The following is a 221495-nucleotide window of genomic DNA, read 5'->3' on the forward strand; positions in this document are numbered from 1 at the left end:
ACGGCGCTGCGCCGCATCCGCGCCGCCGTCGACGCCCGCCGCGACGAGAACTTCCTCATCATGGCGCGCACCGACATCGCCGCGGTCGACGGGCTGGAGGCCGCGATCGACCGGGCGAAGGCCCTCGTCGACGCCGGCGCCGACGCGATCTTCCCCGAGGCGATGCGCTCGCTCGAGGAGTTCGCCGCGATCCGCGCCGCCGTCGACGTGCCGCTGCTCGCCAACATGACCGAGTTCGGCAAGAGCGAGCTCTTCACGGTGCAGCAGCTGGCCGACGTCGGCATGAACATCGTCATCTGGCCCGTGTCGCTGCTGCGACTCGCGATGGGCAGCGCGATGCGCGGACTCGACGAGCTCGAGGCATCCGGTTCACTGACCGCCAAGCTCGGCGAGATGCAGCACCGGGCCGAGCTCTACGAACTCGTCGACTACGAGGCGTACAACCACTTCGACACCTCGATCTTCAACTTCACCGTCGCCCGCTGACGACGCCGGACCGCCAACGCAAGGGAGCACACATGGCCGAGCAGGAGATCTACAAGGGGCTGGCCGGGGTGCCGGTCGATTACACCGCCATCTCGAAGGTCAACCCCGAGACGAACTCGCTGCTCTACCGCGGGTACCCCGTGCAGGAGCTCGCGGCCTCGTGCACGTTCGAGGAGGTCGCCTACCTCCTCTGGTACGGCGAGCTGCCGAACGACGCCGAGCTCGGCGCATTCGAGGACCGCGAGCGGTCGCTGCGCGGACTCGACCACGAGGTCAAGCGCGTCATCGACGAGCTGCCGCTCGAGGCCCACCCGATGGACGTCGTGCGCACGGCCGTGAGCGTCATCGGCGCGAGCGATCCGATGACCCCGGATGCCTCTCCCGAGGCCGACCTCGACAAGGCGATCCGGCTCTTCGCGAAGCTGCCCTCGATCGTGTCGTACGACCAGCGCCGTCGGCACGAGCTCGAGTTCGTCGAGCCGCGCGACGACCTCGGCTACTCGGCGAACTTCCTCTGGCAGACGTTCGGCGAGATGCCCGAGCTGACCGTCGTCAACGCGTTCGACGTGTCGATGATCCTGTACGCCGAGCACTCGTTCAACGCGTCGACCTTCACCGCCCGCGTGATCACGTCGACGCTCGCCGACCTGTACTCGGCGGTCACCGGCGCGATCGGTGCGCTCAAGGGGCCGCTGCACGGCGGTGCGAACGAGGCGGTCATGCACGCGTTCGACGAGATCGGCCCGGGCAAGGGCGGGGCCGAGCGGGCCGTCGCCTGGCTCGACGACGCGCTCGCCTCGAAGCGCAAGATCATGGGCTTCGGGCACCGCGTGTACAAGAACGGCGACTCGCGCGTGCCGACGATGCGCGACGCGATGGAGCGCATGGTCGAGTTCTACGACCGCCCCGACCTGCTCGAGCTGTACGTCGCGCTCGAGCAGGCGATGGGCGAGCGCAAGGGCATCAAGCCGAACCTCGACTACCCGGCCGGCCCGACCTACCACCTCATGGGCTTCGACACCCTGACCTTCACGCCGCTGTTCGTCGCCTCGCGGGTCACCGGGTGGACGGCGCACATCATGGAGCAGGCAGCGTCGAACGCGCTCATCCGCCCGCTGTCGGTGTACAACGGGGTCGACGAACGGCACGTGCCCGCGAAGGGCTGAGACCGGAGCCCGCATCATGTCGCACGTCTTCCTCGAGATGACGATGACCCTCGACGGCTTCACCGCCGCCCACGGCGTGAGCCTCGAGCACCCGCTCGGGATCGACGGCGAACGCGTGCACGAGTGGATCCGCAACTCGGTGTTCAGCGGCGCAGTGCCGCAGGACAGCGACGCGATCGTCGACACCGAACCGCAGCGGGTCGACCGCGAGGCCGCCGAGCGCATGTTCGAGTCGACGGGGGCGTTCGTCATCGGTCGCCGCACGTTCGACGTCGGCGAGTCGGCCTGGGGCGACGCGCCCGTCTTCGAGGGGCGTCCGTGCTTCGTCGTCACGAGCCGGGAGCACGAGCCCGTCGAACGCGGCGGCTCCCGCTTCGAGTTCGTCACCGGCGGCATCCATGAGGCGGTCGCGCGCGCGAGCGCCGCGGCGAGTGCGGCGTCGGTGTGCCTCATGGGCGGTGCGCGCGTCGCCCGCGAGGCGTTCGCCGCGGGGCTCGTCGACGAGGCGCGGCTGCATCTCGTGCCCGTGCTGCTCGGCGGGGGCACGCGGCTGTTCCCCGACTCGTCGGAGCATCGCGTCGAGCTCGAGCCGCTGAGCGTCGCGCAGGGCGCGAAGGCGACGCACCTGCGCTACCGCGTGGTGCGCTCGCGCTCGTCGGTCGAGTAGCGAGCGCCAGCGAGCGTATCGAGACCACGATGCCGGTGGTCTCGATACGGCGCTGCGCGCCTACTCGACCGACCGACCTCAGACGACGATGAGCTCGACCGGCGAGTTGTTCATGAGCACGGCGCCCTCGTCGCCCACCACGACGATGTCCTCGATGCGCACGCCGAAGCGGCCGGGCAGGTAGACGCCCGGCTCGATCGAGAAGGCCATGCCGGGCTCGAGCGGCCGGGTGTCGCCCGCGACGATGTAGGGGTGCTCGTGCACCTCGAGCCCGATGCCGTGCCCGGTGCGCGTGATGAAGTACTCGCCGTAGCCGGCCTGCTCGAGCACCTCGCGGGCCGCGCGGTCGATCGACTCGGCCGAGGCGCCCGGCCGCACCGCCGCGACTGCGGCGCGCTGCGCCGTGCGCACGAGCTCGTGCACCCTCGCGAACTCGGGGTCGGGCTCGCCGCCCGCGACGAGGTACGTGCGGGTGCTGTCGGAGTTGTATCCGGCGGGGTTGGGGCCGCCGATGTCGATGACGACCGGGTCGCCGGCCTCGATGACGCGATCGGACGCCTCGTGGTGCGGCGAGGCGCCGTTCGGCCCCGAGGCGACGATGACGAAGTCGGCCGTGCGGTGCCCCTCCTCGACGAGCGCGGCGGCGATGTCGGCCGCCACCTCGTTCTCGGTGCGGCCGGCACGCAGCCATTCGCCGATCCGCAGGTGCACGCGGTCGATCGCGGCGCCGACCGCGGCGAGCTCGTCGACCTCGGCGGGCTGCTTGCGCATTCGCAGCTCGGCGATGAGCTCCCCGGCGGGCCGCATCCGCAGCCCGGGTCGGGCCTGCTGCAGCCGGAAGGCGTGCAGGTACGGCAGGTGGTCGTCGACGGCCGCGGTGTCGAGCGCGGCAGCGGCCCCGGCATCGGCGCCGAGCTCGGCGAGGAGCGCCGCGTACGGGTCTTCGCCGTCGAGCCAGGTGACGAATCGGATGCCGGCCGCCTCGGCCGTGCTGCCCTCCCAGCCGCCGCGCTCGAGCGCGGGCAGCACCATGACCGCGTCGCGGGGCGCCGTCGCCGGCACGGCGAGCAGCGTGAGTCGCTCGTGCGATGCGACCGAGTGGCCGACGAGGTAGGCGAGGTCGGGCCCCGGGGCGACGAGCACGACGTCGACGCCCGCAGCGCGTGCGGCCTCGGCGAGTCGGTCCAGGCGGTCGGTGGTGGTTGCTGCGGCGTCGGCGGAGGGCATGCCTCGGAGTCTACGGCGGGGGTCGGCTGGGTGTTCGGCACAACTTCGGCGCGAGGCATCCGGGCTGTCGTTGTCATGATCGACGGAGTATCGGAACCCACTGCGATCTCGTCATACAGTCGTAGATCATGCACATGTTCTTCCGCACGATGCTGCATTTCGCGCTCGCCCGGTTCCGTTCGCCGCTCGGCCACGGCGACGTCGCGCGCACGAACTTCATCACCCTGCCGACCGACCTCGACATCCTCAACCACATGAACAACGGGGTGTACTTCTCGATCATGGATGTCGCGCGGTTCGAGATGCTCGTGCGCAACGGCGTGTGGCAGCTCATGAAGGAGCGCGGCTGGTACCCGGTCGTCGCGAGCGAGACGATGACGTTCCGCAAGTCGCTGAACCCGTGGGACCGGTTCACGATCGAGTCGCGCATCGTCGGGCACGACGACAAGGCGGTGTACATGGAGCAGCGCTTCGTGCGGTCCGATGCCACGGGTGCGCCCGAGATCTACGCGACCGGTCACATCCGGGCGCGGTTCCTGCGCAAGTCGGGCGGCACGGTGCCGATGCCCGAGCTCGTCGAGGCGTTCGGGGTCGACGGCTTCGACGGCATCCCCGAGTGGATGGAGCGCTGGGGCGACGACGTCGCGCTGCCCGCGACCCGCGCCGCGGCGCCGTCGGTGTGGGAGTGAGCCGGCTCAGCCGGCCTTGCTGAGCCCCTCGAGCACGAGCCCGAGCTTGTCGCCGAACGTGCAGGCGAACAGCTCGTCGACCTGGTCGTCGTCGTGGATTCCCACGGTGAGGTTCGACGCGATGAGGGTGTTGATGAGCATTCCCTGGGCCATGAAGCGCATCGCCTCCTCGGCGTCCATCACGCTGCGCATGCGGTCGTAGATCGCCATGAAGCCGGCCCGCGCGACCGGGCCGATCGCCGGGTCCTGGCCGAGGATGAACCCCTGCATGAGCGAGAGCAGGATGCCGCGGTCGGTCTGCACGAGGTCGACGTACGCCTCGCCGATGCGCGGGCCCACGGGGCGGTCGGACGACTCGTCGGCGATCGCCGCGTCGATCGCCTCGCCGATGCGGGCGCACGCCCGCTCGACGACCTCGATGAAGAGCTGCTCCTTCGTGCCGAAGAGCCGCACGACGTAGGGCTGGCTGATGCCGGCGGCCTTCGCCACGCGGTCGGTCGTCGCGCCGGCGTAGCCCTGCTCGCCGAAGACGCGCGTGGCGGCTTCGAGGATCTGTTCGCGCCGCTCCGTTGCGGGGATGCGATCCGTGGTCGAACTCATGCTTGACATGTTATCAGTCGATTACTACATTTGCTCCCGTATTGGTTATCAGTCGATTACCACCACCCTCGAAGGAGCTTCAGATGTCCACCACCGCACGCCGCATCCCGGTGTGGCTCGCGATCGTCGCGGCATCCCTGCCGATGTTCATGGCGACGCTCGACAACCTCGTCATCACGAACGCGCTGCCCGCGATGGCCGTCGACCTCGGCGCCTCGATCGAAGAGCTGCAGTGGTTCGTCAACGCGTTCACGCTCGCGTTCGCGACGTTCATCCTCGCGGCCGCCGCGCTCGGCGACCGCATCGGCCGGCGTACCGTCTTCGTCGTCGCGATCGCGATCTTCACGGGCGCGAGCGTGCTCGTCGCGCTCAGCACCGAGCCGTGGCAGGTCATCGCCACCCGCGCGATCCAGGGCTTCGGCGCAGCCGGCATCATGCCGTTGTCGCTCACGCTGCTCGCGGGCAGCGTGCCGAAGCGGTTGCGCCCCATGGCGATCGGCATCTGGGGCGGCGTCGCCGGCCTCGGCGTCGCGCTCGGACCGCTCATCGGCGGCGCCGTGATCGAGGGCTGGAACTGGCAGGCGATCTTCTGGCTCAACGTGCCCGTCGGCCTGATCGCGATCCCGCTCGCGCTCGCCGCCCTGCCGAACACGCTCGGCGCGCGCGTTCGGATCGACCTGCCGGGCGTCGCCCTCGCGGGCCTCGGCGTGCTCGGCCTCGTCTTCGGCATCGTGCGCGGCAACGACGCCGGCTGGGACAGCCCCGAGGTGATCGGCTCGCTCGTCGCCGGCGCACTGCTGCTCGCCGGATTCATCTGGTGGGAGTCGCGCACGAGCGCGCCGCTGCTGCCGCTGCGCCTCTTCCGCGACCGCAGCTTCACCGCCGCGAACCTCGTCGGCTTCTGGTTCAGCTTCGGCATGTTCGGCGCCGTGTTCGTGCTCATCCAGTTCCTGCAGGTCGTGCAGGGCGCCTCGCCGCTCGAGGCCGGTGTGCAGACGATGCCCTGGACGCTCGCGCCCATGTTCATCGCGCCCATCGCCGGCGCGATCGCGCCTCGCGTCGGCACCCGCATGCTGATCGTCACCGGCCTCGCCCTGCAGGCGGCGGCGCTCACCTGGCTCGCCCTCGAGATGGCTCCCGACGTCGCGTACGCCTCGCTCGTCGGGCCGTTCCTCATGGCGGGCGTCGGCATGTCGCTCGTGTTCGCGCCCATGTCGACGGCCGTGCTCGCCCACATGCCCGAAGACGACCACGCCAAGGCGTCGGGCACGAACTCCACGCTCCGCGAAGTCGGCGTCGCGCTCGGCGTCGCGGTCCTGACCGCGGTCTTCACGGGCGCCGGCGGCGAGCTCACCCCGACCGGCTTCACGGATGCCGCGGTGCCGGCCGTGCTCGTCGGCGCCGCCGGCCTCGTGGTCGCCCTCGTCGCCGCGCTCTTCCTGCCCGCAGGGCGCGGCACGGGCGAGCACGGCCCGGCGGTCGAGGATGCCGCGGCCGAGGCATCCGCGATCGGAGGCGTCGAGCCGGCCGGCTCGGCCGAGCCCACCGAGCCCACCGAGCGCGAGCCCGCCGGCGTGTAGCGCCGAGGCGGTGCCGGCGCGCGACCTCGCTCGTTGCGGGCGCGTCTTCGTTCCGGGGGTGCTTTTCCGACAGATTCGACCCGATTCGGAGGCCGAAACGTCGGAAAAGCACCCCCGGAACGCGGAACGCGGAACGCGCGTCCGGGCGCGGACGCTAGCTGCGCGCCTGCTTCGGGATCACGACCTCGCGGATGATGAGCAGGATGCCGGCCGAGATCGGGATCGCGACGAGCGCGCCGAGCAGGCCCAGCAGGGTGCCGCCGGCGAGGGCCGAGATGAGCACGATCGTGCCCGGCACCTGCACGGCCTTGCCCATCACCTTCGGGGTCAGCACGTACGCCTCGACCTGCATGTACACGAGCATCGCGATGAGCACGATGAGGCCGGCCACGGGAGAGACGAAGAGCGCGACGATCGTCATGATCACGGTCGTGATGACCGTGCCGATGAGCGGGATCAGGGTGATGAAGAACGCGAGCACACCGATGAAGAGCGCGTACCGCACACCCACGAGCGAGAGCAGGATCGTCGAGAAGACCGAGTTGAAGAACGCGAGCACGACCATGCCGCTGAGGTACTTGCCGACCGAGAGCATGATGCGCTCGGCGAGGCTCTCGACGCGGTCGCGGTGGCTCGCGGCGACGAGCGTGTAGCAGGCGCGCTTGGTGGTGTCGAGCGTCGCGATGAAGTAGATCGAGAGCACGACGACGAACACGCTCGTGGAGATCCCGTCGAGCAGCGCGGCGCCGAACGCCAGCGCGCCGCCGCCGATCGCCGCCCACGTGTCGGGGTCGGTGAGCACGCCGCCGACCCACTCCACGATCGACGACAGCACCCCGTTCGTCGAGTCGTCGTACCGCTCGAACCAGCCTGAGTCGACGAGGTGGTGCACCTCGGCGGGCATCGTCTTGAGGAACACCGCGGCCTGGTTGACGACGGGCGGCACCACGAGCCAGATCACGCCGATCACGACGGCGACGAACAGGAGGATGACCGTGACGATCGCCGTGCCGCGCGACATGCCCCGTCGCTGGAACCAGCGGATGAGCGGGTCGAGCCCGAGTGCGACGAACGCGGCCACGAACACCGAGAGCACGACGCCCTGCAGGGCGATGAGCGCCGATGCCAGCATGAGTGCGAGCAGCACGCCGAGCGTGACGATGAACCCCCATCGCAGCGGGTGGTCGACGAAGAGCCCGCCGCGCGGGCGGGCGGCCGGACGTTCCCGCCTCCGGAGGCGTTCTGCCGTGTTCACGCGCGTCAGTCTAGGGGCGCGACGGTGCAGCGGCCGGGATGCCTCGGGCGAGGCATCCGCATCGTCGTCGGCGTCTGCCGGCTCAGCCCTTGGCGGTGTCGGGCACCTTCAGTTCGCGGTAGTGCGGTGAGAACGAGGGGTAGTACGTCTCCCACGCGGGCAGCGTCGCACCTGAGCGCGAGGCGATGAGCCGGTCGAGGTAGAAGTCCCAGCCGGGGCCGACGCTCGCGGCGTCGGCGCCGTCTTTCACTCGCTGGCCGAGGGTCAGCGTCGTCATGCCGCCGCCCTCGACGAGGTGGCAGAACACGCGCACCCCGTTGGGGCCCGAACCCGAGTCGGCCGTGAACCGGTGCGGCGGGGCGCACTCGAGGATGGAGACGTTCATCCACTCGGCGCCCTCCTCGCTCATCTGGAAGCGCACGCCGCCCGTCGAGGGACTGCCCGTGTACGTGCCGATCCACGCCTTCATCGCGTTCGGATTCGTGAGGCTGTACCAGACGTCCTCGATGGGCGCGTGGAACAGCCGGTCGAACTGCAGGTAGAGCCCGTCGGCCTTCAGCACGTAGTGTCCGGTCGGTTTCGCGGTCATCGTCGCCCCCAGTCGCGTCATGAAGCCCGAAGTTTCATTCAATTCAGGCTAAGCCCGGGCGAGCGCGAAGCACTAGAGTCGGAGCCATGAGTTCGAAGGGGCGCGTGGCGCACGAAGAAGCGTTGGACCTCACCGAGGGCAAGTCGGGGCTGTGGGGCTGGCTCGCCGGCCTGATCGTGCTCGTTCTCGTCGCGCTGCCGCTGTCGGCCGCGTTCGCGTTCGCGACGAATCCGCACACGCAGCAGTTGTTCTCGGGCCGCCTCGAAGAGGTGGGCACCGGGGCCTACCAGACGTTCTGGTGGATCGTCACGCTCTTCCTGGTCGCGGTGCCGATCCTCGTGGGCTACGTCGTCGCGAATCTCTCGGCGAAGTCGCTCGCCGTCGCCGGCGGCATCATCGCGCTGTTCGTCATCGCGATCATCGTGCTCGGCCAGATGTTCATCTTCTGACCCCTCGCGGGGTGAGGCGCGAAGCGCCGTCTCGAGACCGCCGCTCGCGGCATCCGGGTCTCGAGACGGCGCTTCGCCCGTTTCTCGACGGGTTGCTCACGCCTCGTCGAAGGCGTCCCTCGCGTCGGTGATCTGCTCGTGGTGGGCGGCGGCCCAGCCGACGAGCCCGAGCACGGGTTCGGCGAGCGACCGGCCGAGGTCGGTCGCGGCGTACTCGACGCGCGGCGGGATCTCGGGGTAGCTCGTCCGTGAGACGAGTCCGTCGCGCTGCAGGTTGCGCAGGGTCTGCGTGAGCATGCGGTGCGAGATGCCGTCGATGCGGCGCTGCAGCTCGGTGAAGCGCAGTGGCTCGTCGTGCAGCAGGCCGATCACGAGCAGGCTCCACTTGTCGCCGACGCGGGCGAGCACGTCGCGGATGACGCCGCTCGCCTCGTGCTCGACGCTGCACGGCGACGCCGCGCGGGGCGGGCAGTCGGCGACGGGGTCGGCGGTCAGCGGCATGGGGGTGGCCATCGTGCTCCTCTCGACGCACCGGCGCCATTACGCACCTCGAGGTGCGTGACGCATGGTGAAGTGCGTGGCGGCCGTCGGTTAGAGTCACCGGTCGTGCGTTACGCACTGATGGTAACCGAATCGTCTGGAGAAACACCATGATCATCGCCCTGTGGATCGTCACCGGCCTGCTCGCCGTCATGTTCGTCATGGCCGGAAGCATGAAGGCCCTCAAGAGCCGCGAGGCCGTCCTCGCGAACATGCCCTGGGTCGAGGAGGTCAGTGCCGGCCAGCTGAAGACCATCGGCATCCTCGAGGTGCTCGGCGGTATCGGGCTCGTGCTGCCCGCGGCGACGGGCATCCTGCCCTGGCTCACCCCGGCCGCGGCGATCGCGCTCGCGATCACGATGGGGTTCGCCGTGGCGCTGCACGTGAAGCGCGCCGAGCCGTTCGTGCCGAGCCTCGTGCTCGGCATCGTCTCGCTCGTCGTCGCCGCGGGCTGGATCGTGCTCGGCTGACCCTGTTCGGCTGGCCATACCATACGGTATGGTATGGCTATGGACCTCACGATTCCCGACCCGGTCTGGCCCGTCGTCGTCCTCGCCGTCATCTGCTTCGGCGACGCCCTGCTGTGCCTGAAGCCCGTCGCGTTCATCGCGAAGTGCTTCGAGGACGTCGGCTTTCCGCGCACGTGGTGGTGGGTCATGCCGCCGATCAAGTTCGCCGCGGCCGCCGGACTCATCGCCGGCATCTGGATCCCGTACCTCGCCGCCCTCACGTGCGCTGCGCTGATCGCCTACTTCCTCGTGGCGATCGGCATGCACGTGCGGGCGCGCGACTTCGGCCGCAACCTCTTCGTCAACGCGACCGGGATGCTACTGATCTGCGTCGCGACCGGGCTGTGGTGCTTCGTGCTGTGAGCCGGCCGCTGCTCGGGGCGTGCGAGCGGCGCGGAACGACTCGGCGTCAGTCCGCGGTGCCGTCGGCGCCGCGACCGTCCTCGATGCTCCCGACCGGCGCGATGTCGAGCAGCAGCTCGTAGACGGCGCGCAGCTCGTCGGGGCCGATCGGGGGCACCGTCGCGGCGGCGCCGACCGATACGAGGTACGGCACGAGCGCCGCCGTGCGTGCGGCCGCATCGGACTCCGTCGCCGGCCGCCACACCGCCTGCAACGCCTCGATGACGCGGGCGTCGATGCGCGCCTGCGTCGCCCGTGCGTCGTCGTCGGAATGCGCCCATGCCCGCACCGCCACGTCGAGCTCGGTCGGACGGATCGACGGGCTCCCCGAGAGTGCGAGCTCGCTGAGCCACGCGAGCGTCGCGCGCGTGCCCTCGTCGCGCCTGGCGGCGATGCCCTCGGCGATCGAGCCGATCGTGCGCTGCTCGTAGTGCGCGAGCAGCGCACGCTTGTAGTCGCCGGCCCCGGCGAAGTGATGGTGGAACGATCCCTTCGTCACCCCGAGCCGCGCGGCGAGCCGGTCGATGCGCAGGCCCGTCGCGCCATCGGCGGCGAGGACGTCGAGGCCCTCGTCGAGCCAGCGTTCGCGTGTGATCGCCATGTCCTCACCATACCGTCGGGTATGGTCGGGTGCCCGGCCTCGCGGCGGTCGGGGCCGACCCTCCTCACCCTGCGGTGGACTCGAGCACGGCCATCGCCGCGTTGTGCCCGCCGATGCCGCTCACCGCGCCGCCGCGGACGGCGCCCGATCCGCAGAGCAGCACCCGCGGATGCCGCGTGGCGACGCCCCACCGCTCGGCCGGCGTGGCGAGCGGCGCGTCGTCGTCGGCCCACGGCCACGACAGCGGCCCGTGGAAGATGTTGCCGCCCGGCATGCGCAGCGCCTCCTCGAGGTCGAGTGTCGTCTTCGTCTCGATGCACGGGCGGCCCGAGGCATCCGTCGCGATCAGGCTCTCGATCGGTTCGGCGAGCACCGAGTCGAGCGAGTCGAGCACCGCCCGCTGCAGGAGCTCGCGGAGCTCGGCGTTGCCGTACCGCTCGAGCAGCCGGTGCGGCGCGTGCAGGCCGAACACGGTGAGGGTGTGCAGGCCGGCGGCCGTGAGCTCGGGCGCGAGGATCGACGGGTCGCTCAGCGTGTGGCAGTAGACCTCGCACGGCAGGGGAGTGGGGATGCCGCCGCGCGACGCCGTCGAGAACGCCGCGTCGAGCTGCGTGCCGAGCTCGTTGACGTGGAACGTGCCGGCGAAGGCCTGCTCGGGCGCGACCTCGGCGTCGCGCAGGCGGGGGAGCCGCTCGAGCAGCAGGTTGACCTTGACCTGGGCGCCCTCGGGCGCGTGCAGGGCGCGCAGGCGCGCGGCGACGACGGGCGGCACGCCGCCCGGGCCGGCGTTCGCCGCGGCATCCGCGTCGATGAGCTCGTCGAGCACGGCGGGCGCGACGTTCGCGAGCACCGTGCGCGCGGTCGCGACGCGATCGCCGTCGGCGCTGCGGTAGCGCACCCGTCCGGCGGGGTCGACCCCGAGCACTTCGGCGCCGGTCAGCAGTCGCGCACCGGCCTCGCGGGCCGCGCGCTCGAGCTCGCCGCTCACCGCGCCCATGCCGCCGATCGGCACGTCCCAGTCGCCCGTGCCGCCGCCGATCACGTGGTACAGGAAGCAGCGGTTCGCGTCGAGCGACGGGTCGTCGAGCGCGGTGAACGTGCCGATCAGGCCGTCGGTCGCAACGACGCCGCGCACGAGGTCGCTCGCGAACCGGGCGTCGATCGCCTCGCCGAGCGGGCGCTCGACGAACGCGGCCCACACCTCGTCGTCGCCGACGAGCGCGCGGGCCTCGGCGCGGGTCGGCAGCGGCTCGGTCAGGGTCGGGAACAGCCGCTCGGCCAGGCGTGCGGTCTGCGCGCCGAACGCCGCCCACGCGGCGGCGTCAGCCGCCGCGTCGATTCGCCCGAAGGCGTCGGCGGATGCCTCGGGGCCCGCGTCGCGGTCGACGAGGAGGCCCCGCGCGGGGTCGCGCGGGTCGGGCGTGTACGACGAGAAGCGCCGGCGCACGAGCTCGACGTCGAGGCCGAGGTCGTCGATGATGCGCTGCGGCAGCAGGCTCACGAGGTACGAGTAGCGGCTGAGCCGCGCGTCGACGCCCTCGAACGCCTGCGCCGAGATCGCCGCGCCGCCGAGGTGGTCGTCGCGCTCGAGCAGCAGCACGTCGAGCCCGGCGCGGGCGAGGTAGGCGGCGGCGGTCAGTCCGTTGTGGCCGCCGCCGACGATCACGACATCGTGTGCGGAGGGCTCGGCGGCGGGCGGCTCGGGTTCGATTCGCTCGCTCGCGGCTCGCTCGTGCTGGCTGGTCTCGTGCTCGGCGCGGGGTCGTGGCATCCTCTGAGCGTAGGTGTTCACCCATGATTCGGAGGCGCCATGATCGATCTGCTCATCCGGGCCTCATGCGCGACCGCCACCGACTGCGACGATACGGCCGCGATCTCGATCGACGCCGTCTGGTTCGCCGTGCCGATCCTCGTGCTGGGTGCGGCCCTGGTCGTCGGGATGATCGTGCTCGCGCGTCGCGGCTCACGGGCGCTGACCCGGGCCACCCTGCGTTCCGGGAGTGCTTTCCCGCAATCCACTGCCCCGATCGAGGCGGCAGGTTGCGGGGAAGCACCCCCGGAACGAGCCGGCAGAGCTCAGCGGGCGCGGCGCATCGCGCGCACGCCGACGACGACGCCGATCGCGCACGTGACGACGGCGGCGATCGCACCGCCGACGACGGCCGGGGCGCCGAAGTCGCCCGCGAGCAGCGCCCGCTCGGCGCCGACGAGGTAGCTCAGCGGGTTCACGGCGGCGGCGACCTGCATCCAGCCGGGGCCGTCGTCGAGCGGCAGCAGCATGCCCGAGAGGATCATGAGCGGGAACAGCAGGGTCTGGTGCACCATCCAGAACATCCAGTCGCGGTTGCGGCAGGCGAGCGCGAGCGAGTAGCTCAGCGCGCCGAACCCGATGCCGAACACCGCGAGCACGACGAGGCCGACGACGAGCCCTGCGACGTTCACGCTGAACCCGAACGGCACGGCCACGAGCACGACGATCGTGCCCTGGATGACGAGCGGCACGACCTCCTTGAGGGCGCGGCCCACGAGCAGCGCGCTCCGCGAGAGCGGGGCGACGAGGGTGCGCTCGTGCGATCCCGTCTGCATCTCGAAGAGCAGGTTCGCGCCGGTCGACGCGGTACCGAACAGGGCGACCATGACGAGGATGCCGGGCACGAACCACTGCAGCGTGCCGGCGACGTCGCCGCCGGCGGCGCCGATGAGCAGCGGGCCGAACAGCCCGAGGAACACGAGCGGCTGCACGAGCGAGAACACGACGCTGAACGGGTCGCGGATGAGCGGCTTCGACTCGCGCACGAAGACGGCGGCGGTGTCGCGAGCGAACCCGGTGGGGCGGGCGGTGGGAGCGATGGCGGTCATGAGGAGAGTCCTTTCAGTTCAGTGGAGAGGGTTGAGGAGGAGCGGAGCGACGTCTCGAAACCCGGCAGGTGGGTTTCGAGACGCTTCGCTCCTCAACCCGCCGGCGCGAGCTCGGCCGGCTCGGCCTCGGGCTCGGCGTGGGCGGCCTCCTCGCGAAGGCTGCGGCCCGTGAGGGCGAGGAAGACGTCGTCGAGCGTCGGCTGCCGGTGGGTGGCGGCGACGACCTCGAGCCCGGCGTCCGACAGGTCGCGGATGTAGCGGGGCAGCGCGCGATCGCCTCCCGGCGCCGTGACGGCGACGACGCTCGGGTCGGCCGGGTCGAGCTCGCCGCCGATGCGGGCTGCGGCGGCCGCGGCATCCCACGCCGTGTCGAACGCGAGCGTGACGCGGTCGCCCGCGAGCGACTCCTTGAGCGCCCGGGCCGTGTCGTCGGCGATCACCGACCCGTGATCCATCACCATGACGCGCTCGGCGAGCTGGTCGGCCTCGTCGAGGTAGTGGGTGGTGAGGAAGATCGTCGTGCCCGTCTCGCGGCGCAGGTCGACGATGTGCTGCCACAGGTTCGCGCGGCTGTGCGGATCGAGGCCCGTCGACGGCTCGTCGAGGAACAGCAGCCCCGGGCGGTGGATGAGCCCGAGCGCGATGTCGAGGCGGCGCTTCTGCCCGCCCGACAGCTGCTGCACGGTGCGGTTCGCGACCTGGCCGAGCTCGAGCGACTCGATGAGCTCGGCGGCCCGGGCGCGGGTCTCGCGGCGGCCGAGCCCGTAGAACGCGCCCTGCGCGTGCAGCTCGTCGCGCACGCGCTGCGTGTGCCCGCCCGAGCTGCCCTGCCCGACGTATCCGATGCGCCGGCGCACGCCCGCCGGGTCGGTGCGGATGTCGCAGCCCGCGACCCGTGCCTCGCCGCTCGTCGCGGGCAGCAGGGTCGTGAGCATGCGGAGCGTCGTCGACTTGCCGGCGCCGTTCGGGCCGAGGAATGCGACGAGCTCTCCCTCGTCGACAGCGAGGTCGAGCGAGCGGACGGCCTCGACGGTCTGCCCCTTCGAGCGGAACGTCTTCGTGAGGCCCTGGGCGGTGATCATCTGGTTCGTGTTCGTCATGAGGCCAGCTTCTCGAGCGATCCGGTCACTTTCTGTCCGCATGAGCGAGAGAATCGGAACATGGCCGCAACCACGTCGAGAACCCTCGAACTGCTCTCACTGCTGCAGAGTCACCGGCACTGGTCGGCGCGCGAGCTCGTCGACCGGCTCGGCGTGAGCGACCGCACCCTGCGCCGCGACGTCGAGCGCCTGCGCGAACTCGGCTACGGCATCGAGTCGCTGCGCGGCAGTGCCGGCGGCTACCGGCTCGAGGCCGGCACCGGCCTGCCGCCGCTGCTCCTCACCGACGACGAGGGCGTCGCGATCGCGCTCGGGCTGCGCTCGCAGGCGACCGCGGGGCTGCGCGGCGCCGAGCACACGACGCTCTCGGCGCTCGCGAAGATCGAGCAGGTGCTGCCGCCCGCGCTGCGTCGCCGCATCGAGGCGCTCCAGACGCACACCGCGGTCGGCGTCGGCGCGGGCGGATCGAACCGCGCGGGCCGGCCATCGCCCGAGGTCGACGCCGAACTGCTCGGCCTGCTCGCGCTCGGATGCCGCGACAGCGAGCGGCTGAGGTTCAGGTACACGGATGCCTCGGGCGCGGGGTCGGCTCGCAGCGTCGAGCCGTACCGGCTCGTGCCCGTCGCCCGCCGCTGGTACCTGCTCGCGTGGGATCGGGATCGCGTCGACTGGCGCACCTTCCGGCTCGATCGCATCAGCGACGTGTTCCCGACCCGGGTGCGCTTCGAGCCGCGGGCACTGACCGAGGACGAGGCGCGCGAGCGGGTCGAGCGGGCCGTGCGCTACCGGCGCCGCATCATCTCGGCTCGGGTCGTCGTCGACCTCTCGCGCGAGGAGCTCGTGGAGCACCTCGGCTGGTACGGGCGCGAGGTCGAGGCGATCGACGCGACCCACTGCGCCTGGCCGCTCGAGGCCGAGGCCGTCGAGGTGCTCGCCTCGGCGCTCATGTGGCTGCCGCCGGGCGCGCGGTACCGCGTCGAGGGGTCGCCTGAACTCGTGGAGTTCCTCACCGCGCAGTCCGAGCGGTTCGCCGCGGCCGCGGCGGCCTGACCGGCGCGCTCAGTCGCTGCGCTCGAGGGTGCCGATCTCGTAGCCGTCCTGGCCGAGCACGGTCATCGTGTCGTCGCCCACGGTGGCCTCGTCGAGACCGGCGAGCCAGGTGTCGACGTCTTCGCACGCCATCTGCGTGACGGCGACGTTCTCGAAGTGGACGTGGTCGGCCTCGTCGACCGTCCACGTGCCGCTGAGCTGGTTGCACCCGTCGGTGCCGCTGAAGTCGCCGCCGTCGTCGAGCGTGAGCGACGGGGCGGTCGCGTCGGACGCGTCGCCCCACGTGCCGGCCGGGTCGATCGAACCTCCCTGGACGGACCCCTCCTCGCCGAGGCATCCCGTCAGGAGCAGCAGCACGACCGCGGCGCCCGAACCGAGCGCGACCCTCCGCTTGATGGCCATGCCGGTCAGGGTAGTCCTCGGGCGGGCCTGCCGCCATGCCCCGAACCGGGGTCGGCTACGCCGTGCGGGGGAGTGTCGCCACGACGGTGTCGTGGTCGTCGTAGACGGTGAGCGTGTCGCCGTCGACCGAGGCGGAGTCGAGGCCGGCGAGCGACGTGTCGACGCCCTCGCACGCCATCATCGTCGACGCCACTTGGTCGAACTCGATACCGCCGTCGTCCTCCGGCTCCCAGCGGCCCGTGAGCGAGTTGCATCCGTCGCTGCCGGTCACGGTGCCGTCGGCGGCGATCACGAGGAACGCCTGCCGCTGACCCTCGGTGCCCCACGTGCCGACGAACTCGCCCGCGGCCGGACTGCCGCCGGCTCCGGCGGCCGCCGGTTCGTCGGAGGTGCGCTCGAGCACGCCGAGCTCGACGTCGTCGTCGCCGAGCACGGTCATCGTGTCGCCGTCGATCGTCGCCTCGTCGAGGGCGGAGAGCCACGTGTCGACGCCCTCGCACGCCATGCGCGTGGAGGCGACGTCGTCGAACTCGATGCGGCCGGCGCCCTGGTCCTCCCAGCGACCGGTCAGCAGGTTGCAGCCGTCGGTGCCGGTGAGGGTGCCGTCGGCGGCGAGCGAGAGCGACGGCGCCGAGGCATCCGTGGCGTCGCCCCAGGTGCCGACCGCGCTCGCGGCCGCGGTGCCCCCGGGTGCCGGGTCGTCCGACCCGCCGGCGCTCGCACAGCCGGCGGCGAGGGCGATCGTCGCGAGGGCGACGGACGCGATGCCGAGCGTGCGACCGAACCGGAGGCCGCGTCGGCGGCCGGACGTGCGGAGCGTGGGAGTGCCGGGCGTCATCGGTTCCATGGGCCGAGCGTAGCCCTCGACCTGCCCGGTCGTACGGATTCGACGACCGGGAGCCGCGGCTCCACCCCCGGTGCGGGCGCTATTCGACGGCGGGCGTCGCCGTCGCACGCGCGGCCCGGGCGAGCGCGTCGCGGCAGGCGACGACGGCGGGACGGGCCGCCGCCGCATGCCGCGTCGAGGTGAAGACCTCGCGCTCGGGATGCCCCGGCAGGTCGACGAGGCGCACGCTCGGCGCCTCGCCCGCCCACACGAGATCGGGCAGCAGGCCGACCGCGTTGCCCGAACGGATGAGCCGGATGTGCGCCATCAGGTCGGCCGTCTCGAACCGCACGTCGGGCTCGAAGCCGGCCTCCCGGCAGAGCTGTTCGGCCCACTCCCGGGAGGCGGTTCCCGCGGGCTCGAGCACCCACGGCGCGCGGGCTGCGCCGGCGAGCCCGCGCTCGGCGCCCGCAGTGGGGTGCGGCGGCAGCGCGAGCCGGATCGTGTCGGCGGCGAGGTGCACCCGATCGAGCTCGTCGCGGTGGGCACGGGTGTGGCCGGGGTACTGCTCGGCGATCACGAGGTCGAAGTCGCGGGCGGCGACCTCGAAGAGGCCCACGTCGGGTTCGCGCTCGGTGATCTCGACGCGGAGCGCCGGGTGCTCGGCGCGCAGCAGCGTGAGCGCCTGCGGCACGACCGCGTGCGCGGCCGACTGGAACACCGCGATGCGCACCGTTCCGCCGACCGAGGTGAGCGAGCGAGCGACGTCGGCCTCGGCCTCCTCGAGGCGGTCGAGCACCGCCCGGGCGTGCTCGACGAGCACGAGCGCCTGCGGGGTCAGCTGCACCCGACGGCCGACCTGCACGAGCAGCGGCACCCCGGCCTCGCGCTCGAGCAGGCTGAGCTGCTGCGACACCGACGACGGGCTGTACGAGAGCGCTTCGGCGACCGCGGCGAGCGTGCCGCGCTGGCTCAGTTCGACCAGCAGGCGCAGGCGTCGCACGTCGAGCATGTCCACCTCCGAGGCATCCGAGCCGCCCGAGTCGCCCGGAGGCGGGCGACTGCAGCGAAAACGTTCGGTTTCTCTGAACAGTATGCATCGGAATCATTCGCTGTACCCGAAGGATGACTCGCCGCACACTTGAAGCGACAGGCGCGCGAACCCCCGGCGCGCCCGAAGAAAGGGACACTACCCTCGTGACCATGTCGAACGCCGCCACTGACGCACGGCCGGATACCGATCACGTCGTCGCCCTCGTGCGACGCTGGCTCGAAGAGAGCGCGAACCACCCCGTCGATCCCGCCGCCGAGCGCCTCGCCGGCGTGCTCAAGGACCCCAACGGCCTCGCCTTCACCGTCGGCTTCGTCGACGGCGTCATGCGCCCCGAAGACCTCGGCGTCGCAGGCCGCAACCTGGCGCAGGTCGCGAAGCTCACCCCGAAGTTCCTGCCCTGGTACCTCAAGGCCGCGATCCGGCTCGGCGGCGTCGTCGCGCCCGTGCTGCCCTGGGTCGTCATCCCGATCGCGCGCCGCGTGCTGCGCGCGATGGTCGGCCACCTCGTGCTCGACGCCACCCCCGCCAAGCTCGGCCCCGCGATCGCGAAGCTGCGCGAGTCGGGCAACCGCCTCAACCTCAACCTGCTCGGCGAGGCCGTGCTCGGCGAGGACGAGGCCGACCGGCGCCTGAAGGGCACTTACGAGTTCCTCGCCCGCGACGACGTCGACTACGTGTCGATCAAGGTCTCGTCGGTCGTGAGCCAGCTCTCGATGTGGTCGTTCGACGAGGCCGTCGCGAAGGTCGTCGCGAAGCTCATGCCGCTCTACGAGCTCGCCGCCGCCGGCAGCGCGAAGGGCAAGGCCAAGTTCATCAACCTCGACATGGAGGAATACCGCGACCTCGACCTCACGATCGCGGTCTTCACGACGCTCCTCGACCAGCCGCAGCTGCGCGGCCTCGAGGCGGGCATCGTGCTGCAGACCTACCTGCCCGACGCGCTCGGCGCGATGCAGGAGCTCACCGCGTGGGCCCAGGCCCGCCGCGCCGACGGCGGCGCCCCGATCAAGGTGCGCATCGTCAAGGGCGCGAACCTCGCCATGGAGCACGTCGACGCCGCCGTGCACGACTGGCCGCTCGCGACCTACTCGTCGAAGCAGGACTCCGACACCAACTACAAGCGCGTGCTCGACTGGTCGATGACCCCCGAGCGCGCCGACGCCGTGAAGCTCGGCGTCGCCGGCCACAACCTCTTCGACGTGGCGCACGCCTGGCTCACCGCCCGCGAGCGCGGCGTCGAGAGCCGGGTCGAGTTCGAGATGCTGCTCGGCATGGCGACCGGCCAGGCCGAGGCCGTGCGGGGCGACGTCGGCAACCTGCTGCTCTACACGCCCGTCGTGAACCCGTCCGAGTTCGACGTCGCGATCGCGTACCTGATCCGCCGCCTCGAAGAGAACGCGAGCCAGGAGAACTTCATGTCGGCCGTGTTCGAGCTCGGCGCCGACGAGCGCCTGTTCGAGCGCGAGCGCGAGCGGTACCAGCGCTCGCTCGACGCCCTCGAGGCGGATGCCTCGGCGCCGGCGCCGAACCGCACCCAGAACCGCCGCACCGAGTGGGAGGGCGACGCCCTCGCCACGGCGATGGCCGCCTCCGAGGCGCCCGCCCCGGGCAGCGAGCACGAGGGCTCGCTCACGAGCGTCGTGCTCGGCATCACGCGCGGCTCGGCCGGCGACGAGCTCGCGCCCGAGGCATCCCCGTCGTCGACCGATGCACCCGGAGCGGTCGCGGGCCCGGGCGTCACGCCCGGCTTCCGCAACGAGCCCGACACCGACCCCGCGCTCGCCGCGAACCGCGAGTGGGGCCGCCGCATCCTCGCCAAGGTGCCCGAGACGACGCTCGGCCTCGACGCCATCGCCGCCGCGCGCGTCGACGACGAGGCGACCCTCGAGCGCGTCATCGAGACCGTCGCCGCGAACGGCAAGGCCTGGGGCGAGCTGCCCGGTGCCGAGCGGGCCGCCGTGCTGCACCGCGCGGGCCTCGCGCTCGCCGCGAACCGCGACCGGCTCATCGAGATCATGGCCGCCGAGGCGGGCAAGACGATCGCCGAGGCCGACCCCGAGATCAGCGAGGCGATCGACTTCGCGCACTACTACGCCGAGCGCGCCCGCGAGCTCGACCACGTGCAGGGCGCGACCTTCGTGCCGTCCCGCCTGACGGTCGTCACGCCGCCGTGGAACTTCCCCGTCGCGATCCCCGCGGGCGGCGTGCTCGCCGCGCTCGCCGCGGGCTCGGGCGTCATCATCAAGCCCGCGAAGCTCGCGCAGCGCTCGGGCGCCGTCATGGTCGAGGCGCTGTGGGAGGCGGGCATCCCGAAGGACCTGCTCGCCCTCGTCGACATCGGGGAGCGCGAGCTCGGCAAGCAGCTCGTCTCGCACCCGACGGTCGACCGCGTCATCCTCACCGGTGCGTACGAGACGGCGCAGCTGTTCCGCTCGTTCCGCGAAGACCTGCCGCTGCTCGCCGAGACGAGCGGCAAGAACGCCATCATCGTCACGCCGTCGGCCGACCTCGACCTCGCGGCCTCCGACGTCGTGAAGAGCGCGTTCGGCCACGCCGGCCAGAAGTGCTCGGCGGCCTCGCTCGTGATCCTCGTCGGGTCGGTCGCGAAGTCCGAGCGGTTCCGTCGCCAGCTCGTCGATGCCGCGACCTCGCTGCGGGTCGGCTACCCGGCCGACGCGCAGAGCCAGATGGGCCCGATCATCGAGCCCGCGAACGGCAAGCTGCTGAACGCCCTCACCGAGCTCGGCATCGGCGAGGAGTGGCTCGTCGAGCCCAAGCAGCTCGACGACACCGGCAAGCTCTGGTCGCCCGGCGTCAAGACGGGCGTCGCGCCCGGCTCGTACTTCCACCTCACCGAGTTCTTCGGCCCGGTGCTCGGCATCATGCACGCTCGTGATCTGGATGAGGCGATCCGCTTCCAGAACGCGGTCGACTACGGCCTCACTGCCGGCCTGCACTCGCTCGACTCCGAGGAGCTCGCGACGTGGCTCGACCGCGTCGAGGCGGGCAACCTCTACGTCAACCGCGGCATCACGGGCGCGATCGTGCAGCGCCAGCCCTTCGGCGGCTGGAAGAAGTCGGCCGTCGGCGCCGGCGCCAAGGCCGGTGGCCCGAACTACCTGTTCGGCCTCGGCGACTGGGTGCCCGAGCACGGCGACGCCTCGAAGTCGCTGCACCTGCGCGGGCTCGAGCGCCGCGTGACCGAGCTCATCGAGGCGGCGCAGTCGGCCCTCGACTACGACTCGTTCGAGGTGCTGCGCCGGTCGGCGCTCTCCGACGAGGTCGCCTGGGCCGAGGAGTACGGCACCACCCGTGACGTCTCCGGTCTCGGGGTCGAGCGCAACGTGTTCCGCTACCGCACGCTGCCCGTCGCGATCCGCATCGGCGAGCAGGCGACCCTCGCCGAGGGCCTCCGCGTGATCGCCGCCGGCCTGCTCGCCAAGGCGCCGTTCACGGTGTCGAGCGGCGTCGAGCTGCCCAAGAACGTGCGCACCGTGCTCACCGCGCGCGACGTGCGCATCGTGCGCGAGAACGACCGCGACTGGCTCGAGCGGGTGCGCGCGAACCGCGCGACCGCGCTCGGCGGCGCGAGCCGCGTGCGGCTCATCGGCGGGGATGCCTCGGCGCTCGCGTCGGCGCTCGGCGGTTCGCCCGATGTGGCCGTGTGGTCGCACCCCGTGACCCCGTCGGGTCGCGTGGAGCTGCTGCCGTTCCTGCACGAGCAGGCGATCTCGATCACCAACCACCGCTTCGGCAACCCGACGACCCTCTCGGACGGGGTGATCTGACGCGCTTTCGCTGGTTGAGGAGCGCCGACGCGGAGCGGCGACGCGTCTCGAAACCTGGTGCCCGGGCCTCAGGGAGCGGCTCACCGGGTTTCGAGACGCGTGCCGGTTTCGAGACGGCGCTGGCGCGCCTCCTCAACCCACCGCTTACGTCGCGCACTCCTTAACCAGCGGATGGGGACGCGCTCAGCGGCCGCGGTTGCGGCGGCGGATGCCTCGGGGTGCGCGCCCGCCGACGAACGACTGGGCCGAATCGACGACGAAGCCCTGGCGCAGCGCCTCGCGGCCGATGAGCATGCGGAAGCCCATCTCGTCGCGGTTCGTGAGGGTGACCTCGGCGGTGACGGTGCGGCCCTGCAGCACGACGTCCATGAGCACGACGATGCGCTCCTCGGTGTGCCCCGACGAGCTGCGCACCTGGCGGCGGTCGTGCACCGGCAGCTCGACGACGACCGCGTCGTCCTCGCTCTCCTGCCACGGGTGCACGCCGAAGCGGACGCGTCCGAGCGGCGCCTCGCCGGAGGCATCCCGATCGCCCGGCAGCTCCTCGAGATCGAACGCGTGCAGCGACGAACTGCGCGCGCCGGTATCGAGTTTCGCCTTGATCCACGGCACCCCCGCCGCCGGCAACGAAACCCATTCGCGCCATCCCGCGATGGTGCTTGAATGGGAGATCTCAGTCACATCGTCCATCTTGGCAGGGCACCACGCATGAAACTCGCGATCCTCTCGCGCGCGCCGCAGGCGTACTCGACCCAGCGCCTGCGCGCCGCCGCGCAGCAGCGCGGGCACCAGGTGAAGGTGCTCAACACCCTGCGCTTCGCGATCGACCTCGCGGGGCCCGAGCCCGACCTGCAGTTCCGCGGCCGCCAGCTGAGCGACTACGACGCGATCCTGCCGCGCATCGGCAATTCGATCACGTACTTCGGCACGGCCGTCGTGCGCCAGTTCGAGCAGATGGACGTCTACACGCCGAACACGGCGAACGGCATCACCAACGCCCGTGACAAGCTGCGCGCGAACCAGATCCTGTCGCGGCACAACATCGCGCTGCCGCCGACGGCGTTCGTGCGCAACCGCGCCGACGTGCGACCCGCGATCGAGCGGGTCGGCGGGGCGCCCGTCGTCATCAAGCTGCTCGAGGGCACCCAGGGCATCGGCGTCATCCTCGCGCCCCAGGTCAAGGTCGCCGAGGCGATCATCGAGACGCTGCACTCGACGAAGCAGAACGTGCTCATCCAGAAGTTCATCGCCGAGAGTCGAGGTCGCGACATCCGCGCCCTCGTCGTCGGCGACCGCGTGGTGGCGGCGATGCGCCGGGTCGCGAGCGGCGACGAGTTCCGGTCGAACGTGCACCGGGGCGGCACCGTCGAACCGGTCGAGCTCACGCCCGACTACGAGCAGGCCGCCGTGCGCTCCGCGCAGATCATGGGCCTCAAGGTCGCCGGCGTCGACATGCTCGAGGGCGACGAGGGCCCGCTCGTGATGGAGGTCAACTCCTCGCCCGGCCTGCAGGGCATCGAGACGGCGACGAACCTCGACGTCGCGGGCGCGATCATCGACTACATCGCGAACCAGGTCGCCTTTCCCGAGATCGACGTGCGCCAGCGGCTCACCGTCTCGACCGGGTACGGCGTCGCCGAGCTGCTCGTGCACGGCGCCGCCGATCTCGTCGGCAAGACGCTCGGCGAGTCGGGCCTCTGGGAGCGCGACATCACGGTGCTCACCCTGCACCGCGGTACGACCGTCATTCCGAACCCGCGCAAGGGCGTCGTGCTCGAGGCCGACGACCGGCTGCTGTGCTTCGGCAAGCTGGAAGAGATGCGCTCGATGATCCCCGAGCGCCGCCGCCGCCGGGCGAAGGTGCGCAAGCTCCCGAAGCAGCCGTTGCCGCCGCAGGAGTAGCGCGCCACGGTGCGCGGGCCGCGCGGTCGCGGCTGCTGCGCCAGCTGTCCGCGCTCTGCGCCAGTTGAAGTGGCGCAGAGGGCGCAGAACTGGCGCACGGGCGGGCTGCGGTGCGCGAGAGGCGGCCGGGCCGCGCCGACCGGCTCAGCCGGCGTCGAGCGCGGTGCGCACGATGCCCAGGGCGGGGGATGCCGCGACGCCGAGCCGCTTCGCGAGCGCCGCGTAGTCCGCGGCGGCCGCCTGCAGCGCGCGCTCGGCGGGGTCGCCGTGCTCGGCCACGAAGGTGCCGTTGCGACCGCGTCCCTCGATGACCCCGTCGGCCTCGAGCGCCTTGTAGGCCTTCGCGACCGTGTTCACCGCGAGCCCGAGCTCGTCGGCCAGCGCCCGCACGGTCGGCAGCTTCGTGCCGGGTGCCGCTCGGCCGGTGCGCACCGCGTCGACGACGGCCGCGTGCAGCTGCTCGTACGGCGGCAGGGGTGATGCCTGGTCGACCGAGAGGCGCAGGCCCGAGGCATCCATGTCGGTGAGCGCGGCCGTCAGTCGCGGTTGCGGTTCACGAGGCGCGAGAGCACGATCGCGCTGCGGGTGTGGTCGACGTTGGGGGCGATGCGCACGCGCTCGAGGGCGTCTTCGAGCGAGGCGATGTCGCGGGCGCGGATCTGCACGATGGCGTCGGCCGACCCGGTGACGGTGCCGGCGTAGACGACCTCGGGCACGTCTTGCAGGATGCGCTTGAGCTCGTCGGGGGCGACGGTGCCCCGGCAGAAGAGCTCGACGTAGGCCTCGGTCGACATGCCGTCGACGGCGGGGTCGACCTGGATCGTGAACGACCGGATCACCCCGTCGGCGACGAGCCGGTCGACGCGGCGCTTGACCGCCGAGGCGCTGAGCCCGACCGACGAGCCGATGTCGCCGTAGCCCGCCCGGGAGTTCTGCCGCAGCAGATCGAGGATCGCGCGATCGAGGTTGTCCATGGTGGGAGTGTACGCGGATTCTTTGCGCGGCGGCACCCGCTCGCGCCGGATTCGTGCGAGGTCAGCGGGCGGGAACCGCGGCCGCCCGACGCGCCCGCAGGCCGTCGAGCAGCGCGGCGATGCCGATCTCGAACGCGGCCGTCGCGCTCGTCGACTCCTCGTACCGGGGGTCGAGTGCGGCGTGAACCATCTCGAGCTCGGCCGGCACCGAGGCCTGGTCGAGCATGTCGCTCGGGGCGACGATGTCGAGCGCCGAGCCGAGCACGTGCGCCTCGACGGTGCGCATCACGGCGACCGCGTCGTGCAGCGGCCAGCCGGCCTCGATGAGCGCGCCGATGACGACGTCGTAGATCTCGAAGGTCGAGACGTCGCGGATGGGCGTCGTTGCGAGCACCCGGATGAGGTTGGGGTGCGCGGCGAACACGCGCAGGTACGAGCGGGCCCACGCCTCGAGGGCGACGTCCCACGGGTGCTCGGCGAAGGCGGAGGTGTCGATGTCGCGCACGATGCGCGCGCGCACGAGCTCGATGAGCTCGTCGCGGCTGCCGACGTGGTTGTAGAGCGACGAGACCTGCCGGTGCACGCGGCCGGCGAGCGTGCGCATCGTGAGCGCGTCGCTGCCCTGCTCGTCGACGATCTCGAGCGCGACGCGCACGAGCTGTTCGCGATTCACCGTCGACATGTTCACGCCCGCCACTTCCGTCTGCCCTGCGGAGAGTGTAACCTCTCAGCACTCGGTACGAACAGTGTTCGTATGAACAGTGTTCGTATGGCGGGCGGCTTCCACGGATGCCGCGATCGACGGAAAGCAACGGTGCATGACCACGACCCATTTCTTCGGCGGAACCATCTGGCGCGGAGCCGGCACGGCCGCGTCGCGCTCGCTGCTCGTCCGCGACGGCCTCGTCGTCGCGCTCGACGATGAGGCGGATGCCGCGGCCGACGCCGCGCGCGCGAGCGGGGCACCGGTCGAGGGGGTCGACCTCGAGGGCGGCTTCCTCATGCCGTCGTTCGGCGACGGGCACGCGCATCCGCTGTTCGGCGGCCTCGAGGCCGAGGGTCCCGCGGTGCGCGACTGCCGGTCGGTCGAGGCGATCGTCGACGCCGTCGCCGACTACGCCGCCGCCCACCCCGACGCCGAGTGGATCTTCGGGGCCTCCTACGACCCCGCCCTCGTCGAGGAGGGCCTGTTCGACGCCCGTTGGCTCGACGCCGTCGTCGCCGATCGACCCGTCGTGCTGCGCGCCTACGACTACCACACGATCTGGGTCAACTCGAAGGCGCTCGAGCTCGCCGGCATCGACGCCTCGACGCCCGACCCCGAGCTCGGCGAGATCACCCGCCGCGCCGACGGCAGCCCGCTCGGCACCCTGCGCGAGTGGGGCGCCGTCGACCTCGTGCTCGACGTCGCACCGCCGCGGCCCGCCGACGAGCGCCGCCGAGCCCTCCAGCGCGCCGGGGAGTACTACCTCTCGCACGGGGTCACCTGGGTGCAGGACGCCTGGGTCGAGCCCGGCGACGTCGACAGCTACCTCGATGCGGCCGAGCACGAGCTGCTGCCCGTGCGGTTCAACCTCGCGCTCTACGCCGACCCGCGCCGCTTCGCCGTGCAGCTGCCGCGGATGCTCGACTCGCGCCGCCGGGTCGAGGCGCTCTCGTCGCCCCTGCTCACCGCGAACACGGTGAAGTTCTTCGCCGACGGCGTCATCGAGTCGGAGACGGGGGCCCTCCTCGAACCGTACTGCTCCGCCCTGCACAAGCACGGCATGTCGGTGTGGCAGGGCCGCGACCTCGACGACGCCGTGCGCGCCGTCGACGCGGCGGGCTTCCAGGTGCACATCCACGCGATCGGCGACGCCGCGGTGCGGCAGGCGCTCGACGCCATCGAACGCGCGATCGACGCCAACGGCCCGCGCGACCGCCGGCCGGTGATCGCCCACGCGCAGCTCGTCGACGACGCCGACCTGGCGCGCTTCGCCGAGCTCGGCGTGACGGCCTGCATGCAGCCGCTGTGGGCGCAGCTCGACCCGCTCATGACCGTGCTGACCGTGCCCCGCCTCGGGCAGGAGCGCGCCGACCGCCAGTACCGCATGCACTCGATCGACGAGTCGGGCGCCGTGCTCTCGTTCGGCTCCGACTGGCCCGTGAGCTCGGGCGCCCCGCTCGACGGGCTCGCGATCGCCGCCTCCCGGCAGACCGCCGACGGCGTGCCCGCCGGCGGCTGGACACCCGACGAGATCCTCCCCATCGCCCGTGCCCTCGACTCGTACTCGGCCGCGGTCGCGTACCAGGCGTTCGGGGATGCCTCGGCCGAGGCATCCGCACCATGGGGCCGCATCGAACCGGGCGCGAGCGCCGACCTCGTGCAGTTCGCGCGCGACCCGCGCGAACTGCACCCGGGCGAACTGCCCGACCTCCCCATCCGCGCCACCTATCTCGCAGGAAGCCCCCGATACCGCGCCGCAACGTAGCGACGCCCACGAAAGGATCCCCCACCCATGTCCCAGTCGCCCGGCCCCGAGCCGCTCATCTCACCCACCTCGGCGACCGCCCAGGTCACCGAGGGCCGCTTCCGGCGCGTGCTCGGCGTACCGTCGCTGACGCTCTTCGGCCTCGCCTACATGGTGCCGCTGACCGTGTTCACCACCTACGGCATCGTCACCGAGATCACGGGCGGCCGCGTGGCGGCGTCGTACGTCATCACGCTCGTCGTGATGGTGTTCACGGCCCGCTCGTACGCGCGCATGGCGATCGCCTATCCGTACGCGGGCTCGGCCTACGTGTACGCGCAGCGCAGCTTCGGCGGTGCGGTCGGGTTCATGGCCGGGTGGGCGCTGCTGCTCGACTACCTGTTCCTGCCGATGATCAACTACCTCGTGCTGGGGCTCTACCTCAACACGTCGTTCCCGGCAGTGCCGCCCTGGGTGTGGATCGTGCTCTCGATCGTCATCGTGACGGTGCTGAACCTCATCGGCATCATCTCGGTCGCGCGCGCGAACTTCGTGATCATCGCCGTGCAGGTGATCTTCATCGTCGTGTTCGTGGCACTCGTCTTCGCCGCCGCCGGCGGCAGCGACGTCGACCTCATGGCCCCGTTCACGGGCGACGGCACGGTCGAGGGCTTCGCGCCGCTGTTCGCGGGCGCCGCGATCCTCTGCCTCTCGTTCCTCGGCTTCGACGCGGTGTCGACCCTCTCCGAGGAGGCGAAGGACTCGACCCGCACCGTGCCCCGGGCCATCATGATCACGACCATCGGCGCGGGCCTGCTCTTCATCCTGCTCGCGTACTGCGCGCAGATCGGATTCCCGTCGAACGCCTTCGGCTCGGCCGACACCGCGGCGTTCGACGTCGTGGCCGCGGTCGGCGGTCAATGGCTGACGCCCCTCTTCATCGCCGGGTTCGTGGCCGGTGCGTTCGGCTCGGCGCTCACGTCGCAGGCGTCGGTCGCCCGCATCCTGTTCGCGATGGGCCGCGACGGCGTGCTGCCGCGGTCGGTCTTCGGGCACCTCAACAAGCGCTTCGGCACGCCGCACGTGGCGATCGTCGTGGTGTCGGTGGTGTCGCTGCTCGCGATCTGGATCGACCTCGGCACGCTCGCGAGCATGATCAGCTTCGGCGCGCTCATCGCGTTCTCGGTCGTCAACCTCGCGGTCATCAAGCACTACTACTTCGACCGCGGGGAGCGCGCGGGCTGGGGCGTCGTGCGCAACCTGATCCTGCCGCTCATCGGCTTCGGCCTGACGGTCTGGCTCTGGACGAGCCTGTCGCCGCTCACGTTCCTCATCGGCGGCCTCTGGCTCGTCGTCGGCGTGATCATCCTCGCGATCGCGACGAAGGGATTCCGCCGCCCGACGCCCATGCTCGACCTCAAGGAGTGACCCGCGGGGGCGTCGTGCGATTCGCGTGAAATCAGCCCGGCGCCCTTGAGGTCGTCCCCCATCGATCGCGACGATGGGGGACATGGTGCCAAAGGTGTGGTGGGGAATCCTGGCAGCGATCTTCGGGGTGTTCGTCGTCGTCGTCGCACTGCTCTACAACTCGTCGTCGTCGCCGGCGACGGTCGCGACCGGGCCAGCAGCCCAGGGCGAGGGCGAGCACAAGAGCTGGACGTTCATGGTCTACATGATCGGCGACACGAACCTCGAGCCGTACGCCCTCGACGACGTCGCCGAGATGGCCTCGGTCGGCTCGACCGACGAGGTCAACATCGTCGCGCTCGTCGACCGCAGCGCGGACTACACGACCGATCCGGCCGTCGACCTCGCCGACTTCGAGGACACGGTCGCGTTCCAGGTGCAGCAGGACCACCTCGCGATCGTCGACGAGCCCGGTGAGCTCAACATGGGCGACCCCGACACGCTCGCCGACTTCGTCGCCGACACGGCGACGCGCTTCCCGGCCGACCGGTACGGCCTCGTGCTCTGGGACCACGGAGCCGGATGGCCGGGCATGGGGCCCGACGAGACCGACGGCTACGACATCCTCGACCTCGACGAGATGGACGTCGCCCTCACCGACGGACTCGACCGCGCCGGCATCGACGAGCTCGACTTCATGGGCTTCGACGCGTGCCTCATGTCGACCTACGAGGTCGCGAGCGTCATGTCGCAGCACGCCGGCATCATGGTCGGCTCGCAGGAGCTCGAGCCCGGCCACGGCTGGAACTACGGCGAGCTCTCGGTGCTCGCCGACGAACCCGCGACGACGCCGACCGAGCTGGGCTCGGCGTTCATCGAGGGCTACGCCGAGCAGGCCGAGGAGTGGGACACGGGCGCCGACATCACGCTCGCGATGCTCGACCTCGGCCAGGTCGCCGGCGTGCAGGAGGCCGTCACCGAGCTGGCCGCCGTCTACGAGGCCGACCCCGACGGACTCGGGCCCGAGATGGCGACCGCGCAGTCCGACGTGCTCGAGTTCGGCCGCAATCCCGACCCCGAGCTCGCGACGAACCAGATCGACCTCGGCGGCTACGCGCAGAGCCTCGCCGAGACGGGCGGGCCAGAGGTGGCGGCCGCCGCCGACGCGGTCACGCGGTCGCTCGAGGCGCTCGTGCTCGACGAGACGACGGGTCCCGCGACCGACGCCGCGTCGGGGCTCTCGATCTACTTCCCCGAGGTCGAGGAGTACTTCTCGGACGACTACTACACCCTGCGGAACGTGCCCGCCTGGCCCGATGCGCTCTCGGCGTTCTTCGACAGCGGCAGCAGCCTCGCCGACGACGTGCGGGCGCAGTTCGAGGCGGGCGACGACGCGAGCGAGGTGACGTTCGACGACGACGGCGTCACCTTCACGGCGTACCTGCCTCCGGCGGCGGCCGCGGCGGTCATCAGCTCGACCGTGTCGGTCGGCTACCGCGACGGCGACGACGTCGTCTACGTCGCCGAGATGCCCGCGCCGCTCACCGTGGGCGACGGCGAGGCATCGGTGACGGCGCAGTACGACCTGACCTACCTGACGCTGAGCGACGGCGACGGCGAGATGGCCGTCTACCAGGACATCACGACCGACCCCGAGACGGGTTACCGCACGGTCGACGTGCCGCTCGAGTACGTCGCCCCGGGCGACGACGAGGCCCAGGACGCCCTGCTGTCGATCATCATCGACGCCGACGGGTCGGTCGTCGAGGAGGACTTCTACGTGGTCGACGAATCGGGCACCTATGGTGCGATGTCGCCCGACCCCGACGCCTGGATCTACCCCGTCGCGCTCGTCCTCGTCGACGACGAGGAGTGGGAGTACCAGCGCACCGACGCCGACGGCATCTCCGCCGACCTGCCGTCCATCGAGTACGCGCTCGAGTCGCTGGAGCCGGGCACGACCCTCGTGCTCGACGCCGACGTGCAGGACTACGGGCAGTCGGCCGACACGCTGAGCGTCGAGGTGGTCATCCCGTGACGGCGGGCGGTCGGAGGACCGCCCGCACTCGCCATAGGCTGTGCGCATGCCCTACGACGATCGTGTGCGCCTCGGCGTGCAGCTGCAGCCCCAGCACGCCCGCTACGAGTCCATCCGCGACGCGGTGCTGCGGCTCGAAGACCTCGGCGCCGACCTCGTCTTCAACTGGGACCACTTCTTCCCCCTGCACGGCGACCGCGACGGCCTGCACTTCGAGGCGTGGACGATGCTCGGCGCCTGGGCCGAGCAGACCGAGCGCATCGAGTTCGGCACGCTCGTCAACTGCAACTCGTACCGCAACGCCGACCTGCAGGCCGACATGGCCCGCACGCTCGACCACATCTCGGCGAAGGGCACGGGCGTCGGCCGCTTCGTGTTCGGCACGGGCGCGGGCTGGTTCGAGCGCGATTACGACGAGTACGGCTACGAGTTCGGCACTCGCGGGTCGCGCCTCAACGCGCTCGGTGAGGCGCTGCCGCGCATCGAGGCCCGCTGGGCGAAGCTCAACCCGGCGCCGACTCGGCGCATCCCGGTGATGATCGGCGGCCAGGGCGAGCAGAAGACGTTGAAGCTCGTGGCGAAGCACGCCGACATCTGGCACTCGTTCGTCGCACCCGACCAGATCGCGCACAAGCTCGACGTGCTGCGCCGCTGGGGCGACGAGGTCGGCCGGGATGTCTCGGAGATCACGGTCTCGAACGAGCTGAGCCGCCACGGGGCCGACGTCGAGCACGCCGACGCCCTGTACGACGCCGGCGTGCGACTGTTCACGCTCGGGGTCGACGGGCCCGACTACGACCTCGAGCCGGCGAAGCGCTGGCTCGCGTGGCGCGACGGGCGCAATGGCTGATCCTGAGGGCGGCGCGGGCGGCGCGGGCAAGGGCGGCGCGGGCGGCGGCGACGCCGACGAGCCGACCAAGTCGCATCGCGAGCCGGCGCCGTCGCGCCGTGAGCAGCGGGCCGCGGCGCGCAGTTCGGCGCGCCGGGGCCGACTGCGCGCCACGTTCGACCGGGTGCCCACCAGTTGGCTCGCGACCGGCTTCGTCGTCGTGCTGCTCGGCGCCTCCGCCGCCTTCGGCGGAATGGCCGATGCGCCCGAGCCGCCCATCGCGAAGGTCGAGCCGGGCGAGCCGATCGCGGGCACCCAACTCGACATCACCGTGACGGGTGCGACGGTCGCCGACGCGGTGCCCGGGCTCTACCTCGAGGCGGAACCGGGCATGCGCTACGTGACCGTGACCGCCGATGTCGAGAACGTGTGGACGACGCCTGCGAGCTCGGGCGACTTCGCCGAGGTCCTGCGGCTGCGGGGCATCGATGCCGCTCCGATCGCCGTGTACGACGTCGACGATGTGCGCGCCGACCCGGTGCTGCAGCACGGCGTGCCGCGCACGGTCGGCTGGGTGTGGAAGCTCCGGGCGGACGACGCGCCCGCGGCGGGCTCGGCCGATGCGACGGTCGGCGTCCGCGTCTACGACCGCAGCTACGTCGAGGGCAAGACGATCACGGCCGGTGGCGGGTTCGAGGATCCCGTGCTCGTCGCGGCCGGCCCGATCGCAGTCGCCGAGGCGCCGGCCGAGACCGAGGCGCCCGCCGACCGGTTCGACGCGCTCGCGACGACCCACGCCGAGGCGGGGCGATGACCGCGCGGCGCGGCATCCTCACCGCCGGTCTCGCGACGGCGGCGCTCGTCGCGGCGTGGGTCGTGACCGAGACCGCCCCGTCGGAGCACGACTGGCTCGACCCGCTGCCCGTCGAGGCCGCCGTCGGCGACGAGGCCGTCGGCCGCAACCTCGCCGCGACCGTGCACGGCGCGACGGCGGCGGCGACGGTGGTCGACGACGGCATCGAGATCGGCACGGGCGGCGTCTGGGTCGTCGTGGATGCCTCGGCCCGCGCCGTGCTCGACGAGACGAGCGGCACCGCGTCGGTGACCGGCAGCCGGCTCGTCGTCGGCGGGGTCGAGTACTCGCCGACCGACCGGGTCGACGGCACCCTCGCGGACCGGTCGCTCGCGATCGGCGTCGACACGCACGCGCCGCTCGTGTTCGAGCTGCCCGAGGTGCCCGCCGAGGCCGAGCTGCGGCTCGGGCCAGGCTCGAAGGCCGGGCCGGTCGACCTGCGCGGCGACACGGTGCTCGTCGTGCCGTTGACGTTCGAGACGGGTGAGGTCGCGGCATCCGTCAGCCTGCCCTCCCCGACCCTGGAGGCTCCGTGAACGCCCCGCGCCGCGGCTGGTGGCGCCGCAATGCCCTCGGACTCGGCGCGCTCGTCGTGCTGCTGCCGGCGACCGTCGCGATCACGAGCTGGAACGGATGGATGCAGTTGTTCTCCGAACGGCCGAGCGTCGCGGTCGACGAGTCGCCCGACGAGCAGTTCGCATTCGGTGCGGCCGAGTGGCGCGTCGTCGACGCGGCCCGCGGCCGACCCGAGCAGGCGAGCACGCCGCTGCCCGAGGGCATGCAGCTCGTCGTCGCGCAGCTCGAGGTGACGCCGACCGGCGATGCGGGCATCGGCTGCACGATCGAGCTCGTCGAGCCGGCGACCGGCCGCACGTTCGACGACGACGCGTTCGCCGGCTACTGGGATGCGAGCCCCGGCACCACGACCTTGTGCGACTCGGAGCAGTCCCAGCCCTACGTCGTCGAGCTGCCATTCATGGTGCCCGAGGATACGGGCGACGTCTCGCTCACGGTCGCGGTCGACTCGGAGTTGCCCTCGTTCGCGCGAGTGCCGCTCGAGATCGAGGCCAAGCAGAAGTCGTACGCCGCGGCGACGAGCACGAACAGCAGCGGCTGGAAGAGCGTGTCGACGACGACCGCGATCGGCGTGTCGATGAAGTACCAGATCAGCTTCTCCTGCGGCCCGACGATCGGGCCGAGTGCGTGCACGAGCCACCGTTCGCCCGCGAGCACGATCGAGTATGCGAGCACATACAGGCTCATCGGCACCGCGCCCGCCCGCCAGATCAGCAGGAGCGCGTCGGTGATGGTCTTCCAGCGGCTGATGGACGTCTCGCCCACGTCGGCGAGGCGGCGGCGTGACCACTCGGGCAGCTTCGCGTAGCGGGCCCGTGCCCGTTCGAGCGGACGCTCGAGGGCGCGGAGGCGGCCGTACGTCACCGACCCGAGCGCCTGGCCGAACACGACGCCGGCGATCGCGAGCCACGCGAGCGGCTCGAGCAGCAGCCCGCCGAGCTGGTCGAGCACCCAGCCGATGCCCTGCTGCAGCGGGTCGAGCCACGAGAACACACCGCTCACCGCCGCGGTGAAGTCGTCCCACCAGTGCACGGCCGCGCGCGAGTTCATCCAGTCGGTCACGAAGCCGATCAGGTCGCCGATGAGGAACAGCGTGAAGAACACCCACACGGCCTCGCAATAGGCGGCGACGAGGGCCGTCCACTTCGGCAGCCGCTCGCGGTTGCGCTTGATGAGCCAGCGTGCGGCGTACGTCACGACGACGACGGCGATCGTCACGACGTCGACCGCGAGCGTGTCGATCTCGCCCGTGCCGACCGAGTCGGTGAACCAGTTCACCTTGCCGAGGGCGCTCAGCTGGTAGGCCACGACGTCGTCCTGCAGGAAGCCCCAGGCGGCGTAGAAGAGGAAGAACGGCAGGATGGCGGCGAGCACCGAGCTCATGAACTGCGGCCGCTGCGCACCCGTGAGGCTCGAGTAGTTCGGCATCGCGTCGCGCATCGTGAGGAACATCGCGATGAAGCTCACGAGCCGGGCGAGCGCGGCGAGCGGCAGCACCAGGAACGCGCCGAGCGTCGAGTTCACGCCGATCGTGCCCGCGAGCTCGAGGATCAGGTACCGGGCGAGCCACCCGGCGAGATACCACGCCAGCAGCCGCGGCCACGTGGCCGCGAGGATGCGGCCGGCCGTGCGCAGCGTGTCGAGCATGGGGAAATGCTAGCGGCGCGTCACGCGCTGTCCGTCACCCGGCGGGCGGCTGTTCGGCGAAGCTGAGCCCCGCCGTTCCGTCGACGCGCAGCGAGGCCGTGATCGGCGGCATGGTCTCCATGCCGACGTCGAGCAGCAGGCCGTCGGGCGGCAGCAGTCCGTCGTCGGTGCAGGTCGCCCCCGCGCCGCTGTCCTTCACCGTCACGACGAGGCAGAGCTCGGCGCCGTCGCCCTTCGTGGCCGCGAACGATGCGACCCCGTCGGAGCGCGTCACCAGAAGACGTGGGCTCGCCGGATCGAGCTCCATCCCCGTGATGATCTCGGCCCCGACAGTGTCGGTCGCGGCCGGTTCCCGCTCGAACACGGCGTACGCCGGCGTGTGCTCCACGGGCGTGCCCTGCTGCGAGGAGCCGGCCGTGATGCTCCCCGTTCCCCGATCGACCGAGACCGTGGAGCCGGGCATGGTCGCTCCGTCGGCGTGGATGGCGCTCGGTGAGTTCGGCTCGGCGGTCGCAAGCCCCGAGACCTGCGTGCCGAGCGCTACGCCGGCCACGACGCCGATCACGAGCGCGACCGCCCCGGCGCCGATGGCCCAGCGCACGACGCGCGAGGAGCCTGCGGTCGGTGCGTCCACGCCGGACCGCGGCGCGACGGCCTCGCCGTGGCCGGGTTGCTCGGCGACGGCAGCGATCGCGCCGACGACCGGCACGGCGCTCGCCGCGGCATCCGAGAGTTCGCGCAGTTCCGCCTCGGCGGCCGCCCGCTCCTCGGGCGAGGCATCCGCCCCGTAGACGACGCGCTCCAGTCGTCGGCGCCGTTCGTCGTGCTCTGAGCCGTCCACGCGACCTCCGGGTTCGGCCGGCGGGTCGCCGGGTCTGCTCAGGATGCCGCAGGCCGCACGCCGGGGCAAGACGCAACCGGCTCCGGCCGGCGTCACCGGCCGACGACGCGGATGGCTCCGTTCGAGGTCGAGAGGTCGAGCAGGAACTCGCCGTCGGCGAGGTCGTCGATGTCGACGTCGACGGAGCCGTTCGAGGTGCCGGCCTCGACGCGGTAGGTGGCACCGTCGGTCGGCACGGCGAGGTCGATCGCGCCGTTCGACGTGCGCGCCTCGACGTCCTGCGGCGCTCCGAGCCGGAGGTCGATCGCGCCGTTCGAGGTCACGGCGCGAATGCCCGTGCCCGTGAGTTCCTGCCCCTCGATGCGCCCGTTGCTCGTGCGCGCGTCGACGGTTCCGGTCACGTCGTCGAGCACGATGCGCCCGTTGCTCGTCTCGACGTCGACATCGGTCACGCCGGTGAGCTCGATCCGACCGTTCGACGTCGAGCCGCGCACCTCGACGGCCTCCGGCACCGTCACCTCGTACTCGACCGAGCAGTTGCGGCCGCACCCGCCGAGCACGAGCACCGCGTCGCGCACCTCGACGGTCTCGCGCGTCGGGCGCTCGCCGCGGTACGACACGGTTCGCTCGACCGAGACGGCGCCGGCACCCGAGCCGGCCTCGACGGTCACCGCGCCGTCTGGTTCGTCGATCTCGATCGCCTGCACGGGCTCGTCGAACGAGGCCTCGTCGCTGAACCGCTCGAGCGGTTGCAGCCAGGCGCACCCGGCGAGCAGCGCGGTCGCGGCGACCGCGCCGGCGAGTGCGGCGGCCCGGATGGTGCGGGTGGTGATCGTCATGCTGTCCCCTCGGGGCACGGCGTCTCCCCGCCCCCGTTCGATGCTGGCACGCGGCCGCGCTCGCCGCACGGGGGAGAACCCCCCGGGTGGGTTTCGAGACGCTCGCTGCGCTCGCTCCTCAACCCACTGGAAAAGGGCCGGGGAGTAGGGTGGCCCGCATGGGCAGTGTCACCGAACCTGCCCCGGGGGAGTACGGACCGCCTGAGCCGGGTGTGACCGGCGGGGGCGAGCGCGACACTCGGGGCGACCACGGATTCTTCGGGCAGCCGCGCCCGCTCATCCACATCTTCGGCGTCGAGATGTGGGAGCGGTTCAGCTTCTACGGCATGCAGGGCATCCTGCTGCTCTACCTCTACTACTCGGTCGCCGACGGCGGGCTCGGCATGGACCAGACCGCCGCGGCCGGCATCGTCGGCGCCTACGGCGGCACGGTCTACCTCTCGACCATCCTCGGCGCGTGGATCGCCGATCGCCTGCTCGGCAGCGAGCGGGTGCTGTTCTACAGTGCCAGCGTCATCATGGCGGGCCATCTCGCGCTCGCCTTCCTGCCCGGGTTCTGGGGCGTGGGCGTCGGACTCGTGCTCGTCGCGTTCGGCTCGGGCGGGCTCAAGGCGAATGCCACGAGCGTCGTCGGCACCCTCTACGACGAGCACGACCCGCGTCGCGACGCGGGCTTCTCGATCTTCTACCTCGGCATCAACCTCGGCGCGTTCCTGGGGCCCATCCTCACGGGTCTCGCGCAGACCACGCTCGGCTTCCACTGGGGCTTCGGACTCGCCGCGGCCGGCATGGCCTTCGGGCTCATCCAGTACTCCTTCGGCCGCAAGAAGCTGCCGGCCGAGGCATCCGTGGTGCCGAACCCGCTGCCCCGCGACCGCATCGGGCTCGTGATCGGCATCGCCGTCGCGGCCGTCATCCTCATCGCGGTGCTCGTGCTCACGGGGATCGTCAACGCGACCAACCTCGTGAACTGGGTCATCGGCGGCACGATCGCCGCGGCGGTCGCGTACTTCATCGTGATCCTCGCGAGCAAGCACCTCTCGGCGACCGAGCGCAGCCGGGTGTTCGCCTTCATCCCGCTCTTCATCGCGAGCGTCGCGTTCTGGTCGCTCTACCAGCAGCAGTTCACCGTGCTCACGATCTACTCCGACGAGCAGCTGAACCGCGACCTCTTCGGCTGGGAGATGCCGGTCTCGTGGGTGCAGTCGATCAACCCGATCTTCATCATCATCCTGTCGGGCGTGTTCGCCGCCATCTGGACGAAGCTCGGCGACCGCCAGCCGTCGACGCCCGTGAAGTTCGCACTCGGCACGATGATCATGGGGCTCGCGTTCCTGCTGTTCCTGCCGTTCGCGGGCGGCGGGGCCGGGTCGACGCCGCTGCTCTGGATGGTGCTCATCCTGTTCGTGTTCACGGTCGCCGAGCTGCTGCTGTCGCCCGTGGGGCTCTCGGTCACGACGAAGCTCGCGCCGCAGCGGTTCCACACGCAGATGGTCGCGCTGTTCTTCCTCTCGATCGCGCTCGGCACGTCGATCGCGGGGCTGCTCGCCGAGTTCTACACGGTCGTCAACCAGGTGACCTACTTCGGCGTGCTCGGGGGCATCGCGATCGTGCTCGGCGCCGCGCTCGCGGTCGGCAGCCGCGGGGTGCTGAGGCTCATGGCGGGGGTGCGCTGAGCCGCGGCGGGTCGCGACCCGCGTGAGCGGTTACGATTCTGGGGATGTCCCGACCGCTCGTGGTGATCCCCACGTACAACGAACGTGAGAACCTCGCCCCGATCGTGGCGCGGGTGCGCGCGGCGGTTCCCGATGCCTCGGTGCTGGTGGTCGACGACGCCTCGCCCGACGGCACGGGCGTGCTGGCCGACGAGCTCGCCGCCGCCGACCCCGCCGTGCAGGTGCTGCACCGCAAGGGCAAGGAGGGCCTCGGCGCCGCCTACCTCGCGGCGTTCGACTGGGCGCTCGAGCACGGCTTCGACCCCGTCGTGCAGCTCGACGCCGACGGCTCCCACCAGCCCGAGCAGCTGCCGTCGATGCTCGCCGCGCTCGCCGGCACCGACCCGGCGGGCGAACCGGTCGACCTCGTGATCGGGTCGCGCTGGATCCCCGGCGGGGCGATCGAGAACTGGCCCAGGCGCCGGCAGCTGCTCTCGCGCGGCGGCAGCGCCTACGCCCGCTGGGTGCTGCGGCTGCCGACGCGCGACGCGACCGCCGGATACCGGGCGTTCCGCGCCGACGCGCTGCGGCGTATCCGCCTCGAGGACGTGCACACGCGCGGCTACGGGTTCCAGGTCGACATGCTCTGGCACGCGCGCGAGGCCGGGCTCACGGTCGTCGAGGTGCCCGTGACGTTCGTCGAGCGCGAGCGCGGGCGATCGAAGATGAGCGCCGGCATCGTCGTCGAGGCGATGCTGCGCGTGACCGGCTGGGGCATCCAGAGCCGGTTCCGCAGACCCGCGCGCTGAACCGCGGGTGGTGACCGCCCGCGTCAGCCGGCGAGCAGCATCGGCTCGGCGACGAGGCGTTCGCGCGCCTGTCGCCGGGCGCCGATGAGGGCGGCGTCGCCGCCGACCCGGCTCGGCGCGAGCGTCGGGATGGCCTCGAGCGCCCCGCTGCCGAGGGTGGGGCGGTTGGCCCGGAACGCCGCGTCGATGTCGCCGATGAGCCGCCCCCAGTGACCGCCGACCACGACGACGGTCGGGTCGAGTGTCGGCACCACGAGCTGCAGCGCCCGGCCGATCCAATGCGCGGCATCGAGCCATGACCACCGGGCGCGGTCGTCGGCCGCCTGCACCCGCTCGACGAGTTCGCCGAGCGCCGCGAGCTGGCCCTGTTCGGCCGCGAGGTCGGCGAGCCCCGCGCGTTCGACGATGCGCTCGGGGGCGGCGACGGTGACGAGGCATCCCTGCTGCCCGCACTCGCAGCGCACCCCGCCGGGCACGACGGGCAGGTGCGCGAAGCTCGCGGCGAGGCCGTGCCCGCCGGCCAGCGCTCGCCCGCCCGAGATCGCGGCGGCGGCGAGGGCGTCGTCGCCGACGATGTAGAGCACGTCGCCGATGCCGGGCAGGGCGGCGTGCTCGGCCGCCGCCGCCGCGGAGGCCGCAGGTCGCAGCGAGACCGGCAGCGCGAGCGCGGCTTCGGCCTCGGCGAACGCGGGCGCGTATCCGCGCAGCACGCCGAGCAGGTCGAGGGGTTCCGCGCCGAGGCGCGGGTCGGCGACGACGATCTGCGGCCGCCCCACGACGGCGCCGCCCGTCAGCACGGTGATCTCGGCGATCGGATGCTTCGCGCGCTGCGCGCGCCCGATCGCCCTCGCGAGCACCGTCGAGAGCAGCTCGAGCGGGTCGGCCTCGATCGTGAGCGGCTCGGTGAACCGGGCGAGCTCGGTGCCGTCGAGCGAGGCGACCGTCGCGATCGCCTCGTCGGTGCCGAGCAGGGCGGTGACGAGGGCGTGGTCGGCGGCGGCGAGTGCGAGCGGTGCCGCCCGTCCGTCGGCGGCATCGCCGATCTCGCCCGGGCGCAGCACCCCGGAGTCGAGCAGGCGCGAGGTGAGTCCCGCGATCGTGCCGCGGCCGAGCCCCGTCGCCGACGCGAGCTCCGATCGGGTCGCGGGCCCGTGTTCGACGAGGTGCTCGAGCAGCCTGGCCGACTGCGCGCGGTGCACCTCGTCGAGCGGGCCGGTCGTGGTGGGAACGGGGGATTCGCCGGCCGCGGTCATGTTCGCAAGCATGCTCCGGGTCGCGGTATCCGGTCACGTACCCCGTTCGGGGGTCATTTCGGACGACCGGGGTGCGCCCGGCATCGAACGTGCCCGCATCCGGCCCCGGCGGCGGGGATCTCTGCGGGGACTCTGACACTGATGCCGATTCGGCATCAGTGTCAGAGTGGCGCTGCAGCACGAACCGAGGCGCCGGGCCACGGCTCGCGCTCAGAGCAGCGGGCGCACGCTCGCGTAGCCGTCGTCGGCGACGCGCGACGGGGTGTCGTAGACGCGGGTCGCGCGCGAGGCATCCGTGAACGCCGGCCAGCCGTCGCCCGGCTCGCCCGACGCGATGAACGCGATCGCGGCGGCGTGCAGTTCGTCGGCGAGCGCCTGCGGCGGATTCGGCCCGGCGAGCGGCACCATCGCGGGGCCGTCGAGGCAGTCGAAGAAGAACGGCACGTCGAGGCAGTGCTCGGCGAAGCCGAAGGTGCCCGACGGCCACGAGAAGCGGTAGAGCCAGGTGGATGCCTCGCCCGAGGCCGCTCGGGCGGCGACGGCCCTCAGCAGGGGCACCTTGAACATGCGGTCGGTCACGAGGCGGCCGAGCAGGCGCGCGTTGCCGAGCTTCGACACCTCTCGGTTCGCGGCGAGGTAGTCGCGGGCCACCGGCTTCGAGAGCCCCGACTTCTTCAGGAGCGCCGTCTTCGGCACGAAACGCAGGATCTTGGGCGCGTCCAGGAGTGCCATCGCGAACTCGTCGTCGGTCGCTCCGAGCACGAGCGGCTTGCCGGCGCCGACGCCCGCGGCGAACGAGTCGACGGTCGAACGGCGCAGCAGGTCGCCGTCGATCGTCGGGCCGAGTTGCAACCCGAACTCGAGCAGGTCGTTCATGGCATCGGGGCCCTCGAGCGCGGTCGCCGCCTGCTGCACCTCGATCAGGCGCTCCTCGCTCACGGAGCGGAAGCCGGCGAGGGTCGGCTCGACGCCGAGCTCGCCGGCGACCCTGCGCCCGAGCGCCTCGGCGCGCTCGGGCGTGACGTCGGCCGTCGCGCCAGAGATCGCGTAGACGCCGTGGAACAGGTGCTGCGCCGCCTCCATGCCGAGGAGGGTGAGCACCGCGCCGCCGCCCGCCGACTGGCCCGCGATCGTCACGCGCGACGGGTCGCCGCCGAACGCGGCGATGTTCTGCTGCACCCATTCGAGGGCGAGCAGCCAGTCGCGGACCCCGCGGTTCGACGGCGCGTCCTCGATCCAGCCGAAGCCGTCGAAGCCGAGCCGGTACGAGATCGTGACGGTCACGACACCGTCGCGGTTGAAGTTGCGCCCGTCGTACCAAGGGCTCGCGGGCGAGCCCGCGAAGTAGCCGCCGCCGTGGATCCAGACGAGCACGGGCAGCCCCCCGTCACCCTCGGCAGGACGCTCGGGCGACGGTGTGAAGACGTTCACGTTGAGCGTCGAGTCGCCCGCGATCGAGGGCTCGGGGATGAGCGTCACGCCGGGGTCGCCGCGCTGGGCGGTCGGCGCGAACTCGAGCGCGTCGCGCAGGCCCTCCCACGGGGCCTTCGGCACCGGTGCGGCGAAGCGCAGCTCGCCGACGGGCGCCTCGGCGAAGGGGATGCCGAGGAATGCCGCCGAGCGTTCGGCGCCGCGGCCGCCCGTGGCGTCGCCCGCGTGGCGGACGGTCGGGCGCCACCGGCCGCGCACACGGCCGGCGAGGGTGTCGACCTCGACGAAGTCGGTGATGGTGGTGTCGGGCATGGGTGCTCCTAACGCACGCTCTTGATCGGCGCCGTCGTGATCGCCGCGATCACCGTCAGGACGATACCGAAGACGAACAGTCCGGCGTAGCCGCCGAACGAGGTGATGATGATGCCCGCGATCGCGGCGCTCATCGCCTGCGGCACGTTGGTCGCGATGTTGAGGATGCCGAGATCCTTCGCGGCGGCCGTTCCGCCGCCGGGCAGCACTTCGGTCATGAGCGCGGCGTCGACGGACATGTAGAGGCCGAAGCCGATGCCGTTGACGACGTTGAGGATGATCATGCCGGTCATGTCGGGCATGAGGATCGGCGCGATGAACCCGGCCGCCATGATCGCCGACGACACGTAGATGAACACCTTGCGCTTGCCGATCCGGTCGCTCCACCAGCCCGAGAGGGCGATGGCGGCGAGCGTCGGCACGAGCGAGACGAGCGTCAGCATGACCGTCGCCGAGCTGGCCTCGGCGAGCGACATGCCGATGTAGTCGGTGAGCATGTAGAACGACATCGCGACGACGACGAAGTAGCCGAGCATGAGCGCGAAGCGTGCCGTGAAGGCCCAGGCGAAGTCGGGGTACTGCCTCGGGTTCACCCAGAAGCCGGCGAGGAACCGCTTCCAGCTCCACGGTTCGACGGCGGCCGCCTTCGACGACCAGTCCCGGTCGACGACGACGAAGACCACGGTCACGACGATGATCGCGACGCCGAACGACGCGTAGCCGAGGCCGAGGTTCATCGTCTCGGCGAAGACGCCGGCGGCCATGATGCCGAGGGTCATGCCCACCTGGGTGCCGATGCCGAACATCGCGCTCGCGCCGCCGCGCTTGTCGCGCGGGAAGCGATCGGGCGTGATGGCCGAGAGCGGGCCCTGCACGGCGTTGAGCGACACCTGGATGACGACCCAGAAGACGGCGACCCAGAACACCGAGTCGAGGAAGCCCATGCCGAGCAGCAGCACGCCGCCGATGAGGGCGCCGCCCACCATCCACGGGGCGCGGCGCCCGAGACGGGATCGGGTGCGGTCGCTGATCGCGCCGACGATGGGCTGGGCGAACAGGGTGAACACGAACGACACGGTCGAGACGATCGCGAGGTTCTGCACCTTGTTCGCGTCGTCGATGATCGCGACCTGCATCGGCAGCAGGATCGCGCCGATGCCGCCGTAGATGCCGAAGAGCACGAGGCCGGTGGTGAGCAGGCCGGGCAGCGTGCGCCACGTGGGCGGGGGGCTCGCGGGCGGGTCGCCCGGCATCGGCTCGGTGGCGGTGATCACCCCGGTGGGGGCGAGTTCGGTGGCGGGGTCGCCGGGGGGCTGGACGGACACGGTGGCTCCTCTTCGTCGAGACGCCGAGCAGGGGACTGGGCGGGATGGGGTGGGGGCGGGCGCACGCCAAAGCCGAACGGCGCTCGGCAATGAGTATGCACAATCGCCCGGCCGAATTCAACCGTTGAACTAATCGCGGTTCGTCGGGCTCCCGGGCGTCGAACCGGGATCAGTGGGCGAGCAGGCGAAGCGGGTCGGCGAACAGCCGGTCGCGCGCCGCCCATGCGGCGCCGAGCAGCGCGGCGTCGGGGCCGAGGCGGCCCGCCAGCACGGCGGGGGCCTTCGGCGCGTCGAGCGTCGTGTCGCTCCAGGCGATCGACGGCCGGTTCTCGCGGAAGGCCGCCTCGATGTCGCCGGTGTGCGCCGCCCAGTATCCGCCGATGACCACCGCCTCGGGGTCGGTCGCGAGCGCGAGGATCTGCAGGGTCCGCGCGATCCAGGGCAGGGCTTCGCGCCAGGCCAGAGCGGCGCGGGGCTCGCCGGCGAGGATTCGCGCGGAGAGCTCGTCGAGCGTTGCGGCGAGGCCGTGCTCGGCGACGAGCGCCGTCAGGCCGGCCCGCTCGATCAGCACGTCGGGGCCGGCGACCGTCACGAGGCATCCCACCTGGCCGCACTCGCAGCGCGCGCCGTCGGGCACCACCGGCAGGTGGCCGAGCGCGCCGCCCACGCCGTGGGCGCCCTCGAGCACGAGCCCGCTCGAGACGATGGCGCCGCCGATGCCCGAGTTGCTCTTGAGGTACAGCATCGAGTCGACGCCGGGCAGGAGCGTCCGCTCGGCGAGGGCGGCCAGCCAGGCGTCGGAGACGAGTGTGACCGAGGTCGCCCCGCCGTCGGCGCCGAGCGTGGGCAGACGCTCGCGCAACCCGCCGACGACGTCGACGGTTCCCCACGCCAGGTCGGTGTCGGCGAGCACGACCGCGGGGTCGCCGCCGACGGGGGCGAACATCACGACCGAGAGCTCGGCGGCCCGCCGGCCGAGCCCGTGCGCCGCGCCGAGTGCCGCCGCGACGACCTCCGCGAGCACGTCGAGCACCCGCTCGGGGTCGCCCATGGGGCGACCGTGCTGACGCGAGAAGCGCCGCAGCTCGTCGCCGGCGAGGTTCGCGACGATCGCGCTCGCCGTGTCGGCGTCGACCTGGGCGACCACGATCGCCACGTCGGGCGCGTCGAGCTCGAGGCGCACGACCGGCCGCCCGGCGCCGCCGGGCTCGGGTTCCTGCTCGCGGAGCACGCCGGCTTCGGCGAGCGAGGCGACGAGCGCGGTCACGGCGCCCCGGGTGAGGCCCGTCGCCGCGGCGATCTCGCTGCGCGCGCTGGGGCCCGCCAGGGCCACATGCGCGAGCACGAGCGAGAGGTTGTGCCGGCGCACGTCGCCGGAGACGAGGCTCTGCCGCGGCATCCGGTCAGCCGCGCCGCGTCACGAGCTGCCAGAGGTACGCGACGTTCTCGACCATGTCGATCGAGGGGTCGAGCAGCCACTGGGTCTGCAGCCCGTCGGCGGCTGCGAGGAAGAGGTTGGCGGTGAGGTCGGGGTCGATGTCGGACGGCACCCGGCCGGCCGCCTGCTCGTCGCGGATGAGGTCGGAGAACAGCCGGCGGAACTGCACGTACCGCTCGATGAAGAACTCGCGCGCGGGATGGTCGGGGTCGCCGGCCTCGGTCGAGAGCTGCGCATAGAGCCGCACGAGACCCGGCACGTCGGCGTTGTGCCGGATGATCGCGAAGAAGCCGTCGATCTGCTGCTCGCCCTCGCCCTCGAACGACCGGCTGTCGACCTCGTCGCGCTTGCGGAGAATCTCCTGGAAGAGCTCCTCCTTCGAGGAGAAGTAGTGCAGCAGGCCGGCCTGGCTGAGGCCGACCGCGTCGGCGAGTTCGCGCACGCTCGCGCCGCGGTAGCCGTTGCGGGCGATGACGTCGAGCGCGGTCGTGAGGATCTCCTCGCGCTTCGCCACGCCCTTCGCGTACGAACCCCTGCGTGCCATACCTGCATGGTAATCGTCCGTCGCGGCCCTCGAACGACGCTTGAAATTCAAAACCAAGCAACGTATGGTTTTCGCACTCGGTCTCATCGGCGAGACCGCTCGAGAAGGATTCGACATGACGACGGCGTCAACCCCTGAACGCGCCACCGACCAGCCCACCGGCGACCCCGACGACGCGGTCGCCTTCATCGAAGACGCTGCGGGCAACCAGGATCCGCCCGCGCCGCGCACCGGCGTGCGGCGACTGCTCGGCTGGATCATCCCCGCGAACCTCGGCATCTTCCTCATCTGGGGCGCCGTTCCCGGCATCCTGCTGCCCGCCCAGATCACCGAGCAGTTCGGCGAGGCCGACAAGGTCGCGAACCTCGCCGTCGTCATGACGATCGGCGCGTTCTTCTCGATGATCGCCCAGCCGATCGCCGGGCAGCTCTCCGACCGCACCCGCTCGCGATTCGGTCGTCGCGCCCCCTGGATCGTGCTCGGCTCGCTCGCCGGCGGCCTCGCCCTCGTCGGCCTCGCCTTCGCCGACTCGCTCGTCGGGGTCGTGATCGCCTGGACCCTCGTGCAGATCACCTACAACTTCGCGCAGGGCCCGCTCAGCGCGGTGATGCCCGACCGGGTGCCGCTCGCGCGTCGCGGCACCTTCGCCGCCCTCTCGGGCGTGGGTCTCATGGTGGGCGCCCTCGGCGGCCAGATCGCCGGGTCGTTCTTCCTCGGCTCGATCGCGGCGGGGTACCTGACGTTCGCGGTCTTCTCGCTCGTCATCCTGACCCTCTTCGTCGTGTTCAACCCCGACCACTCGTCGAAGGACCTCGAGCCCGAGCCGTTCAAGCTCGGCGACTTCCTGCGCACGTTCTGGGTCAACCCGGTCGAGCACCCCGACTTCTTCTGGGCGTTCACGGGTCGCCTGCTGCTCTACACCGGCTACTTCGCGGTGACCGGCTACCAGTTCTTCCTGCTCACCGACTACTTCGGCATCGAGAAGCCGGGCGACGTCATCCCGATGCTCGGCCTCATCAGCCTCGTCGGCATCCTGCTCTCGACCGTCGTGTCCGGGCCACTTTCCGACCGTGTCGGCCGACGCAAGCCGTTCGTCTTCGCCTCGTCGATCGTCACGGGCATCGCCCTCGTCGTGCCGTGGGTCTGGCCCGACCTCACCGCGTGGATGGTCTTCACGTTCGTCTCGGGCCTCGGCTTCGGCATGTTCCAGGCGGTCGACACCGCGCTCATGAGCGAGGTGCTGCCGTCGGCGAAGTCGTTCGCGAAGGACCTCGGCGTCGTGAACATCGCCGCCACCCTGCCGCAGACGCTCGCCCCGGGCGTCGCGAGCGCGATCGTGCTCGCGTTCGGCTTCGCCGCGCTCTTCCCCGTCGGCATCGTGCTGTCGGTGCTCGGCGCGTTCGCCGTCTGGCCGATCAAGGCGGTGAAGTGATGGCGGATGCCTCGGGCGCGCGCATCGCGCCGACCACCGGAACCCCTCTCGACGAAGGAGCAGCATGACCGACACCCTGCAGAACGAATCGACCAGCGTCGACGTCGCGGACTTCGCCCAGCGTGACGCCGCCGAGCTCGTGGCCGAGCTCACCCTCGAGGAGAAGGCGTCGCTCACGAGCGGCGCGAGCTTCTGGACCACCAAGGCCGTCGACCGCGTCGGCATCCCGTCGGTCGTGCTCACCGACGGCCCGCACGGGGTCCGCCTCCAGCGCGGCAGCGCCGACCACCTCGGCATCGGCGACAGCGTGCCGGCGACGTGCTTCCCGCCGGCCGTCGCGCTCGGCTCGACCTTCGACCCCGAGCTGCTCGAGCGCGTCGGCCGGGCGCTCGGCGAGGAGGCGCGCGCAGAGGGCGTCGGGGTGCTGCTCGGCCCGGGCATCAACATCAAGCGCTCGCCGCTGTGCGGCCGCAACTTCGAGTACCTCTCGGAGGACCCGCTCGTCTCGGGCGTGCTCGGCGCCGCCCTCGTGCGCGGCCTCCAGTCGCAGGGCGTCGGCGCGTCGCTCAAGCACTTCGCCGCGAACAACCAGGAGCACGACCGCATGCGCGCGTCGAGCGACGTCGACCCGCGCCCGCTCCGCGAGATCTACCTGCGCGGCTTCCAGCGCGTCGTGGAGGACGCGCAGCCCTGGACCGTCATGTGCTCGTACAACCGCATCAACGGCGTCTACGCGAGCGAGGACCCGTGGCTGCTCACGCAGGTGCTGCGCGACGATTGGGGCTTCGACGGGCTCGTCGTCAGCGACTGGGGCGCCGTGAACGACCGGGTCGCGGGCCTCCCCGCGGGCCTCGACCTCGAGATGCCCGCCTCCGACGGCCGCACCGACGCCCAGCTCGTCGCGGCCGTTCGCGACGGCCGCCTCACCGAGTCGGCGCTCGACCTCGCGGCTCGCCGTGCGATCGAGCTCGCGCAGAAGGCCGTCAGCGGTGCCGACGCCGACGCCTCGTACGACGTCGACGCGCACCACGCCCTCGCCCGAGAGGCCGCCGCCCGTGGCGCCGTGCTGCTGCGCAACGAGGGCGGACTGCTGCCGCTCGACGCGTCGCGGACCGTCGCCGTGATCGGCGCGTTCGCCGAGACGCCGCGTTACCAGGGCGCCGGCTCGTCGCTCATCAACCCGACCCGGCTCGACAACGCGCTCGACGCGATCACCGAGGCCGCGGGGGCGGCGAACGTCGCCTACGCGGCCGGCTTCACGATCGACGGGCGGGATGCCGCGGCCGACGCCGCGCTCGCAGCCGACGCCGTCGAGCTCGCCGCGGCGAAGGACGTCGCCGTGCTGTTCCTCGGCCTCCCGGCCGCCGCCGAGTCGGAGGGCTTCGACCGCGATCACCTGCGCCTGCCCGCGAGCCAGCTCGCGCTCGTCGAGGCCGTCGTCGACGCCAACCCGAATACAGTCGTCGTGCTCGCCAACGGCGGGGTCGTCGAGCTGCCGTTCGCCGACGACGTGCCCGCGATCCTCGAGGGCTGGCTCGGCGGCCAGGCCGGCGGCAGCGGCATCGCCGACGTGCTCTTCGGCGTCGTGAACCCCTCGGGCCGGCTCGCCGAGACGATCCCGCTGCGACTCGAGGACACCCCCGCGTTCCTCGACTTCCCCGGCGAGTTCGGCCACGTGCGCTACGGCGAGGGGCTCTTCGTCGGGTACCGGTGGTACGACGCCCGCGACGCCGCCGTGCGGTACCCGTTCGGCCATGGCCTCTCGTACACGACGTTCGCGTACTCGGGGCTCGCGGTCGAGGCCGACGCCGCGGGCCTCGCGGTGCGCGTGACGGTCGAGAACACCGGTTCGCGCGACGGGCGGGAGGTCGTGCAGGTGTACACGGGCCTCGCCGGGTCGGCCGTGCAGCGGGCGCCCCGCGCGCTCGCCGGGTTCGCCTCGGTCGAGCTCGCCGCGGGCGAGTCGCGCGAGGTCGAGATCCGGGTGCGTCGCGACGACCTCGCGCACTGGGACGTCCGCGTCGACCGCTGGGTCGTCGAGGGCGGCGAGCTCACGGTCGAGGTCGGGGCGTCCAGCCGCGACATCCGGCTCCCCGGTACCGTCGCGATCGAGGGCGACGCCGTGCGCCTGCCGCTCTCGATGGAGTCGTCGATCGCCGACGTCATGGCCGACCCGATCGCCGGCCCGGCGGCCGCGGCGGCGCTCGCGTCGCTCGCCGACGGCATGGGCGACACCGACGTGTTCACCGACGAGGGCATGGCGAAGATGATGGCGTCGTTCCCCATCGGGCGACTCGTGGGGTTCCCCGGCATCCCGGTGTCGTACGAGCAGATCGAGCAGCTCATCGCCGCGGCGAACGCGGGGGCGAACGGCGGGCGCTGAGCCCGCGTCGCCGACTTCCCCTCGGGGACTCTGACACTGATGCCGGAGTGGCATCAGTGTCAGAGTCACGGAAGGAGGGAACCCTCCTGGGCATTCAGCACGACCGCCGGGCCGTCGCTCCGGGCGGCCACCGACCAGGGTCGGTCCGTGCGGCGCGGGCGATTGCGGGGCGACCCCGGTGCGCGGCATCCGGTCGCCCCGTAGCGTTCGCAGCATGGACCTCGCCGTCGTCGCCGGCGCGATCTCGACCGGCCTCTTCGCCATGGGCTACCTGCCCATGCTGGTGAAGGCGGCGCGCACGAAGGACCTGTCGTCGTACAGCGTCGGCAACCTCGTCATCACGAACGTCGGCAACGCGCTGTACACGGTCTACGTCGTGAGCATGCCGTTCGGGCCGATCTGGTTCCTGCACGGGTTCTACCTCGCGAGCTCGGCCCTCATGCTCGCCTGGTTCGTGCGCTACCGGTCGAGATCGGATGCCTCGGGCTCGTCGGGGTCCGGTGCGTCGGCGTCGGCCGCGCCGGAGCCGCCCGGCCCGGCGGCGAACGCCCGGGCCGCCGCGAGCCCGGCGTCGAGCGAGTCGCCGATCCGGGGCGTCGCGGCGAAGACCCGGTCGCGGCCGATCACGACGGTCGCCCGCGTCGCGTCGAGCTGGGTCATGACCCGGTCGCCGAGGCCGACGAGGATGAGCGCCCCGCCCGCCCGCCGCAGGCGTTCGGCGTAGTCGGTGACCACCTTGATGAACGTCGAGCCGAGCTCGTCGGTGCCGCGCATGCGCAGCACCACGACGGCGCGCTCGCACCGATCGGGGACGTCGGGCAGCTGGCCGGCGAAGATCGGCGCGGCCGCGAAGAACAGGCTGCCGTAGGGCACGAGCACGACGATCTCACCCGGTGCGAGCACCGCCGGCGGGTCGGTCTCGACGGGGTGGGCGCTCGAGTCGTCGTAGACCCAGCGCCGGATGACGACCCGGTTCGACTGGCGGGCCACGTGCAGCACGACCGCGAGGCCGACGCCGACGAGCACCGCGTACTGCAGCGGCACGATGAGGGTGAGCACGAAGGTGACGCCGAGCACGCTCGCCTGGATCGGCCCGGTGCGCCACACCATGACGAGGTCGCGCGGCTTGAACGTGCGCACGCCGACGAGGATCAGCAGGCCCGCGAGGGCGGGCATCGCGACGGCCGTGATGAGGCCGCCGAACAGCAGGATGCCGACGACCATCACCACGGCGGCGAGGAGGTTGGCGAGTGCGCTGCGGGCGCCGGCGGCGCGCACGATCGCGGTGGCCGACATCGACCCGCCGACCGGCATGCCCTGGAAGAGCCCGCTCGTGAGGTTCGCGATGCCCTGGCCGCGGAAGTCGGCCGACGCGTCGGGGTACCGGCCGTCGGGGTTCGCGATCGACCCCGAGATCGCGGCGCCCTGCACGAGCCCGACGAGGGCCAGCGACAGCGCCGGCACGAGCAGCTCGAGCACGAGCGTGAGGTCGGGCAGCGCCGGCAGCGGGATCGCGTTCGGCACGTCGGTGAGGTCGCCGACGATCGCCGCATCGGCGAACCACGGCACGAGCGGCAGCAGTGAGGCGAGCACGACGGCCACCACGAGCGAGAGCGGCCCGAGGAACGTGCGCTCGAGCAGCAGGATGAGGCCGATCGTCACGGCGCCGATGACGAGGCTCGGCCAGTGGATCGAGGTGAGGTGCAGGAACGTGTCGATCGTGCGGACGATGCGGTTCGGCCCCTCGCCCGCGTACCCGGTGAGGTTCGCGAGCTGGCCGAGCACGATGTTCACCGCGACCGCGTTGATGAAGCCGACGAGCACGGCGGTCGGGATGAACCGCACGAGCGAGCCGAGCCGCGCGACGCCGAGCCCGAGCATGACGACGCCGGTGAGCATCGCGAGCGTCGCGATGACGGTGCCCTGGCGGTCGCCCGCGAGCATCACGGCCGGCACGTCGGCGATCATGACCGACATGGCGCCGGTCGCCTGCACCGACATGTAGACCGAGCCCGTCGCGAGTGCGCCGCCGAGCGTGCCGAACAGGTAGCCGTAGAGCCCGTACACCGGATTCACGCCGGCGAGCACGCCCGAGGCGAGGCCATCGGGGATGCTCTCGATTCCGAGCACGAGCCCGGCCCGGGCGTCGGAGAGCATCGTGCGGCGGGTGCCGAACCGGGCGAGGTAGCGGCGCAACGGATTCCGCCTCGGCGCGTGGTCGGGCTCGGGCCCGGCGGCCGTCGTCTGCTCGCGCCCGGCGCGGGGCTCGGTCGGCTCGCCCGGGCCGGACTCGTCCGCGGCATCCGTCATGGTCGACCTCCCCCCGCTCATCGTAGGGGGCGAGGTCAGTCGCGGGGGAGCAGACCCTCGACGAGCGCGTCGACGATCTCGTCGGTCGACGTCTCGGGGTCGATCGGCGCCGTGAGCCGGTCGAGCAGCAGGCCGTCGAGGGCGTAGTGGAAGAGCGCGATCTCGCGCCGCCCGCCCGGCAGGCCGGCCGCCTCGTTGAAGGCGACGTCGGCCGCGAACGCGGTGCGCTGCCACTCGTGCAGCACGGCGGCGACCTCGGGTCGGCGGGTGCTCTCGAGGCGCAGCTCGAAGAGCGCGAGCGTGACCTCGCGCTCGGTGCTCAGCCGGCGCACGATGTCGCGCACGTAATCGGCGAAGAGGTCGGGACCGACGGGCTGGGCGGCCCGGGTGCCGAGGTCGTCGGCGGTGGGACCGAGTCGCTCGCCGATGCGGGTGACGAGCCCGGCGACGAGGGCGTCCCGGCTGCGGAAGTAGTTCGAGGCGGTGCCGGTCGGCACGCCCGCCTCGATGTCGACGGCGCGGTGGGTGAGCCCGCGGGCGCCTTCGCGTGCGAGCACGGCGAGACCGGCGTCGGCGAGCAGGCGTCGGCGGTCGTCATTACGGGCCATGGGCCGAGTCTAGACAAGATCACGACAGCTGTAGTAGTTTCGCAACCACGACATCAGTAGTGGATAGGAAACGATGCGAGAACTCGTGTACTACGTCGCCGTCAGCCTCGACGGCTTCATCGCCGGCCCGAACGGCGAGTACGACGCCCTCGACGCCGAGGGCGACCACATGGCGGCGATCTTCGAGCGCTACGCCGACGCCGTGCCCACGGCGGGTGCGTCGGCGCTCGGACTCGAGCAGACGGGCGCGGTCTTCGACACCGTGCTCATGGGGTGGAACACCTACGCGGTCGGCCTGCCGTTCGGCATGACGAGCCCCTATGCGCACCTGCGCCAGATCGTCTTCTCGCGATCGCGGCAGGCCGAGTGCGAGAACCTCGTGGTGACCGACGACGACCCCGTCGAGGTCGTGCGGCGACTCAAGGCTGAAGCGGGCAGCGCGGTCTGGCTGTGCGGCGGCGGGTCGCTCGCCGGCCAGCTCGTCGACGAGATCGACCGCCTCGTGCTCAAGGTGAATCCGGCGCTCTTCGGCGACGGCGTGCCGTTGTTCGGCGGGCTCGCCTACGCGCCGCGCACGTTCGCCCTCGAGCGCAGCGAGACCTTCGGCTCGGGCGTCACGATCGCCGAGTACGCGCGTCGGCGCTGACCCGGCCGGCGGTGCCTGCCCATCGGTGCGGCGTCCCGCAACCCCCTTGTCGACGTCGTGAGCGCGACGTAGACCGGTGGAGGAACCGGGAAGGAGCAACGACATGGCGATCAGGCTGAACGAGACGGCGCTCCGCCACGCGAGGTCGCTCGTGCGCGACGGCAGGGTCGAACGCGACGAGCGCGACGACTGGAGCGAGCATGCGCCGAGCGCCGACGACGAGAATGGCTTCATCGACGACGAGGGGTGGACCGAGTACCGGCACTGGCACCTCGGCATCGACGACGACGCCGACGACGAGACGAAGGAGGCCTACTCGTTTCCCTACGGCGACTTCCGCACGGTGCACCGCTGCGCCGTGATCTCGCTCGAGAGCCGGGCCGGGCAGTACGACCACGACGACATCCGCGACGCGGCCAAGCGCCTGCTCGAGCTGATCGACGAGGGGTGACGTGATGACGACGAGGGTCGACCGGCGACGGGCGAAGCGCGCGATCGCCGCGCTTCACGACCTGGAGGACGAGGTGCGCCGCATCGCGAAGCGGCGGCCGAAGGGCACGAGGGAGCGCGCGCGGCTCGAGTCGGCCGTCGTGTTCGCCGAGGCGTCGGAGCGCGCCGCCGCGGCCGAACGCCGTCGCGCACCGCTCCTCGCCGCGGCGCGCGCCGAGCGGGCCGCCGCGAGGCTCGACCGGGCGTCGATCCGGTTCGGGCCGACGCCCTGGCCGAACCGGCGAGATTCGCGCGAACGGGTGCCGGCCGGAGCCGACGCCGCCGTGCGGTCGGAACGGCGCGCCGCGCTCGTCGCTCGGCGTCGCAAGCAGGCCGATCAGGCGCGCAAGATGGCGACGCGGGCGGCCGCCCTCACGATCGGCCAGGTGATCGTCGTGCCGAAGCGATCAGCGACGGAGCACCCGCGCTGATCGTCGGTGCCTCGCACGGCGGAGGCGGCTCGCTCGCGGAGGCGGCTCGCTCGGTGGGAGGCGTCTCAGTCGGCGGACGGTGCGGCGGCCTTCGCCGCAGCGGCCCGAGACTTCGCGGGCGCCTTCGCCGTGGTCGGCTTCGCCCCGGCGGCCGCCGGCGCTGCCGTCGCGGTCGACGTCGTGCGCGCGGTCGTCGACGACTTCGAGGCGGCTGCCGCCTTCGTCGATCCCGCTGTCGTCGCCCTCGCCTTCGTCGCCGGCTTCGCAGCCCCGGCGGGCTTCGCCGCACGCGGGGTGCGCACGGCCGCGGGCTTCGACGAGGCCGCCTCGGCCGCGGCATCCTGCACCGGCCGAGCGATGGGCTGCAACCTCGCCAGCTGGGTGACGTGCTGGGGGCCGAGCTCGTCGAGCGTCTCGACCTCGAGCAGCTTCATGGTGCGCTCGATCTCGGTGCGCAGGATCGAGATCGTCTTGTCGACGCCGGCTCGGCCGCCGGCCATGAGGCCGTAGAGGTAGGCGCGACCGATGAGCGTGAAGCGGGCGCCGAGCGCGATGGAGGCGACGATGTCGGCGCCGTTCATGATGCCCGTGTCGACGTGCACCTCGAGGTCGTCGCCGACCTCGCGCACGACGTGGGGGAGCAGGTGGAACGGGATCGGCGCGCGGTCGAGCTGGCGGCCGCCGTGGTTCGAGAGCACGATCGCGTCGACGCCGCGGTCGGCGAGCAGCTTCGCGTCGCCGACGGTCTGCACGCCCTTGACGGCGATCTTGCCCGGCCAGATCTCGCGGATGATGTCGAGGTCGTCGAACGAGATCGTCGGGTCCATCGCGGAGTCGAGCAGCTCGCCGACGGTGCCGCCCGTCGAGCTGAGCGATGCGAACTCGAGCTTCGGGGTGGTGAGGAAGTTGATCCACCACGCCGGCCGCGGGATGGCGTTGACGATCGTGCCCGGCGTCAGCTGCGGCGGGATCGAGAACCCGTTGCGCTTGTCGCGGAGGCGCGCGCCCGCCACGGGGGTGTCGACGGTGAAGAAGAGGGTGTCGAAGCCGGCGGCCGCGGCGCGCTTCGCGAGGTCGTACGAGATCTCGCGCCGGCGCATGACGTAGAGCTGGAACCAGTTGCGCCCGTTCGGGTTCGCGGCCTTCACGCCCTCGATCGAGGTGGTGCCGAGCGTCGAGAGCGTGAACGGGATGCCCGCGGCGCCCGCGGCGCCCGCACCGGCGACCTCGCCCTCGGTCTGCATCAGGCGGGTGAACCCGGTCGGCGCGATGCCGAAGGGCAGCGCGCTCGGGCCGCCGAGCACCTCGCGGCTCGTGTCGACCTCGGGCACGTTGCGGAGGATGCCGGGGTGGAACTCGATGTCTTCGAACGCCTGGCGGGCGCGGGCCAGCGACAGCTCGCCCTCGGCGGCGCCCTCGGTGTAGTCGAACGGTGCCTTCGGCGTGCGGCGCTTCGCGATCGCGCGCAGGTCGGCGATCGTGAGCGCCTTGTCGAGCCGCCGCTTCGTCGCGTTGAGCTCGGGCGCCTTGAAGCGCATGAGCTCGGCGAGCTCCTTGGGGTTCGGGAACTGGCGCTTGACCATCGTGGTGCGTGCCTCTCTCAGTGGTGGTCGATGAACGTCTCGGCGTAGTACCCCGAGATGTGGTCGTGGATGCGGGTACGGGCCGCGACGGCGTCGCCCGAGCGGATCGCGTCGACGACCCCGCGGTGCTCGGCGCGCAGCCGCGCCGACGTCGCGCCCCAGTCGTCGATGCGGGCGAGGCCCTCGAGCGCGTAGCCCTCGATGCCGCTGCGCAGGCCCGCCATGGTCGCGGTGATGACCTGGTTGCCGGATGCCTCGGCGAGTGCGAGGTGGAACTCGGCGTCGAGCGCGAGGAACTCGGCCGGGTCGAGGCCCGGGGAGTCCATCGCGTCGAGGAGCCGGTCGGCGGCGGCGAGGTCGGGTGCGCCGGGCGCGGCCGTCGAGCCCGATGCCTCGTCGAGGCCCTCGCGCTCGGCGAGCTCGCCGGCGACGGCGCTCTCGAGCAGCAGTCGCGTGCGCACGATGTCGGCGACCGGGAACCCGCTCGCCGCGACCTGCAGCCGCATGAGCGTGCTCATGCCGCCCGACGGCGTGGCGATGATGATCGCGCCGGCGTTCGGGCCCGAGCCCGCCTGGGTGCGGATGAGCCCGAGCACCTCGAGCACGCGCAGGGCCTCGCGCACGCTCGAGCGACCGACGCCGAGGTCGGCCGAGAGCGCGCGCTCGCCGGGCAGGCGGTCGCCCGGGCGGAGGCGCCCCTCGAGCAGCTGCGCCTCGATGTGCTCGAGCACGGTGCGCCACGCACGCGTCTCGCTCATGCCGTGCCTCCCGCTACGCTGCGACCCATGTGGTCTGACCACAGGCTAGCACATGTGGTCAGACCACAGAGCGGATGCCTCGGGGCCGACCCCGAGGCATCCGCTCAGCGTGCAGCGGCGCGACCCCTCAGGGCACGACGACCGCGCGCCCGCGCAGGGTGCCGTCGTGCAGGCGGCGATACGCCTCGGGCGCCTCGTCGAGCGAGAACCGCTCGGTCTCGACCTTCACGAGCCCCGCCCGCGCGAGGTCGAACACCTCGAACAGCTCGGCCCGCGAGCCCCAGTAGGGCGATCGCACGGTCGCGTCGTACGGGGTCATGAGCATGCCGGCCGGCAGCATCCCGGCACCCACGCCCACGAGCACCTGGTCGCCCTCGACGGCGAGCATCGCGTGGCCGGCGTCGAGCGTCGGCTGGATCGCGACGAAGTCGAACACGGCCGCCGCACCCCTGCCGCCCGTGAGCTCCTTCACCCTGGTCGCCGCCTCGGCGTCGGAGGGGAACACGTGGTGCGCGCCCACTTCGGTCGCGAGGCGCAGCTTGTCCTGGCTCACGTCGAGCGCGATCACCGTCGCGGGCGTCAGCGCCCGCAGGATCTGGATCGCGACGTGTCCGAGCCCGCCCGCGCCGATCACGACGGCGGTCGAGCCGGGCACGAGCTTCGGCAGCGACATCTTGATCGCGTGGTACGGGGTGAGCCCCGCATCGGTGAGCGCCACGTGCTCGACCGGGTCGAGGTCGCCGAGCGGCAGCAGGAACCGGGCGTCGGGCACGATGAGGTACTCGGCCATGGCGCCCGGGGCGCCGAGCCCCGGCGGGCGGATGCCGAGCTCGGCCGCCCGCTCGCAGTAGTTCTCCTTGCCCTGCGCGCACTGCACGCAGCGGCCGCAACCCCACGGGCCGTACACGGCGACGGCCTCGCCGACCTCGACGCCCGTGACCCCCTCGCCGAGCCGGTCGACGACCCCCGCACCCTCGTGGCCGAGCGTGAGCGGCAGGCCGTAGACGTATTGCTCCTCGCCCAGCCCCATGATGAAGCTGTCGGAGTGGCAGGCGCCCGCCGCGGTCACCCTGATGCGCACCTCGCCGGGCCCCGGTTCGGGCGTCTCGATCTCGACGATCTCGGGCGGCTGCCCGATCGTGCGGTACTGCAGTGCCTTCATCTCGATTCCCCTCTCGTGATGACGCCATCCGCTGGTCGAGGAGCCGACGGAGGAGGCGTCTCGAGACCCGGTCAGTCCTTCTTCGGCCGGATGCGCACCCGCCCCCGGCCCGTCTCGTCGAGCTCGACGACCCCGCCGCGCGACTTCAGGAAGTCGGTGAACGAGGCGAAGCCGAGCCGGCGCTCCTGGAACGACGGATCCATGCGCAGCATCTGGTTCTTCACCGCGCTCGACGACTGCCACTCCTCGTCGTTCTTCGCGTGCAGCAGCTCGATCGCCTTCTGCAGCAGACGCCCCGGATTGCGCGGACTGCCCGTCGCCTCGGCCGGCACGTGGTCGGTCGGCGCCATGAACTGCAACGTGCGCGCCGACGGGCGCTCCTTCGGCTCGTCGGGTTCGGCGGCCTCGGGCTCGGCCTTCGCGCCGCGCCTGCGCGTGCCGCCCTTCGCGGGCTTGTCGGGTGCGGATGCCTCGGGCTCGGCGTCGGCCGCGGCATCCGCCGGCTTCGTGCTCGAGCGGCGGCGCCGCGACGGCTGGGGCTCGACCGGCTCGGTCACGGCTTCGTCGTCGACGTCGGTCTCGGTGGTGAGCAGCGCGTCGTAGTCGGCGAACTCGTCGACGGCCGCCGTCAGCGCCCGGCTCGTGCCGCCTGCGACGCCGATGCCGACGACGTAGCGACCCAGGCGCTTCGCCTTCTGGGCGAGCGCGACGTAGTCGGAGTCGCCCGCGACGATGACGATGTGCGTGAGGTCGTCGATGCGGAACATGTCCTCCACCGCGTCGACCGCGAGCCGGATGTCGGCGCCGTTCTTCGTCGACGACAGCGGGAAGAGCTGCACGAGGTCGACCGCGCGGTCGATGAGCTGGCCGCGGTAGCTCGCATTCACGGGCGTCGACCAGTCGGCGTAGGCGCGCGCGATCGCGATCGTGCCGAACGTCGCCGCGAAGTCGAGCACGGCGTCGATGTCGACGGTCGCCTCGCGCAGCTTCTCGGCGGTCTTCGTGCCCGCGGCCGGCGCCTTCGAGCGCGACGTGTCCTTGCGGTACGCGAAGTCGCCGTGCAACTGGTCGTAGCGCGAGATGACGATGTTGTCGAAGTCGAAGTAGAGGGCAACGCGGGGCTCTGCCGAAGCGGGCATGTCGACCTTCCGTCGGTTGGCGTCACCTTCGAGCCTATGCCCGCCCGCATCGATCGCGCAGGCGTCATCCTGCGTCGGACGGGAATACCGGCATCCGCCCGTCGTTGTGGTCACTGCCGGTCGGGCCCGCCCACCGGCACCCGACCCTGCCGACCCACCCGACTGGAGCACGCATGACCGAGACCGCCGCCACCGCCGCCCGCGCACGCATCGGCGCATCCGACCTCGAGATCGCGCCGCTCTCGCTCGGCACGAACGTCTTCGGCTGGACGGCCGACCGCGATGCGACGTTCGACGTGCTCGACGCGTTCACGGCCGGCGGCGGGAACTTCGTCGACACCGCCGACGGCTACTCGGCGTGGGTGCCCGGCAACACCGGCGGAGACAGCGAGCGGCTCATCGGCGAGTGGATCGCGGCGCGCGGCTCGCGCGACGACGTGGTCGTCGCGACCAAAGTGAGCACCCACCCCGAGTACTCGGGGCTCGCCGCCGCGAACATCCACGCGGCGGCCGACGCCTCCCTGCAGCGTCTCGGCACCGACGTCATCGACCTCTACTACGCGCACTTCGACGACGCCGACGTGCCGCTCGAGGAGACGGTCGGTGCGTTCTCCGCCCTCGTCGACGCCGGCAAGGTGCGGGCCATCGGCATCTCGAACTACTCGCCCGAGCGCATCGACGAGTGGTTCCGGGTCACCGAGGCGAACGGCTTCCACCGCGCGGTCGCGCTCCAGCCGCACTACAACCTCGTCGAGCGCGACTTCGAGGCGAACGGCCTGCGCGAGCGCGCCGAGCGCGAGGGGCTGGCCGTCTTTCCGTACTTCTCGCTCGCGAAGGGGTTCCTCGCCGGCAAGTACCGCACCGAGGCCGACGTCACCGCCGAGGGCGCGAGCGTGCGTGCGGGCGGTGCCGCCCCGTACCTCGGGGAGCGCGGCAACCGGGTGCTCGCCGCGCTCGACGAGGTCGCCGCGGCCCACGAGACGTCCGTCGCCGCGGTGTCGCTCGCGTGGCTGCGCCGGCAGCCGACCGTGGTGGCGCCCATCGCGAGCGCCCGCAGCGTCGAGCAGCTCGGCGACCTGCTCGCGTCCATCTCGCTCGAGCTGACCGATGCGGAGCTGACGACGCTCGCCGACGCCTCGGCCTGACACCCGGTATCGATGCCCGGGCACGATCGCGGCGACACGGTCCGCGAGTGGTCGCGTCGCCGCGGACGGACCGCGCGGCCGTGCCATGATGCGGAGACGTCGCCCGCCCGAGGCGACCCGGGGAGGGGGTAGGCGTGAAAGCTCACTGGTGGCGGCTCGACCCGGGCGGCGCGCTCGTCGGGCTGCTCGTCGCGGCGCTCTCGATGACCCCGTCGCTGCTCCCGCGACCGGCACTCTTCCAGGGCATGATCACGGCGCTCGCGTTCCTCATCGGCTACGGCGTCGGAGCCGGGCTGTGGTGGATCGCGCGACGCTTCGTGCACTGGCGTCCGACACCGGCGCAGCGGCGGATCGCCCGGTGGGTGTACGCCGGCGTCGCAGTGCTGCTCCTGGTCGTGCTCGGCTTCGCCTCGGTCGGCTGGCAGAACGACGTGCGCCGCATGGTCGAGATGCCGCCGATCGACGGCTTCGACGGGCTGTGGTTCCTCGTCGGATTCGTGCCGCTCGTCGCCCTCGGCCTCTGGATCTCGCGGGCCGTGCGCCGGCTCGGGGTGCGCATGTCCGATCGCCTCGGTCGCGGCTGGGGCGCCGCCGCCGCGACAGGGATCACGGTCGGCGCAGCGGTCGTCGTGGTGTCGCTCGTCATGTTCGGCATCGATCGGATCGCCCTCGGCAACAACGGTCCGGCGGCGCCCTGGGTCACCGAGCCGATGAGCGAGACCCGCTCCGCGGGCCCCGACTCGGAGGTCGAGTGGGACGTCGTCGGTCGCCACGGCACCGCCTTCCTCGGCGGCGGCCCGAGGGCGGCCGACATCGAGGAGCTCACCGGGCGGCCGGCGCTCGAGCCGGTGCGGGTCTACGTCGGCCTCGAGAACGCGCCCACCATCGAGGAGCGCGCCGCCATCGCCGTGCGCGAGCTCGAGCGAACCGGCGGGTTCGACCGCGACGTGCTCGTCGTCGCCACCACGACCGGGTCGGGCTGGCTCGAACCGCAGGCCGTCGACGCCGTCGAGTACCTGCACGGCGGCGACACCGCGATCGTGGCGATGCAGTACGCTTACACGCCGAGCTGGGTGTCGTTCGTCTTCGATCCCGACGCGCCGGTCGCGTCATCCGCCGCGCTGTTCGACGCCGTTCGCGCGAAGTGGGAGACCCTGCCCGAGGCGACCCGCCCGCAACTCGTGGTCTACGGGTTGAGCCTCGGCGCGCACGGCACGCAGGAGGCGTTCGACGGCCTCGACGACCTGCGCGAGCAGACCGAGGGCGCGCTCCTCGTCGGCAGCCCGAACGGCTCGACCATGTGGCGCACCCTCACCGCCGGGCGCGACGAGGGCAGCCCGCAGTGGCAGCCCGTCGTCGACGGAGGTAGGGAGGTGCGCTGGCTGTCGGCGCCCGGAGACTTCCACGCGCCGGGGCCGGGCTGGGAGGCGCCGCGCGTCGCCTACCTGCAGCACGCCACCGACCCGGTGACGTGGCTCGGCCTCCCGCTGATCTGGTCCGAGCCCGACTGGCTGAAGCCGGGGGAGCGGGCCGACGACGTCAGCGACTCGATGCGCTGGATCCCCGCCGTCACGGCGCTGCAGCTCGTCATCGACATGTTCGTGGGCGAGAGCGTGCCCGCGAGCCACGGGCACAGTTACGGCGACGTCGTGCTCGACGGGTGGCGGGCGATCACGGGCGACGGCGACCTCGACGAGGCTGCGCTCGCACGGGTGCAGGGTGTGCTCGAGGGGTACGCGGCGGTGCAGCCCGTCGGCAGCGTGACCGAGTAGCGGCGCGCGGGTCGTGCGCCTGAGGAGGGGCGGACGCTAGGCTGCGCTCGTCGGTTCATGGGGGGAGCCGGGGCTCGGTCAGCCCGGCGCGAATGGGGGAGGAGCGCCATGCGCGTCGTCCGAGGAGCCGTCCTTCCGGCGGTCGTGATCGTGGCCGCGTCGCTCGCGGGCTGCACGGCCGCCGAGCCCTACGCGCCGAGGATCGAGCTCGGCGACGCGCCGCCGGCCGATGCGGTCGAGCTCGCCGAGGGCGGCCTCGACCCCGCGCTCGAGTCGCTGCCCGAGCTCGTCGAGCGCGTCCTCGACGAGACGGGAGTGCCGGGCGCCGCCGTCGCGGTCGTGCACGACGGCGAGACCGTGTTCGCCGACGGATTCGGCGTGCGCGAGGTCGGTGACGACGCCGCCGTCGACGCCGAGACGGTGTTCCAGGTCGCGTCGATGTCGAAGCCGATCGGGGCGACCGTCGTCGCGACCCAGGTCACCGACGGCGTCGTCGGCTGGGACACCCCGGTCGCGCCGCTGCTGCCCGGTTTCGCGCTCGCCGACCCCTGGGTCACCGAGCACCTCACGGTCGGCGACCTCTACGCCCACCGGTCGGGCCTGCCGCTCGCCGCGGGCGACGACCTCGAGGACATCGGATACGACCGCGAGTACGTCATCGACCACCTGCGGTACCAGCCGCTGAACCCGTTCCGCATCAGCTACGGCTACGCGAACTTCGGCATGACGACGGGCGCCGAGGCCGTCGCGAACGCGGCCGGCGTCGACTGGGAGACCCTCTCCGAACGGGAGATCTACGAGCCGCTCGGCATGACGTCGACGAGTTCGCGCCACGACGACTTCGTCGCGCAGGAGAACCGGGCGACGCTGCACGCGCTCGCCGACGGCGAGTTCCAGCCGCTTTACGAGCGCGACGCCGACGCGCAGTCGCCCGCGGGCGGCGTGAGCTCCAACGCCGTCGACGTGGCGAAGTGGATGAGCTTCGTGCTGGCCGACGGCGTCGCCGACGGGGAGGCGCTCATCGACACCGCCGACCTCGCCGCGGCGATGCGCCCGCAGGTCACGTCGGCGCCCTCCGACGTGCCCGGCATGCGGTCGGGGTCGTACGGCTTCGGCTTCAACGTCGGCACGCAGACGAGCGGCCGCGCGACCGCCTCGCACTCGGGCGCGTTCGTGCTCGGGGCGGGCACGAACTTCCAGCTCGTGCCGTCGCTCGGGCTCGGCGTCGTCGCGCTCACGAACGGGGCGCCGGTCGGCGCCGCCGAGGCGATCGTGAGCGAGTTCCTCGACCTCGTGCAGTACGGCGAGTCGACGCGCGACTGGGTCGAGGCCTACGGTGCCGCCCTCGCGCACTACCGCGAACCCGCGGGCGACCTCGTCGACGAGACGCGCCCCGCCTCGCCCGCGGAGCCGACGGCACCGCTCGAGGGCTTCGCGGGCACCTGGTCGAACGACTACTTCGGCCCGGCCGAGGTCGCGGTCGACGCCGACTCGCTCGTCGTGCGCCTGGGGCCCGACGGCGGCTACGAGGTGCCGCTCGAACCGTGGGACGGCGACGTCTTCGCGTTCACGCCGAGCGGCGAGAACGCCCCGGAGGGCTCGCGATCGTCGGCGACGTTCGAGCTCGGCGACGCGGGCGCCTCGACGATGCGCCTGCAGTTCTTCGACGGCAACCGCCTCGGCACCTGGACGCGCTGACCCGACGCCGCGGCCGTCGCGGGTTCAGCTGCGCAGCACCACGTTCTCGGGCTCCTCGCCGCGCAGCATCCGGTCGATCTGCCGGCGCACGAGCCGCGCCATGCGTGGCATCATCGCCGTCGATGCGCCGCCGACGTGCGGCGTCACGAGCACGTTCGGCAGGGCGAACAGCGGGTGCCCGTCGGGCAGCGGCTCGGGCTCGGTGACGTCGAGCGCGAAGCGCAGCCGGCCCGTCCGCGCCTCGGCGACGATCGCGTCGGTGTCGGCGACCCGGCCGCGCGCGACGTTCACGACGAGCGCGCCGTCGGGCAGTGCGGCGAGGAACCCGGCGTCGACGAGGCCCGTCGTCGCGTCGTTGAGCGGCACGCCCACGATGACGATCTCGGCCTCGGGCAGCAGCGCCGGCAGCTCGTCGACGCCGTGGATGCGGCCGCGATCGTCGTCGCGCGCGTGCCCCGCGACGCGCGTGATCTCGACCTCGAACGGCTCGAGGCGCGCCTCGACCGCGCGGCCGACGCCGCCGTAGCCGACGATGAGCACGCGCCGGTCGGCGAGGCTCGCATGCCGGGCGGGCGCCCAGCGGCCCTCGCCCGCCGCGCGCACGAAATCGGGGATGCCTCGCTGCGAGGCCAGCACGAGGGCGAGCGCGAGCTCCGCGGTCGACGGCTCGTGCACGCTCGCGGCGTTCGCGAACACGTGCCCGGGCGGCAGCGCGGCGGAGATGTCGTCGTACCCGATCGACTGCGACTGCACGAGCCGCGTCGTCACCTCCGCGAGCGCGCCGAGCCGGTCGGCGGTGCCCATGTAGGGCGGCACGACGATGTCGAGGTGACCGGCGGGCGGCGGGGAGCCGAGATCCCACACGACGACCTCGACCCCGTCGGGCGGGGTGCCGAGCGCGTCGCGCAGGGTGGTGCCGGGCACGGAGACGGTGAGGGTGGCGACCATGCTCCGATCCTCGCAGACGGGCCTGCGCGTGGCTGCTACCGTTGCGGCCATGGACCATCGGCACCGGGAGGAACGCCCGGACGATGAACGGGCCGAAGCCCTGAAGGAGCGGGTCTACGCGACCTTCACCGGCCTCGCGATCGTGCTCGTGCAGCAGGCGAACGTCGAGCACGTGCTCGCGACGCGCGCCGTCGTGACCCTCCTCGTGGGCATCATCGCCATCACCGCTGCGGGCTTCGTCGCCGACGTCATCGCACACCTCGCCGTGCACAACGCGTTCCCCGATCGCCCCGAGGTCGGCCGCATGCTGCGGGTCGCCGGCACGGCGATCGCCTCGGCGGGCGTGCCCCTCATCCTGCTCGGACTCGCGGCGCTCGGCGTGCTGCAGCTCGAAGGCGCCCTGCGCGCCGCATCGATCGTGTACGTCGCGACACTGGGACTCATCGGGTACGTCGCGGTGCGCCGCACCCGCGTCACCTGGTGGAAGCAGCTCGTCGCGCTCGGCATCCTCGTCGCGCTCGGGCTCGCGGTCGTGGGGCTGCAGCAGCTCGCGCACGGGCACTGAACCCCGCCCGCGTCACACTCTCCGAGGCATCCTCGCCGATGGGTATCGTGGAGAGCGCTGCGCGCGAGCCCTACCGACGCGGCATCCGTTCCCCATGAAGTAAGGAGCGCGCGTGACCGAACCTCGCACCGCGATCGACGATGTCTACGCCCAGATCCTCGCCCGCAACCCGGGCGAGTTCGAGTTCCACCAAGCGGTGCGCGAGGTGTTCGGCTCGCTCGACCGGGTGCTCGAGCGCAACCCGCAGTACGTGCAGGCGTCGATCCTCGAGCGCATCTGCGAGCCCGAGCGGCAGATCATCTTCCGGGTGCCGTGGGTCGACGACTCGGGGCGCGTGCAGATCAACCGCGGCTTCCGCGTGCAGTTCAACTCGGCGCTCGGCCCGTACAAGGGCGGGCTGCGGTTCCACCCGACGGTCGGGCTCGGCACGGTGAAGTTCCTGGGCTTCGAGCAGATCTTCAAGAACTCGCTCACGGGCATGCCGATCGGCGGCGGCAAGGGCGGCAGCGACTTCGATCCGAAGGGCAAGAGCGACGCCGAGATCATGCGGTTCTGCCAGTCGTTCATGACCGAGCTCTCGCGCCACGTCGGCGAGTACCGCGACGTGCCCGCGGGCGACATCGGCGTCGGCGGTCGCGAGATCGGCTACCTGTTCGGGCAGTACAAGCGCATGACGAACCAGTACGAGTCGGGCGTGCTCACCGGCAAGGGGCTCACGTGGGGCGGTTCGCTCGTGCGCACCGAGGCGACCGGCTACGGCGCCGTGTTCTTCACCCAGCACATGCTGTCGACCAGGGGGCGCTCGTTCGACGGCGCCCGCGTGCTCGTCTCGGGCTCGGGCAACGTCGCCGTCTACGCGATCGAGAAGGTGCACGAGCTCGGCGGCACGGTCGTCGGTGCATCCGACTCGTCGGGTGCCGTGTACGACCCCGACGGCATCGACGTCGCGCTCCTCCGCGAGGTGAAGGAGGTGCGTCGCGAGCGCATCGAGCGCTACGTCGACGAGCGCGGCGGTCGGGCCGAGTTCGTCGCCGATGCGACCGTGTGGGACCTCGCCGACCGCGGCCCGGTGCACGTCGCCCTGCCGTGCGCGACCCAGAACGAGCTCGGCGAGGCGCACGCGCGAGCGCTCGTCGCCGCGGGCGTCGTCGCGGTCGCCGAGGGCGCCAACATGCCCACCACCCCCGACGCGATCGCGGTGCTGCGCGAGGCCGGCGTGCTGTTCGGGCCGGGCAAGGCCGCGAACGCGGGCGGCGTCGCGACGAGCGCGCTCGAGATGCAGCAGAACGCGTCGCGCGACTCGTGGAGCTTCGAGCACACCGAGTCGCGGCTCGCCGAGATCATGGCGGCGATCCACGAGCGCTGCGCGACGACGGCCGACGAGTACGGCGCGCCGGGCGACTACGTCGTCGGGGCGAACATCGCGGGCTTCATCCGCGTCGCCGACGCGATGCTCGCGCTCGGCGTGATCTGACGCGGGGCCGGGGGGCCCGGCGTCGGTTGACCTCGCTGGGTGCGGATCGCGATGCTCGCGCTGGGCGTGATCTGACGCGGGGCCGGGTGCCCGGCGTCGGTTAATCTCGCTAGGTGCGGATCGCAATCGTCGGCGGCGTGCTCGTCGCGCTCGGAGTCATCGCGGTCGTGAGCGGTGTGCTCCCGATCGAGGCGGTCGGCGCCCTCGCCGCGCGGTCGGCGCCCATCCTGGGCTTCGTCGTGGCGATGACGATCGTCGCCGAGCTCGCGGCCGAGGCGGGGGTCTTCCGGGCGATCGCGCAGCGGTTGGCCCGCCTCGCGAGGGGCCGCGCGATGGTGCTGTGGCTCTTCGTCGTCGCCCTCGCGACGGCGTCGACGGTGTTCCTCTCACTCGACACGACCGCGGTGCTGCTCACGCCCGTCGTCGTGGCGGTCGCCGCGCACGCCCGCATCTCGCCGATCCCCTTCGCACTGACGACGGTCTGGCTCGCCAACACGGGCTCGCTGCTGCTGCCCGTGTCGAACCTCACGAACCTGCTCGCGGCCGAGCGGCTCGGCGTGCATCCGCTCGAGTTCGCCGCGGTCATGTGGGCGCCCGCCATCGTCGGCGTGCTCGTGCCCGCGGGGTTCCTGCTGGCGACGCGGTGGCGGCAGCTCCGAGCCCGGTTCGAACCCGACGAGCCGGTTCCGGCACGCGACCGCGTGCTCCTGGTGATCTCGGCGACGGTGCTCGTGCTGCTCGTCCCGCTGCTCGTCTCGGGCATCGAGGTGTGGATTCCCGCGACCGCCGGCGCGGCGGTGCTGATCGTGGCCTTCCTCGTGCGCCGGCCCGCGGTGGTGCGCCCGGGCCTCGTGCCGTGGCAGCTCGTCGTGTTCGTCGCCGGGCTCTTCCTCGTGATGGAGGCCGCGCACGAGCTCCGCCTGACCGAGGTCCTCGCGTCGGTGGCCGGCGACGGGGAGGATCCCCTCGAACTCCTGCGGCTCGCCGGGGTCGCCGGGCTGAGTGCGAACGCGTTCGACAACCTTCCGGCGTACCTCGCGCTCGAGCCGTTCGCGACGAGTCCTCTGCGCACGGCGGCCCTCCTCATCGGGGTCAACGCCGGAGCCCTCGTCACGCCGTGGGCATCGCTCGCGACCCTCCTCTGGCATCACCGCCTCGTTGCGATGGGGGTGCAGATCTCGTGGCCGAAGTTCGCGGCGCTCGGGCTCGTCGTCGCCCCGCTGACCGTCGCCGGCGCGGTGCTGGCACTCGTCGCGGTCCGCTGACGAACCGTGACGACCGCACCCGACCGCCGCGCGCGGAAGGTGCGAGGATGAGCGCCGTGACCAGTGCAGCACGCGATGACGCCGTCCGGTTCGAGTTCCCTCCCGGCTTCGTGATCGGCTCGGCGACGGCCGCGTACCAGATCGAGGGCGCGGCCGACGAAGACGGTCGCACGCCGTCGATCTGGGACACGTTCAGCCGCACGCCGGGCCGCACCTGGAACGGCGACACCGGCGACGTCGCCTGCGACCACTACCACCGGCTCGAGGCCGACCTCGACCTCATGGCGTCGCTCGGCCTCGAGGCCTACCGGTTCTCGCTCTCGTGGTCGCGGCTGCTGCCCGGCGCGGGTGATCGGGTGAACCCGGCCGGCGCCGACTTCTACTCGCGCCTCGTCGACGGGCTGCTCGCCCGCGGCATCCGGCCGATCGCGACCCTCTACCACTGGGACCTGCCGCAGGAGCTCGAGGACGCGGGCGGCTGGACGAACCGCGACACCGCGCTGCGGTTCACCGACTACGCGGCCCGCGCGGTCGACGTGCTCGGCGACCGGGTCCACACGTGGACGACGCTCAACGAGCCGTGGTGCTCGGCCTACCTCGGCTACGGCTCGGGCGCCCACGCGCCCGGCCGCACCGACGGGGCCGACGCGCTCGCCGCGGTGCACCACCTGAACCTCGCGCACGGGCTCGCGGTGCCCGAGATCCGGCGCCACGCCTCGAACGCCCCCGACGTGTCGGCGACGCTGAACTTCCACGTCATCCGTGGCGGCGACGCCGAGGCCGCCCGGCGCATCGACGCGCTCGCCAATCGCGCCTTCACGAGCCCCATGCTGCTCGGCCGCTACGACGACGACCTCGTCGCCGACACCTCGGCCGTGACCGACTGGTCGTTCGTGCGCGACGGCGACCTCGAGCTCGTGCACCAGCCGCTCGACGTGCTCGGCGTCAACTACTACTCGACCGTGACGGTCGCCATGTGGGACGGCGAGAGCGAGCGCAGCCGCAACGACGGGCACAAGGACGTCGGCGGCACGCCGTGGCCCGGCAGCGAGCACGTCGAGTTCCTGCCGCAGGCGGGCCCGTACACCGACATGGGCTGGAACATCGCGCCCGACGGGCTCGAGGACCTGCTCGTCTCGCTCGGCGAGCAGTTCCCCGGGCAGCCGCTCATGATCACCGAGAACGGCGCGGCGTTCGCCGACGTCGTGACGTCGACGCCCGAGGGGCCGCGCGTGCACGATGCCGAGCGCGTCGACTACCTGCAGCGGCACTTCGCCGCGGCGCGCCGCGCGATGGACCGGGGCGTCGACCTGCGCGGCTACCTCGTCTGGTCGTTGCTCGACAACTTCGAGTGGGGCTACGGCTACTCGAAGCGGTTCGGCATCGTGCGCGTCGACTACGGCACGCAGAAGCGCATCGTGAAGGACAGCGGCCGCTGGCTCGCGGAGGTGCTCGCGGCGCGCTGAGCGGGGCGCGACCCGCGACGGCCGTCGTTCGCAACCCACGACCGACGACGCGACACGCCGCAGCCGGTCAGTCGGCGCCGGCGAGTCGCGGCGCGCGTCCTGAGTTGCAGACGGGGGATGCGGCGCCCGACCGGGTCGCGACGGACGCGCCGGTGGGAGACGCCGGCGCCGACGCGTCGACGATGGGCGTCGCCTCGGTCGGCACCTGCAGCGCCTCGGTGGGCAACTGCAGCGCCTCGGTCGGCACCGAGATCGCCGCCGTCGGCACGACCGCGATCGCCGCGGTCGGCGGCGCGTCGAAGCGCACCGCGGGGGCCCAGCGCCGGTCGGGATGCCTCGTCAGCCGCATGCCGCGCGAGACGACGAGCCAGATCGCGCCGATGAGCGCGGCGACGCCCGCGGCGATCGCGGCGACGCCGAGGCCCCAGCGCGGGCCCCAGCTGTTCGCGACGGCGCCCACGATCGGCGCACCGATCGGCGTGCCGCCGGAGAGGATCGCGAAGTACAGCGCGAGCACCCGCCCGCGCAGCGCCGGCTCGGTCGTCGTCTGCACGTAGCCGTTGGCCGTCGTGAGCATCGTGACGGCGGCGAAGCCGATGAGCACGGTCGACGCGGCGAACAGCGGGAAGGTCGGCATGACGGCGGAGATGAGCGCGGCCACGCCGAAGCCGGCGGCCGCGAGGATGACGACGCGGATGCGCGCACGCTCGCGACGGGCGGCGAGCAGCGCCCCGGCGAGCGAGCCGATCGCGAGGATCGAATTGAGCAGGCCGTATTCGCCCGCGCCTCGGCCGAACTCGACCGCCATGGTCGACGAGAAGATCGGGAAGTTCATGCCGAACGCGCCCACGAGGAAGACGATCACGAAGACGACGACGAGATCGGGTCGGCTCCAGACGTAGCGGAATCCCGCGACGAAGGCGCCGCGCTCGCGGCTCGCCCGAGGCATCCGCTTCAGCTTCTTGCCCTTCAGCATGGCGAGGGCGCCGAGCACCGCGACGAACGTGAGCGCGTTGATGATGAACACCCAGCCCGAGCCGACGAGCACGATGAGCACGCCCGCGACCGCCGGGCCGATGAGGCGGGCGGTGTTGAACGAGGCCGAGTTGAGGGCGACCGCGTTCGACATGTCGGTGCTCGAGACGAGGTCGGTGACGAAGGTCTGCCGTGCGGGGTTGTCGATCGCGTTCACGATGCCGAGCAGGCCGGCGAAGACGTAGAGCTGCCACAGCTCGGCGTGGCCGCCGATGAGCAGGATGCCGAGGCCGAGCGCGAGCAGCATGAGCGCGGTCTGCGTGCACATGAGGATCTTGCGGCGGTCGAAGCGGTCGGCGATGAGGCCCGTGACCGGCACGAGCAGGAGCTGGGGTGCGAACTGCAGGGCCATCGTGATGCCCACGGCGAACGCGTCGTTGTCGCTGAGCTCGGTGAGCACGACCCAGTTCTGGGCGGTGGCCTGCATCCAGGCGCCGACGTTCGAGACGAGGGCGCCGATGAACCAGATGCGGTAGTTGACGTGACTGAGGGAGCGGAACATGGCACTCACTGGTCGAGGAGCCTCCCGAGGATCGTGGTGGCGCGAGCGAGGACCTCGCGGTCGTCGGGGCTGAGGGCGGCGTAGCGCTTCGCGATCCAGGCGTCGCGGCGCTTGCGGGTTTCTTTCACGGTGGCGTCGCCGGCGGGCGTGACCTCGACGAGCACCTTGCGGCGGTCGTCGTCGTCGGTGCGGCGGGTCACGTAGCCCGCGTCGACGAGGCAGTTGACCGTGCGGTTCATGCTCGGCGCGGTGACCCGCTCGAGCTCGGCGAGGCGGCCGATCGTGAGCGGCCCCTCGCTGTGGATCCATCCGAGGGTCGAGAACTGCGAGGCGCTGATCTCGGTGTCGCTGCGCTGCTGGCGCAGCCGCCGCGAGAGCCGCATGACGGCGATGCGGAGTTCGGTCGACTGCTCGGCGAGGGTGCGCCGGTCGCGGGTCGGGCGGGGCGCTGGGCTGGATGCCGCTGCGCTGGGCCGCTCGGGCGCGATCGTACTCGTGGCATCGGTCATGATGCTTAGTCTAACAAATTAGTGTGGCTAAGTATTTCTGTGCTCGCCCCGATGGGAAGATTTCTCGCCGCACCCCGGTTGCAGACGGCATGGGTTGGAATGACGACGTCATCGAGCAGTTCCGCAGGAGCAAGGGCACCGAGAACCACTGGGGTCCGAAGTTGGTGATCCTGCACTCCATCGGCGCGAAGTCGGGCGAGAAGCGCCTGAACCCCGTCGTCGGATTCCGCAACGACCGCGGGTGGCGGGTGGTCGCGTCCAAGGGCGGCACCCCCGAGAACCCGGCTTGGTACCACAACCTGCGCGCGAACCCGACGTTCGAACTCGAGGCGCTCGTCGACGGCGAGATCGTCGTGCAGATGGTGACGGCGACCGAGATTCCCGACCACGAGTGGCGCGCGGCCTACGACGAGATCGTGTCCGAGGCGCCGCAGTTCGGCGGATACCTCGAGAAGACCGACCGCCGGATCCCGGTCTTCCAGCTCACGCCCGTCGCCCACTGAGCGGGCGTCGCGACCGCGATCGACCGCCGACGGGCGACACCCCGCACGCGACCACGCACGGATGCCCCGGCGAGCAGGCGCTCGCCGGGGCATCCGGCCGGGGTGCGGGGCGGGCCGTAGGGAGCCCGCCCCGTACCGGTCACTCGATCATTCGCACGTGAACTTCGCGTCGCCCCACACGCCGTGGGCGCCGTTGATGCTGCCGGGTGCCTCGACGATCAGGTCGACGTACTGCACGCCGTCGAGATCGACCGAAACCGACTCGGGCGCGAACCCGGGCGTGAAGGTGCGCGACTGGTAGCGGTTCTCGCCGTCGGCGTCGACCTTGAAGATCACGTTGCCCGCGAACTTCGCCTCGAGGCCGACCTCGGCCGTGAAGGCCGAGCACGCGCCGCCGACGTAGTACGTGATCTTCGAGAGCGCGTGCACCCCGAGGCCCTTGTCGTACGTCGGGTTGGTGCCGGTCGCCGGGTCGACGTAGTTGATCGCGAGCGGGACGTCGGGCGAGCTCGCCGAGTCCTTGTTCGCGACGTCCTTGCCGATCACGCCCCAGCCGTTCGTGGCGCTCAGCCACGTCAGGTCGGAGGCGTACACGGTGCCGGACGGCGGCGTCGGCAGCGGCTGGTCGACGACCTTCCAGTCGAAGATCTTCAGGCGCGACTCGGTCGGCAGCACGACGTAGGCGAGCTCCTTGGCGGGGTTCAGCCGCAGCATGTTCGAGTACACCTGGTACTTGCCCGTCGGGTACTCGTACACGTTCGGGTTCGTCGCGCTGTTGCGCCCGAGCGAGGTGATCGCGACCGTCGAGCCCTGCAGCCCGGAGGCCTGCAGCAGCCAGTTCGGGAAGTACACGCTCTGCTTCGCCACGCTGCCGTCGGCGTAGTGCAGCTCGAGCTCGGGATTGACCCCGCCGCCCGTCGCCGCCGAGGCGAGGATCGCGAGATGCGTGCCCTTGCCGTTCAGCGCGATGGTCTGCCCCGCCGGCGAGACCGAGTCGGCTGCGCCGGAGGGCGCGGGCCACGTGTACTCGATCGCCGCGTCGCCCGTGCCGACCGTGACGGTCGAGCCCGGGGTGACGCCCGCACGGGCGAGCGCCTCGGCCGAGAAGCTCGCACCGCCGCCGTCGAAGTTCGCGGCCTTGGCCGTGGCGATCTCGCTGATCGAGTCGGCGTTGTACGCACCCGCGAGCGAGCCGTAGGCGACGTAGATCTGGTTCGCACCCGACGCGGTCTGCGGCGAACGCTGCGACGTGTACGCGGCCTCGACCGACACCGTCTGGCGGTCGGCCGCCGCGGCCTCCGTCACCTCGAAGACGAACTCGGCCTTCGCCGACGCGCCGGCCTGCACCGTTCCGGGCTCGGCGCCCGACGACGACACGAGGCTCCAGCCCTCGGGCGCGGCGGGCGTCAGCACGACGTCGTCCTTGGCCTTCGTGCCGGTGTTGCGGAACGTCGCCGTCACCGTGGTCTCGTCGCCCTGGAACACGCGATCGGCCAGGTCGACCGAGACCGATGCCGCCGAGGCATCCGCATCACGGCCGCCCACCGCGCTCGTCGCGGCCAGCACGACCTCGGCACGGTCGCCCGAGGCGATCGGCGCGACCTTCACGGTCACCACACCGCCCGCGTCGTCGGCGTCGTAGAACCAGCCGGATGCCGCGGCCTCGAGCGCCTCGAGCGACGTGGCCTGCTTGAGGCCCGTGCCGTCGACCGCGACGTTCTGCGGCTTCGAGCCGGTGTGCGCCTCGATCACGTAGGGGCGGGCGTCGGCCTTGCCGGCGTAGTCGCCCTCGCGCTCGCCGATGCCGATCGTGACGGTGCCCTTCTTGCCGGGCTCAGGCGCGTCGACCGTGAACTGCTGCGTGCTCGACTCGCCGTCGGCGTAGCCGCGGGTGACCTTGTCGTCCTCGTAGAGGGCGAACTCGCTCTCGTCCTGCGGGTAGACCGACAGGGTGACGGGCGAGTCCTCGGGCACGAACGAGGCGTTGCGGGCCACGATGCCCTGCGGTACCAGCGCGCCGGCGCGCACGAAGATCGGCAGCTTGTCGAGGGGTGCCGGGTGGCCGTTGATCACCTGGCCGCCTTCGTAGAGCTTGCCGGTCCAGTAGTCGACCCACTGCTCGCCGGCCGGCAGGTAGATGCCGTTGCGCACGGTCGTCTTCGTGAAGACCGGGGCGACGAGGTAGTCGCTGCCGAGCAGGAACTCGTTGTTCGCCTCGACGCTGTACGCACCCGGGTCGTTCGGGTACTCGAGCGCGATCGAGCGCATCATCGGCAGGCCGCTCGAGTGCGACTCGGCGGCGAGCGTGTAGATGTACGGCATGAGCTGCTGGCGCAGCTGCAGGTACGAGCGGTTGATCGCGGTCGCCTGCTCGCCGTAGAGCCACGGGCGCTTGTCGACCGAGGCCCAGCCGCTCATCGAGTAGAGCGCCGGCGCGAACGCCTTCCACTGCAGGTCGCGCACGTAGCTCTCGGCGCTGCCGCCGAAGATGCCGTCGACGTCGCCCGTCGTGAAGGGCAGGCCCGAGTTGCCGGCGCCCGTGAGCGCCGAGACCTGCCAGCGCACGGCGTCGAGGTTGCCCGAGTGGTCGCCCGTCCACTGCATGCCGCAGCGCTGCGCGCCCGCCCAGCCCTCGACCATGAGCGACGTGCCGCGGGCGTCGGAGTACTGCTCGATGCCGTCGTGCGCGGCCTCGCAGCCGGTGAGCGCGAGGCGGTAGCCCGAGCCGACCCAGGCGACGTCGAGCTTGCGCAGGCGGATGCCGGCCTCGCCGACCTCGTACTCCTGCTGCGTGAGCGAGCGCTGCGTCCAGAGGCCCGTCTTGAGGCCGGTCTCGGCCTCGATCGCGTCGACCGTCTCGGGCAGCTCCTGGTACTCGCAGCCGTAGCCGTCGTTGACGAGCATCCAGCCGCCCGGCATGTCGTGCTCGACGAAGTCCTTCGCGATCTCGAGCGCCTGCGGGGTCTTCAGCTTCGCCGGGTCCTTCGAGCCCGAGTACGTCGGGCTCGAGCGGTTGTAGCAGTCGGCGTCGCCGTACTCGAGGGCGTAGACCGGTGGCATGATCGGCCGGCCGGTGAGCTTCGTGTAGCCGTCGAGCGCCGACTCGTAGTCGCCGACGAAGTAGAACGCGTCGAAGCGCTGCTCGGCGTGGGTCGTGGTGCCCGCGGCGAAGTCGTAGCTGCCGGCGGCGAAGGTGTCGCGCAGCACGCCGTAGCCGTTCGACGACATGTAGTAGGGCACCGCGTTCGGGTAGCCCTCGTCGTCCCAGTCGAAGTTCTTGGCGACGTTGATCGTCGCGCCCGTGTGGATCGACCGGCCGTTCTGCATGCCGCCGCCGAGGAACTGCTCGCCGTCGACCGGCTCGAGGTGCTGCGTGGTCGAGCGGCTGCCGAAGGTCAGCGGCTCGGACTCGGCCCATACGGTCGATCCGTCGGCGCGCTCGAGGGCGGTGCGCCCGGTGGCGCGGTCGATCTCGAGGGTCGTCTTCGCGGTCGAGATCGTGATCGTGTCGCCGTCGTCGACGGTGACGGATGCCGCGTCGAAGTCGTCTTCGCCGACGACGATGTTCGCGGTGCGGGCGGGGTCGCCCTGCGGCGTGTTCGCCGGGTCGGTGAACTCGCCGGTCGGCGTGGCCTCGAGGCGCAGCGTGCGCTCGTCGAGGAACGTGGCGCGGAGCGCGCCGTGCTCGGCCTCGAGCGTGACGGTCGCGCCGTCCTGCTCGACGCCGGTGATCGCACCGAGCGTCGTGCCGGTGTCGTCGACGGGAACCTCGGGGTTCACCTTCTTGGGCGTGATCGGCGTCGGTTCGCTCGCCGCCGCGTCGGCAGTGCTCGGCGCCGAGCCGGCCGCGAGCGCGAACGAGCCGAGGCCCGTCATCGCGACGAGGGCGGCGAGGCCGAGTGCGGTGAAGCGTCGCGGCGGCCCGACGGGCCTGGACCTCTCCGGTGAGGTGCGGGGTTGCTGCATCATTGCTCGCAATCTCAAAGTGATGGTTTCTGACGTTTAGTGCCGTCAAACGTTCACATTCGAGCACTGCGACGTCGCTCTCGTCAAGGGGGTGCCACCGTTCGGGACGATCGGCCCGGGCTGCCGCCTGACATGATGTCGGCATGCCGAGCTTCATCGACGCCCACGGGGTCGCCGTCCACTACGAGTCGTGGCGAGTGCCCGACGCGACCGCCGTCATCCAGCTCGCGCACGGGGTGGGCGAGCACCTCGGCCGGTACGCCGAGGCCGTCGAGGTGCTCAATGCCGCCGGCTACTCGGTCTGGGCCGACGACCATCGCGGGCACGGGCAGACGGGCTACGTGCAGCACGGCGGCGACCTCACGCGCATGGGCCGGCTCGGCCCGGGCGGCCTGCGTGCGGCGGTCGATGCGGTGGAGCAGTTCACGGGCGTGATCCGCGAGCACGAGGCATCCGACCTGCCGCTCGTCTACCTCGGGCAGTCGTGGGGATCGTTCCTCGGTCAGATCATCATGAACCGCCACGCCGAGCGGTACGACGGCTTCGTCTTCACCGGGAGCGCGTATCGCACGCTCTTCGACCTGCACTCGCCGAGCAACAAGCGCTTCGGGCACACCGGGCCGACGCCGATGGAATGGCTCAGCCGCGACCCCGAGGTCGCGAAGGCGTTCATGGCCGACCCGTACGCGACCGAGGTGCCGCTGCCGAAGCTGTTCGGGCTTCCCGACACGCTCCGGCTGCTCGGCCGCCCCGCGCGCGACCTGCCGTCCGAGCTCCCCGTGCTGATCATGAGCGGCACCGAGTGCGCGGTCGGGGGCGAGCGAAGCGTCCGACGTCTGGCCGAGGCCTACGTCGAGCGCTCGGGGCTGCGCGACGTCGAGGTCATCGTGTACGAGGGCGGGCGGCACGAGCTCTTCAACGAGACGAATCGCGCCGAGGTATTCGGAGACCTGGTTCGCTGGCTCGACGAGCGGTACGCGGTCGATTGAGCGCCTGAGTGAGCGAATGATCAGTAGTCCTGATCGTTTCTGATCGGAAACATCAGACTATTGACAAGCTCGATCATCGCTGGCAAGTTCTCGGGTGAAACCCGAGACGCCCCTACCACCGATGCTCGAGGAGGACACCGATGTCCAGAACCCCCCGCGCCGCACTCGTCGCCACCGTGGCGGCCGGCGCGCTCGCCTTCGTCGCCGCGCCGTTGCCGGCCGGTGCCGCCGAGTCCCCCGCCGGCGACCCGCTCGCCGACCTCGCCCTCATCCCGCAGCCGTCGCACGTCGCCGCGACGGGCGATGCGCCCGTCGAACTCGGCGCCGGCACGGTCGTCAAGGTGCATCCGCTCGACGACGGCGCAGCCCGGGTCGGCGAAGGCCTCGCCGGCCTGCTGCGGGATGCCACGGGCTACGCCGTCCCGGTCGGCCAGCGTGCCGCCGGAGCATCCCAGGGGGCGACGATCGAACTGTCGACCGACGGTGACGCCGCGCTCGGCGACGAGGGCTACACGATCGAGACCGAGGGCACGCACGTCGTGGTCGAGGCGCACACCGCCGAGGGCCTGTTCCGCGGCGCGACCACGTTGCGCCAGCTGCTGCCGCCCGAGGTCGAATCGGCCGGCGCCTCCGACGTTGCCTGGGCGATCCCGTCTGTCGAGATCACCGATTCGCCCCGCTACGACTATCGCGGCGCCATGCTCGACGTCGGCCGCCGGTTCTACCCGGTCGACGACGTCAAGCGCTTCATCGACCACATGGCGCTCTACAAGTACAACGCGCTCCACCTGCACCTCACCGACGACCAGGGCTGGCGTCTCACGGTCGACGCCCGGCCCGAGCTCACCCAGGTCGGCGCCTCGACGCAGAGCGGGTGGAAGCCCGGCACGGGCGGCCCCTGGTTCTACACGAAGGCCGACTACCGCGAGATCGTCGAGTACGCCGCCGACCACTTCATCGAGGTCGTGCCCGAGATCGACGGGCCGAGCCACGCCATGGCGGCCAAGGCGTCGATTCCCGAGATCAACTGCGACGGCAAGGCCGTGCCGCCCTACTCGGGCTTCGACGTCGGGCTGCCGACGATCTGCCTCACCCCCGAGCGCCGCGCCGAGGTGCGCGCGTACCTGCAGGACGTCTTCACCGAAGCCGCTCAGCAGAGCTCGTCCGACATCGTGCACATCGGCGGCGACGAGGTGCCGTCGACCACGCAGGAGCAGATGGACTGGTACGTCGGCGCGTCCTCCGAGATCCTCGCCGAGCAGGGCAAGCGCGTCATGGGCTGGCACCAGATCGGTGCCTCGCCGCTGCCCGAGGGCGCGATCATGCAGTGGTGGGCCGACGCCGGCGACCAGGCCTCGATCGGCACCCCGAACGAGCGTCCCGACGTGCGCGAGCTCCGCAACGCGCTCGCCCAGGGCGCGACCGTCGTCGCGTCGCCCGCCGACCGTTCGTACCTCGACATGAAGTACGACGCGACCGTGCCCTACGGCCTCAGCTGGGCCGGGCTCGTCGATCTCGAGCGCTCGTACGACTGGGATCCGATCTCGGTCACCTCGAGCACCGACGGCAGCGTCTCGCTCGCGACCGAGGAGCAGATCGAGGGCGTCGAGGCGGCGCTGTGGGCCGACCGCGCCTATTACGGCTCGACGAAGCTGCCGACCTCGCTCGACCAGTTCATCCCCGTGTCGCAGTACGCCGACTTCGTGAGCTTCCCGCGCATGCCTGCGATCGCCGAGGTCGGCTGGTCGGCGCCCGAGGTGCGCTCGTTCGACGACTTCGAGCGCCGCATCGTGCAGCAGGCCGACCGATGGGACGAGATGGGCATCGGCTACTACCGGGCGCCCGACGTGCCCTGGGAGGAGTAACCCGCATCAGCAGGGCGGGGCGTCACCGGTTCGCCGGGTGGCGCCCCGTTCGCGTGCCCGCGGGTCGAGGAGGGGGCGGAGCGACCGTCTCGAAACCGCCTACAGGCCCGCGTGCCATGGCGGCACGTCGTAGCCGAGCAGCCGGATGCGCGGGTGGTGCGCCGCACGCGACTCGGTCGCCCACGGGTAGACGATCGTCGTCACGTTGCAGTTGCCGAGCACGGGCAGCAGGTCGCGGTAGCCGTCGGGGTCCATTCCCGCGAGCTCGCAGAACAGCAGCCTGATGAGGGTCGCGTGCGCGACGACGAGCACGCGGCCGTCGGGGAACTCGGCGGCGAGCTCGTCGAAGACGGGGATGCTGCGCGCGATGCCCGCCCGCCCGCTCTCCCCGCCCGGGAGCGGGTTGCTCGCCGGCGCCTCGCAGAAGGCCGCCCATTCGGCCGGGTAGCGCTCGGCGATCTCGTCGGGCGTGAGCCCCTCGGCGGCGCCGAAGTCGATCTCGACGAGGCGCGGCTCGCTGCGAACCGGCAGGCCGGTCGTCTCGCCGGCCGGAGCGGCCGAGCGCTGCGCGCGGCTGAGGGGTGAGGCGACGATCGCGTCGAGCCGGGCGTCGACCGCCCACGCGCCGAGCGCCGCGGCCTGGCCGAGCCCGTGCCGGGTGAGCGGCACGTCGGAGTTGCCCGCGTAGCGGTGGTCGGCGTGCCAGACGGTCTCTCCGTGGCGCGCGAGGAAGAACGTCGTCATCCCGCCAGCGTACGCACGCACCCGTCGGTCGGGTGGGCTCGCAGCGGATCGAGTGGGCAATAGTCGTCCGGAATTCGCCGAATCTGGACGATCTCTGCCCATTCGATTCAGCCGCCCGAGGGCGGGGGTCCGAACCGTAGGCTTGACCGCATGCACGGTGAATACAAGGTGCCCGGCGGCAAGCTCGTGATCGTCGACTTCGACGTGGTGGGCGGGGCGATCCGCAATCCGCGGGTGGCCGGCGACTTCTTCCTCGAGCCCGACGAGGCACTCGACGACATCAACGCCGCGCTCGACGGCCTGCCCGCGGCATCCGATGCGAAGCAGATCTCGGCGGCGATCAGCGAGCGGCTGAGAAAAGACGCCGTCATGCTCGGCTTCTCGGCCGACGCAGTGGCCGTCGCCGTGCGCCGTGCGCTCACCGAGGCGACGAGCTGGGCCGACTACGACTGGGAGGTCGTGCACGACCCAGCCGTGCCGCCGCGCGTGCACCTCGCGCTCGACGAGGTGCTCGCCACCCGCGTCGGCGACGGTCGCCGCAAGCCGACGCTGCGCATCTGGGAATGGGACGAGTCGGCGGTCGTCATCGGCTCGTTCCAGTCGGTGAAGAACGAGGTCGACCCCGACGGCGCCGAGCGCTACGGCTTCGACGTCGTGCGCCGCATCTCGGGCGGCGGCGCGATGATGATGGAGCAGGGCAACGTCGTCACCTACTCGCTCTACGTTCCGGCCGAGCTCGTGCAGGGCATGAGCTTCGCCGACTCGTACGCCTACCTCGACGACTGGGTGCTGCAGGGGCTCCGCGCGCTCGGCATCGAGGCGAGCTACCAGCCGCTCAACGACATCACGAGCCCGCTCGGCAAGATCGGCGGCGCCGCGCAGAAGCGCCTCGGCAACGGGGGAGTGCTGCACCACGTCACGATGGCGTACGACCTCGACAACGAGAAGATGCTCGAGGTGCTGCGCATCGGCCGCGAGAAGATCAGCGACAAGGGCATCGCCTCGGCCGCCAAGCGCGTCGACCCGCTGCGGTCGCAGACCGGCCTCAGCCGCGGCGCGATCATCGAGAGCCTCAAGCAGACGTTCGTCGCGCTCAACGGCGCGACCCCGGGTTCGGTGAGCCCCGACGAGCTCGCCGAGGCCGAGGAGCTCGTCGAGACGAAGTTCGCGACGCGCGAGTGGCTGTACCGGGTTCCCTGAACGCTCGCGAGGAAGGCTCAAGGTCGTCCGGCTAGAATCGCCGGGTGGATTGGTGGATCTGGCTCGCGATCGCGCTCGGCGCGCTCGCCGTCATCGCCGTGGCCGTGCGCCTCGGCTGGATCGACCTCTCCGACAAGACCAAGAAGGGCAAGCCCTCGGGCAGCGCCGTCATGATGATCGGCGACGAGGTGTTCGCACCGCGCAAGTACGAGGCCCAGGTCGAGATGGACCGGCAGAACCGCCTGCCCACCCCCGCACCCACCCCCGACGGCGACAAGGGCATCGCGTTCGCCGATGACGAGACGGATGCCTCGGGCGCGCCTCCGGCGCGGACCGACCGCTTCAAGGGCTCGATCCGCCTCGACGTCTGACGCTCAACCAGCTGTTGTCACCGGGCAGCCGAGCTCGGCGGCGACGGCGCGCATCGCGGCGGAGGCGGTCGCGACCGTCATGAGGGCGTTGCCGCCCACGATGTGCAGGCCGTACGCGTCTTCGAGCGCGACGAACGTCATCGCGAGATCGTCGTCGCCGAGGTTCGGGGTGAACACCCCGGCCTCGCGCCCCGCCGCGAAGATGCGGCGGTACGTCTCGAGCTGGCGCAGGTAGAGCTTCTGCACGAGCTCGTCATGGAGCTCGGAGTTGCCGGCGAGCACGTCGAACTCGTAGAGCAGGCTCATGAGCGCGTCGTCGGGACCGCTCGGCAGCCCGGCGTCGATCGCCGCCGCGAGCTGCGCGCGCGGGTCGTCGAGGGCGGCCACCGTCGCGTCGCGCTCATCGCAGAACCGCTCGACGCCGGCGGAATGCGCTTCGACGAGCAGCGCGTCGAGGTCCTCGTAGTAGTAGAGAATCGCACCCCGCGTAAGGCCCGCCTGCGCCGCGACATCCGTCAACGACAGTGATCGCAGCCCGTGCATGCGCCCCGCGGCATACGTCGCCTCGATGAGCTCCGCCCGCCGGGCGTGCTGGTTCCGAGGTCGCGCCATGTCCTTGACACTAACCGATCGGCCTGTCATGCTCGGTGCATTCTTTGACACTTGAGTCAGATAATGTCCCTTGGTTCCCCCGACGAAGCGAGACCACCGTGACCTCACCCGCTCCCGCGCCCTCGCCGGCGCCCTCCCTCGACACCGCCGCGACGACGACGCACGGCGCCCAGCTGTCGCGGTCGCTCGGCGTCGGCGGCAACGTGCTCATCACACTGTCGGGCATCTCGCCCGCCTCGAGCGTCTTCATCCTCGGCGGCGCCGCGCTCGCCACCTACGGCACCGGCGTGTTCTGGGGCTTCGCCCTGGCCGGCATCATCAGCCTGCTCGTCGCCCTCTGCTACGCCGAGCTCGGGTCGCGGCATCCGATCGCGGGCGGCGACTACTCGCTCGTCAACCGGGTGCTCGGCCCTGCCTCGGGCGCGGCCGTGTTCTTCATCAACCTGATCACCCTGCCCCTCATCGTGGCGATCTTCGCGCTCGGCGTCGCCGACTACCTGGGCGTCGCGATCGCCGGCCTCGACCCGCTGTGGACGGCGCTCATCGTGATCGTGCTCGCGACCGTGACGGCGTGCTTCAACATCCGCACGAACGCGTGGGTGACCGGCGCGTTCCTCTTCGTCGAGATGGCCGCGCTCGTGCTGCTCGCGGTGCTCGGGCTCATCCACGTCGAGCGTCCGATCACGGCGCTCTTCGACCCGCAGGTGCTCGACCCCGCGACCGGCGGCCTCGCGCCGCTCGGCATCGCCGGCCTCGTGCTCGCGATCACGCAGGGCATCTTCTCGTACAACGGCTACGGCGGCGCGATCTACTTCGCCGAGGAGACCCGCAACGCCCGCCGCACGATCGCCCGCGCCGTGCTCTGGAGCGCGCTCATCACGGTGCTCGCCGAGCTCATCCCGCTCACCGCGATCCTGCTCGGCGCCGACTCGCTCGAAGACCTCTTCGGCGCCGCCCTCCCGGTCGAGACGTTCCTCGCCGAGAGCGCGGGCGACGCCGTCACGATCGTCGTGCTCGTCGCGATCGCCCTCGCGATCGTGAACGCGATCATCGCGATCGCGCTGCAGTCGGGCCGCCTGCTCTTCGCCGCCGCCCGCGACCAGGCGATGCCCGCAGGACTCGCCCGCCCGCTCGCGAAGGTCTCGTCGTCGACGAAGATGCCGGTCGTCGCGACCATCGTGATGGGCGTGCTCGCGCTCGCGGCGTGCTTCGTGCCGTTCGACGTGCTGCTGAACGCGACCGGCTCGACCCTCGCCTTCAGCTACGGCTTCATCGCCCTCGCCGCCCTCGTCGTGCGCCGCCAGACGAACCGCGAAGCCGCGGCCGGTGCGTCGACGTCGGCGTACTTCCGCATGCCGCTGTGGCCGCTCGCCCCGGTCGTCGCCCTCGCCGCGATCGCGACGATCTTCGTCATCGGCATCCTCGACCCCGCCCAGTGGCTGAGCCTCGGCATCGCCGCCGGCATCATCATCGCCGGCTTCGTCTATTACGCGCTGTACCTGCGCACGCACCCCGGTGCCGCGCACCTGCTCGACGCCGACGAGGACGACGACCTCGCCTGACGCCGCCACGGCGGCCGACGGGATCGCGGCGTCCGACCGCATCGGCGCCGCGATCCCGTCACGTCCACAAATACACACCGTGCGTGTCGACATGCCACAGATCCACACGACCGAGGCGCACAAGTCCACATACCCACACCGCCCACCGACCGGACACTCCAGTCGGGCTGGGCGGATCCGGCCACCGGTGACGCGTCCGACGAGTCACCGCGCTCCACCGAATCACGCAGAAAGCCCAGCACCATGACCCTCGACCTCCTCATCACCGGCGCCCGCGTGCGCACCTTCGACCCGGCGCAGCCGTGGGCCGAGGCGATCGGCGTCTCGGGCGACCGCATTGCGTACGTCGGCCCGGCGGCCGAGGCGCCCACCGCGCGCCGCACGGTCGAGGCCGACGGCCGGCTCGTGACTCCCGGCGTGATCGACAGCCACAACCACCTGCTGCTCGGCTTCGACGAGGACGCCGTCTCGCTCGAGGGCGCCCACGCCCTCGACGAGGTGCGCCGGCGCATCGCCGAGTTCGCCGCGGCGCGTCCCGAGCTGCCGTGGATCTGCGCCGAGAACGCCGTGTACGCGATCGTCGAGAACCGTCGCCCGAACGCCGGAGATCTCGCCGGGCTCGACCCGGACGGCCGGCCGATCTTCGTGACGACCTACGACCAGCACTCGGTCTGGCTCGACCGCCGGGCGCTCGAGGTGCTCGGCATCTCGGGCGGAGGCGAAATCGCGTGGGGCCGCGCCGAGCGCGACAGCGACGGTGCGGCGACCGGATGGGTGACCGATTTCTACACGAGCGCGATGACCGTCGCCGGGCTCGCGGCGCTGCAGCGCGACATTCCGATGTACTCGCCCGAACGTCGCTACCGCAAGCTGCAGTCGAGCATGCGCATGGCGACTGCGCTCGGCATCACGACCGTCGTCGAGCCGCAGGTGCCGCTCGCCGAACTGCCGCTGTTCGAGCGCGCGCTCGCCGAGGGCGTGCTGAGCTCGCGGGTGATCGCCGCGCTCTTCCACCCGGTCGGTGCCGACGGCGAGTTCCGCCGCACGCTGCGCGACACGATCGACGATGCTGCGGCGAACGCGGATGCCGCGGGGCTCTTGCGGCTCGGACCGATCAAGCTGTACTCCGACGACGTCGTCGAGCCGCACACCGCGCTCATGCTCGACGACTACGCGAACCGGCCGGGCCGGCGCGGACGCCCGAGCTACGCCGGCAACGGCGGACGCGAGCTCGTCGACGTCGTCACCGAGCTCGACCGGCTCGGCCTGCAGACGCACACGCACGCGACCGGTGACGGCGGCATCCGGCTCGCGCTCGACGCGATCGAGCACGCGCAGCGCGTGAACGGCACGGTCGACCGGCGCCACGGCGTCGTGCACGTCGAGTGCCTGCACCCCGACGACCTGCCCCGGTTCGCCGAGCTCGGCGTCACCGCCGCGATGCAGCCCCGCCACTGCTCGCCCGACCTCGTCGCCGGCACCTGGATGGAGAACGTCGGCGAGGAGCGCTGGAACCGAGCCTGGCGGTTCAGGAGCCTGCTCGACTCGGGCGCGACGGTGGCGTTCTCGAGCGACTGGCAGGTCGGCGAGATGGACCCGCTCGTCGGCGTCTTCTCGGCCGCGACGCGCGCCGCGCTCGACGGCACCGACCCGTGGACGACGGGGGAGCGGGTCGGCCTCGACCGGTCGCTCGAGGCGTACACCGTGCACGGGGCGCGCGCCTGGCACCTCGAGGGCTCGCGCGGCAGGCTCGCCGTGGGCATGGACGCCGACCTCGTGGTGTGGTCGGGCGACCTGTACGCGCACGAGCACGACCCGGCGGGGCTGCTCGGCGAACATGCGCAGGTCACGATGGTCGGCGGACGCGTCGTGCATTCGCGCGGCGCGGTCGCCGAGGTGGTCGGTTCGGCCGCGGCATCCGACCCCGCCGCCGGCCGCGAGGTCGGCGACGCCCACGCGCACGAGCACTGACCGCACCCCACCAGCTGGTTGAGGAGCGCGCGACGAAGGCGGTGGGTTGAGGAGGCGCGCCAGCGCCGTCTCGAAACCAGCACGCGTCTCGAAACCGGGTGACCGGGTCTCCGAGAGCGGCCTACGAGGTTTCGAGACGCGTCGCCGCTCCGCGTCGGCGCTCCTCAACCGGCGAACGGGTCCTCAACCGCCGGCCGGGCGACCGACTGGCAGACTGGAGCGCGTGGCCCCCGACGAACCCGACCGCATCATCCATGCGGACAACCTCGCCGTGCTGCCCACGCTGCCCGACGGCCGGTTCACGCTCATCTACCTCGACCCGCCGTTCAACACCGGTCGGGTGCAGGCGCGGCAGTCGCTGCGCCATGTGCGGCAGAGCGTGACCGACGACGCCGAGCCCGAAGCATCCAACACGATCACCGGCTTCGCGGGCAAGCGGTACGAGCGCATCCGCGGCGACCTGCTGCGCTACGACGACCGGTTCGACGACTACTGGGCCTTTCTCGAGCCCAGGCTCGTCGAGGCCTGGCGGCTGCTCGCCGACGACGGCACGCTCTACCTGCACCTCGACTACCGCGAGGCCCACTACGCCAAGGTGCTGCTCGACGCGCTGTTCGGTCGCGAGTGCTTTCTCAACGAGCTGATCTGGGCGTACGACTACGGCGCGAAGTCGAAGCGGCGCTGGCCGACGAAGCACGACACGATCCTCGTCTACGTGAAGAATCCCGAGGCGTACTGGTTCGACTCGACCGCGGTCGACCGCGAGCCGTACATGGCGCCGGGCCTCGTGACCCCCGAGAAGGCCGAGCTGGGCAAGCTGCCGACCGACGTCTGGTGGCACACGATCGTCTCGCCGACGGGGCGTGAGAAGACCGGGTACCCGACGCAGAAGCCCGAGGGCATCCTGCGCCGCATCGTGCAGGCATCGACCCGCGAGGGCGACTGGGTGCTCGACTTCTTCGCCGGCTCGGGCACGACGGGCGCGGTCGCCGCGACCCTCGGCCGTCGGTTCGTGCTCGTCGACGAGCACCCCGACGCGATCGAGGTCATGCGCCGGCGCTTCGCCGACATCGCGGGCGTGGCGTTCGAATGATGCTGCGGTGAACCGTGCGCGACGACGACGACGACCTCGATCACGACCTCGCCGGTGACCTGCGCCGGCGCATCCTCTCGGGCGAGCTGCCCGCCGGCGCCCGGCTGCCGAGCGAGCTCGAGCTCGCCGCCACGGAGCGCACGTCGCGCAGTGCGGTGCGCAGCGTGCTCGCGGCGCTCGCGCGGCAGGGCCTCGTCGAGTCGCGTCGGGGCGCCGGCTGGTTCGTGCAGTCGGCGAAGACCCAGGGGTTCGACCGCATGCGCTCGTTCACGCAGTGGGCCGAGGCGCGCGGGCGCGAGTCGGGCGGCCGCGTCGTCGCCCGTGAGCTGCGCCGGGCGACGCCGCGCGAAGCTCGGCTGCTCGGCATCGGCACGGGCGACGAGGTGCTGCACATGATCCGGGTGCGCACGCTCGAGGGGCGCGACGTCATGGTCGAGCGCTCGACCTGGGCGCCGTGGGTGCTGCCGCACGTCGAGCGCATGCCCGCCGACGCGCACTCCACGACGCGCCTGCTCGCCGATGCGGGCATCGTGATCACGCACGGCAACCACCGCATCGAGGCCGTCGCCGCGTCGAGCGAGGACGCGCGGCTGCTCGGCGTGCGGCGGTCGAGCCCGATGCTGCAGGTGCGGCGCGAGACGTACGCCGCGAACGGTCGCCCGGTCGAGTGCGGCGAAGACCGGTACGTGCCGCACACCATCTCGTTCGAGGCGCAGGCGGCCGGCATCGCCGAACGGCCCGACGCGGGCTGAGGCGACCGCCGTTCGACGCGCCCCCGCACCCACTGTGCGCAGCGGGCCGACGAATCCGCGCCGACTCGCGATTCCGCCGCCGAGCCGTCTCGCCGCGTTCACCCGGTGGCCACCTTCGCTCGATTTGGTGGCAGCGTTCCGGCTCCTGTCATTCGAAGGACATCCCGTGTCGCAGCCAGTCGTCCCCCCGTCCGATTCCGCCGTGCCTCGCCGATCCCGGCGTCGCCCGGCCCTCATGGTCACCTCCGTCGCCGCGGCGACGCTCCTCCTCACGGGCATGGCGGCCGCGCCGGCCCAGGCGCAGGCCGCGCAGACCGCTCCGGCCGTCGCCGCGTCGGCCGGCGACGCCCAGCCGGCGGCCGCGCCGTCGTCGGTGGAGTCGACGACCGACGCCGCCGCGTCCGCGTCACCCGCCGACGCCATCACCGGCCCGACCACCGCGACCGTCGGCGACACCGTCGCCTTCACGGGCGGTGCCGGCACGGCCGGCGACCTCGTCGTCACCGTGCAGAGCCCCGACGGGGTCGTCGCCGCCGTCACCGCGGGCGACGACGGCGCGTACCGGTTCGTGCCCGCCGTCGCGGGCGAGTACACGGTCGCCTTCACGGTCACCGATGCCGGGGGCGGCATCACCGAGGAGACGCACACCGTCACCGTCACCGGGGGAGCGGCCGCCGAGGATGCCGCGACGCCGTCGACCACGGACGCGTCGGCCGACGAGCAGTCCGCCGCCGAGGCATCCGCACCGGCACCCGCCACGGCGACGGCGTCCGCCGCCGGCGAGCCCGACATCCGGTTCGCGGCGATCGGCGACATCCACAACAACTGGAGCGAGCTCGCCGAGGCCTACGACTTCTGGAAGGCCGAGAACGTCGGCACCGCGCTCTTCGTCGGCGACCTCACGAACACCGCGACCGCGAGCGAGTACGCCGGCCTGAAGTCGACGATCGACTCGAAGGCCGACCTCGGCATCGACCTCGTCGCCTCGCTCGGCAACCACGACGTCAGCGCGATCTCGTCGTACGACCTGTTCACGCAGGCCACCGGCGGGCAGAAGCCCAACGCCGACTACACGATCGACGGCTACCACTTCATCACCGTCTCGCCGGGCGCCGGCACACTCGACCCCGTGACTGGCAAGCCGTCGCAGGCGAGCTCGGGCAATTACGCCTATGCCGCCTCGTGGCTGCAGCAGCGCCTCGCCGCCGCCACCGCCGAGGACCCGACGAAGCCCGTCATGGTGCTCGTGCACCACCCGCTGCAGTGCACCCACTACGTGTCGAACGAGTGGTACGGCACGGGCCTGTCGAGCGGGTGCGGCAACACGCTGCAGTCGGTGTTCGACGACTTCCCGCAGGCCGTGGTCTGGGGCGGGCACATCCACACCCCGCAGAACATCCCGACCTCGGTCTGGCAGGGCCAGGAGAACCGCGCCGGCGACAAGGCCGACAAGGGCTTCACGACCGTGAACGCGCCGCCGCTCGCGTACTACGAGTTCGAGTCGGGCGTCGTGGGCACGAGCCCGACGAGCCGTTCGAACGACACGACGCCCGACGACGCGGGCAACAACCGCCAGACGGCCGTCGTCGAGATCACGGGCTCGAAGGTCACGATCAAGAACTACGACCTGCTCGCCGACCAGTGGATCGACCAGACCTGGACGTGGGACGTCGCCGACTCGGTCGACACGACGAAGAGCTACGACGAGCGGTTCCCGCTCAACAACACGCACCGGGCGAGCCTCACGAAGGCGCCCGAGTGGAAGGCGGGCTCAGCGCTCACCGTCGACGGCATCGGCGAGGAGAAGGCGATGGTCGCGTTCCCGCAGGCGGTGCCCGCACCGAACACCGTGCAGGACATCGTGCACAAGTACCGCTACACGACGGTCGACGTCGCGACCGGGCAGACCGTGAACACGTTCCTGCAGTGGTCGGGCTTCTACAACCTGCCGATGCCGACGAGCCGCAACCACGAGGTGTGGAACCTGCGTCCGTCGCGCGAGTACGAGGTGCGGGTCACCCCGATCAACGCGTGGGGCAAGGAGGGCACGGCGCTCACGGCACGGTTCACGACGACCGGCTCGACCGGGCCCGTCGAGCCGCCGTTCGACCCCGAGAAGCTCACCTTCGACGATCTGCGCGAGCAGGTGCCGACGGCCGACCTGCTCGACGTCGGCTTCGCCGACGGCACGGCCGTGGATGCCTCGCCGAAGGCGTGGACGCTCACCGCGGGCAGCGCCGCACGAGTGGTCGAGGACGCTGACCTCGGCGCCCAGGTCGCGGTCGGCGAGCAGGGCTCGGCCTCCGCGTTCAAGACCGGGCTGTGGAGCGACGCCGACTACGCGAAGCTGCAAGACGGCTTCACGATCGACGCGACCTTCAAGCTCGACGCGATCGACAAGCCCGTCGGCGGCTACGTCGACGTGTTCGGCGGCATGCAGGGCGGCGGCATCGGCCTCGAGGCGGTGCGCACGGCCTCGGCCGAGACGTACGAGCTCGGGTTCTGGTACGCGAGCCCGCGGCCGTCGGTCGACCTGAAGTACGGCACCTGGTACCACGTGACCGGCTGGTACGACGGCACCGACGCGAGACTCTACGTGAACGGCGCGAAGGCGATCACGACCGAGAACGTCTCGTTCCCCGTCAAGCCGACGAACACCGCGGCCCGCTACATGGCGATCGGCGGCGACGCGAACGCGAGCGGCACGCTCGACGATGCGACGTTCGACGGGCGCATCGCCGGGGTCGAGCTCTACAGCACGCCGCTCAGCGACAAGAACGTGTACCGCGTCGCGAACCGCGAGCTCAAGCTCCTCGACGCCACGCCGCCGCAGGTGAGGGCCGAGCGGCCCGCGCCCGGTGCCTCCGCCGTCGTCGGCCGGACGTACATCGCGCCCACGCCGCAGGCGGTCGACAACTCGGGCCGGGTGAAGGTCGCCGTCGAGGTGACCGACCCGACGGGCGGGGTCGTCGAGGTCGCACGCACCGACGACGGCCGGTACACGTTCACGCCGGCCACGGCGGGCGCGCACACGCTCGCGTACGTCGCGACCGACGCCGCCGCGCGCCAGGCGCAGGCGACCTTCACCGTGACCGCGGCGAACGGGTCGGCCGAACTGGCCGGGCTGCTCGAGCCGCTGCCGGCCGCCGACCTGCTCGACCTCGACTACGTCGCCGGCAAGCCTGTCGACCGGTCGCCGCGGGCGCACGCCGTCGTCGCGGGCAACGCGCCGATCGCGGTCGACACCGCGCTCGGCACCGAAGTCGCGACGTTCACCGGCAGCTCTGCCCAGGGCTCGCGCATCGCGTGGTCCGACGCGGACTACGCGAAGACCGAAGACGGCTTCACGATCGAGTCGGTCGTCAAGGTGCCCGCGATCACGACCGAGCGCGACATGATCTCGAACACGCAGAGCGCGGGGCAGGGCCTCGAGATGCTGCCCGGCACCCAGCCCGGCAAGGTCTCGCCCGAGCTCTGGGTGCGCGTCGGCGGCAAGTACGTCGTCGCCCGTGCCGAGAACGCCGTCACCGCGGGGCAGTGGTCGCACATCGCGGCGACGTACGACGCCGCGTCGGGAGCACTGCGCGTGTTCGTCGACGGCCGCGAGGCCGGCACGGCCACCGCGACCGGCGGCGGCACGGTGCAGAACCCGACGGGCGCGGCACGCTCGTTCGTCGTCGGCGGCGACATCTCGTCGTCGGGCACGGTGGAGTACCCGTTCGAAGGCACCATCTCGACGGCGAGGATCTTCAGCGATCCGCTCGCCGCCGCGTCGGTCGAGCGCCTCGCCGCCCGCGCCCTGACGAGCAACGACACGACGCCCCCGCTCGTCGAGGTCGACCCCGAGCCCGCCGCGACCGCGACGGTCGGCGCCGAGTACACGGTGCCCGCCGGCCTCGCCGGCGACGACTCGGGCTCGGTCGAGCTCACGATCACCGCCTCGGGGCCGATCGGCGACGACGTCGAGATCGAGCCCGGCACGATCGTGCCCCCGGCCGCCGGTGCCTACACGCTGCGGTACCTCGCGGTCGACGCCGCCGGCAACGACACCGCGGCCGAGTTCGAGGTCGTCGTCGAGGAGCCCGCGCCCGTCGCCACGGTGCCGCCGAGCATCTCGGGGACCGCCGAGGTCGGCGGCATCCTCGTCGCCGAGCCGGGCGAGTGGGACGCGGAGGGCCTGACCTTCGCCTACCGCTGGACGGCCGACGGCGAGGAGCTCGACGGCGCGACCGACGCGCAGCTGTCGGTCGACGGGGCGCTCAACGGCGCCGCGATCGCGGTGACCGTGACGGCGAGCCGTGCGGGCGCGTGGCCCGGTGAGGCGACCTCGCCCGATGTCGCGATCGCGGACCTGCCGACCTGGCAGGCCGACCGCGTGTACGTCGCGGGCGACCGCGTGCTGCACGACGGCCGGGTGTTCGTCGCCCAGTGGTGGACGAAGGGAGCGACCCCCGGCGCCGTCGCGAAGAACGGCAGGGTCAACAGCGCGTGGGCCGAGCAGGGCGTCGAGGTGAGCACCGCGCAGGGCGTCGTGCGGGCCTGGACTCCCTCGTGGATCTACACCGGCGGCGAGACCGTCGAACACGAGGGCGAGCTGTATCGCGCGAGGTGGTGGACCCGCGGCGAGGAGCCCGGCACCGCGAAGCACCCGGCCTGGGCGAGCCTCGGTGCGGCCTGAGTCGCACCGGCGGGGGAGCGCGCGCCTCGTGCGCGCGCTCCTCTGCGCCGCCGCCGCGCTCGCCGCACTCGTGGCGGTGCTCGTGCCGGCCGCTCCGGCCGCCGCGCACAGCTACGCCGCCACGGTCTTCGCCGACGTCACCGAGCCCGAGCCGGGCCTCGTGCGCACGGTGCTCGAGATCGAGTACGTGCTGCTCGCGACCGACGGCGCCCGGGCGATGGACGACGCCGGCTTCGAAGCCGACGCCTACGCCGACGTGCAGGCGTCGGGACGCGATCCGCAGCAGCTGACGACCGACGTGCTCGAGCGGCACTCCGACACCGTGCTCGGCTACGTCCTGCCCCGGTGGGCGGTGGCCATCGATGCGGATGCCTCCGGCGAGGCATCCGCACCCGTCGACGCCTGCCCGAACGAGCTCGTCGAGCCGTTCGCGATCACGATCCGCGACGGCGTACCGCACGCCCGGCTCGTGATCGACTCGGACTGCCGGTCGCAGGCGGGCGCGGCCGCGCCGGTCTACCGGATCGGCACCGAGCTCTTCCCGGGCACGGCGCCGGGCGGCAAGACGACGACGATCGTGAGCTACGACCTGCGATCGGGGTCGGGCGTCGCGAACCTCGACACCGACCAGAGCCCCACGATGACGACGACGCAGGACTGGGGCTCGCGCATGGGCGAGTTCCTCGTCCTCGGCGCCGAGCACCTGCTCTTCGGGCCCGACCACCTGCTGTTCCTGCTCGCGCTCATCGTCGGGGCGCGGCGGCTGCGCGACATCATCGTCGTCGCGACGGCGTTCACCGTCGCGCACTCGATGACGTTCATCGCCGCCGCGCTCGGGCTCGTGAGCGTGCCGCCCGCGTTCGTCGAGCCGGTCATCGCGTTCTCGATCGCCGCGGTCGCCCTGTGGAGCGTCTGGGTGTCGCGACGCGGTCGCGGTGGGGTCGGCGGACTGCTGCCGTGGATGCGGAGCACGCCGGCCGCTGGGGACTCCGCAGGGCCGGCGGCCCGCCCGGCGCCGACGACGGCCCCTCGCTCCGGTGGACCGGCCGCGGCCTCGCGCGGCGGGCTCGCGCTCCGCGAGCGCACCGCGGCGAAGGTGCAGCCCTCGGCACTGCCGGCCGTGCTGGCCCCGCCGCGCGGGTTCTCGCGCGAGGACTGGGTGCGGGTCGCGGTCGTCTTCGTGTTCGGCCTCGTGCACGGCGTCGGGTTCGCGGGGGCGCTCGGCATCGACGAGCCGTTCTCGTGGGGCCTGCTCGGCGCGCTGCTCGTGTTCAACGTCGGCATCGAGCTCACGCAGCTCGTGCTCATCGCGATCGCGTTCCCACTCATCGTGCTGCTCCGGCGCCGGCTGCCCGTCGCGCCGCTGTGGATCGAGCTGGGGGTCGCAGCGGTCGGGCTCTTCTGGTTCGTCGAGCGCCTGCTCGCAGGCCCCTGACGGGCCTCGCGCGACCCGGTCGCGAGCTCTGCGGGGCCGCGCTCGCGCCAGCGTTCGACCCCGCCGATCACTCCACCCCGCCGAGTCGCCAGAAAGTGTCCCTGACACGCGTGAGGAACCGCCTTTTCTGGCGACTCGGCGGATCAGATGGGGTCGGGACGCGCGCGCGGGGTGCGGCGGCCGCAGTCGCCGCTACGCCGACTCGCGCACGACGAGCCTCGTGGGCAGGATCGTCTGCTTCGGCACGTCGTCGTCGCCCGAGATGAGGCGGATGAGGAGTTCGGCCATCATGCGCCCCTGCTCCTCGGAGGGCTGGGCGACGGTCGTGAGCGGCACGGCGACCCGTGTCGCGACGGGGCTGTCGTCGAAGCCGACCACGGCGACGTCGTCGGGCACGTGCAGTCCGCGCTCGGCGAGCACGGCGAGCGCGCCGCTCGCCATGAGGTCGCTCGCGACGAAGAGCGCGTCGATGCCGTCGTCGCCCTCCCCGGCCCGGTCGAGCAGCCGTCGCGTCGCCGCGGCCGCGCCCTCGGCGGTGAAGTCGCCCGACTCGACGAGGTCGTCGGGCAAGCCGGCCTCGGCGACCGCCGCACGGAATCCGTCGAGGCGGTCGACGCCGGCGCGCATGTCGAGCGGCCCCGTGATCGTGCCGATGCGGCGTCGGCCCAGGTCGATGAGGTGCCGCGTGCCGACCTCGGCGGCCGCCTCGTTGTCGACGTCGACGTAGGTCGCGCCCTCGACGAGCCCGTCGACGGGCCGGCCGCCGAAGACGAGCGGCACCGACGAGTCGGCGAGCACGATCTCGTCGCCCGTGTGGTGCGAGATGACGAGGGCGCCGTCGACGACGCCCGACTCGAGGTACGTGCGCGTCTTGTGGCGGGGGTCGCTCGACGCGACGAGCAGGTTGAGCACGTAGTCGCTGTCGTCGATGCGGCTCATGATGCCCTTGACGATCTCGGCGAAGTACGGGTCGCCGAAGAACGTCGTCACGTCTTCGGGCACGACGAGCGCGATCGCGTTCGACGAGCGGCTCGCGAGCGAGCGGGCCGCCCGGTTCGGCACGTAGCGCAGACGCTTGACCGCGTCGTTGACCGCGGCGGCGACCTCGGGGCTCACCTTCGGCGAACCGTTGACGACGCGGCTGACCGTCGCCCGCGACACTCCCGCGACGCGTGCGACCATCTCGAGCGTGGGGGCGCTCCCCGCGGCATCCTTCGCCATGTCGTCAGTCTAGGCAGGTCACAGCGAACGATCGCGGATGACTCGGGCGTACGCGTGCCCGCTGCGCTTGATCGTGCGCTCCTGCGTGTCGTAGTCGACGCGCACGATGCCGAACCGCTTCGCGTACCCCCACGCCCACTCGAAGTTGTCGAGCAGCGACCAGTAGAAGTAGCCGTTGACGGGTACGCCCGCATCGATCGCGTCGAGGATGGCGGCGAGGTGCGCGAGCACGAACGACTCCCGATCGGCGTCGTCGACCTGCGGCGCACCCGACTCGTCGTGCGACACCACGTCGTCGTACGCGGCCCCGTTCTCGGTGACGTAGAGCTCGACGCCGGCGTCGGCCGCGTAGTCCTCCCAGATGCGGCGCAGCAGGCGGGTGAGTCCCTCGGGCTGCACCTCCCAGTTCTGCGCCGTGCGGGGCAGGCCGCGGTCGACGTTGTACAGGTCGTGCGACACGGGGTAGGGGCTGCGGGTCGGACGGGCGTTGCCGGGCGCGCTCGACACGGGGGTGTCGGCGGGCGCGGGCGGCGTCGCCGAGACGAGGTCGCCGTGGTAGTAGTTCACGCCGAGCGTGTCGATCGGGGTGGAGATCAGGTCGAGGTCGCCGGGTCGCACGGCGGCCTCGAAGCGTTCGACGGCCGCGGCATCCACCGCGCGGATGTCGCCGACGATGTCGGCCGGGTAGCTCGCCCGGAACAGCGGGTCGAGGAACCACCGGTTGAACTGGCCGTCGAGCCGGCGCACGGCGTCGAGGTCGCGCGGGTCGCCCGGGTCGGCCGGGTCGGCGACCGTGTGGTTGAGGGTGATGCCGAGCTGCAGGCCGGCATCGCGGGCACGCAGCTCGCGAACCACCCGGCCGTGGCCGAGCAGCAGGTGGTGCGACGCGAGCATGCCCTCGGCGATGCTCCGGTGGCCCGGCGCGTGCTCACCGCCCGTGTACGAGAGGAACGAGGCGCACCACGGCTCGTTGAGCGTCGTCCACGCGCTGACCCGGTCGCCGAGCGCGTCGTGCAGCGAGAGCGCGTACTCGGTGAACCGGTCGGCCGTCTCGCGCACCGTCCAGCCGCCGCGCTCCTCGAGCGCCTGCGGCAGGTCCCAGTGGTAGAGCGTGAGCCACGGCTTGATGTCCGCCTCGAGCAGCTCGTCGACGAGGCGCGAATAGAAGTCGACGCCCGCGGGGTTCACGGGGCCGCCGTCGGGCCGCACCCGCGACCACGACGTCGAGAAGCGGTACGTCTGCAGTCCGAGCTCGCGCATGACCGCGACATCCTGCGGCATGCGGTGGTAGTGGTCGCACGCGACGTCGCCGTCGTCGCCCCCGACGACGGCGCCCGGCACCCGGCAGAACGCGTCCCAGATCGACGCCGTCCGGCCGTCGTCGAAGGCGGCGCCCTCGATCTGGTAGGCGGCCGTCGCCGCGCCGAACAGGAAGGTCTCGGGGAACGCGCGCGTCGCTGCACCCGTCGTCTCCGTCATGGAGAGGTCCTCTCGAAGCTCGATGGTCATCCCTTGACTGCTCCTGCCATGATCCCTGAAATGAGTTGCTTGCCGGCGATGATGAAGAGAATCAGCAGCGGCAGCGTCGCGAGCACCGCGCCCGCGAGCACGACCGAGTAGTCGACGTACCGGGCCGACTGCAGCTGGCTGAGCGCCACCTGCAGGGTCGGGTTCTGCGGCACGACGAGCAGCGGCCAGAGGTAGTCGGTCCACGCCGTCATGAAGGTGAAGAGGCCGAGGATCGCCATCGCGGGTCGCGCGGCCGGCACGCCGACGTGCCAGAACGTGCGGATCATCGACGCCCCGTCGACGCGGGCCGCCTCGATGAGCTCGTCGGGGATCACGTCGACCAGGTACTGCCGCATGAAGAACACGCCGAACGCGGTGACGAGGGTCGGCACGATCACGGCGCCGAGCGTGCCCGTCCAGCCGAACTGCTTCATGAGCATGAACAGGGGGATGATGCCGAGCTGCGTCGGCACCGCGAGCGTCGCGATGACGAACACCATGAGCCCCTCGCGACCGCGGAACCGCAGCTTCGCGAAGGCGTAGCCTGCGAGCGTCGAGAAGCTCACGACCGAGAGGGTGATGACGCTCGAGACGATGATCGAGTTGCCGAGCGCGAGCCAGAACGGCACGGTGTCGAGCACCTCGCCGACGTTCGTCCAGAACTGCCCGCCGGGCAGCAGCGGCGGCCACGTGCTCGTGAGCGCCGACTTGTCGCTCGAGCCGATGACGAACGACCAGTAGAGCGGGTAGGCGCCGGCGACGAAGAAGACGCCGAGCAGCGTGTAGGTCAGCCAGCCGGGGCGGCGCTCGATGCCGAGCGCACGGCGGCGCGGTGCGTCGTACCGAACGGGCTTGATCGCGTCGCGGGTGACGACGGCCTTCGTGGCGGTCATGCGCGGTCCTCCCTGTCGTCGTCGAGGATGTCGTCGTCGAGCGTCGGCTCCGCGACCATGGCACCCGTCACCCCTCCGGCTCCGGGCACGGCGGCGAGGGCGGATGCCTCGGCGCGAGCCGCGGCATGGGCGTCGAGCCGGCGCCTGGTGCGGCGCTTCGCGCGCTTCGCCTCGGCGCCCGCGATGCGTCGCGAGGCCCAGAAGTTCACCAGGCCGATGGCCACGATGATGAGGAAGAGCATCCACGCGACGGCCGAGGCCTTGCCGAAGTCCTGGCGGTTGAAGGCGAGGTCCCACAGGTAGAGCACGGTCGTCTGGTACTGCCGCTGCGGCCCGCCGGGCACCGAGCTCGTCGCGTTGAACAGCTTGGGCTCGGTGAAGATCTGCAGGCCGCCGATCGTCGCCGTGATGACGACGAACACGATCGTCGGCTTGATGCTCGGGATCGTGACCGAGAAGAAGCGGCGAACGGCGCCGGCGCCGTCGATGGCGGCGGCCTCGTGGATGTCCTTCGGCACGGCCTGCATGGCGGCGAGCAGGATGAGCGCGTTGTAGCCCGTCCAGCGCCAGTTGACCATGGTCGCGATCGCGATGTGGCTCGGCAGGGTCTCGGTCTTCCACATCACGGGATCGGCGCCGATCGTCGTGAGGAGGTTGTTGATGAGTCCGTACTTCTCGCCGAAGACGTTGCTGAAGATGAGCGTGACGGCGACGGGCGTCACGACGTAGGGGAGGATGACCGACAGTCGCCAGAAGGTCTTGGCGCGGATGTTCTGGTCGAGCACGGCGGCGATGACGATCGCGGCGATGAGCTGCGGCACCGCTGAGAGCAGGAAGATGCTGAAGGTGTTGAAGAGCGAGTTCCAGAACAGCGGGTCCTGGAGCTCGTCGGTGAAGTTCTGGAGGCCGACCCACTCGCCCGGGCCGGTGAGCAGGTTCCAGTCGTTGAGCGACACCACGAAGGTGTACCCGAGCGGGAAGAGCCCGACGAGGCCGAACAGCACGAAGAACGGGGCGATGTAGAGGTAGGGCGAGTACCGCACGTCCCAGCGGCTGAGGCGCTGCCGGGCGGTGAGCTCGGTGCGGGGCGCGGTGCGGTCGCGCTTCGCGCCGCCCGAGGGCGTGGGGGATGCCGCCTCCGTCGGCGGCGTGATCGTCGAAGTCATTCGGGGTTCCTCTCGTGAGGCGGGCCCTTCGGAGCGTTCGTTCCGAAGGGCCCGCGGTCACACGGCCGGTCGGGCTACTGCTGGACCAGCTGGTCGAGGAGGTCGAGCGCGTGCTGCCACGCGGTCGGGCCGTCGGCCTTGCCCGAGTCGAGCTCCTGGATCGACGGTCCGAAGACCTGCTCCTGGATGACCGAGTCGTCCGGCCCCTTGTACTGGGCGACGACGCCCTCGGCGCGCGAGCCGAGGATCTCGCCGACGGGCGCGTCGTTGAAGAACGCGGTCAGCTCGCTCTCACCGGTGACGCCCGAGTCGGACTGCGCCTCGACGTTCGACGGGAAGGTGCCCGCGGCCTGGAAGGCCGCGACCTGCGACTGCGCGTTCGTCAGGTACTCGGCGAGCTCGGCCGCCTCCTTCGGGTGCTTCGACGTGGTGGGCACGGTCAGGAACGCGCCGCCCCAGTTGGCCGCGCCGCCGGGGAAGACGTCGGCGAAGTCCCAGCCGGTGGTGGCGTCGCCGCCGCCGGCCTCGACCTGGCCCTTGACGACGCCGAGCATCCAGCCCGGGCAGACGAAGGTCGCGAACGAGCCGTCGGTGAAGGCCTTGCCCCCGCCCCAGTCCCACTGGGTCTGGTTCGACGAGAGGCCGTCGGCCGCGCCCTGCGCGAGCAGCGCCCAACGGGCCTCGAGCTCCTCGTTGCCCTCGACGTTGAGCTCGCCGTCGGCGGTGTAGTAGCCCTCGGGCAGCTGGTTGACCATCGAGTTCCAGACGAAGCCCGACTGGTCGTAGAACGCCTTGCCGGTCTTGTCGTGGTAGGCCTTGCCGACCTCGAAGAACTTCTCCCAGCTGGCGTCGTCGCCGCCGAACAGCTCGGCGACGCCTTCGCGGTCGCTCGGCAGGCCGGCCGCCTCGAAGAGCTTGCCGTTGTAGCAGAGGCCCTCGGGGCCGATGTCGGTGCCGTAGCCGATGATGCGGCCGTCGGCGTCGGTGGCCTGCTTCACCTTCCAGTCGACCCACTGGTCGGAGAGGTCGTCGGCGCCGTAGTCGCGCAGGTCGGTGAAGGTGTCGCTGACCTGCATGACCTTCGAGAGCCAGCCCTCTTCGACGGCCTGCACGTCGGGGAGCCCGGCGCCGGCGGCCTGCTTGGTCTGCCAGTCGGTGAGGGCGTTGCCGCCGGTGTCGATGTTGGTGGCCTTGATGGTGATGCCCGGGTGCTCGGCCTCGTACTGGTCGTAGAGGTCGTCGAGGCCCATCGTGCCGAACGTGGTGACGGTCAGGGTGATGTCCTCGCCCTCGGCGCTCGCGCCGCCGCCGGTCGAGCAGGCGGTTGCGAGCAGGGCGATCGATGCCGCGCCGGCGATGGCGACGGCGCCGCGGGTGCGTCGTGAGAGCTTCACGGTCACTCCTTTGTGTGCGTGGTCGATTCGGGATGATGATGCAGGAACCAGAGAGCGCTCTCTCAGCAGTGTGAGAGCGCTCTCACTCGTTCGGAAGGCGACATTACGACGATGTTTCGTAGATGTCAAGAGAGCGCTCTCACGCTTGCGGGGTGACGAGGCCCAGCCTGGCCCGCCGGGCCGCGCGTAGACTCGACGGGTGTCCGCCCCCGAAGAGCCCCCCGCTGTCAGCGAGGCGGTGCAGCGACGTCGAATGACCATCGCGCTCGTGCTCATCGCCGTCCTCGTGGCGATCAGCGTGGTGATCGTCGGCGCGGTCGCCGGAGCCGACACGGGTGCCGCGTCGGGCGCCGGGCCCGAGGCATCCGGTTCGACCAGCGCGTCGCCGCGGCCGGCCCCGCCGACCGTGCCGCCGCCCGCAACCGTCGACACGTTCGATCGCACGGCCCACTCGCTCGACGACCCCTCGAGCATCTGGGTCGTCGTCAACCAGGTCCGCCCGCTGAACCCGCAGGACTACGTGCCCGCCGACCTCGTCGAGGTGCCCGTCGCGCACACCTGGGTGCCCGAGCTGCGGCAGGAGGCCTCCGACGCCGTCGTCGCGATGTTCGCCGCCGCGACCGACGAGGCCGGCTTCTACCTGGCCTCGAACAGCGCGTACCGCAGCTACGACACGCAGGTCGAGCTCTACGGCGACGGCAGCGACCCGACGACCGCGCCGCCCGGGCACTCCGAGCACCAGACCGGCCTCGCGATGGACATCGGCACCGAAGCGGGCTGCACGTTCGAGTGCATGGACGACAGCGCCGAGGGCGAGTGGGTGCGCGCGAACGCCTACCGGTTCGGCTTCATCCTGCGCTACCCCGCCGACAAGGTCGACATCACGGGCTACCCGCACGAGTCGTGGCACTTCCGCTACGTCGGCGTGCCGCTCGCGACCGAGATGCACGAGAAGGGCATCACGACGCTCGAGGAGTTCTTCGGCGTTCCCGGCGGCCCCGCGCAATGACCGGCGCGGCGAACGGCCCCGACGCGTCGAGCACGCCCGACGCGGCGAACGCGACCGGCGGGTCGAGCACTCCCGGCGCGGCGAAGCCCCCCGGTCCGCCGCCGCCCGTGCCCGCGGTGCCGCATCGCGGCGTCTCGCTCTCGGTGCTCATCGTCAACCAGTTGCTCGCCGGCGTCGGCGTCGCGTCGGGCATCGCGGTCGCCGCCCTCCTCGTCGAGGAGCTCACGGGCGTCGTCGCCCTCGCGGGCTTCGCCCAGTCGTCGAGCGTGCTCGGCGCAGCGCTCACGGCGATCCCGCTCGCGAAGCTCGCCGTGCGGCGCGGCCGCCACGTCGCGCTCGCGACGGGCTACGCGCTCGGATGCCTCGGCGCCCTCCTCGTCATCGCCGCGGCGGTGAGCGGCTTCGTGCCCCTCGTGTTCCTCGGGCTCATGGCGTTCGGCGCGGGCACGGCCGCCGGACTCCAGGCGCGGTTCGCCGCGACCGAGGTCGCGGCGCCCGGCTTCGAGGCGCGCTCGATGTCGCTCGTGCTCTGGGCGACGACGCTCGGCTCGGTGGCCGGCCCCCTGCTCTCCGACCTCGGCGACACCGTCGGCCAGAGCATCGGGCTGCCCGCGCTCGTCGGCCCGTTCCTGTTCTCGGGCGCGGCGTTCGCCTTCTCGACGCTGCTCGTGGCGGCACTCCTGCGGTTGCCGCCCGCGGGTCGGCTCGCCGGGGATGCCGCGGCCGGGGCATCCGGTTCATCGGCGTCGATCGGATCGTGGCAGGCCATGCGCATCGCGGCCCGCAACCCGCGCGCGCTGTTCGCGATCTTCGCGATCGTCTGCTCGCACACGGTCATGGTGGGGGTCATGGTCATGACGCCCGTGCACATGATGGCGCACGGGCTCTCGCTCTCGCTCGTGGGCATCGTGATCAGCATCCACATCCTCGGCATGTACGGGGCGAGCCCGCTCGTCGGCTGGCTCGCCGACCGCATCGGGTCGGAGCGGGTGATCTTCATCGGCATCGGCATCCTCGCGCTCGCGACGCTCACGGGGATCCTCGCGCCCGCCGACGACATGCTGCTCGTGCCGCTCGCACTGGGGCTGCTCGGGCTCGGCTGGTCGTGCGGGCTCATCGGCGGCTCGACCCTCGTGACCGACGCCGTCGACCCGTCGATCCGCGTGCCGCTGCAGGGTGCGACCGATGCGGCGATGAACCTCGCGGCGGCGATCGCGGCCGCCCTCAGCGGGTTCGTGCTCGGGTTCGGCGGGTTCGCCGGGGTGTGCCTCGTGGCGATGCTCGTGCTGCTGCCGCTCGTCGTGGTCGGCGTGCGTTCGCGGCGTCTCCCGGCCTGACCCGCGCCGGCTGAGCCGGGGCACGCCCGGCCCGCCGACGGATCGGCGTGCAGGGTGTTGTGAGAACGCTTTCATGGGTTTCCCAGAGTTCGGGAGGGTTCCTCACAAACTCGCGTGATGAGGTTTCGTGTCCCCCGAAACGCCGACCGGAACCTCTTCCCGTGTTCAAACGAATCTCCAAGACGCCGCCTGCCCCCATGCCGCAGCGCCGCCGCGCGACCTTCCGCGCGCCCGGCGCGATCGACCCCGCTCTCCTCGCCGAAGGCGCGGACGCGACGGCCGACGGCCCCGGCGCCTCGTTCGAGCACCTCGCGGAAGCCACGGAACCGGACGGCACCCGGGAGGACTCGGCCGCGCCCGATACGGCCGAGCCCTCCCGTCCGACCAAGGCCCGGCGCGGCTTCGTCGCCGCGATGCGCGAGCGCGATTCCGCGGCGAACGGCGGCGCGTCCCCCGACACCGTGGCCGGCCCCGATACGACCGTCGACGAGGTCGCCGGTGCCGGACGTGCGCTCAGCGACGGCGGGACTCCGCAGGGTCCGGGTTCAGTTCCCCCGAACCCGGGCCCGCCGGAGTCCCGTCGCACGAGCTCCGGTGCCGACGACGGTGCGGCGGAGGCCGCGCCCGACGCGCAGGCCGAGCGCCACCCGCGGCACCGTGCCGACCACGCACGCAACCGCCGGCCCTCGAGCGGCACCCGTCGGCTCGTCGCGCTCGGCGCCACGACCGCGCTGTTCGGCGTGACCGCGTTCGGCGCCGTCGCCTCGGCGATCGCACCCGGCGGCACGGCCTCCGCGGTCGCCGCGAGCGGTGCGTTCGGCGCAGCGCGGACCGAGGCGGGCGAGACGACGGCCGCCGCCGCGGGCGACGAGATCGTCTCGACGGCCGCCGCGGTCGACGACGGCCCGACGATCACGAGCGGGCTCTCGACCGCTGCGGCGCCCTTCACGGGCGGCACGCAGGTGTCGGTCACGGGCGACGGGCTCGACCAGGTCGGCGCCGTGACGGTCGCCGGTGTCGAGGCGCCCATCGTGTCGGCCGACGAGGGCACGATCACGTTCACGGTGCCCGCGGTCTCGGCGGAATCGCTCGGCGACGCCGAGGTGAGCTTCTCGGACGCCGCGGGCAACCCCGTGCCGGTCGACGCGCCCGCGGCGTCGGTCGCGGCCGGCGTCGAGGTGCCGGAGGCGTCGACCACCGACGCCGAGGGCGTCGACGAGGCGTCGACGACCGAGGTGCCCACGGTGCTCACCCTCGACTACACGAGCGACCCGCGCATCGACGCGCAGGTCGGCTACGTGCTCGCCCACTGGAGCGACTACAACACCGACGAGTACACCGTGCTGAGCGGTGTCGACTGCGCGAACTTCACGAGCCAGTCGCTCGTCGCGCGCGGCTGGAAGATGGACGACGGCTGGTACTACGACCGCGCGACCGGCGCCATGTCGCCGAGCTGGGCGAGCTCGACGGCACTGCGCGACTACCTGCTCGGCCGGCCCGACGTCGCGACGCCGCTCGACGACTCGCAGCGCGCGGCCGTCAAGGTCGGCGACATCGCCCAGTTCGACTGGGATGCCTCGGGCGACCGCGACCACACCGCCGTCGTGACCCGGGTCGAGCACTCGGGCGGCACGACCCGCATCTGGGTCGGCGGCCACACGAAGGACGCCGACTACTGGAACGTCGACGAGGCCCTCGCCTCGGGCGGCGGCACCGTCTCGTACTTCTCGCTGAATTGACCGGCGGCGCTCAGCCGCCGAGGGCGGCGTCGACGATGCGCTTCGCCTCGGCCTGCACGAGCTGCAGGTGCTCGGGCCCCTTGAACGACTCGGCGTAGATCTTGTAGACGTCCTCCGTGCCGCTCGGCCGGGCCGCGAACCACGCGTCGGCCGTCTCGACCTTCACGCCGCCGATCGCGGCGTCGTTGCCGGGCGCCTTCGACAGCTTCGCGGTGATCGCCTCGCCCGCGAGCTCGGTCGCGGCGATGGCGTCGCCGTCGAGCCGGCCGAGCGCGGCCTTCTGCGCGGCGTCGGCCGCGGCATCCGTGCGCTCGTACGCCGGGTCGCCGAAGCGCGACACCAGCTCGCCGTACAGCTCCGACGGCGACCTGCCCGTGACGGCGCGGATCTCGGCGGCGAGCAGGCACAGCAGGATGCCGTCCTTGTCGGTCGTCCACACGGTGCCGTCGAAGCGCAGGAACGAGGCGCCCGCACTCTCTTCGCCGCCGAAGCCGACCGAGCCGTCGACGAGCCCGGGCACGAACCACTTGAACCCGACCGGCACCTCCCACAGGCGGCGGCCGAGCGACGCTGCGACCCGGTCGATCATCGAGCTCGAGACGAGCGTCTTGCCGATCGCGGCATCCGGCCGCCAACCCGGGCGGTGCGCGAACAGGTACTCGATCGCGACGGCGAGGTAGTGGTTCGGGTTCATGAGCCCGCCGTCGGGGGTCACGATGCCGTGCCGGTCGGCATCGGCGTCGTTGCCCGTGAGCAGGTCGTACGCGCCCGCCTGCGCGACGACCGAGGCCATCGCGTTGCGGCTCGACGGGTCCATGCGGATCTTGCCGTCCCAGTCGAGGGTCATGAACGACCAGCGCGGGTCGACCCGTTCGTTCACGACCGTGAGGTCGAGCCCGTAGCGGTCGCGGATCGCCGCCCAGTAGTGCACCGACGCTCCGCCGAGCGGGTCGGCGCCGATGCGGATGCCGCTGTTCCTGATCGCCTCCATGTCGATGACGTTCGCGAGGTCGGCGACGTAGGCGCCGCGGAAGTCGTACGTCTCGACCCCGCTCGGCTCGGCCTGGTTCACGCCGCGCAGCCCGTCGGCGATGAGCTCGTTCGCGCGCGCCGCGATCCACGCGGTCGCGTCGCTGTCGGCTGGCCCGCCGTGCGGCGGGTTGTACTTGAAGCCGCCGTCCTGCGGCGGGTTGTGCGACGGGGTGATGACGATGCCGTCGGCCTCGCCCTCGGCGCGCTTGGCCGGGTCGTTGTTCCAGGTCAGGATCGCGTGCGAGAGCGCCGGCGTCGGCACGTAGTCGTCGAACTCGTCGACGAGCACGCGCACCTCGTTGCCGACGAGCACGTCGAGCGCGGTCGTCTGGGCGGGCGCGCTGAGCGCGTGTGTGTCGGCGCCGATGAAGAGCGGCCCCGTGATGCCCTGGGCGGCGCGGTACTCGACGATCGCCTGGGTCGTCGCGAGGATGTGGTGCTCGTTGAAGCTCGTCGTGAGCGACGAGCCGCGGTGGCCCGACGTGCCGAACGCGACGCGCTGCCCGGGCACCGTCGGGTCGGGCTTCAATTCGTAGTACGCCCTGATGAGCGCTTCGACGTCGATGAGGTCGGACTCGATGGCCGGGGTTCCCGCTCGCTCGTGCATGCGAACAGTCTTCCGCGGGTTGAGGAGGCGCGCCAGCGCCGTCTCGAAACCCACTGGCCGATGACGGTTTCGAGACGCTCGCTGCGCTCGCTCCTCAACCCGCCAATGAGTGCACGGCGGTCGCGACCGAGTAGATCGCGACGCCCGCGAGCGCGCCCACCACGGTGCCGTTGATGCGGATGAACTGCAGGTCGCGCCCCACCTGCAGTTCGAGCTTCTCGGTCGTCTCACGGGCATCCCACCGCTCGACGGTCTCGGTGATGACGCCCGCGATCTCGTGCCGGTAGTTGCGCACGACGTAGGCCGCGGCGTCCGTCACCCAGTCGTCGACCTTCGCCGCGAGCGCCTTGTCGGTCGCGAGCCTGGTGCCCACTTCGACGATCGCGGCTCGCAGCCCGGTGCGCAGCTCGCTCGACGGGTCGGCCAGTCCCTCGACGAGCGTCGCCTTGACGGCGCCCCAGGTCTCGCTCGCGAACTCGCGCACGCGCGGGCTGGCGAGCAGGTCGGCCTTGAGCCGCTCGACCCGGGCGATCATCTCGGGGTCGTGCTGCAGGTCGTCGGCGAGCTCGGCGAGATAGCGGTCGATCGCGACGCGCATCGGATGCGCGTCGTCGGCTCGTACCGCGCGCACGAAGGCGAGCACCTCGCGGTGCGCCCGATCGTCGACGAGGCGGTCGACGAAGCCCGGCATCCACTTCGGCAGCCGGTCGGAGACCATGCGACCGAACGCCTCGGGGTGCGTCTCCAGCCAGGAGGTCGCCTTCTCGAGCACGGCGTCGACGGCGGCGCGCTGCTGGTCGGCCGCGACGAGCTGCGCGCCGATGCGCCCGATCGCCGGACCCCACTCGGGCTCGAAGAGGTGCCGCCTCGCGAGCCGCTCGATGACGTCTTCGACGTCGTCGTCGCCGAGCATCGTGAGCACGCCGCGTGCGGCGACCGCGACCTCGGCGGTGACGCGTTCGGCGTGCTCGGGCTGCGCGAGCCACGCGCCGACCCGGCGCGAGACGCCGATCGACCGCAGCTTGCCGAGCACGACCTCGTCGGAGAGGAACTCGTGCTCGACGAACGCCCCGAGGGTCGCCCCGATCTCGTCCTTGCGGCGCGGGATGATCGCGGTGTGCGGGATCGGGATGCCGAGCGGATGCCGGAACAGGGCGGTGACCGCGAACCAGTCGGCGATCGCGCCGACCATCGCGCCCTCGGCGGCCGCGCGCACGTAGCCCATCCAGGCGATCTCGTCCTGCAGGGCGAACGACACCGCGAACACGGCGGCGGCGACGAGGAGCAGGCTCGTCGCGATGCGCTTCATGCGGCGCAGCGCGACCAGACGCTCGGCGTCGGTCGGCACGGCCCTGGTCTCCACGTCGGCAGTATTACAGGCCGGTCGCGCACCGCTCGTTAGGCTTGGCGCATGACCACGGATGCCTCGGCGACGCCCCCTGACGAGACCTACTCGTACCTCGGGCCGGCCGGGACGTTCACCGAGGCGGCGCTCAAGCAGGTGCCCGAGGCCGCGGGCAAGCACTGGCGTCCGGTGAACAACGTGGGCGAGGCGCTCGCCGACGTCGTCGACGGGCGTTCGATCGCCGCGATGATCGCGATCGAGAACTCGATCGACGGCGGTGTGAGCGCCACGCAGGACGCGCTCGCGACGGTGCCCGGCCTCCGCATCGTGGGGGAGTACCTCGTGCCCGTGAACTTCGTGCTCGTCGCCCGGCCGGGCACCGCGCTCGCCGACGTGCGCGTCGTCAACGCCCACCCGGTCGCGTACGCCCAGTCGCGCGGCTGGCTCGAGCGCGAGCTGCCGGACCACGGCCACATCCCGGCGACGAGCAACGTGCAGGCCGCGGCATCCCTGTTCGAGAACTCGCAGGCCGACGCGGCTATCGCCCCGCCGGGCATCACCGAGCACCTCGACGTCGACGTGCTCGCGCGCGACATCGGCGACAACCCGAACGCGGTGACGCGCTTCGTGCTCGTGAGCCGGTCGCGCACCCTGCCGGCCAAGACCGGCGCCGACAAGACGAGCCTCATCGTCGAGCTGCCCGACGACGAGCCGGGCGCCCTGCTCGACATGCTCGAGCAGTTCTCGACGCGGGGCGTCAACCTCTCGCTCATCCAGTCGCGGCCGATCGGCGACGCCCTCGGGCGGTACCGCTTCGTGATCGACCTCGAGGGCCACGCCGAAGACGAGCGGGTCGCCGACGCGCTGCTCGGCCTGCGCCGCTACTCGCCGAAGGTGATCTTCCTCGGCTCGTATCCGCGTGCCGACCGGCGTGAGATCGAGTACCACTCGAAGTACGATGACGAGATCTTCATCGAGGCTCGCGACTGGCTGCGCGGGCTCTTGAGCGGCGAACCCGACGGCGCCTGACGGCGACGCACGCTCACGGAGGGGGTCGACGATGACCGATGCACGCGAGGGCCTCGACCCGCGGTACGACGCGCGGTTCCAGCGCGGGTACGACGGGCATGGGGCGGATGCCTCGGCCGCGGCATCCTCGCCGATGGCCGAGCCGGCGGCGGCCGGGCCTGCGGTGACCGCACCGGCCGGGGCCGAGCCGTCGGCGGCAGCGCCGGCGCTCGCCGGTGTCGCCCAGCCGATGCCGGCGGAGCCCGCGGTGTCGCCACGCCACGACGCACCGGTCGACGCCGCGGCCGAGCTGCGTGCGATGCTCGAGCCCGACCCCGAGGACGAGCACGACGAGCTCGACGAGCACGACGAGCACGACGAGCGCGCCGACGACGCGTTCGCCGGGCTCGAACCCGATAGCGCGGGGCATCCGCGACCCGAACGTGCCGAGGAGGCAAGGGCCGGAGACCTCGGCCAGACGACCTGGGGGTGGCTCGCCGGGGGCTGGGCGCTCTGCGTCGTCGCCGTCTGGCTCGGCGCCTGGCTGACGTGGATCGTCAACGCCGACCAGAGCTGGTACGCGGCCGCGCCGACGCCCGAGACTCCCGAGACGCAGGTGTGGCGATCGCTCGGCTGGGCGATGGCCCCGTCGTTGCTCATGGGCGGGACCGTCGGCGTCGTGGTCGTGACCGCGGTCGCGGTGGTCCTGCAGATGCGTCGGCCTCGTCGAAGCGCGGTGACCACCCGCTTCGCGCGACCCGCGACGTGGTGGGTGCTCACCGCGATCGTCGCCGCCGGCCTGATCGCGATGCCGGGGCTCATCGGCATGCTCGTGGAGGCCGCCGTGATGAACATGAGCGGTGGAATCGTCTACGACGGAGCGGGGCTCATCGACGAGGGCCAGCAGGCGAAGATCGACGTGATGGTCCGCGGCCAGTACGCCCAGGCCATCGTCGGCCCGCTCTCGCTCGGCGTCATCGCGGGCGTCGTCGCGATCACGCTGGTCGAGGCGCGCCGGTCGGTGTTCGCCGCACGCGGCCGCTCGGTGTCGGCGCGGGCGGACTGAGCCGACGGATCAGTGCGCGGAGCTCCGCCCGGCCGCCGGCCCGGCCGGCTGCGTGGCCGGGCCGAGACCGGAGTCGAGCGCCGACCGCCAGGCGGACTGCACGGCGGCGGTGACGGCGCCGCGAACGACCGTGTTCTCGGCGAACGGCGAGAGACGCACGTCGATCGGGGTCGCGCCGCTCGCCGCGAGCCGGCGTTCGAGCGCCGTCATGAGCACCGTGCCGCCGCGGGCGATGCCGCCGGTCACGTACACGCGGTGGAGGTCGAGTGCGAGCACGATGGGCGCGAGTGCCCGGGCGGCCACGTCGGCGAGCTGGTCGACGATCTCGGTGGCCGCGCGCTCGCCGTCGTTCGCCCGCTCGAAGACCTGGGCCGTCGCCGCCTCGGGGCCGAGCCCGGAGGCGAGTCGCGTGAACGGGTCGCGTGCGGCGACCAGCCGCGCGACCTCGTCGATGCGCTCGGCCCCGACGACCGCCTCGAGCGGGGCGCGGTCGCCGCTCCACGGGTCGGTCACCTCGAGCGCCCCGATCTCGCCCGCGGCGCCGAGCGGGCCGCGGTAGACGCGGCCCTCGAGCACGAGGCCCGCGCCGAGCCGCTCGCCCCACTGCACAGTGAGGAACGAGGGCGGGCAGTCGTCGAGCTCCGACATCGCGAGGGCGGCGAGGTTGGCGTCGTTGTCGAGTTCGACGGCGGGGCCGAATCCGCGGCCGAGCTCGCGCGTGAGGTCGAGGTCGGTCCACGCGTCGATGCCGCGGATGACGCGCACGCGGCCCTCGGCGCGATCGATCATGCCGACGCTCGCGACCGTCACCGCCGAGATGCGGGCTCGATCGAGGCCCACTGCGGCGAGGGCGCGGTCGACGGTGGTGTTCACGAGCCGGAGCAGCTCGCGTCCGTCGTGCAGCTCGTGCAGCGCGTTCGCCTCGGCGAGCACCGCGCCCGAGGCATCGGCGACCTCCGCCACGACGCGGTGCAGGCCGATGTCGACCCCGAGCACGTGGAAGCGACCCGGTGCGACGGTGAACCGGGCCGCCGGCCGCCCGAGCGATTCGACGGGGTCGTGCCGGCGCAGCCAGCCGTCGGCATCGAGCTCGTCGATGATCGTCGCGACGGTCGAGCGCGTGAGCCCCGTGCGCTCCGCGATCTCGACGATGCGCACGGGCTCGTCGTGGGCGCGCAGCTCGTCGAGCACGCGGGCGGTGTTGTAGCGCTTCAGTCGTGCCGTTCCGACGATCGGGTCGTTCATGGGGCTCCGTTCCGGCGTTAGTTTAACCGAGACTTTACGTTAAGACCTTGCGTAAAGATCGGAGGTCTGGTTGGGTCGGGATGACGGCGCGCGATCGCACGCCGGAGAACCACCGGCGAAAGGCCCGACGATGCACCCAACGCCCAGACGACGAGCGGTCCTTGCGCCGCTCGCGACGATCGCGACCGCCCTCCTGCTGACGACGGGCACCGCCGTCGGCGCGAGCGCCGAGCCGCCCGACCGCACCGCGAAGCTCACCGTGCCGCCGAAGACGGCGACCGGCCTGGAGCCGGCGCGCGATGCCATCGAGCGGCTGCTCGGCGAGGCATCCGACGGGTTCGATCTCGTGAGCCTGGAGTCGGCCGACGGCGCCGACCGCTACGAGATCACCTCGAAGCGCAACCACGTTCGCGTGGCGGCGACCGACTCGGCGACCGCGATCGCGGGCGTCAACGCCTACCTCGGCACGATCGGCCAGTCGGTGTCGTGGAACGTGCGCAACCTCGACCCCGAAGCCGCGCTGCCGCTGCCGACCGAGCCGATCACGGCGACCGCGAACGTGTCGCACCGCTTCTACGGCAATGACACCGAAGACGGCTACACCGGTGCCTACCGCACGTGGGAGGAATGGGAGCGCGAGATCGACGAGCTCGCCGCCCTCGGCTTCAACGAGGTGTTCATGCCCGTCGGGTCCGAGGCGGTCTACGCCGAGGTGCTGCAGCAGTTCGGGTACTCGGCCGAGGAGGCACGGGCGTGGATCCCGCTGCCCGGGCACCAGCCGTGGTGGCTCCTGCAGAACATGTCGAGCTACCCCGCGGGCACGAGCGAGGCGTTGCTCGAGGCACGCACCGAGCTCGGCCGCAAGATCGCCGACCGCCTGCGCGAGCTCGACATGACGCCCGTGCTGCCCGGCTACTTCGGCACCGTGCCGACCGACTTCGCCGACCGCAACGCCGATGCCAGGGTCGAGCCGCAGGGCGGCTGGGTCGGCTTCCAGCGCCCGGGCTGGCTCGACCCGAACTCGGCCGCGTTCCCGGCCGTCGCCGAGGCGTTCTACGAGGCGTCCGAACGGGCGCTCGGCGCTTCCGGCGCGTACAAGATGGACGTCCTGCACGAGGGCGGCCGTCGCGGCTCGGTCGACGTGCCCGCGGCCACGCGGGCGATCGAGACCGCCCTGCAGACGGCGCGGCCCGGCGCGACGTGGGTGCTGCTCGGCTGGCAGAACAACCCGCCGGCGGATGTCGCGGCGGCGGTCGACCCCGAGACGACGTTCATCGTCGACGGACTGTCGGACCGCTTCGCGCGCGGCGACCTCGAGGCGAAGTGGAGCGGCGTGCCGTACGCCTTCGGCACGATCTGGAACTACGGCGGGCACACGACGATGGGTGCCGAGCTCGCGAAGTGGAACGACACGTTCGACGAGTGGCTGAACCGCGAGGGCAGCCGCGTCGACGGCATCGCGGCGCTGCCCGAGGGCGGCCTCAACAACCCCGTCGCGATCGACTTCTTCGCCGGCCTCGCCTGGCGCGAGGGCCCCGTCGACGTGAACGCGTGGTTCGACGCCTGGACCGAGCGTCGCTACGGCATCGACGACCCCGAGCTGAAGGCCGCCTGGCGCATCCTCGCCGAGACCGCGTACACGCTGCCCGACAACGAGGGATTCGCCGAGGCGCACGACGGCCTCTTCGGGGCTCGCCCATCGCTCTCGGCGAGCCACGGCGCGACCTGGTCACCGGGCAACCTCTCGTACGACCCCGACCGCTTCGCCGAGGCGCTCGACCACCTGCTCGCCGCGGCGCCCGCCGCGGGCGAGAACGCGAGCTACCGCTACGACCTCATGGATGTCGCGCGCCAGGTGACCTCGAACACCTCGCGGGTGCTGCTGCCGCAGCTGCAGCAGGCGTACGGCATGCGCGACCGCGCCGCCTTCACGCAGCTCAGCGAGGAGTGGCTCGAGAACATGGACCTGCTCGACGAGATCGTCGCGACCCAGCCGCAGATGCTGCTCGGCCGGTGGATCGCCGACGCCCGGGCGGCCGGAGCCGACGCCGCCGAGGCCGACCGGCTCGAGTTCGACGCACGCTCCCTCATCACGACGTGGGGTCACCGCGACGCGGTGAACGCGGGGCTCAACGACTACGCGAACCGCGAGTGGCAGGGCCTCGTCGGCACCTACTACACGGACCGCTGGGAGCGCTTCTTCGCGAGCATCCAGGCGTCGTTCGACACCGGCAAGGCGCCCGCCTCGATCGACTGGTACGCCGTCGGCGCCGAGTTCACGGCGTCGACCGACACCTCGGCGTTCCTCACGGAACCGGCGGGCGACATCGTCGAGCTCGCCGCGCACGCCGTCGAGGCGCATGACGCGACCGTGCCCGACGTGCCCGAACCGCCGGCGGCGGGTGAGCACTTCCTCTCCGACCTGCCGTTCGCGACGGTTTCGCTCAACCCCACCTACGGCCCGATCGAGCGCGACACCGAGATCGGCGAGGCGGCGTACGGCGACGGCAAGCCCATTCGGCTCGCGGGCGTCGAGTACGCGAAGGGCCTCGGCGTGAACTCGCCGACGACGATCGGGTTCAACCTCGGCGAGCGGTGCACCGCGTTCGAGGCGGTCGTCGGCATCGACGACATCATGAACAAGGCGGGCTCGACGGCCAACGTCATCTTCCGGGTCGTCGCCGACGGCGAGGTGCGCTACGACAGCGGCGCGATGACGAAGGGCCTCGCGGCCGAGGCATCGGTCGACGTCACGGGCGTCGAGCGGCTCGAGCTCGTCGTCGACCCCAACGCGGCCGCTTCGCCCGCCGGTCAGGCCGAATGGTACGACCGTGCCGACTGGGCCGACGCGACGGTCACCTGCGGCTGACGACGGTGTCACCCCCGGGCGGGATCGGTCGGACCGGCCGATCCCGCCCTAATCGGTCGCGGCTCCCGAAGAGGGCTCTTCCGGCGCGGGCACGGCCTGTGGTTGCATGAGCCATGGACTCGAACGACGCGCCTTCCGAGGTGAAGTTCAACGGCAAGCTCGCGCTCCTGCTCGCGATGGCGATGTTCGTGCTCGTCGTCGACACGTCGCTCATGAACGTGTCGATCTCGGCGGTCGTGCGAGACCTCGACACCACGGTGAGCGGCGTGCAGAGCGCGATCGCGCTCGAGGCGCTCGTCTCGGCCGCGTTCATCCTCATCGGCGGCAAGACGGGCGACCTCATCGGGCGCAAGCTCGCGTACATCCTGGGCCTGCTCGGCTACGCGATCGGCGCGATCGCCATGGTGTTCGCACAGGACCTGATCGCGATCATCATCTTCTGGGCGGTCATCGGCGGCATCGGCGCCTCGCTCCTGCTGCCGGCGATGCAGTCGCTCATCCACGGCAACTTCGAGGGCGCGCATCAGAAGCGGGTCTACGCGCTCGTCGGCGCCTCGGCCGCGATCGCCGCCGCCGTCGGCCCGCTGCTCGGCGGTTTCATCACGACGTTCTTCTCGTGGCGGGTCGGCTTCGCTCTGGAGGCGCTCATCATCGCGGTCGTGCTCGCGGGCATCGGCCTCGTGAAGGACGTGCCGTACCACGGCGACCGGTCGATCGACCTCGTCGGGGCGCTGCTGTCGATCGTCGGCATGGGCGGCGTCGTCACCGGCATCCTCGTCTGGCAGGAGGGCGGCGGCTACGTCGGCCTCATCATCGGCATCGGAGTCGTGGGCCTCGGTCTCCTCGTCTTCTGGTTGCGCAACCGCAAGCGCGCGGGCAAGCCCGTGCTGCTCGACCCCGCGCTCTTCGAGTCGAAGATGTTCCGCACCGGGGCGAGTGGGCAGCTGCTGCAGCAGATCGCGCTCGGCGGCACCATGATCGTGCTGCCGATCTACCTGCAGATGGTGTTCGAGTACAACGCGCTGCAGGCCGGCCTCTCGATCGCGCCGCTCTCGCTCAGCATGTTCGTCGTCGCGCTGCTCGCCGGACGCGGCCTCAAGCGCCGCCCGGCGACGATCATCCTCACGGGGTTCGCGCTCGTCGTGGTGGGCGTCGGCGTGATCGTGCCGATCGTGCCCATCGCCGACTCGGGCTGGTACCTCACGATTCCGCTCGTCATCGCCGGCAGCGGGCTCGGGTTCCTGGTCTCGCAGCTCAACAACTACACGCTCTCGCCGATCTCCGACGAGCGGGTCAGCGAGGCCGCGGGCGTGAACTCGGCCGCGGGCTCGTTCGGCCTCTCGTTCGGGCTCGCCTTCGCGGGCGCGATCATGCTCGCGACCCTCGCCTTCACCTTCACCGCGAGCGCCGAGTCGAGCTCGGTGCTGAGCGCCGAGGAGGCGCAGCAGGTCTCCACCGTGCTCGAGGAGGACGCGGAGATCATGAGCGACACCGGCCTCGCCGAGCTGCTCGTCGACCAGCCGGCCGACGTGCAGGAGGAGATCCTGCGCATCAACACCGACTCACGCGACATCGCGCTGCAGGTCGCGCTCTTCGTGCCGATCCTCGCGGGCCTGCTCGGCGTCGCGAACGCCTTGCGCATGCGCCGGCTGCCCGACCCGAACCCGTCGTCGTCGGCCGAGGGCTCGATGCTCGGCTGACTCAGCGCGGCACGCGCACGATGAGCGACGCCGGGTCGACCTCGAACCGCGCCGCGGCGACCGTGCCGAACTCGTCGCCGTCGATCTCGAACTCCTGGGGACCGCCCTCGATGACGAGGTCGACCGTGCGCCCGCGCGAGTACGCGACGACCTGCCGGCGGTTGCCGCCCGTGAGGTCGAGCACCTGGCGGCCGATCGCCGTCTTGCGCATGACCCGGTTCTCCCACGCGATGACCCGCCACACGAACAGCCAGCCGAACAGGTTGCGCGGCTGCAGCCGCACGACGTCGAGGCGCCCGTCGTCGATCTCGGCGTCGGGGATGAGCTCGAGGTTGCCGGGCAGGTAGCCGAGGTTCGCCACGAGGATGCTCGACACCTTCGACCGGTGGTGGCGGCCGCCGTCGAGCCGGTGCACGACGCGGAACGGCTCGGAGTTCGGCAGCGCCCGCAGCCCTGCGTCGACGTAGGCGAGCCAGCCGACCCGCTTCTTGAGGTCGGGGTTCGTGTTCGCGATCATCGTCGCGTCGATGCCGATGCCGGCCATCACGAGCGACGCGTGCGACTCGGTCGTGCCGTCGGGCCGCCGCACGCGGGCGATGAGCACGTCGACCGCCCGGTCGAGTCCCGCGAACGCCAGCACGACGGCGTCGTCGACGTCGTTGACCGGGATGTCGAGGTTGCGCGCGAACAGGTTGCCCGTGCCGAGCGGCACGATGCCCATCGGCATGCCCGTTCCGCGCAGGCCCGCGGCGACCGACCGCACCGTGCCGTCGCCGCCCGCCGCGATCACGAGGTCGACGCCGGCGTCGACCGCCTCGCGCGCCATGCCCTTGCCGGGGTCGTCCGCGGCGGTGTCGATCCACAGCGAGGGTGCGAAGCCCTGCCGCTCCTCGGCGCGCTCGACGGCGGCGCGCAGCGCGTCGACCCCCGACTTCGTGGGGTTCGAGATGATCGCCGCGCGCGGGCGCGGCTCCGAGGCATCCGCCGTCGGCTGGTGGTCGGCCGTCACCCTGCCAACGGTACGGCACCGCGCCCGGGCAGTGGCTGAAGGGCGGGGGATGCCGCGGGCTAGACTTGCTCGGGTGATCGACCCCGTGCTGCTCCGCGAGAACCCCGACCTGATCAAGCGTTCGCAGGAGCTCCGTGGCGAGTCCTCGGCGTTCGTCGACGAGGCCGTCGCCGCCGATGCGGCGCGCCGCACCGCGATCACCGTCTTCGAGACGCTGCGCGCCGAGCAGAACGCGTTCGGCAAGCAGGTCGCGCAGGCCCCGAAGGAGGCGAAGGCCGAGCTCGTCGCCCAGGCGCAAGAGCTGGCTGCGCGCGTGAAGTCGGCGAACCAGGCCGTGAGCGACGCCGAGGCCGAGTTCACGCTCGCCGTGCAGAAGCTCGGCAACATCGTCATCGACGGGGTGCCCGCCGGCGGCGAAGACGACTACGTCGTGCTGCGCGAGGTCGGCGAGATCCCCGCGTTCGACTTCGAGCCCCGCGACCACCTCGAGATCGGCGAGCTGCTCGACGCCATCGACATGCAGCGCGGCGCGAAGGTGTCGGGCGCGCGCTTCCACTACCTCAAGGGCGTCGGCGCCCGCCTCGAGCTCGCGCTCATGACGATGGGCCTCGACCGGGCGATCGCCGCCGGGTTCACGCCGCTCATCACCCCGACCCTCGTGCGACCCGAGATCATGAACGGCACCGGGTTCCTCGGCTCGCACGCCGAGGAGGTGTACTACCTGCCCGACCAGGAGCTCTACCTCACGGGCACGAGCGAGGTCGCGCTTGCCGGGTACCACGCCGACGAGATCATCGACGTGTCGAACGGGCCGATCCGCTACGCCGGCTGGTCGACCTGCTACCGCAGCGAGGCGGGCTCGCACGGAAAGGACACGCGCGGCATCATCCGCGTGCACCAGTTCAACAAGCTCGAGATGTTCACCTACATCGACCCGGCCGACGCCGAGGTCGAGCACGAGCGCCTGCTCGCGTGGCAGGAGGACATGCTGCAGAGCCTCGGCCTCGCCTACCGGGTCATCGACACGGCCGCGGGCGACCTCGGGTCGAGCGCCGCGCGCAAGTACGACGTCGAGGCGTGGGTGCCGACGCAGAACGCCTACCGCGAGCTCACGTCGACCTCGAACTGCACGACGTTCCAGGCGCGCCGCCTCGACATCCGCCACCGCACCGAGAGCGGCAAGACCGCGCCGGTCGCGACGCTCAACGGCACGCTCGCGACGACCCGGTGGATCGTCGCGATCCTCGAGACGCACCAGCAGGCCGACGGCTCGGTGATCGTGCCCGAGGCGCTGCGCGGCTACCTCGGCGGACTCGAGCGATTCGAGCCCGTCGCGCGATGAGCGAGCAGGCGACGGCGAACGAGATCGCGGCGGAGCAGTGGTTCGTCGCGCTCGACGTCGACGGCACGATCATGCACGAAGACGGCACGATCGACGACCAGGTCGCCGAGGCCGTCGCCGGGGCCGCCGAGCGCGGTCACCTCGTCACGCTCGCGACGGGCCGCTCGTGGTCGACGACCCGACCCGTGCTCGAAGAGCTGGGGCTCACGCCCGAGTACGTGGTGTGCGCGAACGGCGCGATCACGATGCGCCGCGACGATACGGCCGAGGGCGGCTACTCGCGCGAGCACGTCGAGACGTTCGACCCGACCGCGGTGCTCGAGCGCATCCGCGCGTTCCTGCCGGCGGGCAAGTTCATGGTCGAACTCGCCGACGGGCACCGCCTCTACACGGCCGGCATGACCGAGTGGAACCTCGACAACGCCCGCGAGGTCGTCTTCGACGAGCTGCTCGACCAGCGGGCGACCCGCGTCGTCGTCACGAGCCTCGAGCACGGGCTCGACGAGTTCTTCGAGATCGTCGACCAGATGGGCCTGCACCACGTGAGCTACGCCATCGGCTGGACGGCGTGGCTCGACATCGCGCCCGACGGGGTCAACAAGGCGACCGCGCTCGAGCGGGTGCGCGGGTGGCTCGACGCTCCCGCCGATCGCGTGCTCGCGGTCGGCGACGGTCGCAACGACCTCGAGATGTTCGCCTGGGCCGGCGCGGCCGGTCGGGCGGTCGCGATGGGCCAGGCGCCCGACGAGGTGCGGGCCGCGGCGGGCGAGGTGACGGGCGCGGTCGACGAGGCGGGCCTCGCGTCGACGCTCGACACGTTGCCCTGACGCCGCTTGCTCAGGCCGCGTGGGGGCGCGGAAACTAGAATCATCCGGTCGGGAGGGGACGACGTGGAGCACGAATCCGAGGGGTCGGCGGGCGGGGATGCCGCTGCTCCGGCGCGCGCTGACGACGAGCGCATCGCGGCCGAGGGGACGGCGGCGGCCGTCGACGGCGCTCCGGCGGCCGAGCGTGCCGATGGCGCCCCGGCGGCCGAGGGACCGGGTGCGGCCGCGACGCCGCCCGTCGAGCCCACCCGTCACGGACGCCTGCCACGGCACACCGGTCCGCGCGCGACGCTCAAGCTCGTGGCATCCGTCGTCGCCGTCGTGGCCGTGAGCGCGACCGCGGTCGCCGCCTACGCGGCCGTCGACCTCGTGGGGTCGGTCAAGCAGGGCGCGTCGCTCGCGAGTGAGAACATGCTCGACGGCGTGCCCGACATCGGGGCGATGGACGGCGGGCTCAACTTCCTGCTCGTCGGCAGCGACAAGCGCCCCGCCGACGGCTCGTTCGGCGACCCCGAAGAGGACTCGGGCGTGCTCAACGACGTCAACATGCTGCTGCACGTCTCGCAGGATCATTCGCACGTCGAGGTCGTGAGCTTTCCGCGCGACCTGATCGTGCCCGTGCCCGAGTGCCCCGACCCGGTCGACCCAGCGTCGGGTCCCCTGTCGGCGATGTCGGGCGTGCCGCTCAACAGCGTGCTCAGCCACGGCGGCCTCACGTGCGTCGCGATGACGGTCGAGCAGCTGACCGGCACGAAGATCCCGGTCGCCGGCGTCGTCGAGTTCAAGGGCGTCGCCGCCCTCTCGGAGGCCGTCGGCGGTGTCGAGGTGTGCCTCGCCGATCCGATCGACGACCCGGCCTCGGGTCTCAAGCTCGCCGCCGGCGTGCACAGCATCAAGGGCTTCGACGCGCTCGCGTTCCTCCGCACGCGCAAGGCGGCGGGCGACGGCAGCGACCTCGCCCGCATCGCGAGCCAGCAGGCGTTCCTCGCATCGCTCGCGCGTACGTTGCAGTCGAGCGGCACGCTGAGCGACCCGGTCAAGCTCTATTCGATCGCGAAGGCCGTGCTCTCGAACATGGAGCTCTCGAAGGAGCTGCAGAACCCCGCCCGCCTGATGTCGATCGCGCGCGCACTGCAGGACACCGATCTCTCGAAGATCGCCTTCGTGCAGTACCCGTCGGCCGACTACGGCGACAACGTGCACGTGCAGCCCGCCGAATCGGCCGAGGCCGTGAACCTCGCCCTGCAGGAGGACCGCCCGGTCGTCATCGACCCGACCGCGAACGACAACGCGGGCTACGGCACGGCCGATCCGACGGCGCCGGCCGTCGAGGCGGCGACGACCGATGCCGAGGCCGAGACGGTCACGGCTGAGGACGAGCAGGCCGCCGACGAAGAACCGGCCGCCGAAGAGGCGCCGGCGACCCAGGCGCCCGCCACGACCCCGGCCGACGAGCAGTTGCCTCCCGACGTCACGGGGCTCACCGGCGACGAGGTGCGGTGCATGACCGGAAACAGCGAGTGACCGGCGGTTCCGTCGTGCTTCAGGTCTCTTTCAGGCGGGCTTGAGAGGCTGTCGGAAACGCAATTCGGCTAGAATCGGGGCCTGCCTGCACGATCCACCGCCCTGCGGTGGTGTTGCGCGGGCATGGAGGGCTGTCCGAGCGGCCGATGGAGCTGGTCTTGAAAACCAGTGGGCAGCAATGCCTCGTGGGTTCGAATCCCACGCCCTCCGCGCGACCCGCCGACACGAGAGGACACCGGTGAACGAAGCGTTGCGACCCAGCTCGCGGCGCGCCGCGAAGACCCCTGCGGTGGCGCACCACGGACGGCTCCGCCGTCGCTCGTTCGGGCGTACGTTCGTCAAGGTCATCGCCTCGCTCGCCGCCGTCGTCTTCGTCTCGGGCGGCGCGGTCGCGGCCTACGCGGCGTGGGACCTCGCGAACACGCTGAAGCCGACCGTCTCGCTCGGCAACGCCGACGTGCTCGAGGGCGTGCCCGACGTCGGCGCGATGGAGGGCGGCGTGAACGTGCTGCTCATCGGCAGCGACAGCCGCGAGGGCCAGGGCGACGCCTTCGGCGACCCCGACGAGGAGACGGCCGTGCTCAACGACGTCACCATGCTGCTGCACATCTCGCAGGACCACTCCCACGTCGAGGTCATCAGCTTCCCCCGCGACATGTTCGTCGACGTGCCCGCCTGCACCGACCCGGCCGATCCGGCCGGCGAGCCGCTCTACGAGCAGTACGGCGTGAAGATCAACTCGGTGCTCGACTACGGCGGCATGGCGTGCGTCGTGAAGACCGTCGAGCAGCTCACGGGCGTCACGATCCCGTTCGCGGGCACCGTGCAGTTCCTCGGCGTCGCCGCGATGAGCGAGGCCGTCGGCGGCGTCTCGGTCTGCGTCGCCGAGCCCATCGAGGACGAGCACACCAACCTCTACCTGACGGCCGGCGAGCACTCGCTCAAGGGCATGGAGGCACTGCAGTTCCTGCGCACCAGGCACGGCGTCGGCGACGGCTCCGACCTCGGGCGCATCTCGAACCAGCAGGTGTTCATGTCGTCGCTCGTCCGCAAGCTGCAAGACGGCGGCACGCTCGGCGACCCCGTCGCGCTGTACTCGATCGCCAAGGCGGCGCTCGCGAACATGGAGCTCTCCGACACGCTCGCCGATCCGACGACGATGGTCTCGATCGCGAAGGCGATGAAGGACATCGACCTCTCGAAGATCGCGTTCATCCAGTACCCGACCGGGTACATCGACGGCGGCGTCGTGCCGAGCGAGTCGGCCGAGATCGTGAACACGGCCCTGCAGCAGGACATCCCGGTGACCTTCGACCCGACGGCCGACGACGCGTCGTTCGCCTCCTCGGGCGACCCGACGGCGCCCCCGGCCGACGAGGCGACGACCGACGGCGAGGCCGCGCCCGCCGCCCTCATCACGGAGGAGAGCGGCGAGGAGGCACCGGCCGAGGACACCGCCGAGGTGCCGACCCCGGCCCCGTCGACCGAGCCGCTGCCGAGTGACGTCACCGGACAGACCGCGGCGGAGACCCGGTGCTCGGCCGGTCGCACGCTCGAGGACCAGTAGGGTCGAGGCGCGCTGCGCCGCTCGAACGGTGCCGAATCGTGTTTCGGGCGAGCATCGGGTTATGATGGCTGTCGCGTGTGCGCGTGCGCACCCGCGAGGAGACGTCGCATAGTCCGGTCGAGTGCACCACCCTGCTAAGGTGGAGTCCCCGTAAGGGGACCGCGGGTTCAAATCCCGCCGTCTCCGCCAGTAATTACTAGGCGAATCAGGCCCCGTGTTGACACAGGATGGAAATCCGTTGACGCGGGGCCTACGCTATGCCCCATGGCGAGCATCCGGAAGCGGGTCCAGAAGTCCGGCGCGACGTCGTTCGCAGTACTCTGGCGCGACCCCGACACCGGCAAGCAGACGAGCGCGACCGTGCCGACCGTGTCCGAGGCTGAGACTCTCAAGCGCATCCTCGACGCGAACGGGCAGCGCTTCGCCCTGGCAGAGAAGGTGCTCGCCGCGACCGCCTCGACCGCGCCGACCGTCGCCACCATGCTCGAGCACCACCTGAGCATGCTCACGAAGGCGAGCGACGGGACGATCGCCGGCTACCGGTCGATCATTGAGCACCACCTGCTCGAGCCGCTCGGCGCACTGCGTGTTGACGTCGTCAACGAGGAGCACATCGCCGCATGGATTAAGCTCGAGCGGCGCGCCGGCCGCAGCCGCAAGACGATCGCGAACGCGATGGGACTCCTGTCCAGCGCGTTCAAGCGCGCCGTGCGCAAGGGGTGGTGCGCCGAGAACCCCTGCGAGCTCGTCGACCTCCCGAACGACGATCGCGCCGGCCGCCGCGCCACATTCCTCACGCTCGCCGAGTACGGGCTGCTCCTCGAGCAGATCCCCGAACGGCACGGCATGCTCGTGCGCACGCTCGTCGGCACAGGCATGCGGTACTCCGAGGCGACCGCGCTCACCTGGTCAGATCTACGCCTCGACGAGGAGGTGCCGATCGTCGTCGTCGACAAGGCGTGGAAGCGCGACGAGCGGCGCCGGTTCTACATCGGGTCCACGAAGAGCGAGTCGGGCGCGCGCGACGTCTCGATCACGAGGGCGCTCGCCGACGAGCTCGCCGCAGCGGAGCGGCCGCACGAGCTCGTGTTCCCGAACCGCTTCGGCAGCCAGCTCACCTCGACCACGTTCCATCAGCACGGCTGGCAGGACGCCGTCGACCTCGCGCGCGAGAAGGGGCTCACGAAGGAGCCGCGGCCGCACGACTTGCGCCACACTCACGCCTCCTGGCTGCTGCAGCAGGGCGTGTCGCTCTTCGTCGTGTCCAAGCGGCTCGGTCACAAGTCGATCGCGACGACGTCCAAGCTCTACGGCCACATCATGCCCGAGGCGTTCCGCGATGCTGCCGATGCGATGGACCGGGCTCTCACCTAAGTCTGTGGATTAGTCCGGACGGTGATCAACGTTAGGCGTCTAACGTTGACATGTGGACGACTTCATCACGGCTACCTCGCCTGACTGCCCGAGCTGCGGCACGCGGACGGTCCATCGCGCTCAGGGCGAGTACTGGTGCCGGAACTGCGAGGTCATCGTGCTCGATCTTTGACGATCGGCTCAGGCGAAGAAGAGTCGCACCATGGTGCCGACCGCGAGGAAGCCGGCAAGCCCGACGACGATGACCATGAGTCCGGCGCGGGCGACCATGTCGGCGTTGCGGCACCACATGTAGAACTTGGGGTGCAGCTCCTTCATCGCCTGCACGCGCTCCTGCGGCGTCGGGTGCACGAACTGCATGTGCGCGTGGTAGCAGAAGAGGTCCGTGAAGATGGTCGCCTGCATCATGCCCGTGAGGAACTTCATCCCCGGGAACGGCTCATCGGCCTTTCCCGGGGATGAAGCCCGGGTCTCCGGCTCGGACTGCTCCATCTCGAGTGCGCCTTCACGCACTCGATCTAGTTCAGCTACGTCGTCGCCGCTGGGCTCCTGAACCCCTTCGGTCACGCCAGTCCGAGGTTCTTGAGCCGGTAGGTCATCGCGTCGAGCGAGACCTGGAACCGCGATGCGAGCGCGTACACATCCATACCGGCCGTGTGCGCCAGGCGGACGCTATCAGCCGGCATCAGGAGCTCAGCGGCGAACTGGTTCGCGTAGATCTCCTCCGCATCGGTCCCGCACGCCGCGAGCGCGCCGCGGCGATGAATGTAGGTGCGAGACTCGGCATCGGGTTCGTCCCGGATGGCGAAGTAGTGCCCGAGTTCGTGCGCGCAGGTGAATCGCTGCCGAACGGGCGCGTGCTCGCTGTTCAGGAAGATGTCGACCCCGCCCGACGGTTCGGTCTTCGCGATCATGCCGGAGAGGTTGTTCTCGAGGCGAGCACCGTACACGTTGATGCCGAAGTGGCGTGCGACCTGTACGGGATCGATCGGGTACGAGCGCGGGGCGCCTTCGAAGAAGACGTCAAGGGCTCGCTGTGCTGCGACGGCTGCGTTCATCGGCATCTCCTCTCTCTCGATACTCAAGGTAGGGTAACGCGCTCGGCGTGTCGAGGATTCCTCTCGGCAATTCGAGTGTCCACCGGACCACAGTCATTCGTGCGTGCGGTGGCGCTCGAGTGCCTTCTGCACCGCGCGCGCGGTGAGGCCTGACGCCTCCTGCACCTGCGCCCAGGTTGCGCCCTCGGTGAATGCCTGGGCAATCTCGGCGTCGCGCTTCTCGACGAGCTCGGCGCGCTGCTCGTCGACCTTGGTGATGCGCGCTGCGGTGGCGCGGATGCGGTCGAGGGCGGGCACATCGCAACAGTAGCGGCCCGCCTCTCTCTACCCGGTATAGACACGAGGCTCTATACCGGGTAGAGTCCGGCGCATGTTCATCGTCACCTTCTCGGACGGTCACACTCTCCCGGTCGCGGCGTCGTGTGAAGACGCGGCCCGCACGGCGGCCTACCGCGTCGAGCGGTCGCTGTCGATCACATCGATCCGGGAGGCACGCTGATGGGAACCATGGAGACGCGCGACGGCGTGCTCGACCGGTTCGAGCACGCCGGACTGGTCGTACACGGCTGCCCGCCCGCGCCGGGCTCGGCGAGCATCATGATCGGCGACGAGATGGTCATCCTCGACACGGCGGCGCTGCAGCAGCTGATCCACGCGCTCGAGTGCGCCCTGGTCCCGTACGGCGAGCACGAGCTCGCGCCGAGCCAGTGAGTGAGTCGCCGACTCGAGCATCTCGTGGTGCTCGTCGTCTGGACAGCGTGCTGGTTCGTGCTCCCGTTCGTCGCGTACGACCGCACCCTGTGACCCCAGATCGAGGGGAAGCCGACACCCGCACGGCGTGGCTAGGCTCGCGGGATGAGGAAGCTCGCCGTCGCCCTACTCGCCGTCGCACTCGTCCCCGCGCTCGCCGGATGCGTTCGCATCCCGACCTCGAGCAGCACCGAAGAGCCGCCCACGGCATCCGCACAGCCAACACCGGCCGAAGAGGTAGCCGAGCCCGAGTCCGATCGCACCGAGGTGCCCTGGGCCGACTACGAGGCCACCCTGCAGGCACAGATCGACGACCTCACCGCGGCAGGCGACTGCGCCGGCCTGCAGGCGGCGTTCGACACCGCCGACGCGAACAACGACGCCACCATGAACCGCACCGGCCACAACAACGCCGACCTCATGACCTACATCGACGAGAGCATGCGCCTCGCCGAGTGCTACTGAGCGCACGACGAAAGCGCCCCGCCCTCCCGAAGGAGAGCGGGGCGCTTCGCGTATGCCCGGTCAGGCCTCGTGGCGACCGTTCGAGAGCGTCGGCTGGTAGTCGTCGGGGATGCCCTTCGACAGCATCGTGAGGTAGCTCGCGAGGCCGGCGAGGGGCGGGGTGACGACGGCGAGGCCGACGGTGACGCCGGCGAGGAGCCAGCCGGTCGGGTCCTGCACCAGCTGCACGATCGCCGCGGCCGACGGGATGCCGGTCGCGAGGGTCGCTGCGTACGCCTGCGCGGTCGTGCGGACGAACGCGCGCTTCGCGGCGAGCGTGACGTCGGCGGGGATCAGCTTCTCGATCATGGTGATTTCTTCTCCTTCTGTTCGAGGGCGGCGACGCGGGCGATGACCGCGTCGGATTTCTTCTCGTGCTTCTGCTGCCACTCGAGGGCCTCGGTGAGCTCCTCGCGCATGTTGGTGTCGTGGTCGTTCTCGACCTGCGCGCGCACGCGCTCAAGCAGCTCGTCCTGGTCGCCGAGCTGTCTCTCGATCCGGGCGAGGCGCTCGGCGAGCTCGAGTATCACGTCGATCGTGCGAACGAACTTCGACACGGTCGGCCACGACTTCCTGATCAGGATCACGATGCCGACAGCGGCCGCGATCCAGATCAGGAACTGCAGGACGCTGATCGAGTCGAGGAACTCCTGCACCTCGGGCGGCAGGCTCACGGGCGCTCGAGCCCGAGCGCGAAGCCCGTCCACGATGCTGTGCGCGGTGCGCCGTCGATCGGGCCGGCGTAGTCGCCGAAGCGGCGAGCGTACGTCTGGATGCCGTAGGAGCCGCCGCGGCCGATGACGCCGTCGATGGTGCCGACGAACTCGCCCGAGTGGCGCAGGGTCTCCTGCACACCCTTCCGGGTGTTGGGGCCGAAGACACCGTCGATGGGGCCTGAGTAGCGGCCTCGCGCCTTGAGGGCGCGCTGCACGCGCTTCGCGAGCGTCCCGGTCGGCTCCCAGTACGACCAATCGCGGCCGCTCGTCGACGGCGCCGACGGCTTGCTCGGCGCGGGCTCGCTCGCGCGGCCACCGAAGAGGGTGCCGACCGTGTGGGGCGAGTAGTTCCCGTCGACGCTCATACCGGCGACGGCGACGCGCGAGGAGAACTGGTGCACGTCCCAGCGGGCGATCTTGCCCTGCAGGCTCGGCGTGTGGTCGGGCGTGTGGCCGGTGGGGAAGTCGCCATAGGCGGACCACCAGATACGGATGCCGGCGTCGGTGACGCGGTTCCACGCCCCGTTCGCGCGGGTGAGCGAGGCGGGGCAGTAGAGCCAGAGGCGCGACCACGGGATGCCGGTGAGGGCGCGCACGCGGTTGAAGAACCGCATGACGTCGTCCTGACGCCAGTAGGTGGCGTCGCCGTCGAGGGGCTCGTTGTCGAGGGCGAGGACGTCGTGGTCACGGTCGAAGCCGTGGAGCGCGCGCACGAACTGGTCGGCCTGCGCCTCGATATCGTCGAACGCGACGCCGGGGTCGTCCTGCCCGGGGATGAAGTAGTGCCCGATGCCCGCGATACCTGCGGCGCGAGCGCGGTCGATGTGCTCGTGGTAGCCGTTCGCCGTGTACGGGCTGCCGGTCTGCTGGCCGGCGGCCTTCACGATCACGAACTGCACGCCCTCGCGCTTCGCGCGGGCGTAGTCGATGCCTGCCTGGTAGCCGGCGACGTCGATGCCGAACGTCATGGTGGGGTGCTCCTTTCGAGCGTGCGGAACACCCCGCCACGGTGACGGGGTGGGAGGAGCGGGGGTCGTCAGCGGGTGTGCCCGGAGATGCCGACGGCGGGGGAGAGGTTGCTGTCTCCGAGGGTGGCGCCGACTGTCGGCGGGGCGGATGCCAGCGCGAGCCCGTTGGCGGTGTCGGGCGAGTACCCGAAGACGCATGCCGAGCCACCTTGGCCGCTGTTGCCGTAGTACTGGATCACGCTGCCGCCGGCGACGTCGTCGATCAATGCGGCGTACCGCTTCCCGGCGACGATGTCCGCGGTGAACCCCGTGAACGCGAGTGTGATGCCGGTGCCGGCGCCGGGCGTGAGCGTCTTCTGCTGCAGGATGGCCTCGATCTGGTTCGTGCCATCCGCGATTCGCGCGAGCGTAGCGCGGTATGTGATCCCGGAGAGCGCCGTCAGCTTGAACCGCAGCTCGGTGATGGTCGCGTTGGTGGTGCAGACGAAGAACGTGCCCCACGTGTCGTAGCTGCCGATCGTCGTCGTGAGCCGAGCGAACACGCGGGTGTCCCACACGGCGGCGATCGCGCTGCCACCTCCGCCCGCTGGAGGAGCAGCCACGACCTGACTGCCTTGCACCGTGAGTACGTCGCCATCGGTGGCGCCAGTCAGATCGACGTCGGCGAGCATGTCGAGGTCGGGCGTGTAGTCGATGAACCTCGCGCCGGTCCACAGCACAACGTCTCCCGGCTGGATGCCGAGGAAGTCGGTGTCGGCGAGGTCCGACATCTTCGTCGCGGCGAGCGCCTTCGACACGGGGATCGGCACTGTCTGCGTCTGCCCCGCACCGCCCGACGACGACCCGCCGAGCTTGTCGAGAAGTCGCTGCATCCGGATCGCGCGAGCCTCGAACAGCGACTGCAACGTGAGCTCCACGGTGGGCTGCCCGGTGGTGTCGATCTCGACCGCGATGCCCATCACCCGCATCGCGCCCGACTCGGACGCGTCGTCCTCGAGCTCGAGCGTGATCCAGTCGTTGATCGTGAAGTCCTCGAACGGGTGCCGATTGGGCCGGTCGTATGGCACCTTCACCGTGCGCGACGACTTCTGATCCTTCGAGATCGCGAGCGTCGTGTTTGCCACCGCCGAACGCGCGGTCGCGTCGCCCGAGTCGCCGGCGGACACCCACGCCGCGCGCTTGCGCCACTTCGTCTGCGACGTCGCGGACTCGGCGACCGCGATGCCGAGGTCACCGCCGTCGGCGTAGACCACGTTCCGCAGGTCACGACGTGACACCGACCGCTTGTGCTCGTGCTGCGCACGGTACTGGGTGAAGACGACGGACGCCTCACGGTGATGGCCGGCACCCTGCAGCACCTCGAGCTTGAAGCCGGGCCGCATCCGCCACGACAGCTCGTTCTGCTCGCACCACCGCTTGAGCAGCGTCAGCAGGTCCTCGCCCGCCTGGACCGTGAGCGCCTGCACGGTGGTCGCCCACGGGGCGCCGGCCGAGTCCTCGGTCGCGGAGAACGTGAGGTCGACCCAGTCGAGGTACCCGGCAGCTTGTGACTCGAGGAACAGGGTGCGCCACGCTGCCATCGGGTGCGCGGTGAACGCTCGCTCGGTCGACGTCGGTGCCGGCATCCCCGCGGGAAGGACGCGCGCCCACTCGAGCACGGTCGCGGTGCCGCGGCCGCCGATCACGGTCGAGCGGGGGCCGTCCTTGTCGAGGATCACGTCTTCGACGACGTCTTCGGCGAGGAACTCGGCGCGGACGACACCATCCTCGATGATCTGCCAGAGCGCTTCCTGCTCGACGAGTCGCACCGTCTCGCCGACAGGCAGAGGGTCCGTGAAGAGCCGGTCGTCGGCGTCAAGCGTGATGGACCCGCCGCCCTCGGCGTTCGCTTCGACGGTGAACCCGAGACTCGCGAACCGCTGCACCTCGGCGACCTGCGACGTGTAGTCCCGTTCTGAGAGGACACGAGCGTACCAGCCGACGCCCTCGAGCGGGATGGCGTCGAGCACGGTGAGGAACTGGGTGTTCGACGTGCGCAGGACCATGCGTCAGCTCCCGTTCGTCTTCATGCGCACGGGGAATCCGGGCGCCTCGGAGCCGACTGGGACGGTGAACTCGACGATCTGGTGCTGCATGTCGATCGTGCCGAGCTCTGGGTTCAGCTCGCGGTCGGGCCCGTACGCGTCGGGGGTGGCGGGGAACGTCTGCCATGACGTGACCGGCAGCACCTCCCAGGTGCCGTCAGGCCGGTACTCGAGCGCGCCACCGTACGTCGACTGGAGGTCACCGAATCCGAACCCGACGACCTGGATACCATCACCCTCGCGGCCGCTCGTGGGGCGCAGGAACCAGATGTGCGGGTTCGGCGTGTGCGTCGAGACGTCGCCGAAGTGCGCGTACCCGAATCCGTCGGGGTTCATGTCGAGCCGGGGCCCGTAGTTGACGTCGACGTACTGGTCGGCGGGCCGGCCGTCGACGAACCGAGGGCCGACGTTGATGTCGATGTACTTCGACCCCGCCTCGGTCGTGCGCGGCGCCGGGCCGCAGTTGAACTGCGCGTAGTGGATCGCCTTGCCGGCGTCGACCCACGCCTTGAATCTGCGCACGGTCGACCATGCCGACCACCCGGTGGTTCCGGTCTCGGCGGCGCGGACGCGCCAGTAGTAGGTCGAGAGGTTCGTGAGCCCGGGCACGGCGACGGTGGCGACGCCGTCGGCGAGGTTGGTGATCGTGTTCGAGTAGACCGGCGACGAGAAGTCGGCCGTGTCGTCGACCTGCACCTGCACGTCGGTGTTCGTGACGCCGGTCGATGAGACGAGGAACTCGAGGTCGACTGCGAGCGCGGGGATGAGCGCGCCGTTCACGGGGTCGACCGGCGCTGCGGCGTACGCGGCAGCGACTGCGGACCCGAACCCGCGGATGCCTCGGAGGAGTCCGGAGGCCGCGACATCGATCGTCGCCATACCGTCCCCCTACTGCTGCTCGATCGTGAGGCTGCCGGACGGGATGCGGGCGACGTCGCCGGCGCCGGTGATGACGACGGCATCGGACAGCGGCCCGCTGTAGAGCAGATTGCCGCCGGCCGAGTTGTCGTAGACGGCCCAGTGCGTGACCTGCGCCTGCGACCAGACGCCGGTCGCCGCCGGCCAGGTGATCGCGCCGGACGCGCCAGAGTTCGTCACCGATGTCGCCGACGAGCTGATGGTGCCCCACAGGGTGGCATCGTTCGTCTTCGCGACGCGGGCGTAGCCGCCGGTCGCGTTGGGCTCCACGCCGGTGCCTTCCGGATCGCCGTTGAGCAGGGCAAAGTAGAGCGTCCCGGCCGCGAGCGTGGTGTGGTGGTCGGCGCCGAAGTGCGAGCGGAGGCTGATGTTCCGGGCCTTGATCGACATGCTCAGGTCCAGTCGGTCGACTCGGCGAACACTCGCAGCGACCAGAGGCCGAGCTGCGCGTTCGACGGGGTGATGCGGCGGAGCGTGACCGTGCCCGAGATCGCCCCGGGCGCGAGGTCGCCGACGTTGACCTGCGCGAGGAACGAGCCGCCGCCGAACGACAGCGAGTGCTGGCCAGGCACCGACGGGGATGCGTCGGTAAGCACGTCCATCGCGACGCGCACGTCGTTCGCGGTGAGCGTCGGCGAGAGGTTCTTCACACGGAAGAGCCGATCGGCGGACGAGCCACGCGGGGTGTCGCCCCAGTCGAACCACGCCGGCGGCAGCTTCTCGTCGATCGTCGGGTGCCAGAGCTCGAGCCGGTGCGGGTTCGCGCCGGGGACCGGCTCACCGTAGACGTGGAAGTCGCGGATGGTGAGCTTGTCCGCCTGGCCGCCGGCCGTTCGGCGGTAGACGACCTTGATCCCGCGCTTGGCGAGCTGCGTCGCGGAGAGCACGCCGTTCCGGTACATCGGCTTGGAGTCGACAGGACCGGTCGGGATCGACCCCACGGGGACGGTCGCGATGACCGTCCACGTGCCGTCCTGCCCGTTCGTGGTGTCGGGCGACACCTCGACCGTGTAGTACGGGGCGCCCGATCCGGAGACGGCGAAGAAGGCGTTGATCATGTACGCGTCGATGTCGCGCACCTCGGGGAACACGTACGCCACCGACGCTTGGCCCGACGCGCCGAACCCGGCGTCGAGGATGATCGCGTCCGCGTCCTCGTCGTTCAGCGCCTGCATCTGCGAGGCCGTGAGCTGGGTGAGCACGCCGCCGAGATCGATCGCGACGCCCACCGATCCGTCACGATCGAGCGCCATACGCCACGACGGCGAGTCTGGGTAGTTGCCTGCCACGGTTCCTCCTACATCCACTTCGCGCGGTAGCGCAGAGTCGCGGTACCCGAGCCGGAGTCGGCCTCGAGCAGGATCGTGTTCGCGCCTCGGGCGAGGCCGAACCATGCGCGGCTGCCCGAGTGCGTGAGCGCGCCGATGAGGTTGGCTCCGTCGGACTCGCGCGTCACGGTGGTCTCCTCGACATCGACCGTGACCGTGTCGCCGGCGGCGACCGACGTGCCGACCTTCACCCACACGTCCGGGTTCGTTGTCTGGTTCGTGACCCGCGGGTTCGAGAGGGCGCCGTCGAAGTCGATGACGACCTCGGTCGTCGCCGCGTCGCCGCCGTTCGTTACGACGACCGGCACCCCGGGCGTCAGGGGCACCGCGACCTCGGACTCGAGGTAGAACGGCTCAGCGAGGAGCAGATCAGCGGTGATGCGCGCCTGGTACTCGCCGATGTGGCGACGTTCGAACGCGCCCGGCGCGATCGCCCCGGTCTCGGCGTAGTGCGTGCCGAGGTCATCGGTCCACGCCCTCCCGAGCACGAACTGGCGTCCGCCGTCCGGCCGGAAGAGTCGGCGGAGCGCCCGCCAGTGCTCCTCGAACGCGTCGACCCACTCGGCGCGGGTGATGCCGCCGTGGTCCTGCCCGAGCACGTGCATGCCGAGCGTGATCGTGCGGGAGTTCTCCACCCGGGGCCGGTGCTCACGGCCAGCGCGGCCGGCGAACTCACGGTCTTCGCCGCGGAGCTCGGCGGCGGCGCTGTCGTCGATCTGGATCACGTTGAACGCGTGGTCCGTGAGGTCGACGCCGTCGACCGACCAGACGTACTCAGGCACCGGCCACCTCCAGCTCGTCGAGGCCGTCCTGGCCGAGGTACGCGCGCTTCGCCTGCAGGCGTCGGATCGACGTCGTCGCGGGCTCGCGCACCGGGTTGTTGATCTGGCCGACGTAGATGCCGTCGCCGCGATCTGCACCGCCGCCGGGGCGGGCGGTCTGGTCGAACTCGGCGAGCGACCCCGGCGCGGGGATCGACATGCGCGGGGCGAGCGGGCTGCCGCCGGGGCCGAGGCCGCCGGGGGGGGCCCGGCGTGCCGAAGCCGCCCATGCCGTCGTCGAACCCGTCGGTGAACTGCGTCGCGAGCGCACGGCCGCCGTCGGCGACGGCCGTCCACCCGGAACCGGAGAAGGGGCCGCGCTTGGCGGGGCTGTGGGGGAAGAACCCGCCGACCCAGTCCATGATCCCACCGATGGCGTCGCCGACGGCGCCGACCATCGAGGAGATGCCGTCGATGAAGCCCTGGATGAGCGCCTGCCCGGCGTCGACGAGCCAGTCGCCGACCCCGGAGAAGATGCTCGCGATGAAGTCGCCGATGCCGCCGAGGATCGAGAGCAGCCCGTTCCAGATCCCGACGATCGTGTCGATCGCGCCCTGGAACATCTGCGAGACGCCGTTCCACGCCATCTCCCAGTCGCCGGTGAACACGCCGACGACGAAGTTGATCAGCCCGGTGAGGATGTCGATGAGCCCCTGGATCACGGGCATGAGGGCGTCGAGGATGACGCCGACGAGCTCCATCACGGGGGTGAGGATCGCGATGAAGAGGTCGATGATCATCTGGATGATCGGCATCAGCGCCTGCAGGATCGGCATGAGGAGGCCGATCAGCGGGGTGACGAGCTGCATGATCGCCGTGATGAGCGGCATGAGCGCCTGCACGATCTGACCGAACAGCTCGGCGACCATCATGATGATCGGCATCAGCGCCTGCAGCACCTGCGAGAAGATTCCCGAGAGGATCGTCACGAGCTGCGTGATGATCGGCACGACAGCCTGCAGGACGGCGCCGAGCGCCCCGCCGATGACGGCGGCGAGCTGGGACAGGGCGTTCGCGATGATCGGGATCACAGGCTGCAGCGCCTTGAAGATGATCATCAGGGGCGACGCGGTGGTCCACAGGTTGAACAGCTCGCCGACGAGCGGCGCGACTGCCTGGAGAATCGGGCCGAAGAGATCGCCGAGGCTGGCGAAGAACGCACCGATGCCGGCGCCGCCACCGTCGCCGCTGAGCGCCCCGAAGAATGCCGAGAGCGCAGGGATGACGGTCGAGTTCAGGAAGGTGACGACGCCGGTCACCATGGGCAGGAAGAGCTGCCCGATCTTGGTGACGACGTTGTCCCAGCCGGCGGCGAGGATGCGCTGCTGGTTCGCGAGCCCGCCCGAGGTGCGCTGGAAGTCGCCCTGCGCGTCGGACGTCTGCGCGAAGATCTCCGCCTGAGCGGCGAGCACCTTCTGCTGCGACGTCAGTGCCCCGTTGCCGTCGTAGATGCCCATCTGCATGGCGCGCTGCTTGAGCGTCGCGTCGTCGAGGAGCACACCGAACTGGCGGAGCGGCTCGGCCTCGCCGCGCAGACCCGAGGCGATGGCGTCCATCGCGGTCTGCGTGTCAGTGTTGAAGAACGACGCCATGTCGACGCCGAGTCCGACGAGGTCGGTCGAGAAGCTCGACAGGTCCTGCCCGGCGAGGCCGGCGGCCTTGCCGTAGGTGCCGAACGACTGCGCGGCGCGGAGGACGTTGATCTCGTTCTCACCGAACGCGGTCGCGCCCTGCTTCGCGAAGTCCTGCACGGCCTTCGCCTGGTCGCCGAAGACCTGGCCGATCGCGGCGCCGGCCTCGTTCAGGTCTGACGCCTGCGAGATGCCGTCAGCGATGGTGCGGCCGATCGCCTGCCCGATCTGAAGGCCGGCGAACGCCGCCGCGAGGGGACCGGCCATCCGCCCCGCGGCGGCGAGCAGGCCGCCCTTCATGCCCTTGCCGGTCTTGTCGCCGAGGTCCTTCCCGGCGCGGTCGCCCGAGACGCCGACGACGCCGTTCAGCTCCGACTGGAACTTCCCGCGGAAGCCGGAGAAGTCGGGCAGGACCTCCATCCAGGCGGTGTAGAACGCGTCGGACATGCCGCCTCCCGACTATTCGGCGGGAGGCTTCTCCCGGTGGGGCCGCAGAAGCTTCAGCACCTCGAGCGGTGACCGGCGCCGCTTGTTGTTGCCGCCGAGCTTCGTGCGTTTCGTGGTGGGTCTCGGGTACGGCCGGGAGCGCCGTTTCGAGGCCTTGGCTCGTTGCAGGTCGTACAGGTCAGCGAGGATGAGCCACTCGTGGCTGACCGGTCGCTCCCACCCGGACTGCGCGGCCATGAGGCGCGACGTCGGGTCCTTGGCGAGCATCTGCAGGAGCAGGTGCAGCTCGCGGAGCGGGACGTCCCAGAGGGACACGTGGAAGTGCGAACGGAGGTCGGCAGCCGCCTCTGGGAGATGTCGGCTGACTACTCGCCAGAGGTCTCGGATTCCCCCTCGCCGATGCCCACCCACGCCTTCACGAGCTTGATGACGTCGGCGACGGCGAGCTTGTCGATCGCCTCGAGCGTGCGGGCGTCGGCCTTCGCTTCGAAGAGTTCGCGGATGAGTCGCGGCCGGTCGACGTCGGCGGCCGACGTGATCGCGGCGGAGGTCTCGAGGTCGCCGAACCCGAGGACGGGCAGCATGTACGGGCTGCCGTCGATCTCGAACGAGAACGGCTGGGTGTTGAACGAGAGCACCATGATGGTGGTTCCTTTCGGGAGAGGGTTGGGAGAGGAGTGGTGTGGGGTGGAGAGGTGGCGACGACCGTCTCCCGTCGGCCGCCGCCACCCGTCTGTTAGACCTGCGTGACGACCACGGCCGGCGTGGTGCCGCCGGTGAGGCCCGAGTCGTCGGCCGTGAGGGCGACGTTCTCGGCGAACGTGATCGTCTTCGGGGTCATGCCGGTGACGGTCGCGCCGTCGATCCCGGTGAGCGCGTTCAGCGCCGTCTGGACGGCCGAGGCGGCAGCGTTGTACGCGATCGGGGCCGTGGTCTCGCCGTCGGCGGTGAGGGTGAAGTCGCCGCCGGTCGGGGTGCCGGTGATCTCGAGCGACCACGTGTCGGCGCCGGTGAGCTCGCTGTACCACTTCTTCACCGCGCCGCCGAGGGCCTCGTTGAACGAGGCCTCCACGGTGACCTCGTACCCGATCGGCTCGCCGTTCGAGTAGATCTGGTCGCCGACCTCGATGACCTGCGCCTCGGGGGCGTAGGCGCGGATCTTCTGGTCGCCGTCGATGACGTCGAGCAGGAACGCGATGACCGGGCGCTCCTTCGTCGGGTCGATCACGATCGACCCGTCCGAGGCGACGGTGCCGCCGTAGTAGAACGCGACGGTGTCCTTGTTGGTCTGGATGAGGATGAGCTGGTACCTGACCGAGCCCTCCTCGATGAGGGTGCGCACCTTCTTCTGGCGCTGCCACGCCTTGAGCGGCGAGGTCGACTGCTCGGTCGTCTCGGTGACGCCGTCCTCGTTCACGTAGCCGAGGTCGGTCCACGACGCGTCGAGCACGGAGTCCGCGCTCGACGGGGCGACCGCGACTCCGAACACGCCGGTCGCCACGATGCCATCGACACCGACGCGAACCTCCGTGATGTCCTTACCCATGGGGTTCTCCTTCTGTGGTGGGTGGCACGGGCGTGCCGGTGGTGACCCAGCGCGGGAGAACGCGGGACAGATTTGGGCCGCCAGGCCGGCGGTCAGAGGTTGATGGCGCGCACGAGGAGCGTGCACGCCACGAGGTAGTGGGTGAGGGTCTTGCCGCCGACGGTGAGAACTTCGTCGGTGTCGTCCTCGACCTCGAGCACGGAGATGTTCGTCGCGTGGAGCACGGAGCGGCAGCCGGCGGCGACGTCGCGGGCGAGCTTCTCGGCTTCGACCTGGTCGTCGGCCCACACGTTGAGGCTGTGCCGGCGACGCTCGACTCCGTTCTGGTCGGCACCGCCGTCGTCCCGGACGGTGACCATGCGGGCCGTCTTCGTCGCGGGCAACTTCGGCTGCACGGTGACCGCCTTCGCGGCGGCCCACCCGCGCGATGCGAGCCAGTCGCGCTGCGCGCGCACCACCGGTCCAACCGTTGAGGGGAACGTGACGCTATAGGCCTGCACGAGCGATCGCCCTCGACATGGTGCCGCGCTTCGCTTCGACGCGGGCGCCGATGCGGTCCTCGACGCCGACCTGGATGCTCACGCGGCCGCGGCGACCGCCGGACACGAACCGCTTCATGCGGAGCGTCTTGCGATAGAACTCGTTCGGGTCCTCCGCCATCGCGTCGTACACCGGCTTCGCGGCCTTCTCGAGCACGCCGGCGAGCTCCTCGGACGTGGCGACCGTGGAGAGCGGCTCGTTCGCCTTCCAGCGGACCTTCTTGCGCGCCATCATGCACCTCGCTTCACGGCGACCTCGACGCCCCAACCTGCGCCGGTGAACGGTGACGTCCACTGGCCGGCTTCGCCGTCGATCTGCCAACGCTCACCGCGGATGGTGAGCATGTCGGTGGGAAGGAACACCGTGCCGCTCGGCGCGTACACGGTGCCCCCGGTGACGATCCGGGCACCGGCCGTCGACCCGACCTCGTCCGAGGTGCCGGGCGCGAAGACGCACCCGGGCACCTCGAGCGTGTCCGTGTCGAAGATCGGGCTGCCCTGCTCGTCCTCGCCCGTCTGTTCCCCTTGACGGGTGATCGTGATCGTCTCGCCGAACCCGTCCGTGCCGATCACGGCGCCTCCTGCGGCATGAGATCGACCATCCCGGCCCGTTGGCGGCCTCGGCCGAGCAGCTTCTTGTCTGCCTTCGAGAGGTACAGATCGCCGGTCGGGTTCGTGAACTGCTGGGTGGTGGTGAACGGGCCGACGGTCTCCTGCACGGAGGCCACCCCGACACCGACCACGGCCATAGCGCGCTTCACCATCTCGCACGAGACGATCAGCCGCACCGCGAGCTCGTCCGAGGTCGGCGGGTCAGACGGGGCGACCACCGCGTCGATCCGGATCGACGCGTCGTCGAGAAGCACACCGGCGCGTGCCTGCTCATCGGTGGAGAGGGGCCGCCAGCGGGCCTCAAGGTCAGCGACCGTTGCGTATGCCATGACGACCCCCCTCTCTCACTCGGTGTCGGACGAGGCGTCCGATTCGGTGTCGCCGTCGGGCGACCACTTCTCGGGCTTGGAGCCCTTCACGCGCGGGTCGGAGACGAACGCCTCCGCACCGAACTTCGCGATCTGCCGCCTCGCGAGGTCGACGTCCTCGACCTCGAAAACGTTGCCGTTCTTTGCCTTGATCCAGGGCATGTCGACTCCTTACGCCGAGATGTAGGTGTGGACCGCGGACGAGCGGAGGATCTTTCCGCCGTACACGTGGAGGCCGTCGACCTGGTCGCCGAACGCGTCGGCGACGGTCTGGGCGCGGAACTTGAGCAGCTGCTCGGCGAAGCCGACCGAACCGCCGTGGTAAGCGATCGCCGCGGGCTTGTTGGTGTTCGCGAGCGCGGTGGTCGCGGTCTCGAGCACGGTGAAGCCGAGCAGTCGGCCGACGACACCGTTGCGGAGACCGTCGCCGTCGCCCGACTCGTCGACCTTCGTGAGGGTCGAGCCGGTGCCGAGGAGGATGCCGATGAAGTCGGGGTTGGCGGCGAGGTACCAGGCTCCCCGCAGCTTCGACTTGCGGGCGCCCGTGCGGAGCGCCTTCACGACGTTGTACGCGGACGCGAAGTCCGTGAGCGCCGTGGTGCCGCCGGTCGCGAGACCGTTGGTGAGCATGTCGGTGATGACGAAGTTCTCCGACGTGTCGGCGAGACCCTCAGCGGCGTCTCGCTGCACCGGGTCGAAGGAGCCGGCGGCCTGGACCTTGTCGACGTCGTCGACGAGGTACGCGAAGTACTTCTTCTGGTCGACGTCGAGGTCCTGCGACGAGTCGGTCAGCGCCTGGCGGGTGATGGTGCCCGCGTAGGTGTTGATCGTGGGCTGCGTGACCGACGTGATCTTGACGGTCTCACCGCCGTTGACGATGTCGCCCTCGTACTCGCGGTTGAGGGTCGGGATGACGACCTGCGACTCGTGGATGTTCTCCAGGAGAGCCGCGTGCCAGATCGTCGGCTTGAAGTTGGTGACGGCCATGATGGCACTCGCTTTCTAGATCAAGAAATCCCGAGGAGCTTGTTCAGCCGGCCGGCCTTCCGTGCCGCGTTGATCTCCGACGGTGACATCTGGGCGATGTCGGTGTCGGTGAGCTGCGACGCGGGGGCGTTGCCCGTCTGGGTCCCCTCGGTGGGAACGATGTAGGGAGCCGGGGTGGGCTCCTTGGAGATGAGCGGCTTGAGGGCTTCGGCGTGCGCCTGGAGCTCCTCGAGCGTCGTGCCGGCGAGGACCGCCGTGGGAACGCCGGACTCCTGCGAGACCTGCGTCTTCCATGCGGCGAGCTGCTCGCGCTGGCGGAGTTGCGCCGCCTCGGCCTTGGCTTCCTCTGCCTCGGCCTTCGCGCGCTCGAGTTCGGTCATGCTGGCCTTCTCGAGCTCGGCGAGCTTGTCCTCGGCGCCCTTGGCAGCCTTGGCGCGGGCCTCCCACTTGCGAGCCTCCGCCTTCCAGTCGGTCTCCTGTGCAGGAGCCTCCGGGGTTGTGGCGGGCTCGGTGGGTGCCAGCGTTTCCGGTGCAGGTTCGGGCGTCGGGGCTGGTGCTGGCGGCGCGGGGGTGTTGTTGCTCATCTCTTCCTCTCCCATGCGGGATCGCCGCGGCGCCCGTGCGGGTGACGCGGAAGGTGATCGGTGGTTCAACCCGCCATGCGGCGGGAAGTTCAGGGCGTGGCGAGCTCGGCCTCGTGATCGGCGAGATAGCCACGAATCAGTGCGTTGTGTGACTGCTTCTGCGCCTCGGTCATGCCTGTGGTGCGCTTTGATGCCTCGTAGAGGCGCACGTCGACCTCGGGCGCGTTCGGGTCCCACGACGGCGCCGAGGCACAGTTGCAGTCGCCGTGCGAGGCGAAGTGGACGCTCTCGCGGGTGTAGACGCCGCCGCGCCCCTCGAGCATGCGGCAGAACGAGCACGCGCCGACTCGGGTGATCCGCTGCCAGCCGCGCGCGGCCGGGTCCGAGTCGGTTGCGCGCGCGATCGTCGTGCGCGACGCGGAAAGCACGAATTTCGGCACCGTCGACTGAAGCGTCGTCAACACTGCGGCGAGGTCAGGTTCGTCGAGGAACAGGCCCGCCGCCGCCCGCCGCACAGTCCCGTCAACCGCGTCGAGATAGGGCGACGGCACAGGCTCGGCGCGGAACCGGCCAGGCGCGCCAGCCGCCGCTCGCGCGTCGTCGTACCAGTCCGCCGCGAAGTCCGCCGCGTCCTCGCCGTACCGCGTGACGAGCAACGGCACGTAATTGAGCATCGCGTTGCGCGCCCACTCCGGATGCCGAACGAGATCGAGCCCGTCGACGAACGCCTGCAGGTCACGCTCCACAAGGACGCGGATACCCGCCTGCGCCAGACGGAGCGCTTCGGTGTCAGCTCGGTCGACCATCGTCGGCCTCAGCTTCAGCCGACCGGTTCGCGGCCGAGGCGAGCGCCACGAGCCGGTCCCCGTTGCGGAGCCGGCGGAGATGCGCCTTGATGGACTCAACCTCCGCCGGCGAATACAGCCGCTCGAGCTCGACATCGGAACTTGCGACACCGGGGATCGCCTGGATGCGAGCGAGGGCCGCCTGCGCCCGCGACACTTCGGACGGCGTCGACCATTCGCCCCAGTGCGCCCGCAGTCCCCGCGTGGAGAGAAGTACGGCGGCCGATGCCTCGGTCATTGCGACCGCGCGTCGCATCTGCCGTTCCCATGCCGGTGCGAGGGTGGTGCGCCGCCAGTGTTCGATCTCGATTCCCAGCGGCTCGTACGCGGTGCGGATCGCCTCAGCCGACTGCGGGTTGTCCTGCACGATGCCGAGCGACCCGACTGGAATGTTCGTCTCGCTCGAGAACATCTGCGCGATCGACCGCAGCTGATCGAGGTTCGGTTGCATCGTCTGCTGGGCAAACTGTCCGACGGTCGGCATGTTGCCGTCCTCGTCGCGCGAGAGCGTCAGTAGGCGCCCCAGCATGACCGACCACGCCGGCACAGGGTTCCCGTCCTTGTCCTCGAAGGTTTCGTCATCCACGCCGAGCGCATACCGCTGCGGGGCGTTGTAGAACTCAGCGCCGACTTCGGTGCGGAGCATCGTCCGCACGGCGGAGTCGGTGAGGTACATCACCGCGCGCGTGATTCGCGAACGGCCGAACGGGCGGTCGAGGGTGGGCTTGTGGGGGATCAGCTCGACCGGCATCCCGAAGGAGTGCGGCATGCTCCGGATGCTCCACACGGTCGAGGATTCGCTGCGCATGTGCGTCGTCAGGTTGGGCTGGTAGAGCACCATCTCGACGATGCGACCGGACGCATCGACATCCACGACGTGCAAGGCACTCGAGAGCGCACGACGCCGCTGGTCCCAAATGCCAGCAGCACGCTCAGCAGACGCGGTCGAGAAGATCACATCGGGCTCACCGGCCGCGACGTCGCCCTGCGACACGAACGAGAAGGCGCACGAATGCACGAGCGCTGACGTGTGCGCCGCGGGGATCTCCGAGGCCAGGCGGTTCTCGTCGGCGATGTTGTTCACGACGTCGAGGAGCTCGGTCGAGCCGTCTGCGACAGTCCACCCGTCGAGGATGGTTCGCAGACTCATCGAGTCCACGCCCTTCGCCGGCCACCCGGCAACGACCTCGACGGACTTCATCTGCGGGGGCACAGAGATTCCGAGGTCCTTGAGGGTGTTGTGCATGTCGTAGTACGCCATGCGCAGCTCATTCCGGCGTGCCTTGTCGTGCAGCTTGGTCGCCAGCTTCTGCACCAGCGCCTGACGGGTGTCGTCGAGGCCAGGAACGCGGGGGACCATCGGCTGAACGTGCTTCACGACATCACCCGCCCCTTCGCTTTCCGACCTGGTCGTCTCGTGCTGGTTCGCGCGGCCCAATACGCGGCGCAGAACGCCTCGACTGGTGTCTCGTCTCCGTCAGGGGTGGTTGGCTTCCATCGCCAGGTGCCGCGCTCCGCCATCGGCATGTCGCAAACTCCGACAGAGTCGTCGAGCACGTCGCCATCCGCCGCGGCAGGATGCGACACCGTCGCGGCCTTCACAGCGTCCTCGGTCATCGCGTTCGCAGCGAAGTAGTCGGGCGTTGTCATCGACCTGATCACACGAGCAGGCACGCCGCGATCGCGGAGCGCCTGACTCAGCGCGGCGCCGGCACTACCGAGGAGCGCAATCATCGCGGTGTCCTGCCAACGCGAGGCGAGCCAGTCGGCGAGCGGCGCGACGCCAGCCTGCGTTGAGCCCGTGAACGTGTCGATCAGTTCGACGTGCACACCATCGGCATATTTCACCGACCCGCACAGGGCCAGCCGGGAACCGTCGAGCGAGAACGCGACCGCGAACGATCGGGTTCCAGCGGCCGGGGCCGCTGCGGTCGACGTCTTCGACCACAGTTCGGCCGACCAGCGGCGGCTGCCGCCGTTGCCGAAGTCAGAGAGCCACATGCCGAGGCGGTCCTGTGCGAACTCCTCTGGCGTGTATGACTCGAACTCGCCCTGCACGACCTCAAGATTGATACGCGCGTTCCAGGCTGGATTTCCAGCCCAGCACAGCGCCTCCACCTTGTCCGTCCACGCACGGGGCTTGGCAGCGAGCACGTCCGCGAGATCCGGTGTGCCCTTCTCGACACCCCACTCAGCCCACGCCGTCGCCGTCGACGTACCAGCGACCGCCGCCTCACGCACCGACTCGAACACCTCGCCCATCTGACCCTCGATGTCCTCGCGAGTCGGAGGAGTTCCGAGGAGCCAGACCTGCGGGTTAGGCATCGCCGACATCGTCGAGTTGATCGACACCCAAGCCGGCCGCTTCAACCGCTGCGCCTCGTCCAACATGAGGCAGTCCGACGAGAAGCCTCGACCACCAGAGCCGGATCGGGCCTTGAACTGGATCGTCGCGCCGTTTCGGAACTTCACCGCCTCGCGGTTGAGCGCGTTCATGATGCCGTTCGGCTTGACGCGATCCATCAGCCAGCCGTTGCCCTCGGCCTCGAGGATCTCGACGAGCTTCGAGAACGTCTCGCGTGCCGTGTCCTGCTGGTGCGCAGAGACGACGATCTTGCGCTCGTCGAAGAGGAGCACGCCAGCAAGAGCTCGAGCGACAAGCAGCTGGCTCTTGCCGTTCTGCCGCGGGACAGAGACGCCGACGCGCTTAGCCGACCAAGTCGCGTCCGACCGTTCGCCCATCGCAGCCTGCAGAATGAGCTCCTGCCAGCCGTCGAGCACGATCCCGGCTCGCGCGGACAGGTCGGCGACGTCCTCCCAAGAGTTAGCTCGCGCCCCCTTGGGCTCGACGAGTACGCGCGGTGGCGCCTCCCCGAGCAGCGCGACGGGCTGCGATCTCGTCAACCGGATCACCAGCCTTCTCGGACTCCGACTCAAGCTCGGCGATCTTCGCCTCGAGCGCACGCCACTGGTTCATCAGTGGCGCCCGCTTTTCGGCGTCGGCCTCAAGGATTGACGACCACATCACGTCGCGGGCCGTCTTCAGGTCGTCGATCCGTGCCATGGCGAGCACCCCCCGATCGACCTGACGAGCTCCGTGTGTGAAAGAGCCCTATGCCTCCGGGAGGGCTGGGCTGGTGGAGGGGGGGGGAGGGGTACCGGGTCACCAGTTGACGAGCGTCGTGATCGTCCGTGGTCGATCGCGCCGCTCGAGCGCTGCGGCGACTTCACTTGGTGTTCGGTTGCCGATCCATCGGTTGCATGCGCGGTGGGTGAGGACGCAGTTGCTGGTGTCGTAGGCGCTGCCGCCTCGGCTCACTGGGATGAGCTCGTGTACCTCGGGTGATTCGTCGAGGCGTGGTGGGAGCGTCTTGTCGACGGGCTTCTTGCAGAGCCAGCAGTGGGTGTCGCGTGCGAGGACGCGGGCGCGTACTTCGTTGCGGCGGTGGCCGTTCTGGCGGCGGGGGTTAGGTCGTGGCATCGGCACCCCGGGGGTGGGTGGTCAGGGGTGGCGTCGGCCGCGGCGCGTGTTGCGTGCGGCGAGGGTGGGGAGGATGTCGAACCAGCTGGGCCCATGGGGAAGGCGGGAGCGTTCGTCGGTCGGGGCGCCGGCGAGCACGACGATGATGCCGAGGATGAGGAGGCCGGTCATCGTGAGCACGGTGGCCTCCTCGTGCTCGTGTCCCGGCGGCGGCAGGTCTGTCTCTGCGGGAAGGTGTGTTCGCGTCGTGGGCAGCCTTCGAGTGAACTCAAGGAAAGGCTCGTTGACCGCCGCCGGGTGCTGAAACGAGCGAAGGCCCGCACCGTGGATGGTGGGGGCCTTTCTGGGCATGCGTGTCCGCTGCGAGCACCATGGTAGCTGTCGTTCGCACGCGGTGTGCCATCTCGTGGGGTTCGGCGTGCCGGGGCTCAGGTGTGGTGCACGACCTCGCAGTCGGGGCAGGCCTCGGCGATGTCGACGGCGCGTTCGAACGGGAGGTCGGCGCTGGTGATGGTGTGGTGCTCGGGGCAGGGGTAGATGTCGGTCATGATGCCTTCTCCAGGTCGTTGTAGTCGTGTGCTTCGAGGCCGAGCTCCTGCCGGATGCGGAGCACCGTCTCGGGTGCGCAGTGCAGCGTGGTGGCGGTGCGCTTGTCGCTCCACCGGCGCTCGTGCGCGATCGTCACTGCGACGCGACGCTCGGCAGGGGTGAGGCGGGCGCGCTCGCCGTTCAGCGCGAGTTCGACGGCGACCTCATCGACGAGCTGTCCGACCTCGGCGTCGACGTGTGGCCTTTCGGCAGGGTCGTCGATGTCGTCCCACGCGAGGGGTCCGACCCAGCCGCGCCGGGCGGCGACGCGGCGAGGCCGCTCGTGATAGCCGCCGAGTTGGGGCTGGTTCCAGAGCTCGGCGAAGAGCGCGCGAACGGCCTGGTAGGTCTCGGCGGTGACTCGTGGTCCCTTGCCGAGCACGATGCGTGAGAGGTTCCCGACGGTCATGCCGAGTCGATCGGCGAGCGAAGATTCACTGTGTCCGATGGCGACGAGCGCCTGCAGGCGCCGCGTGGTTCCGATGCTGGGCAGGTAGGCGGCGTCGATCGTGTCGACGGTCAGCTCGAGCAGTCGACGCGCGACGGATGCGAGCACGGTGCGCTTGGACGGGTCTCGGTGGCCGGTCTTGTTGCCGCGGGGCCCGTAGACGACGTTCATGATGATCGATCGCGACACCTGGGCGGCGTCTGCGATGCGCTCGAGGCCGAAGCCGGCCTCGTTGAGCTCGAGGACGTGGGAGCGCACGGGGATGACGGGGACGCGGGCCGGCGCGATCTGGTCGGCGCGGCCGTATGCGCGCAGGCGGTTCCGTCGTCGCTGGCGATCCATCTTGCGGAGATGGGAGCAGCGATCGCACCGGCAGCCGTGCTCGCCCCAGCAGCCCTGGAGGTCGTGCTCGTGGTCGGGCGGGCAGATGGTTGGTGCGGAGGAGGTGCGGAGCGGTGACTGCTCGATGCGGCCTGCTCGGTACTCCTGCAGGTAGTGCATCCGGCACATGCCGCGCGCGGTGATCTGTCGGTCGCAGCCGTCGAAGCGGCACACCTTGCCGGTCATGATTCGGCTGCCTGTCGGATGTGCTGCTCGAGGTCGTGGGCGAGGGCGCGAATCTCCCAAGTGCCGCGGGCGGTCCAGCCGCAGCATCCGCAGCGGACGGTGGTTCGGTCGAGGGAGCCGTGACCGTCGGGCCGGTACTGGACGGAGAGGGCGACGCGCTGCTCGATCTCGTACTTCTTGACGCCGCGGTCGAGGTAGCCGTAGAGCGGGACGAGGTACCAGCCGGCACCGCATTCGGGGCACTCTTCGGGGGTGTTCGTCTTGAGGTCGAAGAGCTCGAACGTGGTGGGCGGGTCGAGCTTCTCGTCGATCGCAGCGCACCAGGCGATGAGGGCGCCGACCTCGTCGTCGAGGTCGCCGGGTTCGGCGTTGCGCCACCGGTGGGCGTAGAGGACGCGGAGGTTGTCTTCGGGGAGGACGTGGGGTGCGCCGAGGTCGGCGGCGACGTGCCATTCGCCGATGATGCTTTCGATGTGCTGGTACCGCTCGAGGGCGTCGGCGTCGAGGGGGATACCGGAGCTGGTACCGGCGGTGACGGCGCCGCCGACGATGCTGGATGCGATCGCGGTGCGCAGTTGCGGGATGAGGCCGTCGTGGTGTTCGTAGTGCTTGGTGCCGTCGTCGAGGTGGGTGGTGACTATGCGTCCGGTGGTGAGTTCGTCGACGAGGTCGAGGAGTCGGGTCTGTTCGGGGTTCATCGGGTCCCTCCGGTGATGCGGATGACGGTGGCGAGGTGGGCGCACGCGGCGTCCCAGCCGGCGGCCTGGTCGACGCCGAGCGCCATGGCCTGGGCGCGGGTCATCATGGCGTCGTCGGCGATGGCGGCGATGGTGTCGCAGGTCTTGGTGCGTGTGTCGGTGTCGTGGGCGGTGAGCCACCGGTCGTATTGGGCGCCGGCGAGCTGCTCGGCCTCGGCCGGGTCGGTGTCGCCGATGAGCGTGCCCCGGATCGCGCGGGCGCGGATCTCGTGGTCGAGGGGCGTGTAGCCGGCGTCCGGCGCATCGTCACCGTCTTCGAGCATCGTGTCGAGCTCGGTGGCGTGGGCGAGCAGGTCGGCGGCGAGGGTGCGCGCCTCGTCGGCGGTGATCGCAAGCCGGGTGCGTTCGTGGCCGACGTGGACGGCGAGCTCGAGGTGGGTCGCGTCGTCGGTGTAGTCGACGGCGGCGAGGGTGGTCGTGTGGGTGCGGGTGATGGGCATGGGTTCCTCCTCAGAAGGGCGGCTGGTCGCGGTAGACGGTGGTGGTGGTGGCGGTGGTGAGTCGGGGGCCGGCGAAGGGGTAGCCGCAGCGGTGGGCGGTGAGGATGCGGTCGGTGGGTTTGGGGCGGATGGGTGTGGCCGGTGTGATGGGCATCGTGGTGAGGGCGCCGGTGGTGTGGGTGCGGAGGCGCCAGATGGGGCGGCCGGTGAGGGTGCAGGCGATGACTTGGGCGGGTGTGAGGATGACAGGGTCGAGTCGGCTGTCGGGGCCAGTTGGGAGGTCGTCTTCGTCATCCCAGACGGCGTGGAGAACCCGCTGGTCGCAGGTGCGGCAGGAGGTCCATTCGGGTGCGGTCTTCATGCCGACGTCACCTCGATTCGAGGCGAGGGACCGAAAGGGACCGATTCGGTCGACATCAGAGCGACATCGTGTGCGCGCGCGGTGTTAATTAACTTGCGTGCGCGCGTTAAGCGCTCCACTAGGAAAAAACGGTCCCTATCGGTCCCTGTGCCTCGTTCTGCCGCGTGTTCTTGCGGAAGTTGGCAGGGACCGATAGCCGAAAGAACGGTCCCTGAACGGTCCCTGTTCAGGGTGGATCGGTCCCTGAGCCTGATCCGGGTTGATCGGGCAGGGACCGTTTCGAGGGACCGATTTTCGAGGGTCATCGGTTCCACCAGGGCGACTCGAGCTCGCCGTCGGCCTCGTCGGCGAGCATTGTGATGCCGGTGTAGAAGCGACGACCGTTCGACTTCGCCTCGCCGATGCCGCGCTGTCGCAGCTGCCGGCCGAGCGCCTGCCCGCTGAGCTCGTGCTCGCTCTGCTGGTGGCACCAGGTCGTGTACGCCGACCGCAGCTCCGCGGTGTCGACGCGCGCTTCGGCGCCGCCGCCGAGGCGGCATTGTTCCTCGAGGAACCGGCCGAGGTGGTCTTCCTCGGCGCGGTAGAGGTCCGTCGCGGCGCGCACGCTGGCTGGGGTGTCGAGCTTGTCGCGGTGGTAGGCGAAGGCGCCGGCGATGATCCAGGCGAGGATGCCGGGCCCTTCCTCGTCGACGAGGCGCTGCTGCAGGCCTTCGATCTTCTCACTGTCGGGGACGGTGTGCGCGAAGGGGATGAGGCGGAGGCGTCGCCAGAACGAGTGCCCGCCGGATTCGACCTTGGGCTGGTTGTTGCCCATGAGCCAGAGCGTGTGGGTGGGGGTGAAGGTGAAGAAGTCCTGGCGCATGAAGCGGGCGGTGATCTTGTCGCCGCCGGTGAGGGTCTTCATCTTCGCCTCGTCGAACTTGGTGTTCTCGTTGACCTCGGAGGCGATGACGAGGCGTCGGCCGCGGAGGTTCGCGAGCTCGGTCTCGTGCTTGTCGCGGCCGGCGAGCAGGAACCCGGTGGGTGCTTCGGTGGCGTAGTCGCCGAGCACGGTCGCGATGGTCTCGAGCAGCACGGTCTTGCCGTTCTGGCCGGCGCCGTGGAGGAACGGGAGGACGTGTTCGAGGGTCTCGCCGACAGCGGAGAGGCCGGCGAGGCGCTGCACGTAGTCGATGAGTTCGAAGTTGCCGCCGAACGTGGTCTCGAGGAACCGGTCCCAGAGCGGGGTGGGCGCGTCGAGGTCGGGGGTGACTGCGGTCTGCTTCGAGTGGTAGAGGTGCGGGGTGGCGGCGAGCAGCTGCCCGGTTCGGAGGTCGGCGATGCCGCCAGGGGTGTTCAGCTGCCACGGGTGCCGGTCGAACTGGTCGGCGACGACGCGCATGCTGCCGGTGGTGCGGGCGAGGCGGACGGCGTCGTGGAGAGCGCGGGAGCTGAGGGACCGCTGTCGGTGCCGGTGCAGGTCTTTAGTGTCGTGGGGGAGGCGGTGGGCGATGTCGCGGGCGGCTTCGATGGCAGGGGCGTCGTCGGGGTGGAACTCCCAACGGGTGCCGGTCCAGGTGACCCAGCGGCCGGCGTCGGGCACGTACTTGAGCTGGTGGTGGTGTTCGGCGGCGAGGAGGCGTGCGTTGCCGTCGTCGGTGAGGTCGGCGTCGTCGTCGCTGACGGTCGCGGGTGCGGTGGTGGCGACGGCGGCGAGCACGCTCCCGGTGGGGGTGGTGCGCGAGCTCGCGGCGGCGAGGGGGCTCGGCGCGGGAGTGGCCGGGTCGGTGTCGGGCGGGGTGTTGACGGCGGCGAGTGCGCGGGGTGCACGGCGTCCGTACCCGCGTTCGTGGAGGGTGCGGGCGGCGGCGGTGTGGTCGCCGGCGTGCTCGAGGAGAGCGAAGGCGCCGAACTTCGTGTACGGCGTCTCGGGTTCGAACACGGTCGACGAGGTGAAGACGTAGAGCCGGTCGCGGTCTTGCGCGTGCCCGGTGGTGGCGCTGATGCCTTCGTCCTTGCCGGGGCGACGCCAGTACCGGGTGGTGCCGCGGGTGAAGACGTGTCGCCACCCGGTGAGGATGTCGTCCCAGTCGGTGCGGGTCTCGAAGTCGTCGCCCGGGGTGATGTCGCCGTCGCTGGGCGTGCGGGCGGACCACATGGGGTCGACGGGTGTGGTCGCTGCGGCGGGTTCGGGCATGGTGTCGAGGGCGGCGTGCACGACGGCGTGGAGGTCGTCGCGCTGCTCGCGGGTGATGGTTGCGATCGTCGCGGGCCCGCCGGCGAGCCGCACCCACGGTTTCCCGGTGGGGTGCACGGTGCCGGCGGAGGGGGCGAGCACGACGAACCCGCCTTCGCCGCGGGTCTCGGCGAGGGTGTCGCGGCCGGTGGCGCCTTCGCTGGGTGCCTGCGCGACCTTCGAGTTCCCGGGGACGTCGCCGTCGGCGAGGAGGTACTGGAGGTGGAGGCCACCGGATGGGGAGGTTTCGGACCAGCCCGTCATGACGGTGGTCCAGAGGTCGTGGAGCCCGGACCCGTCGATGAGTTCGAGCACGTCGGGCAGGAGGTGCATCGCCTTGCCTTCGATCTCGAGGAGCTCGAGGCGGCCGGAGATGTTGCCGGTGATGCAGCCGATGCCGTTCTGGCCGGGGTTGGTGAACCAGGTGGTGATCTGCTCGTCGGTGGGGCGCTCGCTGGTGTAGGGCTTCCAGGCGACGGCCGGGGACTTGCTGCCGTCGCCGCGGACGGGGACGACGCTGATGCCGGCTGCCGCGAGTTCGCGGGCGGTGTCGAGCAGGTTGTTCACGGGTCAGTGCTTCCTTCTGCGTGTGGCGGAGATGGTGGGGGTGTGTGCGCCCCGGGCCGGCGGGGCGCACACACGATGGGGTGGTTCAGAAGGGGACGGCGGCGATCTGCTCGACGCTGGCGCCGACGGCGGGCGCGATGACGTCGTCGCTGATCCCGGCGCGGCGGAGCTGCTCGACCTGGGCGGTCTGCTCGGCGGTCAGCCCGTCGGGGATGAACGACTGCGCGGGCGCGGCCGGGGCGGGCGTCGACGGCGGGGACGCGGGTGCTGCGGCGGGGGCCGGTGTGCCGGCGAGGCCGGTGGCGGGCGCGGTGTACTGGGCCTCGTACAGCTTCTTCGGGTTCGCCGGGTTCTTGCTGTTTGGGTCGTTGCCGATGTACTGGAGGCTGAGGGTGCCGCCGACGGCGACGTCGGATACGCGGGCCGCGGCGATCGCGTTGCCGATGGCCTTCTTCATCGCGGTCGACGTGACCCAGAGGGTGCGTTCGCCGTCGTCGTCGTTGTCGTCGCGGAGCTGCGTCTGCAGGGGGACGATGACGGCCATCTTCGGTTCCCCGGAGGGCCAGAAGTCGAGCTCCTGGGTGCCGAACTTCGTCTGCTGCTTTTCGTAGGGCTGCTGCCGGATGGTGCCGGTGATGCGGTCGCCGATGTTGGCGAACTTCACGGAGCGGCCGGTGGCGGTGTTGAAGAGTGACATGGTGCGTCTGCCTTTCAGCTGAATAGGTGGGTGGGCGCCGCGGGTTGCGGCGTCGCGGGCAGCCCGCGCGGCGGCGAGCTGGTCTCGGGGGTGCACGTGGGGTGCACGGTGTGGCCGGCGTGGATGAGCACGGGGTGCAGGGGGCCGTGGCAGACGGTGCATGTCGTCTGCGCGACCACCGGCGCCGGTGCCAGGGCTGGTGTGGGCGGATCGGCGGGGGTGCCGTCGTCGAACAGGTTGGTGCGGTTCGCGTTGACGCGTTCGCGGTGCTCGGCACGGCACCAGGTGCACCACTGGTCGTCGCAGGGCTGCTTCGCGGCGACCGCGGCGTCGATCCCGACGACCTGCAGCAGCGACCACAGTTGGTTCGCCCGCTCGAGGGCGGCGAGCGCCCGGTGCGGGTCGTACGGCTCCGACCAGATGTGCGCCTGCTGCAGCTCGCCATCGCGGGGGAGGAACGCGATCGCGACGCGTCGGGCGGGCCCCCAGTCGTCGCCGTCGGTGAACCCCTTGCCGTACAGGTGCGCCTGCGCACGGTACTGGGCGGAGGGCCCGTGGATCCGGTAGTGCGCGAGCTGCCGGGTGCCGACGATCTTGTGGTCGATGACGGTGCCGGTGGGGACGTGGAACAGGTCAGAGTGGCCGGTGATGGCCTGCTCGCCGATCAGCCCGACGGTGACCTCCCACTCGGTGACCCACTCGAGCTGTGACAGTTCGCCGCCGCCACGGTTGGCGCCGTTGAACCACTCCTCGAGCTGCGCGTGCACCGCGGTTCCGATCGCTGGCTTCCACGCCGGGCCGCGGTCGGGTTCCGGGTCGCCGTTCAGCTTGTGCAGGATCCACCGGTCGCAGGGCTTCCCGATCTCGGAGGGGCCGATGCGCTTCTGCAGTGACCGTGGGTGCGCGGTGATGCCGGCGCGGATGACGCCGAGGTAGAGGTCGTCGATCGTCGTCACGCCGCATCGCCGCCGAGCTCGGTGGATGTGTCGTAGACCTTGCCGTAGTCGACCCCGGTCACCTCGAGCTGCGCGCCGAGCAGCCACGACCGGGCCTCGGGGATGCCGGCGTAGATCGCGATGTCCGGCGTCAGGTAGGCGAGCGTCAGGTGCGGCTTGTACTCGGCGAACGAGTCGACGTGCGGCAGGACGCTCAACGCGGCGTTCATCTCGCGCAGCTCGTCGCCGCCGAGCCGGGCGACCAGGCACCCGTACGGCAGGTCAGGGTACGGCGAGGGGAACACCTCGACCTCGACGACCTCCACGGATACCTTGCGCGGCCACCCGATGAGGTCGTTGATGACCTCCTTGCGCTCGTACGACGGCGTCAGCAGCCCGTACTTCGCCGTCACGTGTGCGCTCTCCTCGGCGACCGGGCCACGGACCCACGATCGGTAGTCGCCCTCGGGCGCGTAGACGTAGTCGCGTTCGAGGATGCGCACGCCCCACGCCTGCTGGTCGAGCTGCTCGCGCACGGGCAGCGGGTCGAATGTGAGGCCGACGAAGCCGAGCGTCTTGACGTCGACACCGATGCCGGCCAGCATCTCCTCGCGGCCGATGAACTGGTTGCGTCCGGTCATCCCGCGGCCTCGGTCGCGATCGCGTGGCGGCGATGCCACGTGCGGACTCCGGCGACCGCCTGAACCGAGCAGCCGACCTCGTGCGCGATCGCCGCGTTCTCGACGCCCCGGTCGAGCAGCCCCCGGATGCGCGCCTTGTCCGCCTCGCTCAGCGGCGTCCCCGCGCGTGCTCGCCCGGGCGTGACGACCGGGTTCGAGAGGGGCGTGTCGAACAGCATCGCGATCGCCTGGTCGAGGTCATCGTCAGACGCGTGCAACCGTTCAGCGGTCGCGCACAGCGTGTGAGTGGCCGCGATCGCCTGGTCGGCGTCGACGGCGACCGTGGCGACGATCTGATCGACGCGGTCCTGCGTGAGCTGGAACATCGGGGCGTCTCCTTCCAATCGGGTTCGGGGGTGGGTTGTGCCCGGCGGTGGAGTCGAACCACCGCTGCGACCATCCGGGCGACCAGCGCAGGCTGTGGGGGTCAGTCCTGCACGAGGCGGAGCTCGTCCGCCTGCTCGCGCTGGCGACGGATGGTGTAGTCGCCGGGGCCGAAGCCGATGTACGCGTGCTCGGGGTGCGCGAGGTACGCCCGCGCGCCGGTGCCGACCGAGAGGACGCCGAGCGCGAGGTCCTCGGTCGACGCGGTCTGCGCGTCGAATCGGACGTCGCCGTCGGCGAGCAGCAGGTGCGTGTTGCCGCCGTTCTCGCCGCGGACGACCGCGACACCGTCGGCGGGCACCGGGGTGCTCGCGGGGCGGGTCACGGGGGCGTGCTCGGCGGGCACGACGATCACGTCGCCTTGCCGACCGAAGTCGACGACGGGCACGAGCTGGTCGAGGTCGTGGTGCTCGTCGACGGTGACGCCGAACTGGTCGATCGCGCGTTCCAGGGTGATGGACATGGTGGTGTTCTCCTTCTCGGTGTGGTTGGTCAGCACGCGGCCGCGAGCTGCAGGTAGGCCTCACGGGTGAGGCCGAACGTCCAGGCCGCGGCCTGCACGGGTGTGGTGCACGACGCGGGCACGGTGAGACCGAACTGGCGGCGGGTGCCGTCGCGCTCGACCGTCGCGTTCGTGCAGGCGAGCAACTTCACGGGCTCGTCGAAGATCTGCTCGGGCAGGTCGTACAGGGTGAGCTCGAACCCGGGGTTGCCCGGGTCGGCTTCGGCGGGCCCGGTCGGGGTGAGGCCGGCGGCGGTGATGAACTCGTGCCAGCCCATGCGCTCGATCGCGCAACGGCGCACCTCTGCGTTCCGCTCACGCATGATGCGCTCGACGTCCCACCCGGTCTCGATGAGGTCGCCCGGCACGTTGGTGCCGTGCCAGAAGTACAGTCCGTACCCGTCGGCCCACTGGATCGCGGGCCCGGTCTCGCAGTGCATGCGGTGCTCGCCGGCGGCGTTCTCGACGTGGATGACGGTGGGGTTGTCGCAGACCATGATGAAGTCGCGGAACGGCCACCAGTACCCGGCCGACGCCGCGGCTTCCGCCTTGAGGGTGCGGTCCCAGAGGTCGCCGGGCAGCTCGAGCTCGAGTTCGTCGCGGAAGAACGCCCAGTACGACTGCCACCAGCTATTCAGCGACCACCAGCCCCATCCGCCGAAGCGACCGGGCATCCACAGGTAGAACGCTCGCTGGATCGTCAGGAGCAGGTCACGCTCGTTGATGTCGACCGCCGAGTCGACCGCCGAGTCGACCGCCGAGCCGACCGCCGAGCCGACCGCCGAGCGGACCGCCGAGCCGACCGCCGAGCCGACCGCCGAGTCGACCGCCGAGCCGACCGCCGAGCGGACCGCCGAGCCGACCGCCGAGCCGACCGCCGAGTCGACCGCCGAGCGGACCGCCGAGCCGACCGCCGAGTCGACCGCCGAGCCGACCGCCGAGCCGACCGCCGAGTCGACCGCCGAGTCGACCGCCGAGCGGACCGCCGAGTCGACCGCCGAGCCGACCGCCGAGTCGACCGCCGAGTCGACCGCCGAGTCGACCGCCGAGCCGACCGCCGAGCGGACCGCCGAGCGGACCGCCGAGCGGACCGCCGAGTCGACCGCCGAGTCGACCGCCGAGCCGACCGCCGAGTCGACCGCCGAGCGGACCGCCGAGTCGACCGCCGAGCCGACCGCCGAGCGGGGAATGGTCCCCGAACGGCGGAGCTGCTCGATCACGTACGCCGCGATCGGCCCCGCGAACGCCCCGACGATCGGCGACGAGACCCGGACGATCGTGTCCGGGAACGGGATCTCGGCGACGTCGTAGCAGTAGCGGACGCCGGACTGCCAGAGCGCCCATTCCTCCTCGGTGAGCGGGGTGGTGCTGCGGGCGTTGTCGATCCAGTCCTGAGCGAACGGCGCCATGCGGGCGCGCTGCTCCTCGGTGAGGGTGGTGATTCGGATCGTCACGGCTTGATCACCACCGAGCGCTTGCCGACGACCTTGTAGCCATCGAGCGCGGCCGGCGCGAACTGCTTCCGCACGGTCGCCATGTTCAGCACCTGGCGGGTGTCGTACAGCTGCGGGTACTGGTCGGCCGGGTAGTCGGCCGCGATCTTCGTGTCGTCCGTGCGGGTGTACTCGCGCACCTGCACCTTGACGGTGCCGACGTCGTGCGTTCCGAGCTCGGGGAGCTCGTCGAGGATCGCGGCGTCGACCTGGGCGAGCTGCTCCTGCAGCTGCTCGAGGTCCGCGGCGAGCACGACGCGCGTCTGCACGAGCTGCTCGAGCTTCGTGACGAGGGTGTCCATGGTTCCGGTTCTCCTTCGTGATGTGGGTGATGGGTTGGTCAGGGGGAGCTGAGGAGCGCGGCGAACGTCGCGAGCGTCATCGTCACGAGCTGCTCGCCGCCGACGGCGGAGCCGACCCGCTTGTGTGCGACGACGCCGAGCGCGGCACCGTCGTTGATCCGCTCGGTCTCGGCTTCGCGGAGCCATGCCGGAAGCGCGAGTCGCGCGACGTCCTTGCACTCGATGACGACGCGGCGCCCGTCGGCGGTCTTCACCCCGGTGATGTCGCCGCGGTCCTTCGACCCGGACTTCGCGCGCCGTTCGATGCGGTCGTCGCCGAGATCGTCGGCGAGGGTGGTGGCGACGAGCTTCTCGAACCGGGCGCCGGCTGCCTTCGCCGCGGCGCGTGACCGGGTCACCGGGTGCCGCCGATCTCGACGACGTCGAACGGTTCGAGGCCGGGCCCGGTCGCGTTGCATGCCGCGCACTGGTTGAGGCCTTCACCGGCGAGCGCCTCGAGGTGCTCCTTGCAAGCGAGTGCTTCCGCGTGGCACGCCTTGCAGCGGACGAACGCGACCGCGGGGCGCCCGCACGCGCGGGCGTGCTTCGCGATGAGCTCGGCGACGATCGGGAAGTCGGGCACGAGGAGGATCCGGCAGGGCGGGATGAAGTCGAGGAGCTCGAGCGCGTCTGCGGGGAGCACGGTCGCGGCGGCGTTCATGATGCGACCGCCCTTGCGACGGCGGCGCGTGCCGCGGCGACGAACTCGAGCGCGGCCTGGTCGGTGTACCGTCCGGCTGCGTGGCCGCGCATGACGTCGAGCGTCTGCACGACGGATGCGGACAGGTCGCCTGCGTCGGTCGCGGAGACGCGCGGGTCGCGGGCTGCGGCCCGCATCTCGCGGCGCACGGCGAGGAGCTCCATCGTGACCTCGGGCTGCGGTTCCCGGAGCGCCGCCATGAGCCGCTCGAACGCGTCGCGCACCGTGGCCGGCTGCACCGTCGCCGTGCTCACTGGGCACCGCCGAGCGCGATGAACGCGGCGACGATCAGGAGCGACACGTCGACGATCGCGGCCACGGTCGCGACGATCGCCGTCACGGGGAAGGGGATGTCGCCGAGGCGGTGCCGGACTGGCAGCACCCGCTGCTGGAGCGTCGCGCCGATCGCGTCGACCGCGGGCACCGGGGTCGTGTTCAGCGTGATGATCTCGTCGAAGAACGGGCGTCGGCCTCGCTCGAGCAGCGCTGCGAGCTCGGCACGGTCCGCCGCGTCGGCGAGACGGTTGGGTGCGGTGGTGGTCATGTCTTGGTCCTGTTCCGGAGTGTCGTGAGAGGTGGGCGCGTCATGCGGGCAGCGCGTGCAGCAGTGACTTCACGCGGGCGCGTCGGGCGATCGCCTCGGATCGGGTCTCGGCCTGCGGTTCGTGGTGCGTCATCTCGATGACGCGGTCGATGTCGTCTTGCGACATCCGCCGGTTGCGCTCGCTGATCTTCGAGTGGGGCCACTTGCCGCCGTAGACCGCCTTGCGCACGAGCTCGTAGTCGAGCTGCAGCTTCTCGGCGACCTGGGCGAGCGTGAAGAGCTGCGGCCCCTCCGCCGTCGGCGCGTTCACGCCGGCACCTTCTCGCGGCCGAACTCCGCCGAGTCGAAGATCACCTGCACGTCGATCCCGAGGAACGCTGCGATGCGCTCGAGCTCGGCGACGTCGAACGGCTCGTCGCCGTTGACGCGCCGGTAGGCGGTCGCCCGGGAGACGCCCAGGACGTCCGCGATCTCGATGAACCGCTTCCGCTTTCGCGCCAGCTCGGCGCGTACGGCACCCGCGATGGATGCCGTGTACGTGTCGCTAATTACCGCCATGGGAAACATGCTGTCGTCAATTAGCGTCAGTGTCAACCCTGATATACAGCGTGTCGGTAATTGAGTACGGTGTACTCATGGGCAGGAGATCAGTGGCCTCGCCTGCGACGCCGTTCGCAGAGCACTTGGGTCGATACCTCAAGCACCTCGTAGAGGAAGCCAACGGCGGCGACGCCTCGGCGCGATGGCTCGCAAGGCACATCGACCGGAGCAAGGACTACTGCGTGAAGCTGCTCGACCAGTCGGTTGCGATGAACACGAACGACATCGAGCTCATCGCGGCATGGCAGGGCATCTCGCCGTACGAGTTCATCGCGAATGCGCGCGGCTGGATGTTCGGCGACTGGGCCAACTCCGGGTCGTACCTCGCGGCCTATGTCAGTGGCGAGTTTGAAGATGCTGCCGAGGCGCTCCCAACGCTCGACAGGCAGCGGGAACGTCGCATGCGCGAGTCGGCGGAGAGCATCGCCGCCCGACGCGGCCGCAATGAAGCGGATGGGGAAACGGACGACTGACGGAGGGGAATGCGCGCACTACTGCGGCACGCGGCAGACCTGGGGGTTCGCGTGCACCTGGCTCACATCGACGATGATCCTGAGCTGCTCGGCTACTTCCTCGCCGACGAACAGAGCATCGTCCTCCGCCTTGGCATGACGCTCGCACAGACCCGCACAGTGCTCGCGCACGAGTTCGGCCATGCCCACCACGGGCACACCTGCGACAGCCCGTCGGCCGAACGGCAGGCTGACATCTATGCAGCGCGCCTGCTCATCGATCCACGCGAGTACGAACGTCTCGAGCGCGTCGACCCGGACCAGTACCACATCGCCGAGGAGCTCGGCGTGACTGCCCGTCTGATCTTCGCGTACGAGGCCCACTGCCTCACGAAGATGCGCGGCATCACCTACACCTTCCCGAGGATGGGTGCCGGCCAATGGGCGCATCGTGCCGTGCCGGGTGTACGTTGACGGTGTCAACGTCAGGCGGGTGTGGGTGGATGCCGAGCGTATCCAATTACCGTCAATATGCGCAGGGTTTCGCGGGTTCGGCGCTAATTACGGACTCTCGGGCGGGTTCAAATCCCGCCGTCTCCGCACCTCACTGCACTTCAAGGTTTAGGTTGCGTGGTCTGAATTCTTATGGATCGCAGCCTGAAATGTGAGCGGCGATAGAAAAGCCCCTGCGGTTCGCAGGGGCTTTCGCTGCACTTGACCACGTGTCTTGTGCGCGGTTGCTGGGTATGGTCGGTTTCGAGGGTGCATCGCGGCACCCACTCTGAGGCTTCCTGAGCGACGGGGGTAACGTGACCGCACACGACGAGATCCAGCGAGCGACGCTGCCGATTCCGGACCAGACCTACCCGGGCGTGGTCACCTATGTGGCGACCGATCCGGACACGATGTTTCCACCGATCACTCCACTGCGACCGCCCGCGGGTGCACCGAACGTGTTGATCGTCCTCATCGACGATTGCGGCTTCGGCGCTTCGAGCGCGTTCGGCGGCCCGATCTCCACACCGAACTTCGAGCGGGTCGCTGCTCGCGGCCTGAAGTACACGCGTTTCCACACGACGGCGCTCTGCTCGCCGACGCGCGCGGCCCTGTTGAGCGGTCGCAACCATCACACGGTCGGCATGGGTGGCATCACCGAGATCGCCACGAGCGCACCCGGCTACAGCTCTGTTCGGCCGAACAGCTGCGCACCGCTGGCGGAGACGTTGAAGCTCAACGGCTACAGCACCGCACAGTTCGGCAAATGCCACGAAGTCCCCGTGTGGGAGGCCAGCGCGGTCGGACCGTTCGACCACTGGCCGCACCCGGGCGGCGGATTCGAGTACTTCTACGGCTTCATCGGCGGCGAAACCAACCAGTGGTACCCCGCGATCTACGAGAACACCTCACCAGTCGAACCTTGGGGAACTCCTGAAGAGGGCTACCACTTCATGGCCGACATGACCGACAAGGCCATTGACTGGACGCGTCAGCAGAAGTCCCTCGCCCCGGACAAGCCGTCGTTCACCTATTTCGCACCTGGTGCGACACATGCACCGCACCACGTTCCCGCGGAGTGGGCGGACAAGTACAAGGGGAAGTTCGACCAGGGGTGGGATGAGATCCGCAATGAGACCTTCGCCCGCCAACTCGAGCTCGGTGTCATCCCGCCGGATGCGGTTCTCACCGCCCGCAGCCCGGGTATTCCGGCGTGGAACGAGATGAGCGACATCATCAAGCCCGCTCTCGTGCGTCAGATGGAGGTGTACGCCGGCTTCCTCGCCTACACCGACCATCACGTCGGCCGACTGCTCGACGCGTACGAAGAGTTGGGCATCCTCGATGACACCCTCGTCTACGTGATCATCGGCGACAACGGCGCTTCCGCCGAGGGCTCGATGCACGGCACGACGAACGAGGGCTTCACCATCAACCACATGAACGACATCGAGACCGAGGAATACGTCGCGGCGCATATCGACGACCTCGGAACCCCGCGCTCGTACAACCACTACGCCGTCGGGTGGGCACACGCCATGGACACCCCGTACCAGTGGACGAAGCAAGTCGCGAGTCATTGGGGCGGCACCCGTAACGGCACGATCGTGAGCTGGCCGAACGGAGGCGTCGAGCAAGGCGGCATCCGCAACCAATTCAGCCATGTCATCGACGTGGCGCCCACAGTGCTCGAGGCCGCCTCGATCCCCGAGCCGGCGACCGTGCACGGTGTGACTCAACGGCCCTACGAGGGCACGCCCATGAACTACACGTTCGCCGACGCGACCGCTGAAGAGCGGCACACCACCCAGTACTTCGAGATGGTGGGCAACCGTGCCATCTTCCACAAGGGCTGGACCGCGGTCGCGAAGCACAAGGACCCCTGGGCGGGTTCAGACCACGGCATCGACGACGACATCTGGGAGCTGTACAACGTCGAAGCGGACTGGACGCAGTCGAACGACCTCGCGGCGCAGCAGCCTGAGAAACTCGCGCACCTCCAACAGTTGTTCCTGATCCAGGCGGCCCGCTTCAACGTGCTGCCGATCGATATCCGTACCGCAGAACGCTTCAACTCAGACCTCGCCGGGCGTCCGGCCCTGATCACCGCGCAAAGCCAGAAGCTCTATCGCGGTATGCGTCGGCTCAGCGAGAACTCGGCCATCAACATCAAGAACAAATCCTTCACCGTGACCGCGAAGGTCGACCTGCCCGACGGCGGTGCCGACGGCGTGCTCATCGCGCAGGGCGGCGCATACGGCGGGTGGTCGTTCTACGGCACCAGCGGCAAGCTCGCGTTCGCCTACAACGTGCTCGGCATCCACACCGACATCGTTCGGTCAGAATCCGTCGTTCCGGCTGGAACCCAGGAACTGCGGGCGCACTTCGCCTACGACGGCGGCGGGCTCGGCAAGGGCGGACTCCTGACCCTCTTCGCCGACGACGAGAAGATCGGCGAAGGCAGGATCGAGCGAACCCTCCCCTTCCAGTTCACGTTCGACGAGACGGTCGACGTCGGCATGGACCTCGCGTCTCCCGTCTCGTCGGACTACGGTGCAACCGACAACGGGTTCACCGGGACGCTCGACTGGGTGCAGATCGATCTCGGCGAGGACGACCACTCCCACCTCATCGACAACGAACACAAGATGCGGGTCGCAATGCTGAAGCAGTAACGCCCTCGGCACGGTGCAACGTGGCGGCGAATCGCTGCTGCCGCGGTTCCGCGCCACCTACTCGCCGAACCACCTGAAGGGCGGCGAGGCACAGGATACGCGCGTCATCTTCGGGCTGCCGAGATGAATCCGATGGAGTGGACTCAGGCAGTCGCGCTGCGACCGTGCTCGTTCATGCGGCACGTCGGGCAGGCTGGAGGATTCTTCTTGAGGCGCGCAGAGGATTTCCTTTTCGGCACGCTCGTCGACCCCGAGCGATAGCAAGGCACCTCGAGATTTCAGACCACGCCCACCTGGGGGTGGTCTGAATTCTCATAGATCGCAACCTGAAATCTGAGCGGTAACAGAAAAGCCCCCGCGGGTTCGCGGGGGCTTTCGCTGTTTCCGGCCTTGTGCTGTGCGTTGGTACCTGTTCTCGTCGTTCACTGGGGTCGCAGTTCAGGTCGTCGGAGTGGGCCCGTACCGGCGAACCGGCAACGTCAGATGGTCCGTACCGTCCGGACATGCCTCGACCCCAATACGGCTACCTAGGGACTCGGAACCTGTGACCACCACTCGAACGGTTCGCACCGCGACCACCGCGATCGCCTCTCTGTCGCTCGCAGTGCTCCTCAGCGGTTGCGGAGGAGCGTTGCCCGAGAAGAACATGCAGACACCCGACGAAACCCACGACGCGGTGCGCGAAACGCTGACCTCGACGATCGAACTTCTGGGTGGCCCGGACGGCTGGACCGAGTACTACGACAACCCGCCGACGTCGTGCTCACTCAACGGTGAGGACGGCGTCTACTACGCCGAAGACCAGATCGGCCCCGGTACCGGTTCGATCGAGGCACGCGACGCGGCCGTTGAACGAGTGCAAGAGCATCTCGAATCACTCGGCATGCAGACCTGGCTCGGCGAACGGGTCGAATCGGACCCCCTCGTCTACCTCTACGCCAGCGACGGCCCTACCGCGAAGTTCCACGCGTACATCGGTCCCGACCACATCGCCCTTTCTGGCGAGTCATGGTGCGTCCCGGGCAACACCAAGGAAATGATCCTCGGCCACAAGTAGCGAAGTCGACACGCACGCCGACCGCACGGCGTCGTAGCATTGCCGGGTGCGGGAGTTGACGGCAGCCGGAACCGAGTTCCTGACCGAGCGGCATCTCGCGACCCTCTCGACGCTCGCGCCGTGGGGCGGCATCCACGCGGTCCCGGTCGGCGTCACGCTGCACGACGGCGTGCTGCGGATCATCACCTCGGGCGATTCGCAGAAGGTGCGCAACGTCCTCCGCGACCCGACCGCCACGGTCAGTCAGCTGGCCGGTGCGCAGTGGGTCACGTTCCAGGGGGTCGCCACCGTTCATGACGACCCGGCCGAAGTGGCCCTCGCCGTCGAGCTGTACGCGCAGCGCTATCGCCCGCCGCGCGCGAACCCTCGGCGCGTGACGATCCACGTCGCCCCGCAGCGGCTGTTCGGCAGCGCCGGCATGGTCGTCGGGCGCGACCTCGAGGCTCCTCCGACCGCCTCGCCGTAGCGCACCGGCTCGCGCTCAGGCTCGGGGGAGCCGGGCCACGGCCTCCTCGGCCGCCTGGACGAGTCGGTGGTCGCGGGTCTCCTCGTGCGCCGTGATCGTCACGACCGCGTCGCGCGCCTCGTCGACGTAGACGTACTGGCCGTAGCGGCCGTCGAGTCGCCAGCCGTCGCCCGGCCCCTTCCAGACGGCGAGGCCGTAGCGCGACGAGTCGCCCGCCCACTCGGTCGAGACCCAGTCGGCGTGCATCGCATCGACCCACTCGGGCGACACGATGCGACGGCCCCGCCACGCTCCGCGGTCGCGCAGCACGCGGCCGATGCGGGCGAGCTCCTCGGTGCGCAGCTCGAGGCCGCTCCCGCCGACGATCCAGCCGAGGGGGCAGCGATGCCACTGCGGATTGTGGATGTCCAGCGGTTCGAAGAGTCGCGGCATGAGCCAGTCGCGCACATCCCCGACCTCCGCCCCGAGCGCACGCATGGCGACGTAGGTGCTCGCGTCGGAGTACTGGTAGACCTCGCCGGGCCCCCGAGTCGGGCGGCGCAGCATCTCCTGCGCGAGATCGGGCCACAGCGCCGGCTGGTCGCCGAACCACTCGAAATCGATGCCGCTCGTCATCGTGAGCAGGTGCCGCAGCGTCACGGCCTCGACCCCGTGGCCGAGCGGCATGTCCGGCAGGAGCCGGCCGACCGGTGAATCGAGGGCGACGATCCCCTCGTCGATGGCGATGCCGACCGCGAGGGCGGCGACGCCCTTCGAGGCGGAGTAGACGTTCACGCGGTCGTCGCTGCGCCAGCGATGCTGCGCCTGCTCGTCGCCGACGAGCACGTGCACGCCGTAGGCGCCGAGGCGCTCGCCGTCGATGGCGGCGACGATGCGGTCGAGGGTCGAAACGGCTGGAGTCACCCCTCGAGGCTAGCCAGTCGCCCGGCGGACCGGGCATGCCGTCATGATCGAATCGAACGCGAACGATCGGGTGCGGGCACGGCCCGCCGCGCAGACTCGAGGGTGAAGGGAGAACCGTGATCGCACTGCTCAATCGGCTCGTCGAGTCCGTCGAGGCGCACCTGTCCGACGGGGTCGACGTCGCCGAGCTCGCACGGGGACTCGGCACGACCGACTTCCACCTGCGCCGCATGTTCTCGTCGCTGGCCGGGATGCCGCTGTCGGACTACGTCCGGCGCCGCCGCATGACGGTCGCCGCGGCCGACGTCCTCGGCGACGACCGGCTGCTCGACATCGCGGTGCGCTACGGCTACGGCTCGACCGAGGCCTTCGGCCGGGCGTTCCGCGCCGTGCACGGTGCCTCGCCGGCCGAGGTCCGGCAGCACGGCGGGCCCCTTCGCGCACAACCCAAGCTCGGCTTCCGCCTGACCGTCGAAGGGAACAACACGATGGACACCCGAATCACCGACCGACCCGGCTTCCGCCTCGTCGGCCATGCCGCCCGCGTGCCGCTCATCCACGAGGGGGTGAATCCGCACATCCAGTCGCACATCGCCTCGCTGCCCGCGACCGAGCACGCCCGGCTCAAGGCGCTCGGCGACACCGAGCCCGCCGGGCTGCTCCAGGTCAGCGCCGACGTCGACCCCGACTACCGCGAGGGCAGCAAGCTCACGTATCTGCACGGCGTCGCGACGGCGGCGACGACGCCGGCCCCCGAGGGGCTCGACGTGATCGACGTCGAACCCGGCGCCTGGGCGGTGTTCCGCACCTCGGGGCCGTACCCGGCCGCGCTCCAGTCGACGTGGGCGGCGACCGCGTCGGAGTGGTTCCCCTCGAACCCGTGGCGGCTGCGGCCCGGCCCGTCGATCGTCGCCGTGCTCGACCGCGCCGACGACTTCAGCACTGCGACGACCGAGCTCTGGCTGCCCATCGAGCTGGGGTGACCGCGCGAGCCGAGTGCCGTCGCGCATCCGCCCTCCGCGAACGCGGGCCGCGGGCCCGCCCGGCGGGTCGAGACTGGCTGCATGGACGACAGCGAAGCCCTCGACGCGTACTCGGCGGCCGTCGTGCGCGTCGCCGAGACCGTGCTGCCGTCGGTCGCGGCGGTGAACGTGCGCACCGCCGGGGGAGCGGGCGCGGGCAGCGCCTCGGTGATCAGCACCGACGGGCACCTGCTCACGAGCGCCCACGTCGTCGCCGAGGCATCCGCGGTCGAGCTCGCCTTCGCCGACGGCAGCTCGACGGCCGCCGAGGTCGTCGGCGCCGACGTGCTCTCCGACCTCGCGGTGCTGCGGGCCACGGGGCCGACGCCGGGACCGGTGCCGCTCGGCGACGCGGCGCGACTGCGCGTCGGGCAGCTCGTCGTCGCACTCGGCAACCCGCGCGGGCTCGCCGGCAGCGTCACCGCGGGCATCGTGTCGGCGCTCGGCCGCTCGCTGCCGACCGGCTCGGGGCGGGTGATCGACGAGGTGATCCAGACCGACGCCGCGCTCAACCCCGGCAACAGCGGCGGCGCGCTCGCCGACAGCGCCGGGCGGCTCATCGGCGTCAACACCGCCGTCGCGGGCATCGGGCTCGGGCTCGCCGTGCCGATCAACGCGACGACGCTCGGCATCATCGAGACGCTCCGGCTGCACGGCCGGGTGCGCCGCGCGTGGCTCGGCGTCGCCGGCGCGAAGGTGCCGCTGAGCCCCGAGGCCGCCGCGCGAGTCGGGTCGCCGACGGGCATGCAGGTGATGTCGACGGTCGCGGGCAGTCCGGCCGCGCTCGCCGGCGCGCGCCCCGGCGACATCGTCATCACGATCGACCGCACGCCGATCTACGACCCGACCGGGGTGCAGCGGCTCATGGTCGAGACGGCCATCGGGCGGCGCATGGAGATGACCGTGCTGCGCAACGAGGCCCTCGTCGATCTCGTCGTCGCCCCCGAGGAGTTGCGCAGCCGCTGAGACGTCGGCTCGGAGGCATCCTCGACCGAAACCAGCGCGCCCCGGCCCGCCCTCGTGCCGCACGGTGAAGAATCGAAGCGACACCGCCCGCAGCAGTTCGCGAAGGAGGCGCCGTGATCCCGCACTCGCGTCCGGCGCGTCGCGACGCCATCGCCGGCAGCCCGGCCGCCCGGGTCGAGGCACGGGCCGAGCGCTGGGGGCTCGCGGCGCTCGTCGCCGGGCTGCTCATCACGGTCATCGTGATGGCGGGCACGCGCTCGCCGCTCGCGGGACCCGATTCGCTCGGCAACCTCGCGGCGTGGACGGCGTCGGCGTGCGCCGGGCTCGCGTTCGCGGCATCCTTCATCATCGAGTCGCGGCGCGGGCACGCGGACTGGCGCGGCCGACTGCCGTTCGTCAAGCGCGCGGTCGACCTCGTCGCGATGTCGCTCGCGATGGCGATGCTCACCTACCTCGTCGTGCTCGCCGTGGCGAACCTGTTCCAGCTGGGGTTCCGGGGGCTCACGGTCGACGCGCTCGGCGGGGGAGCGCTCGCGGGGGCCGCCGCTGCGGCGGCGACGTACGCGTCGGCGCTGTCGGGTGCCCGGGTCACGACCGACGGGCTCGCGACCCTCGCGACGCTCGTGCTCTTCATCGGCACGATGGCGAGCATGCTGAGCTCGCCCGACGAGTCGTGGTGGCAGCTGCACTTCTCGCAGCTCGGCAACCTCGGCGACGGCTCGGCCTACCGGTTCAACCTCGCGCTGATCCTCACGGGACTCGTCGTCACGGTGCTCGCCAACTACGTCGGCCACGACATGGAGCTGGGCCTCGTCGCGCGCGGCGTCGACCCGCGCTGGCGCGTGCGGCTGCTCGCGTGGCTGTTCGCCGGCATCGGCATCTGCCTGACGATCGCGGGCTTCGTGCCCGACGCCGTGAGCGTGCCGCTGCACGTGAGCGCGGCCACGGGCATGGTGGTCGTGTTCGGGGTGTTCGTGTTCTGCGCGGTGCGGGTGCTGCCCGGGCTGCCCGCCGAGGTCGCCGGCTTCTCGCTCTTCGTGGTCATCGGCATCCTCGTCGCGGTCGCGCTGTGGGTGCCGATCGGCTACTTCAACCTCACGGGCACCGAGTTCATCGCCGCCGGCCTGCTGTTCGCCTGGCTGCTCGTCTTCGTGCGCGCGATCAGCGCCTATTCGCACGGCGAACCGCACCCGGATGCCTCGGGCCCGAGTCGTCCGGCCGGCGACCCGTTCGTCGCGTAGCCCTCGCTCGCTCGTCGCGCGGCGATGACCGTTCGTCGCGCAGGGGGTTGACAGATGATCAGACGCAGCGTTCAATGTCTTCACTCAGTGGAAAACGACTTCCGTAATGTGAAAACAGCGATGTTCACACAGGACGGAGGCCTCGGACGAAGGACAAGCAGTGCAGCTTGAAGCATTCTCCCTGGGCTCGGAGGCGCGGTGCGTCGCATGAGCATGAAGATCACGAAGCGGGCCGCCCGCGCGCAGAGCGCCGGCACCGCGAACGCCCCACGGCCCGAGGACGAGCGGCTGCCGGTCGCCACCTCGTTCGCCTTCGGACTCCAGCACGTGCTGACGATGTACGGCGGCATCATCGCTCCGCCGCTCATCGTGGGCTCGGCGGCCGGGCTCTCCGCGGGCGACATCGGCCTGCTCGTCGCCGCGTGCCTCTTCGTGGGCGGCGTCGCGACCCTCCTGCAGACGATCGGCATCCCGTTCTTCGGGGCGCAGCTGCCGCTCGTGCAGGGCGTTTCGTTCGCGAGCGTGGCGACCATGGTCGCGATCGTCAACGGCAGCGGCATCCAGGCCGTCTTCGGCGCCGTGCTGGTCGCCGCGGCCATCGGATTCCTGATCACGCCGATCTTCTCCAAGATCATTCGGTTCTTCCCGCCCGTGGTGACGGGCACCGTCATCACGATGATCGGCCTGTCGCTGCTGCCGGTCGCCGCGAACTGGGCCATGGGCGGCAACCGCGAGGCCGAGAACTACGGCAGCATGGCCAACATCGGCCTCGCCGCACTGACCCTCGTCATCGTGCTGCTGCTCTCGAAGCTCGGCAACGCGGCGGTCTCGCGCCTGTCGGTGCTGCTCGCGATCGTCGTCGGCACCCTCGCCGCCGTGCCGATGGGCATGGCCGACTTCTCGAACGTCGGCACGGGGCCGATCTTCGCCTTCCCGACCGTCTTCGCGTTCGGCCCGCCGATCTTCGACATCGCTGCGATCGTGTCGATGCTCATCGTCGTGCTCGTGATCCTCACCGAGACCACCGCCGACATCCTCGCCGTCGGCGAGATCGTGGGCACGAAGGTCGACGCGAAGCGCATCGGCAACGGGCTGCGCGCCGACATGCTCTCGAGCATGCTCTCGCCGCTGTTCAACTCGTTCCCGCAGAGCGCGTTCGCGCAGAACGTCGGCCTCGTCGCGATCACGGGCATCAAGAGCCGCTTCGTCGTGAGCGCGGGCGGCGCGATCCTCATCGTGCTCGGCCTGCTGCCGATCCTCGGGCGCGTCGTGGCCGCCGTGCCGCCCGCCGTGCTCGGCGGCGCGGGCATCGTGCTCTTCGGCACGGTCGCGGCGAGCGGCATCCGCACGCTGTCGAAGGTCGACTACCGCGGCAACATGAACCTCATCATCGTGGCGACGTCGATCGGCATCGGCATGCTGCCGATCGCGGCGCCCGCGTTCTACGACGCGTTCCCGAGCTGGTTCTCGACCATCTTCCACTCGGGCATCTCGTCGGCGGCGGTCTCGGCGATCCTGCTCAACATCCTGTTCAACCACGTCAAGGCCGGCAACTCGAAGAACTCCTCGGTGTTCGTCGCGTCGCCGCCGCGCATGGTGCGCGAGGAGGAGCTCACCGCCCTCGAGGACGGCGACTACTACCTCGGCGGCAAGCTCATCGCGGCCGACGGCCGCGAGGTGAAGATCATCCCGACGGGCAGCATCCCGGCGATCCTCGACGACGACGATCCGCCGAGACGAGCCTGACGGGGTGGTACGGCCGCGCCGTCGCCCGGTGCCCGTGGGGTGGCGCCGGGCGACGGCGCGATCGTCGCGGTGGTGATCATGTCGGCGCGCGTCACTAGACTTCTCACGTCACATTCGATTTGGGGGACTTGCCACCATGCAGAAAATCATGAAGACTAGCGCGCTGCTGTTCGCGGGCGCACTCCTGTTCACCGGCTGCGCGTCGAACGGCGGCTCGGGCAGCGCCACGACGGCGGCGGCCGACGACTGCGAGACGGTTCGCGTCGCCGTGCGCGACATCTCGAACGGCGCCCAGAACGCCGTGATCACGGGCACCGAGCAGGCGGCCGTGCTCGAGAAGCTCGACGGCTACGAGCAGCGTCTCGACGACCTCGCCACCGAGTACGCCGACGACGAGGACATCTCGGCCGCGATCGCCACGCTGCAGGAGAAGGTCACCGCCGCGGAGGACTACGCGAAGACCCTCCCGACCGCGCCCGACGAGACCTTCGAGGCCGACGCCGACGCGCAGGCTGCTGTGACCGGCGAGATCCAGACCGCCGCGGTCACCGTCACCCAGGCGTGCGAAGGCGAGTAACCGCCCTCGCATCACCGCAGCACGCGAGCGCGCGGCATCCGTTCATCGGGTGCCGCGCGCTCTCGTCTTCGGGGGGAAGGGGCGTGATCAGGCCGACTTCGACTTCTTGGGCTTGTCGGCCGTCGACTTCGCCTTCGCCTTCGAGGACGATTTCGGCTTGGCCGAGGCATCCGTCTTCGACGGGCTCTTGCCGCCCCCCTTCGCGCCGGCCGTTCCGCCGGCCTTCTCGCCGCCGCGCTTGTCGGCGATGGAGCGGCGCAGCGCCTCCATGAGGTCGATGACCTCGCCGCCCTCGCCCTCCTCGGGCTCCTCGCCGAACGTCGCCGCCGTGTCGAGCGCGTCGCCCTGCTCGAGCTTCGCCTCGATGAGCGTGCGCAGCTCCTTCTGGTACTCGTCGACGTACTGCTCGGGCTCGAAGTCGGAGACGAGGCTCTCGACGAGCTGCTTCGAGAGGTCGAGCTCCTTCGCCGAGATCTTCACGGGCTCGTCGAGCGACGCGAACTCGGCCGCGCGCACCTCGTCGCTCCACAGCAGGGTCTGCACGACGAGCACATCTCCGCGCACGCGGAGCGCCGCGAGCCGGGTCTTCTGGCGCAGCGCCATCTGCACGATCGCCGTGCGATCGGTCGACTCGAGGGTCTCGCGCAGCAGCACGTACGCCTTGTTCGACGCCGAATCGGGCTCGAGGTAGTAGCTCTTGTCGAGCATGAGCGGGTCGATCTGCTCGCTCGGCACGAACTCGACGACCTCGATCTCGCGGCTGCGCTCGGCGGGCAGCGACTTCAGGTCGTCGTCGGTGATGACGACGGTGCGCTCGCCGTCGTCGTACGCCTTGTCGATGTTCTGGTAGGCGACGACCTTGCCGCACACCTCGCACTTGCGCTGGTACCTGATGCGCCCGCCGTCCTCGTCGTGCACCTGGTGCAGGGACACGTCGTGGTCTTCGGTCGCGCTGTACAACTTGACGGGCACATTGACGAGGCCGAATGTGACCGCCCCTTTCCAGACGGCTCGCATACCCACCAGTACACACCCGAGGGATGCCTCGTGGGAACCCGCCCCTCGAAACCTCGAGTTGCCCGATTCTGCGCAAAGTCGGGCAACTCGGGGTCTGGCCGGGCAGGATGGGGACATGGCCGATGGGGAGCGGCAGCTCGTCGAGGTCGACGGCCGGCGGTTGCGGCTGACGAACCTCGACAAGGTCATGTATCCCGAGACGGGCATGACGAAGGGCGAGGTGATCTCGTACTACGCCGAGATCGCCCCGTTCATGCTGCCGCACGTCGCCGGCCGCCCGATCACGCGCAAGCGCTGGGTGCACGGGGTCGGCACCGAGGCCGATCCCGAGGCGCCGTTCTTCGAGAAGGCGCTCGCCGAGCACGCGCCCGAGTGGATCCGCCGCGGCGTCATCGAGCACTCCGACGGGCCGAAGACGTACCCGATCGCGGGCGACCGCGCGACCCTCGTGTGGCTCGCGCAGCAGGCGGCGCTCGAACTGCACGTGCCGCAGTGGCGCTTCGCGCCCGACGGCGCGCCGTCGAACCCCGACCGCATGGTCTTCGACCTCGATCCCGGGCCCGGCATGGGCCTCGCCGAATGCGCCGAGGTCGCACGCCACGTGCGCGAGCTCGTGGCCGGCATGGGCCTCGAGGCGATGCCCGTGACGAGCGGCAGCAAGGGCATCCACCTCTACGCCGCGCTCGACGGCGGCCAGACCTCGCAACAGGTCTCCGACGTCGCCCACGAGCTCGCCCGCGCCCTCGAGGCCGACCACCCCGAGCTCATCGTCTCGAGCATGCGCAAGTCGCTGCGCACCGGTCGCGTGCTCATCGACTGGAGCCAGAACAACGGCAAGAAGACGACGATCGCCCCCTATTCGCTGCGGGGCCGGCATCGGCCGACCGTCGCGGTGCCGCGCACGTGGGAGGAGCTCGACGAACCCGGCCTGCGCCACCTCGAGGCGCACGAGGTGCTCGAACGGGTCGCCGAGGTCGGCGACCCCATGGCGCACCTGGGGGATGCCTCGGGCCCCGACCCGCTCGCCACGTATCGTTCGATGCGGCGAGCCGGCCGCACGCCCGAACCCTCGGTCGGTCGAGTGGCGACGAAGGAGCGTGCCGAGACCTCGTTGCCGGGTAGCGAGACGCGTCCTCCTTCGTCGGGCGCTCCTCAACCAGCGGGGGGTGGGGCCGCGCGCTTCGTCATCCAGGAGCACCACGCGAGGCGGCTGCACTTCGACCTGCGGCTCGAGCGCGACGGCGTGCTGAAGAGCTGGGCCGTGCCGAAGGGCGTGCCCGAGAGCTCGGGCACGAACCACCTCGCCGTGCAGACCGAGGACCATCCGATCGAGTACCTGGCCTTCGAGGGCACGATCCCGTCGGGGGAGTACGGTGCCGGCTCGATGACGGTGTGGGACACCGGCACCTACGACGTCGAGAAGTGGCGCGACGACGAGGTCATCTTCACGCTCGACGGCGGCGTCGGCGGGCCGCTCGGCCGCGTGCGGCTCGCGCTCATCCGCACCGACGGCAGCGGCGAGAAGAGCTCGTGGCTGCTGCACCGCATGAAGGAGCAGGGTCACCCGCGGGTTGAGGAGCGACCGACGAAGGAGGACGCGTCTCGAAACCCGTCCGCGCGTGCGACTGGATTTCGAGACGGCGCTGGCGCGCCTCCTCAACCCGCTCGACCGGCGGGTGGAGCGGTCGCGGAGAAGCCCATGCTCGCGACGGCCGGCACGGCCGGCATGCTGCGCGGCGGCGACTGGGCGCTCGAGTGGAAGTGGGACGGGATCCGCGCCCTCGCCCGGGTCGAGGGCGGCGCCGTGCGCCTGCGCAGCCGCAACGGCATCGACGTCACCGCCCGCTACCCCGAGCTGCACCGGCTGCCCGAGATCGTCGACGGCGACGCCCTGCTCGACGGCGAGATCGTCGCGCTCGACGAGGCGGGCCGACCGTCGTTCGGCGTGCTCCAGCAGCGGATGGGACTCACCAAGCCGCGCGAGATCGCCGCTGCCGCGGCATCCGTGCCGGTGCGCCTGCTGCTGTTCGACGTGCTCGAAGCCGACGGCGAATCGCTCGTCGACGAACCGTACCTCGAACGGCGCGCCCGGCTCGAGGCGATCGTGCGCCCGCGGCGGGGCATCCCCGTCGAGGTGCCCGCACCCGCCGAGGGCACGGTCGAGGAGGCGCTCGAGGAGAGCCGGCTGCTCGGGCTCGAGGGGGTCATGGCGAAGCGGGCCGACTCGACCTATCGGCCGGGAGCGCGCACCGACGACTGGGTGAAGCTCAAGCTGACCCGCACGCAGGAGGTCGTCGTCGGCGGCTACCGACGCGGCGCCGGCACTCGCGAGGGACGCATCCGCTCGCTGCTCGTCGGCATTCCGGGAGCGGACGGGCTCGAGTACGCCGGTCGGGTGGGCTCGGGGTTCCGCGAGCGCGACCTCGACCGCCTGCTCGAGCGCCTCGACGGGCTCGTGCAGCCGGACTCGCCGTTCGTCGAGGTTCCGGCCGCCGACGTCGGCGATGCGGTCTGGGTTCGCCCAGTGCTCGTCGGCGAGATCGAGTTCGGCGAGTGGACGGGCACGGGCGTCGCACGCCATCCCCGCTGGCGCGGGCTCCGCCCCGACAAGTCGCCCGCCGACGTGCGTCGGGAGGCGTGACGCCCGCGTCAACCCGTTGAGGCGCCCGGGACGCCCACCTAGCGTGAGCAGCGAACCACTGCAGGAGGTGCGATGGGCGCACGCACGCACGACGGGGATGCCGCGGGGCACGACCACTCCCGCGGAGCCGGCGCGCACGGGGCGGGCGACGACGCCGAGCCCGCAGAGCAGCCGCACGGCATCCGCCGGGTGCTGCGCCTGCTCGGCCCCGGCCTCATCACCGGAGCCTCCGACGACGACCCGTCGGGCATCGCGACGTACGCGCAGGCGGGAGCCGTGTTCGGCTACGGCACCCTCTGGACGGTGCCGTTCGTGCTGCCGCTCATGATCGCCGTGCAGGAGATCTGCGACCGCACCGCCTCGGCGACCGGAAAGAGCCTGGGCGCGCTCGCCCGCAGCCGGTTCACGGGCGCCGGCCGCCTCGTGGTGCTGCTCCTGCTCGTCGCGCTCTTCGCCGCGAACGGGCTCAACGTCGCCGCCGACCTGCTCGCCGTCGGCGAGGGCATGGAGCTCCTGCACGCGGGGCCCGCGCACCTCTGGAGCGCGATCGCCGGGCTCGGCATCGGCGCGGCGCTCTTCTTCGGTTCGTTCGAGATGGTCGCGAAGGTGATCCGCTGGCTGTGCCTCAGCCTCTTCGCGTACGTCGGGGTGCTCGTCGTCGCGAACGTCGACTGGGGCGACGTGCTCGAGGGGCTCGTCGGCCTCGGCTTCAGCCTGTCGCCCGCGTACCTCGGCATGATCGTCGCGATCCTCGGCACGAGCATCTCGCCGTACCTGTTCTTCTGGCAGAGCGAGGACCGCGTCGAGGAGCTGCGCGATGCGCCCGAGGGCGGCGACGAGCCCGTCGCACTCCGGCAGCGACGACGGCGCACCGCGCGTCGCCAGCTCGTCGACACCCGCGCCGACGTCGTGGTCGGCATGGTGTTCTCGGTCGTCGTCATGTTCTCGATCGTGGTCGCGACCGCCGCCACGCTCGGCGCCGAGGGCAAGAGCGTGCAGAGCGCCGCCGACGCCGCGGCCGCCCTCGAGCCGATCGCCGGCCCTGCGGCATCCGTGCTGTTCGCCCTCGGGTTCATCGGATCGGGCCTGCTCGCGGTGCCCGTGCTCATCACCGCGGGCTCGGCCGCGCTCGCCGCACTCCTCGGCCGGGAGTGGAGCCTCGCCGACTCGCCGCGACGCGACCCGTTCTTCTACACGCTCGTCGGCATCGGCACGATCGGCGGTGTCGTGCTCGCGACCGTGTCGACCGACGCGGTCGGCCTGCTCGTGTTCAGCGCGCTCATCAACGGCATCGTCGCGGCGCCCTTCCTCGTGATCGTCATGATCATCGCCCACGATCGGCGGCTGATGGGCCGCTACCGGATCGGCCCGCTCGCGGCGACGTTCGGCTGGATCGCGGCCTCGGTGATGGCCGTGGCGAGCGTGATCGGCATCGTGCAGGCGATCCTCGGCGGTCTCGGCTGACGGCCGGCCCGCCCGATCGCTGAAGGAGCCGGGTCATGCTGATCCGCCGGCCGCGTCGCCGCCGAGCAGGTCGAGCAGCCGGCGTTCGCGATCACGGCCGGATGCCACGACGACGCCCCGTTCGTATGCGGCGATCACCCGCGGGTCGACGTAGCTGGCCCTGGCGATCGCCGGCGTGTTGCCGAGCGCGAGCGACGCCGCCTCGATCGCGTCGCGCACCGCGGCCGCCCGGGCGCGCGACGTCGGCGCAGGGCCGTGCCCGGCGAGGTGCTCGGCGGCCACGAGCGTGCCCCGCAGCGTGCGGAAGTCCTTCGCCGTGAACTCGCCGCCCGTGCGGGCGCGGATGTCGTCGTTGACGTCGGCGGGTGCGGCCGCGCGCATCGCCCGGCCGTCGGCCCACGCGTAGAGCCGCGCGGCCGCCGACCGTTCGCCCGCCTCGCCGACGAAGTCCGCGAGCCGTTCGTCGGCGACCCGCAGCTCCTGGGCGATGCCGCCCTTCGCGCGGAAGCGGAACCGTACGGTGTCGGCGGCCTCGACGGTGGCGTTGCGCACGAGCAGGGTCGTCAGCCCGCGATTGCGGAACCCCGCGAGCGACTCCTCGGAGCCGATGCGGATGGCACCGAGGTCGAGGGTCGTGAACGCCGCCGCGAGCACGCGGGCCCGTGGCATCCCCCCGATCGCGAGGTCGCGGCGCGCACTGCGCCGCGCGGCGGGCAGCGCGAGGGCGAGGTCGGCCATGCGCTGGAACTTCTCGGCGTCCTGCCGCTCGCGCCAGGCCGGGTGGTAGAGGTACTGGCGCCGACCAGCGGCGTCGACCCCGACCGCGAGGATGTGCGCGTTCGCGGCGTCGGCGATCCACACCTCGTTCCACGCCGGCGGCACGGCGAGGTCGGCGATGCGCGCGCGCTCGGCGCGGCCGGCTGCACCGCCGTCGGCGTGCACGTAGCTGAAGCCGCGCCCCCGTCGCACCCGGGCGTAGCCGGGCGAGACGTAGGGCACGACCCGCTTGAGGCGCGGCATCCCGAGCGCACCCGGTCGGGGCGCTCAGTGGTTGCGCAGTGCCGAGATGAGCTCGGACTTGCGCTTGTCGCTGTAGCCGTGCAGGCCGAGTTCCTTCGCGCGGTGTTTGAGCTCGTCGACCGTCCAGTCCTCGTAGTCGCCGTGCTCGCCGCCCTTGCGGCCGATCGCGCTGCGCCCCTGCTTCGCCGCCGCGTTCGAGATGCGCGCGGCCTTCTCCTTCGAGGCGCCGTCCTCGCGGAGCTCCTCGTACAGCTCGGGGTCCTTGAGCGATGCGTTCCTGCGTCCTGGCATCGTGATCTCCTTCCTGCTCCGCCGGTTCAGAGCGGGCGCCCGCCCGGTTCAGAGCGGGCGTCCGCCCGTCACCGGCACGATCGCGCCCGACACGTACGACGCCTCGTCGGAGGCGAGGTACACGTAGGCGCCGGCGAGCTCGGCCGGCTGGCCGGCCCGGCCGATGGGGGTGTTCTTGCCGAAGTCGTGGAGCTTGTCGGGCCAGCCCGTCGACGGGATCAGCGGGGTCCAGATCGGCCCCGGCGCGACGGCGTTGACGCGGATGCCGCGGGGTCCGAGCTCCTCCGCGAGGGCACGCGTGAACGCCACGAGCGCGGCCTTGGTCATCGCGTAGTCGACGAGCGCGGGCGACGGCTCGAAGCCCTGGATCGATGCGGTCGTGATGATGCACGAGCCCGGGTCCATCCGCGGCACGGCGGCCCGTGCCAGGAACACCGGCGCGAACAGGTTGACCCGCATGACGTGCTCGAAGTCGTCGCTCGGCACGCCCTCGATTCCGCCGCGATCGTGCTGGTGCGCGGCGTTGAGCACGAGCAGGTCGATGCCGCCGAACTCCTGATCGACGTCGTCGATGAGCTCGGTGCAGAACGCCTCGTCGCGGAGGTCGCCGGGCAGCAGCAGCGGGTCGCCGCCGGCGTCGGTGATCCACACCGCGGTCTCGTCGGCGTCGGGCTGCTCCTCGGGCAGGTACGAGATCGCGACCTTCGCCCCCTCCCGGGCGAAGGCGATCGCGACGGCTCGGCCGATGCCCGAGTCGCCGCCCGTGATGAGCGCGCGGCGGCCCTCGAGGCGTTTCGCGCCGTGATAGCTGTACTCGCCGTGGTCGGGCTGCGGCGACATCGCGGCGGTGAGGCCCGGCGGCTCCTGCTCCTGGCGTGGGAAGTGGTCGGTCGTGTGCTTCGTCGTGGGATCGATCAGCTGATCTGACATGCCCGGGCCCCGTTCCTTCAGTCGCAGCCACGGTATGCAGATCGGCCGCCGCCCGGCAGGGGATTGACACGCCCTGCCGGGACGTGTGGGATGTGCGCAGGAGGCCGCACGTCCCGACTCGGACCACCGGCGCGGCGGAGAGGAATACGGTGATCCTGTGGGGACCCTCTACTACGGCGACTCCGGTACCCCGATCGGCATCGAAGACCGCGCGCTCGCGCATCTCAAGGTCGCGATCATCACCAAGCTGCGACGCGGCGAGAGCTTCACGCTGTCGTGGAAGCACACCGACGACCAGGCGCGCGGCCGCAGCACGCTGTGGCTGCACGCGTCGATCCCGCTGCGGTTCGTCTTCGACGAGCCCGAGGCGCCCGAACTGAGCCGCAAGTGGATCGAGGACCTCATGCGCTCCGCGAACAGCACGGGCGGCATTCAGCTCGTCCCCGAGCATCTCGACACGGAGCCGATCTCGACCATGCCCGAGCAGCCCGTGCAGGTCGGTGTCGACGTGCAGGAGATCGACGACGGCGACGGTGACGACGGCGATCGCCCGAAGGCCGGCCGCGAGACGCCGCCCGCCGCTCCGGGGTCGTGATCGACCGGCCGGAGCCGCGGGCGCCGCAGCCCGGGTGACGCTCGGTCAGGTGACGATGTCGGGGTCGGCGCCGCTCACCCCGTCGTCGCCCGTCGTCGCGCGGGTCGTTCCGCCGGGCATCGATGCGCCCGGCGCGTCCCGCCCGGGCACGACGCCGCCGTCGCTCGTCGCCTCGCCTCCGTGCACCTCGCCGCGCCACGCGCCGGTCTCGCCACCGCGCCGCTCGATGAACTCCTTGAAGCGGTGCAGGTCCTTCTTCACCTGCAGGTCGTCGATCTGCAGGGCGGCCCCTGCGTTCTCGACGAAGCCCTCCGGCTCCCACTCGAGCTCGAGGTCGACCCGCGTCCGGTCGGCACCCTCCGGGGTGAAGTCGACGCGCCCCCGGTGCACCACCTCGCCCGAGCTGCGCCACGCGACGTGGTCGTCGGGTACCTGGTCGCCGATCTCGGCGTCGAACTCGCGCCGCACCCCGCCGATCGAGACGACCCAGTGCGTGAGCTCGTCGTCGAGCTGGGTGATCGACTCGACTCCGGTCATGAACTCGGGAAAGGTCTCGAACTGCGTCCACTGGTCGTAGGCGACCCGGATCGGGACCTCCACCTCGGTCGTCGCCGTCACGGTCGTCGTCATGGCCGTTCCTCCGTTCTGCTCCAGCGGCCGGGTGCCGTTCGGCGCCCGGCAGGCATCGTGTGCCTCGCCGAGCACGTTAGGCCGGGCGCCGACAGGCGGCGAGGGGCTTGCCGGGCGGCATCCATGCTGGTAGACGAGACATAGGACGCGCGCAACTCGTGCGCGGCGCGGAGGTGATGCCGCATGGTACCCGTCGACGAAGGCCGTGCCGAGATCGAGCGCTGGTGGCCGCATCTCTCGATCAGGGCGAGACACCTCCTGCTCGACGACCTCACGGGGCCGCTCGACGAGGTCGTCGTGCTCGAGATCGAGGCGCTCACGTCGGCTTCCGCACCCGACCGCCTCACGGAGGCCGAGCAGCGATACGTGCTGACGCAGATCGAGGCGGTCGACTGAATCCGACCGGCGACCACGCCGGCTCCGCCGGCCACGCCGGCTCCGCCGGCCCGGCCGGTCGGCCGCGTCGGCGTGCGCCGGTCAGTCGCCCTCGAACTCCTCGTCGTCGTCGGGCTCGGGCACGAAGTGCAGGCCCGCGGTGCTGTTCGCCGAGAGCAGGAACTGCTCGATCCACAGCCGGTTGAGCTTGGGCGGCCGGTTGCCGCTGAACACGAACTGCAGCGGGATCGACTCATTGAGCCAGAGGGTCGTGCGCCCGCTGCCGTTCGCGACGCCGTGCTCCCAGGTCATGGCGAAGCTCTCGGAGCGGCGCAGCTTGTTGATGATCGCGATGCGCAGGTGGGCGAGTGTGCGGTCGTCGATGTCGAGCTCGCGGTTCGACGAGTTGTAGATGAGCTTGCCCATGCATCGAACTGTAGTCGGCCGAGCGGCCGTCGTCGCCCCCGCGATACCGGCCGTCTCGCTGTCAAGGCCCTGCCGGCCGAGCGCGCGGGGCGACAGGATCGGCACATGTCCACTTCGAACGCCGAGTCCGCTGCGCAGGTGAGGTACGCCGAGGCGCCCGTCCAGAAGGCGGCGGCGATCGTCGGCGCCGTCTTCATCGTCGTGGGCATCGCCGGGTTCATCCCCGGGCTCACGACCGACGTCGGCGCGATGACCTTCTCGGGCCACGAGTCGGGTGCGATGCTGCTCGGCCTCTTCCAGGTCTCGATCCTGCACAACTTCGTGCACCTGCTGTTCGGCCTCTCGGGGCTGCTGTTCGCGACGACCTTCGCGGGTGCCCGGGGCTACCTGATCTGGGGCGGCGTGCTCTACGCGGGCCTGCTCGTGTACGGACTCGTCGCAACCGGCGACCACCCCGCGAACGTCGTGCCGCTCAACGGGGCCGACAACTGGCTGCACGCGGGGATCGCCGCGGTCATGGTCGCGCTCGGTGCGCTGCTCGGACGGCGCGGCGCCGACGCCGCAGGCTCGTCGGGGCGACCGGCACGCGGGCCGCGGCGTCGCACCTGACCGCTCGGCGCCGCAGCCGACCGTGCGGCGTCAGGAGCCCGTCTCGTGGTGCGGGGTCGCGACGGGCTTCGACTCGGGCGACCCGCGCTGGCGCAGCAGCACCGAGGCGCCGACGATCGCGGCGACCGCGAGGAACTCGCTCTGCCAGTTCTGCATCGACTCGAACCAGAACTGCGCGGTGCCGAGGTACTCCCAGACGCTCACGCCGGGCAGGCCGTGCTGCAGCTGCTCCTCGGAGTAGGCCTCGGCACCGCCGACCGCGTGCAGGAAGAACGAAAGCCCGAACAGCACGAAGAAGAAGATCGCGAGCGAGTTCTCGTAGAGCACGAGCACGAACCCGCCGCGGCGTACGGGCCACGGGGTGTCGGGGCCGATCTTCGCGTCCCGCGGGTCCTCGTCCTGCGGGGTCTTCTCGCCGAGCGGCTTCGACTCGCTCGAGCCCTTCTGGAAGAGGAAGACCGTGAGCACGACGTAGGCGCCCATCTGCAGGAACTCCGACTCCCAGTTCTCGAACGTGGCCTCGACGAACTGCCCCGTGCCGAGGTACTCGATGAAGCCGATCGGGCTCGCGCCGTGGTCGACCTGCTCCTCGTTGTAGACCTGGAAGCCGCTCACCGCCATGCCCGCCAGGCACACGATGAAGATCGCGAGGCACACGACGATGAGTGCGTGCTCGCGCAGCCAGCGCGCGGCGCCTCGTTCGCCGGGCCCCGCTGCCGGTGCCTCGGTGGCGTCCTTCGTCATTCCGATCCCCCTCGGCTCGATGCTGCCGTCAGCCGATGGGCGGGGCAACGGGGTTGACGGAGCGGGTGGGATGCCGCATCCGAGGCTGTCGAGTTCTTGCAACGCATCGCGTACGATTGCGGCCATGTCGAGAAGGCTCGCAGACGTCGCACGCAAGGTCGGGGTGAGCGAGGCGACCGTGAGTCGCGTGCTCAACGGCAAGCCCGGCGTCTCGCCGTCGACGCGCGACGCCGTGCTCACCGCGCTCGACGTGCTGGGCTACGAGCGGCCGACGAAGCTGCGGGGCGAGCGCGCCCGCCTCGTCGGGCTCGTGATGCCCGAGCTGCAGAACCCGATCTTCCCCGCGCTCGCCGAGGTGATCGGCGGCGGGCTCGCCCAGAACGGCTTCACGCCGGTGCTCTGCATCCAGACGGCCGGCGGCATCTCGGAGTCCGACTACGTCGAGCTGCTGCTGCACCAGCAGGTCTCGGGTGTCATCTTCGCGGGCGGCGCGTACGCCCAGGCCGACGTGAACCACGACCACTACGAGCGGCTGCGCGAGCTCAAGCTGCCGACCGTGCTCGTGAACGCGCCGATCGACGGCATCGGCTTCGCGACCGTGTCGTGCGACGACGCGGTCTCGACCGAGCAGGCGCTCGGGCACCTCGCCCAGCTCGGGCACGAGCGCATCGGGCTGCTGCTCGGCCCGAGCGACCACGTGCCCTCGCGGCGCAAGCTCGCGGCCGCACTGGTCACCGCGGAGCGGCTCGGCATCGAGTTGCCCGACGAGCGCATCGTGCACTCGTTCTACTCGCTCGAGTCGGGCCAGACGGCCGCCGCCAAGCTGCTCGCGGCGGGCGTCACGGGCATCGTATGCGCGAGCGACCCGATGGCGCTCGGCGCGGTGCGCGCGGCGCGGCGCGCGGGGCTGCGCGTGCCCGAGGACGTCTCGGTGATCGGCTTCGACGACTCGGCGCTCATGAACTGCACGGAGCCGCCGCTCACGACCGTGCGCCAGCCGATCGAGTCGATGGGCAAGATGATCATCGAGCTGCTCATGCGGCAGATGTCGAGCGAGCGCTCGATCGGCGACGAGGTGTTCTTCGCGCCCGAGCTCGTCGTGCGCGGCTCGACGGCGCCGGCGGCGCGGTCGGCACGGTCGGTCGAGTAGCGACGAAGGAGCGTATCGAGACCACCGGGGTGGGGGTCTCGATACGGCGCTGCGCGCCTACTCGACCGACCGGGGCCGTGACCTTTCTGCAAGCGGCTGCCGCAACTCGACGCAAGCTGTCGCAATTTCATGCTGGATTGTTGAATAGTTGCATCATTCTGTTGCTCTCATTACGTTGAGCCGCATCGACGCCGACGTCTCCGACCGCTCGGCGCGAAGCCCGCCCGACTCGAGGAGAACGACCGCGTGACCATGCCGCTCACCGACGCCCCAGGCACCGTGCCCGCCGCCCTCGTGCACGACCCGCTCTGGTGGCGCAGCGCCGTCATCTACCAGGTGTACGTGCGCAGCTTCGCCGACTCCGACGGCGACGGCACGGGCGACCTGCGCGGCGTGCTGAGCCGCCTCGACTACCTCGCCGACCTCGGCGTCGACGCGCTCTGGTTCAACCCGTGGTACCCGTCGCCCCTCGCCGACGGCGGCTACGACGTCGCCGACTACCGCGACATCCACCCCGCCTTCGGCACCCTCGCCGACGCCGAGCAGCTCATCGCCGCGGCCGCCGACCGGGGCATCCGCACGATCATCGACATCGTCCCGAACCACGTGAGCTCGCGGCATCCCTGGTTCGAGGCCGCGCTCGCCGCCGGACCCGGCAGTCCCGAGCGCGAGCGCTTCTGGTTCCACCCCGGCCGGGGCGCGAACGGTGACGAGATGCCGACCCACTGGGTGTCGAACTTCCAGGGCGACACGTGGACCCGCACCGTGAACCCCGACGGCACGCCGGGGGAGTGGTACCTGCACCTCTTCACGCCCGAGCAGCCCGACCTCAACTGGAACCACCCCGACGTGCGCGCCGAGCACGAGGACATCCTGCGATTCTGGTTCGACCGCGGCGTCGCGGGTGTGCGGATCGACTCGGCCGGACTCCTCATCAAGGACCCGGCGCTGCCCGAGGTGCCCGAGATCGTCGCGCCCGGACAGCACCCGACCGAGGACCGCGACGAGGTGCACGACGTGTACCGGTCGTGGCGGCGCATCGCCGACTCGTACGAGGGCACGCGCGTGCTCGTCGGCGAGGTCTGGGTGCCGGATGCCTCCCGCTTCGCGGCCTACCTGCGCCCCGACGAGATGCACACGGCGTTCAACTTCGACTTCATGTCGCGCCCCTGGGCGGCCGACGAGCTGCGCGCGTCGATCGACCTCATGCTCGCCGCCCACGCGCCCGTCGGCGCCCCGAGCACCTGGGTGCTCTCGAACCACGACGTGACCCGCCCGGTCACCCGCTACGGTCGCGACGACTCGTCGTTCGCGTTCGCGAAGAAGCGCTTCGGCACGCCCACCGACCTCGCCCTCGGCACGCGTCGCGCCCGCGCGGCGGCCCTGCTCACGGCGGCCCTGCCCGGGTCGCTCTACCTGTACCAGGGCGACGAGCTGGGCCTGCCCGAGGTCGAGCTGCCCCGCGAGGCGATCGACGACCCGATGCACTTCCGCTCGGGCGGGGTCGACCCGGGGCGCGACGGCTGCCGCGTGCCGCTGCCCTGGCGCGGGACCAGCGCCCCGTTCGGGTTCGGCCCGCTCGGCACCGAGCCGTGGCTGCCGCAGCCGGCCGACTGGGCCGCGCTCACCGTGCAGGCGCAACAGGCCGACCCGTCGTCGATGCTCTGGCTCTACCGGCAGGCGCTTCGGCTGCGCCGCCGCGAGGCCGCGCTCGGCGACGGCCCGATGACGTGGCTCGAGCACGGCGACGACGTGCTCTGCTTCCGCCGGGGCGACGACCTCGTCTCGATCACGAACCTCGGACGGGCGGCCGTCGCCCTGCCCGACCACGAGAGCATCCTGCTCGCGAGCGCCCCGCTCGAGGCCGGCCTGCTCCCGTCCGACGCGACCGCGTGGCTGCGCACCGCGCCGGCGCCGAGGCATCCCTGAACCGAACCGACCGCACCACCCACCGCACCGATCCGCAGTACCCGACACCGCGTCACCCTCAACACAGCACCGAAAGGAACACGACAATGAAGTCATCACGCAGCATCGCGATCGCGGGGCTCACCGCCCTCGTGGTCGCCGGCTCGCTCGCCGCCTGCAGCGCCGACTCGGGCGGCGACGACGGCAAGCTCGAACTGCGCGTCGCCACCTTCCCGCCCGGGGCCGACCAGGCCGCCTACGACGCGTTCGCCGAACAGGAGAAGCAGTTCGAGGACGCCAACCCCGACATCGACATCGTCGGCCTCGAGTACGAGTGGACGGCGCCCACCTTCGCCGCGCAGCTCGCGGGCGGCAGCCTGCCCGACGTCTTCACGGTGCCCTTCACCGACACGAAGACGCTGCTCGAGAACGGCCAGCTGATGGACGTGACCGACGAGCTGCAGGAGCTCGGCTACTCCGACAAGTTCAACCCGATCATCCTCGAGGAGGTCACCGGGAGCGACGGCCAGGTCTACGGCTTCCCGCGCCAGGCGTATGCCAACGGCCTCCACTACAACCGCGACCTGTTCGAGCAGGCCGGGCTCGACCCCGACAACCCGCCGACGACGTGGGACGAGGTGCGAGCGGCCGCGAAGACCATCGCCGAGAAGACCGGCAAGGCCGGCTACGCGACCATGGCGGCGGGCAACACCGGCGGCTGGCAGCTCTCGGTGCAGGCCGACTCGCGCGGGGCGTCGCTGCAGGAGGCGAACGACGACGGCACCTACACGTCGACGATCGACAACGACGCGACGAAGGCGACGCTCGAGTACCTGCACGACCTCCGCTGGGAGGACGACTCGATGGGGTCGACGTTCGATCTCGACTGGGGCAGCATCAACCAGGAGTTCGCCGCGGGCAACATCGGCATGTACACCTCGGGCTCCGACGTCTACACGGCGCTCGTGCGCGACTTCGGCATGAGCCCCGACATCTACGGCCTCACCGTGATCCCGACCGAGAACGGCGGCGGCGTGCTCGGCGGCGGCGACATCGCCGTCATGCCGCCGACGCTCGACGACGAGACCAAGGCGGCCGCGGTCAAGTGGATCGACTGGTACTACATGCAGAAGCTCCTGAACGAGGACGCGGCGATCGCCGACGCGAAGGCGCTGTCGGAGTCGGACCAGGCCGTCGGCACGCCGGTGCTGCCCGTGCTCGACAAGGAGACCTACCTCGAGTCGCAGGAGTGGATCGCCCCCTACGTCAACGTGCCGCTCGACCAGATGACGGGCTTCACCGAGGGCATCTTCGAGCAGACCCCGGTGGGCGAGTTCAAGGGGCAGACGCAGCCGATCTACGCCCTCATGGACAACCTCGTGCAGGCCGTGCTGACCGACGAGAACGCCGACATCGACGCGCTGCTGCAGCAGGTCGACGTCGACGCGCAGGCCCTGCTCGACCAGTGACGACCATGATCGATCGGGATGCCGCGGCGGAGGCCCCGCCGCGGCATCCCGCCGCCCGTCGATCGGAGCCGCGGCCGCGCCGCCGCCGCAACCCCGTGACCTGGGTGCGCGGCGGCGGGCTGTGGAACCTCGCGTTCCTCGCACCGATGCTCATCGTGTTCGGGGTGTTCAGCTGGGGGCCGATCGCGCAGGCGGTCGTCATGAGCTTCCAGAAGACGAACCTGATCACGCCGCCCGTCTGGGTCGGGCTCGACAACTTCGCGCGCGTGCTGGGCGACCCGAACCTCGGCACCGCCGTGCTCAACACCCTCTACTTCGCGGCACTTGCGCTCGTGTTCGGATTCCCGCTGCCGATCCTCATGGCGGTGCTGATGAGCGAGGTGCGCCGGGGCAAGGGCCTGTACAGCGCCCTCGCCTACCTGCCCGTCGTCGTGCCGCCCGTCGTGGCGGTGCTGCTCTGGAAGGTGTTCTACAACGCGAGCCCCGACGGCGTCTTCAACACCGTGCTCGGCTGGGTCGGCATCCCGCCGCAGCCGTGGCTGCAGTCGTCGGCGACCGCGATGCCCTCGCTCGTCATCGAGGCGACGTGGGCCGCCGCCGGCGGGTCGATCATCATCTACCTCGCGGCGCTCATCGCGGTGCCGCCCGAGCTCTACGATGCGGCCGAGGTCGACGGAGCGGGCATCTGGCGCAAGATCTGGCACGTCACGCTGCCGCAGCTGCGCGGCATCCTCTTCATCATGCTGATCCTGCAGGTCATCGGCACCGCGCAGGTCTTCCTCGAGCCGTTCCTGTTCACGGGCGGCGGACCGAACAACTCGACCCTCACCGTGCTGCTGCTGATCTACCGCTACGCGTTCCAGAACAGCCTCGGCGGCGACTACGGCGAGGCCACGGCGCTGAGCCTCATGCTCGCCGTCTTCCTGGGCCTCCTGAGCTGGCTCTACTTCAAGCTGACCGACCGTTGGAGCACGAATTGACCACCGCGCAGGGAACCGCCCCCGCCACGACGGCGGACTCGATCACGCTGCGCGCCCGCCTGTCGCGGATGACGCGACGCCGGCCCGGCGCCCCCGACGACGGTGGCGACCGCGGCATCGTCTCCGAGCACGAGCGGAGGCGCGGCGGGGTGCCTGCCTCGATGGGCGGCATCCACGTGTTCCTCTTCGTCGGCCTCGTCATCGCCGGGCTCGGGCCGCTGCTGTGGCTCGCGAAGGCGGCGGTCACGCCCACCCAGGACACGCTCACCCAGCCGTTCGCGCTCTGGCCCAACGGCATCGACTGGGCCAACCTCGAGCAGGCGTGGAACGACATCCACATCGACCAGTACTTCCTGAACACGATCTGGGTCGCGGCCGGGTCGTGGTTCTTCCAGCTGCTGATCGCGACGACGGCCGGCTACGCGCTGTCGATCCTGCGGCCGAAGTACGCGCCCGTGCTGAACGCCCTCGTGCTCGCGACGCTGTTCATCCCCGCGGTCGTGCTGCTCGTGCCGCTCTACCTCACGATCCTGCACCCGCCGCTCATCGACGTGTCGCTGCTCAACACCTACTGGGCCGTGTGGCTGCCGGCCGCGGCGAACGCCTTCAACATCCTGCTCGTGAAGCGGTTCTTCGACGGGCTGCCGCGCGAGGTGTTCGAGGCCGCCCGCACCGACGGCGCCGGGCCCTTCCGCGTCTTCTGGTCGATCGTGCTGCCGATGTCGAAGCCCATCCTCGGCGTCGTCTCGGTGTTCGCGGTGATCGCCGCCTGGAAGGACTTCCTCTGGCCGCTGCTCGTGCTGCCCGACCCCGCGGTGCAGCCGCTGTCGGTGCGGCTGCCCGCGGTGCAGTCGCAGACCGAGCTCGACGTGTTCCTCGCGGCGCTCGCGATCTCGACGCTCATCCCGGTGGCCCTGTTCCTCGTGTTCCAGCGCCTGTTCCTGCGCGGTGCGGGGCTCGGCGGGGCGGTGAAGGGGTAGGCGCCGGTCTCGGTCGGCGGCCTCGCCGACGTCATGGCTCGAGCAGCACCATCGCCTCCTCGAGCGTCGGCGCCACGGGTTCGACCGTCGCGTCGATGCCGCCGAGCGCCGCTCGCACGCGATCGGGCTCGACGCCCGCCACCCGCACCGTGCGCCCCGACAGCATCGTGGGCAGGCCGGCGCGGCTGAGCGTCGTGAACGCACGCTGCCAGTCGGGCGTGCTCACGAGCACGGCCGTCACGCCCGCGATGAGCTCGTCGACCGAGCCGACGCCGAGCAGCCGCCCCTGCGACATGAGGGCCAGCCGGGTGCACTGCTCCGCCTCCTGCATGTAGTGGGTCGTCACGAGCACCCCGCGACCGGCGTCGGCCTGCGCGTGGATCGTGTCCCACAACCGCGCCCTCGAGAGCGGATCGACGCCCGAGGTGGGCTCGTCGAGCACCAGCAGCTCGGGCTCGTGCGCGAGGGCGAGGGTGAACGCGAGCTGCCGCTGCCGCCCGAGGCCGATCGCCCCGACGAGTGAACGACGGACCTCGTCGAGCGAGGCCGGGAGGGCCGGCTTCGGCGTGCCGTAGACGCGGCCGAAGAACTCGACGTTCTCCTCGACGCTGATCGTGCGCGAGAGCCCGAGGCTCTGGGGCACGTAGCCGAGTCGCTTGCGCGAACGGGCGTCGGGTGCGGCGCCGAAGAGCTCGACGGCGCCCTCGTCGGGCTGGTCCAACCCGATGAGCGCGCGCAGGAACGTCGTCTTGCCGGCGCCGTTCGCGCCGATCAGCCCGACGACCTCGCCCGTGCGCACCTCGAGGCTCATGCGGTCGACGGCGACCTGCGAACCGAATCGACGGGTGACCTCGTGGCCGGCCGCCACCACGACACCGCCGGCCGGTGCGCCGTCGGCGGCTGCCGCCGGGCGGTCGGCCGCCGGGCCGGGCGGCTCGTCAGCCTCCCGGGCGTCGGGGGCCTCGCGCGAGAGCGTGTAGGCGATGAGCGCGTCTTCGAGGTCGGGGCGAACCGTCGTCGGCGATGCCGCGGGCCCGGCTGCGGCATCCCCGACGGCTGCGCCTCGCGGGGTGGCGGTCGCCGCGTCGGATCCCGTCGCCGCAGCGGAGGCCGCCGCGGCTGCCGCGACCGGGGTCTCGCCACCGGCCGGCAGCCAGCGGTGTCGTTCGAGGCCCCGCCGCCACGAGTCCCAGCTCGCGGCGCCGTCGGTGCGCACGATGCGGCCCGGGGTCGCGGCGATGATCGTCTCGGGCGTGCCCGACGCGATCGCCCGGCCGCGGTCGAGCGCCGTGACGGAGGCCGCGCGCTGCGCCTCGTCGAGATAGGTCGTGGCGAGCAGCACGGCCGCCCCGTCGGTCGCGGTCGACGAGATGAGCCGCCACAGTTCGACCCGGCTGACGGGGTCGACGCCCGTGCTCGGCTCGTCGAGCAGCACGAGGCTCGGCCGGTGCAGGATGGCGAGGAGGAACCCCAGCTTCTGGCGCATGCCGCCGGAGAGCTCGCGACCCAGCCGGTCGCGCGCCGCGGAGAGCCCGGCCCGGTCGAGGAGCTCGGTCGAGCGCTCGCGGATCTCCGCCGAGCGCATGCCGTACGACTCGCCGACGAAGGCGATGTTCTCGTCGACGCTGAGATTGGCCCAGACGCCGGACGTCGACGGCTGGTAGCCCAGCTCGGGCTTGCCGAGGGTCGTGACGGAACCCCGCTCGGGCGCGACGCGCCCCGCGAGCACCCGCAGCAGCGTCGACTTGCCGGCCCCGTCGCCGCCGACGACCGCGGTGACCGAGCCGGCCGGCACCGCGAGCGTGACCTCGTCGAGGGCGACCTCGTCGCCGAACGCGACGCGGATGCCGTCGACGCCGATGTCGGTCATCGGTGGCTCCCGTGCCGCCGGTGCCCGGCCCGGCCGGCGTGCGGCTTCGCGGGCGTGATGCTCGCGCGCAGCCGGACGACGGCGAGGCCGAAGATCACGACCGCCATCACCGCGATGAGCGTCAGCGGCAACCACAGCGCATCCCACCCGGCGCCGCGGAGCATCACGCCCTGCGACACCATCGTGAAGTAGGTCAGCGGCAGCAGGTAGCCGATCCAGCGCACGCCGGCCGCCATCGCGTCGAGCGGGAAGATCATGCCCGACAGCAGGATCTGCGGCAGGAGCAGCATCATCGCGCCCTGGATGGCCTGGCCCGAGGTCTTCGCGACCGACGAGATCAGCACGCCCATGCCGAGCACCGCGAAGAGGAAGAGCGCCGCCCCGACGGCGAACAGCCAGACGCTGCCCACGAACGGCACCCCGAACAGCCAGATGCCGAGCAGGGTGATGAGCACCATGTCGAACGCCGCGAGCAGGAAGTACGGCGCGATCTTGCCGAGGATGACCGAGGCGGCCTTCAACGGCATCACGGCGAGCTGTTCGAACGTGCCGGCCTCGCGCTCCCTGACGAGGCCGATGCTCGTGATGATCGTGCCGATGAAGGTGAGGATCAAGCCGATGATCGCGGGCACCATGACCCACGAGGTCTTCAGGTCGGGATTGAAGAGGATCTCGATGTCGAGCTGCGGCGCCTGCGGATTCTGCGCGAGCTGCGCGCTGAGCTGCGTGAACAGCACCTGCGCCGATTGGGCGGCGAACAGGTTGGAGCCGTCGATGTACACGGTGGCGGCGGTCGGCTCGTCGGCGAAGATCGACACGTTGCCCTCGCGGTCGACGAGCGACTGCTGGGCGTCGTCGGCGTCGCCGCCTGCATCGGTCGAGACGATCTCGAGGTGGTCGCTCAGCTCGTCGTTGCCCTCGATCGCGTCTTCGATCCGGCTCGACTCGGCGCCGTACACCGTGACCCGCAGGGTCTCGACGGTGAAGTTCGCCGCGTAGCCGAAGATCACGAGCAGCAGCAGCGGCATCACGATCAGCATGCCGAGCGTGAGCCGGTCGCGCCGCAGTTCCTGGAACTCCTTGATGAAGATCGCTCGCATACTACGGATTATTCACCAGGGGACGAATTCCCGGCAAGGGTGCTCGGGACGCTCGATTGGCGATCGGGCGCGGCTTGGGTTAGAGTTACGTGGTTGCCTGATCGCAGACGATGCGGCAGGCGACGAGCCATGCGCCCGTAGCTCAATGGATAGAGCATCTGACTACGGATCAGAAGGTTGGGGGTTCGAGTCCCTCCGGGCGCGCGGAAGAAGGCGGTTCGCAGCATGCGAGCCGCCTTCGCTGTTTTCTGCTGGTACATCGGGCTTTCTCCTTCTTTGTGTTCGTCCAACGAGTCGTTGGACCGTTTGTGCAACGGGCCGTTGCACTGGTTCGTTCGTCGCGGCGACAGCAACCGTGACAGCAACGTCCAGCTACCAGGGCGGGGGAGTGTCGATCTCGCCGACCTGGAAGCCCATGTCCAGGAGCTGCTTCCGGACTGCCTCCGCATCGACGCGCGATCGGTCGAGCCGGCTCACGATCATCACAAGATTGCCGTCAGGGTCGAGCGTCGGCTCCTGCAGGCGCATCGACAGATGGAGGGGCTGCAGCGCGAACATGACGAAGGTCGCGGCGGACCAGAACATCTTGAGGGTGATGTCGTTGAAGTAGTCGGCCGAGATCTCGACGACCGGGCCGGTGCCGCGGAAGTTGTCCAGCTGGAGCTCCGCGAACTCGTTGCGGTCGAACTCCTCGTTGTTCTCAATCATCGGCGGCCTCCTTCTGTATCGTGTCGGCTGCCTCTGACAGGAGGTCTTCCATGGCCGAGGCTGCCTCGGCGAGTGCGGTCGGCATCACGTGGGCGTAGAGATCGGTCGTGATGCTCATCGTCGAGTGGCCGAGGAGATCCATCACCACGCGAGGCGGAACGCCCTTCGCGAAGAGCAGCGACGCGCAGGTGTGGCGGAGATCGTGGAAGCGAATCCTTGGGACGCCGGCCGACGAGATCAGCGCCTCGAAGTCACGCCGCAGGTTGCTCGGTTCGATCGGCGTGCCCAGCGATGTCGTGAACACGAGATCCAGCGGGTTCGAGCGGTTCGAACCGTGGAGTTCGGCCACCTGCGCCGCGCGGTGGATACGAAGCGAGCGAAGGACGCCAGCAGGGATCGGGACGCTGCGACGCGACCGGGCAGTCTTGGGCGGTCCGAAGACTCGACCGTGAGCAGAGCCGAGTCGCTGCATCGTCTGACGGACGTGGAGCATGCCCGCATCGAGGTCAACGTCGGACCAGCGGAGCCCGAGCAGCTCTCCGCGACGGAGGCCGACCGAGTAGGCGAGTTCGAAGAGCGCATGGAGCCGATGAGGTTTGGAGGCGACGCTGAATCGAGCGGCCTCTTCTGGCGACCAAGCCAGCTGTTCCGCCTTCTCCAGCTTGGGCTGCCGCACGAGGGTACCGACGTTCCTCGAGATCAGCTCCTCACGGACCGCTTCAGCGAGCATCGACCGGAGTACGGCATGCGCGAGCTGCACCGTCCGTACCGAGACGCCCATCGACTGCACAGCACCGTGGAGCTTGCGCACGTGTGAGGGAGTCAGTCGCTCGAGCCTGACATCGCCGACGGTCGGGACGATGTACTTGCGGAGCACCCACGCGTAGTTCGACTGCGTGGAGGGGCGCAGGGCGCTAACCCCGTTCTCGAGCCAGTGGTCGGCATAGGCGCTCACTGTCCACGACGTGCCGGCCATCGGGATCCCGCGCTCGGTACTCGCAATCAGCTCGCGGAGCTTGGAGTTGACCTCGGATCGAGTGCGTCCATAGACCTCCTTCCGTTGTCGAGCGCCGTCCCGCCGCAGCACAAAGGTCGAGCCCACCCAGCGGCCGTCCTTGCGTTGATAGACGCTGCCTTCGCCGTTTGCCCGCTTGCTCATCGGGCGAGACTCGCTTGCGTCAGGCGCTCGGCATACTCACGAACGGCAGTCACGGGCACACGGCGCGAACGACCGATCTTCACACTCACGATCGCGTTGAGCCGCAGCAGGTCGTACACGGTCGACCGTCCGATGCCGAGAGCGTCGGCAACCTCCTCAGGGGTCAGCATCAGCTTTTCCATCTCTTCACCTCTCTTCGTTGTTGGTTCGGTTCGCAGTGCGTCGATTGAGTCGCCACTCGCGAGCAGCAGCCGCGGATTCAGCGGCGAGAGCGGCGTCGCCGGCCGAGAGCCAGCCCATGCCGACGAACGACCAGGAGCCGACAACGAGGGTGGTCTCTTCGCCGTCTTCCGTGTTCTGGTCAGCCTTGACGGGCGGCCTCGTCTGCTTCCGTTGCCAGTCACGACGAGCTGAGCGCAGTCGTCCGAGCGTGGTCGAGTAGCGACGCGACTTCGTCGAGAAATGACCCCGGAATCCGAGCATCGATTCCCATCGCCCGAGCAGTCGATAGGCGCTGAGATCGTCGAGTGCGGCAGCGCGGCCGGCTTCGGCGACGAGTCGACGAATCGTGGAGATGTGGGGTCGAGTGCTACCGGAACCTGTCGTCGCGAGATCCTCGGTCGCCTTCGTCGCGTACTTGGCGATGTAAGCCGCGACGGCACGATCAGTCAGCCGCCCATCCTCGGTCTCGACGTGACGATAGACCGCACGAGCATCGCACTGTCGGCCCCACCTGAGTCGACGCGACGTCCTCTCACCTGGCAGGGGGTCGGCGACCACTTCGACTGCGGCTGCGGCCTTCTGGATGAGGCTCGCGAGATCGGCTGCCGTCGTCGGGGCGAGCGGAGCGGGGAACGGATCGGCGTCGTTGCCGTCTCCGTCGAGTCGTATGAGCGCGTGGAAATGCACCGCGCCGCGCCGCTGGAACTCGGCGACTTTGGCAAACTGCACGCGAACGAGCTTCCGAGCTGCGGTCTCGCTGACTCCGAGCGACGCGGCGAGTTCGCGACGGAGGCGTATTACGAAGCGACGCCACAGCTCGGGCGCATGCCATTGCCACGCGATGTGCGTTTCGTAGTCGTAGCAATCGATGCAGATCGGCTCACCGACCGCGGGGGAGTCGGGGTCGTGCGTGGCCATGCACCAGGTCGGGCGGCCGTGGGCGCAGAGCTTCCGGGCGCGTGGGCGGCAGCGGGCAGCACCGCGGCTTGAGGTTTGTGCGGCGTGCACCGCGCCGAACGAGGGAGCCGTCAGCGTAGCGAAGACGAGGGGATGCATCGACACTGAGTCTGGGACGCCCTTGGAACCACCCGCGGCACCCGCGACGACGAGATGCCACATGTCGGCCTTGTACTCGTAGCTGCAGGAGGGGCACCGGACCGCACGGCGGTTGCCGCAGCGCACGTATGTCACGCCGTCAGGTTCATCGGAAGAGCAGTAGTGAGCGAGTCGATCGCCGGTTCGTGCGTCGAAGGTCGAGGTTGAGCCGACGAGACGCACCGGCTGCGCGCAGAAGCCCGTGCTCGAGGCCTGGTCCATCCAGCGCTCGAAGTCAGGCCGGCGCAGCCGGTTCGTCGCCTCGTCGGTGTACGACATGTCAGCCGAGATCCACTGGGGTGATGCACGGCACCACGTCGAGTCGGTCGGCCACCAGAGCCTCGCGCTCGTCGAAGCGGCAGGCCCGTCGGTCGCTGCCCTGTCGCTGTTGGGCGGCATTCCACGCCAGGAGCTGCCAGTCTTCGCAGCTGGCATCGGCGGCGAGAAGGTGCTCATCGAGACCCGGAATGCGACGGCCGTCGAGTGCGGTCGCCTTGCCAGCCTCGAGCTTGAGGTTGCAGAACTCTGACCTCGCCATGTCGTAGCCGGCCGTATAGGCGACCGATCGAGCGTCGTAGGTGCTGCGGCCGATGAGATGCCCCGCGCCGAAGAGTCCAACGGCAAGAGCCAGGGCAGCGGGAGGTGCCACGAGGAGGGCGAGCTGTCGTTTGGTGATCATTCTTCTTCTCCTTTCGGGGTGCGCCGAGTTCGGCGCGACCGTGTTGCCGAGGCGGGCTGCGCTTCGGCCGGCTGGGGGATGACGACCGGAATCTGAACGGGTGCCGCGAATTCGCGCGCGGCAGCGCGAATCATCTCGTCGGTCACGACTCCGGCACGAACCCGAACCGGGTCACTACCGTCATCGGGGACCACGAACCCGACACCAGGCAGGGTGGGTGGGATCTGGTGACAAAGCGCGCCCTTCTCCCGCATGCCCTCTCCGAGGACCATCGAGGTCTCCATTGCGTCTCGCAGGCGGAGGCCAATGGTCTGAGTGAAGAGGCCACGGGCGGGGAGCGTCTCTTTGCGCGGGTCCTGCAGACAGGCGAACACCGTGTAGCCGACGGCTCGACCCTGCGAGCAGAGCAGCGCGATCGCATTGTTCGCACGACGCATCAGGTCGCGGTCGATCTGGTAGGCCGTGAGCGCCGCCATCTCGTCGATCAGGACGACGACATGAGGACTCTCGACGGAGGCAACATGCTGCCGAGTCGAGCCCGAAAGCTCGAGGGCCCGAGCCTGCATCGCCGCGACCGCCTCCTCGAGGAGCTGCACGGCTGTTTCGGGGGTGTGGGCGAATCGTGTCAGCATCTCGGTGCCCATGCCGAGTTCCATCGCGGATTTGAGATCGATGCCGTGCACCTGGACGAGTCCCGACTTGATCGCCGGTGCAAGACCGAGGATCAGGCCCCAAACGAGCGAAGCCTTGCCCGAGCCGGACGACCCGGCGACGAGCGTTTGCGGGCCGAGTCGCATCGTCCAGATGGCACCTGTCTCAGTCAGACCGAGCGGCACAGCGCGGAGGTCGACAGCATCGGCCGGCTCGAGCGCAAAGGGGGCTTCGAGCGGATCGGTGAATGCAACCATCGCGCTGGTACCGACCTCCGATGCAGCAATCGTCACCCGATGCGCGCCGAGGCTCTCGGCGATGGCGTCGGCGCGGAGTGCCAGCTGTTCGCGCGTCATGCCCAGCGGCAGCGAGAGGGTCATCCAGAGGGCCCCGGATCCCCAGGAGTAGCCGACGAAAGTCGGAACCACACGCGGACCGTTGGTGACCAGCACCGAACAGCCGAGTCGCAGCATCAGCTCGGGCCATGCCTGTCCGAGCCACTTCACGTAGGCGTCGCGTTGGCGCTGGAGAGAATGGGCTTCGAGAGTCATCCCGTGCCGGTAGCGGCGCACGAGGTTTACCGCGACCCAGACGAGCGTGACGGCCCCGAGGGCTATTGCGACCGGCTCAATCCAGCTCAGCGTGATGAGCACGATGAGGAAGAAGATCGCCATGACGCAATGGCGCGTCCAGGTGTCGCCGACCGCGAGCCCCCACCAGCGCAGCTCGCCCCTGAGGTCGAACGACATCATTCGCCTCGCTTGTTCGGAACAGCCGGCTTCATGTCGGTCGCACGCAGCGAGAACGCGACGCGAGGACGGCCGCCGCCCTCCTTCACGTACGGGGTGACGGTGAGCCCCTCGAAGAGCACCGGGCGGAACGGGAGCCCCGGCATCTCCGGCGGCGCCGTCGGCTCGACCGCGGACGCGATCTTCACGCTGACCTCGCCCTGGCCCTTGCGGCCGTTGGGGTCGGCGTCGATCACGCGCACGGTCCAGACGGGCTTGCCGGTTGCCTTGTCGTGCTGCTGGCCGGCCTGCTGCCCGTCGGCGGTCCACTCGATGACGCGCTCGACCTCGCCGACCATGTAAGCGCCGGCCGGGAAGTATGCCCCGAAGTCCACCGGGATCGCTGACTGGATTGCCATGTTCGTCCTCCTCTGTCTTCATCCATCGATTACGGATGTATTCGATGGCGACAGCATTTCACCAAAGTTAAAACATGTCAACAATGATCAAGCACTTTCGCCGGGCCTGCCGAACGTTCGCTGGTAGATTTGCGCCAAGGAATGGAGCTTCGGATGGCAGACCCTGCGAAGGCGGCAGCGCGTGCCCTCAAGCCTGCGCAGCAGGAGTGGGGGGTGATTCCCGGTCCGATTCATCGGCTGCTGGTGCGGCTCACAGAGAAGGCCAGAGTTCTCGCGGACGGACAGAACGTGGAGGAGTGGCCGCCGGCCGACGTACCCGCTGATTTCGACGTGTTCTTTCGCAAGACGCTGGCCGCGACCCAGTCGCTCCAAGAGACCGCCACCGACTTGCGGTCACTCGTCTCGGCGTGGGCCCACAAGTATCACCAGCCGAAGCCCAACTTCAGCCAACTTGCGCGTGCTCAGGGAACGACGCCGCAGGGACTGTACAAGCGATACAAGCAATCAACGCGCGACGGAATCGACCAACTGCTGTCGGAAACGCCGGACCTTTCCGTGATTCTCGAAGCCTTTCCCAGTCTCCGGTTGGTCGATTTGCGAGGGCTGAGTGACCCGATTGACCGGGCTTTGGCCAACGTTCGAGCCAAAGTAGCGATCGGGCCATCTGGCTCGCCAATGGAAGATCGACTGGCAACCGTTGTGGATGCGCTTGAGACTGTCGCCGCCATTAACGGACACCGTGCGAATGAAGCAGAAGTCCGTGAGTTGCTCGAGGAGATGGATCTTCAGCCCACTGAAGGCAACATCAGTGCGATTCGAGAGCGACTCATTTTGGGGCGTCTCAAGGACGAGTAGGCCGCGCTTCAAGTCGACTCGCGAACCCAACTAATGCGTCAGCGCGGCGGCCAACCTGCTCAGCGTTCGTGGTGGTTCCGCGCACGTTCATTGCCCGGGTGGCGCGGTGGCGACTTCAGCCACTAGCCGAAAGCAACAACCTTCTGCGTTGCAGCTTCCTCGGGCATGTAGCCAAGCTGCGTCATGAGTGCGCGCACGACCGCCTTGCCGAGTTCGACCGGGACGGCGTTGCCGAGCTGGCGCTGTACGTCCGCGCGACTCCCCGAGATCTTGAAGTCATCGGGGAACGACATAAGCCGAAGCATCTCGTTGACTCGAAGTCGGCGAGCCCGTAGCGCGCCTGAATCCGTCCGAACGTTCTCCCAATGGAACGGCCCAACCCAGGGCCCAGGCTGTGCCTGAAGGGTCGTCGAGGGGCGGTCCGGGTCGAGGCGCAGGAGGAACGTCCAGTAGCGGCTACGCCACTTGAAATGGTTGCGGCCGTCGTAGCGGTCTGTGTGCCACAGGTAGTTCTGACCCGGAGGGATCTCGGCCGCCAACTCCCCGTATGTGCCGTCGACAATCTCATCATCCGATGCAATGGCTAGGTGGGGGAGCCCCTCAAAGGCTTGGGCAGCAGTCACGTGTGGAATCTTGGTCGGGTCGATCGTTCGGTCGCGCTCGGTCCAACCGGAGTGAGTCGGTTCGGGGAACTTGAACGCAACGCCGTCGCGTCGACCCACGACGAACACGCGCCGACGTAGCTGAGGCACCCCATAGTCCGCCGCTAGCAGCACCTTCCATTGCGGGTTGTATCCGAGTTCCCGAAGGCCGCTCAGTAGACGATCGAACTGCGCACGATGCGTCTTGTAGGTCAGCCCCTGGACGTTCTCGAGGATGAACGCTTCGGGCTGAGTCTCCCGCACTACGCGGACGTACTCATCCAACAGCGACGCGTTTGGATCGCGGCTTTCGCGCTTCTGCTCGAGCCAAAAGCCCGACTTGCTGAACGGGGTGCAGGGCGGGCCGCCGATGACGAGTACTGGTTCTTTAGGCTTCAGGCCAGCTGTGTCGAGGATCTGCTCCGAGGAGATCACACGGATGTCGCCCTCGAGCGTCTTGGTTGAACCGAAGTTGGATACGAGCGTCTCGAGGGCAGGAGCGTTGTAGTCAGTCGCGGCTGCGACGTGCAGAAGTCCGTTTCCTCTGTCATTCGAGTCGAGCGCGGAAGCGTCTGCACGCTCGACTGCGAGGTCGAGTCCACCGGCCCCAGAGAACAAGCTCACTACCGGGAGCATCTCGCCCATTTCTCACCTCAAAGTCTCGAGGGCTGTCGCCGAGGCGAACCCTTGAACAAGTATCGACCATCAGAATCTCTCAGCAGCCGCCGACACTCCTTGCCAAGAGCCCATAGTGTGGATGACGACCTGAAGGGAGCACCTGTGGAGGAACAGATCGCTGGGCGCAACGTTCCTGAGGTCTATGCGTCTTTGCGGGGCGATCTTCACACCTACCTGGTGCATGCCTTCGAGCAAGCAGGTGCTCGGGTGCTTTACCAGAGTCCATCTAACAGGTCGCCTATCTTCCTTGGGTTGCAGCTCGTCGAAACCGACGAGCGAATCGGCGTGCTTATCTACCCGTACCGCATGAAGAGGGTTGAGACCCGCAATAGACCCGACGACGAACATCGGGCGCAGATCAGGAACGGCAGCGAAGCGAGCTGGCAACGCGATCATCCGGTGGGCCGTGACGTCGCCGGTGTTGATGCCACCGTCATTTTGGCGATCAGCGTCGAGCGCAACGTCATTTTCGGAATGGATGCGCAACTCTACGATCCAATTCCAATGGGGATCTCCTTCTTTGTGAAGGAGGACGATGTGGCAGCGACCGAGTTGAAGCGTTGGCACGTATGGGAGAAGGACAACAAGTCAGGCACGCGTCGGGAGGCAAGGTCCCCTAGCAACCTCGAGACAGTTGTCGGCTTCGCACCTGAGCGGATTATTGACTACGTCCGCCTTGAGCGCCGCGCGGCTCTGCTGGGACTTGACACTCCGCTGCGGTACTCGGCAGCTGCGAACATCGTCAGCACCGGCCCCGCGGCGAAGCTGAGCCACACGCTCGAGGACGAATTCAAGCTATCGAGCGAACAGATTCTCGACGTGATCCGCAGCGCGAAGAGGCTCACGGTTGCGGTTCGGGGTGGCGTGGCTGAGATTCACCTCGAGGACTTCCTGCGGGGGCTACCAGAGGTACAAACGGTTGTGCCGATCGATCGTGACGGTATGCACGATTTCGACGTGGTCCTTCGGTCCGGGCGGCTGCTGCGAATCGAATGTAAGAACGTCAGCCCTCGGGTTTATGCGAACGGCGACATGAAAGTTGAGCTCCAGAAGACTCGAGATCCAAAGAACGAAGCCGGCGGTCGCCTCTACTCACGGGACGCCTTCGACGTCGTGGCGGCGTGCGTCTACTCCGTTACCCGCGAATGGAAGTTTCGCTTTGCCCACGTGGACCAATTGCCAAGCGATGAGCGGTACTCCCACAAACTGTCAGCGATGCAGCACGTCGACCCTTCATGGCGAGACGACCTCTCTTGGCTCGATGCATAAGCGGACGCGATCTTCCTGCCCATGCCCGCCTGTGCTCTCCTGGCGGAGATTTAGCATTACCAGAGTGGGACGCTGGCGGCATCGAAGAACTTCACCTCGAGGGGGTAGCGCGTACTCCTCAACCTACGTTCGGCCTCGAGCCGTGCTGCAGCGATGATGGTTTCTTGATTCGCGTCCGACGTCGGTTCGCCGTAGATCGAGACCGCGAGTCGCCTTACCTTGGAGTGCACAATCGCATCCATGATGTGGGCGTCGTTGGCGCTGAACGAGAGCCCATACGCCAGCAGCCCGCCGCCGATTCCTGCGAGTGAGCGGAGTGCTCGGGAGAGGTAGTCACTCGTCTGGATTCGTGCCAGCTTGCTCGCGCTCGAACCCTCAGCGACGATCAGCGGGAACCTATCGTCGTCGAGTTGAGCGCGGATCTGGTCAATCAGAGCCTCGCCCGTGCGAACCCAGGTGAGCTTCTGAAGTTCCGCCGCGTCGGCGTCGCGATAAAGGTGTAGAGCGCCGTGCAGGTAGTAGATCGTCTGCGTCATGGGCGACAGAAAATCCCACACGACGTAATCGGCGTCATGAGAGGGGCTCCGAAAACCATCATCGCTTGAGCGGAACGTACCGACGGCAGGCGACGGATCCTGCATAACCGCCCAGTAGAGCAACAAGTCGTAGTTCGCGGTGTAGATCCGCCCGAACTTGTTCAAGAAATGCCGTACCCGATCATAGGCTGCATCCTCAATGTCCGCGGGCCGCTCTGGATGAAGGCTCGCGAGCGTCTGCGCCAGCGCTTCCTTCAGGCGGGCAGCCTCCTGCTCGAGCGCAGCAATCTCTTCGGCGTGCTTCTGATCGTCGATTACTCGCAACGCACGTGCTGCGTCGGAAAGCTGGCGGATGACGAGTTCGAAATCGTAGGTGTCCAAGGCATTGAAGAAGCGGCCCGAGAGCGGCCCGATCGAACCGGTCTGCTCAGCGTGGGAGCGAAGTGCCTTGTAGGAGAAGCGATCCCGATCGAATGCAACGCTGAACCCGTTGCCGAGGAGCAAATTGGGTGCTGTGGTCGCCCCAGAGTTGCCTACCCAATCGAGTGCTTCGTCATAGTTCAATAGTGGCGCCACAGTCTCCCTTTCGTGCCGATCCAGTTAATGGGCCACTCATGATCGAGATCAACACCCCGATCGAGGGGCGAGGCGATTCCGGTGGCCCGTGAGAACTTTCTCTACTCGTTCAAGCGCCGGCCGCAAGCGGCCGGCGGGCCCGGCGGGTTGCGGTGCGTCCGGTCCTCGCTTCGCTGCGGTCCGGGCGCTCCTCACCCACCGGATCGACGACGCAAAGGGCCACCCATCGAAACAGGTGGCCCAATGGCGGTCGGTTGAGGCGGTTACTCGACGATCGAGAAGTTCCAGTTCGGCGGCGCTTCCCAGAAGTCGTAGAGCCGACGCTCGAGTTCGGCGAGCGAAGGCACCTCACCATCTTCGCGCCAGCATTCGGTGGTTCCTCGCAGGTGCTTGATTGTCGTGGCCATCTTCCTCTTCGATCCCCGGAGAACCAGCACCGTCGCTTCGATGAGCTGCGCAACCGGCCGATTCGCCACCTCGACAACTTCGACGATTGGGCGTGTACGCGTAGCGAGCCTCGTTAGTCGCCCCGTGGTCGACCGCGTGACCCCGACCTTGTAGAGGCCTTCGTCTGTCAGGTCGATGATGTACACCCGATGCGGCTTCCACTTTTCGACGTTTTCCACGTCGGGCCGCTGCTGAAGGTTCTGAATTGAAACCCCGATCATGTCCCCGTAGCCGTGCATACCGTTGATCAATGTGGGAATCGGATCCTCCCTAGCTCTGCCGGCGTCTGGCGTCGAGTTCTGCGCGACGGAGAACCACGTCTGCCGCGGGTGAGCCGCTCATGAGGGCCGTCGCAGGGTCGTGCCCATCCCATTCCTCGATGGGGGTGCGAAGCCACAGCGCACATGTCCAGACGTCGTCCATACCAACCTTCAACCGCTGGAGGATCTCTGGGAGATGAGGCAGCAACTCGCCGGTCGGGCTGAACTGGAACGCGGGGTAGAGCAGGCGAGGGCCCGCGGCGAGTTCAAGGAGCTCGTGACGCCATGCAGCGGATCGGACTTCGGCCGCCGTTGGGAAGCCGGCCAGCGAACACACACCCTCCACCGTCAGAAAAGGGCCGACTGCTTCATCCCAGCCGCCAGACGCGGTGGGTTCACTCATCGCTCTGCCCGCCTTCAGGAGCGAGGTCGAACAGAGTCGGCGCGATCGGACCCGCCGGTCCTCGGAGCCAGCTATTGCCGAGCTTCTCGCGTTCGTCGGCACTGAAGTGGAGATCAACGCCGTCGCCGACCTGAATCCGGCCCGCCAGCGCGCGGAGATCAAGATCGAACTCGAGGTGACTCATGAGCTCGTATCGATCCCACGCCCGATCGATGTCGTCCTCAGCTTCAGCGGGTGCCCAACGATTCACTCGGCAGAGCGTGTCGACCACATCGCCTGTGAGGCCGAGCTTCTCGGCGCGCCCGGCGTGCTGCACGCTGTGACAGGCCTTGCAGAGTGGGACCAGCCGTTCGAGGCGCTGGACGAGCACGCCATCGACGACCTCGAACACCCACATCTCGTGGCAGTCGGGGTTCTGTGGCGTGCGATTCGGCCCGAACGACTCGGAGCCGCAGATGACGCATCGGCGGCCGGCGGCCTCGCTCGTCTCGCGGCTCACCTTCCGCCACGCGGCGTTCGTCAGCATGCCGCGCAGGTTCGACCCCCAGGTCGACGGTGGCAGCATGTCGGCGCGCATCCGCACCTCACCGGGGGCAGCCTCGGGGTTCAGAGTCAGCACGCTGAGGAGCTGCCAGTCGCGCTTGTTGAGACGGGCATCCGAGGCTCTCATCGCGTCACCGCCCACGTTGAGGAAGTGGCGGGCGTGCCAGCAACGCTGCCAGCAACGTGGCTCGATCCGAGGTTGTCCGATCGCGTCGGGCCGGGGTAGCGTGCTTGAACCACGGCACCCCGTGGACTTCCCTGGACGCTCCGCATCTGACTACGGATCAGAAGGTTGGGGGTTCGAGTCCCTCCGGGCGCGCAGAAGAAGGCGGTTCGCACTGTGCGAGCCGCCTTCGTCGTTTTCCGGGGCTGTTCGGCGGCGCCATCGGCCAGGTCGGTACAGACGGTGCTTTTCGGTGGTGATCAGCGAACTCAGCCGTCAGATTCGTCGGTGAATTCGTCATCTGGCAACTGATTCCGCAGACGTCGTGTACTGTGATCCGGCGGTCCGAATCCGCCCCGTCGATGGACAGACTGGACGGTCGGCCGCTCTCGACTGGACACAGTGTCGTTTCCGATCGCTCGACGATCGGGTAACGTCGCCGTGCTCGACCAACGAAGACCCCGAGAGGATCGAAGATGACCCGAACCGCCACCACGGCGCACCCGACGCTGAAGCGCTCGCTCGGCCTCTGGGCGATCGTCGGCCTCGGCCTCGGCTACATGACCCCGATGACGGTGTTCGACACCTTCGGCTACGTCTCGGAGGAGAGCGGCGGCGTCGTGCCGCTCGCCTACCTCTTCGCCCTCGTCGTGATGCTCTTCACGGCGATCAGCTACGGCCGCATGACCCGGGTCTACCCGTCGGCGGGCTCGGCCTACACGTACGCATCGGAGACGATCCACCCGAACTTCGGCTGGATCGTCGGCTGGACGGCGCTGCTCGACTACCTGCTGCTGCCGCTCGTCAACGCACTGCTCGTGCGCCAGTACCTCGAGTCGTTCTTCCCCGACGTGTCGGGCTGGGTGTGGGTCATCGGCTACGTCGCCGTCATCACGCTGCTCAACCTGTGGAGCATCTCGTCGACCTCGCGGGTGAACGCGACGCTGCTCATCTTCCAGGTCGTGCTCATCGGCGTGTTCATCGTGCTCGCATGGGTCGCGCTCTCGCAGGGCGCCGGCAACGGCACGCCGTTCAGTCTCGAGCCGTTCTGGCACGCCAACGTGCAGGTCATGGCGGTCGTGAGCGCCGCGACGATCGTCTGCTTCTCGTTCATCGGCTTCGATGCGATCACGATGTACACCGAGGAGGCGAAGGACGCGGGCATCGTGCCGAAGGCGATCGTGCTCGCCCTGCTCTTCGGCGGCCTCATCTTCTTCACGGCCGGCTGGTTCGCCCAGTCGCTCTTCCCGACCGACGCGGGCTTCGAGGGCACCGCGCTCCCCGAGATCGCGTACTCGGTCGGCGGCATCATCTTCCAGATCTTCTTCGTCTCGGCGGCGGTCGCGGCGGCCGTCGCGTCGAGCCTCGCCTCGCACGCGAGCGTCTCGCGCATGATCTACGTCATGGGCCGCAACGGCACGGGGCCGATCTCGCGCTTCTTCTCGTACGTGCACCCGAAGTACCGCACGCCCGCGATCGCCGTGATCTTCGTCGGCGTCGTGTCGCTCGGTGCCGCGGTCGCCGACCTCGACTTCATCTTCACGCTCATCAACTTCGGTGCGCTCATCGCGTTCACGATCGTGAACGTCACGGTGATCCTGCACTTCGCGGTGCGCAACAAGCAGGTCAAGGGCTTCTCGCAGATCTTCCGCAACATCGTGCTGCCGGTCATCGGCATCGCGCTCACGGTGCTGCTCTGGGTCAACCTCAACATCGACGCCATGATCTACGGCCTCATCTGGCTCGTGGTGGGCGTCGTGGTGCTGCTCTCGATCACCCGCTTCTTCACCCGCAACCTGCGGATGTCGTTCGAGGAGGACGAGGTCATCGCCGAGGGCGAAGAGGGCGAGGCCGCGCTCAGCGAGGCCGACCGCGAAGTGCTCCACGAGGGCGAAGCCGCGCTCGAGGGCGACCGCGAGGCATCCGACCCCCGCCCCTGAGCAGGCCCAGGGCTCTGGCATCGGGCTCTCCCGAGTGACTACGTCACTGAATCGCCTGGCGACTCAGTGACGTAGTCACGGTGACCGGATGCCGCATCGGCGGGGTGAGACGTCCGGCTCGGTACGGAGAACCGAAGGCGCCCGCTCAGCCCTCGCCGAGCAGCTCCCGCATGGTCGCGATCTCGGCGGTCTGGGTGTCGACGATCGCCCGGGCCATCTCGGTCGCACCCGAGTGCTCGCCGTCGGCGAGCTCGGCCTCGGCCATCTCGATCGCGCCCTCGTGGTGCACGATCATCTGCTCGAGGAACAGTCGCGACGCCTCCTCGCCCGTGGCCTGCGCGAGCGCAGCCAGGTCGTCGTCCGACATCATGCCGTCGCCGTGGTCCATGCCGGCGCTCGAGCCGTGGTCCATGCCGGGCATCGCCTCGTCGCCGGCGCCCCACGTGTCGAGCCACTCGTTCAGCCGGTCGATCTCGGGCTGCTGCGCCGCCGTGATCTGCGTCGCGAGCTCGCGCACGGCGGGGTCGACGCCGTCCTTGGCGAGCAGGTCGTCGCTCATCTCGACCGCCTGCTCGTGGTGCGGGATCATCATCTGCGCGAACATGACGTCGGCGTCGTTCGCCGACTCGCCGCTCGAGCCGGTGCCGGTCGATCCGCCGCCCGCGGCCGAGCACGCCGCGAGCGTGAGGGCGGCGGTGATCGCGAGCGCGGCCGTGGCGACGGCGCGCAGGGTGTGCGTGGTGTTCATGGGTTGCTTCCTTCGTCGGTGGGTCGATTCATCGCGTGGCCGGGCGCGGAGCGCTCGGGCGTTCGCGAATCAGGTCCGACTGATGGAGAGGGCGATGAGGCTCGGCGGACGCGGCGGCGCCGCGCCCCGCACGTGCTCGACCGCGAGGCCGATCGCGCGTGCGATCGCGCGCACGCATCCCGGCGCGGCGGCGACGAGCAGCGCCGCTGCGGCGGCGAGCATGACGCAACCGAGCATCATGAGGGCGCACGCACCGGGGTCGGCGGGCACGTCGCCCAGCCCGTCGGCGGGTGCCGCTGCGGTGGCGCCGGTCGAGGCGTCGGGGGCGTGCGCGGCATGCCCGGCACTCGCCGACGCAGCCGGATCGACCGTGCTCGCCGGGGCGACGTGGGCCGAGTGCCCCGACGTCGATCCCGTCGCATGCATCGCCAGCAGGCCGATGATGAGCGCCGCCATGGCGACGACGCCGAGCAGGGTCGCGCGGGCCGTGCGCGAGGCGGGCATCGTCGCGCGGCGGATTCCGTCGAGCATCGGGCGACCACCTCCTGGCCATGGGATACCCCGGTAGTGTATCCGTTTCGCCGTCCTCCCGTCACGGGCACCGGGCGACGACGTCATCGGATCCGCGTGATGGCGGCGATCAGGGTGGGTAAGTAAGCTCTGTTGACGTCTGATTTCCCTGATCGAGGGTTCGACCGATGAGCGGTGCATACGCGGGGGAGATCTCCGCCTCATTCGGCCGGGGGCTCGCAGTCGGCGGCATCCGAGCGACACGCGCGGTTCCCGACGGTGACGAGCGGCACGGTCTGCGATTCGCCGAGCCTGCGGCGCGGGAGCCCGGCGAACCGCCGGCGGTGCCGGGCGCCACCGCCTCGTGGGCGCCGGCCGGACTCGCCTCGGTCGTGCGGCGGCTCTACGCGCTGCTCATCGCGGCCGCCGTCTCGATCGTGCTCTACCGCGCACTCGAGCCGGGCTCGCCGCTCGCGAGCGGCAGCGAGCTCGACCGCCACGCCCTCGAGCCGCGCCTCGACCCGGCCGGGCTCATCCCGGCGATCGCGGGCGGAGCCGTCGTCTGCGCGGCGCTCCTCGTGGCGTCCGCGTCACGGGCGAGCCTCGCCGCGATCACCCATCTGCGCGTCCCGGGGCTCGGGCCCGGTCCGCGAGCGATCGCGAACGGATTCACGTGGGCGTCGCTCGCGATGCTCGCGGTGCACTTCACCGCCGCCGCGTTCGACCCGCTGCCGGGCGGGCACGGGTTCTACGGCCTGCTGCTCGGCGGGGTCTTCGGCGTCGGCACCTATCGCCTGCATCGTCACTCGATCGACCACGAGGCGTATCGCACCTTCAATCTCGTGGCGATGCTGCTCGCCGCCGGCAGCCTCGCGAGCATGAGCATCACCCCGACCGGCGAGTGGTGGACGCGCAACTTCTCGACCCTCGGCACGTCGAACGACCTCGCGGCGGCCTGCTTCAACGTCGCCGTCGTCGTCTCGGGCGCCGGCATGGCGGGCCTCTCGGGCGCGCTCACGCGAGCCGTCGCGGTCGGCGACTTCGGCATCCGGCGCGGCGCCCGCACGTCGATGCGCGTGCACATCGGCCTCGTCGGCTTCGGGCTCATGGGCGTCGGGGCGGTGCCGATCGATCGGGTGCCGGTGTTGCACAACGCCTTCGCCCTGCTCGCCGCCGCGGCGTTCGCGTCGCTCTGCCTCGGCACGCGGTGGTACGCGGCCCGGTTGCCGCGCGGTTTCGTGCGCTTCTCGTACGTCGCGCTCGTCGCCGAGGTCGCGGCGATGGTCGGCTACGACGTGCTCGGCTGGTTCAACCTCACGGTGTTCGAGATCGTCGCCTTCGCGCTCGTCTTCGCCTGGCTGATCGCGCTCGTCGCGTCGACCTCGCACCGCCGTCATCACGAGCCGCCTGCGGATGCCTCGAGCGCGAGCCGCGGCATCCACCGGGTCGCTCGTGGCCGTTCGCTGTCGGCGCACGCCGAGGCGGAATCCCACGCCGCGTGGGGCGTTGTCTCCGGTAGAGAGTTGAGTCAGATCGACTCAATGTCATCGACCAGGAGGAATGATGGCCACCGCCTACGACCCGTTCCGCGACCTCGACCGAGTCGCGTCCGCCCTCTTCGACACCCGGCGCGGCCCGCGCAGGATGCCGATGGACCTCTACCGCGACGGCGACCACTACGTGCTGACGGCCGACCTGCCGGGGATCGACCCGGGCTCGGTCGACATCGACGTCGACGGACAGCTGCTCACCATCCGCGCCGAGCGCACCCTCACGACGGGCGACGGCGTGAAGTGGATCACGCGCGAACGGGAGGCCGCCTCGTTCCTGCGCCAGCTCAACCTCGGCCAGGGCGTCGACACCGACCGCATCTCCGCGGGCTACACGAACGGCGTGCTGAGCGTCACCATCCCCGTGAGTGAGAAGGCGAAGCCGCGCAAGATCGCGGTCGAGCACGGGGATGCCGCAGCGGCGGCGCCGATCGTCGACGGGGCCGACGAGGCCGACCGCGTCGAGCCGATCGAGCGATGAGCGAGGCGCTCGCGGCCGAGCCGCCCGCTCCCGTCGAGATCGTGCGGCTCGACGACCGGCAGCGGTACCAGCTGCTGGTCGACGGCGAGCGGGCGGGATTCGCCCAGTTCCGGCTGCAGCCCGGGGCGATCGTCTTCACGCACACCGTGATCAAGCCCGAGTTCGAGGGGCGGGGCCTCGGCAGCCGGCTGGCGAAGCACGTGCTCGACGACGCCGTCGCCAGGGGCGACCGGATCGTGGCCGAGTGCCCCTTCATCGCGGCGTACCTTCGCGACCACGAGGGCTACGAGGCGTTCGTCGACCGGCCCTGAACGGGGCCGTTCGAAAGCCGTTCGTCCCCTTCTGGGCGTACCGCCGAAATCCCCCCGTTCGGGGCGGTGCGGAGCGCTCTCACGGGCGGTTACGATTCGAGCACAACCCGAGTCCAGACCCGACCGGACCGGCTCGTTGCACCGTGACGGCCGAGCGATCGGATATGTCCCTATCGATCGCTCGGGTCAGGCTCGCCGAGCTCAGTTCGGGTCGCTCGGCGGGATGGTCTCTTCGCGAGGCCGCGATGGGGTGGGAGGTAGGGTTCCCACCCCATCGTCATGCCCTCGGAGCATCCGCGGGCGCTGCCCAGCGGCCGGGCGACCGTCGGGCCGTCACTGCGTCGTTCCGGCCTTCGCCCGACGCCGCGCGGCCGACTTCCATGCGAAGTCGATGACGATCGCGAGCACGATGATCGCGACCAGGGCGATCGCGGTCGCCGGCTCGGCGACCAGCGTCGTCGTGCAGAAGACGACGAACGTGCCGAGCGTCGCGATGAGCCCGATCACGAGCACGACGAGGCTCGCGCCCGTCTCGCGGGAGATGCGGAAGTGCGCGACCGACACCGCCGAGAAGACGAGCAGCGCGACCGCGCTGCCGATCGACGCGATCTTGTTGAGGTCGAAGCCGACGACGAGCACGGTCGCGAGCACCGCCATGACGATGAGCCCGAACGGGAACCGGGCGAACGACCGGCCGAACACGGGCGGGAACTGCCCGACCGACGCGAGGTGCTGGGTCATGCCGATCGACGGGTACAGGCCGGCGTTCACGGCGCCGGTCGTCGAGAACAGCGCCGTGATGACCATGAGCACGTAACCGGCTTCGCCCAGCGTCGGCTTCGCGGCCTCCGCGAGGGCCGTCGTGCCGTACTCGACGACCTGCTCGGCCGTGAGCGTGCCGAAGACGCCGAGCGAGACCGCGACGTAGATCGTCGTCGCGATCGCGAGGGCGAAGTAGATCGCCTTCGGCAGTTGGCGCGACGGGTTCGGCAGGTCCTTCGCCGTGAACGTGATGACACCGAATCCGAGGAACGCGAAGAAGGTCAGTGCGACGCTCGAGATGATCTGCTGCACCCCCGGGTACCCTGCCGGGTCGAGGAGGGCGAGGTCCCAGTTCGCGATCGTGACCGCGGCGAACACCACGAGGATCGCGAGCACGACGACGACGATCACCGACTGCACGCGGGCGACGACCTGGGAGCCGACGGCGTTGAGGCAGGACATGACGACGATGAGCAGCACGCCGAGCACCTTCGCCCAGCCGGCGTCGCCGCCCGCCACGACCGAGCTCGCGTACCCGCCGAACGACGAGGCGATCATCGCGACGACGATCGAGCCGGCCGTGAAGAACAGCCACGACCCGATGCCCGTGAGGTGCCCCTCGCCGAACCCCTTCGAGAGGTAGGTGAGGATGCCGCCGCCCGACGGGTACTTCGCACCGAGCTTCGCGAACGAGTAGCCCTGCAGCGCCGCGATGATTCCGGCGATGAGGAACGACACCCACACCGCCGAGCCCGCCACCGCGCCCGCCGCGCCGAGCAGGGCGAAGATGCCCGCGCCGACCATCGAGCCGACACCGATGAACGTCGCCTGCAGCACGGTCATGCGCTTCTCCGGCTCGGGCGCGGCCGATCCGCCGGCATTCGGCCGGGCCGTCGGCGGCTGTTCCGCGCTCACGGGCGCCTCACCCTCTCGATCGCTCGTCGGTCAGGACTGCGCCGACGCCGCGACGCCTCGGATGAACAGGGTCTGCGCCGCGATCATGCGCTCGATCTCGCCGGGGTCGACCGACTCGTCGGACGCGTGGATGCGCGACTGCGCCGTGTCCTCGGCGCCCCAGAGGATGATCGCCGACCCGGGGGAGACCTTCTGCAGCGATGCCACGAGCGGGATCGACGCCCCGCTGCCGATGTTCTCGACGGGCGCGCCGTAGGCCTCGGCGAGGGCGTCCTCGGCGGCGACGATCGCCGGGTTCGAGGCATCCACCGCGAAGGCGTGACCCACCTTCACCTTCTCGACCTCGACCTCGCAGTTCCACGGGCGCTGCGACCGCAGGTGCGACATGAGCGCCTCGAGCTGCGCGTCGCCGTCGGAGCCCGGCACGATGCGCATCGACAGCTTCGCGGTGACCGACGGGAGCAGCACGTTGGAGGCCTCGACCGTGTTCGGCAGGTCCATGCCGAGCACGGTGACCGACGGCTTCGCCCAGATGCGGTCGGAGAGCGAGCCCGTGCCCAGGAAGTCGACGCCCGGCAGGATCGCCGAGCCCTCGCGGTAGACGTCCTCGTCCATGTCGGCGCCGGCCCAGCTCGAGCTGTCGACGCCCGGGATGACGGTGTCGCCGTGCTCGTCGTGGAGGGTGTCGAGGATGCGGATCATCGCCGTCATCGCGTCGGGCGCCGCGCCGCCGAACATGCCCGAGTGCACGGGGTTCGCGAGCGTGCGCACCGTGACGGTGCACGCGACGTCGCCGCGGAGCGCGGTCGTGAGGCCCGGGCGGCCCACCTGCTGGGGGCCGATGTCGCCGATGACGTAGGCGTCGGCCGCGAACAGCTCGGGATTCGCCTCGACGAACGCCTCGAGGTGCGAGATCGTCTCCTCCTCGCCCTCGACGAGGATCTTGATGCGGCACGGTCGGTCGGGGCCGATGAGCTTCAGGGTTCCGTAGTGGATGACGAGGCCCGACTTGTCGTCGGCGGCGCCGCGGCCGTAGATGCGGCCGTCGTCCTTGGTGACCGGCTCGAACGGCGTGCTCGACCAGCCCTGGCTCTCGGGCGCGGGCTGCACGTCGTAGTGCGCGTAGAGCAGCACCGTCGGCGAGCCCTCGGGCCCCGGCAGGTCGGCGTAGACGCACGGGTAGCCCCCGGGCACGTCGACGAGGCGCACCCCCTCGGCGCCGGCCGCCTCGAAGAGCTCGACCACGGCCTCGCCCATGCGGTGCACCGGCTCGGGGTCGAAGCCCGGGAAGGCGACCGACGGGATGCGCACGAGGTGCTCGAGCCGTTCGATCACCTCGGGCATGAGGTCGGCGGCCGCGCGCTTCAGGTCATCGGTGTCTGGCATGGTCTCTCCTTCGCTGGATGCTTCTGGCGGAAGTCCGGGGGTGTGTCGAACGGAGCGGGCGGGCGCCCGCTCCGTTCGACGACGGCTCAGGCCGGGACGACGAGCTGGATGAGCAGGCCGGCGCCGACGACGGCGACCCACGACACGAGCATCGGGATCGTGAACGAATGCCAGACCGGCACCTGGGTGAGCTTCGTCGATCCGGTGAGGTCGGTCTCGACCGCGGCGATCTGCGAGCCGTTGGCCGGGAACAGCCAGACGCCGATGAGCGACGGCCACATCGCCGTGATGATGCCGGGCGCGAGTCCTGCGGCCAGCGCGATCGGGATCATCGTGTTCGTCGTCGCCGACTGGCTCGTCGTGAGACCGCAGACGACGAAGAGCGCGACCGCGAGCAGCAGCGGGTTCGCCTCGATCATCGCGCCGAGCGGCTCGATGATGGTCTCCTCGTTCGCCGAGATGAACGTGTCGGCCATCCAGGCGATGCCGAACAGGGCGACCGCTGCGACGAAGCCGGCCTTGAGCAGCGGCTGCTCGACGACGGCAGACGGCTTGACCTTGCGCACGAGGATGATGACGAGGGCGACCGTGAACATGATCATCTCGATGACCGTCGACATGCCGATCGGCACGAGCTCGCCCTCCTCGTCGGGGAACGCGGGCCGGAGGCTCGGGAACAGGCCGAGCAGCACGATCAGCATCGTGCCGGCGACGAAGATCCACGCCGAGATCGCGCCGCCCGGCGGCACCGGGTGCTCGATGCGGACGGGCTTCGACGGCGCGGCCGCATCGGCCGCGGCATCCGAACCGCCCGTCTTCACGGCGGTGGCCGTCGTGCCGCCGCTGCCGGCGCCCACCTTCGCCGCGTAGCGCGCCTTCAGCGCCTCGGGGACCTCGACGGTGCCCTCCTCGACGCGCTTCAGGAACACCGGGTCGTCGAGCAGGTCCTTGCCGACCCGCTGCTGCACGATCGAGGTCGCGATGCACGCGACGATCGCCGCGGGGATCGTGATGAGCAGGATCTGCGGCAGCCCGTACCCGGTGCCGTCCATGAGCACGAGGTACGCGGCCATCGCCGCCGAGACGGGGCTCGCCGTGATGCCGAGGCCCGACGTGACCGTCGACGACGCCAGCGCGCGCTCGGGTCGCTGGCCGTTGCGGTACGCCGTCTCGTAGATCACCGGGATCAGCGCGAAGAAGATGTTCGAGGTGCCCGAGAGCACCGTGAACACGAAGGCCACGAGCGGCGCCACGTACGTGAGCCGCTTCGGGTTCGCCTGGATGATCTTCGACGCGATCGCGACGAGGTAGTCGATGCCGCCGGCCGCCTGCATCGCCGACGACGCCGTGATCACCGCGATGATGATGAAGAAGGCGTCGACCGGGATCGAACCCGGTGGCAGCTGGAAGACGAACACCAGGATGACCGTGCCGACGACGCCCCAGAGGCCGAGGCCGAGGCCGCCGGTCCTGACGCCGAGCACGATCGCGCCGATGACGACGCAAGCCTGCAGAATGACGAGCGCGTACTCCATTGCGGCCTCCCCAAGCCGAGCCCTCAACCTGAGGCTGAGGTTATTGCCCGGAGCGCCTTCGCGTCTAGACCCGAGTTCGGGAGTTCGGCCCTACGCCTCGTCGGTGCGCACGCCGTCGCCGTGCAGCGGGTCGGCGCGCAGCCTCGTGCACAGCTCGATGAGCGTGCGGAGCTCGTCCTCCGAGAGGGTGTCGCCGAACTGGCGGTTGATCGCGTCCATGTGCGAGATCGCCACGCGGCGGAAGAGCGCGAAGCCCGCTTCGGTGATGCCGACGATCGTGCCGCGCCCGTCGGCCGGATCGGGCGCCTTCGTCACGTAGCCGCGTGCGGTCAGCCGGTCGACGAGGCGGCTCACGCTCGGCTGCGTGATGAGCACGCTGCGGTTCAGGTCTTTGAGGCGCAGTCGCCGGCCGGGCGCGCGCGAGATGTTGAAGAGCACGTCGTACTCGTTGAGCGAGATGACGTCGCTCGGGAACTCGGCCGCGAGTGCTCGCATGATCGTCACCTGCGCGCGGAAGAGCGACTCCCAGGCGGCGACGGTGATCGCACGGTCCGCCATGCGGGCTCCCTTCGTCGGATTGACCCATCCAACAATAGGGAACGTCGGCAGGTGTCGCAGGCGGGAACGGTCGAGGGCCGGTCGTAGAGGCTGACGACCGGCCCTCTCCCTTGCACCAAGAGTGTCCTGCAATCACATTCCGCGCCGTCCGCCACAGCAAACAGCCGGCGCACTTCCGAATATATAACGGATCGATAACGGGCGCTAGTTATCGTTCTGTGATTTTTCCCGAGCACCGATCCGGGCGCATGATGGATTCATCAATCCATCAAGTGAAGGACGCGACGTGCCGCACCCCGACGCCCACCGGCCGCTCTACGAAGTGAAGGCGAACCTCTTCAAGGGGCTCGCGCACCCCCTGCGCGTGCGGGTGCTCGAAGTGCTCTCAGCGAGCCCCGAGGCATCCGTCTCGGAGCTGCTCGACGCCACCGGCCTCGAGGCGTCGCACCTCTCGCAGCACCTCGCCGTGCTCAAGCGCAACCTGCTCGTCGTCGCCGAGCGCCGCGGCAACCAGGTGTTCTACCGGCTCGCCTACCCGCAGGTCGCCGACCTGCTGCGCGTCGCGCGGGCACTCCTCGGCGAGATCCTGCAGACGACCGAGCGGCAGCTCGTCGAGCGCGCGGGCCTGCCCGAGATCCCGCCCGCCGAGGTCGTGCACCCGTGATCACGAGGTTCGGGCGCTCCGCGGCCGCGCTGCTGCCGAGCAGGGCCGACTACCGCGACCTCCGGCGCACGTGGCGGGGCGACCTCGTCGCGGGCGTCACCGTCGGCATCGTCGCCCTGCCGCTCGCGCTCGCGTTCGGCGTGAGCTCGGGCGCCGGCGCCGAGGCGGGCCTCGTCACGGCGATCGTCGCGGGCGTCGTCGCGGCGGTCTTCGGCGGGTCGAACGTGCAGGTGTCGGGCCCCACGGGGGCGATGGTCGTCGTGCTCGCGCCGATCGTCGCCGCGCACGGTGCGGGGGTGCTCGCCCTCGTCGGCGTGATGGCGGGGGTGGTGGTCGTCGCGGCCGGGGTGCTGCGCCTCGGCCGTGCGGTCACCTACATCCCGTGGCCCGTCATCGAGGGCTTCACGCTCGGCATCGCGATCATCATCTTCCTGCAGCAGGTGCCGGCCGCGCTCGGCACCGCGCCCGGCGACAGCACGAACGCGGCGGTCGCGGCCGTGCGGGCGCTCGCCGCCGTCGAATGGCCGGATGCCGCGTGGTCGATCGGCATCGTGGCGGTCGTCGCCGCGATCATGCTCGTCGCGCCGCGGCTGCACCCCAAGCTGCCCGGGTCGATCATCGCGATCATCGTCGTGAGCGTCGTCGCGGTGCTCGTGCAGGCGCCCGTCGCCACGATCGGGGAGCTGCCGGTGGGGCTGCCGGCGCCGACCGTGCCGAGCGCCGACTGGGCGACGGCGACGGGACTCGCTGGCGCCGCGCTCACGGTCGCGGCGCTCGCGGCCATCGAGTCGCTGCTGTCGGCGCGCGTGGCCGCGTCGATCTCGGACACCGGGCCGTACGACGCCGACCGCGAGCTCGTGGGGCAGGGCCTCGCCTCGGTCGCGGCCGGCCTCTTCGGCGGCATGCCCGCGACGGGCGCGATCGCCCGCACGGCCGTCAACGTGCGCTCGGGCGGGCGCACGCGGCTCGCGGCCGTCGTGCACGCCCTGCTGCTGCTCGTCATCGTGCTCGTGGGCGGGACGGTCGTCGCCGTCATCCCGCTCGCGGCGCTCGCGGGCGTGCTCATGGTCACGGCGACGCGCATGATCTCGTTCGCGACCGTGCGCACGGTGCTCGGCTCGACCCGGTCGGACGCGGCCGTGTTCGTCGTCACCGCAGTGATCACCGTGAGCTTCGACCTCATCTACGCCGTGCTCATCGGCATCGCGGTCGCCGCGTTCTTCGCGCTGCGCGCGCTGTCGCGGTCGAGCGGCGTGCACCGCGAGGAGCTGCCGCCGCCCGCCGAGCCGGGTGACGAGCGCATCGCCCTGTTCCGGCTCGAGGGGGCGCTCTTCTTCGGCGCCGCCGAGCGCATGCTCGAGCGGGTGGGCGACATCCGCGACATCGAGGTGGTCATCATCCGGATGTCGCAGCTGCAGCTGCTCGACGCGACCGGCGCCCAGGTGATCACCGAGCTCATCACGGCCCTCGAGCGCCGGGGGGTCACGGTGCTCGTGAAGGGCATCCGGGCCGACCACCTCGGCGTCGCGACCCGCGTCGGCGTCGTGTCGTCACTGCGGCACCAGAACCACCTGTTCGACGACCTCGGCCTCGCGGTCGCGCACGCCCGCAGTCACGTCGCCCGGGCGGCGGGCTAGCCTCGCGCGGCGGCCTCCCCGCCGCCTGCGCCACTCGAGTGCCCTGCGCGCCGCTTCAACTGGCGCAACCGGCATCGAAGTGGCGCAGCACGCGAGGCGTGCGCCGTGCGCCGCGGGGCGCGCGCCAGGGCACTCAGTAGAGGTCGGGCGACGGCGTCGAGGCCTGGCGGATCGAGACGTCGGCGTGGCGGTCGAAGCGGTAGCCGACGCCGCGCACGGTGCGCACGATGTCCTGGTAGTGGGCGAGCTTCGAGCGCAGGCGGCGCACGTGCACGTCGATCGTGCGCTCGCTCGGCGCCTCGTCGTCGGCGTTCCACAGGTTCTCGATGAGCTCGTGGCGGTCGATCGTGCGGCCCTCGCGCAGCACGAGGTACTGCAGCAGCTCGAACTCCTTGTAGGTGAGGCCGGCGGCCTCGCCGTCGAGGAGGACCCGCTTGCGCGAGATGTCGATGATGACGCCGTTCGGGTGGCGGTCGGCGTCGTTGCGGGTGCCCTTGCCCTCGCGCTGCTTCGCGAGCGCGGCCGGGTCCTGCAGGGCGAGGCGCACGACGTCGACATCACGGCCGCCGGCGCCCTCGGGGGCCAGCGCCACGGCGGCGTAGGTCTCCGACGAGGGGGCGACCTCGGCGGTCAGCGCGCGCAGCGCCTCGACGATGCGGTGCAGCGTGGTGCCGTCTTCGGCGGCCTTCGCCTCGTCGATGCCGACGTAGAGCACGAAGCCGCGGGCCTCGGTGCCCTCGGGCACGGCGCGGACACGGGGAGCGGCCGGAGCCGCAGCGGTGGGGCGGGCGGGCACCGCGGCGGCCTCGGCGGCGACGGCCGTCGAGAGCGAGCGGAGCGGCGCGGCCGACGGGGCGGCCGAGAGCGAGGGGGCCGTGCGGGCCTGCACCGGGCGAACGGCCGGGGCAGTGGTGACGGCGGGAGCGGTGGCGAGTGCGAGCGACATGACGGGGTCCTTGTGAAGTCGAAAAGCGGTGCAGCGAACGACCCCGGTCCTGGGGTCGGAGACGATCGGCCGATACGGCCTGGCGAACCCCCGAGAGCCGGTGGGTTCAGTGGAGTCCGTGCCGACCGGGATGCGGGTCGGCTGCGGAACTCGGCGGTCGAGTCGCGGTCAGCGGCACATTCGACAACACATGGGCGCGCGCGCCGACATCATGATGTCGGCAATCCTGTTCACCTCGCGGGTGGTCAGGGTGCGTGCGCTGTCAGTCATGGGTGCGAGTAAATCCGAGAGTCGAGCGTGTGTCAATTCGTGACCCTCGGATGACGGGGTGTGACGTCGCAGCGGGTGCGCGTCAGCGCGAGGCATCCGGAGGATTCAGACCGCCGGATGCCTCGCGTAGAAGAATCTGCGACGAAGGGCGAATTTCAGAAATCTTCGTCATCGGTACTGCCGCACGGCGTGGCGTCGCTCGCAGATCCTGCGAACGAGCGCGCGGAGCAGCGTGCTTATACCGTGCCGTAGAGGCGGTCGCCCGCATCGCCGAGGCCCGGCACGATGAAGCCGTGCTCGTTGAGGCGCTCGTCGATCGCGCCGAGCACGAGCGAGACCTCGCGGCCGTGCAGCGCCTTCTCGACGGCCTCGAGGCCCTCGGGCGTCGCGAGGATGCAGATCGCGGTGACGTCGGTCGCACCGCGCGCGAGCAGGAACTCGATCGCCGCGCTGAGCGAGCCGCCCGTCGCGAGCATCGGGTCGAGCACGAAGCACTGCCGGTCGGAGAGGTCGTCGGGCAGGCGCTCGGCGTAGGTCGTCGGCTGCAGCGTCTCTTCGTCGCGCGCCATGCCGAGGAAGCCGACCTCGGCGCTCGGCAGCAGCTTGACCATGCCCTCGAGCATGCCGAGCCCCGCGCGCAGGATCGGCACGATGAGCGGCTTCGGGTCGGCGATGCGCACGCCCGTGGTCGGCGCGACCGGGGTGACGATGTCGACCGGCTCGACGCGCACGCCGCGCGTGCCCTCGTACGCGAGCAGGGTCATGAGCTCTTCGACGAGCGAGCGGAACACCGGCGACGGCGTGTTCTCGTCGCGGAGCACCGTCAGTTTGTGGGTGATGAGCGGGTGGTCGGCAACGTGGACTCGCATAGGCTCGATTCTAGATTGCGGGGGTCCCGTTGCGTTCGGGATTCTCAGGCTGTTCGGGTGGTTCGGTGAGGGGAGGGCGGCATGGATGCTCCGGGTCCGGCGATCCATCGCGAGTGGATGAGGCTCGCCCTCGAGGAGGCCGTGCAGGCGCCCGCGACCCGCGACGTCCCGGTGGGCGCGGTCGTCGTCGACCGTGACGGCCGGGTCGTCGCATCCGGCCGCAACGAACGAGAGCTGCACGGCGACCCCACCGCGCACGCCGAGGTGCTCGCGCTGCGCCGTGCCGCCGCGGCGACGGGCGACTGGCGGCTCGAGGGCTGCACGCTCGTCGTCACGCTCGAACCGTGCGTCATGTGCGCGGGGGCGATCCTCGCCGCCCGGGTGCCGACCGTGGTCTTCGGTGCGTGGGACGAGAAGGCGGGCGCTGCCGGCTCGCTCTACGACGTGCTGCGCGACCGGCGCCTCAACCATCGGGTCGAGGTCTACGCGGGCGTCGATGCCGAGGCATCCGCCGCGCTGCTGCTCGAGTTCTTCGAGGACCCGCTGCGCCGTCCCGCGTCGTAGTCGTCGAGGTCGCGCAGCCGGCGAACGGGACTGAACCACAGGATGACCGGGCCGGCGAGCAGCAGGAACGCCGAGCCGAGCAGCACGGCGCGGCTGCCGGCCTGCGCGGCGAGCAGGCCCGCTGCGACGGCGCCGACCGGGATCATGCTCCACGAGACGAAGCGCACCGTGGCCATGACGCGCGAGAGCAGCTCGGGCGGGCTCGCCACCTGCCGGTAGGTGCGGGTCACGACGCTGCCGGGCACGACCGACGCGCCGAACACGAGCGTGCCGATCGCGAAGCACAGCCAGCCGACGGCCCCGGCGCCGAGGGGGATGATCGCGGCCCCGGCGAAGCCGACGAGTCCGTCGACCAGCAGCACCCTCGCCGACCCGAATCGGCGCACGAGCCACGGGGTCGCGGCGGCGGCGAGCAGCGAGCCGACCCCGTCGGCGGCGAGCAGCACGCCGACCATGGCCGGCGGCGCATCGAGGTCGCGGACGAGGTAGACCGCGAAGAGACCGGCCTGCACGCCGCACACGAGGTTGATGACGCAGGCCCACCAGGTGGCCGGCGCCATGACGGGGTGCCGCACCACGAATCGCCAGCCCTCGGCGATCATCGCGCGCATACCGGCCCGAGCGCCGTCGGCCGGGGCGGGCTCGCGCCGCTCGGGGAGGCGGCTCAGCAGTAGTGCCGAGGCGAGGTACGAGGCGACGTCGACGAGCAGGGTCGGCACCGCGCCGACCGCCTGCACGAGCAGGCCCGCGAGCGATGGCCCGCCGAGCTGGGTCGCGGCCTGCGTGCCCGAGACGAGGCTGTTGCGGCTCGTGAGCTCGTGCTTCGGCACGACGGAGGGCAGGAAGGTCGTGTTCGCGGTGAAGTAGAACACCTCGGCCACGTTGACCGCGAGCGCCGCGACGACGAGGAGCGCGAGCGAGAGCTCGCCGAGCCACCAGACGAGCGGAATCGCGATGATCGCCGCGGCGCGCACGAGGTCGGCGACCACCTGCGTGGCGCGGAGCGGCAGCCGGTGCACGATCGCGCCCGCGGGCAGGCCGAGCACCACCCAGGCGAGGTACGACGACGCGGCGAGCAGGCCCGTCTCGACGGGGCCGGCGTCGAGCACGGTCACGGCCGTGAGCGGCAGCGCGACGGCGGTGACCGCGGTGCCGACGCCGCTCGTCGTGCTCGCGGTCCAGTAGATCCAGAACGGGCGTGCGCTCGTGGCCATCGGCCATCTCCTCGTCGGACGAATCGTGTAAGTTCCATATTGGAACTTACACGACCTCGCGAGCCGGGCGCGTCCCGCTCGCGACGGGGGAGAATGGACGCCATGCGCCGCGAGGACCTGACCGACAGCACGTGCGGCATCGCGCAGTCGCTCGGCGTCGTCGGCGACTGGCAGAGCCTGCTCATCGTTCGTGAGGCCGCCGCCGGGGTCACCCGCTTCGAGGGTTTCGCCCGCGAGCTCGGGCTCTCGCGCCGGGCGCTGACCGAGCGGCTGGGCGCGCTCGTCGAGCACGGCGTGCTCGAGAGGGTGCCGTACTCATCGCGGCCGCCGCGTCACGACTACCGGCTCACCGCGAGCGGCGAGGGGCTGCTGCCGGTGCTGCTCGCGCTGCAGGAGTGGGGCACGCGGTTCGTCATGGGCGACGGCACGCTGAGCGGCGCCCTCGGCGACGGCGACCTCGCCCGGGCGCGTGCGCTCGAGGGCACGCGCGTGCCCGACGTCTCGCTCACGGCGCACGACGGTTCGACCGTGGGCCTCGTCGACCCCGACCGGTGGACGGCGCTCTTCTTCTTCCCCGGTGCGTATGCGCCCGGAACCCACGGTTACCCGCCGCGCTGGGGCGAGGTGCCGGGCACGGCGGGCTGCACGCTCGAGTGCGTCACCTACGGGCGGCGGCACCGCGCCCTCGCCGAGGCCGGCGCCCGGGTGCTCGGCGTGAGCACGCAGCATCCCGAGCAGCAGGCCGCCTTCGCCGCGCACGCCGACCTGCCCTACCTGCTCGCCTCCGACCAGGACGGCCTGGCCGCCTCGGCGCTGCGACTGCCCGTCTTCCGGGCGGGCGGCGCCGACCGGCTGAAGCGCGTCACCCTGCTCGTCGACCCGGCCGGCACGGTGCGGCACGTGCAGGCGCCCGTGCTCGACCCGGCGCAGTCGGTCGACGACGTGCTCGCGCTCGTGCGCGAGCTCGCCGCCGAATCCCCGGTGGCCGGGTAGTGACGCAGGAGCGCATCGAGACCCGGTGAGGTCGTCGAGACCCGGTCGCCGGTCGCGATGCGCGTGCTCCTTCGTCGCTCGCTACTCGACCGTGGAGGGACCGGGCGCGAGCGCGATGCCGCGCGAGAGCCGCACGAACGCGCGCACCGCGAGGTCGGCGGGCGAGCCGGGCCCGGTGTCGGGGCCGTCGCCGGCGGCGGCCCACGCCTCGAGGCCGACGCGCACCGCGTCGGTCGCGGCCGTCGCCGCGAGGCGCACCTCGAACGGGTCGGCGTCGTCACCGGCGAGCTCGGCGATGATGCGCTGCAGCCGTGCCTCGGAGTCGTGGTTCACGCGATGCCACACGGCGAGCAGGGCGGGGTCGTCGACCGCCGCACGCAGCAGGCCCCGCGTCCAGCGGAGGCCCTCGCGCCCGAGGGCGTCGTGCGGGGTCAGCTGCGCCTCGATCACGGCGGGGATGGCGGCGATCGGGTCGCCCGTCGTCGCGGCGAGCGCCTGCTGCCAGACGTCGGCGCCGCCCGCCAGGAGCGGCGCGACGGCGTCCTCCTTCGTGCGGAAGTAGCGGTAGAAGGTGCGCAGCGAGACGCCGGCGCTCGCGGCGATCGTCTCCGCGGTGACCTGGTCGGCGCCGTGCTCGGTGAAGAGCACGGCCGCCGCCCGGGCGATCTCGAGCTGCGTCGCCGCCTTGCGCCGAGCGGTCAGCGAGGGCGCCGGCGCTGATGCCGGAGCCGGGGTGACGGGTGCGGTGCGGTCCACGCTCGAAGCGTACGCGAAATACTTCGCGCCCGGTCGCTGTTTGACAGAGTGGCACGTCGTGCCATACGGGCGTAACGTGTAGCAAACCGTAACGGACTCTCGAAAGGTCGGAACATGAACCGCTATGAAGGTCGCCGCGCACTCGTCACCGGCGGAGGATCGGGCATCGGCCAGGCCACCGTGCTGCGCATGCTCGCCGAGGGCGGCCGCGTCGTCGCCGCCGACGTCAGCGCCGCGGGCCTCGCCGACACCGTGGCGAAGGCGGGCGACGCCGCCGAGCGCCTGCACACCGTGACGATGAACATCGCCGACGAGGCCTCGGTCACGGCCGGCGTCGCCGACGCCGTGGCCTGGCTCGGCGGCCTCGACGCGCTCGTCAACGCCGCCGGCATCCTGCGCTCGTCGCACACGCACGAGACCACGCTCGACGCGTTCGAGCAGGTCGTCCGCGTGAACCTCACGGGCACCTTCCTCGTGATCCGCGAGGCGATCCCCGCGCTGCTCGAGGGCGAGGGTGCGGCCGTCGTCAACTTCAGCTCGACCTCGGCGATGTTCGCGCACCCGTACATGGCGGCCTACGCGGCGAGCAAGGGCGGCGTGCAGTCGATGACGCACGCGCTCGCGGCCGAGTACGCGAAGCAGGGCATCCGCTTCACGGCGGTGCAGCCCGGCTCGATCTCGTCGGGCATGACCGACGGCTCGGGCGAGTCGAAGCAGAGCCAGGGCCCCGGCCTGCCCGACGACGCCGACATGATGCTCTTCATGAAGCTGCAGCCCGCCCTCGGGCAGGGCTTCGCCGGCCCCGAGACGGTCGCCTCGGTCGTCGCGATGCTCGCGAGCGACGACGGCCGGTTCATCACGGGCACCGAGGTGCGCATCGACGGCGGCACCCACTTCTGAGCCGCCGACCGCTGGTCGAGGAGCGCCGACACGGAGCGGCGACGCGTCTCGAAACCCGGTGAGCCGCTTTCAGGGACCCGGTCACGGGGTTTCGAGACGCGTGCTCCTTCGTCGCTCGCTCCTCAACCGGCGGAGGGGACTACTCGAGGCCCTTGATGACGATCGCGTCGGTCGGCGGCGCCGTCTGGTTCGGGTCGACGTACACGTCGGGCTCGATGTAGATCACCCGGGCGGCGGGCACGGCGTGCCGGATGCGCTGCTCGATGACGTTCGTGGCGGCGGCCACCTCGAGCAGCTTCTGGTCGGAGGGGAAGCCGAGCTTCGCGGCGACGAGCAGCTCGTCGGGTCCGAGGTACAGGGTCTTCATGTGGATGATGCGCTCGGCCTCGGGCCCCGCGAGGATCGCCTGCTCGATCTTCTGCACGTCGTCGTCGCCCGCGCCCTCGCCCACGAGGAGCGACTTCGTCTCGATGCCGAGCACGATCGCGACCACGACGAGCAGCGTGCCGATCATGAGCGTGCCGATCGCGTCGAACACGGGGTTGTGCGTGATCGCGGTGAGGCCGACGCCGAAGAGGGCGAACACGAGGCCGATGAGGGCCGCGACGTCCTCGAGCAGCACGACGGGCAGCTCGGGCGCCTTCGCGCGCCGCACGAACTGCACCCAGCTCTGACGGCCGCGCACGTGGTTCGACTCCTTGACCGCGGTGCGCAGCGAGAACGACTCGAGCACGATCGCGATGACGAGCACGGCGATCGGCACCCAGATGTTCTCGAGCTCGTGCGGGTGCTGCAGCTTGTCGACGCCCTCGTAGATCGAGAACACGCCGCCGACCGAGAACAGGATGATCGACACGATGAACGCGTAGACGTAGCGCTCGCGCCCGTAGCCGAAGGGGTGCTCCTTGTCGGCCGCCTTGCGCGCCTTGCGGCCGCCGAAGATGAGCAGCACCTGGTTGCCCGAGTCGGCGAGCGAGTGCACCGCCTCGGCGAGCATCGAGGCCGAGCCCGACACCGCCCACGCGATGAGCTTCGTGATCGCGATGCCGAGGTTCGCGAGGAAGGCCGCGATAATGGCTTTGGTACCGCCGGATGCACTCATGGCGTCAATCCTACGGACGGCCGGGATCGGCTGCGTTCACGAAACCTAGGATGGTCGCATGAGTGCCGACGCCGTCGTGAAGCTGCCCGTCATCGCCTTCCTCGGGGCCGGATCGATGTCGGGGGCGATCCTCTCGGGCCTCCTCCGCCCGGGCGTCGAGGCCGAGGGCATCCGCGCCACGAACCGCACTGCGGCGAAGGCCGCGGCGCTCGCCGGGCTGCCCGGGGTGACCAGCTCTTCCACCGACGAGGATGCCTCGGCGAACCGCCGCGCGGTCGCCGGAGCGAAGGTCGTGGTCGTCGGCGTGAAGCCGGCCATGGTGCCCGACCTGCTGCGCGAGATCGCCGACGCGCTCGACCCCGGCGCGGTCGTCGTGTCGGTCGCCGCCGGGGTCACGGTCGCGACGTTCGAGTCGCTGCTGCCAGGCTCGGTGAGCGTCATCCGGACCATGCCGAACACGCCGGCCGTCGTCGGGCGGGCGGTCACGGGCGTCTCGCCGGGGACGCGCTCGAGCGACGACGACCTCGCGCTCGCCGTCGCGCTCTTCGAGACCGTCGGCGAGGTGCTCGTCGTGCCCGAGGCGAAGCTCGACGCGCTCTCGACGATCTCGGGGTCGGGGCCCGCCTACGTCTTCTACCTCATCGAGCAGCTCACGGCGACGGCGATCGACAAGGGCTTCACGCCCGAGCAGGCCGCGGTCATGGTGCAGGGCACGTTCCGCGGGGCGAGCGAGCTGCTCGCCGACTCGGGTGACGAGCCCGCCGAGCTGCGTCGCCGCGTGACGAGCCCGAAGGGCACGACCGAGCGCGCGGTCGCCGTGCTCGAGGAGGCGCAGCTCAAGCAGACCTTCGACCTCGCCACCGATGCCGCGCTCGCCCGTGCGCGCGAGCTGGCGGCGGGCGCGTGACCGCAGTGAGTCGGTCGAGTAGCGACGAAGGAGCGTATCGAGACCACGTCGGCGAGGGTCTCGATACGGCGCTGCGCGCCTACTCGACCGGCCATGTCGCCGCCGGCCTCCGCCTCGACGGCACCCCTCGCTTCGCGTGGCGCGGCGTCATGCTCGACGTCGCCCGCAGGTTCCGTCCGGTCGCCGACCTCGAGCGCTTCATCGACCTGCTCGCGGCGCACCGCATCACCGTGCTGCAGCTGCACCTCACCGACGACCAGGGCTGGCGGTTCGAGGTGCGCGCCTACCCGCGACTGACCGAGGTCGGCGGTCGACGGTCGCAGACCCAGCTCGGCCACGGGCCGCGGTCGACGCTCGACGGCGTGCCGCACGAGGGCTGGTACACGCAGGACGAGCTGCGTGCGCTCGTGCGGTATGCGGCGGCCCGCGGCATCCGCCTCGTGCCCGAGATCGACGTGCCCGGGCACGCGCAGGCGATCCTCGCGGCGTATCCCGAGTTCGGGGTCGGCGGCGCCGACGCCGTGCGCGAGCGCGTCGTCGAGCCGTGGCCGCGGTTCGGCATCAGCGACGAGGTGCTGAACGTCGAGGACGCGACCCTCGAGTTCGTCGGCACCGTGTTCGACGAGCTGTGCGAGGTGTTCGACTCGGCGTTCATCGGCCTCGGCGGCGACGAGGTGCGCAAGGACCGGTGGCGCGCCGACCCGCGCACCCAGGAGCTCATGGCCTCACGGGGCCTTGCGACGGAGGAGGAGCTGCAGTCGTGGTTCCTCGCGCAGATCGCCGACCGCGTGCGCGGGCACGGGCGCCGCGTCGTCGGCTGGGACGAGATGCTCGAGGGTCGCGACCCCGCGCCCGACGCGGTCGTCGCCTCGTGGCGCGGGCCCGTCGGCGCCGAGCTCGGCGCGCGGCTCGGCCACGACGTCGTGCTGTGCCCCGACCTCTGGACCTACTTCGACTACCGGCAGTCCGACCGCGACGACGAGCCGATTCCCGTGGGCACCGTGCTCTCGCTCGAGGACGTCGGCACGTTCGACCCGGTGCCGGCCGAGGCGCCGGGCTGGTTCGCCGATCGCGTGGTCGGGGTGCAGGCGAACGTCTGGTGCGAGCACCTCGACGGTCGCGACCGGCTCGACTACGCGGTGTTCCCGCGGCTCGGCGCGTTCGCCGAGGTCGCGTGGAACGGCGGTCCCGTCGACCCCGACGACTTCGCGGCCCGGCTGCCCGACTACCTCGCGTGGCTCGATGCGCAGGGGGTCGCCTACCGGCCGCCCGCAGGGCCCCGGCCCGAGCAGCAGCGCCCGGGCGTGCCCGGCGTGCCGCGCGACCGGTCCGACCGGCTCGCCGAGCTCGCGCGTCTCACGGCGAACCTCTGATTCGACGCCCATGTCGATTTCGGGCGGCCGATTTCGTCACCATGGTGTGACGAACGTCGTCACGGGCCCGCGAGGGCAGACGAAGGAGACGCCATGACCGACACGTACATGTACATCATCCACGAGCCCGACTGGGACTCGGACGCGTTCCTGGACAACGGGGGCGGCGTGCCCGGCGGCGACCCCGAGAACAATTTCCCGGCGCACAAGGCGTTCCAGGAGGCCGTCGTGAAGCTCGGCGCCCGCCTCGTCGGGGGAGCGGCCCTGCAGAACGCGCGGCACGGCGGACGGGTCACGCCGGGAGCCGGCGACCGGGTGCTCGACGACGCCGTCTACTCCGACGGGCCCTACCCCGACACGACCGAGGTCGTCTCGGGCTACTACCTCGTCGAGACCGACGACGAGCAGCTCGCCCGGCAGATCGCCGCGCTCGTGCCCACGGGCGGGCACATCGAGTGGCGCAAGGTGTTCCCGATCTCGTGAGCGAGTCGGTCGCCGGCCTCGGCGAGGACTTCGTCGACGCCTGGCCGCGCATCGTGCGCGCCCTCGCCGCCTACACGGGCAGCGTGGACGACGCGCAGGAGTATGCGGCCGAGGCCGTCGCGAGGGCCGTCGCGCGGTTCACGGCCGAGATCGGCGACGGGCCGTCGCACGGCTCGCAGGCGCAGGTCGGCGACGGGCCGCCGCTCGGCTCGCTCGCCGCCTGGTGCATCACCGTCGGCAAGCGCGCCTGGCTCGACGACCGGAGACGCGCCGCGACCGAGCAGCGCCACGCTGAGCGGGTCGCCGCCGACCTCGCGACCCTGCAGGGCGACGGGGATGCCTCGGCCGAGGCATCCCGGATCGACGACCTGCCCGTCGGCGGCGGGCTCGACGATCGCCTCGCCCTGCTGTTCGTCGCGTGCGACCCCGCGCTCACCGAACAGGCGCGGCTCGTGCTCGCCCTGCGGCTCGTGTGCG

The 221495-nt window shown here is 70.8% G+C and carries 213 protein-coding genes, 3 tRNA genes and 2 pseudogenes (2 of these 218 cut by a window edge); 94 read left to right on the forward strand and 124 right to left on the reverse strand.

Annotated features, from left to right (window positions below; genetic code table 11):
- The 3 genes in view from prpB to AC3RJ6_RS02115 are tightly spaced (at most 32 nt apart) and all read left to right on the forward strand, a layout consistent with a single transcriptional unit that may run on beyond the window.
- A protein-coding gene (gene prpB, locus AC3RJ6_RS02105; protein WP_491425211.1) for a methylisocitrate lyase crosses the window boundary here: on the forward strand, window positions 1–486 show its 3' portion. It extends 414 nt beyond the left edge of the window; the window shows 486 of its 900 coding nt (coding positions 415–900); its start codon lies off the left edge, out of view; it ends in the stop codon at window positions 484–486.
- Window positions 487–518: 32 nt separating this feature from the next.
- Entirely contained in the window at window positions 519–1652 is a 1134-nt protein-coding gene (locus AC3RJ6_RS02110; protein ID WP_491425213.1) for a bifunctional 2-methylcitrate synthase/citrate synthase, read from the forward strand.
- Between the two features lie 16 nt (window positions 1653–1668).
- A complete protein-coding gene (locus tag AC3RJ6_RS02115; RefSeq protein ID WP_491425215.1) occupies window positions 1669–2319 on the forward strand; it encodes a dihydrofolate reductase family protein in 651 nt (216 codons plus the stop codon).
- A gap of 78 nt (window positions 2320–2397) precedes the next feature.
- Here the strand turns inward: AC3RJ6_RS02115 and AC3RJ6_RS02120 are convergent, their stop codons facing one another.
- A complete protein-coding gene (locus AC3RJ6_RS02120) occupies window positions 2398–3546 on the reverse strand; it encodes a M24 family metallopeptidase (RefSeq protein WP_491425216.1) in 1149 nt (382 codons plus the stop codon).
- Between the two features lie 128 nt (window positions 3547–3674).
- Here AC3RJ6_RS02120 and AC3RJ6_RS02125 point away from each other — a divergent pair, with 128 nt between their 5' ends.
- Window positions 3675–4235 (forward strand): acyl-CoA thioesterase, encoded by a 561-nt coding sequence (locus AC3RJ6_RS02125; protein WP_491425217.1) that lies wholly within the window; start codon window positions 3675–3677, stop codon window positions 4233–4235.
- 6 nt (window positions 4236–4241) lie between these two features.
- Here AC3RJ6_RS02125 and AC3RJ6_RS02130 read toward each other — a convergent pair whose 3' ends face one another.
- Window positions 4242–4835, reverse strand: coding sequence for a TetR/AcrR family transcriptional regulator (locus AC3RJ6_RS02130; protein ID WP_491425218.1), 594 nt, complete (start codon window positions 4833–4835; stop codon window positions 4242–4244).
- 83 nt (window positions 4836–4918) lie between these two features.
- Here AC3RJ6_RS02130 and AC3RJ6_RS02135 point away from each other — a divergent pair, with 83 nt between their 5' ends.
- Entirely contained in the window at window positions 4919–6415 is a 1497-nt protein-coding gene (locus AC3RJ6_RS02135) for a DHA2 family efflux MFS transporter permease subunit (protein ID WP_491425220.1), read from the forward strand.
- Between the two features lie 154 nt (window positions 6416–6569).
- On the opposite strand, the gene AC3RJ6_RS02140 is transcribed toward AC3RJ6_RS02135, so the two are convergent.
- Together AC3RJ6_RS02140 and AC3RJ6_RS02145 are read right to left on the reverse strand one after the other, a co-directional pair.
- On the reverse strand, window positions 6570–7670 hold the full coding sequence (locus tag AC3RJ6_RS02140; RefSeq protein ID WP_491425221.1) for an AI-2E family transporter: 1101 nt from the start codon (window positions 7668–7670) through the stop codon (window positions 6570–6572).
- An 82-nt stretch (window positions 7671–7752) separates the two neighbouring features.
- On the reverse strand, window positions 7753–8259 hold the full coding sequence (locus AC3RJ6_RS02145) for an SRPBCC family protein (protein ID WP_491425222.1): 507 nt from the start codon (window positions 8257–8259) through the stop codon (window positions 7753–7755).
- 86 nt (window positions 8260–8345) lie between these two features.
- Between AC3RJ6_RS02145 and AC3RJ6_RS02150 the strand changes: the two genes are divergently transcribed.
- Window positions 8346–8708, forward strand: coding sequence for a hypothetical protein (locus AC3RJ6_RS02150; RefSeq protein WP_491425223.1), 363 nt, complete (start codon window positions 8346–8348; stop codon window positions 8706–8708).
- A 96-nt stretch (window positions 8709–8804) separates the two neighbouring features.
- On the opposite strand, the gene AC3RJ6_RS02155 is transcribed toward AC3RJ6_RS02150, so the two are convergent.
- Window positions 8805–9221, reverse strand: a complete 417-nt coding sequence (locus tag AC3RJ6_RS02155; RefSeq protein WP_491425224.1) for a winged helix-turn-helix transcriptional regulator — start codon at window positions 9219–9221, stop codon at window positions 8805–8807.
- Between the two features lie 137 nt (window positions 9222–9358).
- Between AC3RJ6_RS02155 and AC3RJ6_RS02160 the strand changes: the two genes are divergently transcribed.
- Both AC3RJ6_RS02160 and AC3RJ6_RS02165 read left to right on the forward strand, forming a co-directional pair.
- The gene (locus tag AC3RJ6_RS02160; RefSeq protein ID WP_491425225.1) at window positions 9359–9718 is read left to right on the forward strand and encodes a DoxX family protein; all 360 of its coding nucleotides are present in this window, start codon (window positions 9359–9361) and stop codon (window positions 9716–9718) included.
- 39 nt (window positions 9719–9757) lie between these two features.
- The gene (locus tag AC3RJ6_RS02165) at window positions 9758–10120 is read left to right on the forward strand and encodes a DoxX family protein (protein ID WP_491425226.1); all 363 of its coding nucleotides are present in this window, start codon (window positions 9758–9760) and stop codon (window positions 10118–10120) included.
- Between the two features lie 46 nt (window positions 10121–10166).
- On the opposite strand, the gene AC3RJ6_RS02170 is transcribed toward AC3RJ6_RS02165, so the two are convergent.
- The 4 genes from AC3RJ6_RS02170 to AC3RJ6_RS02185 all read right to left on the reverse strand — a co-directional run bounded on the left by AC3RJ6_RS02170 (window position 10167) and on the right by AC3RJ6_RS02185 (window position 14719).
- A complete protein-coding gene (locus AC3RJ6_RS02170; protein WP_491425227.1) occupies window positions 10167–10760 on the reverse strand; it encodes a TetR/AcrR family transcriptional regulator in 594 nt (197 codons plus the stop codon).
- Between the two features lie 64 nt (window positions 10761–10824).
- Window positions 10825–12531, reverse strand: coding sequence for a phytoene desaturase family protein (locus AC3RJ6_RS02175; RefSeq protein WP_491425228.1), 1707 nt, complete (start codon window positions 12529–12531; stop codon window positions 10825–10827).
- 305 nt (window positions 12532–12836) lie between these two features.
- Complete coding sequence (locus AC3RJ6_RS02180) at window positions 12837–13619, reverse strand: ABC transporter permease (protein WP_491425229.1); 783 nt, start codon at window positions 13617–13619, stop codon at window positions 12837–12839.
- 92 nt (window positions 13620–13711) lie between these two features.
- Window positions 13712–14719 carry an ATP-binding cassette domain-containing protein gene (locus AC3RJ6_RS02185; protein WP_491425230.1) on the reverse strand — a complete coding sequence of 336 codons (1008 nt, stop codon included), beginning with the start codon at window positions 14717–14719 and terminating at the stop codon, window positions 13712–13714.
- Between the two features lie 60 nt (window positions 14720–14779).
- Between AC3RJ6_RS02185 and AC3RJ6_RS02190 the strand changes: the two genes are divergently transcribed.
- On the forward strand, window positions 14780–15769 hold the full coding sequence (locus AC3RJ6_RS02190; RefSeq protein WP_491425231.1) for a helix-turn-helix transcriptional regulator: 990 nt from the start codon (window positions 14780–14782) through the stop codon (window positions 15767–15769).
- Window positions 15770–15778: 9 nt separating this feature from the next.
- On the opposite strand, the gene AC3RJ6_RS02195 is transcribed toward AC3RJ6_RS02190, so the two are convergent.
- The 3 genes from AC3RJ6_RS02195 to AC3RJ6_RS02205 all read right to left on the reverse strand — a co-directional run bounded on the left by AC3RJ6_RS02195 (window position 15779) and on the right by AC3RJ6_RS02205 (window position 18009).
- Window positions 15779–16171: an META domain-containing protein gene (locus AC3RJ6_RS02195; protein ID WP_491425232.1), complete on the reverse strand. Its 393-nt coding sequence runs from the start codon at window positions 16169–16171 to the stop codon at window positions 15779–15781.
- Window positions 16172–16226: 55 nt separating this feature from the next.
- The gene (locus AC3RJ6_RS02200; protein WP_491425233.1) at window positions 16227–17018 is read right to left on the reverse strand and encodes an META domain-containing protein; all 792 of its coding nucleotides are present in this window, start codon (window positions 17016–17018) and stop codon (window positions 16227–16229) included.
- A 79-nt stretch (window positions 17019–17097) separates the two neighbouring features.
- Window positions 17098–18009, reverse strand: coding sequence for a LysR family transcriptional regulator (locus AC3RJ6_RS02205; RefSeq protein ID WP_491425234.1), 912 nt, complete (start codon window positions 18007–18009; stop codon window positions 17098–17100).
- A 191-nt stretch (window positions 18010–18200) separates the two neighbouring features.
- Between AC3RJ6_RS02205 and AC3RJ6_RS02210 the strand changes: the two genes are divergently transcribed.
- Entirely contained in the window at window positions 18201–21839 is a 3639-nt protein-coding gene (locus AC3RJ6_RS02210) for a proline dehydrogenase family protein (RefSeq protein WP_491426210.1), read from the forward strand.
- A gap of 183 nt (window positions 21840–22022) precedes the next feature.
- Here the strand turns inward: AC3RJ6_RS02210 and AC3RJ6_RS02215 are convergent, their stop codons facing one another.
- Window positions 22023–22529 carry an ATP-dependent zinc protease family protein gene (locus AC3RJ6_RS02215; protein WP_491425235.1) on the reverse strand — a complete coding sequence of 169 codons (507 nt, stop codon included), beginning with the start codon at window positions 22527–22529 and terminating at the stop codon, window positions 22023–22025.
- 18 nt (window positions 22530–22547) lie between these two features.
- Here AC3RJ6_RS02215 and AC3RJ6_RS02220 point away from each other — a divergent pair, with 18 nt between their 5' ends.
- Complete coding sequence (locus tag AC3RJ6_RS02220) at window positions 22548–23741, forward strand: RimK family alpha-L-glutamate ligase (protein WP_491425236.1); 1194 nt, start codon at window positions 22548–22550, stop codon at window positions 23739–23741.
- 144 nt (window positions 23742–23885) lie between these two features.
- On the opposite strand, the gene AC3RJ6_RS02225 is transcribed toward AC3RJ6_RS02220, so the two are convergent.
- From AC3RJ6_RS02225 to AC3RJ6_RS02235, 3 genes are all read right to left on the reverse strand, one after another.
- The gene (locus tag AC3RJ6_RS02225) at window positions 23886–24260 is read right to left on the reverse strand and encodes a GntR family transcriptional regulator (protein WP_491425237.1); all 375 of its coding nucleotides are present in this window, start codon (window positions 24258–24260) and stop codon (window positions 23886–23888) included.
- Between the two features lie 17 nt (window positions 24261–24277).
- Window positions 24278–24715 carry an Lrp/AsnC family transcriptional regulator gene (locus AC3RJ6_RS02230; RefSeq protein ID WP_244855900.1) on the reverse strand — a complete coding sequence of 146 codons (438 nt, stop codon included), beginning with the start codon at window positions 24713–24715 and terminating at the stop codon, window positions 24278–24280.
- A 61-nt stretch (window positions 24716–24776) separates the two neighbouring features.
- Window positions 24777–25388: a TetR/AcrR family transcriptional regulator C-terminal domain-containing protein gene (locus AC3RJ6_RS02235; protein ID WP_491425238.1), complete on the reverse strand. Its 612-nt coding sequence runs from the start codon at window positions 25386–25388 to the stop codon at window positions 24777–24779.
- A 145-nt stretch (window positions 25389–25533) separates the two neighbouring features.
- On the opposite strand from AC3RJ6_RS02235, the gene AC3RJ6_RS02240 reads away from it, so the two are divergent.
- The 6 genes from AC3RJ6_RS02240 (at window position 25534) to AC3RJ6_RS02265 (ending at window position 32828) form a co-directional block, all read left to right on the forward strand.
- Entirely contained in the window at window positions 25534–27186 is a 1653-nt protein-coding gene (locus AC3RJ6_RS02240) for an amidohydrolase (RefSeq protein ID WP_491425239.1), read from the forward strand.
- Window positions 27187–27213: 27 nt separating this feature from the next.
- Entirely contained in the window at window positions 27214–28593 is a 1380-nt protein-coding gene (locus AC3RJ6_RS02245; RefSeq protein ID WP_491425240.1) for an APC family permease, read from the forward strand.
- Window positions 28594–28675: 82 nt separating this feature from the next.
- Window positions 28676–30610, forward strand: coding sequence for a clostripain-related cysteine peptidase (locus AC3RJ6_RS02250; protein WP_491425241.1), 1935 nt, complete (start codon window positions 28676–28678; stop codon window positions 30608–30610).
- 46 nt (window positions 30611–30656) lie between these two features.
- Window positions 30657–31460 carry an LLM class F420-dependent oxidoreductase gene (locus AC3RJ6_RS02255; RefSeq protein WP_491425242.1) on the forward strand — a complete coding sequence of 268 codons (804 nt, stop codon included), beginning with the start codon at window positions 30657–30659 and terminating at the stop codon, window positions 31458–31460.
- A complete protein-coding gene (locus AC3RJ6_RS02260; protein WP_491425243.1) occupies window positions 31453–32253 on the forward strand; it encodes a hypothetical protein in 801 nt (266 codons plus the stop codon). Before AC3RJ6_RS02255 ends, AC3RJ6_RS02260 begins: the two co-directional genes overlap by 8 nt.
- Window positions 32250–32828, forward strand: coding sequence for a hypothetical protein (locus AC3RJ6_RS02265; RefSeq protein ID WP_491425244.1), 579 nt, complete (start codon window positions 32250–32252; stop codon window positions 32826–32828). The genes AC3RJ6_RS02260 and AC3RJ6_RS02265 overlap by 4 nt, the downstream gene beginning before the upstream one ends.
- A gap of 418 nt (window positions 32829–33246) precedes the next feature.
- On the opposite strand, the gene AC3RJ6_RS02270 is transcribed toward AC3RJ6_RS02265, so the two are convergent.
- From AC3RJ6_RS02270 to AC3RJ6_RS02280, 3 genes are all read right to left on the reverse strand, one after another.
- Window positions 33247–34515, reverse strand: coding sequence for a hypothetical protein (locus tag AC3RJ6_RS02270; protein ID WP_491425245.1), 1269 nt, complete (start codon window positions 34513–34515; stop codon window positions 33247–33249).
- 34 nt (window positions 34516–34549) lie between these two features.
- Window positions 34550–35356, reverse strand: a complete 807-nt coding sequence (locus AC3RJ6_RS02275; protein ID WP_491425246.1) for a hypothetical protein — start codon at window positions 35354–35356, stop codon at window positions 34550–34552.
- A 92-nt stretch (window positions 35357–35448) separates the two neighbouring features.
- On the reverse strand, window positions 35449–36195 hold the full coding sequence (locus tag AC3RJ6_RS02280; RefSeq protein ID WP_491425247.1) for a DUF4097 family beta strand repeat-containing protein: 747 nt from the start codon (window positions 36193–36195) through the stop codon (window positions 35449–35451).
- A 158-nt stretch (window positions 36196–36353) separates the two neighbouring features.
- Between AC3RJ6_RS02280 and AC3RJ6_RS02285 the strand changes: the two genes are divergently transcribed.
- Together AC3RJ6_RS02285 and AC3RJ6_RS02290 are read left to right on the forward strand one after the other, a co-directional pair.
- Entirely contained in the window at window positions 36354–37871 is a 1518-nt protein-coding gene (locus AC3RJ6_RS02285; RefSeq protein ID WP_491425248.1) for a peptide MFS transporter, read from the forward strand.
- 44 nt (window positions 37872–37915) lie between these two features.
- Window positions 37916–38659, forward strand: coding sequence for a polyprenol monophosphomannose synthase (locus tag AC3RJ6_RS02290; protein WP_491425250.1), 744 nt, complete (start codon window positions 37916–37918; stop codon window positions 38657–38659).
- Window positions 38660–38682: 23 nt separating this feature from the next.
- Here AC3RJ6_RS02290 and AC3RJ6_RS02295 read toward each other — a convergent pair whose 3' ends face one another.
- The 5 genes from AC3RJ6_RS02295 to AC3RJ6_RS02315 all read right to left on the reverse strand — a co-directional run bounded on the left by AC3RJ6_RS02295 (window position 38683) and on the right by AC3RJ6_RS02315 (window position 44962).
- The gene (locus tag AC3RJ6_RS02295) at window positions 38683–39912 is read right to left on the reverse strand and encodes an ROK family protein (RefSeq protein WP_491425251.1); all 1230 of its coding nucleotides are present in this window, start codon (window positions 39910–39912) and stop codon (window positions 38683–38685) included.
- Window positions 39913–40122: 210 nt separating this feature from the next.
- The gene (locus tag AC3RJ6_RS02300) at window positions 40123–41655 is read right to left on the reverse strand and encodes a carboxylesterase/lipase family protein (RefSeq protein ID WP_491425253.1); all 1533 of its coding nucleotides are present in this window, start codon (window positions 41653–41655) and stop codon (window positions 40123–40125) included.
- An 8-nt stretch (window positions 41656–41663) separates the two neighbouring features.
- Window positions 41664–42980, reverse strand: a complete 1317-nt coding sequence (locus tag AC3RJ6_RS02305) for an MFS transporter (protein ID WP_491425254.1) — start codon at window positions 42978–42980, stop codon at window positions 41664–41666.
- A gap of 169 nt (window positions 42981–43149) precedes the next feature.
- Window positions 43150–44379, reverse strand: coding sequence for an ROK family transcriptional regulator (locus AC3RJ6_RS02310; RefSeq protein ID WP_491425255.1), 1230 nt, complete (start codon window positions 44377–44379; stop codon window positions 43150–43152).
- Between the two features lie 4 nt (window positions 44380–44383).
- Complete coding sequence (locus tag AC3RJ6_RS02315) at window positions 44384–44962, reverse strand: TetR/AcrR family transcriptional regulator (protein WP_491425256.1); 579 nt, start codon at window positions 44960–44962, stop codon at window positions 44384–44386.
- Window positions 44963–45077: 115 nt separating this feature from the next.
- Between AC3RJ6_RS02315 and AC3RJ6_RS02320 the strand changes: the two genes are divergently transcribed.
- A complete protein-coding gene (locus tag AC3RJ6_RS02320; protein ID WP_491425257.1) occupies window positions 45078–46394 on the forward strand; it encodes an MFS transporter in 1317 nt (438 codons plus the stop codon).
- Between the two features lie 64 nt (window positions 46395–46458).
- A complete protein-coding gene (locus tag AC3RJ6_RS02325; protein ID WP_491425258.1) occupies window positions 46459–48777 on the forward strand; it encodes a glycoside hydrolase family 3 C-terminal domain-containing protein in 2319 nt (772 codons plus the stop codon).
- 459 nt (window positions 48778–49236) lie between these two features.
- On the opposite strand, the gene AC3RJ6_RS02330 is transcribed toward AC3RJ6_RS02325, so the two are convergent.
- Together AC3RJ6_RS02330 and AC3RJ6_RS02335 are read right to left on the reverse strand one after the other, a co-directional pair.
- Window positions 49237–51087 carry a SulP family inorganic anion transporter gene (locus AC3RJ6_RS02330; RefSeq protein ID WP_491425259.1) on the reverse strand — a complete coding sequence of 617 codons (1851 nt, stop codon included), beginning with the start codon at window positions 51085–51087 and terminating at the stop codon, window positions 49237–49239.
- A gap of 35 nt (window positions 51088–51122) precedes the next feature.
- Window positions 51123–51695 (reverse strand): TetR/AcrR family transcriptional regulator, encoded by a 573-nt coding sequence (locus AC3RJ6_RS02335; protein ID WP_491425260.1) that lies wholly within the window; start codon window positions 51693–51695, stop codon window positions 51123–51125.
- A 73-nt stretch (window positions 51696–51768) separates the two neighbouring features.
- Here AC3RJ6_RS02335 and AC3RJ6_RS02340 point away from each other — a divergent pair, with 73 nt between their 5' ends.
- From AC3RJ6_RS02340 to AC3RJ6_RS02350, 3 genes are all read left to right on the forward strand, one after another.
- Window positions 51769–52341: a dihydrofolate reductase family protein gene (locus AC3RJ6_RS02340; protein WP_491425261.1), complete on the forward strand. Its 573-nt coding sequence runs from the start codon at window positions 51769–51771 to the stop codon at window positions 52339–52341.
- 103 nt (window positions 52342–52444) lie between these two features.
- Entirely contained in the window at window positions 52445–52792 is a 348-nt protein-coding gene (locus AC3RJ6_RS02345; protein WP_491425262.1) for a hypothetical protein, read from the forward strand.
- Between the two features lie 4 nt (window positions 52793–52796).
- Window positions 52797–53261, forward strand: a complete 465-nt coding sequence (locus tag AC3RJ6_RS02350) for a hypothetical protein (RefSeq protein ID WP_491425263.1) — start codon at window positions 52797–52799, stop codon at window positions 53259–53261.
- A gap of 350 nt (window positions 53262–53611) precedes the next feature.
- Here AC3RJ6_RS02350 and AC3RJ6_RS02355 read toward each other — a convergent pair.
- The 4 genes and pseudogenes from AC3RJ6_RS02355 to AC3RJ6_RS02370 all read right to left on the reverse strand — a co-directional run.
- Window positions 53612–54844: pseudogene (locus AC3RJ6_RS02355) on the reverse strand (alpha-hydroxy acid oxidase); the annotation flags it as partial.
- Window positions 54845–54861: 17 nt separating this feature from the next.
- Complete coding sequence (locus tag AC3RJ6_RS02360; RefSeq protein WP_491425264.1) at window positions 54862–55602, reverse strand: FadR/GntR family transcriptional regulator; 741 nt, start codon at window positions 55600–55602, stop codon at window positions 54862–54864.
- 127 nt (window positions 55603–55729) lie between these two features.
- Window positions 55730–56764 carry an NAD(P)-dependent alcohol dehydrogenase gene (locus AC3RJ6_RS02365; RefSeq protein WP_491425265.1) on the reverse strand — a complete coding sequence of 345 codons (1035 nt, stop codon included), beginning with the start codon at window positions 56762–56764 and terminating at the stop codon, window positions 55730–55732.
- Between the two features lie 71 nt (window positions 56765–56835).
- Window positions 56836–57903, reverse strand: coding sequence for an NYN domain-containing protein (locus AC3RJ6_RS02370; RefSeq protein ID WP_491425266.1), 1068 nt, complete (start codon window positions 57901–57903; stop codon window positions 56836–56838).
- Between the two features lie 173 nt (window positions 57904–58076).
- Between AC3RJ6_RS02370 and AC3RJ6_RS02375 the strand changes: the two genes are divergently transcribed.
- From AC3RJ6_RS02375 to AC3RJ6_RS02385, 3 genes are all read left to right on the forward strand, one after another.
- A complete protein-coding gene (locus tag AC3RJ6_RS02375) occupies window positions 58077–59048 on the forward strand; it encodes an aldo/keto reductase (protein WP_491425267.1) in 972 nt (323 codons plus the stop codon).
- A 134-nt stretch (window positions 59049–59182) separates the two neighbouring features.
- Window positions 59183–60820: an alpha/beta hydrolase gene (locus tag AC3RJ6_RS02380; RefSeq protein WP_491425268.1), complete on the forward strand. Its 1638-nt coding sequence runs from the start codon at window positions 59183–59185 to the stop codon at window positions 60818–60820.
- A 108-nt stretch (window positions 60821–60928) separates the two neighbouring features.
- Window positions 60929–62518 (forward strand): serine hydrolase, encoded by a 1590-nt coding sequence (locus AC3RJ6_RS02385; RefSeq protein ID WP_491425269.1) that lies wholly within the window; start codon window positions 60929–60931, stop codon window positions 62516–62518.
- A gap of 24 nt (window positions 62519–62542) precedes the next feature.
- On the opposite strand, the gene AC3RJ6_RS02390 is transcribed toward AC3RJ6_RS02385, so the two are convergent.
- Entirely contained in the window at window positions 62543–63466 is a 924-nt protein-coding gene (locus tag AC3RJ6_RS02390) for a 2-hydroxyacid dehydrogenase (protein ID WP_491425271.1), read from the reverse strand.
- Between the two features lie 49 nt (window positions 63467–63515).
- On the opposite strand from AC3RJ6_RS02390, the gene AC3RJ6_RS02395 reads away from it, so the two are divergent.
- The 4 genes from AC3RJ6_RS02395 to AC3RJ6_RS02410 all read left to right on the forward strand — a co-directional run bounded on the left by AC3RJ6_RS02395 (window position 63516) and on the right by AC3RJ6_RS02410 (window position 68236).
- On the forward strand, window positions 63516–64031 hold the full coding sequence (locus AC3RJ6_RS02395; RefSeq protein WP_491425273.1) for a hypothetical protein: 516 nt from the start codon (window positions 63516–63518) through the stop codon (window positions 64029–64031).
- A 112-nt stretch (window positions 64032–64143) separates the two neighbouring features.
- Entirely contained in the window at window positions 64144–65505 is a 1362-nt protein-coding gene (gdhA, locus tag AC3RJ6_RS02400; RefSeq protein ID WP_491425275.1) for an NADP-specific glutamate dehydrogenase, read from the forward strand.
- Between the two features lie 113 nt (window positions 65506–65618).
- On the forward strand, window positions 65619–66770 hold the full coding sequence (locus AC3RJ6_RS02405; RefSeq protein ID WP_491425276.1) for an SLC13 family permease: 1152 nt from the start codon (window positions 65619–65621) through the stop codon (window positions 66768–66770).
- A gap of 47 nt (window positions 66771–66817) precedes the next feature.
- Window positions 66818–68236 carry a GH1 family beta-glucosidase gene (locus AC3RJ6_RS02410; protein WP_491425277.1) on the forward strand — a complete coding sequence of 473 codons (1419 nt, stop codon included), beginning with the start codon at window positions 66818–66820 and terminating at the stop codon, window positions 68234–68236.
- Between the two features lie 67 nt (window positions 68237–68303).
- Here the strand turns inward: AC3RJ6_RS02410 and AC3RJ6_RS02415 are convergent, their stop codons facing one another.
- Both AC3RJ6_RS02415 and AC3RJ6_RS02420 read right to left on the reverse strand, forming a co-directional pair.
- The gene (locus tag AC3RJ6_RS02415; RefSeq protein WP_491425278.1) at window positions 68304–69773 is read right to left on the reverse strand and encodes an MFS transporter; all 1470 of its coding nucleotides are present in this window, start codon (window positions 69771–69773) and stop codon (window positions 68304–68306) included.
- A gap of 5 nt (window positions 69774–69778) precedes the next feature.
- The gene (locus AC3RJ6_RS02420) at window positions 69779–70282 is read right to left on the reverse strand and encodes a MarR family winged helix-turn-helix transcriptional regulator (protein ID WP_491425279.1); all 504 of its coding nucleotides are present in this window, start codon (window positions 70280–70282) and stop codon (window positions 69779–69781) included.
- Window positions 70283–70371: 89 nt separating this feature from the next.
- On the opposite strand from AC3RJ6_RS02420, the gene AC3RJ6_RS02425 reads away from it, so the two are divergent.
- Window positions 70372–70785, forward strand: a complete 414-nt coding sequence (locus AC3RJ6_RS02425; RefSeq protein WP_491425280.1) for a nitroreductase/quinone reductase family protein — start codon at window positions 70372–70374, stop codon at window positions 70783–70785.
- A gap of 147 nt (window positions 70786–70932) precedes the next feature.
- Here AC3RJ6_RS02425 and AC3RJ6_RS02430 read toward each other — a convergent pair whose 3' ends face one another.
- Complete coding sequence (locus AC3RJ6_RS02430; protein WP_491425281.1) at window positions 70933–74754, reverse strand: NPCBM/NEW2 domain-containing protein; 3822 nt, start codon at window positions 74752–74754, stop codon at window positions 70933–70935.
- Window positions 74755–74894: 140 nt separating this feature from the next.
- On the opposite strand from AC3RJ6_RS02430, the gene AC3RJ6_RS02435 reads away from it, so the two are divergent.
- Window positions 74895–75740, forward strand: a complete 846-nt coding sequence (locus AC3RJ6_RS02435) for an alpha/beta fold hydrolase (RefSeq protein WP_491425282.1) — start codon at window positions 74895–74897, stop codon at window positions 75738–75740.
- A 140-nt stretch (window positions 75741–75880) separates the two neighbouring features.
- Window positions 75881–77605 carry a beta-N-acetylhexosaminidase gene (locus AC3RJ6_RS02440; protein ID WP_491425283.1) on the forward strand — a complete coding sequence of 575 codons (1725 nt, stop codon included), beginning with the start codon at window positions 75881–75883 and terminating at the stop codon, window positions 77603–77605.
- A 99-nt stretch (window positions 77606–77704) separates the two neighbouring features.
- On the opposite strand, the gene AC3RJ6_RS02445 is transcribed toward AC3RJ6_RS02440, so the two are convergent.
- On the reverse strand, window positions 77705–78349 hold the full coding sequence (locus tag AC3RJ6_RS02445) for a histidine phosphatase family protein (protein ID WP_491425284.1): 645 nt from the start codon (window positions 78347–78349) through the stop codon (window positions 77705–77707).
- Window positions 78350–78499: 150 nt separating this feature from the next.
- Between AC3RJ6_RS02445 and lplAB the strand changes: the two genes are divergently transcribed.
- Window positions 78500–79549 (forward strand): lipoate-protein ligase LplAB, encoded by a 1050-nt coding sequence (gene lplAB, locus AC3RJ6_RS02450; RefSeq protein ID WP_491425285.1) that lies wholly within the window; start codon window positions 78500–78502, stop codon window positions 79547–79549.
- A gap of 44 nt (window positions 79550–79593) precedes the next feature.
- Complete coding sequence (locus AC3RJ6_RS02455) at window positions 79594–79920, forward strand: hypothetical protein (protein WP_491425286.1); 327 nt, start codon at window positions 79594–79596, stop codon at window positions 79918–79920.
- A gap of 3 nt (window positions 79921–79923) precedes the next feature.
- Here the strand turns inward: AC3RJ6_RS02455 and AC3RJ6_RS02460 are convergent, their stop codons facing one another.
- Window positions 79924–80532 carry a TetR/AcrR family transcriptional regulator gene (locus tag AC3RJ6_RS02460; protein WP_491425287.1) on the reverse strand — a complete coding sequence of 203 codons (609 nt, stop codon included), beginning with the start codon at window positions 80530–80532 and terminating at the stop codon, window positions 79924–79926.
- 98 nt (window positions 80533–80630) lie between these two features.
- Between AC3RJ6_RS02460 and AC3RJ6_RS02465 the strand changes: the two genes are divergently transcribed.
- The 6 genes from AC3RJ6_RS02465 (at window position 80631) to AC3RJ6_RS02490 (ending at window position 92023) form a co-directional block, all read left to right on the forward strand.
- Window positions 80631–82094, forward strand: coding sequence for an APC family permease (locus tag AC3RJ6_RS02465; protein WP_491425288.1), 1464 nt, complete (start codon window positions 80631–80633; stop codon window positions 82092–82094).
- Window positions 82095–82337: 243 nt separating this feature from the next.
- Window positions 82338–84065, forward strand: coding sequence for an amidohydrolase (locus AC3RJ6_RS02470; RefSeq protein ID WP_491425289.1), 1728 nt, complete (start codon window positions 82338–82340; stop codon window positions 84063–84065).
- A gap of 214 nt (window positions 84066–84279) precedes the next feature.
- Window positions 84280–85158 carry a DNA-methyltransferase gene (locus tag AC3RJ6_RS02475; protein ID WP_491426211.1) on the forward strand — a complete coding sequence of 293 codons (879 nt, stop codon included), beginning with the start codon at window positions 84280–84282 and terminating at the stop codon, window positions 85156–85158.
- 14 nt (window positions 85159–85172) lie between these two features.
- Entirely contained in the window at window positions 85173–85910 is a 738-nt protein-coding gene (locus tag AC3RJ6_RS02480) for a GntR family transcriptional regulator (protein WP_491425290.1), read from the forward strand.
- Between the two features lie 202 nt (window positions 85911–86112).
- Window positions 86113–90588, forward strand: coding sequence for a LamG-like jellyroll fold domain-containing protein (locus AC3RJ6_RS02485; protein ID WP_491425291.1), 4476 nt, complete (start codon window positions 86113–86115; stop codon window positions 90586–90588).
- A gap of 28 nt (window positions 90589–90616) precedes the next feature.
- Window positions 90617–92023 (forward strand): HupE/UreJ family protein, encoded by a 1407-nt coding sequence (locus AC3RJ6_RS02490; protein ID WP_491425292.1) that lies wholly within the window; start codon window positions 90617–90619, stop codon window positions 92021–92023.
- Between the two features lie 192 nt (window positions 92024–92215).
- On the opposite strand, the gene AC3RJ6_RS02495 is transcribed toward AC3RJ6_RS02490, so the two are convergent.
- From AC3RJ6_RS02495 to AC3RJ6_RS02515, 5 genes are all read right to left on the reverse strand, one after another.
- A complete protein-coding gene (locus tag AC3RJ6_RS02495; RefSeq protein WP_491425293.1) occupies window positions 92216–93244 on the reverse strand; it encodes a LacI family DNA-binding transcriptional regulator in 1029 nt (342 codons plus the stop codon).
- An 18-nt stretch (window positions 93245–93262) separates the two neighbouring features.
- Window positions 93263–94723, reverse strand: coding sequence for a glycoside hydrolase family 1 protein (locus AC3RJ6_RS02500; RefSeq protein WP_491425294.1), 1461 nt, complete (start codon window positions 94721–94723; stop codon window positions 93263–93265).
- A 26-nt stretch (window positions 94724–94749) separates the two neighbouring features.
- The gene (locus AC3RJ6_RS02505; protein WP_491425295.1) at window positions 94750–95646 is read right to left on the reverse strand and encodes a carbohydrate ABC transporter permease; all 897 of its coding nucleotides are present in this window, start codon (window positions 95644–95646) and stop codon (window positions 94750–94752) included.
- A complete protein-coding gene (locus AC3RJ6_RS02510) occupies window positions 95643–96812 on the reverse strand; it encodes a carbohydrate ABC transporter permease (RefSeq protein WP_491425296.1) in 1170 nt (389 codons plus the stop codon). The genes AC3RJ6_RS02505 and AC3RJ6_RS02510 overlap by 4 nt, the downstream gene beginning before the upstream one ends.
- 74 nt (window positions 96813–96886) lie before the next feature.
- Window positions 96887–98206: an ABC transporter substrate-binding protein gene (locus AC3RJ6_RS02515; RefSeq protein ID WP_491425297.1), complete on the reverse strand. Its 1320-nt coding sequence runs from the start codon at window positions 98204–98206 to the stop codon at window positions 96887–96889.
- 253 nt (window positions 98207–98459) lie between these two features.
- Here AC3RJ6_RS02515 and AC3RJ6_RS02520 point away from each other — a divergent pair, with 253 nt between their 5' ends.
- The 3 genes from AC3RJ6_RS02520 to AC3RJ6_RS02530 all read left to right on the forward strand — a co-directional run bounded on the left by AC3RJ6_RS02520 (window position 98460) and on the right by AC3RJ6_RS02530 (window position 102291).
- Window positions 98460–99215, forward strand: a complete 756-nt coding sequence (locus AC3RJ6_RS02520; RefSeq protein ID WP_491425298.1) for a M15 family metallopeptidase — start codon at window positions 98460–98462, stop codon at window positions 99213–99215.
- Entirely contained in the window at window positions 99212–100552 is a 1341-nt protein-coding gene (locus AC3RJ6_RS02525; protein ID WP_491425299.1) for an MFS transporter, read from the forward strand. Before AC3RJ6_RS02520 ends, AC3RJ6_RS02525 begins: the two co-directional genes overlap by 4 nt.
- Before the next feature lie 161 nt (window positions 100553–100713).
- Complete coding sequence (locus tag AC3RJ6_RS02530) at window positions 100714–102291, forward strand: amidase domain-containing protein (protein WP_491425300.1); 1578 nt, start codon at window positions 100714–100716, stop codon at window positions 102289–102291.
- A gap of 10 nt (window positions 102292–102301) precedes the next feature.
- Here AC3RJ6_RS02530 and pgm read toward each other — a convergent pair whose 3' ends face one another.
- Complete coding sequence (gene pgm, locus AC3RJ6_RS02535; RefSeq protein ID WP_491425301.1) at window positions 102302–103930, reverse strand: phosphoglucomutase (alpha-D-glucose-1,6-bisphosphate-dependent); 1629 nt, start codon at window positions 103928–103930, stop codon at window positions 102302–102304.
- Between the two features lie 94 nt (window positions 103931–104024).
- Window positions 104025–105293, reverse strand: coding sequence for a DUF445 domain-containing protein (locus tag AC3RJ6_RS02540; RefSeq protein ID WP_491425302.1), 1269 nt, complete (start codon window positions 105291–105293; stop codon window positions 104025–104027).
- 48 nt (window positions 105294–105341) lie between these two features.
- Here AC3RJ6_RS02540 and pheA point away from each other — a divergent pair, with 48 nt between their 5' ends.
- Window positions 105342–106304 (forward strand): prephenate dehydratase, encoded by a 963-nt coding sequence (gene pheA, locus AC3RJ6_RS02545; RefSeq protein WP_491425303.1) that lies wholly within the window; start codon window positions 105342–105344, stop codon window positions 106302–106304.
- A gap of 31 nt (window positions 106305–106335) precedes the next feature.
- Window positions 106336–107349 carry a hypothetical protein gene (locus AC3RJ6_RS02550; RefSeq protein ID WP_491425304.1) on the forward strand — a complete coding sequence of 338 codons (1014 nt, stop codon included), beginning with the start codon at window positions 106336–106338 and terminating at the stop codon, window positions 107347–107349.
- 9 nt (window positions 107350–107358) lie between these two features.
- On the opposite strand, the gene AC3RJ6_RS02555 is transcribed toward AC3RJ6_RS02550, so the two are convergent.
- Window positions 107359–108594 (reverse strand): ROK family transcriptional regulator, encoded by a 1236-nt coding sequence (locus tag AC3RJ6_RS02555; RefSeq protein ID WP_491425305.1) that lies wholly within the window; start codon window positions 108592–108594, stop codon window positions 107359–107361.
- A gap of 130 nt (window positions 108595–108724) precedes the next feature.
- On the opposite strand from AC3RJ6_RS02555, the gene AC3RJ6_RS02560 reads away from it, so the two are divergent.
- Both AC3RJ6_RS02560 and AC3RJ6_RS02565 read left to right on the forward strand, forming a co-directional pair.
- A complete protein-coding gene (locus tag AC3RJ6_RS02560; RefSeq protein WP_491425306.1) occupies window positions 108725–111463 on the forward strand; it encodes an alpha-N-acetylglucosaminidase TIM-barrel domain-containing protein in 2739 nt (912 codons plus the stop codon).
- A gap of 113 nt (window positions 111464–111576) precedes the next feature.
- Complete coding sequence (locus AC3RJ6_RS02565) at window positions 111577–113163, forward strand: MFS transporter (protein ID WP_491425307.1); 1587 nt, start codon at window positions 111577–111579, stop codon at window positions 113161–113163.
- Between the two features lies 1 nt (window position 113164).
- On the opposite strand, the gene AC3RJ6_RS02570 is transcribed toward AC3RJ6_RS02565, so the two are convergent.
- Window positions 113165–114172: a diacylglycerol/lipid kinase family protein gene (locus AC3RJ6_RS02570; protein ID WP_491425308.1), complete on the reverse strand. Its 1008-nt coding sequence runs from the start codon at window positions 114170–114172 to the stop codon at window positions 113165–113167.
- 73 nt (window positions 114173–114245) lie between these two features.
- Between AC3RJ6_RS02570 and serS the strand changes: the two genes are divergently transcribed.
- The 7 genes from serS (at window position 114246) to AC3RJ6_RS02605 (ending at window position 120806) form a co-directional block, all read left to right on the forward strand.
- On the forward strand, window positions 114246–115514 hold the full coding sequence (gene serS, locus AC3RJ6_RS02575; protein WP_491425309.1) for a serine--tRNA ligase: 1269 nt from the start codon (window positions 114246–114248) through the stop codon (window positions 115512–115514).
- Window positions 115511–116341, forward strand: a complete 831-nt coding sequence (locus AC3RJ6_RS02580; protein WP_491425310.1) for an HAD family hydrolase — start codon at window positions 115511–115513, stop codon at window positions 116339–116341. Before serS ends, AC3RJ6_RS02580 begins: the two co-directional genes overlap by 4 nt.
- Window positions 116342–116404: 63 nt before the next feature.
- Entirely contained in the window at window positions 116405–117865 is a 1461-nt protein-coding gene (locus AC3RJ6_RS02585) for an LCP family protein (RefSeq protein WP_491425311.1), read from the forward strand.
- 125 nt (window positions 117866–117990) lie between these two features.
- A tRNA-Ser gene (locus AC3RJ6_RS02590) sits at window positions 117991–118075 on the forward strand.
- A gap of 79 nt (window positions 118076–118154) precedes the next feature.
- Window positions 118155–119432 (forward strand): LCP family protein, encoded by a 1278-nt coding sequence (locus AC3RJ6_RS02595; protein ID WP_491425312.1) that lies wholly within the window; start codon window positions 118155–118157, stop codon window positions 119430–119432.
- Window positions 119433–119529: 97 nt separating this feature from the next.
- Window positions 119530–119621: transfer RNA gene (locus AC3RJ6_RS02600), tRNA-Ser, on the forward strand.
- A 75-nt stretch (window positions 119622–119696) separates the two neighbouring features.
- On the forward strand, window positions 119697–120806 hold the full coding sequence (locus AC3RJ6_RS02605; RefSeq protein ID WP_491425313.1) for a tyrosine-type recombinase/integrase: 1110 nt from the start codon (window positions 119697–119699) through the stop codon (window positions 120804–120806).
- 180 nt (window positions 120807–120986) lie between these two features.
- On the opposite strand, the gene AC3RJ6_RS02610 is transcribed toward AC3RJ6_RS02605, so the two are convergent.
- The 3 genes from AC3RJ6_RS02610 to AC3RJ6_RS02620 all read right to left on the reverse strand — a co-directional run bounded on the left by AC3RJ6_RS02610 (window position 120987) and on the right by AC3RJ6_RS02620 (window position 122161).
- Window positions 120987–121232: a hypothetical protein gene (locus AC3RJ6_RS02610; RefSeq protein WP_491425314.1), complete on the reverse strand. Its 246-nt coding sequence runs from the start codon at window positions 121230–121232 to the stop codon at window positions 120987–120989.
- 137 nt (window positions 121233–121369) lie between these two features.
- Complete coding sequence (locus AC3RJ6_RS02615; protein ID WP_491425315.1) at window positions 121370–121870, reverse strand: ImmA/IrrE family metallo-endopeptidase; 501 nt, start codon at window positions 121868–121870, stop codon at window positions 121370–121372.
- An 87-nt stretch (window positions 121871–121957) separates the two neighbouring features.
- Window positions 121958–122161: a hypothetical protein gene (locus tag AC3RJ6_RS02620; protein WP_491425316.1), complete on the reverse strand. Its 204-nt coding sequence runs from the start codon at window positions 122159–122161 to the stop codon at window positions 121958–121960.
- Between the two features lie 73 nt (window positions 122162–122234).
- Here AC3RJ6_RS02620 and AC3RJ6_RS02625 point away from each other — a divergent pair, with 73 nt between their 5' ends.
- From AC3RJ6_RS02625 to AC3RJ6_RS02635, 3 genes are all read left to right on the forward strand, one after another.
- Window positions 122235–122363 (forward strand): hypothetical protein, encoded by a 129-nt coding sequence (locus AC3RJ6_RS02625; RefSeq protein ID WP_491425317.1) that lies wholly within the window; start codon window positions 122235–122237, stop codon window positions 122361–122363.
- On the forward strand, window positions 122363–122575 hold the full coding sequence (locus tag AC3RJ6_RS02630) for a hypothetical protein (RefSeq protein ID WP_491425318.1): 213 nt from the start codon (window positions 122363–122365) through the stop codon (window positions 122573–122575). Before AC3RJ6_RS02625 ends, AC3RJ6_RS02630 begins: the two co-directional genes overlap by 1 nt.
- Before the next feature lie 144 nt (window positions 122576–122719).
- Entirely contained in the window at window positions 122720–123079 is a 360-nt protein-coding gene (locus tag AC3RJ6_RS02635; RefSeq protein ID WP_491425319.1) for a hypothetical protein, read from the forward strand.
- Window positions 123080–123139: 60 nt separating this feature from the next.
- Here AC3RJ6_RS02635 and AC3RJ6_RS02640 read toward each other — a convergent pair whose 3' ends face one another.
- The 43 genes from AC3RJ6_RS02640 to AC3RJ6_RS02850 all read right to left on the reverse strand — a co-directional run bounded on the left by AC3RJ6_RS02640 (window position 123140) and on the right by AC3RJ6_RS02850 (window position 153771).
- Window positions 123140–123427 carry a hypothetical protein gene (locus AC3RJ6_RS02640; protein ID WP_491425320.1) on the reverse strand — a complete coding sequence of 96 codons (288 nt, stop codon included), beginning with the start codon at window positions 123425–123427 and terminating at the stop codon, window positions 123140–123142.
- Entirely contained in the window at window positions 123424–123792 is a 369-nt protein-coding gene (locus AC3RJ6_RS02645) for a hypothetical protein (protein ID WP_491425321.1), read from the reverse strand. Before AC3RJ6_RS02645 ends, AC3RJ6_RS02640 begins: the two co-directional genes overlap by 4 nt.
- Window positions 123789–124802 carry a GH25 family lysozyme gene (locus AC3RJ6_RS02650; RefSeq protein WP_491425322.1) on the reverse strand — a complete coding sequence of 338 codons (1014 nt, stop codon included), beginning with the start codon at window positions 124800–124802 and terminating at the stop codon, window positions 123789–123791. The genes AC3RJ6_RS02645 and AC3RJ6_RS02650 overlap by 4 nt, the downstream gene beginning before the upstream one ends.
- A gap of 68 nt (window positions 124803–124870) precedes the next feature.
- A complete protein-coding gene (locus tag AC3RJ6_RS02655) occupies window positions 124871–126847 on the reverse strand; it encodes a hypothetical protein (RefSeq protein WP_491425323.1) in 1977 nt (658 codons plus the stop codon).
- Between the two features lie 3 nt (window positions 126848–126850).
- Window positions 126851–127765 carry a hypothetical protein gene (locus AC3RJ6_RS02660; protein ID WP_491425324.1) on the reverse strand — a complete coding sequence of 305 codons (915 nt, stop codon included), beginning with the start codon at window positions 127763–127765 and terminating at the stop codon, window positions 126851–126853.
- Window positions 127766–127774: 9 nt separating this feature from the next.
- Window positions 127775–128194 carry a phage tail fiber protein gene (locus AC3RJ6_RS02665; RefSeq protein ID WP_491425325.1) on the reverse strand — a complete coding sequence of 140 codons (420 nt, stop codon included), beginning with the start codon at window positions 128192–128194 and terminating at the stop codon, window positions 127775–127777.
- A gap of 2 nt (window positions 128195–128196) precedes the next feature.
- Window positions 128197–129093, reverse strand: coding sequence for a hypothetical protein (locus AC3RJ6_RS02670; RefSeq protein WP_491425326.1), 897 nt, complete (start codon window positions 129091–129093; stop codon window positions 128197–128199).
- A gap of 8 nt (window positions 129094–129101) precedes the next feature.
- Window positions 129102–129914, reverse strand: coding sequence for a phage distal tail protein (locus AC3RJ6_RS02675; RefSeq protein WP_491425327.1), 813 nt, complete (start codon window positions 129912–129914; stop codon window positions 129102–129104).
- On the reverse strand, window positions 129854–132031 hold the full coding sequence (locus tag AC3RJ6_RS02680; RefSeq protein WP_491425328.1) for a phage tail protein: 2178 nt from the start codon (window positions 132029–132031) through the stop codon (window positions 129854–129856). The genes AC3RJ6_RS02675 and AC3RJ6_RS02680 overlap by 61 nt, the downstream gene beginning before the upstream one ends.
- A gap of 12 nt (window positions 132032–132043) precedes the next feature.
- Window positions 132044–132346 (reverse strand): hypothetical protein, encoded by a 303-nt coding sequence (locus AC3RJ6_RS02685; protein ID WP_491425329.1) that lies wholly within the window; start codon window positions 132344–132346, stop codon window positions 132044–132046.
- A 50-nt stretch (window positions 132347–132396) separates the two neighbouring features.
- The gene (locus AC3RJ6_RS02690) at window positions 132397–132672 is read right to left on the reverse strand and encodes a hypothetical protein (RefSeq protein WP_491425330.1); all 276 of its coding nucleotides are present in this window, start codon (window positions 132670–132672) and stop codon (window positions 132397–132399) included.
- Window positions 132673–132767: 95 nt separating this feature from the next.
- Entirely contained in the window at window positions 132768–133577 is an 810-nt protein-coding gene (locus AC3RJ6_RS02695) for a phage tail tube protein (protein WP_491425331.1), read from the reverse strand.
- 92 nt (window positions 133578–133669) lie between these two features.
- A complete protein-coding gene (locus tag AC3RJ6_RS02700; protein ID WP_491425332.1) occupies window positions 133670–134035 on the reverse strand; it encodes a hypothetical protein in 366 nt (121 codons plus the stop codon).
- 28 nt (window positions 134036–134063) lie between these two features.
- On the reverse strand, window positions 134064–134351 hold the full coding sequence (locus AC3RJ6_RS02705; protein ID WP_491425333.1) for a hypothetical protein: 288 nt from the start codon (window positions 134349–134351) through the stop codon (window positions 134064–134066).
- Window positions 134348–134689, reverse strand: a complete 342-nt coding sequence (locus AC3RJ6_RS02710; RefSeq protein ID WP_491425334.1) for a hypothetical protein — start codon at window positions 134687–134689, stop codon at window positions 134348–134350. The genes AC3RJ6_RS02705 and AC3RJ6_RS02710 overlap by 4 nt, the downstream gene beginning before the upstream one ends.
- The gene (locus AC3RJ6_RS02715; RefSeq protein ID WP_491425335.1) at window positions 134686–135057 is read right to left on the reverse strand and encodes a hypothetical protein; all 372 of its coding nucleotides are present in this window, start codon (window positions 135055–135057) and stop codon (window positions 134686–134688) included. Before AC3RJ6_RS02715 ends, AC3RJ6_RS02710 begins: the two co-directional genes overlap by 4 nt.
- 15 nt (window positions 135058–135072) lie before the next feature.
- On the reverse strand, window positions 135073–135258 hold the full coding sequence (locus AC3RJ6_RS02720; protein WP_491425336.1) for a hypothetical protein: 186 nt from the start codon (window positions 135256–135258) through the stop codon (window positions 135073–135075).
- Between the two features lie 9 nt (window positions 135259–135267).
- Window positions 135268–136083 carry a hypothetical protein gene (locus AC3RJ6_RS02725; protein ID WP_491425337.1) on the reverse strand — a complete coding sequence of 272 codons (816 nt, stop codon included), beginning with the start codon at window positions 136081–136083 and terminating at the stop codon, window positions 135268–135270.
- Window positions 136084–136103: 20 nt separating this feature from the next.
- Complete coding sequence (locus AC3RJ6_RS02730; RefSeq protein ID WP_491425338.1) at window positions 136104–136667, reverse strand: hypothetical protein; 564 nt, start codon at window positions 136665–136667, stop codon at window positions 136104–136106.
- A gap of 89 nt (window positions 136668–136756) precedes the next feature.
- On the reverse strand, window positions 136757–137473 hold the full coding sequence (locus AC3RJ6_RS02735; RefSeq protein ID WP_491425339.1) for a VG15 protein: 717 nt from the start codon (window positions 137471–137473) through the stop codon (window positions 136757–136759).
- Window positions 137457–138890: a phage portal protein gene (locus tag AC3RJ6_RS02740; RefSeq protein WP_491425340.1), complete on the reverse strand. Its 1434-nt coding sequence runs from the start codon at window positions 138888–138890 to the stop codon at window positions 137457–137459. The genes AC3RJ6_RS02735 and AC3RJ6_RS02740 overlap by 17 nt, the downstream gene beginning before the upstream one ends.
- The gene (locus AC3RJ6_RS02745; RefSeq protein WP_491425341.1) at window positions 138887–140293 is read right to left on the reverse strand and encodes a terminase large subunit domain-containing protein; all 1407 of its coding nucleotides are present in this window, start codon (window positions 140291–140293) and stop codon (window positions 138887–138889) included. The genes AC3RJ6_RS02740 and AC3RJ6_RS02745 overlap by 4 nt, the downstream gene beginning before the upstream one ends.
- Window positions 140294–140336: 43 nt before the next feature.
- Entirely contained in the window at window positions 140337–140576 is a 240-nt protein-coding gene (locus tag AC3RJ6_RS02750; RefSeq protein WP_491425342.1) for a hypothetical protein, read from the reverse strand.
- 99 nt (window positions 140577–140675) lie between these two features.
- Entirely contained in the window at window positions 140676–140993 is a 318-nt protein-coding gene (locus AC3RJ6_RS02755) for an HNH endonuclease (protein ID WP_491425343.1), read from the reverse strand.
- Between the two features lie 21 nt (window positions 140994–141014).
- On the reverse strand, window positions 141015–141173 hold the full coding sequence (locus AC3RJ6_RS02760; protein WP_491425344.1) for a hypothetical protein: 159 nt from the start codon (window positions 141171–141173) through the stop codon (window positions 141015–141017).
- Between the two features lie 364 nt (window positions 141174–141537).
- A complete protein-coding gene (locus tag AC3RJ6_RS02765) occupies window positions 141538–142596 on the reverse strand; it encodes a hypothetical protein (RefSeq protein WP_491425345.1) in 1059 nt (352 codons plus the stop codon).
- A complete protein-coding gene (locus AC3RJ6_RS02770; protein ID WP_491425346.1) occupies window positions 142593–143294 on the reverse strand; it encodes a DUF7341 domain-containing protein in 702 nt (233 codons plus the stop codon). The genes AC3RJ6_RS02765 and AC3RJ6_RS02770 overlap by 4 nt, the downstream gene beginning before the upstream one ends.
- The gene (locus AC3RJ6_RS02775; RefSeq protein WP_491425347.1) at window positions 143291–143794 is read right to left on the reverse strand and encodes a hypothetical protein; all 504 of its coding nucleotides are present in this window, start codon (window positions 143792–143794) and stop codon (window positions 143291–143293) included. The genes AC3RJ6_RS02770 and AC3RJ6_RS02775 overlap by 4 nt, the downstream gene beginning before the upstream one ends.
- Window positions 143795–143804: 10 nt before the next feature.
- Window positions 143805–144155 carry a hypothetical protein gene (locus AC3RJ6_RS02780; RefSeq protein WP_491425348.1) on the reverse strand — a complete coding sequence of 117 codons (351 nt, stop codon included), beginning with the start codon at window positions 144153–144155 and terminating at the stop codon, window positions 143805–143807.
- Between the two features lie 301 nt (window positions 144156–144456).
- Window positions 144457–146937, reverse strand: coding sequence for a phage/plasmid primase, P4 family (locus AC3RJ6_RS02785; protein WP_491425349.1), 2481 nt, complete (start codon window positions 146935–146937; stop codon window positions 144457–144459).
- A gap of 85 nt (window positions 146938–147022) precedes the next feature.
- A complete protein-coding gene (locus AC3RJ6_RS02790) occupies window positions 147023–147634 on the reverse strand; it encodes a hypothetical protein (RefSeq protein WP_491425350.1) in 612 nt (203 codons plus the stop codon).
- Between the two features lie 14 nt (window positions 147635–147648).
- Window positions 147649–148590, reverse strand: a complete 942-nt coding sequence (locus AC3RJ6_RS02795) for a hypothetical protein (protein ID WP_491425351.1) — start codon at window positions 148588–148590, stop codon at window positions 147649–147651.
- Window positions 148587–149210, reverse strand: a complete 624-nt coding sequence (locus AC3RJ6_RS02800; RefSeq protein WP_491425352.1) for a hypothetical protein — start codon at window positions 149208–149210, stop codon at window positions 148587–148589. The genes AC3RJ6_RS02795 and AC3RJ6_RS02800 overlap by 4 nt, the downstream gene beginning before the upstream one ends.
- Window positions 149207–149575: a hypothetical protein gene (locus AC3RJ6_RS02805; RefSeq protein ID WP_491425353.1), complete on the reverse strand. Its 369-nt coding sequence runs from the start codon at window positions 149573–149575 to the stop codon at window positions 149207–149209. The genes AC3RJ6_RS02800 and AC3RJ6_RS02805 overlap by 4 nt, the downstream gene beginning before the upstream one ends.
- A 101-nt stretch (window positions 149576–149676) precedes the next feature.
- Complete coding sequence (locus tag AC3RJ6_RS02810; RefSeq protein WP_491425354.1) at window positions 149677–150096, reverse strand: DUF8820 family protein; 420 nt, start codon at window positions 150094–150096, stop codon at window positions 149677–149679.
- A 29-nt stretch (window positions 150097–150125) separates the two neighbouring features.
- Window positions 150126–151589: a DUF6745 domain-containing protein gene (locus AC3RJ6_RS02815; protein ID WP_491425355.1), complete on the reverse strand. Its 1464-nt coding sequence runs from the start codon at window positions 151587–151589 to the stop codon at window positions 150126–150128.
- Window positions 151586–151930: a hypothetical protein gene (locus AC3RJ6_RS02820; protein ID WP_491425356.1), complete on the reverse strand. Its 345-nt coding sequence runs from the start codon at window positions 151928–151930 to the stop codon at window positions 151586–151588. The genes AC3RJ6_RS02815 and AC3RJ6_RS02820 overlap by 4 nt, the downstream gene beginning before the upstream one ends.
- A gap of 38 nt (window positions 151931–151968) precedes the next feature.
- A complete protein-coding gene (locus tag AC3RJ6_RS02825) occupies window positions 151969–152328 on the reverse strand; it encodes a hypothetical protein (protein WP_491425357.1) in 360 nt (119 codons plus the stop codon).
- On the reverse strand, window positions 152325–152630 hold the full coding sequence (locus tag AC3RJ6_RS02830; RefSeq protein ID WP_491425358.1) for a hypothetical protein: 306 nt from the start codon (window positions 152628–152630) through the stop codon (window positions 152325–152327). The genes AC3RJ6_RS02825 and AC3RJ6_RS02830 overlap by 4 nt, the downstream gene beginning before the upstream one ends.
- On the reverse strand, window positions 152627–152923 hold the full coding sequence (locus tag AC3RJ6_RS02835) for a hypothetical protein (protein ID WP_491425359.1): 297 nt from the start codon (window positions 152921–152923) through the stop codon (window positions 152627–152629). Before AC3RJ6_RS02835 ends, AC3RJ6_RS02830 begins: the two co-directional genes overlap by 4 nt.
- Window positions 152920–153213, reverse strand: a complete 294-nt coding sequence (locus AC3RJ6_RS02840; protein WP_491425360.1) for a hypothetical protein — start codon at window positions 153211–153213, stop codon at window positions 152920–152922. The genes AC3RJ6_RS02835 and AC3RJ6_RS02840 overlap by 4 nt, the downstream gene beginning before the upstream one ends.
- Before the next feature lie 40 nt (window positions 153214–153253).
- Window positions 153254–153523 carry a hypothetical protein gene (locus AC3RJ6_RS02845; RefSeq protein ID WP_491425361.1) on the reverse strand — a complete coding sequence of 90 codons (270 nt, stop codon included), beginning with the start codon at window positions 153521–153523 and terminating at the stop codon, window positions 153254–153256.
- Entirely contained in the window at window positions 153520–153771 is a 252-nt protein-coding gene (locus AC3RJ6_RS02850) for a helix-turn-helix domain-containing protein (protein ID WP_491425362.1), read from the reverse strand. Before AC3RJ6_RS02850 ends, AC3RJ6_RS02845 begins: the two co-directional genes overlap by 4 nt.
- A 224-nt stretch (window positions 153772–153995) precedes the next feature.
- Between AC3RJ6_RS02850 and AC3RJ6_RS02855 the strand changes: the two genes are divergently transcribed.
- The 5 genes from AC3RJ6_RS02855 to AC3RJ6_RS02875 all read left to right on the forward strand — a co-directional run bounded on the left by AC3RJ6_RS02855 (window position 153996) and on the right by AC3RJ6_RS02875 (window position 158958).
- On the forward strand, window positions 153996–154286 hold the full coding sequence (locus AC3RJ6_RS02855; protein WP_491425363.1) for a hypothetical protein: 291 nt from the start codon (window positions 153996–153998) through the stop codon (window positions 154284–154286).
- 9 nt (window positions 154287–154295) lie between these two features.
- Window positions 154296–154739 carry an ImmA/IrrE family metallo-endopeptidase gene (locus tag AC3RJ6_RS02860; protein ID WP_491425364.1) on the forward strand — a complete coding sequence of 148 codons (444 nt, stop codon included), beginning with the start codon at window positions 154296–154298 and terminating at the stop codon, window positions 154737–154739.
- Window positions 154740–155074: 335 nt separating this feature from the next.
- On the forward strand, window positions 155075–157435 hold the full coding sequence (locus AC3RJ6_RS02865) for an arylsulfatase (protein ID WP_491425365.1): 2361 nt from the start codon (window positions 155075–155077) through the stop codon (window positions 157433–157435).
- A gap of 544 nt (window positions 157436–157979) precedes the next feature.
- Complete coding sequence (locus AC3RJ6_RS02870) at window positions 157980–158492, forward strand: hypothetical protein (protein ID WP_491425366.1); 513 nt, start codon at window positions 157980–157982, stop codon at window positions 158490–158492.
- A 46-nt stretch (window positions 158493–158538) separates the two neighbouring features.
- A complete protein-coding gene (locus tag AC3RJ6_RS02875) occupies window positions 158539–158958 on the forward strand; it encodes a PPOX class F420-dependent oxidoreductase (RefSeq protein ID WP_491425367.1) in 420 nt (139 codons plus the stop codon).
- A 15-nt stretch (window positions 158959–158973) separates the two neighbouring features.
- Here AC3RJ6_RS02875 and AC3RJ6_RS02880 read toward each other — a convergent pair whose 3' ends face one another.
- Entirely contained in the window at window positions 158974–159861 is an 888-nt protein-coding gene (locus AC3RJ6_RS02880) for a serine hydrolase domain-containing protein (protein WP_491425368.1), read from the reverse strand.
- Between the two features lie 116 nt (window positions 159862–159977).
- Here AC3RJ6_RS02880 and AC3RJ6_RS02885 point away from each other — a divergent pair, with 116 nt between their 5' ends.
- The 5 genes from AC3RJ6_RS02885 to AC3RJ6_RS02905 all read left to right on the forward strand — a co-directional run bounded on the left by AC3RJ6_RS02885 (window position 159978) and on the right by AC3RJ6_RS02905 (window position 165413).
- Window positions 159978–160844, forward strand: coding sequence for an AraC family transcriptional regulator (locus AC3RJ6_RS02885; protein ID WP_491425369.1), 867 nt, complete (start codon window positions 159978–159980; stop codon window positions 160842–160844).
- 81 nt (window positions 160845–160925) lie between these two features.
- Window positions 160926–161849 carry a S1C family serine protease gene (locus tag AC3RJ6_RS02890; protein WP_491425370.1) on the forward strand — a complete coding sequence of 308 codons (924 nt, stop codon included), beginning with the start codon at window positions 160926–160928 and terminating at the stop codon, window positions 161847–161849.
- A 113-nt stretch (window positions 161850–161962) separates the two neighbouring features.
- Window positions 161963–163090, forward strand: a complete 1128-nt coding sequence (locus AC3RJ6_RS02895; RefSeq protein ID WP_491425371.1) for a DUF998 domain-containing protein — start codon at window positions 161963–161965, stop codon at window positions 163088–163090.
- Between the two features lie 213 nt (window positions 163091–163303).
- Window positions 163304–164836 (forward strand): nucleobase:cation symporter-2 family protein, encoded by a 1533-nt coding sequence (locus tag AC3RJ6_RS02900; RefSeq protein WP_491426212.1) that lies wholly within the window; start codon window positions 163304–163306, stop codon window positions 164834–164836.
- A gap of 148 nt (window positions 164837–164984) precedes the next feature.
- Window positions 164985–165413 (forward strand): hypothetical protein, encoded by a 429-nt coding sequence (locus tag AC3RJ6_RS02905; RefSeq protein WP_491425372.1) that lies wholly within the window; start codon window positions 164985–164987, stop codon window positions 165411–165413.
- Window positions 165414–165500: 87 nt separating this feature from the next.
- On the opposite strand, the gene ku is transcribed toward AC3RJ6_RS02905, so the two are convergent.
- Complete coding sequence (gene ku / locus AC3RJ6_RS02910) at window positions 165501–166430, reverse strand: non-homologous end joining protein Ku (RefSeq protein WP_491425373.1); 930 nt, start codon at window positions 166428–166430, stop codon at window positions 165501–165503.
- Between the two features lie 115 nt (window positions 166431–166545).
- On the opposite strand from ku, the gene AC3RJ6_RS02915 reads away from it, so the two are divergent.
- Both AC3RJ6_RS02915 and AC3RJ6_RS02920 read left to right on the forward strand, forming a co-directional pair.
- Window positions 166546–169071: an ATP-dependent DNA ligase gene (locus AC3RJ6_RS02915; RefSeq protein ID WP_491425374.1), complete on the forward strand. Its 2526-nt coding sequence runs from the start codon at window positions 166546–166548 to the stop codon at window positions 169069–169071.
- A 72-nt stretch (window positions 169072–169143) separates the two neighbouring features.
- Window positions 169144–170535 carry an Nramp family divalent metal transporter gene (locus AC3RJ6_RS02920; RefSeq protein ID WP_491425375.1) on the forward strand — a complete coding sequence of 464 codons (1392 nt, stop codon included), beginning with the start codon at window positions 169144–169146 and terminating at the stop codon, window positions 170533–170535.
- Window positions 170536–170568: 33 nt separating this feature from the next.
- On the opposite strand, the gene AC3RJ6_RS02925 is transcribed toward AC3RJ6_RS02920, so the two are convergent.
- From AC3RJ6_RS02925 to AC3RJ6_RS02935, 3 genes are read right to left on the reverse strand one after another with little or no spacing between them, the layout of a single operon-like run.
- Window positions 170569–171555 (reverse strand): DNA topoisomerase IB, encoded by a 987-nt coding sequence (locus AC3RJ6_RS02925; protein ID WP_491425377.1) that lies wholly within the window; start codon window positions 171553–171555, stop codon window positions 170569–170571.
- 24 nt (window positions 171556–171579) lie between these two features.
- Window positions 171580–171846 (reverse strand): DUF7218 family protein, encoded by a 267-nt coding sequence (locus tag AC3RJ6_RS02930; RefSeq protein WP_491425378.1) that lies wholly within the window; start codon window positions 171844–171846, stop codon window positions 171580–171582.
- A gap of 48 nt (window positions 171847–171894) precedes the next feature.
- Window positions 171895–172776 carry an SDR family oxidoreductase gene (locus tag AC3RJ6_RS02935; protein WP_491425380.1) on the reverse strand — a complete coding sequence of 294 codons (882 nt, stop codon included), beginning with the start codon at window positions 172774–172776 and terminating at the stop codon, window positions 171895–171897.
- A gap of 157 nt (window positions 172777–172933) precedes the next feature.
- Here AC3RJ6_RS02935 and AC3RJ6_RS02940 point away from each other — a divergent pair.
- Window positions 172934–173236: pseudogene (locus AC3RJ6_RS02940) on the forward strand (DUF7882 family protein); the annotation flags it as partial.
- Window positions 173237–173416: 180 nt separating this feature from the next.
- On the opposite strand, the gene AC3RJ6_RS02945 reads toward AC3RJ6_RS02940, so the two are convergent.
- Window positions 173417–174001: an SRPBCC family protein gene (locus AC3RJ6_RS02945; RefSeq protein WP_491425381.1), complete on the reverse strand. Its 585-nt coding sequence runs from the start codon at window positions 173999–174001 to the stop codon at window positions 173417–173419.
- A gap of 183 nt (window positions 174002–174184) precedes the next feature.
- On the opposite strand from AC3RJ6_RS02945, the gene AC3RJ6_RS02950 reads away from it, so the two are divergent.
- The gene (locus AC3RJ6_RS02950; RefSeq protein WP_491425382.1) at window positions 174185–174397 is read left to right on the forward strand and encodes a hypothetical protein; all 213 of its coding nucleotides are present in this window, start codon (window positions 174185–174187) and stop codon (window positions 174395–174397) included.
- Window positions 174398–174478: 81 nt separating this feature from the next.
- Here the strand turns inward: AC3RJ6_RS02950 and AC3RJ6_RS02955 are convergent, their stop codons facing one another.
- Window positions 174479–174802 (reverse strand): DUF7882 family protein, encoded by a 324-nt coding sequence (locus tag AC3RJ6_RS02955; RefSeq protein WP_491425383.1) that lies wholly within the window; start codon window positions 174800–174802, stop codon window positions 174479–174481.
- Window positions 174803–174907: 105 nt separating this feature from the next.
- Between AC3RJ6_RS02955 and AC3RJ6_RS02960 the strand changes: the two genes are divergently transcribed.
- Complete coding sequence (locus tag AC3RJ6_RS02960; RefSeq protein WP_491425384.1) at window positions 174908–175411, forward strand: DUF4383 domain-containing protein; 504 nt, start codon at window positions 174908–174910, stop codon at window positions 175409–175411.
- 30 nt (window positions 175412–175441) lie between these two features.
- Here the strand turns inward: AC3RJ6_RS02960 and AC3RJ6_RS02965 are convergent, their stop codons facing one another.
- Window positions 175442–176155, reverse strand: coding sequence for a DUF6766 family protein (locus AC3RJ6_RS02965; protein ID WP_491425385.1), 714 nt, complete (start codon window positions 176153–176155; stop codon window positions 175442–175444).
- A 124-nt stretch (window positions 176156–176279) separates the two neighbouring features.
- On the opposite strand from AC3RJ6_RS02965, the gene AC3RJ6_RS02970 reads away from it, so the two are divergent.
- The 5 genes from AC3RJ6_RS02970 (at window position 176280) to AC3RJ6_RS02990 (ending at window position 182642) form a co-directional block, all read left to right on the forward strand.
- The gene (locus AC3RJ6_RS02970) at window positions 176280–177305 is read left to right on the forward strand and encodes a LacI family DNA-binding transcriptional regulator (RefSeq protein WP_491425386.1); all 1026 of its coding nucleotides are present in this window, start codon (window positions 176280–176282) and stop codon (window positions 177303–177305) included.
- 252 nt (window positions 177306–177557) lie between these two features.
- The gene (locus AC3RJ6_RS02975; RefSeq protein WP_491426213.1) at window positions 177558–179234 is read left to right on the forward strand and encodes a glycoside hydrolase family 13 protein; all 1677 of its coding nucleotides are present in this window, start codon (window positions 177558–177560) and stop codon (window positions 179232–179234) included.
- 86 nt (window positions 179235–179320) lie between these two features.
- Window positions 179321–180682 (forward strand): ABC transporter substrate-binding protein, encoded by a 1362-nt coding sequence (locus AC3RJ6_RS02980; RefSeq protein WP_491425387.1) that lies wholly within the window; start codon window positions 179321–179323, stop codon window positions 180680–180682.
- Window positions 180683–180687: 5 nt separating this feature from the next.
- On the forward strand, window positions 180688–181662 hold the full coding sequence (locus tag AC3RJ6_RS02985) for a carbohydrate ABC transporter permease (protein WP_491426214.1): 975 nt from the start codon (window positions 180688–180690) through the stop codon (window positions 181660–181662).
- Between the two features lie 68 nt (window positions 181663–181730).
- Window positions 181731–182642 carry a carbohydrate ABC transporter permease gene (locus AC3RJ6_RS02990; RefSeq protein ID WP_491426216.1) on the forward strand — a complete coding sequence of 304 codons (912 nt, stop codon included), beginning with the start codon at window positions 181731–181733 and terminating at the stop codon, window positions 182640–182642.
- 31 nt (window positions 182643–182673) lie between these two features.
- Here the strand turns inward: AC3RJ6_RS02990 and AC3RJ6_RS02995 are convergent, their stop codons facing one another.
- Together AC3RJ6_RS02995 and AC3RJ6_RS03000 are read right to left on the reverse strand one after the other, a co-directional pair.
- Window positions 182674–184512, reverse strand: coding sequence for an ATP-binding cassette domain-containing protein (locus AC3RJ6_RS02995; protein WP_491425388.1), 1839 nt, complete (start codon window positions 184510–184512; stop codon window positions 182674–182676).
- On the reverse strand, window positions 184509–185612 hold the full coding sequence (locus tag AC3RJ6_RS03000) for an ABC transporter permease (protein WP_491425389.1): 1104 nt from the start codon (window positions 185610–185612) through the stop codon (window positions 184509–184511). Before AC3RJ6_RS03000 ends, AC3RJ6_RS02995 begins: the two co-directional genes overlap by 4 nt.
- 131 nt (window positions 185613–185743) lie before the next feature.
- Between AC3RJ6_RS03000 and AC3RJ6_RS03005 the strand changes: the two genes are divergently transcribed.
- Window positions 185744–185816 (forward strand) — tRNA-Arg (locus AC3RJ6_RS03005).
- A gap of 168 nt (window positions 185817–185984) precedes the next feature.
- Here AC3RJ6_RS03005 and AC3RJ6_RS03010 read toward each other — a convergent pair.
- Genes AC3RJ6_RS03010 through AC3RJ6_RS03040 form a run of 7 tightly spaced genes read right to left on the reverse strand, consistent with a single transcriptional unit; the run spans window position 185985 to window position 191273 of the window.
- Window positions 185985–186320, reverse strand: a complete 336-nt coding sequence (locus tag AC3RJ6_RS03010) for a hypothetical protein (protein WP_491425390.1) — start codon at window positions 186318–186320, stop codon at window positions 185985–185987.
- On the reverse strand, window positions 186313–187479 hold the full coding sequence (locus AC3RJ6_RS03015; RefSeq protein ID WP_491425391.1) for a tyrosine-type recombinase/integrase: 1167 nt from the start codon (window positions 187477–187479) through the stop codon (window positions 186313–186315). Before AC3RJ6_RS03015 ends, AC3RJ6_RS03010 begins: the two co-directional genes overlap by 8 nt.
- Entirely contained in the window at window positions 187476–187661 is a 186-nt protein-coding gene (locus AC3RJ6_RS03020) for a helix-turn-helix domain-containing protein (protein WP_454475762.1), read from the reverse strand. Before AC3RJ6_RS03020 ends, AC3RJ6_RS03015 begins: the two co-directional genes overlap by 4 nt.
- Window positions 187662–187665: 4 nt before the next feature.
- Window positions 187666–189075, reverse strand: a complete 1410-nt coding sequence (locus AC3RJ6_RS03025; RefSeq protein WP_491425392.1) for a replication initiator — start codon at window positions 189073–189075, stop codon at window positions 187666–187668.
- 1 nt (window position 189076) lies between these two features.
- Entirely contained in the window at window positions 189077–189475 is a 399-nt protein-coding gene (locus AC3RJ6_RS03030) for a hypothetical protein (protein ID WP_491425393.1), read from the reverse strand.
- Entirely contained in the window at window positions 189472–190878 is a 1407-nt protein-coding gene (locus tag AC3RJ6_RS03035) for an FtsK/SpoIIIE domain-containing protein (RefSeq protein WP_491425394.1), read from the reverse strand. Before AC3RJ6_RS03035 ends, AC3RJ6_RS03030 begins: the two co-directional genes overlap by 4 nt.
- Window positions 190875–191273 carry a plasmid replication, integration and excision activator gene (locus tag AC3RJ6_RS03040; protein WP_491425395.1) on the reverse strand — a complete coding sequence of 133 codons (399 nt, stop codon included), beginning with the start codon at window positions 191271–191273 and terminating at the stop codon, window positions 190875–190877. The genes AC3RJ6_RS03035 and AC3RJ6_RS03040 overlap by 4 nt, the downstream gene beginning before the upstream one ends.
- A gap of 153 nt (window positions 191274–191426) precedes the next feature.
- Here AC3RJ6_RS03040 and AC3RJ6_RS03045 point away from each other — a divergent pair, with 153 nt between their 5' ends.
- Window positions 191427–192128 carry a hypothetical protein gene (locus AC3RJ6_RS03045; protein WP_491425396.1) on the forward strand — a complete coding sequence of 234 codons (702 nt, stop codon included), beginning with the start codon at window positions 191427–191429 and terminating at the stop codon, window positions 192126–192128.
- A 122-nt stretch (window positions 192129–192250) separates the two neighbouring features.
- Here the strand turns inward: AC3RJ6_RS03045 and AC3RJ6_RS03050 are convergent, their stop codons facing one another.
- Entirely contained in the window at window positions 192251–193414 is a 1164-nt protein-coding gene (locus AC3RJ6_RS03050) for a DNA cytosine methyltransferase (protein ID WP_491425397.1), read from the reverse strand.
- A 108-nt stretch (window positions 193415–193522) separates the two neighbouring features.
- Between AC3RJ6_RS03050 and AC3RJ6_RS03055 the strand changes: the two genes are divergently transcribed.
- A complete protein-coding gene (locus tag AC3RJ6_RS03055; protein ID WP_491425398.1) occupies window positions 193523–194716 on the forward strand; it encodes a hypothetical protein in 1194 nt (397 codons plus the stop codon).
- Between the two features lie 56 nt (window positions 194717–194772).
- Here AC3RJ6_RS03055 and AC3RJ6_RS03060 read toward each other — a convergent pair whose 3' ends face one another.
- From AC3RJ6_RS03060 to AC3RJ6_RS03070, 3 genes are all read right to left on the reverse strand, one after another.
- Window positions 194773–195816 carry a DUF4917 family protein gene (locus AC3RJ6_RS03060; protein WP_491425399.1) on the reverse strand — a complete coding sequence of 348 codons (1044 nt, stop codon included), beginning with the start codon at window positions 195814–195816 and terminating at the stop codon, window positions 194773–194775.
- 275 nt (window positions 195817–196091) lie between these two features.
- Entirely contained in the window at window positions 196092–196526 is a 435-nt protein-coding gene (locus AC3RJ6_RS03065) for a hypothetical protein (protein ID WP_491425400.1), read from the reverse strand.
- Window positions 196527–196930: 404 nt separating this feature from the next.
- Window positions 196931–197608 carry a hypothetical protein gene (locus AC3RJ6_RS03070; protein WP_491425401.1) on the reverse strand — a complete coding sequence of 226 codons (678 nt, stop codon included), beginning with the start codon at window positions 197606–197608 and terminating at the stop codon, window positions 196931–196933.
- A 512-nt stretch (window positions 197609–198120) separates the two neighbouring features.
- Between AC3RJ6_RS03070 and AC3RJ6_RS03075 the strand changes: the two genes are divergently transcribed.
- A complete protein-coding gene (locus tag AC3RJ6_RS03075) occupies window positions 198121–199584 on the forward strand; it encodes an APC family permease (RefSeq protein ID WP_491425402.1) in 1464 nt (487 codons plus the stop codon).
- Window positions 199585–199729: 145 nt separating this feature from the next.
- Here AC3RJ6_RS03075 and AC3RJ6_RS03080 read toward each other — a convergent pair whose 3' ends face one another.
- The 3 genes from AC3RJ6_RS03080 to AC3RJ6_RS03090 form a co-directional block, all read right to left on the reverse strand.
- Entirely contained in the window at window positions 199730–200332 is a 603-nt protein-coding gene (locus AC3RJ6_RS03080) for a DUF305 domain-containing protein (RefSeq protein WP_491425403.1), read from the reverse strand.
- A 69-nt stretch (window positions 200333–200401) separates the two neighbouring features.
- Entirely contained in the window at window positions 200402–200863 is a 462-nt protein-coding gene (locus AC3RJ6_RS03085) for a hypothetical protein (RefSeq protein ID WP_491425404.1), read from the reverse strand.
- A gap of 569 nt (window positions 200864–201432) precedes the next feature.
- Window positions 201433–202239 carry a hypothetical protein gene (locus AC3RJ6_RS03090; RefSeq protein ID WP_491425405.1) on the reverse strand — a complete coding sequence of 269 codons (807 nt, stop codon included), beginning with the start codon at window positions 202237–202239 and terminating at the stop codon, window positions 201433–201435.
- Between the two features lie 166 nt (window positions 202240–202405).
- Here AC3RJ6_RS03090 and AC3RJ6_RS03095 point away from each other — a divergent pair, with 166 nt between their 5' ends.
- Complete coding sequence (locus AC3RJ6_RS03095) at window positions 202406–202873, forward strand: Hsp20/alpha crystallin family protein (RefSeq protein WP_491425406.1); 468 nt, start codon at window positions 202406–202408, stop codon at window positions 202871–202873.
- Window positions 202870–203184: a GNAT family N-acetyltransferase gene (locus AC3RJ6_RS03100; protein WP_491425407.1), complete on the forward strand. Its 315-nt coding sequence runs from the start codon at window positions 202870–202872 to the stop codon at window positions 203182–203184. The genes AC3RJ6_RS03095 and AC3RJ6_RS03100 overlap by 4 nt, the downstream gene beginning before the upstream one ends.
- A gap of 333 nt (window positions 203185–203517) precedes the next feature.
- On the opposite strand, the gene AC3RJ6_RS03105 is transcribed toward AC3RJ6_RS03100, so the two are convergent.
- The 4 genes from AC3RJ6_RS03105 to AC3RJ6_RS03120 form a co-directional block, all read right to left on the reverse strand.
- Window positions 203518–204861, reverse strand: a complete 1344-nt coding sequence (locus AC3RJ6_RS03105; protein ID WP_491425408.1) for an APC family permease — start codon at window positions 204859–204861, stop codon at window positions 203518–203520.
- Window positions 204862–204891: 30 nt separating this feature from the next.
- Window positions 204892–206247, reverse strand: coding sequence for a M20/M25/M40 family metallo-hydrolase (locus tag AC3RJ6_RS03110; RefSeq protein WP_491425409.1), 1356 nt, complete (start codon window positions 206245–206247; stop codon window positions 204892–204894).
- Between the two features lie 86 nt (window positions 206248–206333).
- Window positions 206334–207782, reverse strand: a complete 1449-nt coding sequence (locus AC3RJ6_RS03115; RefSeq protein WP_491425410.1) for an SLC13 family permease — start codon at window positions 207780–207782, stop codon at window positions 206334–206336.
- Window positions 207783–207872: 90 nt separating this feature from the next.
- Complete coding sequence (locus AC3RJ6_RS03120) at window positions 207873–208340, reverse strand: MarR family winged helix-turn-helix transcriptional regulator (protein ID WP_491425411.1); 468 nt, start codon at window positions 208338–208340, stop codon at window positions 207873–207875.
- 286 nt (window positions 208341–208626) lie between these two features.
- Between AC3RJ6_RS03120 and AC3RJ6_RS03125 the strand changes: the two genes are divergently transcribed.
- Together AC3RJ6_RS03125 and AC3RJ6_RS03130 are read left to right on the forward strand one after the other, a co-directional pair.
- Complete coding sequence (locus AC3RJ6_RS03125; RefSeq protein WP_491425412.1) at window positions 208627–209004, forward strand: ArsR/SmtB family transcription factor; 378 nt, start codon at window positions 208627–208629, stop codon at window positions 209002–209004.
- Window positions 209001–210641, forward strand: coding sequence for a SulP family inorganic anion transporter (locus AC3RJ6_RS03130; RefSeq protein ID WP_491425413.1), 1641 nt, complete (start codon window positions 209001–209003; stop codon window positions 210639–210641). The genes AC3RJ6_RS03125 and AC3RJ6_RS03130 overlap by 4 nt, the downstream gene beginning before the upstream one ends.
- A 133-nt stretch (window positions 210642–210774) precedes the next feature.
- Here the strand turns inward: AC3RJ6_RS03130 and AC3RJ6_RS03135 are convergent, their stop codons facing one another.
- A complete protein-coding gene (locus AC3RJ6_RS03135) occupies window positions 210775–211587 on the reverse strand; it encodes a winged helix-turn-helix domain-containing protein (RefSeq protein ID WP_491425414.1) in 813 nt (270 codons plus the stop codon).
- Between the two features lie 506 nt (window positions 211588–212093).
- Window positions 212094–212726: a uracil phosphoribosyltransferase gene (gene upp, locus AC3RJ6_RS03140; protein ID WP_491425415.1), complete on the reverse strand. Its 633-nt coding sequence runs from the start codon at window positions 212724–212726 to the stop codon at window positions 212094–212096.
- A gap of 81 nt (window positions 212727–212807) precedes the next feature.
- Between upp and tadA the strand changes: the two genes are divergently transcribed.
- Entirely contained in the window at window positions 212808–213290 is a 483-nt protein-coding gene (gene tadA, locus AC3RJ6_RS03145) for a tRNA adenosine(34) deaminase TadA (RefSeq protein WP_491425416.1), read from the forward strand.
- Here tadA and AC3RJ6_RS03150 read toward each other — a convergent pair.
- Window positions 213209–214504, reverse strand: coding sequence for an MFS transporter (locus AC3RJ6_RS03150; protein WP_491425417.1), 1296 nt, complete (start codon window positions 214502–214504; stop codon window positions 213209–213211). The genes tadA and AC3RJ6_RS03150 overlap by 82 nt on opposite strands.
- Window positions 214505–214606: 102 nt before the next feature.
- Here AC3RJ6_RS03150 and AC3RJ6_RS03155 point away from each other — a divergent pair, with 102 nt between their 5' ends.
- On the forward strand, window positions 214607–215497 hold the full coding sequence (locus AC3RJ6_RS03155; protein WP_491425418.1) for a winged helix-turn-helix transcriptional regulator: 891 nt from the start codon (window positions 214607–214609) through the stop codon (window positions 215495–215497).
- Window positions 215498–215578: 81 nt separating this feature from the next.
- On the opposite strand, the gene AC3RJ6_RS03160 is transcribed toward AC3RJ6_RS03155, so the two are convergent.
- On the reverse strand, window positions 215579–216253 hold the full coding sequence (locus tag AC3RJ6_RS03160; RefSeq protein ID WP_491425419.1) for a TetR family transcriptional regulator: 675 nt from the start codon (window positions 216251–216253) through the stop codon (window positions 215579–215581).
- Window positions 216254–216367: 114 nt separating this feature from the next.
- Here AC3RJ6_RS03160 and AC3RJ6_RS03165 point away from each other — a divergent pair, with 114 nt between their 5' ends.
- Window positions 216368–217153: an SDR family NAD(P)-dependent oxidoreductase gene (locus AC3RJ6_RS03165; protein ID WP_491425420.1), complete on the forward strand. Its 786-nt coding sequence runs from the start codon at window positions 216368–216370 to the stop codon at window positions 217151–217153.
- 139 nt (window positions 217154–217292) lie between these two features.
- Here AC3RJ6_RS03165 and AC3RJ6_RS03170 read toward each other — a convergent pair whose 3' ends face one another.
- Entirely contained in the window at window positions 217293–218255 is a 963-nt protein-coding gene (locus AC3RJ6_RS03170; protein WP_491425421.1) for a cation diffusion facilitator family transporter, read from the reverse strand.
- 58 nt (window positions 218256–218313) lie between these two features.
- Between AC3RJ6_RS03170 and proC the strand changes: the two genes are divergently transcribed.
- From proC to AC3RJ6_RS03190, 4 genes are all read left to right on the forward strand, one after another.
- Entirely contained in the window at window positions 218314–219162 is an 849-nt protein-coding gene (proC, locus tag AC3RJ6_RS03175; protein ID WP_491425422.1) for a pyrroline-5-carboxylate reductase, read from the forward strand.
- Window positions 219159–220535 carry a beta-N-acetylhexosaminidase gene (locus tag AC3RJ6_RS03180; RefSeq protein WP_491425423.1) on the forward strand — a complete coding sequence of 459 codons (1377 nt, stop codon included), beginning with the start codon at window positions 219159–219161 and terminating at the stop codon, window positions 220533–220535. Before proC ends, AC3RJ6_RS03180 begins: the two co-directional genes overlap by 4 nt.
- Window positions 220536–220628: 93 nt before the next feature.
- Window positions 220629–221018: a YciI family protein gene (locus AC3RJ6_RS03185; RefSeq protein ID WP_491425424.1), complete on the forward strand. Its 390-nt coding sequence runs from the start codon at window positions 220629–220631 to the stop codon at window positions 221016–221018.
- Window positions 221015–221495 carry the start of a DUF6596 domain-containing protein gene (locus tag AC3RJ6_RS03190; RefSeq protein WP_491425425.1) on the forward strand. It continues 863 nt past the right edge of the window, so the window shows 481 of its 1344 coding nt (coding positions 1–481); the start codon lies at window positions 221015–221017; its stop codon lies beyond the right edge, outside the window. Before AC3RJ6_RS03185 ends, AC3RJ6_RS03190 begins: the two co-directional genes overlap by 4 nt.

It is taken from the genome of Agromyces cucurbitae, assembly GCF_058349945.1.

What these genes read in the sequence shown, in the direction of transcription:
- AC3RJ6_RS02110 (WP_491425213.1), top strand. Translation starts at nt 519, where the DNA reads ATGGCCGAGCAGGAGATCTACAAGGGGCTGGCCGGGGTGCCGGTCGAT.
- AC3RJ6_RS02115 (WP_491425215.1), top strand. Translation starts at nt 1,669, where the DNA reads ATGTCGCACGTCTTCCTCGAGATGACGATGACCCTCGACGGCTTCACC.
- AC3RJ6_RS02120 (WP_491425216.1), bottom strand. Translation starts at nt 3,546, where the DNA reads ATGCCCTCCGCCGACGCCGCAGCAACCACCACCGACCGCCTGGACCGA.
- AC3RJ6_RS02125 (WP_491425217.1), top strand. Translation starts at nt 3,675, where the DNA reads ATGCACATGTTCTTCCGCACGATGCTGCATTTCGCGCTCGCCCGGTTC.
- AC3RJ6_RS02130 (WP_491425218.1), bottom strand. Translation starts at nt 4,835, where the DNA reads ATGAGTTCGACCACGGATCGCATCCCCGCAACGGAGCGGCGCGAACAG.
- AC3RJ6_RS02135 (WP_491425220.1), top strand. Translation starts at nt 4,919, where the DNA reads ATGTCCACCACCGCACGCCGCATCCCGGTGTGGCTCGCGATCGTCGCG.
- AC3RJ6_RS02145 (WP_491425222.1), bottom strand. Translation starts at nt 8,259, where the DNA reads ATGACCGCGAAACCGACCGGACACTACGTGCTGAAGGCCGACGGGCTC.
- AC3RJ6_RS02150 (WP_491425223.1), top strand. Translation starts at nt 8,346, where the DNA reads ATGAGTTCGAAGGGGCGCGTGGCGCACGAAGAAGCGTTGGACCTCACC.
- AC3RJ6_RS02155 (WP_491425224.1), bottom strand. Translation starts at nt 9,221, where the DNA reads ATGGCCACCCCCATGCCGCTGACCGCCGACCCCGTCGCCGACTGCCCG.
- AC3RJ6_RS02160 (WP_491425225.1), top strand. Translation starts at nt 9,359, where the DNA reads ATGATCATCGCCCTGTGGATCGTCACCGGCCTGCTCGCCGTCATGTTC.
- AC3RJ6_RS02165 (WP_491425226.1), top strand. Translation starts at nt 9,758, where the DNA reads ATGGACCTCACGATTCCCGACCCGGTCTGGCCCGTCGTCGTCCTCGCC.
- AC3RJ6_RS02170 (WP_491425227.1), bottom strand. Translation starts at nt 10,760, where the DNA reads ATGGCGATCACACGCGAACGCTGGCTCGACGAGGGCCTCGACGTCCTC.
- AC3RJ6_RS02175 (WP_491425228.1), bottom strand. Translation starts at nt 12,531, where the DNA reads ATGCCACGACCCCGCGCCGAGCACGAGACCAGCCAGCACGAGCGAGCC.
- AC3RJ6_RS02180 (WP_491425229.1), bottom strand. Translation starts at nt 13,619, where the DNA reads ATGACCGCCATCGCTCCCACCGCCCGCCCCACCGGGTTCGCTCGCGAC.
- AC3RJ6_RS02185 (WP_491425230.1), bottom strand. Translation starts at nt 14,719, where the DNA reads ATGACGAACACGAACCAGATGATCACCGCCCAGGGCCTCACGAAGACG.
- AC3RJ6_RS02190 (WP_491425231.1), top strand. Translation starts at nt 14,780, where the DNA reads ATGGCCGCAACCACGTCGAGAACCCTCGAACTGCTCTCACTGCTGCAG.
- AC3RJ6_RS02195 (WP_491425232.1), bottom strand. Translation starts at nt 16,171, where the DNA reads ATGGCCATCAAGCGGAGGGTCGCGCTCGGTTCGGGCGCCGCGGTCGTG.
- AC3RJ6_RS02200 (WP_491425233.1), bottom strand. Translation starts at nt 17,018, where the DNA reads ATGGAACCGATGACGCCCGGCACTCCCACGCTCCGCACGTCCGGCCGC.
- AC3RJ6_RS02205 (WP_491425234.1), bottom strand. Translation starts at nt 18,009, where the DNA reads ATGCTCGACGTGCGACGCCTGCGCCTGCTGGTCGAACTGAGCCAGCGC.
- AC3RJ6_RS02210 (WP_491426210.1), top strand. Translation starts at nt 18,201, where the DNA reads ATGTCGAACGCCGCCACTGACGCACGGCCGGATACCGATCACGTCGTC.
- AC3RJ6_RS02215 (WP_491425235.1), bottom strand. Translation starts at nt 22,529, where the DNA reads ATGGACGATGTGACTGAGATCTCCCATTCAAGCACCATCGCGGGATGG.
- AC3RJ6_RS02220 (WP_491425236.1), top strand. Translation starts at nt 22,548, where the DNA reads ATGAAACTCGCGATCCTCTCGCGCGCGCCGCAGGCGTACTCGACCCAG.
- AC3RJ6_RS02225 (WP_491425237.1), bottom strand. Translation starts at nt 24,260, where the DNA reads ATGGATGCCTCGGGCCTGCGCCTCTCGGTCGACCAGGCATCACCCCTG.
- AC3RJ6_RS02230 (WP_244855900.1), bottom strand. Translation starts at nt 24,715, where the DNA reads ATGGACAACCTCGATCGCGCGATCCTCGATCTGCTGCGGCAGAACTCC.
- AC3RJ6_RS02240 (WP_491425239.1), top strand. Translation starts at nt 25,534, where the DNA reads ATGACCACGACCCATTTCTTCGGCGGAACCATCTGGCGCGGAGCCGGC.
- AC3RJ6_RS02245 (WP_491425240.1), top strand. Translation starts at nt 27,214, where the DNA reads ATGTCCCAGTCGCCCGGCCCCGAGCCGCTCATCTCACCCACCTCGGCG.
- AC3RJ6_RS02250 (WP_491425241.1), top strand. Translation starts at nt 28,676, where the DNA reads ATGGTGCCAAAGGTGTGGTGGGGAATCCTGGCAGCGATCTTCGGGGTG.
- AC3RJ6_RS02255 (WP_491425242.1), top strand. Translation starts at nt 30,657, where the DNA reads ATGCCCTACGACGATCGTGTGCGCCTCGGCGTGCAGCTGCAGCCCCAG.
- AC3RJ6_RS02260 (WP_491425243.1), top strand. Translation starts at nt 31,453, where the DNA reads ATGGCTGATCCTGAGGGCGGCGCGGGCGGCGCGGGCAAGGGCGGCGCG.
- AC3RJ6_RS02265 (WP_491425244.1), top strand. Translation starts at nt 32,250, where the DNA reads ATGACCGCGCGGCGCGGCATCCTCACCGCCGGTCTCGCGACGGCGGCG.
- AC3RJ6_RS02270 (WP_491425245.1), bottom strand. Translation starts at nt 34,515, where the DNA reads ATGCTCGACACGCTGCGCACGGCCGGCCGCATCCTCGCGGCCACGTGG.
- AC3RJ6_RS02280 (WP_491425247.1), bottom strand. Translation starts at nt 36,195, where the DNA reads ATGACGATCACCACCCGCACCATCCGGGCCGCCGCACTCGCCGGCGCG.
- AC3RJ6_RS02285 (WP_491425248.1), top strand. Translation starts at nt 36,354, where the DNA reads ATGGGCAGTGTCACCGAACCTGCCCCGGGGGAGTACGGACCGCCTGAG.
- AC3RJ6_RS02290 (WP_491425250.1), top strand. Translation starts at nt 37,916, where the DNA reads ATGTCCCGACCGCTCGTGGTGATCCCCACGTACAACGAACGTGAGAAC.
- AC3RJ6_RS02295 (WP_491425251.1), bottom strand. Translation starts at nt 39,912, where the DNA reads ATGACCGCGGCCGGCGAATCCCCCGTTCCCACCACGACCGGCCCGCTC.
- AC3RJ6_RS02300 (WP_491425253.1), bottom strand. Translation starts at nt 41,655, where the DNA reads ATGCCCGACACCACCATCACCGACTTCGTCGAGGTCGACACCCTCGCC.
- AC3RJ6_RS02310 (WP_491425255.1), bottom strand. Translation starts at nt 44,379, where the DNA reads ATGCCGCGGCAGAGCCTCGTCTCCGGCGACGTGCGCCGGCACAACCTC.
- AC3RJ6_RS02315 (WP_491425256.1), bottom strand. Translation starts at nt 44,962, where the DNA reads ATGGCACGCAGGGGTTCGTACGCGAAGGGCGTGGCGAAGCGCGAGGAG.
- AC3RJ6_RS02320 (WP_491425257.1), top strand. Translation starts at nt 45,078, where the DNA reads ATGACGACGGCGTCAACCCCTGAACGCGCCACCGACCAGCCCACCGGC.
- AC3RJ6_RS02325 (WP_491425258.1), top strand. Translation starts at nt 46,459, where the DNA reads ATGACCGACACCCTGCAGAACGAATCGACCAGCGTCGACGTCGCGGAC.
- AC3RJ6_RS02330 (WP_491425259.1), bottom strand. Translation starts at nt 51,087, where the DNA reads ATGACGGATGCCGCGGACGAGTCCGGCCCGGGCGAGCCGACCGAGCCC.
- AC3RJ6_RS02335 (WP_491425260.1), bottom strand. Translation starts at nt 51,695, where the DNA reads ATGGCCCGTAATGACGACCGCCGACGCCTGCTCGCCGACGCCGGTCTC.
- AC3RJ6_RS02340 (WP_491425261.1), top strand. Translation starts at nt 51,769, where the DNA reads ATGCGAGAACTCGTGTACTACGTCGCCGTCAGCCTCGACGGCTTCATC.
- AC3RJ6_RS02345 (WP_491425262.1), top strand. Translation starts at nt 52,445, where the DNA reads ATGGCGATCAGGCTGAACGAGACGGCGCTCCGCCACGCGAGGTCGCTC.
- AC3RJ6_RS02350 (WP_491425263.1), top strand. Translation starts at nt 52,797, where the DNA reads ATGACGACGAGGGTCGACCGGCGACGGGCGAAGCGCGCGATCGCCGCG.
- AC3RJ6_RS02360 (WP_491425264.1), bottom strand. Translation starts at nt 55,602, where the DNA reads ATGAGCGAGACGCGTGCGTGGCGCACCGTGCTCGAGCACATCGAGGCG.
- AC3RJ6_RS02365 (WP_491425265.1), bottom strand. Translation starts at nt 56,764, where the DNA reads ATGAAGGCACTGCAGTACCGCACGATCGGGCAGCCGCCCGAGATCGTC.
- AC3RJ6_RS02370 (WP_491425266.1), bottom strand. Translation starts at nt 57,903, where the DNA reads ATGCCCGCTTCGGCAGAGCCCCGCGTTGCCCTCTACTTCGACTTCGAC.
- AC3RJ6_RS02375 (WP_491425267.1), top strand. Translation starts at nt 58,077, where the DNA reads ATGACCGAGACCGCCGCCACCGCCGCCCGCGCACGCATCGGCGCATCC.
- AC3RJ6_RS02385 (WP_491425269.1), top strand. Translation starts at nt 60,929, where the DNA reads ATGCGCGTCGTCCGAGGAGCCGTCCTTCCGGCGGTCGTGATCGTGGCC.
- AC3RJ6_RS02390 (WP_491425271.1), bottom strand. Translation starts at nt 63,466, where the DNA reads ATGGTCGCCACCCTCACCGTCTCCGTGCCCGGCACCACCCTGCGCGAC.
- AC3RJ6_RS02395 (WP_491425273.1), top strand. Translation starts at nt 63,516, where the DNA reads ATGGACCATCGGCACCGGGAGGAACGCCCGGACGATGAACGGGCCGAA.
- AC3RJ6_RS02410 (WP_491425277.1), top strand. Translation starts at nt 66,818, where the DNA reads ATGAGCGCCGTGACCAGTGCAGCACGCGATGACGCCGTCCGGTTCGAG.
- AC3RJ6_RS02415 (WP_491425278.1), bottom strand. Translation starts at nt 69,773, where the DNA reads ATGTTCCGCTCCCTCAGTCACGTCAACTACCGCATCTGGTTCATCGGC.
- AC3RJ6_RS02420 (WP_491425279.1), bottom strand. Translation starts at nt 70,282, where the DNA reads ATGACCGATGCCACGAGTACGATCGCGCCCGAGCGGCCCAGCGCAGCG.
- AC3RJ6_RS02425 (WP_491425280.1), top strand. Translation starts at nt 70,372, where the DNA reads ATGGGTTGGAATGACGACGTCATCGAGCAGTTCCGCAGGAGCAAGGGC.
- AC3RJ6_RS02430 (WP_491425281.1), bottom strand. Translation starts at nt 74,754, where the DNA reads ATGATGCAGCAACCCCGCACCTCACCGGAGAGGTCCAGGCCCGTCGGG.
- AC3RJ6_RS02435 (WP_491425282.1), top strand. Translation starts at nt 74,895, where the DNA reads ATGCCGAGCTTCATCGACGCCCACGGGGTCGCCGTCCACTACGAGTCG.
- AC3RJ6_RS02440 (WP_491425283.1), top strand. Translation starts at nt 75,881, where the DNA reads ATGTCCAGAACCCCCCGCGCCGCACTCGTCGCCACCGTGGCGGCCGGC.
- AC3RJ6_RS02445 (WP_491425284.1), bottom strand. Translation starts at nt 78,349, where the DNA reads ATGACGACGTTCTTCCTCGCGCGCCACGGAGAGACCGTCTGGCACGCC.
- lplAB (WP_491425285.1), top strand. Translation starts at nt 78,500, where the DNA reads ATGCACGGTGAATACAAGGTGCCCGGCGGCAAGCTCGTGATCGTCGAC.
- AC3RJ6_RS02460 (WP_491425287.1), bottom strand. Translation starts at nt 80,532, where the DNA reads ATGGCGCGACCTCGGAACCAGCACGCCCGGCGGGCGGAGCTCATCGAG.
- AC3RJ6_RS02470 (WP_491425289.1), top strand. Translation starts at nt 82,338, where the DNA reads ATGACCCTCGACCTCCTCATCACCGGCGCCCGCGTGCGCACCTTCGAC.
- AC3RJ6_RS02495 (WP_491425293.1), bottom strand. Translation starts at nt 93,244, where the DNA reads ATGGCGAAGGATGCCGCGGGGAGCGCCCCCACGCTCGAGATGGTCGCA.
- AC3RJ6_RS02500 (WP_491425294.1), bottom strand. Translation starts at nt 94,723, where the DNA reads ATGACGGAGACGACGGGTGCAGCGACGCGCGCGTTCCCCGAGACCTTC.
- AC3RJ6_RS02505 (WP_491425295.1), bottom strand. Translation starts at nt 95,646, where the DNA reads ATGACCGCCACGAAGGCCGTCGTCACCCGCGACGCGATCAAGCCCGTT.
- AC3RJ6_RS02510 (WP_491425296.1), bottom strand. Translation starts at nt 96,812, where the DNA reads ATGACTTCGACGATCACGCCGCCGACGGAGGCGGCATCCCCCACGCCC.
- AC3RJ6_RS02520 (WP_491425298.1), top strand. Translation starts at nt 98,460, where the DNA reads ATGACCATCGCGCTCGTGCTCATCGCCGTCCTCGTGGCGATCAGCGTG.
- AC3RJ6_RS02525 (WP_491425299.1), top strand. Translation starts at nt 99,212, where the DNA reads ATGACCGGCGCGGCGAACGGCCCCGACGCGTCGAGCACGCCCGACGCG.
- pgm (WP_491425301.1), bottom strand. Translation starts at nt 103,930, where the DNA reads ATGCACGAGCGAGCGGGAACCCCGGCCATCGAGTCCGACCTCATCGAC.
- pheA (WP_491425303.1), top strand. Translation starts at nt 105,342, where the DNA reads ATGACCACGGATGCCTCGGCGACGCCCCCTGACGAGACCTACTCGTAC.
- AC3RJ6_RS02550 (WP_491425304.1), top strand. Translation starts at nt 106,336, where the DNA reads ATGACCGATGCACGCGAGGGCCTCGACCCGCGGTACGACGCGCGGTTC.
- AC3RJ6_RS02555 (WP_491425305.1), bottom strand. Translation starts at nt 108,594, where the DNA reads ATGAACGACCCGATCGTCGGAACGGCACGACTGAAGCGCTACAACACC.
- AC3RJ6_RS02560 (WP_491425306.1), top strand. Translation starts at nt 108,725, where the DNA reads ATGCACCCAACGCCCAGACGACGAGCGGTCCTTGCGCCGCTCGCGACG.
- AC3RJ6_RS02565 (WP_491425307.1), top strand. Translation starts at nt 111,577, where the DNA reads ATGGACTCGAACGACGCGCCTTCCGAGGTGAAGTTCAACGGCAAGCTC.
- AC3RJ6_RS02580 (WP_491425310.1), top strand. Translation starts at nt 115,511, where the DNA reads ATGAGCGAGCAGGCGACGGCGAACGAGATCGCGGCGGAGCAGTGGTTC.
- AC3RJ6_RS02605 (WP_491425313.1), top strand. Translation starts at nt 119,697, where the DNA reads ATGGCGAGCATCCGGAAGCGGGTCCAGAAGTCCGGCGCGACGTCGTTC.
- AC3RJ6_RS02610 (WP_491425314.1), bottom strand. Translation starts at nt 121,232, where the DNA reads ATGAAGTTCCTCACGGGCATGATGCAGGCGACCATCTTCACGGACCTC.
- AC3RJ6_RS02615 (WP_491425315.1), bottom strand. Translation starts at nt 121,870, where the DNA reads ATGCCGATGAACGCAGCCGTCGCAGCACAGCGAGCCCTTGACGTCTTC.
- AC3RJ6_RS02625 (WP_491425317.1), top strand. Translation starts at nt 122,235, where the DNA reads ATGTTCATCGTCACCTTCTCGGACGGTCACACTCTCCCGGTCGCGGCG.
- AC3RJ6_RS02630 (WP_491425318.1), top strand. Translation starts at nt 122,363, where the DNA reads ATGGGAACCATGGAGACGCGCGACGGCGTGCTCGACCGGTTCGAGCAC.
- AC3RJ6_RS02635 (WP_491425319.1), top strand. Translation starts at nt 122,720, where the DNA reads ATGAGGAAGCTCGCCGTCGCCCTACTCGCCGTCGCACTCGTCCCCGCG.
- AC3RJ6_RS02640 (WP_491425320.1), bottom strand. Translation starts at nt 123,427, where the DNA reads ATGATCGAGAAGCTGATCCCCGCCGACGTCACGCTCGCCGCGAAGCGC.
- AC3RJ6_RS02650 (WP_491425322.1), bottom strand. Translation starts at nt 124,802, where the DNA reads ATGACGTTCGGCATCGACGTCGCCGGCTACCAGGCAGGCATCGACTAC.
- AC3RJ6_RS02655 (WP_491425323.1), bottom strand. Translation starts at nt 126,847, where the DNA reads ATGGTCCTGCGCACGTCGAACACCCAGTTCCTCACCGTGCTCGACGCC.
- AC3RJ6_RS02660 (WP_491425324.1), bottom strand. Translation starts at nt 127,765, where the DNA reads ATGGCGACGATCGATGTCGCGGCCTCCGGACTCCTCCGAGGCATCCGC.
- AC3RJ6_RS02665 (WP_491425325.1), bottom strand. Translation starts at nt 128,194, where the DNA reads ATGTCGATCAAGGCCCGGAACATCAGCCTCCGCTCGCACTTCGGCGCC.
- AC3RJ6_RS02680 (WP_491425328.1), bottom strand. Translation starts at nt 132,031, where the DNA reads ATGTCCGACGCGTTCTACACCGCCTGGATGGAGGTCCTGCCCGACTTC.
- AC3RJ6_RS02690 (WP_491425330.1), bottom strand. Translation starts at nt 132,672, where the DNA reads ATGGTGCTCTCGTTCAACACCCAGCCGTTCTCGTTCGAGATCGACGGC.
- AC3RJ6_RS02695 (WP_491425331.1), bottom strand. Translation starts at nt 133,577, where the DNA reads ATGGGTAAGGACATCACGGAGGTTCGCGTCGGTGTCGATGGCATCGTG.
- AC3RJ6_RS02705 (WP_491425333.1), bottom strand. Translation starts at nt 134,351, where the DNA reads ATGATGGCGCGCAAGAAGGTCCGCTGGAAGGCGAACGAGCCGCTCTCC.
- AC3RJ6_RS02715 (WP_491425335.1), bottom strand. Translation starts at nt 135,057, where the DNA reads ATGGCATACGCAACGGTCGCTGACCTTGAGGCCCGCTGGCGGCCCCTC.
- AC3RJ6_RS02720 (WP_491425336.1), bottom strand. Translation starts at nt 135,258, where the DNA reads ATGCCCTGGATCAAGGCAAAGAACGGCAACGTTTTCGAGGTCGAGGAC.
- AC3RJ6_RS02725 (WP_491425337.1), bottom strand. Translation starts at nt 136,083, where the DNA reads ATGGCCGTCACCAACTTCAAGCCGACGATCTGGCACGCGGCTCTCCTG.
- AC3RJ6_RS02730 (WP_491425338.1), bottom strand. Translation starts at nt 136,667, where the DNA reads ATGAGCAACAACACCCCCGCGCCGCCAGCACCAGCCCCGACGCCCGAA.
- AC3RJ6_RS02735 (WP_491425339.1), bottom strand. Translation starts at nt 137,473, where the DNA reads ATGGTCGACCGAGCTGACACCGAAGCGCTCCGTCTGGCGCAGGCGGGT.
- AC3RJ6_RS02750 (WP_491425342.1), bottom strand. Translation starts at nt 140,576, where the DNA reads ATGGCACGGATCGACGACCTGAAGACGGCCCGCGACGTGATGTGGTCG.
- AC3RJ6_RS02755 (WP_491425343.1), bottom strand. Translation starts at nt 140,993, where the DNA reads ATGCCACGACCTAACCCCCGCCGCCAGAACGGCCACCGCCGCAACGAA.
- AC3RJ6_RS02765 (WP_491425345.1), bottom strand. Translation starts at nt 142,596, where the DNA reads ATGACCGGCAAGGTGTGCCGCTTCGACGGCTGCGACCGACAGATCACC.
- AC3RJ6_RS02770 (WP_491425346.1), bottom strand. Translation starts at nt 143,294, where the DNA reads ATGAACCCCGAACAGACCCGACTCCTCGACCTCGTCGACGAACTCACC.
- AC3RJ6_RS02775 (WP_491425347.1), bottom strand. Translation starts at nt 143,794, where the DNA reads ATGCCCATCACCCGCACCCACACGACCACCCTCGCCGCCGTCGACTAC.
- AC3RJ6_RS02780 (WP_491425348.1), bottom strand. Translation starts at nt 144,155, where the DNA reads ATGAAGACCGCACCCGAATGGACCTCCTGCCGCACCTGCGACCAGCGG.
- AC3RJ6_RS02790 (WP_491425350.1), bottom strand. Translation starts at nt 147,634, where the DNA reads ATGTCACTCTTCAACACCGCCACCGGCCGCTCCGTGAAGTTCGCCAAC.
- AC3RJ6_RS02800 (WP_491425352.1), bottom strand. Translation starts at nt 149,210, where the DNA reads ATGACCGGACGCAACCAGTTCATCGGCCGCGAGGAGATGCTGGCCGGC.
- AC3RJ6_RS02805 (WP_491425353.1), bottom strand. Translation starts at nt 149,575, where the DNA reads ATGTTCCAGCTCACGCAGGACCGCGTCGATCAGATCGTCGCCACGGTC.
- AC3RJ6_RS02810 (WP_491425354.1), bottom strand. Translation starts at nt 150,096, where the DNA reads ATGTCCATCACCCTGGAACGCGCGATCGACCAGTTCGGCGTCACCGTC.
- AC3RJ6_RS02820 (WP_491425356.1), bottom strand. Translation starts at nt 151,930, where the DNA reads ATGGACACCCTCGTCACGAAGCTCGAGCAGCTCGTGCAGACGCGCGTC.
- AC3RJ6_RS02830 (WP_491425358.1), bottom strand. Translation starts at nt 152,630, where the DNA reads ATGAACGCCGCCGCGACCGTGCTCCCCGCAGACGCGCTCGAGCTCCTC.
- AC3RJ6_RS02840 (WP_491425360.1), bottom strand. Translation starts at nt 153,213, where the DNA reads ATGACCACCACCGCACCCAACCGTCTCGCCGACGCGGCGGACCGTGCC.
- AC3RJ6_RS02850 (WP_491425362.1), bottom strand. Translation starts at nt 153,771, where the DNA reads ATGGCGGTAATTAGCGACACGTACACGGCATCCATCGCGGGTGCCGTA.
- AC3RJ6_RS02860 (WP_491425364.1), top strand. Translation starts at nt 154,296, where the DNA reads ATGCGCGCACTACTGCGGCACGCGGCAGACCTGGGGGTTCGCGTGCAC.
- AC3RJ6_RS02890 (WP_491425370.1), top strand. Translation starts at nt 160,926, where the DNA reads ATGGACGACAGCGAAGCCCTCGACGCGTACTCGGCGGCCGTCGTGCGC.
- AC3RJ6_RS02900 (WP_491426212.1), top strand. Translation starts at nt 163,304, where the DNA reads ATGAAGATCACGAAGCGGGCCGCCCGCGCGCAGAGCGCCGGCACCGCG.
- AC3RJ6_RS02905 (WP_491425372.1), top strand. Translation starts at nt 164,985, where the DNA reads ATGAAGACTAGCGCGCTGCTGTTCGCGGGCGCACTCCTGTTCACCGGC.
- ku (WP_491425373.1), bottom strand. Translation starts at nt 166,430, where the DNA reads ATGCGAGCCGTCTGGAAAGGGGCGGTCACATTCGGCCTCGTCAATGTG.
- AC3RJ6_RS02915 (WP_491425374.1), top strand. Translation starts at nt 166,546, where the DNA reads ATGGCCGATGGGGAGCGGCAGCTCGTCGAGGTCGACGGCCGGCGGTTG.
- AC3RJ6_RS02920 (WP_491425375.1), top strand. Translation starts at nt 169,144, where the DNA reads ATGGGCGCACGCACGCACGACGGGGATGCCGCGGGGCACGACCACTCC.
- AC3RJ6_RS02925 (WP_491425377.1), bottom strand. Translation starts at nt 171,555, where the DNA reads ATGCCGCGCCTCAAGCGGGTCGTGCCCTACGTCTCGCCCGGCTACGCC.
- AC3RJ6_RS02930 (WP_491425378.1), bottom strand. Translation starts at nt 171,846, where the DNA reads ATGCCAGGACGCAGGAACGCATCGCTCAAGGACCCCGAGCTGTACGAG.
- AC3RJ6_RS02935 (WP_491425380.1), bottom strand. Translation starts at nt 172,776, where the DNA reads ATGTCAGATCAGCTGATCGATCCCACGACGAAGCACACGACCGACCAC.
- AC3RJ6_RS02945 (WP_491425381.1), bottom strand. Translation starts at nt 174,001, where the DNA reads ATGACGACGACCGTGACGGCGACGACCGAGGTGGAGGTCCCGATCCGG.
- AC3RJ6_RS02950 (WP_491425382.1), top strand. Translation starts at nt 174,185, where the DNA reads ATGGTACCCGTCGACGAAGGCCGTGCCGAGATCGAGCGCTGGTGGCCG.
- AC3RJ6_RS02955 (WP_491425383.1), bottom strand. Translation starts at nt 174,802, where the DNA reads ATGGGCAAGCTCATCTACAACTCGTCGAACCGCGAGCTCGACATCGAC.
- AC3RJ6_RS02960 (WP_491425384.1), top strand. Translation starts at nt 174,908, where the DNA reads ATGTCCACTTCGAACGCCGAGTCCGCTGCGCAGGTGAGGTACGCCGAG.
- AC3RJ6_RS02965 (WP_491425385.1), bottom strand. Translation starts at nt 176,155, where the DNA reads ATGACGAAGGACGCCACCGAGGCACCGGCAGCGGGGCCCGGCGAACGA.
- AC3RJ6_RS02970 (WP_491425386.1), top strand. Translation starts at nt 176,280, where the DNA reads ATGTCGAGAAGGCTCGCAGACGTCGCACGCAAGGTCGGGGTGAGCGAG.
- AC3RJ6_RS02975 (WP_491426213.1), top strand. Translation starts at nt 177,558, where the DNA reads ATGCCGCTCACCGACGCCCCAGGCACCGTGCCCGCCGCCCTCGTGCAC.
- AC3RJ6_RS02980 (WP_491425387.1), top strand. Translation starts at nt 179,321, where the DNA reads ATGAAGTCATCACGCAGCATCGCGATCGCGGGGCTCACCGCCCTCGTG.
- AC3RJ6_RS02985 (WP_491426214.1), top strand. Translation starts at nt 180,688, where the DNA reads ATGATCGATCGGGATGCCGCGGCGGAGGCCCCGCCGCGGCATCCCGCC.
- AC3RJ6_RS02990 (WP_491426216.1), top strand. Translation starts at nt 181,731, where the DNA reads ATGACGCGACGCCGGCCCGGCGCCCCCGACGACGGTGGCGACCGCGGC.
- AC3RJ6_RS02995 (WP_491425388.1), bottom strand. Translation starts at nt 184,512, where the DNA reads ATGACCGACATCGGCGTCGACGGCATCCGCGTCGCGTTCGGCGACGAG.
- AC3RJ6_RS03000 (WP_491425389.1), bottom strand. Translation starts at nt 185,612, where the DNA reads ATGCGAGCGATCTTCATCAAGGAGTTCCAGGAACTGCGGCGCGACCGG.
- AC3RJ6_RS03010 (WP_491425390.1), bottom strand. Translation starts at nt 186,320, where the DNA reads ATGATTGAGAACAACGAGGAGTTCGACCGCAACGAGTTCGCGGAGCTC.
- AC3RJ6_RS03015 (WP_491425391.1), bottom strand. Translation starts at nt 187,479, where the DNA reads ATGAGCAAGCGGGCAAACGGCGAAGGCAGCGTCTATCAACGCAAGGAC.
- AC3RJ6_RS03020 (WP_454475762.1), bottom strand. Translation starts at nt 187,661, where the DNA reads ATGGAAAAGCTGATGCTGACCCCTGAGGAGGTTGCCGACGCTCTCGGC.
- AC3RJ6_RS03025 (WP_491425392.1), bottom strand. Translation starts at nt 189,075, where the DNA reads ATGTCGTACACCGACGAGGCGACGAACCGGCTGCGCCGGCCTGACTTC.
- AC3RJ6_RS03030 (WP_491425393.1), bottom strand. Translation starts at nt 189,475, where the DNA reads ATGATCACCAAACGACAGCTCGCCCTCCTCGTGGCACCTCCCGCTGCC.
- AC3RJ6_RS03035 (WP_491425394.1), bottom strand. Translation starts at nt 190,878, where the DNA reads ATGATGTCGTTCGACCTCAGGGGCGAGCTGCGCTGGTGGGGGCTCGCG.
- AC3RJ6_RS03040 (WP_491425395.1), bottom strand. Translation starts at nt 191,273, where the DNA reads ATGGCAATCCAGTCAGCGATCCCGGTGGACTTCGGGGCATACTTCCCG.
- AC3RJ6_RS03045 (WP_491425396.1), top strand. Translation starts at nt 191,427, where the DNA reads ATGGCAGACCCTGCGAAGGCGGCAGCGCGTGCCCTCAAGCCTGCGCAG.
- AC3RJ6_RS03050 (WP_491425397.1), bottom strand. Translation starts at nt 193,414, where the DNA reads ATGGGCGAGATGCTCCCGGTAGTGAGCTTGTTCTCTGGGGCCGGTGGA.
- AC3RJ6_RS03070 (WP_491425401.1), bottom strand. Translation starts at nt 197,608, where the DNA reads ATGAGAGCCTCGGATGCCCGTCTCAACAAGCGCGACTGGCAGCTCCTC.
- AC3RJ6_RS03075 (WP_491425402.1), top strand. Translation starts at nt 198,121, where the DNA reads ATGACCCGAACCGCCACCACGGCGCACCCGACGCTGAAGCGCTCGCTC.
- AC3RJ6_RS03080 (WP_491425403.1), bottom strand. Translation starts at nt 200,332, where the DNA reads ATGAACACCACGCACACCCTGCGCGCCGTCGCCACGGCCGCGCTCGCG.
- AC3RJ6_RS03085 (WP_491425404.1), bottom strand. Translation starts at nt 200,863, where the DNA reads ATGCTCGACGGAATCCGCCGCGCGACGATGCCCGCCTCGCGCACGGCC.
- AC3RJ6_RS03090 (WP_491425405.1), bottom strand. Translation starts at nt 202,239, where the DNA reads ATGACGGCGGTGCGAGGTCGACGCGACGAGCGCGATCAGCCAGGCGAA.
- AC3RJ6_RS03095 (WP_491425406.1), top strand. Translation starts at nt 202,406, where the DNA reads ATGGCCACCGCCTACGACCCGTTCCGCGACCTCGACCGAGTCGCGTCC.
- AC3RJ6_RS03100 (WP_491425407.1), top strand. Translation starts at nt 202,870, where the DNA reads ATGAGCGAGGCGCTCGCGGCCGAGCCGCCCGCTCCCGTCGAGATCGTG.
- AC3RJ6_RS03110 (WP_491425409.1), bottom strand. Translation starts at nt 206,247, where the DNA reads ATGCCAGACACCGATGACCTGAAGCGCGCGGCCGCCGACCTCATGCCC.
- AC3RJ6_RS03115 (WP_491425410.1), bottom strand. Translation starts at nt 207,782, where the DNA reads ATGGAGTACGCGCTCGTCATTCTGCAGGCTTGCGTCGTCATCGGCGCG.
- AC3RJ6_RS03120 (WP_491425411.1), bottom strand. Translation starts at nt 208,340, where the DNA reads ATGGCGGACCGTGCGATCACCGTCGCCGCCTGGGAGTCGCTCTTCCGC.
- AC3RJ6_RS03135 (WP_491425414.1), bottom strand. Translation starts at nt 211,587, where the DNA reads ATGTCGCTCGCACTCGCCACCGCTCCCGCCGTCACCACTGCCCCGGCC.
- upp (WP_491425415.1), bottom strand. Translation starts at nt 212,726, where the DNA reads ATGCGAGTCCACGTTGCCGACCACCCGCTCATCACCCACAAACTGACG.
- tadA (WP_491425416.1), top strand. Translation starts at nt 212,808, where the DNA reads ATGGATGCTCCGGGTCCGGCGATCCATCGCGAGTGGATGAGGCTCGCC.
- AC3RJ6_RS03150 (WP_491425417.1), bottom strand. Translation starts at nt 214,504, where the DNA reads ATGGCCACGAGCGCACGCCCGTTCTGGATCTACTGGACCGCGAGCACG.
- AC3RJ6_RS03155 (WP_491425418.1), top strand. Translation starts at nt 214,607, where the DNA reads ATGCGCCGCGAGGACCTGACCGACAGCACGTGCGGCATCGCGCAGTCG.
- AC3RJ6_RS03165 (WP_491425420.1), top strand. Translation starts at nt 216,368, where the DNA reads ATGAACCGCTATGAAGGTCGCCGCGCACTCGTCACCGGCGGAGGATCG.
- AC3RJ6_RS03170 (WP_491425421.1), bottom strand. Translation starts at nt 218,255, where the DNA reads ATGAGTGCATCCGGCGGTACCAAAGCCATTATCGCGGCCTTCCTCGCG.
- proC (WP_491425422.1), top strand. Translation starts at nt 218,314, where the DNA reads ATGAGTGCCGACGCCGTCGTGAAGCTGCCCGTCATCGCCTTCCTCGGG.
- AC3RJ6_RS03185 (WP_491425424.1), top strand. Translation starts at nt 220,629, where the DNA reads ATGACCGACACGTACATGTACATCATCCACGAGCCCGACTGGGACTCG.